136 protein-coding genes (1 of these 136 only partly in view) are annotated in these 161,740 nt (G+C 71.7%); 40 read left to right on the top strand and 96 right to left on the bottom strand.

The genetic code is table 11. The annotated features are described in order from the left end of the window. Window positions 1–166: 166 nt before the first annotated feature. From AB0F40_RS02350 to infC, 9 genes are all read right to left on the bottom strand, one after another. On the bottom strand, window positions 167–1,057 hold the full coding sequence (locus AB0F40_RS02350) for an SDR family oxidoreductase (RefSeq protein WP_357463544.1): 891 nt from the start codon (window positions 1,055–1,057) through the stop codon (window positions 167–169). Next, on the bottom strand, window positions 1,050–3,620 hold the full coding sequence (pheT, locus tag AB0F40_RS02345; RefSeq protein WP_357463541.1) for a phenylalanine--tRNA ligase subunit beta: 2,571 nt from the start codon (window positions 3,618–3,620) through the stop codon (window positions 1,050–1,052). The genes AB0F40_RS02350 and pheT overlap by 8 nt, the downstream gene beginning before the upstream one ends. A 1-nt stretch (window position 3,621) precedes the next feature. Further along, a complete protein-coding gene (pheS, locus tag AB0F40_RS02340) occupies window positions 3,622–4,689 on the bottom strand; it encodes a phenylalanine--tRNA ligase subunit alpha (protein WP_357463538.1) in 1,068 nt (355 codons plus the stop codon). A gap of 411 nt (window positions 4,690–5,100) precedes the next feature. After that, the gene (thpR, locus tag AB0F40_RS02335; RefSeq protein WP_357463535.1) at window positions 5,101–5,697 is read right to left on the bottom strand and encodes an RNA 2',3'-cyclic phosphodiesterase; all 597 of its coding nucleotides are present in this window, start codon (window positions 5,695–5,697) and stop codon (window positions 5,101–5,103) included. A 92-nt stretch (window positions 5,698–5,789) separates the two neighbouring features. Continuing rightward, window positions 5,790–6,335 (bottom strand): VanZ family protein, encoded by a 546-nt coding sequence (locus tag AB0F40_RS02330; protein WP_357463532.1) that lies wholly within the window; start codon window positions 6,333–6,335, stop codon window positions 5,790–5,792. Window positions 6,336–6,346: 11 nt separating this feature from the next. Beyond that, window positions 6,347–7,192 carry an RNA methyltransferase gene (locus AB0F40_RS02325; RefSeq protein WP_357463529.1) on the bottom strand — a complete coding sequence of 282 codons (846 nt, stop codon included), beginning with the start codon at window positions 7,190–7,192 and terminating at the stop codon, window positions 6,347–6,349. 53 nt (window positions 7,193–7,245) lie between these two features. Continuing rightward, complete coding sequence (rplT, locus tag AB0F40_RS02320; protein ID WP_020016627.1) at window positions 7,246–7,629, bottom strand: 50S ribosomal protein L20; 384 nt, start codon at window positions 7,627–7,629, stop codon at window positions 7,246–7,248. Window positions 7,630–7,697: 68 nt separating this feature from the next. Beyond that, entirely contained in the window at window positions 7,698–7,892 is a 195-nt protein-coding gene (gene rpmI, locus AB0F40_RS02315) for a 50S ribosomal protein L35 (protein ID WP_357463525.1), read from the bottom strand. 104 nt (window positions 7,893–7,996) lie between these two features. Further along, a complete protein-coding gene (gene infC / locus AB0F40_RS02310) occupies window positions 7,997–9,094 on the bottom strand; it encodes a translation initiation factor IF-3 (RefSeq protein ID WP_357463522.1) in 1,098 nt (365 codons plus the stop codon). A 299-nt stretch (window positions 9,095–9,393) separates the two neighbouring features. On the opposite strand from infC, the gene AB0F40_RS02305 reads away from it, so the two are divergent. From AB0F40_RS02305 to AB0F40_RS02295, 3 genes are all read left to right on the top strand, one after another. Continuing rightward, window positions 9,394–9,825, top strand: coding sequence for a transcriptional repressor (locus AB0F40_RS02305; RefSeq protein WP_357463520.1), 432 nt, complete (start codon window positions 9,394–9,396; stop codon window positions 9,823–9,825). 94 nt (window positions 9,826–9,919) lie between these two features. After that, window positions 9,920–11,377: a catalase gene (locus AB0F40_RS02300; RefSeq protein WP_357463517.1), complete on the top strand. Its 1,458-nt coding sequence runs from the start codon at window positions 9,920–9,922 to the stop codon at window positions 11,375–11,377. 179 nt (window positions 11,378–11,556) lie between these two features. After that, entirely contained in the window at window positions 11,557–12,510 is a 954-nt protein-coding gene (locus tag AB0F40_RS02295) for a glycosyl hydrolase family 18 protein (protein WP_357463514.1), read from the top strand. Window positions 12,511–12,521: 11 nt separating this feature from the next. On the opposite strand, the gene AB0F40_RS02290 is transcribed toward AB0F40_RS02295, so the two are convergent. Then, window positions 12,522–13,160: a TetR/AcrR family transcriptional regulator gene (locus AB0F40_RS02290; protein WP_357463511.1), complete on the bottom strand. Its 639-nt coding sequence runs from the start codon at window positions 13,158–13,160 to the stop codon at window positions 12,522–12,524. 52 nt (window positions 13,161–13,212) lie between these two features. On the opposite strand from AB0F40_RS02290, the gene AB0F40_RS02285 reads away from it, so the two are divergent. After that, entirely contained in the window at window positions 13,213–14,133 is a 921-nt protein-coding gene (locus AB0F40_RS02285) for a zinc-binding dehydrogenase (RefSeq protein ID WP_357463508.1), read from the top strand. A 56-nt stretch (window positions 14,134–14,189) separates the two neighbouring features. On the opposite strand, the gene AB0F40_RS02280 is transcribed toward AB0F40_RS02285, so the two are convergent. From AB0F40_RS02280 to AB0F40_RS02270, 3 genes are all read right to left on the bottom strand, one after another. Continuing rightward, window positions 14,190–17,495 (bottom strand): GH92 family glycosyl hydrolase, encoded by a 3,306-nt coding sequence (locus AB0F40_RS02280; RefSeq protein ID WP_357463505.1) that lies wholly within the window; start codon window positions 17,493–17,495, stop codon window positions 14,190–14,192. Between the two features lie 10 nt (window positions 17,496–17,505). Continuing rightward, a complete protein-coding gene (locus tag AB0F40_RS02275) occupies window positions 17,506–18,792 on the bottom strand; it encodes a sugar ABC transporter substrate-binding protein (RefSeq protein ID WP_357463502.1) in 1,287 nt (428 codons plus the stop codon). Window positions 18,793–18,987: 195 nt separating this feature from the next. Further along, on the bottom strand, window positions 18,988–22,059 hold the full coding sequence (locus tag AB0F40_RS02270) for a glycoside hydrolase family 38 C-terminal domain-containing protein (RefSeq protein ID WP_357463499.1): 3,072 nt from the start codon (window positions 22,057–22,059) through the stop codon (window positions 18,988–18,990). A 95-nt stretch (window positions 22,060–22,154) separates the two neighbouring features. On the opposite strand from AB0F40_RS02270, the gene AB0F40_RS02265 reads away from it, so the two are divergent. The 3 genes from AB0F40_RS02265 to AB0F40_RS02255 are packed head-to-tail and all read left to right on the top strand — an operon-like array spanning window position 22,155 to window position 23,838. Beyond that, window positions 22,155–22,532 carry a DUF1844 domain-containing protein gene (locus AB0F40_RS02265; RefSeq protein ID WP_357463496.1) on the top strand — a complete coding sequence of 126 codons (378 nt, stop codon included), beginning with the start codon at window positions 22,155–22,157 and terminating at the stop codon, window positions 22,530–22,532. Beyond that, on the top strand, window positions 22,532–23,092 hold the full coding sequence (locus tag AB0F40_RS02260) for a hypothetical protein (protein WP_357463493.1): 561 nt from the start codon (window positions 22,532–22,534) through the stop codon (window positions 23,090–23,092). Before AB0F40_RS02265 ends, AB0F40_RS02260 begins: the two co-directional genes overlap by 1 nt. Beyond that, on the top strand, window positions 23,089–23,838 hold the full coding sequence (locus AB0F40_RS02255; protein ID WP_357463490.1) for a serine protease: 750 nt from the start codon (window positions 23,089–23,091) through the stop codon (window positions 23,836–23,838). The genes AB0F40_RS02260 and AB0F40_RS02255 overlap by 4 nt, the downstream gene beginning before the upstream one ends. A 117-nt stretch (window positions 23,839–23,955) precedes the next feature. Here AB0F40_RS02255 and AB0F40_RS02250 read toward each other — a convergent pair whose 3' ends face one another. From AB0F40_RS02250 to AB0F40_RS02220, 7 genes are all read right to left on the bottom strand, one after another. Continuing rightward, entirely contained in the window at window positions 23,956–24,684 is a 729-nt protein-coding gene (locus AB0F40_RS02250; RefSeq protein WP_357463487.1) for an SseB family protein, read from the bottom strand. After that, a complete protein-coding gene (gene priA, locus AB0F40_RS02245; protein ID WP_357463484.1) occupies window positions 24,681–25,484 on the bottom strand; it encodes a bifunctional 1-(5-phosphoribosyl)-5-((5-phosphoribosylamino)methylideneamino)imidazole-4-carboxamide isomerase/phosphoribosylanthranilate isomerase PriA in 804 nt (267 codons plus the stop codon). The genes AB0F40_RS02250 and priA overlap by 4 nt, the downstream gene beginning before the upstream one ends. 107 nt (window positions 25,485–25,591) lie before the next feature. After that, window positions 25,592–26,236: an imidazole glycerol phosphate synthase subunit HisH gene (gene hisH / locus AB0F40_RS02240; protein ID WP_357463481.1), complete on the bottom strand. Its 645-nt coding sequence runs from the start codon at window positions 26,234–26,236 to the stop codon at window positions 25,592–25,594. A 1-nt stretch (window position 26,237) separates the two neighbouring features. Next, the gene (locus AB0F40_RS02235) at window positions 26,238–26,840 is read right to left on the bottom strand and encodes a hypothetical protein (RefSeq protein WP_357463478.1); all 603 of its coding nucleotides are present in this window, start codon (window positions 26,838–26,840) and stop codon (window positions 26,238–26,240) included. 5 nt (window positions 26,841–26,845) lie between these two features. Further along, window positions 26,846–27,445 carry an imidazoleglycerol-phosphate dehydratase HisB gene (hisB, locus tag AB0F40_RS02230; RefSeq protein WP_357463475.1) on the bottom strand — a complete coding sequence of 200 codons (600 nt, stop codon included), beginning with the start codon at window positions 27,443–27,445 and terminating at the stop codon, window positions 26,846–26,848. Next, window positions 27,442–28,635: a histidinol-phosphate transaminase gene (locus AB0F40_RS02225; RefSeq protein WP_357463561.1), complete on the bottom strand. Its 1,194-nt coding sequence runs from the start codon at window positions 28,633–28,635 to the stop codon at window positions 27,442–27,444. The genes hisB and AB0F40_RS02225 overlap by 4 nt, the downstream gene beginning before the upstream one ends. Window positions 28,636–28,716: 81 nt before the next feature. After that, on the bottom strand, window positions 28,717–31,209 hold the full coding sequence (locus AB0F40_RS02220; protein WP_357463472.1) for a RecQ family ATP-dependent DNA helicase: 2,493 nt from the start codon (window positions 31,207–31,209) through the stop codon (window positions 28,717–28,719). An 82-nt stretch (window positions 31,210–31,291) separates the two neighbouring features. Between AB0F40_RS02220 and AB0F40_RS02215 the strand changes: the two genes are divergently transcribed. Next, window positions 31,292–31,966: a class I SAM-dependent methyltransferase gene (locus tag AB0F40_RS02215; protein WP_357463469.1), complete on the top strand. Its 675-nt coding sequence runs from the start codon at window positions 31,292–31,294 to the stop codon at window positions 31,964–31,966. A gap of 16 nt (window positions 31,967–31,982) precedes the next feature. Here the strand turns inward: AB0F40_RS02215 and AB0F40_RS02210 are convergent, their stop codons facing one another. The 3 genes from AB0F40_RS02210 to AB0F40_RS02200 all read right to left on the bottom strand — a co-directional run bounded on the left by AB0F40_RS02210 (window position 31,983) and on the right by AB0F40_RS02200 (window position 35,337). Further along, window positions 31,983–33,248, bottom strand: a complete 1,266-nt coding sequence (locus AB0F40_RS02210) for a glycosyltransferase (protein ID WP_357463466.1) — start codon at window positions 33,246–33,248, stop codon at window positions 31,983–31,985. A 28-nt stretch (window positions 33,249–33,276) separates the two neighbouring features. After that, window positions 33,277–33,903, bottom strand: a complete 627-nt coding sequence (locus AB0F40_RS02205; protein ID WP_357463463.1) for a TetR/AcrR family transcriptional regulator — start codon at window positions 33,901–33,903, stop codon at window positions 33,277–33,279. A 111-nt stretch (window positions 33,904–34,014) separates the two neighbouring features. Further along, window positions 34,015–35,337: a glycosyl hydrolase family 18 protein gene (locus AB0F40_RS02200; RefSeq protein WP_357463460.1), complete on the bottom strand. Its 1,323-nt coding sequence runs from the start codon at window positions 35,335–35,337 to the stop codon at window positions 34,015–34,017. Between the two features lie 93 nt (window positions 35,338–35,430). Between AB0F40_RS02200 and AB0F40_RS02195 the strand changes: the two genes are divergently transcribed. Then, window positions 35,431–35,835 carry a TIGR03618 family F420-dependent PPOX class oxidoreductase gene (locus AB0F40_RS02195; RefSeq protein ID WP_357463457.1) on the top strand — a complete coding sequence of 135 codons (405 nt, stop codon included), beginning with the start codon at window positions 35,431–35,433 and terminating at the stop codon, window positions 35,833–35,835. A 3-nt stretch (window positions 35,836–35,838) separates the two neighbouring features. Here the strand turns inward: AB0F40_RS02195 and AB0F40_RS02190 are convergent, their stop codons facing one another. Further along, window positions 35,839–36,090, bottom strand: coding sequence for an RNA-binding S4 domain-containing protein (locus AB0F40_RS02190; protein WP_357463454.1), 252 nt, complete (start codon window positions 36,088–36,090; stop codon window positions 35,839–35,841). Between the two features lie 48 nt (window positions 36,091–36,138). On the opposite strand from AB0F40_RS02190, the gene hisD reads away from it, so the two are divergent. The 3 genes from hisD (at window position 36,139) to AB0F40_RS02175 (ending at window position 42,665) form a co-directional block, all read left to right on the top strand. Beyond that, window positions 36,139–37,464 (top strand): histidinol dehydrogenase, encoded by a 1,326-nt coding sequence (hisD, locus tag AB0F40_RS02185; protein WP_357463451.1) that lies wholly within the window; start codon window positions 36,139–36,141, stop codon window positions 37,462–37,464. Between the two features lie 281 nt (window positions 37,465–37,745). Continuing rightward, window positions 37,746–42,122 carry a S8 family serine peptidase gene (locus tag AB0F40_RS02180; RefSeq protein WP_357463448.1) on the top strand — a complete coding sequence of 1,459 codons (4,377 nt, stop codon included), beginning with the start codon at window positions 37,746–37,748 and terminating at the stop codon, window positions 42,120–42,122. 27 nt (window positions 42,123–42,149) lie between these two features. Further along, the gene (locus AB0F40_RS02175; protein WP_357463445.1) at window positions 42,150–42,665 is read left to right on the top strand and encodes a hypothetical protein; all 516 of its coding nucleotides are present in this window, start codon (window positions 42,150–42,152) and stop codon (window positions 42,663–42,665) included. A 38-nt stretch (window positions 42,666–42,703) separates the two neighbouring features. Here AB0F40_RS02175 and AB0F40_RS02170 read toward each other — a convergent pair whose 3' ends face one another. The 19 genes from AB0F40_RS02170 to AB0F40_RS02080 form a co-directional block, all read right to left on the bottom strand. Beyond that, on the bottom strand, window positions 42,704–43,249 hold the full coding sequence (locus tag AB0F40_RS02170; RefSeq protein ID WP_357463443.1) for an NUDIX domain-containing protein: 546 nt from the start codon (window positions 43,247–43,249) through the stop codon (window positions 42,704–42,706). Continuing rightward, window positions 43,246–46,797: a DNA polymerase III subunit alpha gene (dnaE, locus tag AB0F40_RS02165; protein WP_357463440.1), complete on the bottom strand. Its 3,552-nt coding sequence runs from the start codon at window positions 46,795–46,797 to the stop codon at window positions 43,246–43,248. Before dnaE ends, AB0F40_RS02170 begins: the two co-directional genes overlap by 4 nt. Before the next feature lie 62 nt (window positions 46,798–46,859). Beyond that, complete coding sequence (locus AB0F40_RS02160; protein WP_357463437.1) at window positions 46,860–47,789, bottom strand: RluA family pseudouridine synthase; 930 nt, start codon at window positions 47,787–47,789, stop codon at window positions 46,860–46,862. After that, a complete protein-coding gene (locus AB0F40_RS02155) occupies window positions 47,789–48,409 on the bottom strand; it encodes a signal peptidase II (RefSeq protein ID WP_357463434.1) in 621 nt (206 codons plus the stop codon). Before AB0F40_RS02155 ends, AB0F40_RS02160 begins: the two co-directional genes overlap by 1 nt. Before the next feature lie 227 nt (window positions 48,410–48,636). Then, the gene (locus AB0F40_RS02150; RefSeq protein WP_357463431.1) at window positions 48,637–49,179 is read right to left on the bottom strand and encodes a hypothetical protein; all 543 of its coding nucleotides are present in this window, start codon (window positions 49,177–49,179) and stop codon (window positions 48,637–48,639) included. A 294-nt stretch (window positions 49,180–49,473) separates the two neighbouring features. Then, a complete protein-coding gene (locus AB0F40_RS02145; protein ID WP_253871823.1) occupies window positions 49,474–49,941 on the bottom strand; it encodes a TraR/DksA C4-type zinc finger protein in 468 nt (155 codons plus the stop codon). A gap of 181 nt (window positions 49,942–50,122) precedes the next feature. Beyond that, window positions 50,123–50,767 carry a DivIVA domain-containing protein gene (locus AB0F40_RS02140; protein ID WP_357463427.1) on the bottom strand — a complete coding sequence of 215 codons (645 nt, stop codon included), beginning with the start codon at window positions 50,765–50,767 and terminating at the stop codon, window positions 50,123–50,125. A 265-nt stretch (window positions 50,768–51,032) separates the two neighbouring features. After that, window positions 51,033–51,320 carry a YggT family protein gene (locus AB0F40_RS02135; RefSeq protein WP_357463424.1) on the bottom strand — a complete coding sequence of 96 codons (288 nt, stop codon included), beginning with the start codon at window positions 51,318–51,320 and terminating at the stop codon, window positions 51,033–51,035. A gap of 154 nt (window positions 51,321–51,474) precedes the next feature. Then, complete coding sequence (locus AB0F40_RS02130; RefSeq protein ID WP_357463421.1) at window positions 51,475–51,945, bottom strand: cell division protein SepF; 471 nt, start codon at window positions 51,943–51,945, stop codon at window positions 51,475–51,477. Window positions 51,946–52,215: 270 nt separating this feature from the next. After that, entirely contained in the window at window positions 52,216–53,007 is a 792-nt protein-coding gene (pgeF, locus tag AB0F40_RS02125; protein ID WP_357463419.1) for a peptidoglycan editing factor PgeF, read from the bottom strand. A gap of 37 nt (window positions 53,008–53,044) precedes the next feature. Next, the gene (gene ftsZ / locus AB0F40_RS02120; RefSeq protein ID WP_357463416.1) at window positions 53,045–54,397 is read right to left on the bottom strand and encodes a cell division protein FtsZ; all 1,353 of its coding nucleotides are present in this window, start codon (window positions 54,395–54,397) and stop codon (window positions 53,045–53,047) included. Between the two features lie 194 nt (window positions 54,398–54,591). Continuing rightward, a complete protein-coding gene (locus AB0F40_RS02115) occupies window positions 54,592–55,647 on the bottom strand; it encodes an FtsQ-type POTRA domain-containing protein (RefSeq protein ID WP_357463412.1) in 1,056 nt (351 codons plus the stop codon). Further along, complete coding sequence (gene murC, locus AB0F40_RS02110) at window positions 55,647–57,167, bottom strand: UDP-N-acetylmuramate--L-alanine ligase (RefSeq protein WP_357463408.1); 1,521 nt, start codon at window positions 57,165–57,167, stop codon at window positions 55,647–55,649. Before murC ends, AB0F40_RS02115 begins: the two co-directional genes overlap by 1 nt. After that, window positions 57,164–58,327, bottom strand: a complete 1,164-nt coding sequence (gene murG, locus AB0F40_RS02105) for an undecaprenyldiphospho-muramoylpentapeptide beta-N-acetylglucosaminyltransferase (protein WP_357463405.1) — start codon at window positions 58,325–58,327, stop codon at window positions 57,164–57,166. Before murG ends, murC begins: the two co-directional genes overlap by 4 nt. A 113-nt stretch (window positions 58,328–58,440) precedes the next feature. Beyond that, window positions 58,441–59,673, bottom strand: a complete 1,233-nt coding sequence (ftsW, locus tag AB0F40_RS02100) for a putative lipid II flippase FtsW (RefSeq protein ID WP_357463401.1) — start codon at window positions 59,671–59,673, stop codon at window positions 58,441–58,443. 19 nt (window positions 59,674–59,692) lie between these two features. Then, window positions 59,693–61,174: a UDP-N-acetylmuramoyl-L-alanine--D-glutamate ligase gene (gene murD, locus AB0F40_RS02095; protein WP_357463398.1), complete on the bottom strand. Its 1,482-nt coding sequence runs from the start codon at window positions 61,172–61,174 to the stop codon at window positions 59,693–59,695. After that, entirely contained in the window at window positions 61,171–62,253 is a 1,083-nt protein-coding gene (gene mraY / locus AB0F40_RS02090; RefSeq protein ID WP_357463395.1) for a phospho-N-acetylmuramoyl-pentapeptide-transferase, read from the bottom strand. The genes murD and mraY overlap by 4 nt, the downstream gene beginning before the upstream one ends. After that, complete coding sequence (gene murF, locus AB0F40_RS02085) at window positions 62,250–63,716, bottom strand: UDP-N-acetylmuramoyl-tripeptide--D-alanyl-D-alanine ligase (RefSeq protein ID WP_357463392.1); 1,467 nt, start codon at window positions 63,714–63,716, stop codon at window positions 62,250–62,252. Before murF ends, mraY begins: the two co-directional genes overlap by 4 nt. Window positions 63,717–63,793: 77 nt before the next feature. Beyond that, complete coding sequence (locus tag AB0F40_RS02080; protein ID WP_357463389.1) at window positions 63,794–65,392, bottom strand: UDP-N-acetylmuramoyl-L-alanyl-D-glutamate--2,6-diaminopimelate ligase; 1,599 nt, start codon at window positions 65,390–65,392, stop codon at window positions 63,794–63,796. Window positions 65,393–65,510: 118 nt separating this feature from the next. Here AB0F40_RS02080 and AB0F40_RS02075 point away from each other — a divergent pair, with 118 nt between their 5' ends. The 3 genes from AB0F40_RS02075 (at window position 65,511) to AB0F40_RS02065 (ending at window position 66,686) form a co-directional block, all read left to right on the top strand. Next, entirely contained in the window at window positions 65,511–65,981 is a 471-nt protein-coding gene (locus AB0F40_RS02075; protein WP_357463386.1) for a hypothetical protein, read from the top strand. Then, window positions 65,978–66,331, top strand: coding sequence for a hypothetical protein (locus tag AB0F40_RS02070; protein ID WP_357463383.1), 354 nt, complete (start codon window positions 65,978–65,980; stop codon window positions 66,329–66,331). The genes AB0F40_RS02075 and AB0F40_RS02070 overlap by 4 nt, the downstream gene beginning before the upstream one ends. Window positions 66,332–66,419: 88 nt before the next feature. Then, window positions 66,420–66,686, top strand: coding sequence for a hypothetical protein (locus AB0F40_RS02065; RefSeq protein ID WP_357463380.1), 267 nt, complete (start codon window positions 66,420–66,422; stop codon window positions 66,684–66,686). A 58-nt stretch (window positions 66,687–66,744) separates the two neighbouring features. Here AB0F40_RS02065 and AB0F40_RS02060 read toward each other — a convergent pair whose 3' ends face one another. From AB0F40_RS02060 to AB0F40_RS02035, 6 genes are read right to left on the bottom strand one after another with little or no spacing between them, the layout of a single operon-like run. Next, window positions 66,745–67,827: an ABC transporter ATP-binding protein gene (locus tag AB0F40_RS02060; RefSeq protein ID WP_357463376.1), complete on the bottom strand. Its 1,083-nt coding sequence runs from the start codon at window positions 67,825–67,827 to the stop codon at window positions 66,745–66,747. After that, window positions 67,824–68,741 carry an ABC transporter permease gene (locus AB0F40_RS02055; RefSeq protein ID WP_357463373.1) on the bottom strand — a complete coding sequence of 306 codons (918 nt, stop codon included), beginning with the start codon at window positions 68,739–68,741 and terminating at the stop codon, window positions 67,824–67,826. The genes AB0F40_RS02060 and AB0F40_RS02055 overlap by 4 nt, the downstream gene beginning before the upstream one ends. Further along, window positions 68,738–69,721, bottom strand: a complete 984-nt coding sequence (locus tag AB0F40_RS02050; RefSeq protein WP_357463370.1) for an ABC transporter permease — start codon at window positions 69,719–69,721, stop codon at window positions 68,738–68,740. The genes AB0F40_RS02055 and AB0F40_RS02050 overlap by 4 nt, the downstream gene beginning before the upstream one ends. Continuing rightward, on the bottom strand, window positions 69,718–70,797 hold the full coding sequence (locus tag AB0F40_RS02045) for an ABC transporter ATP-binding protein (RefSeq protein WP_357463367.1): 1,080 nt from the start codon (window positions 70,795–70,797) through the stop codon (window positions 69,718–69,720). Before AB0F40_RS02045 ends, AB0F40_RS02050 begins: the two co-directional genes overlap by 4 nt. Then, window positions 70,797–72,467, bottom strand: a complete 1,671-nt coding sequence (locus AB0F40_RS02040; protein ID WP_357463364.1) for an ABC transporter substrate-binding protein — start codon at window positions 72,465–72,467, stop codon at window positions 70,797–70,799. Before AB0F40_RS02040 ends, AB0F40_RS02045 begins: the two co-directional genes overlap by 1 nt. A 50-nt stretch (window positions 72,468–72,517) precedes the next feature. Continuing rightward, entirely contained in the window at window positions 72,518–75,136 is a 2,619-nt protein-coding gene (locus AB0F40_RS02035) for a glycoside hydrolase family 3 C-terminal domain-containing protein (protein ID WP_357463361.1), read from the bottom strand. Between the two features lie 90 nt (window positions 75,137–75,226). On the opposite strand from AB0F40_RS02035, the gene AB0F40_RS02030 reads away from it, so the two are divergent. Then, on the top strand, window positions 75,227–75,874 hold the full coding sequence (locus AB0F40_RS02030; RefSeq protein ID WP_357463358.1) for a TetR/AcrR family transcriptional regulator: 648 nt from the start codon (window positions 75,227–75,229) through the stop codon (window positions 75,872–75,874). A 10-nt stretch (window positions 75,875–75,884) separates the two neighbouring features. On the opposite strand, the gene AB0F40_RS02025 is transcribed toward AB0F40_RS02030, so the two are convergent. The 4 genes from AB0F40_RS02025 to mraZ all read right to left on the bottom strand — a co-directional run bounded on the left by AB0F40_RS02025 (window position 75,885) and on the right by mraZ (window position 80,119). Then, window positions 75,885–77,666: a penicillin-binding protein 2 gene (locus AB0F40_RS02025; protein ID WP_357463355.1), complete on the bottom strand. Its 1,782-nt coding sequence runs from the start codon at window positions 77,664–77,666 to the stop codon at window positions 75,885–75,887. A 347-nt stretch (window positions 77,667–78,013) separates the two neighbouring features. Further along, on the bottom strand, window positions 78,014–78,442 hold the full coding sequence (locus AB0F40_RS02020; protein WP_357463352.1) for a hypothetical protein: 429 nt from the start codon (window positions 78,440–78,442) through the stop codon (window positions 78,014–78,016). Then, a complete protein-coding gene (gene rsmH / locus AB0F40_RS02015) occupies window positions 78,439–79,482 on the bottom strand; it encodes a 16S rRNA (cytosine(1402)-N(4))-methyltransferase RsmH (RefSeq protein WP_357463350.1) in 1,044 nt (347 codons plus the stop codon). Before rsmH ends, AB0F40_RS02020 begins: the two co-directional genes overlap by 4 nt. A 166-nt stretch (window positions 79,483–79,648) precedes the next feature. Then, on the bottom strand, window positions 79,649–80,119 hold the full coding sequence (gene mraZ, locus AB0F40_RS02010; protein WP_357463347.1) for a division/cell wall cluster transcriptional repressor MraZ: 471 nt from the start codon (window positions 80,117–80,119) through the stop codon (window positions 79,649–79,651). Window positions 80,120–80,629: 510 nt separating this feature from the next. Here mraZ and AB0F40_RS02005 point away from each other — a divergent pair. From AB0F40_RS02005 to AB0F40_RS01995, 3 genes are read left to right on the top strand one after another with little or no spacing between them, the layout of a single operon-like run. Next, a complete protein-coding gene (locus tag AB0F40_RS02005; protein WP_357463558.1) occupies window positions 80,630–81,571 on the top strand; it encodes a MoxR family ATPase in 942 nt (313 codons plus the stop codon). Between the two features lie 20 nt (window positions 81,572–81,591). Then, window positions 81,592–82,905, top strand: a complete 1,314-nt coding sequence (locus AB0F40_RS02000) for a DUF58 domain-containing protein (RefSeq protein ID WP_357463344.1) — start codon at window positions 81,592–81,594, stop codon at window positions 82,903–82,905. After that, window positions 82,902–85,193 (top strand): DUF3488 and transglutaminase-like domain-containing protein, encoded by a 2,292-nt coding sequence (locus AB0F40_RS01995; protein ID WP_357463341.1) that lies wholly within the window; start codon window positions 82,902–82,904, stop codon window positions 85,191–85,193. Before AB0F40_RS02000 ends, AB0F40_RS01995 begins: the two co-directional genes overlap by 4 nt. Window positions 85,194–85,408: 215 nt before the next feature. Here AB0F40_RS01995 and AB0F40_RS01990 read toward each other — a convergent pair whose 3' ends face one another. The 3 genes from AB0F40_RS01990 to AB0F40_RS01980 all read right to left on the bottom strand — a co-directional run bounded on the left by AB0F40_RS01990 (window position 85,409) and on the right by AB0F40_RS01980 (window position 87,732). Further along, window positions 85,409–85,834, bottom strand: a complete 426-nt coding sequence (locus AB0F40_RS01990) for a DUF3040 domain-containing protein (protein ID WP_357463338.1) — start codon at window positions 85,832–85,834, stop codon at window positions 85,409–85,411. A 106-nt stretch (window positions 85,835–85,940) separates the two neighbouring features. Beyond that, window positions 85,941–87,182, bottom strand: a complete 1,242-nt coding sequence (locus AB0F40_RS01985; RefSeq protein WP_357463335.1) for a DNA polymerase IV — start codon at window positions 87,180–87,182, stop codon at window positions 85,941–85,943. A gap of 82 nt (window positions 87,183–87,264) precedes the next feature. Next, window positions 87,265–87,732 carry an SAV_6107 family HEPN domain-containing protein gene (locus AB0F40_RS01980; protein WP_253871765.1) on the bottom strand — a complete coding sequence of 156 codons (468 nt, stop codon included), beginning with the start codon at window positions 87,730–87,732 and terminating at the stop codon, window positions 87,265–87,267. Between the two features lie 100 nt (window positions 87,733–87,832). On the opposite strand from AB0F40_RS01980, the gene AB0F40_RS01975 reads away from it, so the two are divergent. Next, window positions 87,833–88,810 (top strand): fused MFS/spermidine synthase, encoded by a 978-nt coding sequence (locus AB0F40_RS01975; RefSeq protein ID WP_357463330.1) that lies wholly within the window; start codon window positions 87,833–87,835, stop codon window positions 88,808–88,810. 55 nt (window positions 88,811–88,865) lie between these two features. On the opposite strand, the gene AB0F40_RS01970 is transcribed toward AB0F40_RS01975, so the two are convergent. The 5 genes from AB0F40_RS01970 to AB0F40_RS01950 form a co-directional block, all read right to left on the bottom strand. Next, the gene (locus AB0F40_RS01970; RefSeq protein ID WP_020016705.1) at window positions 88,866–89,069 is read right to left on the bottom strand and encodes a cold shock domain-containing protein; all 204 of its coding nucleotides are present in this window, start codon (window positions 89,067–89,069) and stop codon (window positions 88,866–88,868) included. 288 nt (window positions 89,070–89,357) lie between these two features. Further along, entirely contained in the window at window positions 89,358–90,287 is a 930-nt protein-coding gene (locus tag AB0F40_RS01965) for a PAC2 family protein (protein ID WP_357463327.1), read from the bottom strand. A gap of 144 nt (window positions 90,288–90,431) precedes the next feature. After that, window positions 90,432–90,851: a response regulator gene (locus AB0F40_RS01960; RefSeq protein ID WP_357463555.1), complete on the bottom strand. Its 420-nt coding sequence runs from the start codon at window positions 90,849–90,851 to the stop codon at window positions 90,432–90,434. Window positions 90,852–90,945: 94 nt separating this feature from the next. Further along, entirely contained in the window at window positions 90,946–92,595 is a 1,650-nt protein-coding gene (locus AB0F40_RS01955) for an ATP-binding protein (RefSeq protein WP_357463324.1), read from the bottom strand. Beyond that, complete coding sequence (locus tag AB0F40_RS01950) at window positions 92,592–93,974, bottom strand: fused response regulator/phosphatase (RefSeq protein WP_357463321.1); 1,383 nt, start codon at window positions 93,972–93,974, stop codon at window positions 92,592–92,594. Before AB0F40_RS01950 ends, AB0F40_RS01955 begins: the two co-directional genes overlap by 4 nt. 121 nt (window positions 93,975–94,095) lie before the next feature. On the opposite strand from AB0F40_RS01950, the gene AB0F40_RS01945 reads away from it, so the two are divergent. Together AB0F40_RS01945 and serA are read left to right on the top strand one after the other, a co-directional pair. After that, complete coding sequence (locus AB0F40_RS01945) at window positions 94,096–96,351, top strand: AAA family ATPase (protein ID WP_357463318.1); 2,256 nt, start codon at window positions 94,096–94,098, stop codon at window positions 96,349–96,351. A gap of 68 nt (window positions 96,352–96,419) precedes the next feature. Then, entirely contained in the window at window positions 96,420–97,658 is a 1,239-nt protein-coding gene (serA, locus tag AB0F40_RS01940; protein ID WP_357463315.1) for a phosphoglycerate dehydrogenase, read from the top strand. A gap of 74 nt (window positions 97,659–97,732) precedes the next feature. Here serA and AB0F40_RS01935 read toward each other — a convergent pair whose 3' ends face one another. Next, window positions 97,733–98,932: a sulfotransferase gene (locus AB0F40_RS01935; RefSeq protein ID WP_357463312.1), complete on the bottom strand. Its 1,200-nt coding sequence runs from the start codon at window positions 98,930–98,932 to the stop codon at window positions 97,733–97,735. A 170-nt stretch (window positions 98,933–99,102) separates the two neighbouring features. Between AB0F40_RS01935 and AB0F40_RS01930 the strand changes: the two genes are divergently transcribed. After that, window positions 99,103–100,398, top strand: coding sequence for a cytochrome P450 (locus AB0F40_RS01930; protein WP_357463309.1), 1,296 nt, complete (start codon window positions 99,103–99,105; stop codon window positions 100,396–100,398). 39 nt (window positions 100,399–100,437) lie between these two features. Here AB0F40_RS01930 and AB0F40_RS01925 read toward each other — a convergent pair whose 3' ends face one another. The 7 genes from AB0F40_RS01925 to AB0F40_RS01895 form a co-directional block, all read right to left on the bottom strand. Further along, on the bottom strand, window positions 100,438–100,944 hold the full coding sequence (locus tag AB0F40_RS01925; protein WP_357463306.1) for a gluconokinase: 507 nt from the start codon (window positions 100,942–100,944) through the stop codon (window positions 100,438–100,440). Next, a complete protein-coding gene (locus AB0F40_RS01920; RefSeq protein WP_357463303.1) occupies window positions 100,941–102,371 on the bottom strand; it encodes a gluconate:H+ symporter in 1,431 nt (476 codons plus the stop codon). Before AB0F40_RS01920 ends, AB0F40_RS01925 begins: the two co-directional genes overlap by 4 nt. 132 nt (window positions 102,372–102,503) lie before the next feature. Then, window positions 102,504–103,544, bottom strand: a complete 1,041-nt coding sequence (locus tag AB0F40_RS01915) for a DUF916 domain-containing protein (protein ID WP_357463300.1) — start codon at window positions 103,542–103,544, stop codon at window positions 102,504–102,506. Between the two features lie 94 nt (window positions 103,545–103,638). Next, a complete protein-coding gene (locus AB0F40_RS01910) occupies window positions 103,639–104,265 on the bottom strand; it encodes a hypothetical protein (protein ID WP_357463297.1) in 627 nt (208 codons plus the stop codon). A gap of 28 nt (window positions 104,266–104,293) precedes the next feature. Continuing rightward, the gene (locus AB0F40_RS01905) at window positions 104,294–106,234 is read right to left on the bottom strand and encodes an Ig-like domain-containing protein (protein WP_357463294.1); all 1,941 of its coding nucleotides are present in this window, start codon (window positions 106,232–106,234) and stop codon (window positions 104,294–104,296) included. Then, a complete protein-coding gene (locus tag AB0F40_RS01900; RefSeq protein ID WP_357463290.1) occupies window positions 106,231–108,477 on the bottom strand; it encodes a beta-L-arabinofuranosidase domain-containing protein in 2,247 nt (748 codons plus the stop codon). The genes AB0F40_RS01905 and AB0F40_RS01900 overlap by 4 nt, the downstream gene beginning before the upstream one ends. A gap of 14 nt (window positions 108,478–108,491) precedes the next feature. Further along, a complete protein-coding gene (locus AB0F40_RS01895; RefSeq protein WP_357463288.1) occupies window positions 108,492–113,219 on the bottom strand; it encodes an Ig-like domain-containing protein in 4,728 nt (1,575 codons plus the stop codon). A gap of 330 nt (window positions 113,220–113,549) precedes the next feature. On the opposite strand from AB0F40_RS01895, the gene AB0F40_RS01890 reads away from it, so the two are divergent. After that, on the top strand, window positions 113,550–116,684 hold the full coding sequence (locus tag AB0F40_RS01890; RefSeq protein WP_357463285.1) for a family 43 glycosylhydrolase: 3,135 nt from the start codon (window positions 113,550–113,552) through the stop codon (window positions 116,682–116,684). Window positions 116,685–116,768: 84 nt separating this feature from the next. Here AB0F40_RS01890 and AB0F40_RS01885 read toward each other — a convergent pair whose 3' ends face one another. The 4 genes from AB0F40_RS01885 to AB0F40_RS01870 all read right to left on the bottom strand — a co-directional run bounded on the left by AB0F40_RS01885 (window position 116,769) and on the right by AB0F40_RS01870 (window position 121,970). Then, a complete protein-coding gene (locus tag AB0F40_RS01885; protein WP_357463282.1) occupies window positions 116,769–118,694 on the bottom strand; it encodes a beta-L-arabinofuranosidase domain-containing protein in 1,926 nt (641 codons plus the stop codon). A gap of 50 nt (window positions 118,695–118,744) precedes the next feature. Then, window positions 118,745–119,635 carry a carbohydrate ABC transporter permease gene (locus tag AB0F40_RS01880; RefSeq protein ID WP_357463279.1) on the bottom strand — a complete coding sequence of 297 codons (891 nt, stop codon included), beginning with the start codon at window positions 119,633–119,635 and terminating at the stop codon, window positions 118,745–118,747. A gap of 1 nt (window position 119,636) precedes the next feature. Further along, window positions 119,637–120,584, bottom strand: a complete 948-nt coding sequence (locus AB0F40_RS01875) for a sugar ABC transporter permease (protein WP_357463276.1) — start codon at window positions 120,582–120,584, stop codon at window positions 119,637–119,639. An 81-nt stretch (window positions 120,585–120,665) separates the two neighbouring features. Next, window positions 120,666–121,970, bottom strand: a complete 1,305-nt coding sequence (locus AB0F40_RS01870) for a sugar ABC transporter substrate-binding protein (RefSeq protein WP_357463273.1) — start codon at window positions 121,968–121,970, stop codon at window positions 120,666–120,668. 186 nt (window positions 121,971–122,156) lie between these two features. Here AB0F40_RS01870 and AB0F40_RS01865 point away from each other — a divergent pair, with 186 nt between their 5' ends. Continuing rightward, window positions 122,157–123,179, top strand: coding sequence for a LacI family DNA-binding transcriptional regulator (locus AB0F40_RS01865; protein WP_357463270.1), 1,023 nt, complete (start codon window positions 122,157–122,159; stop codon window positions 123,177–123,179). 114 nt (window positions 123,180–123,293) lie between these two features. On the opposite strand, the gene AB0F40_RS01860 is transcribed toward AB0F40_RS01865, so the two are convergent. Further along, window positions 123,294–124,073, bottom strand: a complete 780-nt coding sequence (locus tag AB0F40_RS01860; protein ID WP_357463267.1) for an SDR family NAD(P)-dependent oxidoreductase — start codon at window positions 124,071–124,073, stop codon at window positions 123,294–123,296. Between the two features lie 181 nt (window positions 124,074–124,254). Between AB0F40_RS01860 and AB0F40_RS01855 the strand changes: the two genes are divergently transcribed. Together AB0F40_RS01855 and AB0F40_RS01850 are read left to right on the top strand one after the other, a co-directional pair. Continuing rightward, window positions 124,255–125,115: a helix-turn-helix transcriptional regulator gene (locus AB0F40_RS01855; RefSeq protein ID WP_357463264.1), complete on the top strand. Its 861-nt coding sequence runs from the start codon at window positions 124,255–124,257 to the stop codon at window positions 125,113–125,115. 159 nt (window positions 125,116–125,274) lie between these two features. Continuing rightward, window positions 125,275–125,532: a hypothetical protein gene (locus AB0F40_RS01850; protein ID WP_357463261.1), complete on the top strand. Its 258-nt coding sequence runs from the start codon at window positions 125,275–125,277 to the stop codon at window positions 125,530–125,532. A gap of 192 nt (window positions 125,533–125,724) precedes the next feature. On the opposite strand, the gene AB0F40_RS01845 is transcribed toward AB0F40_RS01850, so the two are convergent. The 3 genes from AB0F40_RS01845 to AB0F40_RS01835 form a co-directional block, all read right to left on the bottom strand. Then, window positions 125,725–125,958, bottom strand: a complete 234-nt coding sequence (locus AB0F40_RS01845; protein WP_357463258.1) for a DUF5302 domain-containing protein — start codon at window positions 125,956–125,958, stop codon at window positions 125,725–125,727. 149 nt (window positions 125,959–126,107) lie between these two features. After that, window positions 126,108–126,578 (bottom strand): transcriptional regulator NrdR, encoded by a 471-nt coding sequence (nrdR, locus tag AB0F40_RS01840; protein ID WP_357463254.1) that lies wholly within the window; start codon window positions 126,576–126,578, stop codon window positions 126,108–126,110. A gap of 119 nt (window positions 126,579–126,697) precedes the next feature. Beyond that, window positions 126,698–127,144, bottom strand: coding sequence for a hypothetical protein (locus AB0F40_RS01835; RefSeq protein ID WP_357463251.1), 447 nt, complete (start codon window positions 127,142–127,144; stop codon window positions 126,698–126,700). A 250-nt stretch (window positions 127,145–127,394) separates the two neighbouring features. On the opposite strand from AB0F40_RS01835, the gene lexA reads away from it, so the two are divergent. After that, window positions 127,395–128,168, top strand: coding sequence for a transcriptional repressor LexA (lexA, locus tag AB0F40_RS01830; protein ID WP_357463248.1), 774 nt, complete (start codon window positions 127,395–127,397; stop codon window positions 128,166–128,168). Between the two features lie 83 nt (window positions 128,169–128,251). Here lexA and AB0F40_RS01825 read toward each other — a convergent pair whose 3' ends face one another. From AB0F40_RS01825 to hflX, 8 genes are all read right to left on the bottom strand, one after another. After that, entirely contained in the window at window positions 128,252–129,241 is a 990-nt protein-coding gene (locus AB0F40_RS01825) for an L-lactate dehydrogenase (RefSeq protein WP_357463245.1), read from the bottom strand. A 9-nt stretch (window positions 129,242–129,250) separates the two neighbouring features. Further along, entirely contained in the window at window positions 129,251–131,326 is a 2,076-nt protein-coding gene (locus AB0F40_RS01820; RefSeq protein ID WP_357463242.1) for an ATP-dependent DNA helicase, read from the bottom strand. Between the two features lie 72 nt (window positions 131,327–131,398). Then, a complete protein-coding gene (locus tag AB0F40_RS01815; RefSeq protein ID WP_357463239.1) occupies window positions 131,399–132,328 on the bottom strand; it encodes a carbohydrate ABC transporter permease in 930 nt (309 codons plus the stop codon). A 1-nt stretch (window position 132,329) separates the two neighbouring features. After that, complete coding sequence (locus AB0F40_RS01810) at window positions 132,330–133,301, bottom strand: sugar ABC transporter permease (RefSeq protein ID WP_357463236.1); 972 nt, start codon at window positions 133,299–133,301, stop codon at window positions 132,330–132,332. A 4-nt stretch (window positions 133,302–133,305) separates the two neighbouring features. Further along, window positions 133,306–134,679, bottom strand: a complete 1,374-nt coding sequence (locus AB0F40_RS01805; RefSeq protein WP_357463233.1) for an extracellular solute-binding protein — start codon at window positions 134,677–134,679, stop codon at window positions 133,306–133,308. Between the two features lie 73 nt (window positions 134,680–134,752). Then, window positions 134,753–136,429: a glycoside hydrolase family 13 protein gene (locus tag AB0F40_RS01800; RefSeq protein ID WP_357463229.1), complete on the bottom strand. Its 1,677-nt coding sequence runs from the start codon at window positions 136,427–136,429 to the stop codon at window positions 134,753–134,755. Between the two features lie 53 nt (window positions 136,430–136,482). Further along, the gene (locus tag AB0F40_RS01795) at window positions 136,483–137,502 is read right to left on the bottom strand and encodes a LacI family DNA-binding transcriptional regulator (RefSeq protein ID WP_357463226.1); all 1,020 of its coding nucleotides are present in this window, start codon (window positions 137,500–137,502) and stop codon (window positions 136,483–136,485) included. 85 nt (window positions 137,503–137,587) lie between these two features. Further along, window positions 137,588–139,129 (bottom strand): GTPase HflX, encoded by a 1,542-nt coding sequence (gene hflX / locus AB0F40_RS01790; RefSeq protein WP_357463223.1) that lies wholly within the window; start codon window positions 139,127–139,129, stop codon window positions 137,588–137,590. Window positions 139,130–139,273: 144 nt separating this feature from the next. Here hflX and AB0F40_RS01785 point away from each other — a divergent pair, with 144 nt between their 5' ends. From AB0F40_RS01785 to AB0F40_RS01770, 4 genes are all read left to right on the top strand, one after another. Beyond that, the gene (locus AB0F40_RS01785; protein WP_357463220.1) at window positions 139,274–139,639 is read left to right on the top strand and encodes a GntR family transcriptional regulator; all 366 of its coding nucleotides are present in this window, start codon (window positions 139,274–139,276) and stop codon (window positions 139,637–139,639) included. Further along, a complete protein-coding gene (locus AB0F40_RS01780; RefSeq protein ID WP_357463217.1) occupies window positions 139,636–140,535 on the top strand; it encodes an ABC transporter ATP-binding protein in 900 nt (299 codons plus the stop codon). Before AB0F40_RS01785 ends, AB0F40_RS01780 begins: the two co-directional genes overlap by 4 nt. After that, window positions 140,532–141,242 (top strand): hypothetical protein, encoded by a 711-nt coding sequence (locus AB0F40_RS01775; RefSeq protein WP_357463214.1) that lies wholly within the window; start codon window positions 140,532–140,534, stop codon window positions 141,240–141,242. The genes AB0F40_RS01780 and AB0F40_RS01775 overlap by 4 nt, the downstream gene beginning before the upstream one ends. A 79-nt stretch (window positions 141,243–141,321) precedes the next feature. Then, the gene (locus tag AB0F40_RS01770) at window positions 141,322–141,921 is read left to right on the top strand and encodes a methyltransferase (protein WP_357463211.1); all 600 of its coding nucleotides are present in this window, start codon (window positions 141,322–141,324) and stop codon (window positions 141,919–141,921) included. Between the two features lie 17 nt (window positions 141,922–141,938). Here AB0F40_RS01770 and dapF read toward each other — a convergent pair whose 3' ends face one another. From dapF to AB0F40_RS01755, 3 genes are read right to left on the bottom strand one after another with little or no spacing between them, the layout of a single operon-like run. Continuing rightward, window positions 141,939–142,904 carry a diaminopimelate epimerase gene (dapF, locus tag AB0F40_RS01765; protein ID WP_357463208.1) on the bottom strand — a complete coding sequence of 322 codons (966 nt, stop codon included), beginning with the start codon at window positions 142,902–142,904 and terminating at the stop codon, window positions 141,939–141,941. Beyond that, a complete protein-coding gene (miaA, locus tag AB0F40_RS01760; RefSeq protein ID WP_357463205.1) occupies window positions 142,901–143,875 on the bottom strand; it encodes a tRNA (adenosine(37)-N6)-dimethylallyltransferase MiaA in 975 nt (324 codons plus the stop codon). Before miaA ends, dapF begins: the two co-directional genes overlap by 4 nt. A 31-nt stretch (window positions 143,876–143,906) precedes the next feature. Beyond that, a complete protein-coding gene (locus AB0F40_RS01755) occupies window positions 143,907–144,518 on the bottom strand; it encodes a hypothetical protein (RefSeq protein ID WP_357463202.1) in 612 nt (203 codons plus the stop codon). Window positions 144,519–144,629: 111 nt separating this feature from the next. Here AB0F40_RS01755 and AB0F40_RS01750 point away from each other — a divergent pair, with 111 nt between their 5' ends. After that, a complete protein-coding gene (locus AB0F40_RS01750) occupies window positions 144,630–145,229 on the top strand; it encodes a YbjN domain-containing protein (RefSeq protein WP_357463199.1) in 600 nt (199 codons plus the stop codon). After that, complete coding sequence (locus AB0F40_RS01745) at window positions 145,226–145,789, top strand: YbjN domain-containing protein (RefSeq protein ID WP_357463196.1); 564 nt, start codon at window positions 145,226–145,228, stop codon at window positions 145,787–145,789. Before AB0F40_RS01750 ends, AB0F40_RS01745 begins: the two co-directional genes overlap by 4 nt. Window positions 145,790–145,817: 28 nt before the next feature. Here the strand turns inward: AB0F40_RS01745 and miaB are convergent, their stop codons facing one another. After that, on the bottom strand, window positions 145,818–147,503 hold the full coding sequence (miaB, locus tag AB0F40_RS01740) for a tRNA (N6-isopentenyl adenosine(37)-C2)-methylthiotransferase MiaB (protein ID WP_357463193.1): 1,686 nt from the start codon (window positions 147,501–147,503) through the stop codon (window positions 145,818–145,820). A gap of 139 nt (window positions 147,504–147,642) precedes the next feature. Between miaB and AB0F40_RS01735 the strand changes: the two genes are divergently transcribed. The 4 genes from AB0F40_RS01735 to AB0F40_RS01720 all read left to right on the top strand — a co-directional run bounded on the left by AB0F40_RS01735 (window position 147,643) and on the right by AB0F40_RS01720 (window position 151,080). Further along, window positions 147,643–148,458, top strand: coding sequence for an amino acid ABC transporter ATP-binding protein (locus AB0F40_RS01735; protein WP_357463190.1), 816 nt, complete (start codon window positions 147,643–147,645; stop codon window positions 148,456–148,458). Between the two features lie 54 nt (window positions 148,459–148,512). After that, window positions 148,513–149,367, top strand: a complete 855-nt coding sequence (locus tag AB0F40_RS01730; RefSeq protein ID WP_357463187.1) for a glutamate ABC transporter substrate-binding protein — start codon at window positions 148,513–148,515, stop codon at window positions 149,365–149,367. Between the two features lie 139 nt (window positions 149,368–149,506). After that, window positions 149,507–150,196, top strand: coding sequence for an amino acid ABC transporter permease (locus tag AB0F40_RS01725; RefSeq protein WP_357463184.1), 690 nt, complete (start codon window positions 149,507–149,509; stop codon window positions 150,194–150,196). Further along, window positions 150,193–151,080 carry an amino acid ABC transporter permease gene (locus AB0F40_RS01720; protein WP_357463181.1) on the top strand — a complete coding sequence of 296 codons (888 nt, stop codon included), beginning with the start codon at window positions 150,193–150,195 and terminating at the stop codon, window positions 151,078–151,080. Before AB0F40_RS01725 ends, AB0F40_RS01720 begins: the two co-directional genes overlap by 4 nt. A 91-nt stretch (window positions 151,081–151,171) precedes the next feature. Here the strand turns inward: AB0F40_RS01720 and AB0F40_RS01715 are convergent, their stop codons facing one another. The 3 genes from AB0F40_RS01715 to AB0F40_RS01705 all read right to left on the bottom strand — a co-directional run bounded on the left by AB0F40_RS01715 (window position 151,172) and on the right by AB0F40_RS01705 (window position 153,517). Then, window positions 151,172–151,804 carry a regulatory protein RecX gene (locus tag AB0F40_RS01715; RefSeq protein WP_357463178.1) on the bottom strand — a complete coding sequence of 211 codons (633 nt, stop codon included), beginning with the start codon at window positions 151,802–151,804 and terminating at the stop codon, window positions 151,172–151,174. A 34-nt stretch (window positions 151,805–151,838) separates the two neighbouring features. Further along, a complete protein-coding gene (gene recA / locus AB0F40_RS01710) occupies window positions 151,839–153,053 on the bottom strand; it encodes a recombinase RecA (RefSeq protein ID WP_357463175.1) in 1,215 nt (404 codons plus the stop codon). Window positions 153,054–153,280: 227 nt separating this feature from the next. Continuing rightward, window positions 153,281–153,517, bottom strand: a complete 237-nt coding sequence (locus AB0F40_RS01705) for a DUF3046 domain-containing protein (protein WP_357463172.1) — start codon at window positions 153,515–153,517, stop codon at window positions 153,281–153,283. Window positions 153,518–153,590: 73 nt separating this feature from the next. Between AB0F40_RS01705 and AB0F40_RS01700 the strand changes: the two genes are divergently transcribed. After that, window positions 153,591–158,624 carry a DEAD/DEAH box helicase gene (locus AB0F40_RS01700; protein ID WP_357463169.1) on the top strand — a complete coding sequence of 1,678 codons (5,034 nt, stop codon included), beginning with the start codon at window positions 153,591–153,593 and terminating at the stop codon, window positions 158,622–158,624. Here AB0F40_RS01700 and AB0F40_RS01695 read toward each other — a convergent pair. Next, window positions 158,590–159,369 (bottom strand): DUF998 domain-containing protein, encoded by a 780-nt coding sequence (locus tag AB0F40_RS01695; protein ID WP_357463166.1) that lies wholly within the window; start codon window positions 159,367–159,369, stop codon window positions 158,590–158,592. The two genes, AB0F40_RS01700 and AB0F40_RS01695, sit on opposite strands and share 35 nt — an antisense overlap. A gap of 202 nt (window positions 159,370–159,571) precedes the next feature. Here AB0F40_RS01695 and AB0F40_RS01690 point away from each other — a divergent pair, with 202 nt between their 5' ends. Continuing rightward, window positions 159,572–160,369, top strand: coding sequence for a DNA-formamidopyrimidine glycosylase family protein (locus AB0F40_RS01690; RefSeq protein WP_357463163.1), 798 nt, complete (start codon window positions 159,572–159,574; stop codon window positions 160,367–160,369). A gap of 90 nt (window positions 160,370–160,459) precedes the next feature. Here the strand turns inward: AB0F40_RS01690 and AB0F40_RS01685 are convergent, their stop codons facing one another. The 3 genes from AB0F40_RS01685 to pgsA form a co-directional block, all read right to left on the bottom strand. Beyond that, window positions 160,460–160,813: a helix-turn-helix domain-containing protein gene (locus AB0F40_RS01685; RefSeq protein ID WP_116674556.1), complete on the bottom strand. Its 354-nt coding sequence runs from the start codon at window positions 160,811–160,813 to the stop codon at window positions 160,460–160,462. 246 nt (window positions 160,814–161,059) lie between these two features. Beyond that, complete coding sequence (locus AB0F40_RS01680; protein WP_357463160.1) at window positions 161,060–161,581, bottom strand: CinA family protein; 522 nt, start codon at window positions 161,579–161,581, stop codon at window positions 161,060–161,062. Further along, a protein-coding gene (pgsA, locus tag AB0F40_RS01675) for a CDP-diacylglycerol--glycerol-3-phosphate 3-phosphatidyltransferase (protein WP_357463157.1) crosses the window boundary here: on the bottom strand, window positions 161,578–161,740 show its 3' end. Its footprint extends 428 nt past the window's final position; 163 of the gene's 591 nt are visible here — the last part of the coding sequence; its start codon lies off the right edge, out of view — the gene reads right to left on this strand; the stop codon is at window positions 161,578–161,580. The genes AB0F40_RS01680 and pgsA overlap by 4 nt, the downstream gene beginning before the upstream one ends.

Below are 161,740 nucleotides of genomic sequence, written 5' to 3'. Positions count from 1 at the left end.
ACCCCCCCCGCCCTCCCCCCTCTCCCCTCCCCCCCCCCGCTGGGCCCACCCCCCCCACCCAACCCCCCCCGCCGGCGGGGCCCCCCCCTCACCCCCCCCCCCCGCCCCCCCGGCGGGGCCGCCGGTGGGGGTTCTGGAGTCGAAAGTTCTGGGGTCGCGGCTCTGGTCAGCGCCGGGTCAGGGCGTCCGCCAGCGGGTCATCGCTCCCTGCGGGGAGCACCCGCAGCCGCCGGGCGGTTCGTCCCGTCCCCTCGGCGGCGACCTGATCGGCGCAGGCCCTGAGCGACGCCGGGGTGTCGTGGGAGACACGCAGGAACCAGCCCGAGCACATGTCGAGCTCCCCGGCCGCTATCGCGTTGACGACGTCGGTGACCCGCTCGGCCGGCGTCCAGTCGGTGCGCCCCTCGTGCAGCGACATGCTGGTCGACATGTCGGTCTTCACGACCCCTGGCGCGAGCTCGAAGACGCGGATCCCGTGCTCGAAGCCTTCGTCGTGCAGCTTGGCGCCCATCCGGGCGAGGGCGGTCTTGCTCGCGTTGTACGCCGAGCTGCCGCCCGCCATCTCGTGGGAGCTCGCGCCGGAGGCCAGGTCCACGACCCGTCCCCCGCCGCGCTCGATCATGCCGGGCACCGCGTAGCGGTCGAACAGGAACGGCGCCCGCACGTTGGTCTCGAACACCGACCACCACTCGTCGGGATCGGCCTCCCACAGCGGATGCTCCGACTCGAGGGCGCCCGCGTTGTTGACCAGCAGGTCGATCGAGCCGAGCGCTTCCTCGGCCTGCCCGACGGCGGCGCGCACCGCCGTCGGGTCCGACACGTCCGTGGTGAGCACGACAGCGGTCGATCCCGCAGCGCGGATCTCCTCTGCCACGGCCTCGAGCCGCGCCGGGTCCCGCGCCAGCAGGGCCACGTCGAGCCCTGCCCGCGCCAGGCCCAACGCGATCTCTCGTCCGATACCGCGCGAGGCGCCCGTCACGAGTGCCGTGCGGGCCGGCGGAGGCGTGACAGGCACCTGCGGGTCGCGAGGTGCGCCCGGCGCGGGCACGTCAGCCACGCAGCACCGCCCCGACCTTGTCAGCCGCGGAATCCACCACGGCGTCACGCACCGCACGGACCTCCTTGGCCGACAGCGTCCGGTCCGCTGCTCGCAGGCGGAGCGAGTACGCGAGCGACTTCTTGCCCTCGCCCACCTGCTCGCCCGTGAAGACGTCGAACAGGGCCAGGTCCTCAAGCAGCTCGCCGGCCCCGGCAACGATCGCCGAACGCACGGCCTCGGCAGGCACGTCGCCATCGACCACGAAGGCCAGGTCTTCCTTGGCCGCAGGGAACGCCGACACGGACCGTGCTACGACCGGCTCGCCCGACGCGGCAGCGACCAGGGCACTCAGGTCCACCTCGAACGCCGCGGCGCGAGCGGGCAGACCAAGGGTCTCGACGACCTTGGGGTGCAGCTCGCCCGCATGACCGATGAGCGTGCCGTCCGTGAGCTCGAGGCGCGCGCAACGGCCCGGGTGCCACGGCATGTGGTCGGGATCCGCGGAGACGACAACGTCGACCCCCGCGCGCTCGGCCACCAGGCGGGCCGCCGCGAGGGCGTCCGCCCAGCCCGCGGCCCGGCCGCCACCCCACCAGCCGGCGAGCTCGCGCTTGCCGGTCAGGACGCCGGCGACACGACGCGGCTGATCGGGGACCGCCGCGGCCAGCGCCGCGAGCTGCTCCGCGGTGGGTCGCACGCCGCCGGGCAGCACGGGCGCGGCAGGAGCGTCCGCCTCAGGGCGAGTGACCAGACCGATCTCGAACACCGCGAGGTCGGTCATGCCGCGCGACACGTTGCGCCGCACGGTGTCGAGCAGCGTGACCAGGAGGTTCGACCGCATCAACGGCTTGTCGTCGGCCATCGGGTTGACGAGGCGGAGCGAGACGCGCCGGGGGTCGTCGTCGGGGAGGCCGAGCGCGTCGTACTCGGACACGCCGACGAACGGGTAGCTGAGCGTCTCGACGAACCCGGCCTCGGCCAGGCCACGAGCGACGGAGCGGCGTGTCCGCTGATCGGCCGTGAGCCCACGGCCACCCGGGGCGGACGGGAGCACCGACGGCACCTGGTCGTATCCCTGGATGCGCACGACCTCCTCGACCAGGTCGGCCGGATCAGTGAGATCGGGACGCCAGGTCGGCGGAGTGACGGTGAGGACCTCGACGGGCTCGACCACCGAGGTGGCCTCGACCGTCGCACCGATCTCCTCGAGCGTGCTGCGCACCTGCTCAGGGGTGTACTCGACGCCAGAGAGCCGGGTGGGCTCCGTGACCTTGAGCTGGATCGGCTTCGGCGGGGCCGTCTCGGCGGTGGTGTCGAGGTCGCTCACAGCGGCGTCCGCGGTGCCGCCGCCGAGCTCGACCAGGAGGTCGACCACGCGCTGTGCCGCGACCGCGGGCAGGAGCGGGTCGACGCCCCGCTCGAACCGCTTGGCGGCCTCGCTCGAGAGCTTGTGCCGCCGGGCCGTGCGGGCGACCGTGATCTGGTCGAAGTGCGCTGCCTCGACGAGCACGTCGGTCGTGGTGCCGCTGACCTCCGAGGAGGCGCCACCCATCACGCCGGCGAGACCGAGCACGCGGCTGCCCGCGCCGTCGGGCGAGTCGGTGATCAGCAGGTCCTCGGTGTCGAGCGCGCGGTCGGAGTCGTCCAGCGTGGTGAGGCGCTCGCCGGACGCGGCCCGGCGGACCACTATCGGGGCCGAGACCTTGGCGAGGTCGTAGGCGTGCAGCGGCTGCCCCAGGTCGAGCATCACGTAGTTCGTGATGTCGACGGCCAGGGAGATCGACCGCATGCCGGAGCCCTCGAGGCGGTGCTTCAGCCACGCGGGCGTGGGCGCGGACGGGTCGATGCCGCGCACGATGCGCGTCACGAACCGGTCGCAGCCCACCACACCGTTGACGGGCGCGTCGTCCTGCACCCGCACCTCGAACCCGTCGACCGTCGGGGCCGGTTCCGCGCCCGTGGCCAGGCCGCGGTCCGTGAACTTCGCTCCCGTGGCATGGGCGTACTCGCGCGCCACGCCGCGGTAGCTGAACGCGTACCCGCGGTCGGGCGTCACGTTGATCTCCAGGACCTCCTCGCCAAGACCGAGGAGCGCGATCGCGTCCTGGCCGGGAGTGAGGTCCGCCTCGGCGAACCCGTGCCGCGTCAGCACCAGGATGCCGTCATGGTCGTCCCCGATGCCCAGTTCACGGGTCGAGCAGATCATGCCGTCCGACACGTGCCCGTAGGTCTTGCGTGCGGCGATCGGGAACGGTCCGGGCAGCACCGTGCCGGGCAGCGCGACGGCCACGAGGTCGCCCGGCGCGAAGTTGTGCGCACCGCAGACGATCCCACGGGACCCGTCGACGTTGTGCTCCGGGCCGACGTCGACCTGGCACCAGTTGATCGTCTTGCCGTTCTTCTGCGGCTCAGGATGCATCTCGAGCACGCGGCCCACGACGAGCGGACCGGTGACGGCCGCCCCGTGGATCGCCTCTTCTTCCAGGCCTACCTTGACCAGGTCGGCGGCGAGCTGCTCGGCGGTGAGGTCCGCGGGCACCTCGACGTGGTCCGCGAGCCAGTCCTTCACGATGAGGGGCACTTCAGATCTCCGTCCCGAACTGGGTGGAGAAACGCACGTCGCCCTCCACTATGTCGTGCATGTCCGCGATCGAGTGGCGCAGCATGAGCGTGCGCTCGATGCCCATCCCGAAGGCGAAGCCCGTGTACTCCTCGGGGTCGACCCCGGCGGCACGCAGGACGTTCGGGTTGACCATTCCGCAGCCACCCCACTCGATCCAGCCCGCGCCACCCTTCTTCTGCGGGAACCACAGGTCCATCTCGGCTGACGGCTCGGTGAACGGGAAGAATGCCGGGCGCAGCCGGGTCTTCGCCTCTGGCCCGAACATCGCCCTGGCGAACGCGTCCAGCGTGCCGACCAGGTTCGCCATGGTCAGGCCCTTGTCGACCGCGAGGCCCTCGACCTGGTGGAACACCGGTGTGTGGGTCTGGTCGAGCGCGTCCGTGCGGAACGTCCGGCCCGGGCACGCGATGTACAGGGGCACGCCACGCTCCAGCAGCGAACGGGCCTGGACCGGCGAGGTGTGGGTGCGCAGCACGAGGTTGGACTCGCTGCCGCCGTCGCCTGCGACGTAGAACGTGTCCTGCATCTGGCGAGCCGGGTGGTCGGGACCGAAGTTCAGCGCGTCGAAGTTGAACCACTCGGCCTCGACCTCCGGGCCGTCGGCGATCTCCCAGCCGAGGCCCACGAAGAAGTCGGCGATGCGCTCCTGGACCAGCTCGATCGGGTGGCGGGCGCCGGCCGTCGCGCGCTGGACCGGGAGGGTGACGTCCACCGTCTCCTCCGCCAGCACACGTGCGTCGCGCTCTGCCTCGAGCTCCGTCTGACGCGTGGCGATCGCCTGGTTGATCCGTCCGCGACGCGGGCCGACGAGCTTGCCTGCCTTCGCCTTGTCCGGGCCGGGCAGGGCCCCGATCCCCCGGTTGGCGAGGGCCAGCGAGCTGCGGTCGCCCGTGTGCTGGGTACGGACGGTCTTCAGCGCGTCGAGGTCGCCGGCCTTGGCGATGTCGTCGAGGGCGGCCTGGACCGCGGCGTCGAGCGCCGCCTCGTCGAGCGGATCGATGGGTGCCTTCTCATCGGGCGTGGACATGCTTGCCTTCCTGGCGGATTCGGGAGCCAGCACGATCCCCTGCCTGGGGATCCGTACCGGCAGATGAAGTCTAGGTGCCCGCCAGGGCTCCGGACGCGTTGTCCACAGGGCAGCTCAGTGCCCGCGCGCAGCGCTCGCCGCACAGCCCATGGCGGGCTGCGTAAATCGGCGGGTCAACGGCTGCATCCCGCCATCATTCCATGAACCAGCACGGGGCGGCAACGCGGTTCTGATGCGTTCGACGTCGTGCGCTTGGCACACTTTTTCGAGTGTCAGCGGTCCGGCGTACTGTCTGCGATGTCTCCACGACCGGGGCGGCCCTGGTCCCGGTCGTGGAGACGACGACCCGAGCCACCCCGCGGGAAGGAACGGAGAAAACGGGCCCCCGTCCCCGCGGTGAGCACGCGCGGGTCAGCCCTCGAGGTCCCAGGTCTCCAGGACCTCGTAGCGCGGCCCGCCCTGTGCCCCTTCGCCAGGGAATGACGCCAGGAGCGCGAACGAGTCCGCCGTCCAGTCGGGTCCCGCATACACGGACAGTGCCTGGGCGGCGGGCTCCAGTGCCGACCTCGGCTCGACCCCCGAGCGCTTGCCCCAGCGGTCCCGCCCGCTCGGCGGCCTGACCTGACCGGCCCGCGCGCGGGCGACGGTGACGTGCGCGCGGTGCGGCTTCACGTCCTCGGGCACCTCGCGGGGTGAGGCGGCCAGGCAGTCGGACGCCAGATCGTGCAGGGCACGCGTCCGTCCGTCGACGCCGATCCACAGGACCCGGGCACCGTACGAGCCGGCGCCGCGCAGGCGCAGGTCGATCGGCCCGTGCTTGCGCGCGACGTCGGACAGCTCCGCACACAGCTCGGGGATCGTCCCCTCGGGGAGGTCCGCGTAGAACGCGAGGGTGATGTGCAGGTTCTCCCGGGGGACCCAGCGGGGCGAGGCGGGTACGCCGTCGATGGCGAGCCCGAGATGGTCCTTGACACTCATGGGCGGGATGACCGCCGTGAACAACCGCACGGCACGATCCTATGCTCGCGCCTCCGCCGGACGGGAGATGATTTCCCCGGCGTCGGTGCCCGGCGTCCGGCATCCCGCGCGCCGTACGGCGGTCAACGCCACCACCTACGCGAGCACAGCGCCGCCAGCCCTGCGCCCACGGTATTGACCAGGACGTCGTCCACCGAGCTCACCCGGCCCAGGTCCAGCAGGTACTGCAGGACCTCGGCGATCGTCGAGATCCCGGCCGCGATCGCGGCCACGCGGACGAGGACCGCCACGGTGCGCCGCCCGGCGTCGGGCGCGAGACGGAAACGGAGCGGCAGGAAGCAGCCCATGGCGGCCAGCACCAGGAGGTTGCCGCCCACCTGGACCACCACGCTCGACACAGGGCCGTCGAGCTGGGCCGCGAGATCCCGGAACGGGACCAGCGAGACGGCGCGGTCTCCGGCCTTGGGTGTGAGGATCATCCAGACCCAGGGCGCCGTCCCCGCGACCATGCCGACCTCGGCCACGGAATAGCGCCAGGCGCGGACGCGCGGAACGCCCCGCAGCCTCCGCACCCGCACGAGGATGCGGATCGCCAGCGCCGCGGCCAGGAGACCGAACAGGGCGAGGCGCAGTACGTGGTCCCACTCGCCCCACCACCCGGCCGCCACGGACAACGGTCTCAGCGCTGGGCCCGGCTGCTCGCGTACAGGCAGACGGTCGCAGCGGTTGCCAGGTTGAGCGACTCGGCCTTGCCGCGGATCGGTACCCGCACGACGGCGTCGGCCAGGGCACGGTCCTCCTCGGGGAGCCCCCAGGCCTCGTTGCCGAACACCCAGGCGGTCGGTCCGGCGAGGTCGGGAGTGGCGCCGTTGCCTGCGTCGTCCAGGAGCTCGTCCAGGTCGAGCGGTCCGATGCCGTCGGCGGCCAGGACGTGGCAGCCGGCCGCGCGCAGCTCCGTCACCGCGGCGTCGAGGGAGAGGCCGGAGACGACGGGGAGGTGGAACAGCGAGCCGGCGGTGGAGCGCACCACCTTGGGGTTGTGCACGTCCACGCTCTCCCCCGCGAGCACCACCAGGTCGGCGCCCGCCGCGTCGGCGGCGCGCACGACGGTACCGGCGTTTCCGGGGTCGCGAACGGTAGCGAGCACGGCGACCAGCAGCGGCCGGCCGGCTCGCTCGGGGTCCCGCGAGTCCAGCGCCTCGCGGAGCGTCGGCACGGCGGACCGTACGACGGCGAGCACGCCCTGGGCGTCGGCGCTCATCGCCTGGAGCACCTCGGGCGTGCCGAGGTGCAGGAACAGCCCGGCGGTGCGCGCGTCATCGACGATCTCGGAGTATCGCGACGCGGCCGCGGGCGTCAGGTAGACGTCACGGACCGACGACGCCGCGTGCCGAACGGCCTCTCGCACGCCCTGGGGACCTTCCACCAGGTACAGCTCGTGCCGGGAGCGCGCCGAACGCCCGGCCAGTGCCCGTACCTGCTTGACGCGGTCGGCTCGCGGATTCGCGAGCGTCACATCGTGCATCGACGGGGCCTCCGAGGAGGAAACTGTCCGGGCGTCCGGTGAACTGCTCAACCTCAGGCAGCGGCCGGGGCGTTGACATCCGCCGGCAGCGCGTCCTTGGCGACCTGGACGAGGGCGTTGAACGCCGCGACGTCGTTGACCGCAAGCTCCGCGAGCATGCGGCGGTCGACCTCGACACCAGCAGCCTTGAGGCCCTGGATGAGGCGGTTGTAGGTCAGACCCTGCGCGCGGGACGCAGCGTTGATGCGCTGGATCCACAGCTTGCGGAAGTCGCCCTTGCGCACCTTCCGGTCACGGTACGCGTAGACGAGCGAGTGGGTGACCTGCTCCTTCGCCTTGCGATAGAGGCGCGAGCGCTGGCCGCGGTATCCGGCTGCGCGCTCGAGGGTTGTACGGCGCTTCTTCTGGGCATTTACTGCCCGCTTCACGCGTGCCACGTGAGACTCCTTGTACTTCGGGGCTGGAAGGGTTCTTGGCGACGCCCATCAGGCGCACGCCATAAAGGTCACTTACCGAGCAGCTTCTTGACCTTCTTGACGTCGGCCGGTGCAACGGCCTGGTCCATGGCCAGACGACGCGTGCGACGGCTGGACTTGTGCTCGAGGTAGTGGCGCGCGTTGGTCTGCTCGCGCATGATCTTGCCGCTACCCGTGACCCTGAACCGCTTCTTCGAGCCGGAGTGCGTCTTGTTCTTCGGCATGACTGCCGTCTCTCCTCATGTCGGTCGACCGCTGCTGGAGCGGCGACGTTGTACCTGGGCCGGTGGGCCGGCCCGGTGTCGTAGTGGTCTTTGGGACCGTGGCCTCAGGCCTTGCGCGGTGCACGCGGCTTGGGAGCCACGGGCTTCGGCGTCGGCTTGGGGGCCGGTACGGGCTTGGGAGCTGCCTTGGCGGCCGGCTTCGCTGCCGGCTTCGAGGCAGTCTTGGCCGCTGGCTTGGTGGCCGGCTTCGGCTCCGCAGGAGCAGGCGTCTCGACGACGGGCTCCGGCTCGGCTTCCGCGACGGGCTCCGGCTCGGCAGCCGGCTCGGGCTCGACGGCCTTCTCGGGCTCGACGACGGGCTCGGGCTCGATGACGGGCTCCGGCTCGACGACGGGCTCGGGCTCCGCGACGGGCTCCTCGACGACGGGCTCAGGCGCCGGCGCTGCGGCAGGCTCCTCGACCGTGGTCTCGACCATCTCGTCCACCTGGTCGTCGTCCGGCTCCGAGCCCTCGGGCTCGTCGGCCGCACGCGCCCGCGCCTTGGCCTCCGACTTGGTCATCCGACCAGCGTTGACCTCGTCCGCACGCTTGCGCTGCTCGACCTTCGCGTCGGCCTTCTTCTTGACCGGCCCGAGGACCATGGTCATGTTGCGGCCGTCCTGCTTGGGCATCGACTCGACGAAGCCGAGGTCGGCGACGTCCTCCGCCAGGCGCTCCAGCAGGCGACGACCCATCTCCGGGCGCGACTGCTCGCGGCCGCGGAACATGATCATGACCTTGACCTTGTCGCCGGCCGACAGGAAGCGAACGACGTGGCCCTTCTTGGTGCCGTAGTCGTGCGGGTCGATCTTGAGACGGAACCGGATCTCCTTGAGGACCGTGTTCGCCTGGTTGCGCCGCGCCTCTCGTGCCTTCATGTCGGACTCGTACTTGAACTTGCCGAAGTCCATGAGCTTGGCGACGGGCGGGCGGGCGTCCGGCGCAACCTCGACGAGGTCAAGGTCAGCGTCCTGGGCGAGCTTCAGGGCGACCGCCGTGGCAACCACGCCGACCTGTTCCCCGCCAGGACCGATGAGTCGGACCTCGGGGACACGGATCCGGTCGTTGATGCGAGGCTCGGTGATGGTGATGCTCCTTGGAAGTCGTTGATTGACCACCAGGAACGAGAAATGGCTCCCGCCCTGAACACAGGTGGAAGCCATCGCAAGGAAAGGGAACGGAGCTCGGCACGAACGACACCAAACCTCTGCACCCGACCTAGGACCCGGACTCTGTCGGCACCTTGTCGGCGCTCGGTCGTGACTCGGGTGGGATGGGGATCCACTTTGTGCACCCGGCTCGCACCGGGTCGGTCGTGGCCCAACGATAGCAGCACGACGACCGCGCCCGCCATACCGGCCGGTGTGAGGTCGGCCGCCCCGTCGACAGGCCGGGCAGCAGACCGGCGTCGAGCTCCACACACAACTGGAATCATTCCAGTTTAGGGTCTAGGCTCCGGAGCATGCCGTCGACCGCCCCTGCTGCTGCGCCGCCCGAGGACCTCCTCCGCGGCGTCGGCCTGCGCGTGACCGCCGCCCGCGTCGCGGCGCTGCGCGCGGTGGGCGACCAGCAGCACGCCACGGCGGACGACGTCCTGGGCTCGGTCCGTGACGAGCTCGGCACGGTGTCCGTCCAGGCGGTCTACGACGTGCTGCACGCCCTGACCGACGCGCACCTCCTGCGCCGGATCGAGCCGGCCGGCCATCCGGCACGCTACGAGCGCCGCACCGGCGACAACCACCACCACGTCATCTGCCGCGTGTGCGGCACCATCGGCGACGTGGACTGCACGGTCGGTCACGCACCATGCCTGACCCCGAACGACGACCACGGGTTCGTGATCGAGACCGCTGAGGTCACCTACTGGGGGCTGTGCCCGGGCTGCAGCGCCTGAGCGCGCCGCAGCGAGCCGAGCACCGAGATGCCGTCACCCATGCCGAACCCCGCAAGAACCCCCGCAAGCAGCAGCAGAGGAAGGCACGTCTGAGATGACCAACCCTTACACCACCACGCAGACCGGTACCCCGGTCGCCAGCGACGCGCGCTCGCTGAGCGTCGGTGCGGACGGCGCGACCGTCCTGCACGACCGCTACCTGGTCGAGAAGCTCGCCTCGTTCAACCGCGAGCGCGTGCCGGAGCGCAACCCGCACGCCAAGGGTGGCGGGGCGTTCGGCGAGTTCGTCGTGACCGAGGACGTGTCGCAGTACACGCGCGCCGCGGCGTTCCAGAAGGGCGCGACGAGCGAGACGCTGCTGCGCTTCTCCTCCGTCGCCGGCGAGCAGGGCTCGCCCGACACCTGGCGCGACGTGCGGGGCTTCTCCCTGCGCTTCTACACCACAGAGGGCAATCTCGACATCGTCGGCAACAACACGCCGGTCTTCTTCCTGCGCGACGCGATGAAGTTCCCTGACTTCATCCACTCGCAGAAGCGCCTCGGCGCATCCGGCCTGCGCAATGCCGACATGCAGTGGGACTTCTGGACCCTGTCGCCCGAGACGGCGCACCAGGTCACCTACGTGATGGGCGACCGTGGTCTGTCGAAGTCGTGGCGCCACCTCAACGGCTACGGCTCGCACACCTACCAGTGGATCAACGCCGAGGGCGAGCGGTTCTGGGTGCAGTACCACTTCATCTCGCAGCAGGGCGTCGTGAACATGCCTGCCGCCGAGGCGGAGCGGATCGCCGGCGAGGACGCCGACTACTACCGCCGCGACCTGTACGAGGCGATCGACCGTGGCGAGTACCCCTCGTGGGACGTCAAGGTCCAGGTCATGCCGTACGAGGACGCCAAGAACTACCGGTTCAACCCGTTCGACATGACGAAGGTGTGGCCGCACGCCGACTACCCGCTGATCAAGGTCGGTACGTTCACGCTGAACCGCAACCCGCGCAACTTCTTCGCCGAGATCGAGCAGGCTGCGTTCTCGCCGGGCAACCAGGTGCCGGGCACCGGCATCTCCCCCGACAAGATGCTCATGGCGCGCGTGTTCGCGTACAACGACGCGCAGCGGCACCGCATCGGCGCGAACTTCAACCAGCTGCCGGTCAACCAGCCGCACGCGGCCCCCGTCGCGAACTACATGCACGAGGGTGCGATGCAGTACCACTTCAACGGTCCGGAGCAGCGGGTCTACACACCGAACTCCTTCGGTGAGCAGGGCGGTCCCGTGGCCGACCCGACGCGCGGCGTCGAGGCCTCGTGGGAGACGGACGGCGAGCTCGTGCGTTCCGCGCAGACGCTCCACACCGAGGACGACGACTTCGGCCAGGCGGGCACGCTGTACCGCGACGTCTTCGACGACGACGCCAAGGCACGCTTCCTGGAGAACCTGACGGGTCAGGGGCGGTCCATCACGATAGACGAGATCCGTGAGCGCTTCTTCCAGTACTGGACGAACGTGGACCAGGAGCTGGGCGCCAAGCTCCGCGCGGCCGTCGCTGCCTGATCCAGCACAGCACTCCAGCACGGCAGCACGAAGGCCGGGTCCCACCGGGGCCCGGCCTTCGTGCTGCCGCATCAGGGATGTCCGCAGGATCTGGTGGGATTCCTTGCCCGACGGCGTTCTGCCCCGCTACCGTCGCGACGCTCGGCCACGACACCGCACCGGGACCAAGGGAGCCAACGATGTCTCGCTCGCTCGTACGAATCGGCGCCGCCCTCGCGGCCGGCCTGCTGGCACTGACGGCAGCGGCCGGACCGGCAAGCTCAGCGCCCGAGCACGATCAGGAGCCCGAGTCGGCCGCGGCGTCCCACCGGGTGCTCGCCTTCTACCAGACGATCTACGAGACCGGCTCCGACGGCGTCCGCCGCTACGTCGACCCCAAGCCGCTGCTCGGCTCGGTCACGGACGTCAACGTCGGCGCCATCCACCTGAACGCCGACGCCTCCCTCACGGTCAACGACATCCCGGCCGACCACCCCGAGCTGGGCGTGATGTGGGACGACCTGGCGACCCTGCAGGACCAGGGCGTGACGGTCAGCGCGTTCGTCGGCGGCGCCGCACCGGGCACCTACCGGTACCTGCGCGAGGACTTCGACCGCTTCTACCCGGTGCTGCGGGACTTCCTGCGCACGTACGGCCTCGACGGCGTGGACCTCGACATCGAGGAGACGTTCTCGCTGGCGGACACGATCCACCTGGTCGACACGCTGCGGGCCGACTTCGGCCCGGACTTCGTCATCACGCTCACCCCCGTCGCCACCGACATGGCCGGCCGGACCAGCTTCTCCGGCGGCTTCAGCTACGCCGAGCTCGAACGCCGGGCGGGGTCGAAGATCGACTGGTACAACACCCAGTTCTACTGCGGCTGGGGCGACCTGTCGTCCACCAGGGTGTACGACCAGATCCTCGCCAACGGCTTCACCCCGGACCGCGTCGTCGCCGGCACGGTCACCAACCCGGCCAACTGCAGCGGGTACGTGGACTGGCCCACCTTCGACGCAACGGTCGGCACCCTGGCTGCGCGGCACCCGGACTTCGGCGGCGTCTTCGGCTGGGAGTACTTCAACTCCGTCGGGCACGACGGCGGTGGGCGCGCGAGCTGGTTCGCGCACGCGTCCGACGTCGTCGGCTCCTGACGGGCGGGCCGTCACGGAAGCCGGATCTCCAGGGCCGCCGGGGCCGTAGCGAACGACTCCCGGAGCAGCGCGCACAGCTCGCCGCGCGTCGCCCTGGTCTCGGCGCCGGGCCCGGACTGCCAGGCGGCCATGGCGGCCCGGTGCCCGGCGACCGCGACGGCGCACACGACCCGCGCGGAGAGCTCGGCGCCGGGCGAGCCCGGCAGTCTCGGCGTGATCGCACCGACCACCTGGTCCGTGAAGCGCTCGCACACGAGCAGCCCGGCGGCGTCGACGGCGGGCGTGGTGCCGCTGAGGCGGGTGCTCAGAACAGCCAGCCGCTCCCACCCGGCCGGCATCCGCTCGACGACGGCGACGAGCGCCTCGCCCAGCACCTCCAGCAGGGGCCCGCTCCGGTCGAGCACCGTGTCGAGGTCCGCGATCAGGAGGCGCCAGACGTCGTTCAGCGGGGTGAGCGCGAGGTCCTCCTTGCCGTCGAAGTAGCGGAAGAAGCTTCGCTTGGACACCTCGGCCTGGTCGCACAGCCAGTCGACGGTCACCGCGTCGTACCCGCGTTCGGTGAAGGCAGGCAGCGCCGTCTCCACCAGCCGCTGCCTGCTGCGCGCGATGCGCCTGCTGCGGAGCGTGCCGGATCCGGGCTGCGTCGTCATGCGGCGATCCTACCAACCTGGCACTCAGTGGCATTTGGCATACAGTAGCGGCATGCTCGCATGGACCGTAGACCACACGTCCCCCGGCCACCTCGCCCTGCGTGAGGTGGCCGCCCCAGCCCCCGGACCGCACGACGCGGTCATCGAGGTGCGGGCCTTCGCGCCCAACCACGGCGACCTGGCGATGCTGGCGCGGCACCCCGACGGCACGATCCCCGGCTGGGACGCCGCGGGCGTCGTCGTGGCGGAGGCCGCCGACGGGACGGGCCCGCGGCTCGGGCAGGAGGTGCTCTCGCTCGGCACGCACGGCGCGTGGGCCCGACGCCGGCTCGTGACCGCGGAGTCCGTGGGACTCGCTCCCCCGGGCGCCGACCTGGGACCGCTGAGCGTCGTGCCGGTCGCCGCCACCAGTGCGCTGCGCGGGCTCCGCCGGCTCGGCCCCGTCCTGGGCCGCCGGGTGCTGGTCGTGGGCGGGACCAGCGCCGTCGGCCTGTTCGCCGTGCAGCTCGCCGCCCGCGCCGGGGCCGAGGTCGTCGCCACCACCCGCGACCCGGCCGCGCACGAGCGCCTGCGCGCCCTCGGCGCGCACGAGGTCGCCGCCTCCCCGAAAGAGCTGCGTGCGGACGTGGCCGGGGCGCTGGACCTGCTGGGCGGGCCGCACCTGGTGCGCGCGTTCGTCCGGCTCGAGCCGGGCGGCACCCTCGTCGCCCTCGGTCACGCGGCCGGGGAGGAGGAGCGCTTCGCCCTCGGCGACCTGTACGGCGACGACGGCCGGCACGACCGCTCCCTGACCACCTTCTTCCTCGGGGCGGAGACGGGCCTGGGCCCCGACATGACGTGGCTCGCGCACGAGATCCACGCCGGGCGTCTCGACCCGGCGGTCGGCGCCGTCCGGCCGTGGCGGGAGCTCGCCGACGCCGTCGGGCCCGACGCTCGGCGAGCGGCCGGCAAGACGGTGCTCCTGGTGGACTGAGGCCCGGCGGCGACCTCCGCCCGGAGCCGCCGCCGGGCAGCTCCGGGCACCCGGCGTTAGTCCAGGAGCACCTCGATCTGCGCGAGGCTGCCCCCGTCGAGCAGCTCCAGCCGGAAACTCGTCAGCGGTACGGGCTCGTCGAGCACGAGGGGCCGGAGCTGGCCCGGCCAGGCCCATGCCTCCCCGCTCCGCTCGTCGAGCACCCGCCCGTCGTCGGCGACCAGGCGCCACGCCGACGGCGCCGCCGGTTCGCCCTGGGGCCCTGAGGTCAGCGTGTAGGCGCGCAGCGTCGCACCCGGTGGGACGTCGCCCGCGGGCCGCCACTCGATCGCGCCTTCGACACCGGCCGACGTCGCGAGGTCACCGTCCGTCAGGTGCGGCAGCGCGCCGTCGGCGCCGTGCCAGGTGCCCGTGGCCCGCCGCCACGGCCGACCGGGCGACGACCCGGAGGACGGGTCCGCACCGCCGCCCACGGAGCTGTCCACCGGGACACCCCAGCCGGTCGGCGTACCGGACAGCGCGAACCGCAGCGTCGCCCCGCCGGTCAGGTCGCTCTGGTCCACCGACGGGGCGGCGACCGCCCGCGCCACCCCGTCGGCGTCCGACACGTCCAGACCCGCCACGTACCAGTGGTCGGCGGCGTCGGGCGCCTCGACCACCAGGTCGCCGTCGGGCCGGTGCACCACCGCCCGCTCGAAGAGCGGCGAGGTGACGGCCCAGCGCGACGAACCGATCTCCAGCGGGTACAGGCCCAGCGCCGACAGCACGTACCAGGCGGACATCTCGCCGTTGTCCTCGTCGCCGTGGTACCCCTGCCCGATCTCGTTGCCGGTCCACAGCCGCGCGAGGATCTCACGCACCGTCTCCTGCGTGCGGTCCGGCCGTCCCGCGACCAGCCACGTGTACGGGATGTGGTGCGACACCTGGTTGGACTGCCCCAGCTGGCCAAGGCGCACGTCGCGCGCCTCGACCATCTCGTGGATCACGAACCCGTAGGTGCCCGGCTTGTCCGCGCGCTCGGGGGTCGCGGAGAACCGCTCCAGCAGCCGTTCGAGCCCGGCCCGCCCGCCGTGCAGGCCGGCCAGGCCCACGCCGTCGTGCACCGGGTGGAAGAGGAAGTTCCAGGCGTCGGACTCCGTGTAGTCCCCGCCCCACTCCCCCGGGTCGAACGACTCCGCACCGAACGAGCCGTCCCGGTCGCGCCCCCGGAAGAACGCCGTCCCCGGGTCGAAGAGGTGCGCGTATCCGAGCGAGCTCTGCCGCAGGTAGGCGGCATCGTCGCGCAGGGCGCGCCGGCGTCCCTCGGGAGTGCCGGGCGCGTCCGCGAGCGCCTCCGCCATGCGTGCCAGGCCGGCGTCGTTGATGTAGCCCTCGAGGCTCCAGGACACCGACTCGTCGACGTCGCGCGGCACCCAGCCGTGGGTGAGGGCGAAGTCCTGGCCCTTGCGGCCCACGCCGGAGCGGGTGGGGAGGGCCGTCGCGTTGCGCAGACCGGCGTCGTAGGTGGCGAGCGGGTCGGGCAGCGGGACGCCGCGCAGGTAGAGGTCGGCGAAGGCGACGTCGGAGGACGTTCCGGTCATCAGGTCGGCGTAGCCCGGCGACGACCACCGGGCCACCCAGCCGCCCTCGCGGTACTGCTGGACGAAGCCGTCGGCGAGCCGTGCCGCCATGTCCGGGTACAGCAGCGCGTAGGCGGGCCAGCAGGTGCGGTAGGTGTCCCAGAACCCGTGGTTGACGAACATCTCGCCGGGGACCTCCGGCGCGCCGTCGAGCACTGGAGAGGCGTGCACGGGGGCGCCGTCGGTCCCGACCTCCGTGTACGACGACGGGTACAGGTTCAGCCGGTAGAGGTTCGAGTAGAGCGTGACCTGCTGCTCCTCGGTGGCCCCCTCGACGTCGAGCACGCCGAGGCGCTGCTCCCACTGTGCCCGCGTGTGCTCGGCGACCTCAGAGAAGGACCCGCTCACCTCGCGTTCCAGGGCGCGCCAGGCGAGGTCCTCGCTGAGGTACGACGTCGCCACGCGGACCTCGACCGTGCGGCTCGCCGGATCGTCGCCGGCGGGGTCCAGCGCGACGGTCGCGAAGGTGGCGTGGTCCCGGCCGCGGGCGCGTCCCGTGCGGAGCACCGGCCGGGACACCTGGCCCACGACGTACATGCGGCTGCGGCCGACCGAGAGCACGCTCCCGTGGTCGCTCCAGCCGGTGAGCGTGCCGTCGTCGTGCACCGTCACGGCCACGGGTGGGCCGTCGGCTCCGTCGTCGTTCACCGCGTCGATGATCAGGTGCCCGGTCGTGGCTCCGGGCGGGAACGTGAACCGGAGCACGCCGCCGTGGTCGGACGCCGCGACGGCCACCCGGGCGCCGTCGTCCAGGTCGACGGAGTACAGGTGCGGGCGGGCCGTCTCGTCGTCGTGCGAGAAGGCGATGGCACGCGGCTCCAGGCCTGCGTCGGGCACCCCCTCGTCGTCGGGCCGCACGGGGACCAGGTGGAACGCGAGCTGGTCGCGGTCCCCCATCCACGGGCTGGGCTCGTGCGAGATGCCGATGCCCTGCAGGCGCGGCCGGTTGTCCGGCCCGTTGTGTGCGGCCCAGGAGTACATCCAGCTCGCCGACGACGCGTCGGTCAGGGGCACCCACATCGTGAAGCCGTTCGGCACCGCCGCTGCCGGCACCGTGTTGCCGCGCGAGTACTCGCTCGACGAGTGGGTGCCGCGCCGGGTGTCGACGAGGTCCGCGCGGCCGGTCACGGTGCGCGTGGCGCGTGGCGCGACGGTCACGGCGTCGAGCCATATCTCGGTGTCGCCGCCGTCGGGCGGTGCGGTGACGACGGCGGCCGCGCGGACGCGCCGCCCGGGCGCCCGCTCGGCCACGCGGTCCAGGTCGACGCGGACCAGGTTCCAGTGGTCGGGCACCAGGATCCGCGCGTCCCCCTGCCCGACGGCGGTCGCGAGCATCCCGTGCTGGTCGGTGAGCGCGTGCCCGGGGTCGGTCCGCGAGAGCCACGTGCCGTCGTCGAGCAGCAGGTCGATCGCGACGTAGGTCGAGCGGTAGGTCAGGTCGGCGTCGAGCACCGGCAGGAGGGTGTAGCGCAGGGTGACGCCTGCCTCGACCGGCACGTCCAGCCCGTCGAGCACCACGGTGCGGCCCCCGCCGCTGTGCCTGATCCGTTGCGCGTCCACGCGGGTGAGGCCGACGCCGGGGCGGCCGGCCGGGACGTGTGCGGGGCCGGCTTCGGTCGGTACGGTGACGCCCGCGAGCGCGGCGACGTCGGAGTCGTTGACGATTGCAGTTGGCCTTTCGTCACGGGCGCCGTGCGCCCGGGTGGCTGCCGCGGTCCCGGCGTGCGAGAGGTCCGTCGGCACTGTCGTGCTGTCACAGGTCGGCGAGCAGCTTGTTGCACTCTTCCACCGCTGCGTCGAGGGCTTCCTGCGAGGTCTTGTCCCCCGCGATCGCCGCGACGAGCTGCTGGTTGATGACGGTGGTCATCGCCTCGTCGACCTCCATCGGCTGAAGCACCTCGGCCGTGGGGAGGCTGCTGAACGCGATCTCCTTGGCGGCGCCCTGCGGGGTGTCGTCGCTCCGGGCGAGGTCAGGGTTCTCCTGCGAGGCGGTGGTCGACGGGAAGACGCCGGGCACCTCCGCCGCGAACGCCTCCTGGTTGGCGGCGTTCGTCATGAACTGCGCCAGCGCGATCGCCGCCGGCCGGTTCGCCGACTCCTCCGAGACCGACAGGCCCTGCACGTACAGCGGGGTGGCGCCCAGGTACGGCGACGAGGCGATCTTGCCCTCCAGCGCCGGGTTGGTCTCGATCACCTGGTCGATGAAGTTGCCGCCGCCCGTCGACCACGCCACCTTGCCCTCGATGAAGAGGCTGCTGTTGCCGAGGTAGGCGTCGGTGAGCACGTCGTCGGGCAGGAGCCCGTCGGCGTACGCGTCGCGATAGACGTCGAGCAGCTCGGCCGCCTCTGGCGTGTTGAACGTGAACTCGGTGCCGTCGTCGGACAGCACCGGGAGGCCTGCGGCCGCGAAGTCGCCCAGGCCCGGCGTCCGGCTCATGAGGTACTGGCCAGTGGTGTCCATCATGGTGCGCGCCTGCTCGACGAGCTCGTCGAGGGTGGTGGGCGGCGCCGCCGGGTCGAGGCCCGCGTTCTCGAACATCTCGGTGTTCCAGTAGTTCAGGTCCGTGGTCAGGTACCACGGGTAGCCGAACGTCCCCTCGACACCCGCGTACCGGTAGGCCTGCAGGGCACCGGGCACATAGGTCTCCGCGAGGGTCTCGTCGACGCCCGCGATGTCCGTGAGGAGCCCCTCGCGCGCGAGCTGGAGGGCGAAGTCCGGTGGCAGGTTGATGACGTCGGGCAGCTCGCCCGCGGCGGCCTGCGAGAGCACCTTCTCCGAGTAGCCGTCGCCTGGCTGGTCGAGCCACGTCACCGTGGTGCCAGGGTGCTGCCGCTCGAAGTCGTCGATGACGCCCTCGACGTACTGGGTGAAGCTCGGTTCGAGCGCCCAGGTCTGGAGCGTGACGGCACCGGTCACCCCGCTCACGGGTTGCACAGCGCCGGCCGTCTCCGTGCCGTCCGTGCTGCCGAAGGAACAGCCGCCGAGACCCACCAGCACGGTCAGGGCCGCGCCTGCCGCCCCGATCCTCCTGAGCTTCATGACAGTTCCTTCCAGCAGATGCCTCGTCGCGTCCTGGTCGTCCGTGCCTGGTGCTGCCGCGCAGCACCACTCGGGTGCTTCAGCCCCGGCAGGCTGTCGCGTGCTCCCGATGGTGTCAAGACGAACCCGTCCTGGCGTGCCGGACCGACGGATCACGCGGGTGAAATGTCGGTCCGGCACGTCATGGAGAGAGCCTCAGCCCCGCGTGAACCGCAGGGTGCGGACCTCGAACGGGCTCAGCTCGACCGCGACGCCGTCCGCCGTCGGCTCCGCCGCGCCGCCCTCGACGTCGTCCTCGATCAGGCTCACGGTGCGTGCCCCGGCCACCGGCGCCGCGACCGTGACGGTGCCCGACGCGCGGCGGCCCAGCGCCTCGTAGACCCGCACCACGAGATCGCCCGACCGGTCGTCGGCGAGCTTGACCGCCGACAGCGTCACGCCGCCCGACACGCTGACCAGGGGCTCGAACCCGGACGCGCCGCGCAGCTCGCGCGGCCGCGCGCCGAACGTCGCGCCCGCCTCGGTCGCCGCGGCGGTGTCCACGCCCACCACCAGGCCGTAGCGGTGGGTCTGGACCCCCTGGTCCGTCTCCGGGTCCGGGAACCGCGGGGCCCGCAGCAGCGACAGGCGCACGGTGGTCGTCACCTCGGGCACTCCCGACGCCGGCGCCACACCGTCGTCGGACACCTCGCGGGTGACGTCGTACCCGTATACCGAGTCGTTGACGAGCCCGATGCCGAAGCCCGGCTCCTCCGCGAGCACCCACCTGTGCATGGAGGTCTCGAACTTGGCCGCCTCCCAGCTGGTGTTGGTGTGGGTGACCCGCCTGGTGAACCCGAACTGGGTCTCGGCCGCGACGTGCTCGGCGCGCACGTCGAGGGGGAAGGCGACCTTGAGGAACTTCTCGGCCTCGTGCCAGTCGGTCTCCATGGTGACCTCGAGCGTCCGGCTGCCCGGCGCGAGCGTGATCACCTGGTCGAGGCTCGACGCGGAGAACGTGCGGTGCACGGTCACCACGGCCACGCCGTCGTCCACGGTGGCGGTCACCTTCTCGGCAGCGCGCAGGTCGGTCACCGAGTTGCGGTAGAACCGGTCCACGTCCCAGGCGTCCCACTTGTTCGGGAAGTCCTGGTGCAGCTGCAGCACGTTCGCCTCCCGGCCGGGCGCCACCGCGTCGCGGCCCGTCGCCAGGTCGACCGCGGACGTCACGTGGCCCGCCGCGTCCAGCGTGACCCGGACGAGGTCGTTCGCCAGGACGTACCCGCCGCCCGGCAGCTCGGCGTCGGACAGCTCCGTCAGGGTGCTCGGCGCCGCCGTCGGGCCCGTCGCCGGGCCGACGCCCAGCGCGGGGACGCCCGCCTGGGCGAACACCGCGGGGTTGGCCCGCAGGGCGGTGTCGCCCTCGCCCACCAGGGTTCGCAGGGAGCGCTCGATGATCTCCTGCGCGCCCGCGGTGATCGCCGCGTGCTGTGCGACGGTCTCGCGGTGCACCCAGGCGATCGACGTGCCCGGCAGGATGTCGTGGAACTGCAGCAGGAGTACCTGCTGCCACAGGGCGTCCAGCTCGTCGTACGGGTAGTCCGCCCCCGTACGGGCCGACGCCGTCGCCGCCCACGCCTCGGCCTCGACCAGCAGCTGCTCGTTGCGACGGTTGCCCTGCTTGGTCCGGTGCTGCGAGGTCAGCGTGGCCCGGTGCAGCTCCAGGTAGAGCTCGCCCACCCAGACAGCGCTGTCACCGTGACCCGACCCGACCAGCTCCGTGCGAGCACGCTCGAAGAACGCGTCCGGGTGCTCCCAGCGGACCTTCGCGCTGCCCTCGAGGTCGGCCAGGCGGTCGGCCTTGCCGGTCATCTCGCGGGTGGTGCCGCCGCCGCCGTCGCCGAACCCTACGGGGGCGATCGAGCCGGTGGCGTGGCGCGACTCGCGGAACTGGTGGGTCGCCTTGGCGATCTCCTCGCCCGAGAGCTGCGAGTTGTAGGTGTCCATCGGCGGGAAGTGCGTCAGGACCCTTGAGCCGTCGATGCCCTCCCACCAGAAGGTGTGGTGCGGGAACTTGTTGACCTGGTTCCAGGAGATCTTCTGCGTGAAGAACCAGTCGAACCCGGCGCGGCGGACGAGCTGCGGCAGGGCCGGCGAGTACCCGAACGAGTCGGGCAGCCACACGCCCTTGCTCCGGATGCCGAACTCACGCTCGAAGAACCGCTGACCCTGCGAGAACTGGCGCGCGAGCGCCTCCCCGGAGGGCATCACGGTGTCCGACTCGACCCACATGCCGCCCAGCGGGAGGAAGCGGCCCTTGGCGACCGCCTCCTTGATGCGTGCCCACACCTCGGGCCGGTGCTCCTTGACCCACGCGTACTGCTGCGCGGACGACATGCCGTACACGAAGTCGTCGGTGCGGTCGATGAGGTCCGCCATGGACGACGTCGTGCGCGCGACCTTGCGGATCGTCTCCCGGACCGGCCACAGCCAGGCCGAGTCGATGTGCGCGTGCCCGACGGCGGAGATCTCGTGAGCGCTCGGCTCCGCCGGGCTGGCGAGCACGTCCGCGAGCGCCGCGCGGGCGCCGGCGGCAGTCTCCGGGATGCGCTGGAGGTCGAGCACGTCGAGGGCGTCGTCGAGGGCCTGCAGTATCCGCATGCGGCGCGGGCCGGTGGGCAGCTCGGCCTGCAGCTCGAGCAGCACCTCGACGTCGAGCGCGAGGTCGTGCACCTCGGCCTCGAAGATCGCGAGGTCCATGCGCCGGGTCGTGTAGAGGGGGCGCGGCGAGGACGTCCTGGTGTCGCCCTCCTGGGTCTGCTGGAACAGGTCGTGGCCGAGCAGCACCGGGTTGGAGGCACCCTCCAGGAACAGCTCGACCGGCTCGCCGCCGGCCGCGGCGGCGGACACCGGGACGTGCTGGTTGCGGGGGTTGATCGACTTCACCGGGCTGCCGTCGGGGCGGTACACGAGCGCCTCGGACTGGAAGCCCGGCATGCTCGTGTCGAAGCCGAGGTCGATCACCACCTCGACGGCCCGGCCGGCCCAGTCCGCGGGGACGGTGCCCGTGAGCCGGAACCACGTCGTACCCCAGGCCCTGCCCCACGGGGTGCCCACCTCGTGGGGTTCCATCGCGAGGGCCAGGCCCTCCTGCGGGGAGACCGGCTCCCCCGGCAGCACGTGCCACTCGACGTCGAGCGGTACGGACGTCCCGTGGACCGCCGGCCAGATGCGCTCCGTCAGCACGCGTCGCGCGCGTCCGGTGGTCAGTGTGATGTCGTCATGCATCGAAAGGGCCTCCCCTGTGTCACCGTTGAACGCACGCAGGCTAGCCCAGATGCGATGTTCACCCGCACCCCTGTCGGGATGGAAAGATGGTCTCCATGAGCTCCAGCGATGAGATCCCCGCCGGCATCGGCGCTCCGGTAGGCACTGACCAGGCCACACGCGACATCGCCGAGGTCGCCGCCGTCGAGGTCATCACGACCGCGGCCGTGCACCTCATGAGTGCAGCCGCCGTGAAGTGCGGGCTGGCCGAGGGCGACGACGCCGAGGAGCTCAAGGACCTCGACGAGGCCCGCAAGCTGATCACCGCGCTGGCCGCGCTGGTGGTCGCGAGCGCGCCGGACATCGGCAACCAGCACGCCCGTTCGCTGCGCGACGGCCTGCGCAGCCTCCAGCTCGCCTTCCGGGAGGCGTCGGTGATCGCCGACGCTCCGGGCGAGGGGCCGGGCGAGAAGTACACGGGTTCCGTCGTCTGATGACCGAAGCTCCCGCCGTGACGGCGCCCGACCCCGCACCGGCGTCCGCGCCCGGTCGTGGCCGCGGCCGTGGTGCTCGCGTGCTCGCCGTCCTGCTGGTCGCCACGATCGCCGTCGGGGCCTACCTGTGGGTGACCACCGTCCGTTGGCAGCGCAGCTCCGCCGAGTGGGAGGAGAAGGCGCACGGGTACGCCGAGGAGGTGGCGTCGCTGCGGATGCAGCTCGACGGCGCCAGCTCGGAGCTGGAGGCCGCCCGCGACCAGCTGTCCACCGCGACGGCGCGCATCACGGACCTGGCGAACGAGAAGGCCCAGCTCGGTGACGAGAACGTCGCCTCGCAGCAGTACCTCGACTACCAGACGCAGGTCAGCGGGGCCGCGGCCACCGTGGCCTCGGCGCTCGGGCAGTGCGTCTCGGGCCAGGAGCAACTCGTCGGCTACCTCAAGGACGCCGACCAGTACGAGGCCTCGGACCTGCGCCGCTACGAGGAGCAGGTCAACGAGCTGTGCGCGGACGCGGAGCGGGCCAACGAGTCGCTGCAGCAGGAGCTGCGACCGTGACGTCGGGAGCCCGCTCGCTCGCGGGCCGCGCCCTCCTCGTCGGAGCGCTCTTCCTGACCGGGTCGCTGGGCGGCTGCGGTGTGCTGCCGCCCCTGCCGGAGCCGGTGCCGAGCGATATCGTGCCGTCCGCGCCCGCGAACTTGTCTCCCGCGGCCGGCGGGGACGCCCTGAGCCCTGACGGGTTCGACGCCGTGGAGCGGATGGCGGTCCGGATCCGCAACGTCGGCTGCGAGGAGCTGTCGACGGGGTCGGGGTTCGCGATCGACGATCACACGCTGATCACCAACAAGCACGTCGTCGCGGACTCCAAGGAGCTGGAGGTCAGCACGTACGACGGACATGACATCACCGTCGGTGCCACGGCGACGGCGGGGCTCGCGGACCTCGCCGTCGTCCGGACCACCGACCCCTTGCCGTCGTACCCGGAGCTGGCGAAGACCGACCCGAAGCCGGGCGACCCCGTCACCGTGGTGGGCTACCCCGCGGGCGGTGAGCTCACGGTGACGGAGGGCGAGGTCATCAGCACGACGCGGGACCCGCTGAACGCGAACCTCGGCGAGGTGCTGCTCACGGACGCCCCGGTCGAGCCCGGCTCGTCCGGGTCGGCCGCGCTCGACGACAAGGGACGGGTGATCGGCGTCGTCTACGCGAAGACGGCCGACGACAACAGCCTGCTCGTGCCGCTGTCGACGCTCCAGGACATGCTGGCCGACGACACGGCGTTCACGCCGGCGAAGGGCTGCTGACCGCTCGGCCCAGGTGACGGCCGCCAGGTGACGGCCCCCAGGTGACCATGTAGCTGCTGCCAGGACGGGCTCCGTTCTGGCAGCAGCTACATGGTCATCTCTCGGGGCGCGGCCTGGTCAGCGCGCCGCACCGATGCGCAGCTCGAGCGAGTCGACCCTGGCCGAGATCACCTGCGACGCCGCGAGCCGGGCGTTGACCTGGCCCAGCACGGTGTCGAGCCCGGCGCGGTCCAGCCCGGGGTCGAGGGCGAGCACCACCGCGACCTCCGCCGTGCGGCCGGGCTCGGCGTGCGCCCGCACCACGTGCTGCACGGGCGCCGCGGCGACCGTGACCTCTGCCGCGATCTCGGGGTCGACGGCCAGACCGTCCTCGTGCGCCACCAGCGCCGGGCGCCACTCCTCACCCTGCGCGAGCGCCCAGACCGCCGGCCGGGGGACGAGGGCCGTCGCCGGCCCGGCGGGGTCCACGACAATCAGCGCCCAGTTCTCGTTCACCGCCGACAGGGCGGCGCGGGTCGCCTCGACCGGCACCGGTCGCGCGTCGGGCCGCCAGGCCTGCATGGCCGCCACCGAGGTGAAGACGGGTAGCGCCCGGCGCCCGTCCGGGGCCTCCAGCGCCACGACGCCGGAGGACGCCTCCTTGTCGACGGTCAGCCCGTCCGGGTTCTGGTCGGCGACGCCGAGCTCGGCCAGGACCGGCACCAGCACCCGGGTCTCGGCCAGCCGCGCCACGACGTCGCGCAACGGGGTCGCCCCGGTCGTGTGCCCGGCCAGCAGCCGGGTCAGCTCGTCGTCGGCCGAGCCGTCGTCGTCCGCGAACTGGCTGGACGGCTGGATCGACTTCACTTGGTGACCCCGTCGCCCTCAGGCTCTGTGACCCCGTCGCCCTCAGGCTCTGTGACCTCGTCGCCCGCCGCGGAGGCCGGGCGGCCCGCGACGTCGAGCGCCTCGGGCAGCGTGAACGCGCCCGCGTACAGCGCCTTGCCGACCACGGCGCCCTCGATGGTGCCCAGCGCGCGCAGCGCGGTCAGGTCGTCGAGCGACGAGATCCCGCCCGAGGCGACGACGTGCGCGGGGGTACGCGCGGCGACGTCGGACAGCAGGTCGAGGTTGGGGCCGCGCAGCGTGCCGTCCTTGGTGACGTCGGTGACCACGTAGCGGGCGCAGCCCGCCTCGTCCAGGCGGCCGAGGACCTCCCAGAGGTCGCCGCCCTCCTTGGTCCAGCCGCGTGCGGCGAGGGTGGTGCCGCGCACGTCGAGGCCGACGGCGACCCGGTCACCGTGCTCGGCGATGACCTTGGCCGTCCAGGCCGGGTCCTCGAGCGCGGCGGTACCCAGGTTGACGCGCCGCGCGCCGGTCGCGAGCGCGCGCTCCAGCGACTCGTCGTCGCGGATGCCACCGGACAGCTCCACCTGCACGTCCAGCTCGCCCACGACCCGGGCGAGCAGCTCGGCGTTGGACCCGCGCCCGAAGGCGGCGTCCAGGTCCACGAGGTGGACCCACTCGGCGCCGCCGGACTGCCAGTCCAGGGCGGCGGTCAGCGGGTCGCCGTACGAGGTCTCGGACCCGGCCTCCCCTTGGACGAGGCGGACGGCCTGGCCGTCGGCGACGTCGACGGCGGGCAGGAGCACGAGGCGGTCGGACATGTCTCTCCAAAGTCAGTCTGAGTCTGAGCTGAGTGCTGGGTATTTGTCGCGTCGACCACTGCCGGACGACAAATACCCAGCACTCAACGGGTGGTGCGTGGAAGTTGCTAGGCGAGCGAGCGGACCCAGTTCTCCAGGAGACGGGCACCCGCGTCGCCCGACTTCTCCGGGTGGAACTGTGTGGCCGCCAGTGGTCCGTCCTCCACGGCCGCGACGAAGCGGCCACCGTGGTCGGCCCAGGTGACCTTCGGCGGCGAGAAGACTCCCACCGCGTTCTCGTCGTGCCCCTTGGCGAATGTCTGGGCGGCGTACGAGTGCACGAAGTAGAACCGCTCGTCGGCGATCCCCTCGAACAGGACCGAGCCATCGGCCGCCTCGACCGGCGACCAGCCCATGTGTGGCACCACCTCGGCCCGCAGCCGCTCGACGACGCCGGGCCACTCGCCGATGCCGTCGGCACGCTCACCGTGCTCCACACCGGCGTCGAACATGACCTGCATGCCCACGCAGATACCGAGGACCGGACGGTTGCCGGCCAGTCTGCGGCCCACCACCTCGTGCCCTCGGGCAGCCTTGAGCCCCGCCATGCACGCGGCGAAGGCGCCGACACCCGGCACCACGAGGCCGTCGGCCTCCTGCGCGACGGCCCGGTCGGCGGTCAGCGTGACGTCGGCCCCCACCCGTTCCAACGAGCGGACGGCGGACCGGACGTTGCCGAAGCCGTAGTCGAGGACGACGACCCTCGCGCTCACCTCAGGCCCCGTCCGTGCTGTCCGGACCTGGCTCGCCCTTGCCCATGCCCTTGCGTGCCTTGCGTGCGGCGGACGTCAGCATCCGGACCGCCTTGAACTTGCTGATCGAGGTCGAGCGGACCACGCCGTCGAGGTCGGCCACGGTCGTGGCGCCCGTCAGCAGGTCGACCACCTCCTCCGGAGCACCGCCCAGCACGAGGCCCGGGGCGAGCTCGTCGCCGCGGGCGCCGTCGGCGAACCGGACCGCCGTCAGCTGCTCGCCCGTGCGGGTGATCAGGACGAGCGGGACGCCCCGCACCAGCTGGGAGACAGCCGCCGCGGCCTGCTCGGGCGCGTCGCCCGTGAGGTCCCGGAGCACGCCGACGGCGCCGACCGAGGTGGGTACAGCGGAGAGGTCGAGCTGCGCCAGGGAGCTGGCGGCGGCGAGCGGCTCAGCGCCCGCGATCTGCGTGATGAGCGCGGCGAACTCCGGCTCGCCGCTACCGGTCAGGGACGACAGGTCGTCCGGGATCTCGAGGTTGTCGAGATCGAAGTCGGGCAAGTCGTCGCCGGTCGGCGTGTTGCTGCTGGACCCGTCGTTCTCGGGCCTGGTGCTGTCGGACATGGCGGCTAGAGCGCACCCTTCGTGGACGGGATGCCGTCGACCCGCGGGTCGACGGCGACGGCGGCGCGCAGCGCACGCGCCAGCGCCTTGAACTGAGCTTCGACGATGTGGTGCGGGTCCCTGCCCGCGAGCACCCGCACGTGCAGGCAGATGCCGGCGTGGTGGGCTATCGACTCCAGCACGTGCCGCGTCAGCGAACCGGTGAAGTGGCCGCCGATGAGGTGGTACTCCTGACCGGCGGGCTCGCCCTCGTGCACCAGGTAGGGCCGGCCCGACACGTCCACGACCGCCTGGGCGAGCGCCTCGTCGAGCGGCACGAGCGCGTCGCCGAACCGGGAGATCCCGGCCTTGTCGCCGAGCGCCTGACGCAGCGCCTCACCGATGCTGATGGCGACGTCCTCCACCGTGTGGTGGGCGTCGATGTGGGTGTCGCCGGTCGCCTGCACGGTGAGGTCGATCAGCGAGTGCTTGCCGAGCGCGGTGAGCATGTGGTCGTAGAACGGCACGCTCGTGCTGATCTCGGTCCGGCCGGTGCCGTCCAGGTCGAGCTCGACCAGCACCTTCGACTCGGAGGTGGCGCGCTCGATGCGTGCAGACCTGCTCATGACTGTTCCTCTCCCTGCTGCCGCAAGACCTCGGTGAGTGCCGCGCGGAACGCGGCCATCTCCGCGGACGTGCCGATCGACACCCGCAGCCAGCCGTCGGGGCCGGTCTCGCGGATCAGCACGCCGCGATCCAGCAGACCCTGCCACACCGCGTGCCGATCGCTGAACGTGCCGAACAGCACGAAGTTGGCGTCCGTCTCGGCCACCTCGAACGGGAGACCGCTCGGCAGCCGCTGCGCGCGCAGCCAGGCGACGCAGTCGTCGCGCTCGGCGCGCAGCGTGGCGACCTGCGCCATGAGCGACTCCCGGTGCCGCAGCGCGGCACCCGCCGCTGCCTGCGTGATCGCGCTCAGGTGGTACGGGAGGCGCACGATCCGCAGCGCGTCCACGAAGCCGGGGGACGCGACCAGGTAACCGACCCGGGCGCCGGCCGCGGCGAACGCCTTGGACATGGTGCGGGACACGGCGAGGTTGGGGTACCGGGCCAGGAGCGCGACCGCCGACGGCGTACCGGGCCGGCGGAACTCCGCGTACGCCTCGTCGACCACGACGACGGGGTGCGCCCCGTCGATGTCGACGCCGAGCGCTGCCTCGCAGATCGCCTCGACCGTGGCGGCGGGCAACGCCGTCCCCGTCGGGTTGTTGGGGCTGGCCAGCAGGATCACCGACGGCCGCACCTCGCGGATCGTCTCGGCGGCGTAGGCCGGGTCGAGCGTGAAGTCGTCCTCGCGGCGACCGACCGCCCAGGCGGTGTGCGTGTCGCGCGCGTACTCCGGGTACATCGAGTACGTGGGGGCGAACGACAGCGCCGTACGGCCCGGGCCACCGAAGGCCTGGAGCACGTGCAGCATCACCTCGTTGGACCCGTTCGCCGCCCACACGTCGAGGTGCTCCAGGCGGACGCCGGTCTCCACCTCAAGATAGTCGGCCAGGTCCCGGCGCAGGTCCGTCGCATCGCGGTCCGGGTAGCGGTTCATCCCGCGGGCGGCGCGCGCCACCTCCTCGGCGATGGTCGCGACCACCTCCTCGCCGGGCGGGTACGGGTTCTCGTTGACGTTCAGCAGCACCGGGACGTCGAGCTGGGGCGCGCCATAGGGCTTCTCGTCCGCCAGCTCGGGGCGCAGCGGCAGCCGCACCGAGGGAGCGGGTGCGTTGTCCTCCGCGCTGTGCTGGTCGACGGCGTTGGTCATCACCGGACCAGTCTACGAACCGCGCGGCGCCGACCTGGTGTGAGTCCGCCCACCGGGCGAGTGGGCCTGGTCACCGCGCGATCACCGCACACCGAGCACGAACGGGTACACGGCGGCCGCACCGGCCTGGCGGAGCAGCCGAGCGGCGACCGTGAGCGTCCAGCCGGAGTCCGTGTAGTCGTCCACCAGCAGGACGGTGCGCCCCGGCAGCCCACGGAGCGCGCCCTCGCCGAGCTGCAGCTGCAGCCGACGGGTCACCCCGGCGAGCCGCATGGCGGAGTTCACGTCGTGCCGGCCCGGCTCCTCCTGCCCCGCGACCGGGCCGATCGCGCCGATCATCGGTACGCCGAGGTACTTCGCCAGCCCGGTGGCCAGGTGGTACGACAGCTGCGGCCGCTTGATGGACCGCACCGCCACGACGGCCTCGATCACGAGCGGGCCGGGCTCCGCGGCACCGGTCTCCCCGTCGTCCGCCCCGGCGGGCACGGCGAGCGGGCGCAGCGCACTCCACTCGTCGAGCACCCGCGCGGCGGCCCGGCGCAGCGGTACCGGAAGCTCACCGTCGCTCGCCGTCGGGGCGAGCAGCTCGCGCAGCGGGCCGGACCAGCCGAGACCGTCGAGCCGGGCGACGGCCCGTCCCGGCTCGGCCAGCTCGGCCGGCGGGATCTTTCCCTTCAGGTCCAGGCCGATGGACGCCAGACCGGTCGGCCACATCTTGCGGGTCTCGACCTCGACACCCGGGCGGTCCATCTCGGCACGCGCCGCGGCGACCGCCTCGGCGTCGGGCGCCTCGGGCAGGTCCATCGCGCCGCACCGGTCGCAGCGCCCGCACTGCCAGCCCGGCGTCAGCTCCGGGTCGTCGAGCTGGGCACGCAAGTACGCCATGCGGCAGCCCTGGGTGCTCACGTAGTCCACCATCGCCTGCTGCTCCGCGGCCCGGTTGGCGGCGACCCTTGCGTACCTTTCGGCGTCGTACGACCACGCCTGCCCGGTGGACTCCCAGCCGCCGCGCACCCGACGGACCGCCCCGTCGACGTCGAGCACCTTGAGCATGGTCTCCAGGCGGGACCGCCGCAGGTCCACCTGCGTCTCCAGCACCGCCGTCGACATGGTGCCGCCGCCGCGCAGGGCGTCGAGCGTGGCCCGCACCTGCCCCTCGGCGGGGAACGCCTGCTCGCCGAACCAGTCCCAGATCGCCTTGTCCTCGACACCCGGGAGCAGCACCACCAGCGCCTGGTCGACGCCACGGCCGGCCCGGCCCACCTGCTGGTAGTACGCGATCGGCGAGGACGGTGCGCCCAGGTGCACGACGAACGCCAGGTCCGGCTTGTCGAAGCCCATGCCCAGCGCCGACGTCGCGACCAGCGCCTTGACCTCGTTGTTCTTGAGGTCGGCCTCCAGCTGCTCGCGCTGCGCCGGCTCGGTGCGGCCGGTGTACGCGGCGACCCCGAGGCCATAGCCGCGCAGCTGCTCGGCGACCTGCTCGGCCGCCGACACGGTGAGGCAGTACACGATGCCGGAGCCCTCGATGTCCTGCAGGGCCTCGGCCAGCCACGCCACGCGCGTGGGCTGGTCGCCGAGCTCCAGCACGGCCAGGTGCAGCGACTCGCGGTCGAGCCCGCCGCGGAGCACGAGCACGTCCTCGTGGCTCGCGCCGTCCGCGTGCACGGCGAGCTGCTCGGCCACGTCCTGCGTGACCCGCTCGTTCGCGGTCGCGGTCGTGGCGAGCACGGGGATGCCGGTGGGCAGGTCGGCCAGGAGCGTGCGGATGCGCCGGTAGTCGGGCCGGAAGTCGTGGCCCCAGTCGGAGATGCAGTGCGCCTCGTCGATGACCACGAGCCCGGCGTCGGCGGCCAGGCGCGGGAGCACCTCGTCCCGGAAGGCGGGGTTGTTCAGGCGCTCCGGCGAGCACAGCAGCACGTCGACCTCGCCGCGCGCTATCGACGCGTGCACCTCGTCCCACTCGGTCATGTTGGCCGAGTTGATGGTCACCGCGCGGATGCCCGCACGCGACGCCGCCGAGATCTGGTCACGCATGAGAGCCAGCAGCGGCGACACGATCACGGTCGGCCCGGCGCCACGGGCGCGCAGGAGCTTGGTCGCGACGAAGTACACGGCCGACTTGCCCCACCCGGTGCGCTGCACCACGAGCGCCCGGCGGCGGAACGCGGCCAGCGCCTCGATCGCCGTCCACTGGTCGTCGCGCAGCCGGGCGTCGTCGCGGCCGACCAGCTCGCGCAGCGCGGTCTCGGCCTCCTCACGGAGCGAGGCGCCCGGCGTGGCGGTGGTGACCGGCCGCACGGCCGGCTCGGGCTCGACCACCGGCTCGGCCTGCGCGGCCGGCGCGTCCGGTGCCGGGTCCGCGACCGGCGGTGCGGCAGCCTCCGTCGCCGCGGCGGCCGCTGCCCCCTCGTCCAGCAGGCCGCGCAGCATCTGGAGCTTGGCGGCCTGCGCCTCGGGGGTGTTCCGGGCGGAGGGCGGGGGCGCCGGGTCACCGACCTCGGTCAGGAACGCTGCGTCGTCCGGCGGCTCCTCCACGTTGAAGGGCAGATCTGCGAAGGGGTCCTTGGTCACGTCATCGATCCTAAGAGCAGCCACCGACACCGCGAGCGGGTTATCCACAGATCCTGGCCGGAGGTCCATAGAATCACCGCCCGTGACCTCCACCACGAACGTGCCCGACCCGCAGGCGGACCGGGAAGCGCGCCGCGCGGACTTCTTGGCCTACTACGACGCCGAGGCCGCCGACCGCGCCCACCGGCCCATCCCGCCTTGGCGCACGGCCGCGCAGGAGGAGTTCCTCGCCGTGCTCGCCGCCGAGCGACGACGCGCCGTGCTGGAGGTCGGCTGCGGCCCGGGACGCGACGGCGCGGCGATCGCGGCGGCAGGGCTCGAGTACACGGGGACGGACCTCTCCCCCGGCATGGTCGAGGTCGCCCGCGCGGCAGGCCTGGACGCACGGGTCGCGTCCGCGACCGACCTCCCGTTCGGCGACCACACCTTCGACGCCGCCTGGTCCATGAGCACGCTGATGCATCTCGACGACGCCGAGCTGGACGCAGCGCTGACCGAGATCACGCGTGTGCTCGTGCCCGGCGGTCTGTTCGCAGTCGGGATGTGGGGCGCCCTGGAGCTGACCGTGGGCCCGCAGGCCGAACCCGGCGAGGAGTACGGGCCGCCCCGCTACTTCCACCGCCGCACCGACCAGATGGTCCACGAGCGTCTCGGCGAGCACGGCACGGTCGAGTCCTGGTGGACGCGGCCGAGCCGGCCGGGCAGCAACCACCGCTATCAGTACGCCGTGGTGCGCACGCCCGGCGCGGACGACTGACGCCGACCGCGGCCGGTCACGCACGCTGCCGGGCGATCACCTCCAGCGCCCGTACCGCCGCGCCGACGCCGTCCTCGGCCCGCACCTGCTCGCCGATGCGCCGCGCGGCGCGGGACATGGCCGGGCTGCCGACCAGCTCCCTCAGGGCGGCCGCGAGCGCCGCCGGTTCGAGCTTCTTCTGCGGCTGCGGCGCCGGGCCCACGCCGAGCCGCTGCACGAGGCGGCCCCAGAACGGCTGGTCGGCCACGAACGGGCAGACGAGCTGTGGCCGGCCGGCGGCGAAGGCGACGCCGGTGGTGCCGGCACCGCCGTGGTGCACCACGGCGGCCAGGTGCGGGAACAGGGAGCGGTAGTCGACGTCGGTCACCGCGAGCACGTCGCTGGGAAGGTCGCTGACGTCCAGGCCGCCCCAGCCTGCGCCGACGACGAGGCGGCACCCGGACCGCCGGACCGCGTCCAGCACCGTGCGGGTGGTCCGTGCGGGGTCGGCGCCGGCCATCGAGCCGAAGCCGATGAAGACGGGCGGTGTGCCGTCCGCGATGAAGCGGCGCAGGTCCTCCGGCAGGGGGCCCGGCTCGCCGGCCAGCTCCCAGTACCCGGTGGTCCGGGCCTCCGAGGGCCAGTCGGCGGGCCGCGGCAGCACCGAGGGGCTGTACGCGTGCAGCACGGGGGCGTGCCCGCCGTCGGGCCGCCGCACCGGGTCGTGCCGCCCACGCCGGCGCGGCAGGCCAAGCGCGTCGCGGCGCCAGCGGTCGATGCCGCCGCTGAACATCAGCGCCGTGCTCCTCATGCCGGCGAACGTCGCGCGGTTCAGGGTGGCGGGCAGCCGGGCCGGCAGCTCCATGCCCGGCCAGGGAAACTCGCGGGTCGGCACGTACATCGGGATGGGCAGCGCGAGCACGGCGGGCACGCCCAGCGCCTCGGCGACGTGCTGGCCGGCGACGATCTGGCCGTTGTGGACCACCACGTCGGCTCCGGAGTCGCGCGCGACGGACCAGCAGTCCTCCAGGACGCGCTTGAACATCGCCGGCAGGGTGCGCATCAGCTTCAGCCGGGTACCGATGCCGCCCTCGAGCAGCGCGCCGGCGTTCTCGCCGTCCAGGAGCGCCATGGGCCCGTCGTCGACCCCCGCGAAGGTGACGCCGTGCGCGGCGGCGAAGTCCGCGAACCGGTGGGGCGCGACGACGACCGCCTCGTGCCCGGCCGCCTGCAGACCCTGTGCCAGCGCGAGGAACGGCTGCACGTCGCCGCGCGTCCCCAGCGTCATGAGCAGCGCCCTCATCGGGCGGCCTCGGTGCGGGTGCGCGCGGTCATGCCGGGTCTCCTCGTCGAGTGGTCAGCCCGGTCGCGACGAGGTCGGCGACCAGGTCGAACGTCGTGCGGTAGGCACCGGGGTCGGCGAGGTACCGGGTGTTCAGCGGGATCAGCAGGACCGTCTGCAGGGCCCCGACCGCGGCGCCGGGGTCGTCGCCGATCAGGTCTCCGCGCACCTGCCGCTCCCGGACGTAGTCCAGCAGCGCCGTGGCGGGGTTGGTGTCCCCCATCGCCGCCATGTGCTCCGGGCCGAGGCGCGCCGCTACCGCCGCCATCTCGTCGGGGTGGGTCACCAGGCGCCGCCACAGCGGGTTGTTCTCCAGCACGTCCAGGGTGGCGTGCAGGAACCGGAGCAGCCCCTCGCGCGCGTCGTCGGTGGACAGCAGGGCACGGTCGATGACCTGGGTCCTGACCTCGCCCGCCTCCTCCACCATGAGCTGGAGGTACAGCGCTTCCTTCGAGTCGAAGAACTGGTAGAACGTGCTCTTCACGATGCCGGCCGGAGCGACGAGCTCCTCCAGCGCCGTCTTGCGCAGACCCTGCCTGGTGAACAGGTCCCGGCCCGCGGCGAGCAGTGCCCTGCTGATCCGGTCCCGCTCGTGGGCGGTGAACCCTCGTGGCATGGTGAGCCTCCTTCGGAGGCCATAAAAACAGATCAGTCAGATGTTCTCAAGCGTTGGCTGCGTCACGCTTTCCGACGGCGGAACGCCCGCGCGTCCGCCGTCGGGCAGCGGCTACCGGCCCTGCAGCGCCTGCACGTTGTCGCCGAAGGTCCAGCCTCGCGACCCGTCCCAGTTGATGGACCAGGTCATGAGGCCCTTGAGCGCCCCGTCGTACGTCCCGTACGCCTGCGACACGAGCGACGGCGCCATGTATCCCCCGCCCGCACCCACCTGGGCCGGCAGGCCCGGCACCTGCTTCTCGTACGGCACCCGGATCGTGGTGCCCTGGATGACGAGCCCGTCGTCGAGGCAGTCGGTCTGCGCCCGGAACCCCTCGACGGTGCCCGCTGCGTAGGAGTTGCCGGAGCAGTCGTACATGCTGCCGTTGTAGTACTGCATGTTGAGCCACCAGAGCCGGCCGTTGTCCGCGTACTTCTTGATGATGGGCAGGTACGAGCCCCAGATTGAGCCGTAGACGACGCTGCCGCCGGTCACATAGGCGGTCTCGGGTGCCATCGTCAGCCCGAACCCGTCGGGCATCCCCGCGAGCACCCCGTCGATGATCCGCATCAGGTTGGCCTGCGACGTCGACAGCTGCGTGATCGAGCCGCTGCCGGTCAGGCCCGTCTCGATGTCGATGTCGATCCCGTCGAAGTTGTGCTCCCGCAGGATCGGCACGATGGTCTCGACGAACCGGTCCGCCACCGCCTGCGAGGACAGGTCGATCCCCGCGGTGGCCCCGCCGATCGACATCAGGATCGTCAGGCCGCTCTCCTTCGCGGCGCACATCTCCTCCGGTGACGGCACCTGCACGCCGGAGTCCATGCCGTCCTCCCACAGGACCGTGCCGTCCGGCAGGATCACGGGGAACGCCAGCGTCGCCACGTTGTAGCCGTGCTGCGTGATCCGTGCGTCCGTGATCGGGATCCAGCCCATCCCGGGGTGCACGCCGTTGCTCGCGCCGTCCCAGTTCTCCCAGTAGCCCTGCAGCACCTTGCCCGACGGGCGCGGCCGCTGGCTGCAGTCGGTCGGCGTGGGCTCAGGGTCGGGCGTCGGGTCCGTGGGATCCGGCTCGGGGTCCGGCGTCGGGTCCGTGGGGTCCGGGTCCGGCTCGGTGGCGCACGCGCCGTCGTCGGTCCACAGGCTCGGCGTGGCGCCCGGCGTCCAGCCCGCGCCCACGTGCGCCGTGTGCCCGACGAGTGCGGTGTAGCCGCGGCCCAGGTGGGTCACGTGGTCGCCGGCAGCATAGGTGCTGCCCTCGGCCCACGTCGGAGCGGCGCAGTCGGCGGCCGCCTGGGCGACGGGGCCGGAGTACGCGACGACGGCGGGGATCGCCAGTCCGGTGACGAGCAGGGCGGCGACTCCGGCCGCCAGGAACGAGGTACGCCGTCTCATGACCACTCCTTCGGGGACACGGGCATTTGTCAGGAACGCTAGCCAAATGCCGTGCGGCGGGGAATACGGGGAACCCACACCTAGACTCGCGGAGTGATCCGACTCAACCCCGAGCAGCTCGTCTTCGTCACCGAGCGCCACCTCGCGACCCTCAGCACCCTGCGTCCCGACGGGACGCCGCACGTGGTCCCGGTCGCCTTCACCTGGGACGCCGACGCCGGAGTCGCGCGGATCACCACGAACCGCACCTCGTACAAGGCGCGCAACGCGGTGCCCGCACCCGACGGCGGCGCTCCGCGTGCCGCTCTCTGCCAGGTGTCGGGCGGCCGCTGGATCACGCTGGAGGGCATCATCGCCGTCAGTACGGACGAGGCGGAGATCGCCGACGCCGTCGAGCGGTACGCGCGCCGCTACCGCCAGCTGGCGCCGAACCCGGAGCGCGTCGTGCTGCGCGTGGCCGTCGACAAGGTGATGGCCTCGACCTACATGGCGTCCTGACGGTCAGCCGACCTGGGCCGACTCCTCGCCCGCCGGGACCGCGACGCTCACCACGTCGCCACGGACCAGCTGGCGGCCGCGGCGGGTCTCGACGTCGCCGTTGACGCGCACCTCCCCGTCGGCGATGAGGTCGCGCGCCTGCGCGCCGTCCTCGGCCAGGTCCGCGAGCTTGAGGAACTGGCCCAGGCGGATGACGTCGTCACGGATCGGGACCTCGGGGACGGAGCCGGATTCGAAGGCAGAGTTGGACACCACACCATTGTCCCCCGCCTGCCGCCATTGGATGGCACATAGACTGGCATGGTGATCCAACGCATCGACCTGCGCGGCCAGGCCCTCGGGCGCCGCGCTCTCCTCGACGTCCTACCCCGTGCCGAGGTCGGAGTGGACGAGGCCGTCCATGTGGTCGAGCCGCTGCTCCGCCAGGTCCGTGAGGGCGGAGCGGCCGCGCTGCGCGAGATCGCGCTGCGGTTCGACGGGATAGCGCCCGAGCACCTGCGCGTCCCCGCCGCCACGCTGACCGACGCCCTCGACAGCCTCACGCCCCTGGTGCGCCGGGGCCTCGAGGAGTCCATCCGCAGGGTCCGGCGGGTCCACGCGGAGCAGCTCCCCGCCGACCACGTGACCGACCTGGCGCCCGGCGCCGTCGTGCGGCAGCGCTGGATCCCCGTCCAGCGCGTGGGCCTGTACGCGCCCGGCGGGCTGGCGGTGTACCCGTCGTCGGTGGTGATGAACGTCGTCGCCGCGCAGGAGGCTGGTGTGCCCGGCCTCGCCGTGGCATCCCCGCCGCAGAAGGACAACGGCGGGCTGCCGCACCCGACCATCCTGGCGGCGTGCGCGCTGCTCGGCGTGGACGAGGTCTACGCGGTGGGCGGTGCGCAGGCGGTGGCGATGTTCGCCTACGGGGCGGCGGGCACCGAGCCGCAGGACGGCGAGACGCTGTGCGAGCCCGTCGACGTCATCACCGGCCCCGGCAACGTGTACGTCGCCGCGGCGAAGCGGCTGGTGCGGGGCATCGTCGGGATCGACGCGGAGGCCGGGCCGACCGAGATCGCCGTCCTCGCCGACGCCACCGCCGACGCCGGGCACGTGGCCCTCGACCTGATCAGCCAGGCCGAGCACGACCCGATGGCAGCGTCCGTGCTGGTCACCGACTCGGTCGAGCTGGCGTCCGCGGTCGAGGCCCGGGTGCAGGACCTCGCGTCCGCCACCAAGCACTCCACGCGGGTGGCACGCGCCCTGGACGGCCCGCAGTCCGCGATCGTCCTGGTGGACGACGTCGCTGCCGGCGTGGCGGTCGTCAACGCCTACGGCGCGGAGCACCTCGAGGTCCAGACGGCCGACGCCGCCAGGGTCGCCTCCCGGGTGCACAGCGCGGGCGCGATCTTCGTCGGACCGTGGTCACCGGTCTCGCTGGGCGACTACATGGCCGGGTCCAACCACGTGCTGCCGACCGGAGGCACCGCGCACTTCGCGAGCGGGCTGGGCGTGCACAGCTTCCTGAAGTCGGTGCAGCAGGTCGAGTACACCCGGGACGCCCTGGAGGAGCTGGCGGACCGCATCGTCGCCGTGGCCAACGACGAGGACCTCCCGGCACACGGCGAGGCCGTCCGGGGCCGCTTCCACTGACTCCTGCTGTCCCGGCTGCTCCGATCTCCTTCGAGGCCTAAGTTTCTTCGCTTTGGCGGGTCCCAAAGCGAAGAAACTTAGGCCTCGAAGGGGGTTGGCGGCCGGGCAAGACGGCGAGGGCCGGATCAGGGCGCCGCGGCGGAGCCCGGAGCGGGTGAATCCTGTGCGGAATCATTGACACGGACTCCTGACCTGCGAAGGAATAGCGAGCACCTGTTCGAGCTCGTTCCATCGCTGCCGTACTGAGGGAGCCGTCGATGTCTCACCGGTCCAGAACGTCCATGCTCGTCATAGCGGCCGTCACGGCATTAGCGGCCGTGGCCGCGCCGGCGGCCGTCGCAGTACCTGCCGCCCCACCCGCAGCGGACAAGACCGATCCGCGGGACGCCCTCGCCGAGAACCTCGTACCTGCCGAGACCACCCCGCAGCCCGGCGTCGAGCGCACCCCCGCCATGCAGAAGCTGTCGCTCGGGCGCGGGAAGGCGGAGCGCACCTATCTGATCCGGCTGGCCGACGCAGCTGTGCCCACCTACGACGGCGGCGTCAGCGGCCTGGACGCGACGGCGCCCCGGTCCGGTCGGACGCTCGACCCGTCGGCGCCCCGCGTACGTGAGTACACCGAGTTCCTCGAGGCGGAGCAGGACGACTTCGTCACCCGCATGGAGCGCACCGTCGGGCACGACGTCGAGGTGCCGTTCACGTACCAGTACGCCGTCAACGGTGTCTCGGCCGTCCTTACCCCCGGCGAGGCCGCCGAGATCGCCAAGGACCCTGCCGTCGAGCACATCGCGCTGGACCGCGAGCACGAGCTGCACACCGACTCCGGCCCGGTCTGGAGCAACGCGGACGCGCTGTGGAACGCCGTCGAGGAGCTGGGCCTGCCGGAGGACTACCAGGGCGAGGGTGTCGTCATCGGCACCATCGACACCGGGATCCACCCGAGCAGCCCGTCGTTCGCCGAGACCGGCGACGACGGCTACACGCACACCAACCCGCTCGGCGCGGGCAACTACCTGGGCGCGTGCGACCCGGCGAACACCGACCAGTACGACCCCGACTTCCCGTGCAACGGCAAGCTGATCGGCGCCTACGGGTTCCTGACCGACACCGACCGGAGCGCCCTGGACGAGGACGGGCACGGCTCGCACACGGCCTCGACGTCCGGCGGCAACGTCGTCGACGACGTGCAGCCCAGCGCCCCGGAGGGTACGAACCCGCCGCCCTTCGACATCTCGGGTGTGGCCCCGCACGCGAACGTGATCAGCTACCGCGGCTGCTGCACCACCGCGGGCCTGACCGCCTCGATCGACCAGGCCATCGCCGACGGCGTCGACGTCATCAACTACTCGATCGGCTCGTCCTCGCCGTCGGACCTGTGGAACGACTTCGACGCGCTCGGGTTCCTCAACGCGCGTGCCGCGGGCATCTTCGTGGCCACCTCCAACGGCAACGACGGTCCCGGGTTCGCCACGACCGGCTCCCCCTCCGACGCGCCGTGGATCACGTCGGTCGGCGCCTCGACGCACAACCGGCACGCGTTCAACTCGCTGACGAACCTGACCAGCAGCGCGGGCGACCTGGGCGACCTCACCGGCAAGTCCCTGACCGGGTCCCTGCCCGCCACGGAGATCGTCTACGCGGGTTCGGTCGACGACCCCCAGTGCCTCGCCACCTCGGGTCACGAGGCGGAGTTCGCCGACAAGATCGTCCTCTGCGACCGTGGCGGCAACGGCCGCGTCGAGAAGTCGGCCAACGTCGCCGCACAGGGCGCCGCCGGCTTCGTCCTGGCGAACGACGAGGTCAACGGCAGCTCCGTGCTCGGCGACGCGTTCGCGGTCCCCGGCGTGTTCCTCGGGTATGAGGACGGCGAGACGCTGAAGGCCTGGCTGGCCGAAGGGTCCGGCCACACCGGCGCCATCGCGGGCACCACGTTCACGCAGGACGACGCCCTCGGCGACACGATGTCCAGCTTCTCCTCGCGCGGCCCCAACCGGGCCGTCGACACGATAGTGCCGTCCATCACCGCGCCCGGCGTGGACATCCTCGCCGCGTACGGCGTGGCCGACGGCGCGTACGACCACGTCGAGTACGGCATCATCTCGGGCACGTCGATGTCGAGCCCGCACGTAGCCGGAGCCGGAGCCCTGCTCACGCAGGCCCGCCCCGACTGGAGCCCGGCACAGCAGCAGTCGGCGCTCATGACCACGGCGCGCACCAGCGTGGTGGACTTCGACGGCTCGCCCGCCACCCCGTACGAGCAGGGCAGCGGCCACATGGACATCGGGCTCGCCGCGCAGGCGGGTCTGCTGTTCGACGAGACCCACGCGAACTACCTCGCGGCCGACCCGGAGGCGGGCGGCGACCCCAAGACGCTCAACCTCCCGTCCTTCGCCGACTCGCAGTGCCTGGCCACGTGCTCGTGGGAGCGCACCGCACAGGTCCCGCCGTCCGCCCCGGCAGACGTCACGTGGACCGCGTCGGTCGACTCCGACGAGGGCCTGACGGTTTCGGTGGACCTGGCCGAGGCCGCCGTGTCGCCGGGTGACTCGCTCGACATCGCGGTCTCCGCCGACGTGGTGGGCGCCCCTGAGGGCGAGACGCTGTTCGGGCGCATCACGCTCACGCCGAGCAACCCGGACGTTCCGGTGGTGACCCTGCCGGTCGCCGTCGTCCCGGCGGTGGCGATCCTGCCCGCCGAGGTGGAGATCACCACCCGTCGCGACGCCGGCTCGCAGGCCGTGACCGACATCAGCTCCATCGAGGTCACCGACTTCACCGGCTCGGTGCGTGGCCTGGTCGAGGCCGACCTCCACGAGGGCTCGCTCAGCCAGGACCCGACCAACGACTCACCCTTCGACGACCTGAGCCAGGTGCACGTCACCACGCTGGAGGTGCCCGACGGCGCGGCGCGGCTCGTGGCGGAGGTCGCCGAGGCAGAGGCGCCGGACCTCGACATGTTCGTGGGTACAGGGGACACGCCGAGCGCGGAGACCCAGGTGTGCGCCTCCACCACGTCGGCCTCGGCAGAGGCCTGCGACGTCCCCGACCCGGACGCCGGGACCTGGTGGGTGCTGATCCAGAACTGGGGCGGCAGCGAGGACCAGCCGGACGAGCACGTGCTCGCCACCGCCGTCGTCCCGTCCGAGGACCTGGGCAACGCGGGCGTGGCCGGGCCGGAGGGCCAGGTGCCGGCGGGCGAGCCGTACGACGTCCGCGTGCACTGGGACCTGCCCGACGCCGCAGAGGGTGACCTGTTCTTCGGTACCGCGGTGCTGGGCACCTCGCCGGACAGCCCCGGCGACATCGGGGAGATCCCCGTCCGCCTGTCCCGCGTGGCCGACGACGTGACCAAGACCGCGTCCACGGACACCGCGGGGATCGGCGACACCATCGGGTACGACCTCACCGTCGCGCCCAACGTGACCCCGGAGGACCTGACCTACACGATCACCGACACGGTGCCCGACGGGCTGAGCATCGACCCCGAGTCGGTGACCGGCGGCGGCGTGGTCGACGGCCAGACCATCACGTGGGAGGTCGACCTGCCGACGGCCGTGGGTGTTGCGGGTGCCTACGAGGCGTCCACGCCGGACACCGACCCGCAGTGCGCCGCCTGGTCCGGGTTCCAGGACCTGGGTGCGGCCGGCGTCGGGTTCAGCTCGCTCGACGGCGACAGCGCCGCCGTCAACGCGTTCCCGAACATCGGACCGTTCCCGCACTACGCCGAGCAGTCTCCGCACCTCACCGTGTCCGAGGACGGCCTGGTCACCATCGCCGGCGGTTACGCCGGAACGCCGTGGGAGCCCCAGGAGGTGCCCGCCAAGGCGGAGCCGAACGGCGTCATCGCGCCGCTGTGGTCCGACCTGGAGCTCTCGCTGGCCGACGACCGCGGTGTGCGGCTGGCCACCTCCGGTGGCGAGGTCGCCGTGGTCCAGTGGGACGACCCGTTCGAGTTCGGCGGTGACCCGACCGACCTGTCCAACTCCGTGGGCACGTTCCAGACGTGGATCTACAGCTCGGTGGCGGACGACCGGCCGGAGATCACCTTCGAGTACGGCGACGTCGGCGCACTGCCGGCGTCGGCCACCATCGGGATCGAGAACCTTGCGGGGACGCTCGGCACCGCCGTGGTGAACGCGAGCGACCCGGCATCTGCGTTGGCCGACGGCAGCAGCATCTGCCTCGACTACGCAGGGCCGAGCATCGACCCGGTCGCGCTCTCGTACGAGGTCACGGTGGATGAGGACGCCACCACCGGCACGTACACCAACTCGGCCGAGCACGTCACGTCCGACCCGTACGCCGCGGCCGCCGTCGCATCGGTCGATGTCGCCGTGACCGGCGTCGCAGCGCCTGCCTGGGAGGCACAGGCCACCTACCGGGCCGGTGACTCGGTCTCGTACGACGGTGCGGTCTTCGTCGCCCAGTGGTGGAGCCGGGGCGACCGGCCGGGGGCCTCGCCGTGGGGCCCGTGGGCCGAGGTCGGTGCCGAGGTCGTCTGCGAGTCGGACACCCACCTGGCGTGGACCAGCTCGTGGATCTACACGGGTGGCGAGACGGTAGCGCACGACGGCCGGCTCTGGGAGGCGCAGTGGTGGACCCGCAACCAGGAGCCCGGAGCCCCGTGGGGCCCCTGGAAGGACGCGGGCCCCTGCTGACCTGACGGCCCACGGAGGAGGGCGCCTGTGCAAGACGCGACAGGCGCCCTCCTTCCGCTCATCTCTGGGGGAACCATGAACGGCCGGCTCACCGCACGTCAGCTCACGGTGGCCCTATGGGGCGTCACGACGGGGACGGTCGCTGCCGCTCTGGTGCTCGCCGCCGTCGACCGCCTCCTGCTCGCGTCGGCCGTGTGCTTCCTCGGTTGCCTTCCGATTGCCCTCATCGCCTGGGGGTTGGAACGTCGGACGCCGCCACGCAGCAGCGCCGAGAAGCGCGCCACGGGGTTGCGGCTGGGGCTCAGGATCGCTGCTGCCGGCGCGGCCGCGACAACGGTCGGCGGTGCCCTCCTGATCGTCGCTCCCCGAGCCGCCGGACATCTTCCAGGACTCCTGCTGTCGGTGGGCGCGACGCTGCTGCTGGGTGGGGTGACCGCCCACCGGCAGGTGCGCTCGCACGACAGGACCGCAGCCGAGGAGGGAAGCGGCGCCGACCAGGCGAGCACCGTCCGGCGTGCGCGGGATCAGACGAGCGATACCTGACGCGACCGGGCCCGGGTTTCAGCCCGCCGGGTCGCGCGTCAGAACCCGTACGGCAGGATGCGCGGCATCTCCGTGCCGTGCCGCCCGGCGTCGTGCATCGCACGCAGCACCACCGCCTCGTGCGGCACCAGCGGCTCCGGCAGCGCGACGAACGGGAACCACGCCAGGTCCGCGGCCTTCTCGGGCTCCTGGATCGTCGGTGTCCCGGTCCAGCGGGTCACCTCGAACATGAAGTCCACGCGCTGCTCGATCGCCGGCCCGCCCGGCTCACCGCGGTGCAGGACGGTCAGCGGTCGGACGTCCTCGGGAGCCACGACCACACCGAGCTCCTCGTGCGCCTCACGCACTGTGGTGTCGATCACCGACTCGCCCTCCTCGACGTGCCCGGCGGCCGCGCAGGCCCAGAACCCGTCGCGGTAGCCGGTGCCCTGCCGCAGCTGGAGCAGCACCTGCCCCTCCCTGCGGAAGTAGAGGTACGCAGCGGGCACGAGGGCGAAGCGTCCGTGGTCGCCCTCGCGATAGCGATCCGTGTCGGCCCGCACTTCCGGGGTGGGCCGGGAGGCGGTGCCCGGAGCGTTCGTCATGAGAGGCAGCCCTGGCCGAGCAGCGCCTTGAGGTCGCCGAACAGTGCGGGAGACTTCTCCACCCGGAGGCTGTCGGAGGCCCGCACCATGGTCTTCTTGCCCGGCTCGGCCACGACGACGTGTACCTCCGCCGACCCGGGGTGTGTGGCGAGCACCTCCCGCAGCTTCACGATCACCGGCTCGACGGCCCGGCTGTGCGGCACCGTCACGGCCAGCGGCGAGTCGGACCCGACGGTGATGTCCGGCAGAGCCACCTCCATGGCCTGCAGCTGCATCGACTCGTCACGGCGGCGCACCTTGCCGCGCAGCACCACCACCTGGTCCTCCGCGAGCATCGTCGAGTACGCGAGGTAGGTCTCGCCGAAGAACATGACCTCGACGGCGCCCTCCAGGTCCTCGACGGTCACGGCAGCCCACGGGTTGCCGTTCTTGCTCATCTTGCGCTGCACCGAGGTCAGCAGGCCCGCCACGGTCACCACGGAGTTGTCCGGCCGGTGCTCGTCGGCGATCAGCGAGGCGATCGAGGTGTCGGCAGCCCGCTGCAGGACGTGCTCCAGGCCGGACAGCGGGTGGTCGCTCACGTACAGGCCGAGCATCTCGCGCTCGAACTGGAGCTTCTGCTTCTTCTCCCAGTCCGGCAGGTCCGGCACCTCGACGGAGAAGCCCATGCCCGCCTCGTCGTCGCCCGCACCGCCGAAGTCTGCGAACAGGTCGAACTGGCCCTCGGCCTCCTTGCGCTTGACGCTGATCACGGAGTCGACGGCCTGCTCGTGCACCACGAGCAGCGAGCGCCGCGTGTGGCCGAGCGAGTCGAACGCACCCGCCTTGATGAGCGACTCGATGGTGCGCTTGTTGCAGACCGGCGCGGGGACCTTGTCGAGGAAGTCCTGGAACGACGTGTAGACGCCCTTCTCCTCACGGGCCGCCACGATCGCGTCCACGACGTTACGGCCGACGTTCCGCACGCCGGTGAGGCCGAAGCGGATGTCTCCCCCGACGGCCGTGAACTTCGCCGACGAGTCGTTGACGTCCGGTGGCAGCACCGTGATGCCCATGCGACGGCACTCGTTGAGGTAGAGCGCCATCTTGTCCTTGTTGTCGCCCACCGACTGGAGCAGGCCGGCCATGTACTCGGCGGGGTAGTTCGCCTTGAGGTAGGCGGTCCAGTACGCGACGAGGCCGTAGCCAGCGGAGTGCGCCTTGTTGAACGCGTAACCGGCGAACGGGACGAGCGTGTCCCAGACCGCCTTGATCGCACTCGGGTTGTACCCCTTCTCCTTGGCGCCCTTCTCGAAGTTGACGTACTCCTTGGCCAGGACCTCGGGCTTCTTCTTGCCCATGGCCCGGCGCAGGAGGTCGGCCTGGCCGAGCGAGTAGCCGGCCATGATCTGGGCGGCGCGCTGGACCTGCTCCTGGTAGACGATCAGGCCGTACGTCTCGTCCAGGATCTCCGCGAACGGCTTCTCGACATCCGGGTGGATCGCCTCGATCTTCTGCTGCCCGTTCTTGCGCAGGGCGTAGTTGATGTGCGAGTTCATGCCCATCGGCCCGGGCCGGTACAGGGCGATGACGGCGGAGACGTCCTCGAAGTTGTCGGGCCGCATCTGTCGCAGCAGGGAGCGCATCGCCCCGCCGTCGAGCTGGAACACCCCGAGCGTGTTGCCGCTGGCGAGCAGCTCGTAGGTGGCCTTGTCGTCGAGCTCCACGTGCTCGATGTCGACCGGGTCCTTGCCGTTCATCACGATGTTCTCGAGCGCGTCGTCGAGGATCGTGAGGTTACGCAGCCCGAGGAAGTCCATCTTGATCAGGCCGAGGCCCTCGGACGTCGGGTAGTCGAACTGCGTGATCACCGCGCCGTCCTGCGGGCGCTTCATGATCGGGATGATGTCGATGAGCGGGTCGCTCGACATGATGACGCCGGCCGCGTGCACGCCCCACTGCCGCTTCAGGCCCTCGATACCGCGCGCGAGCTCGACGACCCGCTGCGCCTCCGGGTCGGTGTCGTGCACCTGGCGGAACTCCGACGCCTCCGAGTACCGCTCGTGCTTCGGGTCGAAGATGCCCGACAGCGGGATGTCCTTGCCCATGACTGCGGGCGGCATCGCCTTGGTGAGCTTCTCCCCCATGGCGAAGGGGAAACCGAGCAGCCGCGCCGAGTCCTTGACCGCCTGCTTGGCCTTGATGGTGCCGTAGGTGACGATCATCGCCACCCGGTCGTCGCCGTACTTCTCCGTGACGTACCGGATGGCCTCACCGCGCCGGCGCTCGTCGAAGTCCACGTCGACGTCGGGCATGGAGACGCGCTCCGGGTTGAGGAAGCGCTCGAAGATGAGGCCGTGGACCAGCGGGTCCAGCTCGGTGATGCCCATGAGGTAGGACACCATCGAGCCGGCCGCCGAGCCGCGCCCCGGCCCCACGCGGATGCCCTGCTGCTTGGACCAGTTGATGAAGTCGGCGACCACGAGGAAGTACCCGGGGAAGCCCATCTGGATGATGACCTCGACCTCGTAGTCGGCCTGCTTGCGCACCGCGTCCGAGTACCCGTTCGGGTACCGGCGGAGCAGCCCTGCCTCGACCTCCTTGATGAACCACGAGATCTCGTCCTCCCCCTCGGGCACGGGGAAGCGCGGCATGTAGTTGGCCTGGTCGTTGAACGACACCTCGCACTGCTCGGCGATGAGCAGCGTGTTGTCGCACGCCTCGGGCAGCTCCTTGAAGATCTGCCGCATCTCGGCGGCCGACTTCACGTAGTAGCCCGTGCCGCCGAACCGGAACCGGTTCGGGTCGTCCAGCGTGGACCCGGAGTTGATCGCGAGCAGCGCCTCCTGGCTGGTCGCGTCCTCCTCGCGCACGTAGTGCAGGTCGTTGGTCGCCACCAGGGGCGCGCCGATCGTCTTGCTCAGCTCGATGAGCTGCTTGGTCACGCGGGTCTCGATGTCGAGCCCGTGGTCCATCAGCTCGACGAAGTAGTTCTCCTTGCCGAAGATCTCCTGCAGCTCGCCCGCCTGCCGCACCGCCTCGTCCCACTGGCCCAGCCGGAGCCGCACCTGGATCTCGCTCGACGGGCAGCCGGTCGTCCCGATGAGGCCGTCGGAGTACTTCTCCAGCAGGTCCCTGTCCATGCGGGGCCACTTGCCCATCTGGCCTTCGAGGGAGGCGAGGGACGACGCCCGGAACAGGTTGTGCATGCCGGTGTTGTTCTTGCTCAGCAGCGTCATGTGGGTATACGCACCACGCGCCGACACGTCGTCGGACTCCTGGCCCGCCTCGCCGTAGCGCACCCGCGTCTGGTCGAACCGGCTGGTGCCCGGCGTCACGTACGCCTCGACGCCGATGATCGGCTTGATACCGGCCTTCTGCGCCTGGGCCCAGAACTCGTGCGCCCCGAACAGGTACCCGTGGTCGGTCGTCGCGATGGCCTTCTGGCCCTGTCGCCCGACCTCCTCCATGAGGTCGCCGATCCGCGCCGCGCCGTCCAGCATCGAGAACTCGGTGTGGACGTGGAGATGGACGAAGTCGTCGCTCTTGGCAGCGGTGGCGGTCGGCATGCCCACGAGTCTAAGAGCGGTCACCGACACTCCCGCCCAGCAACGCCGAGCGGAACCTCACATCAGCGGTACGCGCCCCGCACGACCTCGAGGGCCGCCGCCAGATCGGCCGGGTAGCCGGACTCGACCTCGACCCGGCGCCCCGTCGTGGGGTGCTCGAACCCCAGCCGGTGCGCGTGCAGCCACTGCCGCGTCAGGCCCACCTTCGTGGCCAGCACGGGGTCGGCGCCGTAGGTCAGGTCGCCCACGAGCGGATGGCGCAGCGCGGCGAGGTGCACCCGGATCTGGTGGGTCCGCCCGGTCTCCAGGCGCACCTCCAGCAACGATGCCGCCGACAGCATCTCCAGCGTCTCGTAGTGGGTCACCGAGGGCTTGCCGTCCGCGGTCACCGCGAACTTCCAGTCCGAGCTCGGGTGCCTGCCGATGGGGGCGTCGACGGTGCCCGACGTCGGATCCGGGTGCCCCTGGGCGAGCGCGTGGTAGATCTTGTCGACGGTGCGCTCCTTGAAGGCGCGCTTGAGCCCGGTGTACGCGAGCTCCGACTTGGCCACGACCATCAGACCCGACGTCCCGACGTCGAGACGGTGCACGATCCCCTGGCGCTCGGCCGCGCCCGACGTCGACACCCGGTAGCCCGCGGCGACCAGCGCACCCACCACGGTGGGGCCGGTCCAGCCCGGCGAGGGGTGCGCCGCCACACCGACCGGCTTGTCGATCACGACCAGGTCGTCGTCGTCGTACACGATGCCCATCCCGGGCACGGGCTCAGGCACCACCTCGACGGCGGGCCGCTCCTCCGGCATGTCCACCTCGAACCAGCCGCCGGGGAGCACCCGGTCCGACTTGCCCACCTGGCGCCCGTCGAGGTGCACCGCACCGGCCTCGGCGAGCTCTGCCGCACGGGTCCGGGAGAGGCCCAGCATGCGGGCCAGCGCGGCATCGACACGGTCGCCCGCGAGCCCGTCGGGGACGGGCAGCGTCCGCAGCGCCATCAGGCAGGGTCGCCCTGGTCGTCGCGGGCCGGGTCGTCCACCGTGTCGGCCGGCTCCTCGTCCGTGTGGCGCTTGCCGTCCAGGCCGATCCCGCGCAACGACAGCAGCCCGATCAGCACCGCGGCCGAGACGACGGCGATGTCGGCGACGTTGCCGACGAAGAAGCCCGCGTAGTCGATGAAGTCCACGACATGGCCGCGCGCGAACCCGGGATCCCGCGCCAGGCGGTCCACCAGGTTGCCGAGGGCACCGCCCAGCAGCAGGCCGAGCGCCACGGCCCAGCCACGCGACCCGATCCGTCCGATCGCGCGGACGATGAACACCACGACGACCGTCACGACGATGGTCAGGATCCACGTGTAGCCCGAGGCGATCGACAGCGCAGCGCCCGGGTTGTAGATCAGCCGGATCCCGAGCAGGTCCCCCACGAGCGGGATCGTGGGCGCGTTCGCGACGAGCGCGGACTCCGCCCACCACTTGGTCAGCTGGTCGGCGGCCAGGACGAAGGCTGCGAGCGCGACGGTCCAGGCGATGAGCACACGACTGCTCGACGACGGGGGCGTGGTGGCCGGAGCCGTCTCGTCGTCGGCCACGGCGGGTGGTTCAGCGGAAGTAGACATCAGGCAAAGTCTCCCATGCCGCGGGCGGTACCAGGCTCGCGCGCCCCGAAGGTGGACGACGGGCACGATCGGGTCTGGTCACCGCGCCTGCCGCGGGCGGCGCATGATCAGAAACAGCCTTGCCGGACAAAGCAGCGGGGCCCTTTCCCGAATATCCGGGAAAGGGCCCCACCAGATGCAGCACTACCTTCGCGTCACCGCACGACGGCAGTCAATTGACGCAAGCGTCAGTTGCAAGCCGAGTACTTGGTGAAGTTACCCGTCTGGAACAGGTTCAGCGGGCCGTCCCAGTGCCACGGAGCGACACACACGTTGTTCAGGACGTTGACCGAACCGTCGCCACCGAGCTCGTACTCGCCGTAGTGGCCGTCGTTGCAGGCCTGGTAGTCGGTCACGTTGGCGGTGCTGCCGATGTTGCCCGGACCCTCCCAGTACCAGGGGGCGACACAGACGTTGTTCAGCGCGTTGAAGCTGCCGTCGCCACCGATCTCGACGACCTCACCGGCGGTCGCGACGTCCTCAGGGACCATCGCACCGTCGACGCCCGCGGGGACCTCCGAGGTGCCGTAGCCCTCGAGGACGTCCAGCGCACCGTCGGCGCCCACGACACCCAGCGGGCTCGTGGTGCCGAGCACGTCGGCCGCGGCGGCAGCGCCGTCGGCCACCTCCGTCGCGCTGCCGGCGCTGGGTGCGCTGATCAGCTCGGGCGAGTCGCCCGTAACCATCGCGCTCGCACCCGATGCCGCGGCGACGACCAGGCCGGCCGACATGACAACGGCTGCCCCTGCACGGCAGGTTGCACGGAATCCTCGGATCATTGTGTTTCCCCCTCGAATAGCTCAGTCGGAATTGCGATGAACCACACGTGTGTGGTTCATCCCGACGAGCATCGGTGGAGAAATTCACCCTGTCAATTGGAACGTGACGGGGCACACAGAGGCCACATTCCGACATTCCAGGACCGAACCCCGCGGCATTGCGCCAGGAATACCCGTAACCCGGACATCACAGAATTGATATCGGAATTTCGAGGTGGCGCGCCGCAGGGTCCTGACGTCGACCGGTCAGGCTCCGCGCCGCTCCTCGCGCGCCTTGGCCTCGACCGACAGCGTCGCCCGCGGGAAGGCCTGGAGCCGTGCCTTGCCGATGGGCAGGTCCGTGACCTCGCACGTGGCGTACGTGCCCTTCCGGATCCGGTCGAGCGCGTGGTTGGTCTGGTCCAGCAGGTCACGCATGTTGTTGACGAGCGTGAGCTCCTGCTCGCGCTCCAGGGCGCTCGAGCCGTAGTCGGCCTGGTCGTCACCGGCGCCGTCACCGGAGTTCCGCAACAGGTCGGACAGCTCGCGGTCGGCCGTCTCCAGCTCGCGTTCCAGCCGCTCCTTGTCTTCGAGGAGCAGCGCGGCCAGCTCTTCGGCCTCGCGCGCGGTCCAGGGTTCTTCGCCTTCACGGACGGGGAACTTCTTCACGTCACGTGTCAGGTTCGGGAACTCTTGCTTGATCGCGGCTCGTGTCGCAGTCGAGATCTTGGTCATGGGTTCCCCTTCGCGGTCGCCCCCGGTGGTCAAGTCCACGAAGCGTAAGCACAAGCGGCCGGACGCACAACGGGGCACGCCGATGTGGCGTGCCCCAATCATGGGTGCGACTGGCTCATCGTGCGCGGCGGCCGGGCGTGAGGTGGGGACGCCCGGCCGCCGTGCTCGACGGGTACTGCTGTCAGATGCCCTGAGCCATCTCGGCCGGACGGCCGGACCGCTGGTTGTTCTGCGGCGGCAGAGCCGAGCCGCGCGCGTCGAGGTCCCCGAGCAGGTTCTGCAGGAAGCTCTTGAGCCGCGTGCGGTAGTCGCGCTCGAAGACGCGCAGCTCGTCGATCTTGCGCTCGAGGAGCGAACGCTCCTGCTCGAGCTGGGAGAGCGTGCGGTGGGAGGTCTCCTCGGCGTCGCGCACGATGCGCGCACCTTCGGTCTTGGCCTCGGTGATGAGTCGGTCGCCCTCCTCCTGGCCGGAGCGCACGTAGTCGTCGTGCAGCTTCTGTGCCAGCTGGAGCATCCCGGTAGCGGACTCCGGCTCCGGGCCGTTGCCCTTGAGGCCGGCGGCCGGACCCGACGGCATGACCGGTGCGGCGACGGGCGCAGCCTGGGCCCGAGCGGGGCTGGCGGCGTCGTTGCGCGAGAGCTCGGCGATCCGCCGCTCGGCGGCTGCGACCTTCTGCCGGAGGCCCTCGTTCTCCTCCTGGACGTTGGTCAGGGTCCGCACGACCTCGTCGAGGAAGTCGTCGACCTCCTCGACGTCGTAGCCTTCGCGGAACTTCGTCGCGGAGAACTTCTTGTTGAGGATGTCCTCTGCAGTAAGCAGTGCCATCGTGTCACCTCGAAAGTTAGAACGTAGGAACGCAGATCACGGACGTCGGCGCTGCCCAGCCGCGCGCCCTCCGCCGAAGCCCACGGTAGCGGACGACATCGGCGCGGGATACCGGGAGCACCCCCGGGCACGATTTCCTCACAGAGTGTGCCGTGTCACCCCAGGCCGCATCCATGCATCGGTCAATGTTTCCGCGGGCCTCGCCACCTGCCGCCGATCGGGCACGCATCGAACCAGCACAGATTCAACACGTGGCCGGTCGGCACTAGAACTGACCGACGAGTGACGAGAGCAGCGAGACGCCGAAGAACAGGACGATGAACGCCAGGTCCAGCTGCACCTGCCCCAGCCGCAACGGCGGGATCAGGCGGCGCAGTAACCGGAGAGGCGGGTCGGTGACCGTGTAGATCGCCTCGGCGATCACGAGCAGCACACCACGAGGCCGCCAGTCCCGGGCAAAGAACTGCACCCAGTCGAAGATGAGCCGTCCGATGAGGAACAGCAGGAAGAGCCACAGCAGGAAGCCGATGAAGTCCCAGATCACAAGGGACAACCTAACCTGTCCCGGCTGGGAGTAGCGCGAACTGCCCGGCTGCGCGCCGCGCGAGTCCGTCGACCGGCCCCGGACGCGCCCCCCGCGGGCGGACATGAGTGAGGGGCGGCCGCCGCAGCGACCGCCCCTCAGTCATCGTCCCGACGTGTCGGGCTCAGCTCTGGTTGTAGAAGCCGCCGCGTCCGTTCGGCTTCTCGGCGGGAACCTGCTCCTCGGCCGCGATCTCCACGTGCTCGGGCGAGAGCAGGAAGACCTTGTTGGTCACCCGCTCGATCGAGCCGTGCAGACCGAAGATCAGGCCGGCGGAGAAGTCGACCAGACGCTTGGCGTCGGCGTCGTCCATGTCGGAGAGATTCATGATGACGGGGGTACCGGCGCGGAAGGCCTCGCCGATGCTCCGCGCGTCGTTGTACGACCGCGGGTGCACCGTCGTGATGCGGCGCAGGTCCGAGGAAGACAGTGCCTCACGCGGCACACCGTCGCGGTGCAGCGGCGTGACCTGCGCGTGCCGGTGATCCTCCACGTTTTCCTCCAGGCCCTCGTCGTACTCGTCGAGGTACTCCTGCTCGCCCTGATCGTCGGCGAGGCCCAGATACAGCATGGTCTTGCGAAGTGCTCCGGCCATCGCTCTTTCTCCGTTCGTCGCCTGCTGCGCGTCCTTCTGTCTCGGTGTCCGGCGGATCCGTACAGCAGATCCGACCTTGACCCCTGGTCGAGGTCGCCTTGACAAAAGTAGCCCGGCGCAATCCGACCCGGAAGCGCGACACGCCGTGCCACGAACAACTTTGCCAAAGTTGTTCAGCGATTGCTCGCTAAAAACGACATCAGTGTGATTTCGCAGGTCAGCGCGTTACTGTCGGCGTGTCGCGGGCCCCCGGAACCGGGCAGAGGGCGGTCAAATGAGCGCGATGATGCCAGCTTGCCGTCCGGTTGTGGTACCCGCCGCGGTGGCCCGGCGGTGCGAGAACAGCTCGGGGTCCTCGAGCGTGCAGCGCTCGACGCGCGCGGCCGTGACACCGCGGGCGGCGAGCTGCGCGACCACCCCGGACGGCAGGTCGAGCCCCGGCGTGCCCGTGCTCGTGGTCGCGAAGGTCGCCGGTACGGCCGCCGCCACCTCGTCACGCATCGCGGCAGGCACCTCGTAGCACTTCCCGCAGACCGCCGGCCCCACGACGGCGCGCACGCGCGCCGGGTCGGCGCCCCGGGCGACGAGCGTGTCCAGCGCGCGGTGCACCACACCGGACAGCACACCGTTACGGCCGGCATGGGCCACCCCGACCACCCGCGCCTCCGGGTCGGCGAGCAGGACCGGCACGCAGTCGGCCACCAGGACGCCGAGGCCGAGGCCACGCTCGGCGGTGACGAGCGCATCGGCCTCCCCTGCCGATGCCGGTGGCCGGTCGGCTGCCCACCGGGTGCGCTCGGCCGGACCGAGCTCGAGCACCCGGTCGCCATGGACCTGGGTGGCGAAGGCAACGGGCGCGCCGAGCCGCTCGGCGGCCAGGGAACGGTTGACCGCCACCCGCTCGGCGGAGTCGGCCACGTTCAGGCCGAGGTTCAGGCCGCCCTCGCCCGGTGTCGACCAGGGGGCCGGCGAGACGCCGCCCGTGCCGGTCGTGAAAAAGGCGTGCACCCCGTCGCCTAGATCGACGGGGTGCACGCCTGCAAGAGTCCGGGTGTCGCTCACGTGTGCGAGGGTACCCGGCAGACAGGTTCGGGTCCGGTCACTTCAGGAAGTCGGGGACGTCCAGGTCCTCGGAGGTCCGGCGCGGGTTCTCGTCGTAGAGCGGCGGGACCTCGACGCGCTCGCCCTGCTCGCGCGAGACCTCCTGCCGGTTGAACGAGCCCTGCACCACGACGGCCGGCTCGTCCAGCGTGCGCGGCACGTCGTCCGAACCCTCGTCGTCGATCACCCGGGGCAGCGTCGACACAGGAGACGGCTGCGGTGCCGGCGGAACCGACGGCGGCATCCCGTTCCCGCCGTGGTGCTCGGGCACGCGGCGCGCCGCGTCCGACACGTCGGGCAGCGGAACCGGCGCCGTGGCGGGGCTCCGAGTCGCGGCGGGGGTCGGCGCGGCGACCGCACCGGCCACCTGACCGAGCGCGCGGTTGTCCTTGCGCTCCTTGGGCAGACCACCGTCGAAGCCCGCTGCGATGACCGTGACGCGCACCTCGTCGCCCAGGGCGTCGTCGATGACCGTGCCGAAGATGATGTTCGCCTCGGGGTGCGCGGCCTCCTGCACCAGCCGTGCTGCCTCGTGCACCTCGAAGAGACCGAGGTCGCTACCACCCTGGATCGACAGCAGCACACCGTGCGCGCCGTCGATCGAGGCCTCGAGCAGCGGCGACGAGATCGCCAGCTCCGCGGCCTGCACCGCGCGGTCCTCGCCCCGTGCCGAGCCGATGCCCATGAGCGCGGAGCCCGCACCCTGCATGACCGACTTCACGTCCGCGAAGTCCAGGTTGATCAGGCCGGGCGTGGTGATGAGGTCCGTGATGCCCTGGACACCGGAGTGCAGGACCTGGTCGGCCGAGTGGAACGCCGCGATGGCCGACACGTTCCGGTCCGACATCGACAGGAGCCGGTCGTTCGGGATCACGATCAGCGTGTCGACCTCGTCACGCAGGTTCTCGATGCCGCTCTCTGCCTGCACCGCGCGGCGGCGGCCCTCGAACGTGAACGGACGGGTCACGACCCCGACGGTCAGCGCGCCGAGCGAACGCGCGATGCGCGCGACCACGGGAGCGCCGCCCGTGCCGGTGCCGCCGCCCTCGCCCGCGGTGACGAAGACCATGTCGGCGCCACGGAGGACGTCCTCGATCTCCTCGGCGTGGTCCTCGGCGGCCTTCTTGCCGACCTCAGGGTCCGCGCCGGCGCCCAGGCCGCGCGTGAGCTCCCGGCCGACGTCGAGCTTGACGTCGGCGTCGGACATCAGGAGTGCCTGTGCGTCAGTGTTGATCGCGATGAACTCGACGCCCTTGAGGCCGACCTCGATCATGCGGTTGACGGCGTTCACACCACCGCCGCCGATACCGACCACCTTGATTACTGCCAGGTAGTTCTGCGGAGTTGCCACGTCGTCGCCTTTCGATTCGGGTCCCGAGTCCCGACTCTCATCCCTTAAACTCTCAGGTTGAGGTAGAGGGTTAGAGTTATGTCAGGTTGCTGCTGTGTTCGACGGTAGGTGTGCCGCCGTGGTGTGTCGAAGACATCGTTGCGCGTGTCGCGCAACGATGCACGCGAGAAATCACATGGATGTCATTTGGACGGTCAGTTCGTGACCGGCAGGTCCGGCGACGACACGTCGATGGTCTTCGCCGACGGCTCAACACGCAGCAGCGTCTGCGCCACCTTGGTCTTGAGCTCGACCTGCGCCCCGCTCCCCCACCGGATCACGCGCCCGTCCGACAGCGTGGTGCGCACGTCGTCCTGTGTCGCGGCGCTCACCGTCTGGATGTCGGCGGTCAGCTGCGACGGCAGGGCCCCGAGCACCTCGAGCGCCGCGTCCATGGCGCGGCGGCCGGCCGGACCGTCGGCGAGCGAGACCACGATCGAGGGCAGGTCGTCCGGAGCCTCCTCGGCCGTGCCCACCTGCACGCCCTCCGCGTCCATCAGGGCGTACATGTCGCCCGCCTGGGGTACCGCCGCCACCGGCTCGCGGGAGGTGAGTGCCACCGCCAGGCCGTCCGGCCAGGACCGCGTGATCTCCACGTTCTTGACGGCTTTCATGGCGAGGATCTCCTCGCGCAGGCGCACCGTGTCGATCCGTGGCAGCGGCACGCCCGCCTCGTCCGTCACGGCAGCGCGCACCTGCTCGACGTCGACGGTCGTGCCCTGCCCGGACACCCGCACCTGCTCCGGGTCGAGCGCGAGCAGCGGCGAGAAGAACGCCACCCAGACCAGCCCCGCGGCGACCGCTACCGCCGCGACGGTCCAGCCGATGCGGCGCCACACGCGATAGCGGGCCATCGCCGTGCGCTCGGCGAGACGATCGGCCAGCTGGTCCGAGACCACGTCGTCGCGGGTGCCCGACGGCGCCGGGCGGCCGGTGCCGGGACGGCTCGCCGGCCGCTTCGCCTGGGCGGACGGCGCCAGCTGCACCGGCTCGCCGGCCGGAGGCCGCTGGGCGGACGCTCTCGTGCCGGAGGCCGTGCCGCGGCCCGGCCGGGCCGGCGCAGGGACCCGCTGGGCGGGCTCCTGCGCCGGGGCGCCTCGGGTCGTCGAGCCCTTGGCCTCCTGGTCCTTCTTTCCTTGCTGTGCCGGACCCTGGCCTGCGGGGCGCGGCCGTGCCGTGCCCGCGGCGCGAGGACGCGCGGGCGGGCGCATCAGTCCTCGCCCAGCCCCGAGGTCGGGGCGGCCGCCGAGTCGAGGTCGGCCACGCGGCCGGCCAGGCGCGCCAGGACGGCGGGACCGAGCTGGGTCACGTCACCGGCACCGACCGTGAGCACCACGTCACCCGGTCGAGCGAGATCCGCGATCGCGTGCGCGGCGTCGAGCCGGTCCGGCACCGCGTAGACGGCGCCGTGGTCGGTCATCAGGTCGACGATCGTGCTGGGCGTGATCGACGGGTCGCGCTCCTCGCGCGCCCCGTAGACGTCCGTGACCACCACCTCGTCGGCAGCGGCCAGCTCCTGCGCGAACTTGTCGGCGAAGATCCGTGTGCGCGAATAGAGGTGCGGCTGGAACAGGACGAGCACGCGACCGCCGTCGGCGATCTCGCGTGCCGCCGTCAGGACCGCCCGGACCTCCGTGGGGTGGTGGGCGTAGTCGTCGACGACGCGCACGCCGTCGGCGAGACCCTTCTCCTCGAAGCGACGCCCCGTGCCGACGAACGCCTCCACGCCGGCGACCGCCTGCCTGGGCTCCACGCCCAGCTTCACCGCGGCGATCACGGCGGCGGTCGCGTTGAGCACGTTGTGCTTGCCGGGGACCGAGAGCCGCATCGGGATGCCCGGCACCGTGCCGGAGACGCCGGCGCCGTCGGCCACCTGCTCGTTGGTGCCGAGGATGTCGCCGCGCAGGACGGCCGTGGTGCCCTCCGCGGTGGTCGAGATGTCCGTGACCCGCACGCGTGCGGTGTCGTGGGTGCCGTAGGTGATGACGTGACCGCCGGTGGCGCAGATCGTGGCGCCCACCGAGAGCGAACCCTCGTCGTCGGCGCACGCGATGAGCCAGCCGTCGTTCACCAGCCGGCGCGCGAAGCGGATGAAGGCCCCGTTGAACGCCTCCGGCGTCCCGTAGTGGTCCAGGTGGTCCGCCTCGACGTTCGTCACCACCGCGATGGTGGGCGTGTAGTTGAGGAACGAGCCGTCCGACTCGTCGGCCTCGGCGACGAGCACGTCGGACGAGCCCAGGTGACCACCCGGCGTCGAACCCGTTGCCGTGCGCACGGTGCTGCCGATGGCGTACGACGGGTCGAGGCCCGCCTCGCGCAGGATCGTCGCGATCATGGCCGACGTCGTCGTCTTGCCGTGCGCACCGGCGACGGCGACGCCACGCGACCCCTCCATCAGGGCGGCCAGCGCCTGGGAGCGGTGCAGCACGTTCAGGCGGCGGGCGCGTGCGGCGGCGAGCTCCGGGTTGTCCTCGTGGACCGCGCTGGAGATGACCACGGAGTCCACGCCCGTGAGGTGGGCCGGATCATGGCCGACCCACACCTTGACGCCCGCGGCCCGCAGGGCCTCCAGCGTCTCCGACTCGGCGGCGTCCGAACCCTGGACGGACACACCGCGCCCGGCGAGCAGCCGCGCTACGACGGACATGCCCGCCCCGCCTATGCCGATCATGTGCACGCGTCCGAGCTGTGCGACCTGACCCGTCATCTGATCCGTGACCGTGGTGCTCATGACCTGACCTCCGTGGTGTCGGTACCTGCTGACCGTACGGCTTGCTCGACGAGATCGACGACGCGTGCCGCGCCGTCGCTGGTGCCGGCCGATCGTGCGGCCTTCGCCATGACACCGAGCCGCTCGCGGTCTGCGAGCAGCGTAGGAACGTGGGTGGACACCCAGTCGGATGTGAGGTCCGCGTCGTCCACCAGAAGACCGCCGCCCGCCTCCACCAGCGGGGCCGCGTTGAGCCGCTGCTCGCCGTTCCCGATCGGCAGCGGCACGTAGACGGCAGGGATGCCGAGCGCAGCGTGCTCGGCCACCGAGCCCGCGCCGGAGCGGCAGACCACCAGGTCCGCGACCGCGTAGGCGAGCTCCATCTGCTCCAGGTACTCGCGGACCTGGTAGCGCCGGTCGTCGAGGGCGGGGACCGCCGCCAGCGTCTCGCGCACCTCGTCGCTCTTGCCCTTGCCGGTCAGGTGCAGCACCTGCGCGCCCGCGGCGAGGATCTGGGCCGCGGCGCCCGACACCGCGCGGTTCAGGTTCAGTGCGCCGAGGGAGCCGCCCGTGACCACGAGGGTCGGCAGCGCCGGGTCCAGGCCCAGCTCGGTGGCGGCCCGGGTCCGCGCACCCGCCGCGTCGGCCTCCCGCTCGTGCACCAGGGCAGCGATGGCCTGTCGCAGCGGCAGGCCCGTCAGGACGCCGCCGCGCAACGGCGTGCCGGCGAACGTGAGGCCCACGCGGGCCGCCCACCGCGCGCCGAGCCGGTTGGCCAGGCCCGGCCGGGCGTTCTGCTCGTGAATCACGATCGGCACGCCCTTGCGCTTGGCCGCGAGGTACGCCGGGGTGGCCACGTACCCACCGAAACCGATCACGGCCTGCGCGCCGATCTCGTCGATCGCGTCCTCCGCCACCTTCACGGCGGCGGCCAGCCTGCCCGGCAGCCGCAGCAGGTCGGGGCTCGGCCGACGCGGCATCGGCACGCGCGGGACGGGGCGCAGCTCGTAGCCGCGGGCGGGCACGAGCTCGGCCTCCAGGCCGGTCGTGGTACCGAGCGCGAGCACGCGCGCGCCGGGCTCCCGGCGCCGCACCTCGTCGGCCACCGCGAGCAAGGGGTTCACGTGTCCCGCGCTACCGCCACCGGCGAGCACCACCGACACAACTGCTGAGCTCATCATCACCTTCTCGTCGTCGCCCGGACGTACGTTCCGGGCGGATCGGTGCGCGCGGCCCCGCCGGACGGGATCTGAGGTGCCGGATCTCGTCATGGATGGAGCCACCGTGCACATTTCTACCGTCTACGAACCGCGCCGCCCAGCACAGCCAGTGACTTGCGGACGACGCTACCGCGTGCAGACAGTGCCTTGGCAGCCCCTGGTTCGGTCCGGGCGAAAGAGATCACCATCCCGAGGGCGGCCATCGTGGTGATCAGTGCGGAACCACCGGCGGACACCAGCGGGAGCGGTACGCCGATCACCGGCAGGACGCCGATCACCACGCCGATGTTCACGAAGGCCTGGCCCACGATCCAGCAGCCGACGGCGGCCGTGGCCACCTTGACGAACGGATCCGTGTGCCGCCGGATCACCCGGCTCATCGCCAGCCCGAGCACGCCGAACAGCGTCAGGACCAGCACCGTGCCGAACAGGCCGAGCTCCTCGCCGATCACCGCGAAGATGAAGTCGTTGTGCGCCTCGGGCAGATAGCTCCACTTCTCGCGGCTCCCGCCCAGGCCCACCCCGAACAGCCCACCGGTGCCCAGCCCGAAGAGGCCGTGCAGGGACTGGTAGCACTCCGATGCCTTGTCGCACTCGGCGCCGTAGGTCGCGATGATGCGCTGCAGCCGGTCCCCGCTGCCCTGCTGCAGGATGAACACGTAGCCCACGACGAACGCCGCGAGTGCGCTGGCGAGCGCCATGAAGGAGAGTGGCACGCCCGCCACGAAGAAGGCCCCCGCCACCAGGAGGCCCATCACGAGCGCCGTGCCCAGGTCGCCGCCGGCGAGCACCAGGCCGAGCACGACGACCGCGCCAGGCACCGCCGGCATGATCGCGTGCGACCACCTGCCCAGCAGCGGCTGCTTGCGGCCCAGCACCGTGCCGAGCCAGATCGCGAGGGCGAGCTTGGCGAGCTCGGACGGCTGGAAGGCGAACGAGCCGAGCGGGAGCCAGTTCTGCTGCCCGTTCCTGACCTCGCCCAGGAAGATCACGGCGACGAGCAGGCCCAGCGCCACGACGAGCCCGGGCAGCGCGAGGCGCTTGTACCAGCGGACGGGCAGGTGCGCGGCGACGAGGAGCACGGGCAGGCCGATCAGCGCGTACTGCGCCTGGACCAGGAACGCCGCGTACGGCGACGCGCCGTCGGCGATCGACGTCACCGTCGAGCTGGACAGCACCATGATCAGGCCGATCACGGTCAGCAGGCCGGTGGTGCCCACCAGGAGGTAGTAGCTGGAGACGTTCGAGTTCCATTGACCCAGCCAGGAACGCTCGGTGGCGCTACGGCTCGTTCCCGTCGTGGCCATCCGCCGTCCTCCCCGCGGGTCAGTGCGTGATGGTGAGCTCATGCACCACGCGTGCGAACTCCTCGCCGCGCTGGGCGTACGAGGTGAACTGGTCCTGCGACGCACCCGCCGGCGCCAGCAGCACGGTGTCCCCCGGCTGTGCCAGGTCCCGCGCTGCGGCTACCGCCCGGCGCATCACCGTCCCAGTGTCACCGGGATCGATCACCACCACCGGGATCTGCGGCGCGTGTCGGGCCAGCGTGTCGGCCAGCGGCCGCGGGTCCGCCCCGATGACCACCGCCGCGCGCATACGGTCGGCGCGGGAGGACACCAGCTCGTCGAACGTCGCCCCCTTGGCCAGACCGCCGGCGATCCAGACCACCGTGCCGTGGGCGAAACCCGCCAGCGAGGCCGCCGCGGAGTGCGCGTTCGTCGCCTTGGAGTCGTTCACGTACGTGACGTCGTCCGCCGTGGCCACGCGCTGGATGCGGTGCTCGCTCGGGCCGAAGGACCGCAGCCCGTCGCGGACGGCGGCGGCGGGGACGCCGTGTGCACGGGCCAGCGCGGCGGCGGCCAGCGCGTCCGCCACGATGTGGGTCGGCACGACGCCGCCCTGGTCGCCGAGCTGCTTCAGGTCGGCGAGCGTGCCGAGCTCCGCGGCGCTCCTGCGGCGGTCGGGATCGGCGTCGGCGGCGTGGAAGGCGCGGTCCACGAGCACGTCGTCGACCAGCCCGAGGTCGCCGGGGCGGGGCGCGCCGGCCACGAAGCCGACGGCGCGTGCGCCCTCGACGACGTCGGCCTCGCGCACCAGCTCCTCGGTCTTCGGGTCGGCGACGTTGTAGACGCAGGCCACCTGGACGCGCTCGAAGATCCGGCCCTTGTCGCGCGTGTACGCGTCGACGGAGCCGTGCCAGTCGAGGTGGTCGGGCGAGACGTTCAGGACCGCGCCGGCCTCGAGAGACATCGTGTGGGTGAAGTGGAGCTGGAAGCTGGAGAGCTCCACCGCCACGACGTCGAGCGCGGGGTCGAGCGCCGCCTCCACGAGGGAGCGACCGACGTTCCCCACGGCGGCGGTACGCAGGCCCGCGGCCCGCAGGATGGCGGCCAGCATCTCGACGGTGGTCGTCTTGCCGTTGGACCCGGTGATGCCGAGCCACTGCGCGGGCTTGTCGGAGCCCAGCCGGTCGACCCGCAGCCGCCACGCGAGCTCGACCTCGCTCCACACGGGTACGTCCGCGGCCAGCGCAGCCGCGATGACCGGGTGGTGCGGCGCGAAGCCCGGCGAGGCGACCAGCAGGTCGGCCCGCGCCAGCACGCCGGCCGCAGCGGAGGCGTCTAGCCCGGCGTGGTCCGCGTCGTCGGCCTTGTCGTCGACGGTGACCAGCGACGCGACGCGCGGCGTCAGGATCCGCTGGAGCGACCGCCCGGTGACGCCGAGCCCTGCCAGGACCACCCGCGCCTCGGCCAGGGGGACGCGCGGCTCCACGGTGCCGTAGGTTTCGGCGCCGGGCGAACCGGTCACTGGGCGACCCATTCCGCGTAGAAGATGCCCATGCCCAGGCCCGCGAGCAGGCCCGCGATGAGCCAGAACCGGATGACGATCGTGACCTCGCCCCACCCCGACAGCTCGAAGTGGTGCTGCAGCGGCGCCATCTTGAACACCCGCTTGCCGGTCATCTTGAAGAACCCGACCTGGATGACCACGGACGAGACGATGAGCACGAACATGCCGCCGATGATCACGGCCAGCAGCTCCGTGCGGCTCAGGATCGACAGGCCGGCCAGGGCGCCGCCCAGCGCGAGCGAACCGGTGTCGCCCATGAAGATCTTGGCGGGGTTGGCGTTCCACCACAGGAAGCCCACGCACGCGCCCGTGACGGCCGCCGCGACGACCGCGAGGTCCTGCGGGTCGCGCACCTCGTAGCAGCGTGGTCCCGCCGTGGCGAGGAACTGGCACGACTGGTTGAGCTGCCAGATGCCGACCAGCACGTACGCGCCGAACGTGATGATCGAGACGCCGGTGGCCAGGCCGTCGAGGCCGTCGGTGATGTTGACCGCGTTGGACCACGCCGACACGAGCAGGTTGGCCCAGATCACGAAGAGGATCAGGCCGACGGTCGCGCCGGCGAACGCCAGGTCGAACTCGGTGTCGCGCAGGAACGAGATCTTGGTCGACGCCGGGGTGCGCGAGTTCTCGTTGGGGAACTGCAGGGCGAGCACGGCGAACGAGATACCGACGACGCCCTGGCCGATCAGCTTGGCGCGCGCGGTCAGGCCGAGCGAGCGCTGCTTGCGGATCTTGGTGAAGTCGTCGAGGAACCCGACCAGGCCGAGGCCTGCCATGAGGTAGAGCGCGAGCAGCGCCGACACGCTCGGCAGGCGGCCCGAGACCAGCATCGAGGCCGCGACCCCGATCAGGGTCGCGGCGATCATGATGACGCCGCCCATCGTCGGCGTGCCGCGCTTGGTGAAGTGCCCGGTGGGGCCGTCCTCGCGGACGAACTGGCCGTAGTTCTTGTGGACCAGGAACCGGATGAAGACCGGTGTGCCCAGCAGGGCGACGAGCAGCGCCACCGCGGCGCTGACCAGGATCGCGATCACTTGTTGTTGTCCTTAGTGGTCAGAGCCATCGACAGGTGGTCCCCCAGCTCGGCCAGCCCGGCACCGAGGGACGACTTCACGAGCACGACGTCGCCGGGCTCGAGCGACTCGTCCAGCATCGAGCGGGCGGCCGCCAGGTCGGGGACGAAGATCGACTCCGACCCCCAGGACCCTTCCTGCATGGCGCCCTCGTGGATGTGATAGGCGCCGTCGCCGACCACGATCAGCTGCTTGATGTTCAGCCGTACCACGAGACGGCCTATCTCGTCGTGCGCGGCGCGCGCACCGTCGCCGAGCTCGAGCATCTCGCCGAGCACCGCCACGGAGCGGCGGGTACGGCCCGACATGACGGCGAGCGTGCGCAGTGCGGCCTTCATCGAGTCGGGGTTCGCGTTGTACGCGTCGTCGATCACGGTGACGCCGTCGGGCCGCTCGGTGACGGCCATCCGGTGCGGGCTCAGCGCGGTGGCGCCGGAGAGCCGCTGCGCGACGTCGGACACGGTCACGCCGAGGTGCAGCGCCACTGTCGCCGCCGCGAGCGCGTTGCTCACGTGGTGCGCGCCCACGAGCCCCAGCGCGACGTCGGCGCGCTGCTCGTCGACCTCGCCGGCGCGGGCGACACGGAGCGTGAAGCTCGCGCGGCCCGCGGTGTCGACGGAGACTTCCTCGGCACGGACGTCGGCCGACGGGATGGTGCCGAAGGTCTGCACCGTGGTGCCGGGTGCGGCCCGGTTCGCCATGGTGACGACGCGCAGGTCGTCGGCGTTGAGCACCACGGAGCCTCCCTCGACCACGCCCTCGACCATCTCGCCCTTGGTCTGCGCGATGGCCTCGACGCTCCCGAAGTGGCCGACGTGCGCGACGCCGACGGCCAGCACGACGCCGACGTCGGGCGGCGCGATGCGCGTGAGGTACGCGATGTTGCCGATGCGGTCGGCACCCATCTCTAGCACCAGGAAGCGCGTCTGCTCGGTGACCCGCAGGACCGTCAGCGGCAGGCCGATCTCGTTGTTGAACGACCCCTTGGGGACGACGATGGCGTCTTCGCCCCCGGCACCAGCCTCCGGGGTGAGGAGCTGGCCGAGCAGGTCCTTGGTCGTGGTCTTGCCGACCGAGCCGGTCACGGCGACGACCTTGGGCACGACTCCGCCGTCGGTCCGGTCGCGTACGGTCGCGAGGACGTGCCGGGCGAGGTCGCCGAGGGCGGCCTGCGGGTCGTCCACCACGACGGTCGGCAGGCCGTCCAGCTCTCGGGCGGCGAGCACCAGCGTGGCGCCCGCCTGCACCGCGGTCGCAGCGAAGTCGTGTCCGTCCACCCGCTCGCCCGGCAGCGCCACGAACAGCGCACCGGGTCCGGCGGAGCGCGAGTCGGTGATCACCGCCCCGGTGACCGTCACGTCCGGGTCGGCGTGCAGCCGCCCGCCGGTGGCTGCGGCGACCTGCGCCGCAGTCAGCTCGATCATGCCTGTGGTGTCCTCTCCTGCATGGGGTACTGCTCGGGTTACACGTACCGCTGGCGTTGCACGTCCTGCTGCCGGCCCTACACGTTCTGCTGCGGCTCCCCTGCTCGGGCGGCCAGCGCTGCGCGCGCCTCGACCCGGTCGTCGAGCAGATGATCCACGCCTGCGATCTCCTGGACGGTCTCGTGCCCGCGGCCCGCGACCAGCACGGTGTCCGCCGGATCAGCCGCGGCGATCGCGGCACGGATGGCGTCCGCGCGCGGGGCGACCTCGTGGACCTCAACGGTACGCGAGCCGCTGCCGTCCACACCCTCGACGGTCCGCTCGGGCGCGCCGCCCGGGCCCGTGCCCGCGAGCACCTCGGAGCGCACCTTCGCGGGGTCCTCGTCGTGGGGATCGTCGTCGGTCACGTAGACCACGTCCGCCCCGCGGACGGCGGCGGCGCCCATGAACGGCCGCTTGCCGGGGTCGCGGTCGCCCGTGGCGCCGAACACCACGGCGAGCCGGCCCGACGTCGTCGGGCGCAGGGCGGCGAGGCTGAGTTCGAGCGCCTCCGTGTTGTGCGCGAAGTCCACGACCACGCGCGGCGCGGTGGCTAGCACCTCCATGCGACCGGGGACGGTGGCGCTCAGGCCCTGGCGGGCGGCCAGCGCCTCCGTCACGTCCCGGATGTCGGAGCCGCCCTCCAACACCATGGTCACCGCGAGCGCCGCGTTGGCCACGTTGTAGCCGCCGGGCAGCGAGGTGGAGGTGCGCAGGGTACGCCCGTCGCGGTGGGTCAGGGTGAAGGCGGACCCGGTGCCCGACGGCGCGACGTCGGTCACGGTCCAGTCGGCGTCCTTGCCGGGAAGCGTGGTGAGGGTCGCTACGGGGACCTGCGCGGCTTCGGCCATGCGCTCGCCCCAGGTGTCGTCGATGGTGACGACGGCGCGGCGGGCGCGGGCGGGCGTGAACAGGTCGGCCTTGGTGGCGAAGTACGACTCGAAGTCGCCGTGGAAGTCGAGGTGGTCCTGGGTCAGGTTGGTGAACCCGGCCACGCCGAACACGACGCCGTCGACGCGGTGCTGTGCGAGCGCGTGGGAGGAGACCTCCATGGCGAGGGTGCGCACGTGGTCCTCGCGCATCGCGGCGAGCAGGGCCTGCAGGTCAGCGGCCTCCGGCGTGGTCAGGACGCTCGGGATCACGCGGTCGCCGGAGCGCGTCTCGACGGTGCCGATCAGGCCGCCCTTCCAGCCGAGCGCCCGGAGCAGGTGGTCGAGCTGGTAGGTCGTGGTGGTCTTGCCGTTCGTGCCCGTGACGCCGAAGGTCATCAGGTGCTCGGCGGGGTTGCCCAGCACCCAGGCGGCGACCTGGCCGAGGATGGCGCGGGGGTCCTCGTCGGCGACGAGCACGGGGACGCCCGTTCCCTCGATCAGCTCGGCGCCGCGCGCGTCCGTGAGGACGGCGGTGGCACCGCGCGCGACGGCGTCGGCGGCGAACTGCGCGCCGTGCGTGCGGGTCCCGGGGACGGCCACGAAGAGGTCTCCTGGCCTGGCGACCCGGTTGTCCGAGGCCACACAGGTGACCGCGGCATCGGCGGGATGACCTGGGGCGATGGTGAGGCCGAACGCGGCGGCGAGGTCGGAGACCTTGCGCGCGGTAGTGGCCGCCGGACGGATCCGGTCGAACGGGGATGTCACGGAGTAGAACCTACCGCGTCCGAGGGGACGGTCCTGTCCCGTCTGTGCGACTCACGTGGCGGTTGTGGGTCGGTCCAGGTAAGCAGACAGCGGCGGACTTCTGAACTACTCTTGAAGTATGACCGCGCTGCATGACGATTCCGTCCCGTTCTCGGACCTCCTCCGCCATCCGACAGAAATGGCAGATCGGCTCCTGACATCGCGCGCGCTCCGGCTCCGCCGACGCGACGCGGGTGATCTCGTACTCATGTCGGCAGACCGTGCTGATGCGGAACACGAAGTCATCGAGCTCGTGGCCCGGCTTCTCGTCACCATCGCCCAGTCCCAACGAGCCAGCCTCCCCGACCTCCTTCCCGGGGCGCTGCCGTGGATGCGGTTCCTCCCGCACGCCGATGCGGAGACGATGACCGCCGAGTTCATCGATGCCGCCGAGGCCGCGGCCGCTCTGGGCAACACTGCTGCGATCAACCGCCTCGTCGTCGAGTGGCGCCACACTGCCGAGGTCCATGCCGACCCCGACCTTCGAAGGGCCCTTGTCGATCCGGAACTGGGTGACTTCGGCCTCGTCGACCGCCCTGCCGAAGGATGAGCGCGAAGCGAGGCGACCGGGCAGCTCCTCCTCCACACTCGGGCGGGTACACGATCAGGTTCGCCACGAATGACGCCGCCAAGGGCTGGGAAGAACTCTGCCGCCAGGCACCGTCCAACGTACGCACCGCCTTTGACGCGATCGAGTCCACACCACGCCCCAATCCGTCCACGGGCCGGCAGCACCAGCTCCGGGGGAGCCTGTCGACCGACGTCCACGCGGGGCAAGACCTCCCGCAATGGCAGTACGAGGTAACCGGCGGTGGCCGCATCTGGTACCTGATCGACGACGTGAAGCACATCTGTTGGATCAAGTTCGCGAGCACGAGCCATCCGAAGCTGACGGACTGACCATCCGATCGGACCCAGCCGCGCCACGAGACCCGGTTCGTGCAATCTGCGCCCGCGAGATGTACCTGCGAGGGAAAGGATGAATCAGATGCGACGGAACCTGGAAGCACTGATCGCCAACGCCGACGCACTGGCCGATCAGCTCGAGTCCTACGAACCCGAGCCGGAGGACTTCGATGCGCCCCTGCCGCCGCTGATGGCGGTCAAGCTCGCGGCGTTCAAGCGTGACGCCGCCGAACGTGACCTGGCCAAGGCGGTGGAAACCGCCCGCGAGCAGAAGGTGTCCTGGCGCAGCCTCGGCGAGGCCATCGGCACCAGTGGAGAAGCTGTCCGCCAGCGTTACTCCCACACCTGACCGCTCTGGCAGAGGGCGGCCGACCGGCTTCCGCAGGCTGGCCGCCCCTGCCACCGCATTACCGCGCCAAGAGCTCCGGCAGCTCACCATCCGCGACACCGGACGTGTGCAGGTGGCACGCCACCTGCCGCCTCTCTTCGGCCTGCGCCGTCCGACCCAGCACCGGCAGCTCGACCCGGCACACGTCCATGGCGTGCGCGCACCGGGGTGCGAAGGGGCAGCCCGGAGGACGCTTGGACAGGTCGGGCGGAGCCCCCGGGATGCCGGTGAGCTCGCGGCGCGGCCCGTGCAGCGGAGGGAACGACCCGAGCAGACCGGCCGAGTACGGGTGCCGCGGCTTCGCGTACACGTCCCGGGCCGCTGCCGTCTCCACGATCTCGCCCGCGTACATGACGGCGATCCGGTCGGCGACCTCGACCAGCAGGGACACGTCGTGCGTGATGAGCACCACCGAGAAGCCCAGCCGCTCGCGCAGCTCCATCACCTGCTCCAGGATCTGGCGCTGCATGACGACGTCGAGCGCCGTGGTGGGCTCGTCCATGATGAGCACCTGCGGCTCCAGCGCGAGCGCCATGGCGATCATGACGCGCTGCCGCATACCGCCGGACAGCTGGTGCGGATAGGACCGCAGCCGGTCGGCCGAGATGCCGACGAGCCGCAGCAGCTCGGCCGCCCGCTCCTTGGCCTCCGCCCGGCGCATGCGCGGCCGGTGCGCCAGGATGCCGTCGATGAGCTGCCGCTCGACCCGGTACACCGGGTTGAGCGAGCTCATGGCGCCCTGGAACACGATGGCGATGTCGCGCCAGCGAGCGGCGCGCAGCTCGGCGTCGGACAGGGACAGCAGGTCTGCCCGCTTGCCGTCGCGGCCCGTGAGCCACACCTCGCCGCCCGTGATGAGGCCCGGCGGCGGCAGCAGGCGCGTGGCCGCGTAGGCGAGCGTCGACTTGCCGCAGCCCGACTCCCCCGCCAGCCCCAGCACCTCGCCACGGTTCAGGGTGAGTGAGACCTCCCGCAGCACGTGGGTCGGGTCGTCGCCGAACCCGTAGTCGACGCTGAGGTTCCGGATCTCCAGGACCGGGTCCGACGGCGTCGCCCCGGACGTCTGTGTGCTGGTCTGCGTGCTCGTGTCCGTCGGGCTCATGTCCGTGCCTCCCGCACCACCGGGGTGAACCCCACGCGCGGCCGGATGCCCCGGTGACGCAGCGAGCGCGCATGCAGGCCGGTGGACCGCAGGCGGGGGTTGACGATCTCGTCGATACCGAAGTTGACCAGGGTCAGGGCCATGCCCAGCAGGGCGATGCACGCACCCGCCGGCACGAACCACCACCACGCGCCACGCTGCAGCGCGAGGTTGTTCTGCGCCCAGAACAGGATGGTGCCCCAGTTCCACTCGCTGACCGGCGTTATGCCGATGAACGAGAGCGTGACCTGCGACAGCACGGCGAACAGCACGGTGCCGACGAACCCGGACGCGATCACGGCCGTCAGGTTGGGCAGCACCTCCGCGAGGATGAGGCGCCACGTGCGCTCCCCGTTGGCCCGGGCCGCCTCGACGAAGTCGCGCTTGCGCAGGGACAGCGTCTGGGCGCGCAGCACGCGCGCGCCCCACGCCCAGCCGGTGGCACCGATGACCAGGGCGACCGTGAGCCCGCCCGCGGACGGTAGCTGCGCCGCGATCAGGATGATCAGCGGGAGCTGCGGGATCACGAGGAACATGTTCGACAGCGCGGACAGCGACTCGTCACCGATGCCGCCGACGAACCCGGCGGTCACCCCGACGAGCACGCCCACCACGGTGGCGCTCACCCCGGCGACCAGACCGACGACGAGCACGCCGCGCGTGCCGACGACGATCTGGGACAGGATGTCGCGGCCGGTGTGGTCGGTGCCCAGCCAGTGCGCCGCGGACGGCGGGCTCAGCAGGGCGTCGCTCACCTGGTTCGGGTCGTACGGCGCGATCCACGGGCCCAGCAGGGCGAGGAACGTGAAGAACGCGAGGATGACCAGGCCGGTGATCACCTTCCCGTTGCGCAGGAACATCAGCCGGTTGTTCATCGGTCCTCCGTCCGGGTGCGGGGGTCGAGCAGGGCGTAGGCGAGATCGGCCACCATGTTCGCCACGAGGACGGCCAGCGTGATGACCAGGAAGCAGCCCTGCATCAGGGGGTAGTCGTGGGTGGAGACCGCCTGGTAGAGCGTGTAGCCGATGCCCTGGTAGGAGAAGACCATCTCCATGATCAGCGTGCCGCCGACCACGAAGCCCAGGGACAGGGCGAAGCTCGAGACCTGCGGCAGCACCGCGTTGCGGGCCGCGTAGCCGAGCATGACCTGGCGTTCGGGGAGGCCCTTGGCGTGCGCCACGGTGACGTAGTCCTCCGAGGAGACGGTCACCATCATGTTGCGCATCCCGAGCACCCAGCCCGCCACGGACGACACCACCACCGTGAGGGCGGGCAGGAAGCCGTAGTAGATCACCGAGCCGATGAACTCGCCGGTGAACGCCGGCATCAGGCCGCGGTCGTAGCTGCCGCTGGACGGGAACCAGCCCAGGTTCACCGAGAGCACGGCGATCGTGATCAGGCCGAGCCAGAAGTACGGCACGGCCTGGAAGAAGGTCGCGACCGGCAGCAGCCCGTCGGCCCACGTCCCGCGCCGCCAGCCGAGGATCGAGCCGGCTAGCGTGCCGAGCACGAACGCGATGATCGTCGCGACGCCGACCAGGCCCACCGTCCAGGGCAGCGACTGGTTCACGATGTCGGCCACGGGCGTTGGGAAGTGCGTGAAGGACAGGCCCAGGTCGCCCCGCAGGAGCATGCGCCAGTACTCGACGTACTGCTCCCACAGGCCCAGGTCCTGGTCCAGGCCGAACAGGACGCGCAGCGACTGCTCGGCCTGGGAGTCGATGCGGCCCTGCATGCGGCCCATGAGGGCCGTCACCGGGTCACCCGGCAGCATTCGCGGGATGAAGAAGTTGATGGTGATCGCCGCCCACGCCGTCAGCGCGTAGAACACGACCCTGCGCAGCAGGAACCTCATGCGCCCGCCTCGTCCCCGTTGGTCGAGCCTGTCGAGACCAGCGGCCGGTCCTCCCGCTCGCTGTACCCCCAGCAGGCCGCCGACCGCCCGGGCACGACCTCGATCAGCGCCGGCGTCTCGCTCCGGCACAGGTCTCTCGCGTACGGGCACCGGGGGGCGAACCGGCACCCGGGCGGCGGGTCCACGAGGCTCGGCGGCTCGCCCCCGGTCCCCTGGTCCCGCACGGCCGCCGCTCCGGCGCCCGCCAGGTCGTCCGGGTCGGGCGCGGACGCCACCAGCAGCCGCGTGTACGGGTGCAGCGGCTCCTGGGTGACCGACTCGCTGTCCCCGTTCTCCATCACCTGCCCCGCGTACAGCACGGTGGTCCGGTCCGCGAAGTAGCGCGCCGACGCGATGTCGTGCGTGATGTACAGGATGGCGATGCCGAGCCGGTCGCGCAGGTCTGCCAGCAGGTTGAGGATCCCGAGGCGGATCGACACGTCCAGCATCGAGACCGGCTCGTCCGCGAGCAGCACCTCCGGGTCTGCGGCGAGCGCCCGCGCGATGGCGATGCGCTGCCGCTGCCCGCCGGACAGCTCGTGCGGGTAGGAGTCGACGTAGCGCGCTGCGGGCGTGAGGTGCACCCGCTCGAGCAGCTCGGTCAGCGCCGCCTCCAGCTCGGCGCCCCGCAGCTTGCCTCCGTCGTCCTGACGGCGGTGCAGCCGCAGCGCCCGGGTGAGCGTGTAGCGCACCGGGTGCACCGGGTTGATGGAGGCGAACGGGTCCTGGAAGATCATCTGCACGCGTCGCACGTACGCGCGGAACGCCCGCCGGCCGCGCACCCGCGCGTCGGTGCCGTCCAGGAGCACCTGCCCGCCCGTGAACGGGATCAGCTGGGCCAGCAGGCGGGCGACGGTGGACTTGCCGGAGCCCGACTCCCCCACCACGGCCAGAACCTGGCCGCGGTGGAGCTCGAGGTCCACGCCGTCCACGGCGTGTATCGCCCGGGCGGGCGGACGGCCGGCGATCCGGCGTCCACCCGCCCGGAAGTGCTTGGTGAGGCCGTGCGCGGCCAGCACCGGTGAGCTCGTACTCATCAGCCGTCCGCAGGCTCGAGGTTCATCAGGATCTGGGCGGCCTGGACCCCGGTGGGCTGGGGCTGGTTGTACGGGTCCTCCTCCGACGGCCAGCCCACGTAGTTCTGCGTCGAGTACTGGGCGGTGGCCGGGCGCGTCCAGATGGCGATGCCCGGCACCTCCTCGACGAACACTTCCTGGATGGTGGCGAGCGCCTCGGTGCGCGTCGCGTCGTCGGCGGCGGCCGCGTAGTCGGCGAGCGCCTCGGTGGCGTCGTCGTTCTGGAACCGGCCGAAGTTCCACGTGGCCGGCTCGCCGAGCTTCGTGTAATGCGCGCCATCCATGATGTCCGAGTACAGGTCCCACGGGGTGGCGCCGCCGTCGGTCCAGTGCAGGGTGGCCTGGAAGTCGCCGCCGGGGATGATGTCGGCGAACCAGCCGTCCTGGTTGACGGGGTTGACCGTCGCGGTGGCGCCGAGCTCCGCGGCCGAGTTCTTGATGAGGTCGAGCGCCGTCAGGTAGTCGTTCCAACCGGCGGGGTTCACGAGCTCGAAGGTGACCTCCTCGCCGTCGGGGTCGACGAGCTTCTCGTCCTCCCACGTGTACCCGGCGTCCTCGAGCAGGGCGCGCGCGCCCTCGACGTCGACCTCGAACTCCTGGCCCGCGTACTCGGGCGAGAGGAACTCCTCGCCGGCGGGCAGCGGCAGGCCGGTGACGCTGGTGAGCGCGGGGTTCACCCCGGACGTCGCGACGTCGACGAGCTCCTGGCGGTCGATCACCATGTTGAGCGCCTGCCGGAACGCCTTGTCGTCGAACGGCTTGGCCTCGTTGTTCAGGTAGAGGACGTCGATCCCGAGGCCGCCGGCGGCGTACTGGTTGTAGTGCTCGGGGTCCTGGGCGATGTAGACGTTCTCGAAGTCGGCGATGAACGTCCAGCCCCACTGCGCCTCACCGGTGGTGAGCGCCGTGGTCAGGGCGTTGTTGTCGTTGTACGACGAGTAGCGGATCTCGGGCACTGCGGGCTCGCCGCCCCAGTAGTCGTCGCGGGCCACGACGGTGGCGGCCTGCGGCGTCCACGACTCCAGGGTGTACGGCCCGGTGCCGATGGGTTCGGGGTTGGTGTCCGTGGTGGGGTCCTCGACGTCGGCCCAGATGTGCTCGGGCACCATGACGAGGTCGTAGAGCTTGGACTGGTTGACGAACTGCCCTGCGGTGAACGTCACCGTGACCGTCGTGCCGTCGGTCTCGACGGTGTCGTAGGGCAGGGCGCCGGTGTTGAGCGCCTCGAAGTCCTTGCGCAGCTGGATCGAGAACGCGACGTCGTCGGCGGTGAACTCCTCGCCGTCCGACCAGGTGACGCCCTCGCGGGGCGTGATGATCGCCTCGGTGTAGTCCTCGTTCCACTCGACGCTGTCGGCGAGCCAGGGGGACGGCGCCTCGGACGGTCGGGCCTGGTTGCGCATCATGAGCGGCTCGTAGATCGTGAACGCGTAGCCGAGCGAGAGCGCGGACGAGCCGGTGGCGAACGGGCTGTGGTTCTCGGTCTGGACGCCGTTCGGCATGCCGACCGTCAGGGTCTCCCCGCCGCCGGCCTGGGTGGTGCTTCCGCCTCCTCCTCCGCTGCAGGCCGTGGCCAGCAGGGCGATGGCTGCCGCGGCTGCGGCCGCGGCGACGTGCTTGTGAATCCTCACGGTGTGCCTCCTTGCACTCCTCCCGCGCGCGCGGGACGGATGGTGGGTGATCACTGGGTTCCGACGCCGGGCTCTTCCCCTGGCCGGACTGTCAGCTCGTTGGTCAGTCGCAGGTCCGCCACGGATCTGCCGGTGCGCAGCCGGTAGGTGCCCGGCGGCGTGGTCCAGCCCTTGGCCTGCGGGTCCCAGACCTGCAGCGCCCGGGCCGGGACGGGTACGCGGACGGTGGCGCTGCCCATGGCGGGGACGTCCGCGGTCGCGAAGCCGCCGAGCCACCGCACCGGGCGGCTCGGGCCGCCGTCGGGCGCCTCGACGTACACCTGGACCACCTCGCGGCCCGCGCGGCGGCCGGTGTTCCGGACGGTCGCGTACACCGTGAGGGTCGCGGGGGCGTCGTGCGCCTCGCCCCACGCGAGGACGGCGTCCTCGTACTCCCAGGTGGTCCAGCCGAGGCCGTGCCCGAACGGCGCGGCCGGCGCGGGACCTGCCGGCTCGGCGTCCAGCCGGCGTTCCCAGGCCCGGTAGCCGATGTCGGTGCCCTCGGCGTAGTCGACGACCCCGTCCACCGGCCGCGCGTGCGGCACCGGGACGTCCTCGAAGCGCGCCGGCAGGGTCCAGGGCAGGCGCCCGGACGGCTCGGTGACGCCGGTCAGCACGTCGGCGAGCGCAGTGCCCGCCTCCTGGCCCGGCAGCCAGCCCCACAGCGCCGTCGGCACGTCATCGAGCCAGGGCAGCAGCACCGGCGCGCCGGCGTTGACGACGACGACGGTGCGCGGGTTGGCCGCCACGACGCGGCGTACCAGCTCGTCCTGGTTGCCCGGCAGGTCCAGGTCGGGGCGGTCGTAGCCCTCGGACTCGACCTCCGCGGTGGTGCCGACCAGGACGACGGCGACGTCGGCGGCCGCCGCGGCCGTGACCGCGGCGGCCAGCTCGTCCTCGACTGACGGGCCGGGCAGCCGGTGCACCAGGGCCGCGCGCACGAAGTGCCCGTAGCCCACGGCGTGCACGACCTGGACGGTCGCGTCCAGCGCGGCCGTGCCGCTCGCCGTGGCGAGCGCGGCGATCGGGTGGTTGTGCCCCGAGGACAGCACGACGTCCTCGTCCACGCGGGTGTCGCCCTCGGCGACCCGGACTCCGTCCACGTGCACCTGGTGCACGCCGACGGTGCCGACGCCCAGCTCGTGCGGGCCCGGCTCGTCGAGGCGGACCTCGGCCCGGAGCCGGACGGCGTCCGCGTCGGGCCGGACGTCGTGGAGCCAGCCGGTCCACTCGTGGGCCGTGTACTCCTCGAGCGCGCTGCCGTCGGCGGCGAGCAGCGTCACGTGCAGCCCTCGCGCGCCCGTCACGGGGTCGGCGCACCGGTCGACGTCGAGCTCCGGCGGGTTGTGCAGGGCGCGGGCGCCGGCCAGCAACGTCACCTCCGAGCCGCGCGGCAGTGCGGCACCCAGCTCCACGGCTGGGTACGTGAGCCGGTCGGGGTGCACGAACGACGAACCGCCGCCCTGGAAGAAGGGTTCGACGGCCGCCGGGCCGAGCAGCGCGACGCGCACCGGGCGGGTCCGGTCGTGCACGAACGGCACCAGTCCAGCGTCGTCCTTGAGCACGACGACGGAGCGGGCGGCCAGCTCGCGCAGGAACCGCTCGGCGGGAGGTTCGCCGGTGGGCACCGCGGCGTGGTCGATCGCGGCGTGGACACCGGCCGCGGTCAGCCCGGTGCCCCGGCCCGCCCCGTCGTCGGGCAGCGTGAGCCGGCCCGTGCGGCGGGCGAGGCGCAGCAGGCGCAGCACCTTGTCGTCGAGCTCGGACTCCGCGACCTCGCCGGAGCGGACCGCGTCGAGGAGGCCGTCGCCCCACGCACCGTCGGGCCCGGGCATCTGCAGGTCGAGACCACCGCGGACGGCCGGCACCACGGACTGGGTGGCCACCCAGTCGCTGACGAACAGGCCGTCGTAGCCCCACTCCTCCTTGAGGAGGTCGACCACCAGCGGCCGGTGCTCCAGGAGCCGGGCCGAGACGCCGCCGGTGTCGGCGCCGTTGTAGGCACCCATCACGGACCACGGGACGACGTCCCGCACGAGCCGCTCGAAGGGCGCCAGGTAGGCCTCCCGGAGCGTGCGCTCGTCGAGACGGGCGAGGTAGCGCGTGCGCTCGGTCTCGGAGTCGTTGGCGACGTAGTGCTTGACGCACATCCCGACGCCCCCCTCCTGCGCGGCGCCCACGAGCGCCACGGCGATCTCCGCCGTGAGGTGCGGGTCCTCGGAGTAGCACTCGAAGTGCCTGCCGCCGACGGGCGTGCGCTGCAGGTTCACCTGCGGGGCGAGCACGACGTCGACGCCGTGGCGCCGGGCCTCGGCCGCGAACAGCGCGCCGGACCGGCGGGCCAGGTCCAGGTCCCAGGTGGCGGCCAGCGCCGACGGCGCGGGGAACATCGCCGACGTCCCGCCGTCCGGGCCGCGCACGCCGACCGGGCCGTCGGACATCACCACCGGCTCCAGGCCGAGGCGCGGCACTGCCGTGGTCGCCCACATGGAGGCGCCCACGACGAGCGACACCTTCTCCTCGGCGGACAGCTCCTCGAGGAGGCGGAGCAGCTCGGGCTCCGGGGCGATGGCCCCCGTGGCAATGGCCCGCGTAGCGATGGCCGGTGTGGTGACTGCCTGCGATGACAACGTGTGCTCCGTTCAGCGTCGGACGGCTGCCACGCATTCAACCACACTTACTTACTGGTTAGTAAGCCCGTTGACCCGTATCGTAAGGGCATGTCCGAAGCGACCGAGCAGGCTGCCCCCAAGGTCAAGCGACCCACCCGCGCACACCGGCGGGAGGAGATCCTCGCCGCGGCCACCCGGGTGTTCGGGTCCAAGGGCTACCACCAGGGCTCGCTGGTCGACGTCGCAGCCCAGGTCGGGATCACGCACGCCGGGGTGCTGCACCACTTCGGCAGCAAGGACAAGCTGCTGTGGGAGGTGCTCGAGTACCGCGACCGCGTGGACGTGCAGCACCTGGAGGGCAAGCACATCCCCGGCGGCATGGACCTGTTCCGCCACCTGGTCACCACGGCCCGCCTGAACGCGGACCGCCGCGGCATCGTGCAGGCTTACGCGGTACTCACCGGCGAGTCGGTGACGGACGGGCACCCGGCGTCCAGCTGGGTGGGACAGCGGTTCGCCGTGCTGCGCGGCGAGATCTCGGAGGCGGTGCGCGACCTGGCCACCGAGCGCGACGTGCGGCTGCCCGACGGCGAGGCCGAGCGCGCCGCCAACGCCGTCATCGCGGTCATGGACGGGCTTCAGCTGCAGTGGCTGCTCGACCCGGACGCCGTCGACCTGGCGGAGGCCACCCGGTTCGCCATCGAGTCGGTCCTGACCGCCACGCTCGGCAGCACCGTGCAGATCGTGAGCCCCTGACCCGCAGGGGTCACCACTCGGTCTCGAGCTGCCGATCGTTGTTCTTGCTGGGCGGCACGTCCATCTTCCCGAGCGTGAACCCCATGATGTCGCTGAAGACCGGCGCCGCGACCTCACCGCCGAAGATCGAGCTGCTCGGGCTCTTGAGGAACACGGAGACCGTGTACCGGGGATCGTCCGCCGGGGCGACGCCGATGAACGAGGCCATGTACGTCCAGCCGTCGCCGGCGGGCATCTGCGCGGTGCCGGTCTTGCCCGCCACCCGGTAGCCCGGGACCTTGGCGTTGGTGCCCGTGCCGCCGTCCTCGGTCACGGCCTCCATCATCTCGACGACGGTGTCGGCGGTCTCCTCCGAGACCACCCGCTCCCCCGGCTCACGCTCGGCCGGCGTCACCGTGCCGTCCGGGCTCGTGGTGCCCTCGAACAGCGTCGGCGTCATCCGCACGCCGTCGTTCGCCACCGTCGAGAACACGCTGGTGGCCTGCATCGCGTTGACGGACAGGCCCTGGCCGAACAGCACCGTGTACTGCGTGCGGCCGTCCCAGTCCGCGACGTCGTCCGGCGGCATGATGCCCACCGACTCGCCCGGCAGGCCGAGCCCGGTCGGCTCGCCGAAGCCGAACTCCTGCAGGTACTCCTGCCGCTCCGCGAGCGGGATCTTCTCGCCCACCATGACGGTCCCGGTGTTCGAGGACTGCGCCAGGACACCGGTCAGGGTGAGCCGCTGGACCGGGTGGTCGTGGGAGTCGTGGAACGTCTGGCCGTTCGGCGTCGTGTAGGTGTCGGGCACGGTGAACCGGCTGTCCGGCTCCCAGTAGTCGCCCTCGAGCGCGGCGGCCATCGTGATCACCTTGCCCGTCGACCCGGGGTCGAACACGTCCTTCACCGCACGCGACCCGCCCGCGACCGCCGCGGTGGACCGGTCGTTCGGGTCCACCGCACCGGAGTCCGCGAGCGCGACGATCTCACCCGTGCGCGTGTCCTGGACGATCGCTATGCCGTAATCCGAGCCGGACGTGCGCTTCGCCTCGTCGATGGCGTCCTGCGCCTTCCACTGGATGTCGTGCACCAGGGTGAGCTGGACGTCGTCGCCCGGCACCGCGGGGACCGACTCCTGCCCCGCCGCCGGGATGCGCAGGCCGTCGAGGCTGCGCTCGTACGTGTCCGAGCCGGCGGTGCCGGACAGCACGTCGTCGTACGCCGCCTCGATCCCGCCCCGCCCGACCTGCTCGTGGTTCACGAAGCCCACGAGCGAGCCCGCCACCGTGCGCGACGGGTAGGTGCGCCGCGACGTGAGGTCGGTCCGGATGTACGCACGGATCTCGAGGTTGGAGATGGCACGCTGCACCTCTGGCACCACGTTCTTGGCCAGCACCTCGTAGCGCGAGTCGCCGACCAGCCGCGCCGCCAGCTCGTTCTTCGGCAGGTCGAGGATCGGCGCGAGCAGCTGGGCGATGCCCAGGGCGCCGTCCTCCACCTTCCTCCCGTCGACGGGCGGGCGTCCGGTCCCCCGGAAGTCCTTGATCGCCTTGGGGTCCGCGACGACCCAGTAACGGTCCACCGAGGTCGCGAGCGTCACGCCGTTCGCGTCGGTGATGTCGCCACGGTGCGCGGGGGTCACCGCGGTGGCCGTGCGCGCCGCCTCCGCCTCGGCGGCGAGGCTCGGCCCCTGGATGAGCTGCACCTGGACGAGCCGCACCAGGAACACGAGCACCACCACGGCGGCGAGGCCGACCAGCCAGCGCTGCCGCACCTCCGGACGGCCCGGCCGGGGCGGCAGCGGACGCGCCACCCGGGACCGCGCGGGCCGAGCCTGGGCGGGGCGGGCCGAGCCGGGGCGGGCCCTCTCGGGTGCCTGAAGACCCAGCCGGGCGCTGGTCGCGCGTGGCTGGGTCTTCGTGGGCGACGTCTTCGTGGGCGACGTCTTCGTGGGCGACGCCTTAGTGGGCGACGGCCGCTTGGGCTGCGGCTTCTGTGACCGGCCTTGCCGGGGCTGGGGCTTTCCGGCCTGGGATTTTCCGGCCTGGGCCGCGCGTGGTTGCCCGGCGCGGGACCTGGCAGCGCCTGGCTGCCCCGCGCGGGGTCCGGCAGCGCCCCCCGACGGGGTGCGCTGCCGGCCCGAGCCCGGCGTCGGCCGGGTCATCGGTCTGTCCCCTTCACCACCTTGCCGGTACGGAGACTGACCATGGTCGGGTTCTCCGCCGGCACCATGCCGAGGCTGCGTGCCTTGTCCGGCAGGCTCGTCTCGGCGGCGCTCAGGTCCTCCTGGAGCCCCTGCACGTCCTGGGCGGTCTGCGCGACCTCGCCCTGCAGCGCCGACATCTCGTAGGACCCCCGGGCCAGCGTGGTGTTCAGCACCAGCACGGCGACGAGCGAGACGACCATGAGGGTGGCGCACAGCACGAGGAACGGCACGCGGCTCTTCGAGTGCAGCGGCGCGCGGACGACGGCCAGGCGGCTGCCGCGCTGTGCGGCGCCCCCGGAGATGGCGGTCAGCGGAGCCCTGCGGGTGCGGGGCAGCTCAGCCGGACGGGCGGCGCGGGCCGTCGCAGCAGTGGAAGCGCTCATCGGCGGTCCTCCTTCGCGGTGTGGTGCTTGGTGGTGCGGTTCAGCAGGTGGTCAGGTGTGGGCCGCAGTCGCTGCGCGGCACGCAGCCGGACCGACGCGGAACGCGGGTTGCGCTCCAGCTCTTCGGCGTCGGCTTCCTCGGCGCCCCGGGTGAGCGGCTCGAGATATGGCCTGTGCGTCTCCGGCTCGACGGGCAGCCCGGCCGGCGCGGACGACGTCGTGCCCTGCGCGATGGCACGCTTGACGATCCGGTCCTCGAGCGACTGGTACGACTCCACGACGATCCGGCCACCCACGGCGAGCGCCTCGATCGCGGCGGGTACTGCGCGCTCGAGAACCTCGAGCTCGCCGTTCACCTCGATCCGCAGCGCCTGGAACGTGCGCTTGGCCGGGTGGCCGCCCGTCTTGCGGGTGGCGGCGGGGATGCTGGCCCGCAGCAGGTCGACGAGCTCGCCGCTGCGGTCCCACTCCCGTTCTGCCCGACGCCGGACGATGTTCTTCGCGATCCTGCTCGCGAAGCGCTCCTCGCCGTACTCCCGCAGGATCCGCGCGAGGGCACGCTCGTCGTAGGTGTTGAGCACGTCGGCCGCGGTCAGGTCCTGGGTGGAGTCCATCCGCATGTCGAGCGGCGCGTCCTGCGCGTACGCGAAGCCCCGCTCGGCCTCGTCGAGCTGCAGCGACGACACGCCGAGGTCCATGAGCACGCCCTGCGCCGCACCGCCGGCGTGCTCGTCGACGACGGAGACGATCTCGTCGTAGACGGCGTGCACCGGCGTGAAGCGGTCGCCGAACCGGGCCAGCCGCTCGCCCGCCAGGACCAGCGCCTGCGGGTCCCGGTCGATGCCGATCACACGGGCCGTCGGGATCTGCTCGAGGACGGCCTGGGTGTGCCCACCCATGCCGAGCGTGCAGTCCACCAGGACGGAACCGGGCTCGGCGAGGGCCGGAGCGAGCAGGTCGACGCAGCGCTGGAGCAGCACCGGGAGATGGCGGTCGGCGGCGTCGCTGCTGTTGCCGGGTCGGCTGTCGGTCGCGTTCATCGGTGTCTCCTCTCGTGCGTCGTGCCCTGCGGTGGTGCTGAAGCCGCCGAACCGGCCTGCGGGCCGGGCCGTCCGGTCAGGTCTCCCTCCGCACGGTTCCGGCGGCGGGGAAGTGCGCCGGATCCTGCGGGAGGAGGCCTGGCCGTACGGCCGCCGCCTCGCCTGCCTAGAAGCTCAGCCCGGGGAAGATCTCCTCGGCCTGATCGATGTAGTCGGGTTCGGTCTGTTCCTGATATGCGGACCAGGCTGCTGCGTCCCACACCTCCACGCGGGTACCGACCCCGATCACGACCACTTCGCGGTCCAGGCCGGCGTACTCGCGCAGGTGTGTCGGGATGGAGACCCGGCCCTGCTTGTCCGGTACTTCGTCGCTCGCTCCCGCCAGGAAGTTTCGCGTGTAGTCCCGCGCAGCCTTGCTCGTCACCGGTGCCTGCCGGATCTGGGTGTAGATCTGCTGAAACTCATCCATCGGGAGAAGAAAGAGGCACCGCTCCTGCCCTTTGGTCATGACCAGACCGCTGGACAGTCGCCCCCGGAACTTGGCAGGAAGGATCAGTCGGCCCTTCTCGTCCAGCTTCGGGGTGTACGTCCCGAGAAGCAGGCCCAGACCCGCGAAACCTTCTGCCATCGCAGTCATGGGCCAACACCTCCTCTCGCTCCCGCACACTCCACGCTACTCCACTTTCCACCACCACACTCGGAAAAACGATGGGGAGAACTACCCACCGGCCGTCAATGTGCAGGTCAAAGAGGTAAAGAGCGGGTGGAGGAAATTCATGTCCGGCGTGGCGTGGAATGTCGGACTAGCCAGCGCTCAGCCGCACTCTCGCCAGCATCCCCAGCCCTGACAGGGGGCTGATTCGGCAGGGCAAATCCAGTTCTGGCATCTGTGAAGACCGCGTGATGCAGACAACAGAGTGCTTTACATCTCTACTACGCTGGACCAGCCGGGCAGCGCCTGCCGCCCCGGTTCCGATCCGGTGCGTCCACGCGCCAGTAAACCGGCCTGTCAACTCGGCCCTGATGGAGGTCTCCCCCTGTGCACACGGAACCCGCTCCGCCCGGCCTCGCGGACAACCACTACACCGGCGGGGCCGCGCCACAGGCCGCGCCCGGGCCGGGCGCGCTCGACGAGCTCGTAGAGACGATGTCCCGTGTCCGCGGGGCTGTCGAGTCCGTGGTGACGGGCCGGCCGGGACTGGCCGACATCACGCTCGCCGTCCTGCTCGCCGAGGGCCACCTCCTGGTGGAGGACGTACCGGGCGTCGGCAAGACGACGCTCGCCAAGGCGATCGCCAAGAGCGTCGACTGCCACGTCGGCCGCATCCAGTTCACGCCCGACCTGCTGCCGAGCGACCTGACCGGCGTCAACATCTTCCGCACCGGCAGCCATGAGTTCGAGTTCCGGCCGGGCCCGGTGTTCAGCAACATCGTGATCGGCGACGAGATCAACCGCGCCTCCCCCAAGACGCAGTCCGCGCTCCTCGAGTGCATGGAGGAGGGGCAGACCACCGTCGACGGCACCACCCACCAGCTCCCGCGGCCGTTCCTCGTGGTCGCCACGCAGAACCCGGTGGAGATGGAGGGCACCTACCCGCTGCCCGAGGCGCAGCGTGACCGCTTCATGGCGCGGATCACGGTGGGCTACCCGGACTCGGACGCCGAGATCCTCATGCTCGACCGGCAGGAGACCAGCGCACCCCTGGCGCACCTGCAGGCCGTCACCGACGGACGCTCGATGCTGCGGTTCTCCCAGGTCGTGCGGTCCCTGTACGCGTCGCCGTCGGTCAAGCGGTACGTGGTGGCTCTGGTCGGGGCGACCCGCGAGCACGCCGGGCTGCGGCTGGGCGCCTCACCTCGCGCGTCGCTCCAGCTCCTGCGGGCGGCCAAGGCCATAGCGGCCATGGCGGGCCGTGACCACGTGCTGCCCGACGACATCCAGCGGCTCGCGCGACCCGTGCTGGCCCACCGGCTGATCCTCACCACCGAGGCTCGCCTGAGCGGCGTGACCCCCGAGACGCTCGTCGACGAGATCGTGCAGCGCACGCCCGTGCCCGCGCTCGAGCCCGCCGACCGGCGTCAGTTCTGAGCGGCCAGGGCGACAAGCACATGAGATGGCGTGACACGCTCGCACGGATCAGCAGGGTCCGGCTGACGCCGCGCGGTATCGGGGCGGCCTGCCTGGGTGGTGCGCTGATCCCGCTCGGGCTGGTGCTCACCCTCCCCGACCTCGCCGGGCTGGGCGCGGCCGCGCTGCTCGCCGTTGCGGTGTCCTGGGTGGCCATCGGGACCCAGCGGCTCGAGTCCGGGCGCGGCGCACTGCGCGTGACGCGCGCCGTGACCCCGAATCCCGTGGTGCGCGACCGGACGGCGGACGTCAGCCTCCTCGTCGCCGCACACCAGGCCAGCGGCGCCGCGTACGAGCGGCTGTCGCGGCTGCGGCTCTCCGAGCAGGCCGCGCACGAGCTCGCGGGCCATCAGGGGATCCGCGCTCGCGTGTCGGCGCGCGCCGACCGGATCACCGTGCACTACTCGCTGACCCCGAGCCGGCGTGGGCGCTGGTCGCTCGGCCCGCTGCTGACCACCCGGACCGACGTGTTCGGCCTGGTCCGCGCGACCCAGCCGCTCGGTAGCGCGACGCACGTGCCCGTGTGGCCGCGCACCGTCGAGCTCGCCGTGCGCACCCGGTCGGTGGGCGACGTCGACCACTCGGCCACCGGCGCACGCCTGCAGTCGAGCGACGACTCCGTGCTGCGCGAGTACGTGGCGGGCGACGACCCGCGCCGGGTCCACTGGGCGAGCGCCGCCCGCCGGGGCCAGCTCATGGTCCGGGCGGACGAGAGCGCCGGGGTGCGCCCGGTGACCGTCCTGCTCGACCGCTCGCTGCTCCCGCACTGGCAGGAGGCCGGCAGCCCGCGCCGCCCCGCCGCCGTGGACGACGGCGAGTGGGCGGTCGAGCTCGCGGCCTCCATCGCCACGTCGTTCCTCGACGCCGGGCACCCCACCCGCCTGCTGACCACGGACGTCGCGCCCCGCCTCGAGGGCCTGCGGTTCGCGGCCACGCGAGCGAGCCGGGCCGCGCTGCTCGACGCCTGTGTGGACATCCGCGGGCACCGCGGCGCCGCGGAGGGGCACCACGCGACGAGCACCACCGCGCGTGCGCTCCGGCTCGCCCGGACGGCCGGTGAGATCGTCATAGCGGTGCTCGGCCCGCACGACTCCGACGCCCGCCACGCCCTCGCCGCCCTGGGCGTTGAGGGCACCTGCTGGGCGCTCCTCGTCTCGCCCCGGGGCCCGGGGTTCCGGCACGAGCTGGACGAGACCGCCGCCGAGCTCCGCGCGTCCGGCTGGCACGTCAGCACCTCGGAAGCCCGAACCGACCCGGAGCGTGCCTGGGCCCTGCTCGCGGAGCGTGCACTGTGATCCCCGCACACCGCGGACCGCTGGTCCGCACGGTCGCCTCCGGCGTCCTCGTCGCCATCGCCGTCATCGCGTCCATGCACGCGCTCACCCTGGTCATCGACCCAGGACCCTGGCTCACCGCGGGCACGACCGGTGTCGTCCTCGTGTCGACCACCAGCTGCCTCGTGCGGTATTTCCTGATCCGTGCGGCCGTCGACCGCGCTGCGGTCCGGCGGGCCGCCGGACAGGGCCTGAGCGCCGACCGGGCCGCGGACCGCGCGGCCGGCAGTGCGTCGTTCGTCGCGACGGCGGCCGGTGTGGTGGTCGCGTTCTGGTTCGTCCTCGCTCGCTACGGCGGTCCAGGGCAGCGCTTCGAGCCGTTCGTGGGGCCGGACGCCTTCGACCAGGTCATCGAGCGGTTCCGCCAGGCCACCGAGACCATGAGCACGCAGGTCGCCCCGGTCGGTCCCGGGGAGGCCATCAGCATGGTCGCCGTCGGGGGCACCCTGCTGGTGCTGCTCGTGACGGACTCGCTCGCCGGTGCCCGGATGCCCGGCTTCGCCGGCGTGCCCCTGCTGCTCCTGTGGACCCCGCCGCTCACCCTGATCGGTGAGGTCCAGTGGCCGGTCTTCGTCATCAGCGTGACCGCGATGCTCCTGCTGCTCACGGTCGACCCCGTGGGCGTGACGCCCGGCCGGCACAGCGACTCCGACTCGGCCGCGGTACGCCGCGCGCAGCGGTTCCGCTCCTGGATCACAGCGCTGACGTCCGTGGCGGTCGCCGCCACGTCGCTCGGTGTCGCGACCGGTATGGCCTCGCTGCCCGCGCTGGCCGGGACGTGGAACCAGCTCATCTCCACGCCTTCCGACACGGTCGAGCTGTCGTCGGAGCTGGACATGCGCCAGCCGCTGAGCGCCCGCTCGTCCAGCACCGTGCTGACGTACACGATGGGCGAGGACGAGACCGCCGGCCCGCTGCGCGTCATGACCCTCACGGCGTTCGACGGCGTCCAGACCCGCCGCGCGGTATCCGAAGGCGGCCTGGCCGAGTTCGACTCGTCCCGCGTCCTCGCGCCCGAAGGCGAGGGCGCGGTCGGCGAGGGGCGCCCGATGGACATCGAGATCGGGCAGCTCACCGGCGCCGAGCTGCCCGTGCCGCTCGAGCCCCGGTCGATCGACGTCGAGGGCGCCTGGGGCTACGACGCGATCCGCGACGAGGTGCGCGGCGACGGCACCGAGCCGGGCTCCCGGTACCGGGTCGAGGTCGTCGACCGCGAGCTCACGCCGGAGCGGCTCCGCTCCGCGCCGATGACCGGAGACCCGCGGTCCGCCGGCTACACGGAGGTGCCCGACACCGAGCACCGGGACGAGATCGCCGCGTACGCCCAGGACGTCGCCGGCGACGCGGCCACCCGGTTCGACGCCGCGGTCGCGCTCCAGAACCACCTGCGGTCCGGCCAGGGGTTCGTGTACAACCCGGACGCCGACTACCGGGGCTCGTCCGACACCGTCTGGGACTTCCTGCAGGACAAGGAGGGGTACTGCACGCAGTACGCCCTCTCGATGATGGTCATGGCCCGCAGCCTCGACATCCCGGCCCGGATCGGCATCGGCTGGCTGCCCGGCCGGCCCGACGGCCAGGGCGGCTACCGGGTCACGGGCCAGGACTCGCACGCCTGGCCCGAGATCTACTTCCCGACGGTCGGCTGGGTCCGGTTCGAGCCGACGCCCCAGGTCCAGACGGGCCCGCTGCCGTCGTACGCGAACCCGGGTCTCGGCAGCCTCCCGAGCGCCTCGCCCACGCCGACGCGGGCCAACGAGGTGCCGTCACAGCGGCCCACGCAGGCACCCGAGCAGTCGGACCCCGCCGCCTCGGCGGGCGGCTCGTCCGAGGGCGGCGACGTGACCGACCGTACGCTGCCCGGGTGGGCCTGGGCGGTGGCGGTGATCATCGGTCTCGGCGTGCTCGGTGGGGCCGCGTGGCTGCTGCTTCGGCGGCGCACGGAGGCTGAGGTGCTCGATCCGGAGCGGGCCTGGTCCCGCGTCCTGGCACTGCTCGCCGAGCAGGACGTGCACCTGGGGCCGTCGGTCACGCTGCGCAGGGCGCCCGCGTACATCGCCGACGAGGTGCGCACCCGCACGGGCGCGCCCCTGCCTGACGACGCCACGGAGCGCCTCACCGCGCTCGCCGGCGCCGCGGAGGAGGAGCGATACGCCCGCCACGCGACTCCCCCGACGCCCATGGAGCTAGAGGAACTCACCCAGTCCGTGACCACGACCCTGACGGAAGCCCTCACCCGCAAGCCCTGACCCCTCGCTGAGTGCTGGATATTTGCGCCTCCCAAGCTCGAAACGGCGCAAATATCCAGCACTCAACGGGTTCGGGGCATGCGACAGGAGCCGGGCCCCGCGGGGCCCGGCTCCTGTTCATGTGGCTGTGTCAGTCACGTCACGTTGTGCCTGTCACGCACATGGGCCCGGGGGTCCAGGTTCGAACCACCGGTGTCGGTCGATCGGTTAGCGACCTACTGACCGCCCTGGTTGCGCCGGTTCTCCCAGCGCTCCTCGAGACGGGCGAGGAAGCCGCCGGAACGGCCACCATCCTGCCGCTTTCGGGGCTTACGTGCTCTCCCCTCGGGCGGCTGGACCGTGCCATCTTCGCCGACGACGCCGACCGGGCCGTCCTGCCGCTTCTTGCGCGGTCCGAGGAACGCGAAGACCACGCCCGCGAACATCAGCACGAAGCCGATGGCACCGAGCCAGGTCTGTGAAGTCGCCGCACCGACGACAAGAAGAAGCAGACCGACGATGACGCCGGCCCCGGACAGCACATAGCGCAGCGCGTTACCCCGACCTGTGGACTGAAGCGTATTAGCAAGCCGCGGGTCGTCTGACGTCAGAGCACGCTCCATCTGCTCCAGCACCCGCTGCTCGTACTCGGACAGAGGCATCGAGACCCCCGGATCTCGCAAAGGAACAGTGTCCCTTCCAGGATAGGACGACCCGGCCGTCGTTGGTAGTCGACATCCCGGGCATACAGGCGACTATAGGGGCAGATCAGTAAAGATGCGTGCCGTTCTTGTGATGTACACCCAGGTCGATCGCCGTTTTTCCAAACTTCTCACGCACCGCGTCGAGCGCGAGCTCCGCCTCCCGCTGTGCTCCGGAGCGCGGATCCACCGATTCTTCGAGCGTCGGCTGCTGCGCGGATCCGCCTCGTTGCTGGAGATTCTCGCCCCGCACGCCCACCAGCCGCACCGGCAGCCCACCCAGATCCACGCCCGCGACGAGCTCGCGCGCGACGAGGTAGATCTCTCGTGCGACGTCGGTGGGGCCGTCCAGTGTTCGCGATCGGGTGAATGTCGCGAAGTCGCTGGACCGAACCTTCACGGACACCGTGCGCGCCATCACGCCCTGGTGCCGCAGACGCGCGGCGACCCGGTCGGACAGCTCCAGGACCCGCCGGCTCACGGCCACCGTGTCGTCCTGGTCCGTGTCGAAGGTGGTCTCGGCCCCGATGCTGTGCTCGCGGTGCTCAGGGACGACGGGACGCGGGTCGCGGCCCCACGACAGGTCGTGGAGGTGGGCGCCGCTCACACGACCGACGGCGCTCTGCAGACTCGCCAGGTCCGTGTGCGCCAGCTCGGCGACCGTGGTGATGCCCCACGCGGCGAGGGACTTCTCCGTCTTCTCCCCGACGCCCCAGAGGGCGCCGACAGGCAGCGTGTGCAGAAAGTCCACGGTGGCCTGGACAGGGACCAGCATCAGCCCGTCGGGCTTGGAGTGGGTCGAGGCCAGCTTCGCCACGAACTTGTTCCGCGCGATGCCCACCGAGGCGGTCACACCGTGCTCGGCCTCGACGCGACGGCGCAGCGCGGCCCCGATCGCCGTGGGCGGACCCAGCCGCCGTCGGGCACCGCTCACGTCGAGGAACGCCTCGTCCACGCTGACCTGCTCCACGAGCGGAGTGACCTCGTGGAGCATGCCCATGACCGAGCGGGACACGTCGCGGTACAGGCTGTGGTCGGGCCGGATCACGGTGGCCTGCGGACACAGCAGGCGCGCACGCGTCATCGGCATCGCGGACCGCACACCGAACGCACGCGCCTCGTACGTGGCCGCCAGCACCACGCCGCGCTCCTGACCCCCGACGATCACCGGCAGCCCGCGAAGCTCCGGCCGCCGTGCCAGCTCGCACGACGCGAAGAACGCGTCCATGTCCAGGTGCAGCACCGAGCAGCCGGACTCGTCCGACCCCCAGTCTCGTCTCGCCGCCGCTGACCGCGGCCCCTTGCTCACGAACGTGCTCCGTCCTTGCTGTCGCTCGGTGCTCCGGGTGTCGCGCAGCCGGGACGCGCACGCCCCGCCACGCACAAGCCTGCTACGACGCCTCTGGCACCAGGGTCAGACGCTGCGCCGAGAACCCCGCGTGCGGGTCCACGAGCATCGCCACCTCGTCCCGGAAGTCCTCGGCACAGGCCAGCAGCTCGTCCGCCCGCGCCGGCTCGACCTGCTCCGGGCGGCCGGCGTCGACCGCCGCGCGCAGCGGCGCACCGGCGGCGAAGTAGCCGGACCAGGCTGCCAGGTCCGGTTCGGCGTGCGCGAGCATGTCCCACACCGTCCGCGCGCCGGAACGCGCTGACGGACGCCCGCGGAGCGCCACGACGGCGGCCGCCGAGCGGATCGCCGCGAGGTGCGCATGGACGAACCGGTCCCCCGGGTCGGCCGAACGCGCCGCCTCGGCCAGCTCCGCGTCCGCCTTGCGCAGCAGCGCGCTGACGCCCGGCGGGACCGCGCGCGGCACGAGCATGCGCGCGGAGACAACGTCCCGTGCGCCCTGAGAGTGCATGCTGCCCATCTCGAACCTCCGATCGAACCCCTTGTGCGACACTATCGAACATACGTTCTATCCTGTCAAGCGGCCCGTGGACCCGAGGGACACTGTCCTCATGGCCCGCCGCTCCGCCCGACGCCGCCCATCCTCCTCCGCACCACTGACACTCCCCGCCGAGCTCCCCGTCGGCCCGGTGCCGATCAGCACCGGCACCGCTGAGGTGGTCCGCGACCCCGACTTCCCGCAGCGAGTGACGCTGCACGTCAACGGCGTGCCGAGCTCCAGCCTCGACCTCGCGGACCCGGGATTTCTCGACTTCGAGTACATGCAGCAGATGGCCGCGTTCGTGGCCCTGCTGCCGCAGGGACCGCTCCGCGTGCTGCACCTCGGCGCCGCCGGCAGTGCCTTCGCCCGGCACGTGGAGCACGAGCGGCCCGGCTCCCGCCAACTCGGCGTCGACCTCGACGCCCGGCTCCTCGAGCTGGTCCGCGCATGGTTCGCCCTGCCGCGCTCGCCCCTGCTCCGCCTGCGCGCGGACGATGCCGGGAGCGCCCTCGCGTCCGCGCGGGACGAGTCCTACGACGTGGTGGTCCGCGACGTCTTCGCGGGTGACCGCACGCCCGCGCACCTCGTGGGCACCGGGTTCGCCGCACAGGCGCACCGCGTGCTCCGCCCGGGCGGCGTCCTGCTGGTCAACTGCGCCGACAAGCCGCCCCTTGCGACGGCCCGCCGCGAGGTCGCGAGCCTCGCCCGGGCGTTCGGGCCCGGCGCCGCGACGTCCGGCAGGCTGGCGGCCGTCGCCGAGCCAGGAATCCTCAAGGGGCGGCGCTACGGCAACCTGGTCCTCGCAGCGGTCCGGGAGCTGCCGGAGGAGCCCCAGGGAGGCAGTCGTGAGGACGAGCGGCCGGGCGGCCCCCAGGACGGCGCACAGCGCCTCGTAGGGGATGTCGGCGACGCGGTGCGGCCCGACCTGCACGACGCCCGCCTGGGGCGCGCCCTGCGCACCCTCGCCGTACCGGCCACGCTCCTCGCCGGCGACGACGTCACGGCGTTCGCCGGCACGGCGGCTCCGCTGGAGACCCCCGAAGCCTGACCGGACGCGAGAAAGGCCGCCCTCCCGGGGGAAGGCGGCCTTGCTCACGAGCACATCAGAGCGGGACTACTGCTTCCGCCTGCGGGCCCTTGGGCCCCTGCGTGATCTCGAACTCGACCCGCTGGGCCTCCTCGAGAGACCGGTACCCGTTGGACTGGATCGCGGAGTAGTGCACGAAGACGTCGGCGCCGCCGCCGTCCTGGGCGATGAACCCGTACCCCTTCTCCGCGTTGAACCACTTCACAGAACCCTGCGCCATGCTGTCCTTCGACCTTCCGTCCGGGATCCGGCGGCGGGCCCGTTGCCCACCTCCGTGCCGCAATGCTTTCCCCGCTTGCACACGACACGGCGGACGTGGCCTTGGTAACTCACTGCAACGTGCGCCAGTGTGGCACGGACCACTCAGATGTGCCACGGAACAGGCACATTTCTGCCGCAGTTATGACACATCGGTCCACAGATGCCCGATTCGAGCGACTACCGGTGTGCGTGTCAGCCTCCGGCTCGGGCCAGAACTGTGCGGTCAGACCGCCGTCCGGCCTGGTCGCTAGTCGCCGTTCTGCTGAGCGAGGAACCGCTCGAACTCCGCGCCGAGCTCCTCGGCGCTGGGGATCGGAGTGGTCTCCGCGAGCAGGCTGGGACGTCCGATCGAGCGCGCGAAGGCGTCGTACTGCTCCTCCAGCGCCTGCACGACGGCCGCGACCTCTGCCGACTCGGCGACCTGCTTCTCCACCTCGATCTTGGCGTCGGTGGCTGCCTCCTCGAGAGCCGGGACCGCCAGGTCGAGACCCGTGGCCCGCTCCGTGTGGTGCAGCGCCACCACCGTGGCCGGTGGGTACCGCGACTGGGAGAGGTAGTGCGGCACGTGGACGGTGAAGCCCATCGCGTCGTGCCCCGCCTCGCCCAGCCGGTACTCGAGCAGCGCCGCCAGCGAGCCCGGCACCTTCACGCTGCCGAACCACGACGTGTAGTCGTCGACCAGGCCGGGCCGCGTCGCGTGCGCCGTCAGGGACAGCGGGCGGGTGTGCGGCAGACCCATCGGGATGCCCTGGATGCCGATCACGAGGCTCACGCCGAACCGCTCGACCAGCTGGATCACCCCGGCCACCACACGTTCCCACTGCAGGTCCGGCTCGGCGCCGTGCATCAGGAGGAACCCGGTGCCCTCTGCGTCGGTCACGTGGTCGATCGCGAGGTAGGGGGCCTGGTAGTCCGCCCACCGGTCGGAGTCGAAGGTCATGGTCGCCCGCTTGGAGCGGTAGTCGAGCAGCTGGTCGACGTCGAACGTCACGAGCCGCTCGACACGGAACTCGTCGACGAGGTGCTCGACGGCGAGGTCGCCCGCGCTGCCCGCGTCGACGAACCCGCGGACGGCGTGCAGCAGCACGGGCCCGTCGGCGCTTCCGGGCACGCTGCGACCCAGCGTCCGCCCGACCGCTGCTTCATCGACGTCGTAGATGCCCTGGGGGTCAAGCACGTGCGCTCCCTCGCTCGTCGGAGTGGTTCCGGATCACCCGGTACGACCCGGGCGTCTGCTCAGGTCCAACAGCACGACGGCCGGGTGTCTTCCCGTTACGCCCTCAGCGTCGTCGCCGGGCCAGCCCGAGGCCGGCCACCGGCGTCATCGACCGGGCAGGCGCACCACGGAGACGAAGAAGTCGTCGATCTGGCGGACCACGTCGATGAAGCGGTCGAAGTCCACGGGCTTGGTCACGTACGCGTTCGCGTGCAGCGAGTACGAGCCGACGACGTCCTCCTGGGCGTCCGACGTGGTCAGCACGACCACCGGGATGTGCCGCAGCATGGGGTCGCCCTTCGCCACGGCGAGCACCTCCATGCCGTCCATCTTCGGCAGGTTGAGGTCCAGCAGCACGAGGTCGGGCGTGGGGACCTTCGCGAACCGGCCCTGCTTGCGCAGGAACTCGAGCGCGCTGACGCCGTCGCCGACCACCGACACGTTGTTGGGCACGCGGTGGTCCTCGAACGCCTCCCGGGTCATCAGGACGTCGCCCGGGTCGTCCTCCACGAGGAGGATCTCCATCACCTTGTGACCGCTCACGCCCGTACCTGTCCCCTGGATTCCGCAGCGACAGGACCCTTCGTCGCGCCCCGCCGTCGGCCCTGGTCAGGCCGCCTCATCCGAGCGTAGTCGACTGCGCGCGTTCGGTCGAAAGCCGCCCGCCCGTGGGCTGGCCCTGCCGCCGGGCGAGGGTGAACCGCACGATGGTGCCGCCACCCGCCGCCGGCTCGATCCAGATCCGGCCCTTGTGGTACTCGACGATGCGTTTCACCAGCGAGAGGCCGATGCCGGTGCCCGCGTACTCGTCGCGCGGGTGCAGCCGCTGGAAGATGACGAACACCCGCTCCGCGTACTGGGCGTCGATGCCGATGCCGTTGTCCACCACCGAGATCTCCCAGTGCGCGCGCATGCTCCGCACCTCGATCCGGATCACCGGCGCCCGCTCGGGGTCGCGGAACTTCAGCGAGTTGCCCACGAGGTTCACGAACAGCTGCTGCAGCAGGGCGCGCTCGCCGTGCACCTCCGGCATCGGGTCGTGGACGATCTCTGCGCCCGTCTCCCTGGCCCGCTCGGACAGCTCGGACAGCGCGGCCGTCAGCACCACCTCGAGGTCCACGTCCTCGCGCGGCACACCCGTCCGGCCGACCCGGGAGAAGCTCAGCAGGTCCTGGATGAGCCGCTGCATGCGCTTGGCGCCGTCCACGGCGAACTCGATGTACTGGTCGGCACGGTCGTCGAGCGATCCGCCGTACCGCTTCTGCAGGAGCTGGGTGAAGCTGGCGACCTTGCGCAGCGGCTCCTGCAGGTCGTGCGACGCCACGTACGCGAACTGCTCCAGGTCGCGGTTGGACCGTTCGAGCTCGCGCGTCTTGTCGCTGAGCAGACCGTGCGCGTTCTCGACCTCCTGGTGGGACAGCCGGATCTCCTCCACCTGGTGCACCAGGTCCCGGCGCATCGTCTCGACGTGCATGGCCAGCAGCGCCACCTCGCCGGCGCCCACGGGCGTGATCTCCCGTCTGAGCTCGCCGCTGCTCACCACCCGCACCCCTGCGGTCAGCTCGGTCAGCGGGCGGATCACCCAGGACTCCAGCGCGAGCCACATCATCGTGCCCATGAGCACGACGACGAAGACCAGCGTGATCACCGCGCCCAGCAGCAGCTGCTCCCAGACCGCCCGGGTCGCCACGATCTCGTCCCGCTGCGCGCTCAGCTCCGCCAGGTACTGCACGACGGCGGTGCGCGCGCTCTCGTACAGCGCGTCCCCCTCCGCGGCGGCCGGGGCCGTGCCGAGGAGCTCCATCCGGCACGCCATCTGCCCGGCCGGCGCCGCCTCGACCGCGGCTACCACGGGCTCCGCGTACTCCTCGAACCAGGCGTCCGTGCGCTGCTTCGCCTCCTTGTAGGCGAGCACCACCTCGGCGTCGGGCTCGAGAGCGCGCCGCTCGACGTCGCCGAGGAGCATGATGCGGCCGCTCGACCCGACCGCGCGCGTCCAGGGCTCCAGCGCGGCGTCGTCGCACGTCGCCCGGTAGGCGCGCAGCGACGCCTCGGCGTCGCCCAGCGCCAGCGAGGCGCGTTCTCCGTCGACCAGCGCCCGGTAGTAGGGCCCGTCGGCCCGTGCGTCGAGGCCCCGCGACTGGACCAGGGCGAGCACCGCCACGGCGAGCGCGATCACGAGCATGGCCGCAACGGCGCCGAGGAGCCGCGCGAGCCGGCTGCGCATGGACACACCGGTGAACCGGTGCTCGGCGGGCACGAGCGTCATGCCCGCGACCACTCCACCGAGTCGGCGAGCGTCGAGGTCCGTTCGGCCGGGCCCGTCGCACCGGCCCCGGCCCAGCCGACGAAGAGCAGCGCCGCGTCGTCGACCAGGGGGCCGCCGTGCAGCTCGCGCACGCGGCGCAGCACGCGGGTCACCACCTCGTCGGTGCCCTGGTCCATCTCGCGCTCCACGACGCTGCGCAGCCCGTGCGCGCCGAGCCGCGGCATCCGTCCGTGCGCGCTGGGCGGCAGGATGGGCGTGCCCTTCGGGTCGGCGCCGACGGCCGCCTCGACGAGCCCGTCCGTGTAGAGCACGGCCGTCCACACCTCGGGCAGTTCGACGGTGTGCGCCGACCAGCCGCCGTCCACGGGTATGCCAAGGGCGCGGCCGCGGCGCGCGGACGACAGCTCCTCGCAGTGGTGGGTGACCAGCACTGCGGCCTCCGCCGAGGTCCTCGGCACCACGAGCAGAGGTGGCAGGTGCCCGGCGAGATAGACGTCCATGCGCCCCCGGTCCGGCGCGATCACCACCTGGCAGATCGTGACGAACACCTCCGGTCGGCCGCGCTCGGCCAGGAGCACCCGCTCCAGCAGCGGCAGGACGTCGTCGGCGGGGGTGTCCGCCAGCACGAGCGTGCGCCACGCCGTCCGCATGGCCGCGCCGAGCGCCGCCTCGTCCGGGCCGTGCCCTGCCACGTCGCCGATCACCGTGACGAGCGTGCCGTCGGGGCGCTCCACCGTGTCGAAGAAGTCACCACCGAGCAGGCCGTTCCCGCCGGGCAGGTAGCCCACCATGACGGAGACCTTCTCGTCGGTGACCAGCTCCTTGGGCAGCAGCGCGCGCTCCAGGCGCGTGGTCTCCGCCGCGCGCACCTCGCTGCGGTACAGCGCGATCTGCTGGGCGGCGGACCGGCGGCGCAGCGTCGCGTACCGGAGGCAGCGGGCGAGGCCGTCGCCGTCCACCTCGCCCTTGACCAGGTAGTCGTCGGCCCCGTTTGCGACGGCTGACGCGCCGAGGTCGTGTGCCGTGTTGCCCGTCAGGACCACGACGGCGGGCTGGACGGGCAGGACCTCGATGCCCTCGATGATGCGCCGCAGGGCGCCCAGCCCTTCGGCGTCGGGCAGGCCGAGGTCGAGCAGCAGGCAGTCCACCGCCACCATCGACAGGACCCCGAGGGCCTCGTCCACGGACCGGGCCCTGTGCAGGTCGGCTCGTAGGTCGGCGTCCACGTCGGCGTCGGCGAGGAGCTCGCTCACGAGGAACGCGTCGGCGTCGTCGTCCTCGACCAGCAGGACCGAGATCGGCCCGTCGATCCAGGACGGGCGCGCCTCGGGTCCGCGCCCTCTTCCGGGCCCCGCAGTACCTGCCCCGCCCAGTGCCATGGCGGCGATCCTATCCAGCGAGATGACGCTGTGTCAGCGGACAGGCCGACACGTGCGCGATAATGGTCGGCCGGTTGATTGCGACCGCGGCATTTTCGCTGGTGAACCACGGAGGTATGGCGTGACGGGAATCGCGGGCGAGCTCGCCCACGAGCAGGCAGTCGTCGACACGATGTACGTCCGGTTGGACACCCTCCGGGGCACCACCGCGAACCGCCTGCGGGACGTCCGCCTGGCGGGTTCCACCGGGACGCACCAGAACCGCAGCGAGCGAGACGCGTTCGCGACGCTCTACGAGGACCGGGCCGCGCAGCTCGACGCCGTCGAGGACCGGCTGGTCTTCGGCCGCCTCGACCTCTCGGACGGCGCCACCCGGTACGTCGGGCGCATCGGGCTGACCGACACCGAGCACCGTTCGATGCTGACCGACTGGCGCGCCCCTGCGGCCGAGGCGTTCTACCGGGCCACGGCGCTGCACCCGGGCGACGTGCGACGGCGTCGGCACCTGGTGACGAAGGGCCGCTCGGTGACCGGCCTCGAGGACGAGGTGCTGGACCTCGACAGCGAGATCGATCCCGAGGCGCTCTCCGGCGAGGGGGCGTTGCTCGCCGCGATGGCCCAGGGCCGCACCGGCCGGATGACGGACATCGTCGCGACCATCCAGGCCGAGCAGGACCGCATCATCCGTTCCGACCTGTCCGGCGCGCTCGTCGTCCAGGGCGGCCCGGGCACCGGCAAGACGGCGGTGGCGCTGCACCGCGCCGCCTACCTCCTGTACGCGCACCGGCGGCTGCTGGAACGCTCCGGCGTGCTCGTCGTCGGCCCGTCCAGCGCGTTCCTGCGCTACATCGACCAGGTGCTCCCCTCGCTGGGCGAGACCGGCGTGGTGTCCACCACGGTCGGCGACCTCATCCCCGGCATCCGCGCGACCGCCGTCGACGAGGGGCAGGTGGCCCGGCTCAAGGGACTGCTCCTGTGGCGCAAGATCATCCGCCGGGCGGTGCGCGCAAGGGAGCGGGTGCCCGAGCGGGAGGTCGCGGTGCGGGTCGAGGGGCACGACTTCGTGATCCGACCACGGGACATCGGCGACGCGATCGCCCGCGCCCGCCGCACCCACAAGCCGCACAACCTCGCACGGGGCGCGTTCGTGCGCGACATGCTGGACCGCCTCACCGACCAGTACCGCGACTTCACGGACGCGCCGCTGTCGGGCGAGGACCGCGCGTCGGTGTTCGAGGACCTCCGCTCGGACCGCGACGTCCGCGTGGCGCTGAACATCGCGTGGCTCCCCATCACGCCCGAGAAGCTGGTCACCGACCTGTACACCAAGCCGCACCGGCTGGCCGAGGCCGCGCCGGAGCTCACCGCGCGCGAGCGCCGCCTCCTGCAGCGGGACGCCGGAGCGCCGTGGACCGAGTCCGACGTGCCGATCCTCGACGAGGCGTACGAGCTGCTCGGGGAGGACGACTCCGTGGCCCTGGCCGAGGCCCGACACCGCGAGGCCGAGCAGGCACGCGAGGTCGAGTACGCCCGGAGCGTGCTGTCCGCGACCGGCGCGGGCGACGGCCTGGTCGACGCCGAGACGCTCGCCTCCCGCTTCACGGCGACAGGCCCGTCCCTGACGACTGCCGAGCGCGCCGCGGGCGACCGCGCCTGGACCTACGGCCACGTGGTGGTCGACGAGGCGCAGGAGCTGTCCCCCATGGCCTGGCGGTCGCTGGTGCGGCGGGTACCGACCCGGTCGATGACCATCGTCGGCGACGTCGCCCAGACTTCCTCGGCAGCTGGTGCGCGCAACTGGGACCGCATGCTCACTCCCCTGCTGCGCGACGGGTGGCGGCTGTCCGAGCTCACCGTCTCCTACCGGACGCCGTCCACCGTCGCCGACACCGCCCAGCGGGTCGCGCGTTTCGCCGGGCTGCCCGTCTCGGAGCTCCGCGCGGCGCGCGACGTCGAGGACTCCCTCGTCGCGGTACGCACCTCCCCCGGCGCGGACGGCCTGCCGGACGTCGACGCTGTGCTCGCCGAGGCGCTCGGCCTCGTCAAGGAGCTCGTGGGGCCCGACGCGGGCCGGGTCGCCGTCGTGGTGCCGGGCGCCGGGGTCGGACGGCTGGCCGAGGCCGTCGCGGATGCTCTGCCCGGGGCCGTCGGGGCCGCTGAGGCCGCCCGGCTCTCGGCGCAGCGCCCGGAGGACGCCCAGTTCACCGTGCTCGCACCGCGCCAGACCAAGGGGCTGGAGTTCGACGCCGTCGTGCTGGTGGAGCCGGCGGCGATCGCCGAGGGCGCCGGCGGGACCAGCGACCTCTACGTGGCGATGACTCGTCCGACGCAGCGCCTCGTCGTCGTGCACGCCCGAGACCTCCCGGAAGGCTTCTGAGACCACGGCGCGTCCCAGCAGGCGGGACGTGACTGTTGCTTCCTGCGGCCCTGGCGCACCATGGGCTCGTGCAGCGAGCCCTTCTCCTCGAGAACGTCCACCCCACCTCCGTCCCGATCCTGGAATCTGCCGGGTACGAGGTCGACTACCGCAAGGGCGCCCTTGACGAGGACGAGCTGATCGCCGCCCTCGACGGCGTCCAGCTGCTGGGTATCCGATCCAAGTCCGAGGTGACGGCGCGCGTGCTCTCCGAGGCGACGAGCCTCGTCGGCGTCGGCGCCTTCAGCATCGGCACCAACCAGATCAACCTGACCGCCGCGGCCAACCGGGGCGTCGCCGTGTTCAACGCGCCGTTCTCCAATACCCGGTCCGTGGTGGAGCTGGCCATCGCCGAGATCATCTCGCTCACCCGCCGGATGACGGAGCGTGACCGCTCCCTGCACTCGGGCGTGTGGGACAAGTCGGCCGAGGGCTCGCACGAGGTGCGTGGCCGCACGCTCGGCATCGTCGGCTACGGAAACATCGGCTCGCAGCTCTCCGTGCTCGCCGAGAACCTCGGCCTGTCCGTCATCTTCTACGACACCGCGGAGAAGCTGGCGCTCGGTAACGCACGTCGCGTCGAGACGCTCGACGAGCTGCTCGAGACGGCGGACATCGTGACGCTGCACGTCGACGGGCGCTCCGGGAACGCCGGCCTGTTCGGGGCCAAGCAGTTCGCCCGCATGAAGCAGGACGCGATCTTCCTCAACCTGTGCCGCGGGTTCGTGGTCGATGTCGACTCGCTGGCCGAGCACATCACGTCGGGGCACCTCTCGGGGGCCGCCGTCGACGTCTTCCCGGCGGAGCCCAAGAAGCGCGGCGACGCCTTCGAGTCGGTCCTGCGCGGTCTGCCCAACGTGATCCTCACGCCCCACGTGGGCGGCTCCACCGAGGAGGCGCAGGAGTCGATCGGCGGGTTCGTCGCGAAGAAGCTGCGCGACTACGTGACCGCGGGCTCGACCACGCTGAGCGTCAACCTGCCGAACCTCCAGCTCGAGCCGACGGGCGTGGGCCGCATCGCGCTGCTGCACCGCAACGTGCCGGGCGTGCTGGCCACGGTGAACCAGATCTTCGCCGACCACGGCGCCAACATCGAGGGCCAGATGCTCGCCACGCGTGGTGACATCGGCTACGTGGTCACGGACATCTCGGACGTGACCGAGCGGGGCGCCTCGGCGAAGCTCCAGGCGCTGGACGCGACGATCCGACTCCGCATCCGTGACGCCTTCGACCGCCCGGAGTTCCCCCCGGGCCCGGCCGCCCGCTGACGCCCCGTTGAGTGCGTGATATTTGCGCCGCTGACCGGGTCAGCGGCGCAAATATCACGCACTCAACGGGTTGTTCAGGTGAGGGTGGACGGCGGGATCTTGTACGACGCGAACGCCTTCGTCACCTGGGCCTCGTCTAGGCCGTAGCGCTCCAGCGTGTACGCGTGGGGGCGGTGGCCGGTCCGGTCGAGCGATGCTGCGAGGTTGGCGTCGTCGGTCTCGCCCCAGGTGAGGTCCAGGCGGTCGAAGACCCCGTGCATGACCGCCTTCGGGTCGGCGAGCAGGTCGTCGTAGACGACGTCGATCACCGCGTCGCCGGGGAGCTCCTCCCGCAGCTTGATCGCGCGCTCCACCCCACCGGCGGAGATGTCCAGCCACTCCTTGCCGATCCGGTCCAGGTCGATGCGGCCCGGCTTGATGTACATCATGTGCGTCGCCTCGGCCATCGAGCAGCCGGAGGCGACGGCGGCCGCGGGAGCGCGATGCGTCCAGACGAACCGCGCGTCCGGGAAGGCCCGCAGGATCTCGGGCATCCGCCACAGGTCCATCGGGTGCTTGAGGACCCAGTGCGCCGGGGCCTCGCCGGCCGCCATGACCTGGAGGGCGGCACGGAGGAACCGGAAGTCGTCGGTGAGGTCCGCGCTCGCCACGTAGTCCAGGTAGCGCGGTGCGGGTCCCCACGTGGCGTACATCTCGGTGTGGGCCCGCAGCATGAAGTCCTCCTCCTCGCCGTCGGCGATCAGGGGGTGGAGGTGCGCCCAGCCGGGGCTGACCTTGCCGACCACCGCGTACCGCTTGCGCGCCGCGGCGATCAGCTTCTCGCGCTCCGCCGCGGGGCGCGGGAGGCCGAGGTTGTTCATCTCCCACAGCTTCGGGCCCCGGTTGCCGGGGCTGCGTGCGATCAGGTTGTAGGTCAGCGTGGTCCCCGTGCGGGGCAGCCCCACGACGAACACGGGAGCCGTCACCGGCTCGTCCCGCACCTCGGGGTGGTTCGCCTGGATGTCGTGGACGGCGGCCCGGTTGCGCAGCCGGTCGCGGATCTGGTCCTGGGTGCTCATCCAGCCGAGACCGCTCAGGTCCGGGTTGCCTGCGTGGTCGGCGAGGAGCAGGCGCAGGCCGTCGACCTCGGCCAGGTCGTCGGCGCCGAGCGGCACCCGGCCCCGCTGCACCTCCTCGAGCAGGCGGTCGAAGACGGCGTCGGGATCCTTGCGGGTGCGCATACCCGGGGCGAGCAGCACGTTGAGGAGTCGGAGCAGCGGTGTGGCCTGGGGCATGCCGCACATCCTGCCGAGACCGCCGCCCGGCGACAAGCGACCCGGCACTGCCGACCCGGATCGTGACCCAACTGGTGGCGCCTCCTGAGCATTCGTCCGTTAGCATCCCGAGCGAGGGCTTGCCCCCGGCGTCACATGACCCGGCCCAGGGCGCCGACGAGAGGGGAACCGTGATCGCACGACCGCCGTCGGAACCGCTGGTGCGGCTGCGCGACGCGACCGACCGCACGCTTCTCGTGGAGACCACCACGGCAGCCGACGCGAACACCGTGTACGAGCGGCTGCGCGAGCGCTGGGGCTCCGTCGCCCCGGTCGACCTGGAGCCAGACGTACCTGCGTGGCTGGTCCTCGGCCACAACGAGGCGGTCGGCGTGCTGCGGGACGACCGCACCTTCATCAAGGACCCGTCGATCTGGCACGGGCACGCCGAGGACCTGCTCGGACCGCAGTCGGCGCTCCATCTGATGCTCCCCCGCGCCCCGAAACCCACGCTCGCCGACGCCGATGGCGCCAAGCACGGTCGCATGCGGCCGCCCGTCGACGAAGCGCTGTCGCAGGTCGACGAGGCGCGCGCGGCGGCGATCACCCGCCGGCTGTGCGGGATGCTGATCGACCGGTTCGAGGACCGCGGTCGCGCCGACCTGGTCGCCGAGTACGCGGCGGTCGTCCCGTTCCTCGTGCTGTCCGAGCTGGACGGGCTCGAACCAGGACAGGCGCAGCGCCTGCAGGAGATCACCCGGGCGATCTTCGAGTCCGGCGCCGCGGCCCGGGAGCGGACCGTCGAGCTGCTGGAGATCGTCACCGGGCACATCGCCCACAGCAGGAAGCTCGGCACCCAGGACATCGCCGGGGTCCTGGCCGTGCACGACAACTTCGAGAGCGACCTGGAACGGGCTCAGACGCTCACCGCCATCACCCTCGCTGCCAACGAGTCGCTGCTGGCCTGGGTGGCACAGACCCTCGCACTGGTGCTGAGCGACCCGCGGTTCTCGAACCGGGTCTCCGGCGGTCGGCTGCACATCGACGACGCGCTCGACGAGGTGCTGTGGCGCTCGACGACCAACCCCAACCTCATGCCGCGGTTCGCCACGCGCGAGGTGACGATCGGCGACAAGCTGATCGAGCGCGGGGCGGCGGTCGTCGTCGGGGTGCACGCGGCCAACCACGACCCGCTGGTCCAGTCCGCCGACCCGTGGGACACCGTGGGCAACCGCGCCTACCTGTCGTTCGGCGCGGGCCCGCACCGCTGCCCCGCGCCGCGACTCGGGCGGGTCATCGCGCGGATCGCGGTCGCGGAGCTGCTGCAGCGCCTGCAGGTGACGCTCGTCGGCGACCCCGACAAGGTCGAGTGGGCGACCAGCCCCTGGATGCGCTTCCCCGCTCGGCTGCCGGTGACCTTCCCGTCCCCGCTCAGCCAGCCCTCGCCCGGAGCCTGGCCACCGGACTCGCCCGAGCTCGCACGGTAGGCCTCTGGGGCGACCTGCCGGTGGTGGGTGACCGGGCCGTCAGGCCGCCCGGACCGCGGCGAGCGCGTCCGCGATCACGGCGTCGACGGTCTGGTTGTCGTCGATGACGGCACCCGCCTCGTCCGGCTCCAGGGGTTCCAGGGTGTCGAGCTGGGACTGCAGGAGCGACGGCGGCATGAAGTGGGTCCGGCGCTTCATCCGGTCGAGCAGGACGTCGAACGTCGAGTCGAGATGCACGAAGAACAGACCGGCGTGGCCCTCGCGCAGCCAGTCGCGGTACGGCCGGCGCAGCGCCGAGCAGGCGGTGACGGAGAGCTCGCCTGCCGCGTCGATCCGTGCGATCTCGCCGGCCAGCGCCCGCAGCCACGGGCGCCGGTCGTCGTCGTCGAGGGGAGTCCCTGCCGACATCTTCTCGATGTTCGCGGGCGGGTGGAACGTGTCGCCCTCGACGAACACGCCGCCGATCGCCTCCGCGAGCGCGCGGCCGACGGTGGTCTTGCCCGTCGCGGTGACGCCCATGACGACGAGGTGGCGCGGCCGGCTCATCCGGTCACGAGCCAGAGCAGCGCGGCGATCAGGAAGATGGCGACGCCCAGCGTCGTCTCCAGCACGGTCCAGGTCTTGAGCGTCGTCTTGACGTCCATGCCGAAGAACCTGCTCACGAGCCAGAACCCGGAGTCGTTGACGTGGGACAGCACGGTCGCACCCGCGGCCACGGCGAACACCAGGAGCGTGATCTTCACGTCGCTGAGGCCCTCGGCCGCCACCTGCGCCGAGATCAGCCCGGCCGTCGTCGTCAGGGCGACGGTCGCCGAGCCCTGCGCGACCCGGAGCACCGTCGCGATGAAGAACGCCTGCAGGAGGATCGGGATGCCCAGGCCGGACAGCGACTCGGTGAGCGCCGAGCCGATGCCGCTGGCCCGGAGCACCCCGCCGAACATCCCGCCGGCACCGGTGATGAGGATGATCGAGCAGATCGGTCCGAGCGAGTCGTCCAGGATGCTGGTCGCCTGTGCCATCGAGAACCGGCCGCGCGACAGGGCGGCGAGCGCGACGAGCACGGTGAGGAGCAGGGCGATGGGCGTCTGCCCGATCAGCGTCAGGGTGTTGGCCCAGACCGCGTCCTCGGCGATGGTGCCGGCTGTGATCAGGGTGCTGACGACGGTGTTGAGCGAGATCAGCACCAGGGGCAGGAGCAGGATGAGCAGCACGGTGCCGAACCGGGGCGGGGCCTGGGTGGCGGTGGCTGTCGACCCGCCGCCGTCCGTACCACCCTCCGCGCCGTCGTCGCGGCCGCCGTTCATCCGGCCGAACACGGCGTCGGGGACGTCGACGCGGTACCGGGCGCCCAGGTAGCGGGCCACGTAGTGGACGCCGAGGAACCAGGCGCCGATCGCTACGGGAACGCCCAGGAGGAGCGTGAGGCCGATGTTCCCGCCCAGCAGGTCCGCGGCCGCCACGGGCCCGGGGTGCGGCGGCACCACGGCGTGCATGACCGCGAAGGCTCCGGCCGTGGGCAGCCCGTAGCGCAGGATGCCGCCACCGAACCGTCGCGCGACGGTGAAGATGATCGGCAGGAACACCACCAGGCCGGCGTCGAAGAAGATCGGGAAGCCGAAGATGAGAGCGGCGACACCGAGGGCGAGCGGCGCGTGCTTCTCACCGAACCGCGCGATGAGCGTGTCGGCCAGGACCTGCGCGCCACCAGTGGTCTCCAGCAGCCTGCCGACCATGACGCCGAATCCCACGAGCAGCGCCACCGAGCCCAGCGTCCCGCTGAACCCGCTCAGCAGCGCATCGGGGATGTCCGCGACGGGGATCCCGGCGGCGACCGCGGTGAGCAGGCTGACCAGCACGAGCGCGACGAACGCATGGAGCTTGAGCCGGATGATCAGGAACAGGAGCAGAGCTACCGCCGCCGCTGCGATCAGGAGCAAGGTGCCTGCCCCGTAGACCGGCTCTATCTCGGTCATCGCCGCCTCCTCGCGGTCATTCCTCGGTGCTGCATGATCGTCCCGACAGTAGCAGGGCAGATCGCGCCGGCAAGGCAGCGCTACGGAGTGTCTCGCCAGGTCGCTGCCGTGTGCGGTGGGGACCCCACGGGGTCAGCCGGCCGGCGCCATGGCCTCCGCACGCCCCTCGGCGCGAGCCCGCTCGAGCAGGCGGTCGAGCCGGGCCCTGCGCACGCGGAGTGCCCGGCGCGCCGCCCATGCGACGAGCGCCAGGGCGAGCAGCACCAGGAGGTGCGGCAGCGGCAGGGCCCACACGGTGTCGGCGAGAGTGACGTCGGCGGGCACTGGCACGTCCGGACCGCCCTCCACCACGGCGGCGCTGACGACGGCCTCGACGTCGAACGGCCCCACGGGCCACACGCCCGGCACCGTCACGGTCACCTCGCGGCGGCCGCCGGGCAGCACCTCGGCCGGCTCGCCGGCGGCCGCGACCGCGCCCGGACCGCCGAACGCGCTCTCCGCGCTCCCCCGCGACGCCGCGCGCAGCGCGACCGTCCCGTCGTTGACGACGGCGTACCGCACCACGACCGCGCCGGGTTCGAGCAGGCCTTGACCCTGGGTGAAGGACATGTCGAGCAGCTCGGCGTCCATCGAGGCGACCGCCTCTCCAGGGCTGCGCAGGTTCACACGGACCCCCACCCGCGACTCCACCTGCAGCTCATCGCCCGACAGCACCGAGGCGGCGACGCCTGCCGGATGGTCACCGGGTACGGCGTCGGCGGGCGCCGTGACGCCGAAGGACACCACCTCTGTCTCGCCCGGCCCGACGACCACCTCGGAGGGCATCGTGATCCACGTTCCGCCGTCGGTGGGCGGGACCGACGACGGCCGCATGTCGAAGCTGCCCCGCTCGGTCAGGTACCCGTCGTTCGCCGACAGCGCGAACGTCACCTCGTCCGCCGAGTGGTTGCTCACGGCCACATGCTCGGTCGCCCGCTCGCCGGGCTCGAGCTCCAGCTCGACGATGCGACGCCCATCCGGGCCGGACGCGTCCGCAGGCACGACCGACCAGGTGATGCGGTCGTCGTCGGCCGTGTGCGCCGGTGCGGACGCCGCCGCGGACGCGGGCGCCGTCACCACCAGCGCCATGGTGACCAGTGCGACGGCGCCCCTGGCCACGGTGTGGATGTACATCGACGACCCTCCGGAGAACTTGGTTGAGTGCTGGATATCTGTGCGCGTCGGAGCCGATCGAGAGCAGATATCCAGCACTCAACGAGGTGGTTGGTCAGCCCTCGAAGAGGGAGAGCGTCAGGACCGAGGAGTACTCGCCGTGCGGCACGTCAGCCGGCGTGCGCAGGGTCAGGTCCGCGGTCACGTCCCACGGACCCGCCTCGGAGCCCGCGGCCCAGGTGGACAGGAGGAGCTCCTGGCCTTCGAGACCGACGGCGGCACCGCCCGAGCCGTCCGGGAGCACGCTGGACACCGGCTCGCCCGCGGCGACGTCTCCCGACGGCGACGGCGTCAGCAGGCGCGGTGCCCAGCCGAGGTACTCGGGGCCGATCGGCTCGCGCCCCTCGGCGGTGAACTCGCTCGCCTGACCGACGACCGCCCAGTACGAGCCCTCCGGCACGTCCTCGGCATCACGGGTGTCGGCGACAGTGACCGTGGGCAGGCTGCCCACGAACTGGCGGGCCTCTGCGTCGGAGCCCTCCTCCGCGAGGACGACGCCGTCGTTCGGGGCCACCGACATGCTCAGGGCGCCCGGGGTGTTGTCCTCGATGGTCACGGACAGACCGACACCGGTGTCGTCGCCCTCCGCGGCCATGGCCGTGGTCGCTAGACCACCGACCGTCGCGACTGCCAGGGTCGCCGCTGCCGCTGCGATCCGTCGGGTGGTGTGGCGGTTCATCATGGTGCCTCTTTCTCTTCGTGGTTCGTGATCAGGCGCAGGACAGTGCGGCGACGGTGAGGTCGTGCCGGACGGTGACCTCGGAGCCGTCGACCGTGCCCGTGGCGCTCACCGACGCGGTGCCCTCCGGCACCGCGGCGACGCGGGTCGCGAACGACTGGTACGCACTGTCGCCCGGCTCCACGCCGGTCACCTCGCGTGAGCCGTGCTCGGTGGTCAGCACGACGTCCACGGGGACGTCCGCCCCGTTGACCGCCCGGACGGCGACATGGACGGTGCCCGCCACACAACGGGCGGACGCCTCTGCTGTGATGGGCAGCTCTGCCTCGGCCGCGGGCAGGGTCAGCGACCGGCGCTCCTCCGGGTTGCCCGCTGAGTCGGTGGCCGCGAACTCGATGACCTGCTCAGCGTCCGTCAGCGTCCGGGTGAACGGCCCGGTGTAGGTGCCCCAGAACGTCCCAGGACCCTCCCACTGGATCCGGTCGACGCCGGACCCGTCGCCGTCGGTGGCCTCCAGCGTGATCTCGACGCTCGAGCCGAGGTTCTCGACGCTCGAGGTGGTCACCGGCGCGGTGGTGTCCACGCGCAGCTCCCGCTCCGCCTCGCCGACATTGCCCGCCGCGTCCGTCGCCACGACGCGCACGCTGTGCGTGCCGTCGCCGTCCAGGATGATCGGCCCCGTGTACGGGACAGGCTCGGCTCCGTCGACAGCCACCTCGACCCGTGGGTCCGGGTCCCGGTTGTCGCTCGCCCGCACCGTGACGGTGACCGGCCGCAGGTACCAGCCCGACGGCGCCGCCGCCGGGTCTGCGGTCAGGGTGACCTGCGGCGCCGTCGTGTCCTGCGCCGTGTCCGGCTCGAGCACGAACACCACGGCCTCGGCCGGCACGTCGGTTCCCTCGACCGCGCCGTCGACGAAGAACATGCCGCCGGCCTCGGCGTAGTCGCCCGCGTCGACGTCGGCCCAGGTGACGGGGATCCGGCTGTCGCGCGTCCCGTCCTCGTACTCGGCGGTCACGGCCGGCGGGAGCACGGGCGCGGTGCCCGCGAGGGTGACCACCGCGACGTTGTCAACCGCGACGACCGGCCCGGGATCGCCGTCGCGCACGTACACGGTGCCGCCGAGCGGCTCCACCAGGTCGGGCGACGTCCCGGTGACGGCGAACGATCCGGGCTCCGCGACGTCGTCGGCCGTGACGTCCGCCCAGGTCACCGGGACCCGCACGACCCGGCCGTCCTCGTAGACGGCGTCGAGCTGCGTCGGCAGCTCTGGCAGCACGCCCACCTGTGTCGGCACGTGCACCGGTGTGTGGTCGATCGGACCGAACGGGTCCTCCGGCTCGGGCTCGACGACGCCCCCGGTCCCCCAGACCTCCCACTCGGACACCCCGACCGCCGAGTGGGTCTCGTCCGGACCGCCCGCGAGCGCCTGGAACGTGGCCCGCAGCCGGGTGGTCGTCACGGGCTCGAAGGTGGTCTCGTTCAGCCCCAGGCGGTCCGTGGGAAAGCCGCTCGGCGCGGGCAGGTCAGCGAATGTCTCGGCGTCCTGGTCCCAGTACTGGATCGTCCAGGAGGTGGGGACGCGCACGTTGTCGCCGTTCGCCTCCGTCCCGTCGGACCAGAACCGTACGGTCGACCGGTCGATCCGGACGGGCGCCTCCCACGTGTACTCGAGCCACTGGCTGGCCGGGCGTGGGTCCTCGCCCCAGGTCGCCCAGGTGTCCTCGTGGGAGCCGCCGGTGCTCACGCCTTCGCCGTCGTTCACGGCGGCGACGCGGTTCCACGAGGCGGTGTAGCTGGCGCTCGGCGTGGCGAGGGGTGCGACGTTGGCCGGCTCCGCCGCGGTGGTCCCGGCGGCCGTCGCCGGAGCGGACGGCGCCGCCACGGCGGAGGTCAGGCTCGTCAGCGCGAGGACGAGCGCGCCGACGACGGCGGTCACGCGGCGCCCGGCGACTCTGTGTGGTGTGGTCATGCCATCCTCGCCTTGCCCGCGGTGAGCAGGACGCGCTGGGCGTCGCGCCGGCTGATCAGGCCCTGGTCGGTGAACTGTTCGGTGACGCCCTGCACCTGGGCGAGGAACTCGCCCCGGGTGGCGAACCCGCCGTCGGCCCATACGGCGTCGAGCAGCGTGGTGCCGTCGGGGCGGGCGGCGTTCGCCACCCCGCTGTCCAGGCCCGCGAACACGACGCGTGGCTCCGTGCGGCGCACGTACATGTGGTACGTCGTGTGGTCGCCGGACCACGCGGGTTCGAGGACGCGGTCCCCGAGCCGGAAGTAGCCGTCGCCGGTCGCCTCGAAGGCGCTGTCGAGGGTGCCGTCGAGGCCCATGTGGTTGTAGAGGGAGATGTCGAGGTAGCTCGTGGTGGGGTCCCGTACGAGCAGGACGGTGGGGCCCCACTCGATGCTCTGGACCGCCGGGTCGTCGACGGTCGGCACGGCCCGGACGCTGAACGGCATGTCGACGTCGACCACGTCACCGGACGCCCAGGTGCGGGCGATGCTCACGTAGGTGCCCGGGACGGCGTCCAGGTCCTGGACCGCGCCGTTGACCTGGACGGTGAACCCCTTGCGCACCCAGCCGGGCACGCGCAGGCGCAGGTCGAGCTCGCCCGACCCCTCGAACGTGAGGCGGGTCGAGCCGGCCTTCGGGTACTCCGTCTCCTGGACCACGCGCAGCCCGCGCTCGGGCCAGTCCAGCGTCGAGGCGAGGTAGAGGTTGACGTGCAGCGCCGTGCCGTCGGCGGACCGCAGGTACACCGTGTCCGCGTACTTGACGTGGTTCTCCAGCCCGGTACCGCCGCAGCAGGTGCCCGTGTTGCCGTACTCCCTGCGGGTGCCGGGGTTCACGCCGTACATGTAGGTGACGTCGGGGCTGGTGTCGGACTGCGTGTTCCGCTTGGAGCCCACGATGTGGTTGAGCAGGCCGCGCTCGTAGTACTCCAGGTACGTGGGTTCGAGCGTGTGCAGGTACAGCAGGCGGGACAGCTTGAGCATGTTGTAGGTGCCGCACGTCTCGGCGTTCCGGGCGCCGATGTCGCCGGCGACGGTGTCGGGCGGCCCAAACAGCTCGCCCTCCCCGTGCCCGCCGTGGGCGTAGGTCCGGCCAGGTACGACCATGCCCCAGAACCCGGTGACGGCGTCGAGGTACCGCTGCTCCCCCGTCTGCTCGTAGGCCTTGAGGTAGCCGGGGAACTGCGGGATGTGCTGGTTCGCGTGCTTGCCGTTCAGGGTGTCGGTGCCCTCTGCGCAGGCGTCGACCAGCGGGGTCAGGTCGAACTTGCCGGCGGTGGCGACGTACTTGTCCTCGCCCGTGATCGCCGCGAGGTCGCAGAGCACCTCGTTCATGCCCCCGTACTCGCCGGCGATGTAGATGCCCCACATCCGCGTCAGCTGGTCGGCGGGCAGCGGGTCGAGCCGGCTGGCGACCCAGTCCGCCATCGGCGTCAGGATCTCCAGGGCCTGGTCGCTGTCGGCGACCTGGTAGGCGTCCCGCAGGCCCGCCATGATCTTGTGGCAGGTGTAGTAGGGCGCCCAGATCTCGCCGTACGGCGCGTACTTCTCGAGCTGGCTGAACTGCCACTCGCCGTACGCGGCGAGGAAGCCGGGGTGGGTGAACCGGCCCGTCTCCGCGAGCGCCGCCTGGACCTCGCCCAGCCCGGCGACGACCTCGTCCACCTTGTCCTTGAACACCTGCTCGCCGGTGGACGCCCACGCGAGCGCGAGGGCGGACAGGAAGTGCCCGCCGTAGTGCCCGCGCAGGAGGTTGGCGGTCTGGACGTTGGCCCGGCCCGGGTAGTCGTCCGGGCCCCAGGGCTCCTCGTTCTCGTGGCCGAAGCCCTCCCAGCCGCCGGGCGGGTTGGCGCCCCGCGTGTCGAGTCCCGCGTTGCGCCGGAAGACCGCGAGGACCCGGTCCACCGGGTACACCCGAAGCAGGTGCAGAAGCTGGTCCTGGGACCGGGTGGCGACGCTCGGCGCGAGGGTGACGTCGGCGAGCGGGAACGGTGTCGCGAGCCAGCGGTCCGAGACCGGGGAGCGGTCGAGGAGGCGCAGGTACCGGCGTGGTAGCCGGGCAGCGGCCGCCGCCGCCACGGGCGGCGAGGCCGAGGCCACCCCGCCGGCGAGGCCGAGGGCGGCTGCGCCCCCGGCGAGGCCGGCTGCGCCGATCCGGAGCAGCGACCGGCGGGAGACGCCGGGTGTCTCTGGTGCACTGTGCATGCTGGTCCCTTCCGTCAGCCGCACGTGAGTGCGGGGTACTCGACGCTGGTCTCGGAGGTGCGGCCGGCGCCGTCGTCCGCTGTCACGGTCGCGGTTCCCGCCTCGACCGAGCCGGCGCGGACGGCGAACGACTGGTAGGCCGCGGCACCGGGCTCGACGCCGGACGTCTCCTTGGTGCCGAACGCCGTGGCGAGCGTGATGTCCAGCGGGCCGTCCTCGTCGTTGACCGCCCGGACCGCGAGCGTCACGCGGCCGGCCAGGCACCGCGGTTCCGCGGTCGCGGTGACCACCGGCCCGGCGTCGGGGTCGCCGAGCACGGTGAGCGTGAGGGTGGTCTGCGTGGTCCCCGCCTCGCTCACGTAGTCGGGCAGGACGAGCTGGCCGGTGACGACGTGCACCCCCGGCTCCTGGACCACGGCCTCGTCGAAGTCCCACACGACGCCGATCGCCTGGTTGTCGCGCGACCCGTCGTTGTACGACACGGCCACCCGGGTGGGCAGGTGCGGCAGCTCCCCCACCTGGACCTCCTGCTCGAACTTCTCCGCGCCCTGGATGGCGATGCCGTCCTGCGCGGTCTCCGGCCGCACGTACACCTGCGCCTCGGCGATCAGGCCGTACTCGGCGTTGGTGCCATGGACCACGAACGGCTCGACGTTGGTCTCGGCGACCATCGCCGGGGTGATCTCCTGCCAGGTGAACGGCAGAGCTCCGTGGCTGCCGCCCGAGTAGACGACGTCGAGCTGCGCGGGCAGCTCAGGCACGACGCCCGTCGTGGTGCGCATGACCACCGGGCTGGCGACCGTGTCCACCGTGTCGCCGTTCACCCGCCAGCGCAGGACGCCGGTCCCCGCCCCGCCGGCCTGCACGCCCCAGATTCTGATCCGCAGCGCGCTCGCCTCCACCGGCTCGAAGGCGAGGTGGTTGTAGTCGTTCCGGGCGAGCGCGTCCCCGTACGTGGACCCGTCCTTGAGCGTGACGGGGTCCCAGGTCTCGCCGTCGGTCGTGTACTCGACGGCGTACGTGTCGGCGCGCGGGGTCCTGGTACCGCCGGTGTCGTCGTACCAGAAGATGTCGGTCGAGCTGACCTGGACCGGCGCGTCCCACGCGTACCGGATCCAGGCCGCCTGCTCCTGGCTGGTGCCGTTCTGGGCCTGGCCCCAGGTGCCCCAGCCGTTGCCCGCTCCGGGGCTCGAGCTCGCCGGCGTCGATTCAGCGTTGACCTCCTGCGGGTTCTCCCACGGCGAGGCGCCGCTCGTCGTGATCGTGGCGATCCGCCCGAACTCGGCGGTCGTCTCGCGTTCCTCGAGCGTCACCGTGACGTCCCGGGTGGTGGTGTGCTCCCCGTCCGTCGCGCGGAAGCGGAACACGTACTCGCCGGGGGCTGTGCCGGTCACCCGGGTGCTGAGCGCGGCGTCGTCGGCGAAGATCACGCCGGCACCGTCGGGCGCCGAGACGGTCTCCCAGCCGTAGGTCAGCTCGCCGTCGTCCGGCAGACCGTCGTCGGTGGCGGTGGCCACGAGCATCGTGGACAGGTTGCCGTCCGCGCTGTCGTCGGACGTCGCGGTGACCGACGGCGGGTCGTTGACCACCGGAGGCACCGGCCGGCCGGAGTCGAACGCCTGGATCTCGGAGATCGCCGTCCAGCGGCCGGGCGCGTTCGTGAAGGCGACCCGGACGCGGTCGGTGGTGGTGGTCGGGAACAGTGCCTCGTTCAGCTTGGGCCCTGGGACCTTCGGCGCCTTGGCCTGCTCAGGGACGGCCGTCCAGCCACCCTGGCCGTCCGGAACCTGGATCGAGTAGCGCTGCGGCTGCGCGTACCCGCCCTCCTGCCGGTCGCTGACGAACCAGACCTTCACGTTGTCCAGCGCGACCGGCTCGCCGAGGTCGAGCTCCACGTAGCCGGTGTCGCCGTCGGTCCCGTGGTTGCCCCAGTAGGGCTCGTTCGCCGTCACGCCGTCGGTCACCGCGTCCAGCGACACGGGCCGTTCGGTGGCCGCGATCGCGCCCGGGGTGTGGTTCATCGAGCTGCTGGAGTAGCCGGGAGTGTGGAAGTTGCGCCACGGCGTCGGGCGGGCGCCGTCCTGGGTGGCGGACGAGCTGAGCGTCGCGCCCTCGGCGAGGTTCGTCGACTCCTCGGTGAGATCGATGCCCGCCGTCTTCAGGTACGACACGACACGCTCGTCCTCGATCGGGGTGTCGACCGCCGTCGGCAGGTCGGTGCCCTGGTCGGCGACGACGACGGCGCCGATGCCCGCGTCGGCCTCGACCACCTCGTTGGCGGCCGGGTCGTACACGAAGGCGCCGATCTTCTCGGCGGACGCCTTGCGCTCGCCGTCGACGAAGAGCGAGTAGCCGGCGCCGAGACCGTAGTGCGTGCCGTCCGGGTCCCAGACGACCGACACGTCGTGACCGTGGTAGCGCAGGTTGTTCACCATGAAGTGCTCGTAGCCGAGGTCGATCGGGGAGAGCTCGATCAAGTCGTCCGAGCGCGGCTGGAGACCGCCCATGTCCTCGACGAAGATGTAGCTCATGTTGCCGAGCATCACGTGGTTGGGGTTGTTGCGGTTGTAGGTCTTCGTCTCCGCGTCCCAGCCCGAGTAGTACTCGGCCTGGTTCGCCACGCGCGCGTCACCGTTCGGGTAGATGCTCCACGCCATCCAGTCGAGCAGCGTGGCCGCGTACTCCGGGGTGATGTACCGCTGCTCGGGGTCGTAGTGGCGCAGCGCCGAGCGCACGCCGCGGTACTGGACCGTGAAGTTGATGTTCGAGAAGTTGTTGGAACCACCGATGTCGAACTTCGCCCGGTCGTACTGGTTGGCCGTGTAGAACGGGAAGATCGGGAAGTTGTCGCCGTAGCGCAGGAACCGGAACCCGTCGACGTACTTCTCCCACTCATCCTCCGGGATGAGGTTCTGCGCGTAGACGTCGTAGAGGTTGGACTCCTTGGCCGGGATCAGGTCCCGCTCCGCCTCGGGCAGCGGGTTCGCGCTGCCGCCCGACGCCGCCGCGGACGTCGCCCCGTGCGACGTGCCCGCGAGGAACATCCGCGTCTCGTCGCTCCAGAGCCGGTCCAGCACCGCCTGCTGGATGCGGTCCGCCTCGGCCGCCGTGCCGGAGACCTTGGCGGGGTCCGCGCCGGCGATCTCGTAGAGCTTGCTGGCCGCGTCGAACGCGCCCCACACGTAGGCCGACTCGGGCCGCTCGATCGTGCGAGCCCCTGGAGCTCCGGCGTTCGCCTTCGGGTAGCCGAAGCTGATCGCGTCGGAGTCGTTGCCCGGCATGTAGTTCGTGTCGTAGGCGATCAGGCCGTCGTCGTTGCCGTCGTAGTGCTCGAGCTGGCCCACGCCGTCCTGCTCGAAGTAGTGGGCGAACCGCTCGGCGACGTCGGGGCCGCCACCGTGCACGTTGTACGCCTCCAGCCCCGCAGTGCCGAGGTACTGGGAGTAGTGGTTGTTCCAGCTCGTGTGCCCGGGGCTGTCGAGGAAGGCGGACGACCCGGACAGCTCACCGACGTTCAGGACCTGGCCGTACGCGAGGTACGGGTTGCGGATCCACTTGGTGTCCTGCAGATGCATCGGCTGCGTGAGCACCACCGAGTTCTGGTACAGGTGCACGCCCTCGATGGTGGTCGGGTACTGGTACACGTAGCCCGGCTCGTTCGCGTCCAGGCTGTTGTACCGCTCGCCCCACCAGCGGTAGACGATCGCCTTCTCGATGGCCGGGTCGGGCACGTCGACGTACGGGATGTCGGCAGCCCACCGCTCGTTGAAGGCGGTCACCCCGGCCCGGAACGCCGCGTCGGGCTCCATGGCCGCGTAGTCGCGCAGCTGACCCTCGCCGTCGGGCAGGGCGGCGGAGTACAGGGCGCCGACGACCGACAGGTCGACGGACCCGCCCGCCGGGACGGTGACCTCCCGGTCGAGCGAGGTGCCGCTGCGCGTGAAGCCCTCGGCCTTCAGGCCGACGGTGACGGTAGACCACGGCGTGTCGACCAGCCCGTTGTTCGCACCGCTGGTCAGGGTGCGCGTGCCGGTCAGCTCGTCGTCCGCGTCCCCGGCGGCGCGTGCGACCGGCGACGCGGCACGCACGGTGAAGGTGACGTCGCTGCTGCCCGGGTTGGTGAAGGTGACGGCGGACAGGGCGGTGTTGTCATGGGTGATGAGCTTGCGCAGGTCGGCGGTCACCCCGGTCGAGCCGATCGAGTACCGCGCCTTGGCGTGGCTGGGTGCGTTGAACCGGGCGTCGCCCTCCTCGCTGACGGTCTGCCCGGGCACGGTGATCGTGTAGAAGTCCCCGAGGTTGTTCGGCCCGCCGGCGAAGGCGTTGCCCGCGAAACCCATCGTGTTCCAGCTCGACCCACCGCGCAGGTAGAGCGTGCGGCCCCGGGTCTGGAGCACGGAGTTCCCCGTCGTCCCGCTCACGCCCAGCACGCGGTCGAGGTAGAAGTCGGCACCGCCCGCGGCGACGTCCGCGTCGAAGATCGACCGGTACATGCTGTCGGCGGTGTACGGGACACCGGGGTCGAGAGCGGCCTCGACCACGTCGAGGTTGCGGTACACCGGGTCTCCGATGTCCAGCGAGTCCGTGAGCCCGTCGGTGTAGACGCCGACGTCGCCCTCGTTCCCGGGCAGCACCTGCGACGCCGCGTGAGCAGCCGGTGGCAGCAACGCCACGCTCCCGCAGGCGACCATCGCAGCCACCGCGGTGGCTGCGACCGCGCCCCTTCGTGTTCGTGCCGACATCACATGTCCTCTCCGTCGACGACCAGGCAGTCGGACGGACGGCGCGCCGCTCGGGCGGAGGCCGCGCATCGCTGCGCTCCCCACCCCGGCTCCGTGTCCGCCAGGTGGTTCCGCCGGCCCGCTCGCCATCGAGGGGCCCGGCGCCGACCAGTGAAGCACCCGTCGAGATTTCCGGCAATGGTTTTCGGTGTTTTCGGTCCAAGTTCGCCCAGGCGGCCTGGGAGCGTGCCGAAAACTACCGAAATCCATTGTTGATGACGTCGGCCTGTGACAGGGTCGGCGCGTCAGTGCGGCAGTGCCACGACGAGGTGCCACGACTGGAGAACACGCATGAGACAGATCAGAACGAGAAGACCGGCCGCGGCGGGCGCCGTCGCGGCGCTGCTCGCCGCCGGACTCACCGCGGCGGCCGTGCCGACGGCGGCCCAGGCCGCCGATCCCACTCGCTTCACCAGCACGCAGAACCCGATCCTTGCCGACGGAAGCTACTACTCGGCGGACCCCGCCCCGGTGGTGGTCCCCGCCGGAGCGCCCGGCAACAGCACCGGGGCCGACAGGCTCTACGTCTATACGGGTCACGACGAGGCGGGGCCCACGCGCAACGACTTCATCATGAACGAGTGGGGCGCGTTCGTGACCTCCGACGTCGAGGCCGGCGAGTGGACGCACCACCCGTCGCTGATGCGGCCGGAGGACGTCTTCTCGTGGGCGACTCCCGGGCGCGCCTACGCGGGCGAGGTCCAGCAGGGCGTCGACGGCCGGTACTACTGGTACGTCCCCGTGCACGAGGCGGACAGCCCGGCGGGCGACAAGTTCGGCATCGGCGTGGCGGTGTCGGACTCGCCCACCGGGCCCTGGACCGACCACGCGGGCGGACCGATCGTCTCCCAGCGGCTCCCCACGCCCAACACCATCCACAACATCGACCCGACCGTGCTGGTGGACGGCGACGGCGCCGAGGCCCGCGTGCACATGTACTGGGGCAGCTTCGGCAACCTGCGCCAGGTCGAGCTGGCGCAGGACATGCGGACGCCGGTCGGTGACGTCCGGTCCGTCACCGGGCTTACCGGGTTCTTCGAGGCCCCCTGGCTCTTCGAGCGCGACGGCACCTACTACCTGGCGTACGCGGGCAACGACGCGGGCCCCACCAGCCGGTGCACGCCCGCGAACTACCACGCGTGCATCGCGTACGCGACGGCGCCGTCGGCCGAAGGGCCGTGGACCTACCGGGGCACCGTCCTCCCGCCGGTCTCGTCGACGACGAGCCACCCCGGCATCGTCGAGCTGAACGGTCAGTGGTGGATCGCCTATCACACGGCCGACGCCGAGGGGGGCAACCACTTCCGGCGCTCGGTGGCGATCGACCGCATCGAGTGGGACGACACGCAGGACCCGCCGCGGATGCTCCCGGTGACGACCACTCCGCCGAAGCAGCCCGACCGCACGCCCCGGGCGAACATCGCGCAGGAGGCACGCGTCACTGTGTCCAACGACCCGGTCCCGACGCAGTACTGGGCCAAGGCGCTCAACGACGAGATCGTGCGCCCCAACCCGCTGCCGCCGGACATGTGGGGCACGTGGACGGGGAACAACCCGCGGCAGCAGTGGGTCCAGTACACCTGGGACCAGCCGGTCCGGGTGTCCGGGTCGCAGATCGAGTTCTGGAACGACCAGCCGCAGGGCTCGGGCGTCGGGGTGGCGGCGCCGGCGTCGTGGCGCATCCAGTACTGGGATTCGGATGACGGCGCCTGGGCGGACATGTCCGGGGCCGACGGCTACCCGACGGGAACGGCCGGCTACCAGCCGACGTCGTTCGACCCGGTGACCACCACCCAGCTCCGGGCAGTCCTCGACGCGTCCACCAACGGTTCCACCTACTCCGGCGTGGCCGTCGAGGAGTGGAAGGTCCTGGCCGAGCAGGCCGAGGCCGTGGCACCCGGGCGGATGACCGTCGAGGTGGGCGAGACGGAGCTGCCGGGCACGGTCACCGCCACGTATCCGGGCGACCACACCCTCCAGGTGCCTGCCTACTGGGACGCGCTGACCGCGCAGGACGTCGCTCAGCCGGGCGAGCTGACCGTGGAGGGCTCGGTGCTCGGCTACGCCGCGGACCGCGTCAGGGCCACCGTGACCGTCGTCGACCCGTCGGACACCTCCGGCGACGAGACAGCCCCGGAGGTGACCGTCACCCCGATCGGCAGCGCAGGCACCGGCGGCTGGTTCCGCTCAGCGGTGCGCGCCCGGGTAGCGGGTACCGACGACGGCGGTGGCCGGGTGGTCCTGACGACCTCGGTCGACGGCGCCGACCCGGTCGTCACCGACCACGTCCGGTACACCGACGTCGAGGTCTCCGGCGACGGTGAGCACACCGTCACGGCGACGGCCGCCGACCGCGCGGGCAACGTGTCACCGCCGGCCGAGCTGGACGTTCGTATCGACGCCACCGCCCCGCGGAGCACGGCGGCCCTCGACGCGCGGGCCCGCACCGTCTCGGTCACCGCCACGGACGCTACCTCCGGCGTCGCGCACATCGAGGTGGCGGTGGACGGCGGCGCGTTCGAACCGTACGAGGGGCCGGTGCCCGCCGGGGACACCGACCGCCACGACGTGCGCTACCGGTCCGTGGACCGCGCGGGCAACACGGAGCCCGCCCGGACGATCACGATCCCCGCCGACCTGAGCGGGCCGCTGACCGGCAACGTCGCGCCGCTGGCCACCCCGACGGCGTCGTACACGGCCGGCTGGAACTCGGTGCTCGCGCTCAACGACGAGCTGGACCCGGCGAGCCCGCCGCAGGCACAGCTCTGGGGCACGTGGTCGGGCAGCAACCCGGCGACCCAGTGGGCCGAGTACACCTGGCCGCGGCCGATCAGGCTGACCGCCGCGGAGATCAAGTTCTGGGCCGACCAGCCGCAGGGCACGGGCGCGGGCGTCGCCCCACCGGACTCCTGGGAGCTGTCGTACTGGGACGAGGCGGCGCAGGACTGGGCACCCATGCCCGATCCGTCACCGGCCGGCACGAGCACGGACCAGCTCAACCGCATGACGTTCGGGCCGGTCACGACCTCACGCCTGCGGGCGACGATCCACGCGAACGGCGACGGGACAAGCTTCTCCGCCGTCGCCGCGACCGAGTGGCGGGTGATCGCCGACGACCCGGGTGCCGGCGAACCCGCCGACCCGGCGGTGACGGTCACCGCCGAGGCACGCTGCCTGGCCGGCAGCGCCACCCTCGCCGTGCGCGCGGTGAACGAGCACGACGGCCCGGTGGACGTCCGGATCGGCACACCGTACGGCACGCGCGAGGTCACGACCGTCGCGCCAGGACAGGCCGCGTACCAGTCCTTCGCGACCCGCGCTGGGCAGGTCGAGGATGACAGCGTCACCGTCCGGGTCACCGGAGAGGTCGACGGCGACGTGGTGACCCGGGACGTCACGGCTCCCTACGTGGGGGTGGCCTGCTAGCCCGATGTGGTCGGTAAGACGTCAGGAGATCGGCAACTCGGGTTGCCGATCTCCTGACGTTCTACCGACCACCCGTGTCGGGGGTCAGAGCACAGGGAGCCAGACCCGCATCGTGGCCGGGCCGCGGTTGGCCCAGTCGTGGTACCGGACGAGAGCCACGTCGCGCAGCTCCGGCCGCGGTCGGGGGACGACGTCGTCCGTCGTCGTGTAGGGCCATCCGCCGCCGCTCGCGCCCAGGGTGCCGGCGCGGACGTACACCGTTCCGTCGACCTCCCAGGGCGGGACAGCGGTATCCACCACGATGTCGTCCACTCGGGTGCCCTCCCCCAGGTCGACCGACTCGAGGCACAGCACCTCGGGGCCACGCTGCACCGCCACGCAGCCACGGACCGCGTCGATGTGCGGGTCGGGCACGACGAACCGCGGGGCGGCGTCGAGGTCCAGCGTCACCACACCACCCGCACGCGGGCCGGGCACCTCGACGGCGCCGGGGCCCACCTCACGGGCCGGCGCGCCGTCCACCCGCACCCGGGCCGACGACGACCACGATGGCACCCGGAGGGTGAGCGTCCAGTCACCCGCCGGCGCGCCCACGACGTGCACCTCGACGTGGCCGTCGTCCGGATAGCTGGTCACGACGTCGAGCGCCACCGGCTCACCGGACGGGAGCGCCGCCCGGATCTCGGCCGGTGCGTACTGGTGGAGCTGTACCCCGCCGTCGTCGACCGTCGCGACGTAGGCGGCGACGCTCGCGAAGGTGCGCGCCACGTTGGGCGGGCAGCAGGAGACCTCGAACCACGGCGCCCGCAGGGACGCCTCGGCGCGCTTGCTGACCTCGTCCGTGGCGACGTGCTCGGCCGGGACGCGCTGGTGCAGGCTGTTCGCGTAGAAGAAGGACCGCCCGTCGGCGGCCGGCGAGGTGGCCACCACGTTGGTCAGCGCACGCTCGATCGCGTCGGCGTACTGGGCGCCGCCGCGCGCGAGCAACAGCCGCCACGACACCATGACCGAGCCGACGCTCGCGCACGTCTCGGAGTACGCGCGGTCCGGGGGCAGCACCCAGTCGTCGCCGAACGCCTCGTCCTGGTGGTGCGACCCCTGCCCGCCGGTCAGATAGGTCCGGCGCGCCTGGGTACGCGCCCACTGGCCCGCGACGGCGTCGAGCAACTTCTCGTCGCCGAGCTCGACCGCGACGTCGACCGCGCCGGCGGCCAGGTAGTTGGCCCGCACGGCGTGGCCGTGGAAGACCTCGGCGTCCCGCACCGGCACGTCGTCCTGGTAGTACGACCGGCCGAACTCGATGTCGGCGAGCACCCCGTGCCCGCGCCGGTCGACGAACAGCGCGGCCTGCGCGAGGTAGCGCGGCTCACCGAGGGCTCGCCCGAGCTCGGCCAGGCCGACCTCGACCTCCGCGTGCCCGCAGACGCCCTGGTTGCCGTCCGGCCCGAACGCCGCGCACACGTGGTCGGCGCTGCGCCGGGCGACCTCGACCAGGAGGTCGCCGGGCCGGCCGGTACGAGCCCGCGCGGCGGCGGCCTGGTAGAGGTGGCCCTGGCAGTAGAGCTCGTGACCCCACTCCAGGTCCGAGTACCGCGGCTGCTGTCCGGGCCGGCCGAACCGCGTGCCGACGTACCCGTCCGGTTCCTGGGCGGCCGCCACCCGCCGCACTATCGCGCCGAACCGGTGCTCGAGGTCGCCGTCGGGCCGCCGGCCGAGCTCCCAGGCCATGGCCTCGAGGAGCTTGTACACCTCCGAGTCGCTGAACTCCCGGCCGCGCCGGCCGCCCGGCAAACCACCGGCCACCGCGAGGTCGAAGTTGCCGAGCCAGCCCTCGCGCTCCAGCCAATGCTCGATGTGCGTGAGCGTGGCCGAGGCGTTCACCTCCTGACGGCGTGCCCACTGGCCGCCCGTGATGCGGACCTGGTCGAGGCCGAGCGGCTGGAACCGCCCGGTCGAGGGCACGACGGGCGCGGGGGTGGCGGCGCCATGGTGCCCGGTCGGAAAGAGCATGCGGAGACCTCCGAGAAGGGTGGACGAGCGAGGTGAGGGGCACAGGGCGGTCAGCCCTTGAGCGCCCCGGACATGAATCCGCGGACGTAGTGCCGCTGGAGCAGGAGGAACAGCACGACACACGGCAGGGCCATCACGACGACGCCCGCCTCCGTGGCTCCGTAGTCCACGATCCCCATGACCTGGGCCCGGAGGTTCGCGACGGCCAGCGGGAGCGGGATCTTGTCGGAGTCCGAGATGAGGATCAGCGGCGCGACGAAGTCGTTCCAGGCCGCCAGGAACGCGAACAGACCGACCGTGATGACCCCCGGCTTGACCGCGGGCAGCAGCACGGTGCGCAGGGCACGGAACGACGAGCAGCCGTCCACGAGCGCCGCCTCGTCGAGCTCGCGCGGCACCGCGTCGAACGAGATCCGCATCATGAACGTCGCGAACGGCAGCTGGAACACCGTGAGCACGAGTGACAGGCCGACCAGTGTGTTCTGCAGCCCGACCGCGTTCAGCATCACGTAGAGGGGGATGAGCAGGGTCGCGTACGGGACCATCAGGATCGCGAGCGTCAGCAGGAAGAGCACGTCCCGGCCAGGGAACCGGAAGCGGGAGAACGCGTAGCCGCCCAGCACCGAGGCCGTCAGCGTGAAGAGCACGGTCAGGCCCGACACGAGCGTGGAGTTGAGCAGGTACCGGGGCAGCCCGGCCTGGTACTCCATGAGGGTGACGTAGTTGCCGAAGCCCCAGCCGTCGACCTGACTGCTGCCGGGCTGCGGTGCCACGGACGCCACCCCGGCCCAGACCAGCGGGAAGATGAAGACGATCGCGAGCGCTCCGGTGAGGACCCAGTACGGGGTCCGCAGCGCGATCCCGGCGAGGCGGGCCCGCGGGGCGCGCACCTGACGGAGCCGCGGGCGAGCAGGGGTCGGTGCGGGTGCGGTCATGGTCATGTCAGTCCTCCTGGCCGGTACGCATGGCGCGCAGCTGGGCCACGTTCACGACGACGAGCACGACCAGGACGACGATCGACAGCGCGGCGGCGACGCCGAGGTCGTTCTGGCCCTGGAAGGCCACGTTGTAGATGAGCTGGACGACCGTGAGCGTGCTGTTGTCCGGTCCGCCCTTGGTCAGGATGTAGAACTGGTCGAATGCGAGGAGCGAGCCCGTGACACACAGGACCGTGCACAGGGCCAGCGAGGGACGCAGCAGCGGGAGCGTCACGCTCACGAAGGTCTGCCAGCGGTTCGCGCCGTCCATCCGGGCGGCCTCGAGCACCTCGTGCGGGATGCCCTGGAGCCCCACCATGAGCAGCAGCATGTAGAACCCGGCGAACCGCCAGACCACGAGGAACACCGTCGACCAGAGCGCACTGTCCGGCGTCCCGAGGAACGTCACCGGGCCGTCGGCGAGGCCGAGGCTCCGCAGGAGCGGGGAGAGCGGGCCGACCTGAGGCGAGTACAGCGCGTAGAAGAGCAGCGAGGCGGACGCCAGACCGAGTGCGCTGGGTACCAGGATCGACGTGCGCAGGACCGCCGTCCAGCGGCTCGACTCCTGCACGAGGAGCGCGAACCCCAGGCCGAGACCGATGAGCAGCACGGTGGCGATCACGGTGTACTTCACGGTGAAGACCACGGAATCCCAGAAGTACCGGTGCCCGACGGCGTCCACGTAGTTCTGTGGTGCGTTGATCCCCTGGTTGCCGGACAGCAGCGGCCAGTCGGAGACCGACATCTGGCCGACGAGCAGGACGGGGAGGACGAACAGGCCGATCACGAGCAGGGCGGTCGGCGCCGCGTAGCCCCAGCCGCGTAGCGCCCGGCGCCGTGCGGCGGCGGCGAGGGCGGGTCTGGTGCGGCCGGCGGGTCTGACGGGCGGGCGGACTGAGAGGTTCGCGGGCACGGGGTGGCTCCTCGTTCACTTCGGTGCGTGGTCCCGCCGTCTCCCGGCGGCGGGACCACGCGGACGGACGTCTGCGGGCGGCTACTGCGCCAGCACCGCTGTGATCTCCTCGTTGTCCGTCTCCACGGACCCGCCCTCGCCGAACACCTCGTTGCGGACCATCGTCACCCACGGGCTGCCCGGGGCGTTGAACGCCTGCTGGAAGTTGATCGCGAGGGGAGTGCGGCCCTGTGCGGCGATCTCGTTGACGGCGAGGACCCGCGGGTCCTTGGTGGAGTACTCGTTCTCGACCAGGTCGGCCCGCGAGACGACGTCGCCGTTCTTCGCCAGCACCTCGACCTGCGCCTCCTCCGACATGAGCCAGGACATGAAGTTCCAGGCCTGGTCGGCGTTCTCGGAGTCCTTGGAGATGCCGAGGCCGTCGCCGCCCACGAACGTGGACGCACCGCCGTCGGGCCCAGGGATGGGCGCGACACCCACCTCGCCGAGCGCCTCGTCCGCCGTGGCGAGCATGGTGGCGGGGAACGGCATCACGCCGACCTCGCCCTCGAGGAACGGGCCGGTCCACGTGGCGCCGGTCTCCTCCTTGGAGCCCTCGCCCACGGCGCCCGACTGCACGAGGTCCTGCCAGACCCCGTACACCTCCTGCGCGGTGTCACCGGCGAGCAGCGACTCGGTACCCTCGGCGTTCATCACGTCCTCTCCCCCGGCCCAGACCTGGGGGAACCAGGTGAAGACGAGGCAGCCGCCGCAGTTGCCGCCGAAGTAGGTACCGGACACGTCGCCGCCGAGCTCGTCGACCGCCTTGGCCTGGTCGCTGAACTCGGCCAGCGTCGTCGGCCCCTGCTCGGGGTCGAGGCCGGCCTGCTCGTAGAGGTCCTTGTTGTAGAACATGACCGATACGTCGAGGACGAACGGCAGGACGTGCTGCCGGCCGTCCAGCGTGCCTCCTTCGAGGTGGCCCTTGTTGATCTGGTCGGCCTGGTCAAGCTCGGCGACGGCGTCGGTCACGTCGGCGAAGAGGCCCTGCTGCACCCAGTTGGGCACGTACACGATGTCGGCGGCGAAGAGGTCGGGCAGGCTGTCGCTGCCCGCGGCCGCGCCCACCTTCGCCACGTAGTCGTCGTTCGGCACGACCGTGAGCTCGACCTGGTTCTCGTGCGACGCGTTGTACGCCTCGACGAGCAGGTTCGCCTGCTGCTCCAGCGGGGCCCTGGTCCAGAGCGTGAGCTCCGTGCCGTCGTCGACGCCCTCGGCCGTGACCTCCGCCTCCTGCGTACCGCCGTCCCCGTCCGACGCGCTGCAGGCAGCGAGCGCCGTGCTCGCGAGCCCTGCTGCGAGGAAGGAGGCGACGAGCCTCACGCTCGCCCTGCGGTGGGTTGCCATCATCCGTCTCCTTGACTTCGTCGTCACTCGGCCGGTCGGTGAGCGGGGGCGCTCCGTGCCGAAACCGTCCGAAAAGGCTTTCTGTGACAGTAGACTGGGCGCCACACGACGTCAAGGACGAACCTTCGCCACTGTTGTGTTACACCTTTTCGGTAAGGTTCGGCATCGACTCTCCAGGAGGAATCCATGGCCTCGGCCGAGACCCCGCGCACCGCCACACTGACCGACGTCGCCCGCTTGGCCGGGGTCTCGATCGCCACCGCCTCCAAGGCCATCAACGGTCGCGCCCAGGTCCGCGCCGAGACCCGCACCCGGGTGCTGGAGGCCGCCGAGCAGCTCTCGTTCGCCCCGAACGCGGTGGCACGGGGGCTGCTCCAGGGCCGGACCGGCACCGTGGGGCTGCTCACGTCCGACCTGGAGGGCCGCTTCTCGATCCCCGTGCTGATGGGCGCAGAGGACGCCTTCGGCGCCGGTCAGGTGTCGGTGTTCCTGTGCGACGCGCGGGGCGACGCGATCCGGGAGCAGCACCACATCCGCGCGCTGCTGTCGCGCCGCGTCGAAGGGCTGATCGTCGTCGGCTCGCGGACCGACCCCCGGCCGCCCCTGACGGGCGACCTGCCCGTGCCGGTCGTCTACGCGTACGCGCCGTCGGAGAACCCGGCCGACATCTCCATCACCGCCGACAACGTCGAGGCGGGCGGTCTCGCGATCGACCACCTGCTCGCGTGCGGGCGCCGCCGGATCGCACATGTGACAGGTGACGCCTCCTACGCGGCCGCCCAGGACCGGTCGCGGGGCGCGGAGCGCGCGATCAAGGAGGCCGGGCTGGAGCTCGTGGGCGGGCGCACCTTCTTCGGGTCGTGGAGCGAGGGCTGGGGGCGCGGGGTGGCCAGCATGATCCTCGACCAGTACCCGGACGTGGACGGCTTCTTCTGCGGCAGCGACCAGATCGCCAGGGGCGTGCTGGACTCGCTGCGCGAGTCCGGCAAGGACGTTCCTCGCGACATCTCGGTCATCGGGTTCGACAACTGGGCCGTGCTGACGACGAACACCCGGCCGCAGCTCACGAGCGTCGACATGAACCTGGAGCAGGTGGGGCGGATCGCCGCGCGGCGGCTGTTCGAGGCGATCGAGGGCCGGGCCGCCTCCGGTATCGAGGAGCTGCCCTGCCGCATCGTGACGCGGGAGTCGTCGGTCCCTGTGCCCTGACCCGGGACTCGACGGCGTGCCGCTCCCGCCCGCCGCGGGTACGTGGACGCCTACGCCGTCGGGGCAGCTGGGCGGGCTGCCCCGTCTCCGTTCACCAGGTCAGCGGCCTGTCGTTCAGGACCTGTAGCGAGCCGCCAGTTCGGGCGACTGCGCGCTGAAGGCGGCGAGGTCTGCGGTGAACACGTCCTGCAACAGGCCGTCCCGCTCGACACCGGGAGCGGTGACGAGTTCGCCGAGCTCCATTCCACGAAGGCTCGCCGTGACGACGTCGGCCGCGCTCATCCGCGGAACAGCGGAGACGTCCATGCCCTGCCGCTCGTGAAACTCTGTCGCGACGACACCCGGGCACAGCACCTGCACGTTCACGCCGGCCGGGGACAGCTCGGCGTGCAGCGTCTGCGACAGGGCCACCGCGTAGGCCAGGCCTGCGGTGTACACCGCCCGAGGCAGCGGCACCTGTTCCAAGCTCGCCGGACCGCTGAAAGCGATCATGCCGGCGACGTTCACGATCTGACCGGCCCCGCGCTCGACCATGCCCGGTGCGACCGCCCGAGTGAGCAGGGTCGGTGCGGCCACCTTTACCCCGACGAGTTCCGCCGCCTGCTCCTCGGGCAGTTCGACGAACGGCTTGTAGTGCGCCACGCCAGCGTTGTTGACCAGAATCGTCACCGGCTGATCCCTGATCGCGGCGACGACCTTCGCGACGCCCTCCCGCGTGGACAGGTCCGCAGCGACGGTCCGCACAGTCACCTCCGGGAACTCTGTCACCAGCTCATCGAGCCGCGCCTGCCGACGGCCCACCGCGATCAGGTCGGTACCCTGCGACGCCAGACGACGGGCGTACTCCTGACCGATCCCGGACGATGCACCCGTCACGACAGCCAGTCCGCTCATGGTTCGTTCTCCTCTGTCTTGTTCGCCGGCCGCTCACGCGACACGAGATGCGCTCGCCCCGTTCTGGTCGCTGCGCCGTGACCAACGGTGACTCCCGCGGCGTCTTCGTGGGTATACCCGCGCGACAGTGGTCCCCGCAGGACCACCATCGAGGCCGCCTCAGCGGCCTAAAATCGCGAACATGGCCCCCAAGGAGAACTTGCTCGGTGACTACCTTCGGGCGCAACGCGCGCGCGTCCGTCCCGAACAGGTTGGCCTGGCCCCGGGGAACAACCGACGCGTGCCCGGCCTGCGCCGATCTGAGGTATCCCTTCTGGCGGGGATCAGCTCGGACTACTACCTCCGCCTCGAACAAGGCCGCGACCGACGCCCCTCCGCGCAGATCCTCGAAGCCCTCGCCCGGGTGTTCGGCCTCGACGCAACTGGTACCGCGTACCTGCTCTCCCTCAACGAACAGCCCCCTCCGCGCTCACGGCGACGGCCGCCGCCGGAGAAGGTCCCCGAAGGCATCAGCAAGATGCTGGCGATCCTGCATCTACCGGCATTCGTCGAAGGCCGCTATCTCGACGTCCTCGCCGCGAACCCGCTCGCCACGGCACTCTCACCCCGGATCGTCGCGGGCCAGAACCGCCTGCGCGACGTGTTCCTCGATCCCGACGAACAGGCTCTGTATCCCGACTGGGACGACACCACTGCTCGGCTGGTCGCCGGCTTCCGCCGCTCGGTCGGGACAGACACGAACGACATCCGGTTCATCGATCTCGTCGGCGAGCTCTCCCTCGCCAGCGACCACTTCCGCACCCTCTGGGCGCAACACGACGTCCAAGCTCGGCAGAGCTGGCCCATCACCATGAACCATCCCACCGTCGGCACGCTCACCCTCAACCGCGAGAAACTCATCATCAGCGACACTGCCCACGCGCTCGTTCTCGCGATCTACCACCCGGACGTCGGAACCGACAGCGCCGACAAGCTAGCGCTCCTCGCTTCCTATACGGCAGATCCCGCCCTGCGAACCGCTGACGGAAGACACGGTCGATGACTCACGCTGCACGCTCACGCGCACGGCCTCACCGCCGGGACTGCCGCGGGATCACTGACCATCACCGCCGTCGGCACCGTCGCGGCCGCCTGGCTCGCGGAGCTCATCGCGCACCTCGCCGCGCAAGGCCGGTTCCCGGACCGGGCCAAGGTCCGCGCCATGACAGCGACGAGCCGTGGCGCTCTGCTGACCATCGTCGTCCCGCTGCTCGCCCTGGCAGCCGCAGCCCGCGGATGGTGGGAGGTGACCGCCGCGCTGCGCGTCGGTGTCGGCGCACTGATCGTCTCGCTGGTGCTCATCGCCTGGCTCGGCGTCCGCCGCACCAAGCTGACCTGGCCGGCTCGGATACTGGCGCTGGGCGTGCTCGCGGCACTCGCCGTCGGGGTCGTCGCCCTCAAGATCCTCGCCCACGGCTGACTCCTGCGGCACGGCGCACGGGCGCAGCCGATGATGATCACCTCAGTCTCAGGCCACCCTGCGGAGTTGCGCCGTCAGCCCCTGTCAGTGGTCTCGGTGAGGCGGAACAGAGCCTGAGCGTTGCTGGCGGTGAACGCAACAAAGGCCGCCGACCAGGTCAGATACCCGGTCGGCGGCCCTCGTTACCGAGGATCAGCCGGACTTGCGGCGGAACATCTTCTGCACAGGGCCGGTCGTCTCCGAACCGTGCACCGCACCGGTGTTCACGTCGCCGGCGGCGGTCCGGTGCTGAGCCGCGTTCTTGCGGTCCAGCGCTTCCTTGAACCGTGCCTTCGCGTCCTTGCTCGGCGCTGTCGCGGCCTTGGGCTCCTCTACGCCCTCGGCTTCGACCTCTGCCGCCTCGGCATTGGGCTTCTCGTCCGTCACACCGATCACCTCCTCTTGTTCCGGGGGTCCCTCGATCGGGTCCGTCGTCGCCCAGCCTGCACTACGGCACAACGAGGTGCCAACATTTTTGGGCACGGTCCAGCTTCCGGCCACCGATACCCGGCCCCGTGGCGGCTCCGGGCGAGCCCTCAGGCCTGCGCGGCCGCCCGCTCGGCACGTTCCGCGCGCAGCGAGGTGATGGCGCTCTCGAAGTCCTCGAGCGAGTCGAACGACTGGTAGACGCTCGCGAACCGGAGGTAGGCCACCTCGTCGAGCTCGCGCAGCGGGCCAAGGATCGCAAGGCCCACCTCGTACGCGTCGATCTCCGCGCTGCCGTTGCTCCGCAGGGTCTCCTCGACGCGCTGGGCCAGGATCGCGAGGTCGTCGTCGCTCACCGGACGCCCTTGGCACGCCTTGCGCACACCCGCGGCGACCTTGTCGCGGCTGAACGGTTCGGTGGCGCCGGAACGCTTGACCACGGACAGGCTCGCGGTCTCGACGGTGGTGAACCGCCGGTTGCAGTTGGGGCACTGGCGCCGGCGCCGGATCGACAGGCCGTCGTCGGCGGTCCGCGAGTCCACCACGCGCGAGTCAGCATGGCGACAGAACGGGCAGTGCATGCTCACTCCTGCGTGGTCGACCACCGACCGGAGGCCTCCGGTCGCGCCCCGACCGTAAGCGGGCAAACCACCCCCATGCAACATCGCCGCGCCATTTGACGGCGAATTGTGGTCTCTCGTCACTCCTTGGGAAGGAGCAACAGCTCCCCGACCCCCAGAGAGCCCGACGACATCTGGTTCAGCTCCTGGAGCCGCCCGACGGCGTGCCGGACGTCCTCGCCGGGCTCCGCGATCTCCTGGGCGAAGCCCCAGAGCGTCTCCCCCGGCTGCACCGCGTGCACCCGCACCTCCGTCGGCTCGCCCGGTGAGCTGGCGACCGCCGTCGCGCCCCAGGTGATCATCGGCGCGAGCAGGAGCATGGCCAGCAGCACGAGCGTCACCCGGCCGCGCCGGGTGAGCCGCAGACCGGACAGCCCGAGCCGGTCGGCGATCGTGCGTTCCCGGGCCGGCCGGTACGCCGGGACCACGGTCGGCCGAGACACCGGTACATAGGCCCGGCCATACGACGGCGCGTACGCCTGTCCATACGTCGGGGTGTACTGCCGCAGCGGGATCACGTCCCCCATGGCCCCTCCTCGAAGAGTGACTGAGCTCTTGTCGTTCATACAAGCGTTCGTCGAACGCCCGTACCATTGTGTAGCACGGGACACCGTCGATGTCGAGACACGCTCGAACATTCGTTTGAGCCGAGCGAGTTTGTGATCTAGAGTGGGTGACGCACGAGAGAACATTTGTCGGAACGGGAGGGGCACGGGCATGACGGGACGGGACGGGACCAGCGACACGAGAGCCGCCGACACGGCACTAGCTGTCGACATGACACTCCCTGGCGTCGCCACGCTGGACGCGCCGAGCGACAAGGCGGTCGCTGACGTACACACGATCTCTCCGACAGACCGCCTCACCGAACGGCAGCGCCTCGTGCTGGACACGATTCGGCAGTCGTTCGAGACGCGGGGCTACCCGCCGTCGATGCGTGAGATCGGCGAGGCCGTCGGGCTGGCGAGCCCGTCGAGCGTCAAGCACCAGCTCCAGATGCTCGAGAAGAAGGGCTTCCTGCGCCGCGACCCGAACCGGCCGCGCGCGATGGAGCTCGTCGAACCCCTGGCGGACCAGGTCGACAAGCCGACACGCGGCGAGATCCACTGGCCCGAGCCGCGCCGCAGCGGCCAGGTCCACTGGGGTGGTTCGGTGCCCGACGACGCCAGCACCCCGCCGCCGTCGTACGTCCCGCTGGTCGGCCGGATCGCCGCCGGTGGTCCGATCCTGGCCGAGCAGGTCGTCGAGGACGTCTTCCCGCTCCCCCGCCAGCTGGTCGGCGACGGCGAGCTGTTCCTGCTCAAGGTCGCCGGTGACTCGATGGTCGACGCCGCGATCTGCGACGGGGACTGGGTGGTGGTCCGGCGGCAGAACGTTGCCGAGCAGGGCGAGATTGTCGCGGCCATGATCGACGGTGAAGCCACGGTCAAGACGTTCAAGCAGGCGGACGGCCACGTGCTGCTGCTGCCGCAGAACCCTGCCTACGAGCCCATCCCGGGCGACGAGGCGCAGATCCTGGGCCGCGTGGTCGCGGTGCTGCGCAGCCTGTAAGGGTCTCGACAAGCTCGACCAACGGATGGGCTCGACCAACGGGTACGCACCGGTGGTCGAGCCTGTCGAGACCTTCGCTGCTTCTAGAAGCCGAAGCGCCGCTGGACCGCCCGCACACTGTCCGCCGAGGCACGCAGGCCGGCCAGCTCGTCGTCGGACATCGGGACCCGCACCGTGTCGGTGACACCGCGCCGGTCCACGAGCGACGGCACGGAAAGGCAGACGTCGCTGATGCCGTGGTAGTCGTCCAGCAGCGAGGACACCGGCATGACCCGGCGCTCGTCGTTCAGGACCGCCTCGATGATGCGGGTTCCGGCCAGGCCGACGGCGTAGCTGGTCGCCCCCTTGCCCGCGATGATCCGGTACGCGGAGTCGACCACCTCGTGGTGCACCTCCGCACGCACCGCTGCGTCGATCGGTGGCCTGCCGCCCAGCGGAGCCCAGTCCAGCAGCGGGACACCGCCGATCGTGGCGGAGCTCCACAGTGCGATCTCCGAGTCACCGTGCTCCCCCGCGATGTACGCGTGCACGTTCCCGACGGCCACGCCGCAGCGCTCGGCGAGCACGACCCGCAGCCGCGACGAGTCCAGGACGGTGCCGCTGCCGAAGAGCTGCTCACGCGGCAGGCCGGAGATCTTGAGCGCCGCGTAGGTCACGACGTCCACGGGGTTGGTCACCATCAGGTAGGTCGCGTCCGGCGCGACGTCCACCAGCCCGGGCAGGATCTGGTGCATCAGCCCGATGGTCGCCTCGGCGAGGTCGATCCGGGTCTGCCCGGGCTTCTGCTTGGCCCCGGCCGTGACGACGACGACGTCCGCCCCCGCGCAGACGGCCACGTCGTCCGAGCCGACCACCTGCGCCTGGGACGTGAACATCAGGCCGTGCTGCAGGTCGAGCACCTCGGCCTCCACCTTGGCCCGGTTCACGTCGTGCAGGGCGATGGTGCGAGCCGAACCCCGCGTGAGCGCGGCGAAAGCCAGCGTCGAACCGACCGCCCCGGCACCCACCACCGCCAGCTTGGTGGTGCGTGACCCGGACGGCTGCGCGGCCTGGACGTCCGAAGGGACTGACATGTCTCCAGGCTATGTGTCGAGCCGCGCCAGCGCGGCGCGGACCAGCGCGGAGTCCGTGGTGGGCCAGAACCCGGGCATCGAGCGCGTGAGGAACGAGGCGTACCGCGCGGTCGCGAGACGCGGGTCCAGGACCGCGACGACTCCCCGGTCGTCCATGCTCCGCACGAGGCGCCCGGCACCCTGCGCGAGCAGCAGCGCGGCGTGCTGCGCGGACACCGCCATGAACCCGTTGCCACCCGCCTGCTCGACGGCCCTGGCCCGCGCCGCCTTGACCGGATCGTCCGGGCGCGGGAACGGGATGCGGTCGATGAGGACGAGCTGGCACGACGGTCCCGGGACGTCGACGCCCTGCCACAGCGACAGCGTGCCGAACAGGCAGGCGGCCGGGTCCTCGGCGAACTGCCGCACCAGCGTGGGTAGCTGGTCGTCGCCCTGCGCGAGGATCGGGAAGTCCAGCCGCTCGCGCATGGCCTCCGCCGCCGCGTTCGCCGCGCGCCGGGACGAGAACAGGCCGAGCGTGCGCCCCCCGGCGGCCGTGATGAGCTCGGCGATCTCGTCGAGCTGCGCCTCCGTCGTCGGCTCGCGGCCGGGGGCCGGCAGGTGCCGCGCCACGTACAGGATGCCCTGGCGTGGGTAGTCGAACGGGCTGCCGGCGTCCAGCCCCTGCCACGGCGGGGCGTCCTCGCCCTTGAGGCCCAGCGTGCCCGCCACGGGCTCGAACGTGCCGCCCAGCGCCAGCGTGGCCGACGTGAACACGCCGGTCGCCTCGCCCAGCAGATGCATGCGGATCAGTCCGGCGACGTGGAGCGGTGCCGCGTGCAGGCGGGTCACGTTGTCACCGAACCCGCCCCACCCGTTGTCCGGGCGCGAGCACCAGAGCACGTCGGCGGTCGTGTCCTGGAAGGCCATGCGTTCGGCGGTCTCGAACAGCTGCAGCATCGCGCCCTGCGCCATCTTCAGGCCCGGCTCGGGCTGGCCCTGAGCCTGTCCCTTGCCGCCACCCGTGTCCGGCTTCAGCGTGCTCAGCACCTCGCGTGCGGCATCCCGTACCGCACCGACCGCCGTGCGCAGGCCGTCCGGCAGACCGTTCGGGAACCGCTCGGCGGGCGCCGTGACGAGCAGGGTCCCGAGCGCCTGCGCCGCCTGGTCGAGGGTGTCGGTGTTCGTGCCGGCGTGCCGGCGGGCCAGCCGGGCGGCGTTCTCCACCGAGGCCATGGACAGGTCCACCGTCGCCGACGACGTCACCCGGTCCGTGAGCTCGTGCGCCTCGTCGACCACCACGACGTCGTGCTCCGGGAGGATGCCCGGGCTGCCCGTGGCAGCGATACCGAGCATCGCGTGGTTGGTGACCACCACGTCCGCGTCGCGGGAGGTGGCGCGCGCCTTGTCCGGGAAGCACTCGGCGAGCATGGGGCACTTGCCGCCCAGGCACTCCATGGCGGTCACGGACACCTGGCGCCAGGCCCGGTCCGGCACGCCGGGCACCAGGTCGTCTCGGTCACCCGACTCCGTCTCCCCCGCCCACTCGTGCAGCCGGCGGACGTGGTCGGCGAGCGTGGCGCCGTCGTCCTTGCGCCGACTGCGCGCGCCCCCGGACGTGGCGGGCTCCTCGGTACGCGGGTGGTCCTCACCGCCGGGCAGGTCGAAGAGCGTGGGCTCGTCGGCGGGGTACCCTCCCCCCACCTTGTGCACGCACAGGTAGTTGTGCCAGCCCTTGAGCAGCGCGATGCGTGGTTCCCGGGGAAGCTGCGGCGCCACCGCCTTCGCCACCAGCGGGAGGTCGCGCGTGATGACCTGCCGCTGGAGCGCGAGGGTGGCGGTCGAGATGATGACCTTGCTCCCCGCGGCCACCGCGTGCCGGACGGCGGGCACCAGGTAACCGAGCGACTTACCGGTGCCGGTGCCCGCCTGGACGAGCAGGTGCTCGCCCTTCTCGATGGCCTCGCCGACCGCCACCGCCATCCGGTGCTGGCCGTCCCGGCGCCCACCGCCCAGCTCACCGACAGCGAGGTCGAGGAGCTCCTCGACGTCGGGAATCCGCTCGTCGGCGGTGGGGGCGGTCGGTGCGTCGGGAAGGCTGGTCACACTCTCGATCCTAGGCCGGGCCACCGACATGCACCCCACGTCGTCCACAGGCACCGGCCGCCGGCCGGGCCGCTACCCCTTGACCGCGCCGCCCAGCCCCGCCCCGCTCAGGAACAGGCGCTGGAAGCCGAGGAACAGGGCGATCGGCAGGACAGTCGAGATCGCGAGCGCCGCGAGGAACACGTCGAGCTCCAGGTAGGGGGCGATGGCGGGCAGCCGGACGGACAGCGGCTGGTTGGCGGGGTCGGGCAGGACCAGCATGGGCCAGAGGTAGTCCTTCCAGGCGGCGATGACGGCGAAGACGGAGACGACGCCGAGGATGGGCTTGGACATCGGCAGCACGATGCTCCACAGCAGCCGGAAGGGTCCGGCGCCGTCGACGCGGGCGGCCTCGAAGATCTCCCGGGGCAGGCCGTCGAAGAACCGCTTGACCAGGAGCACGTTGAACGCGCTGGCGCCCATCGGCAGCCAGACCGCCCAGAAGGTGTTGAGCAGGCTGACGTGCACGATCGGCACGTCGAGGATGGTCAGGTACAGCGGCACGAGGAGCACGACGGACGGCACGAAGAGCGTCGCCAGCACGAGTGCGAAGATCGCGTTGCCGTACCGCGGTCGCAGGACCGACAGCACGTAGCCGCCGGTGGTGGCGACCAGGATCTGGAAGAACCAGGCGCCTGCCGCGACGATCAGGGTGTTGACGAAGTAGTGGTCGATCTCGGCGCGGTTCCACGCGGTGGCTAGGTTGGCCCAGTCGATCCCGGTGGGGAACAGGCCGAGCGGCTGGCGCAGGGTCTCCTGGGTGGGCGTGACGGCGGCCTTCGCGAGCCAGAGGATCGGCCCCAGCCCGACAACGACCAGGGCGATCAGCAGGCCGCCCTGCAGCACCCCGAGGGAGCCCCGCACGCTCGGCCGGCGCCGGTCGTGGGACGAGACGATGCCCCGTTCGACAGCCTCCGGAGGGCGTCGGCCGGCGAGGGTCGACGGCCGGTTGTTCGCTGCCATGTCAGCTGCTCCAGGGTCGGGTCACGCGGAAGTACACCGCGGAGAGGACGGCGAGGACGCCGGCGAGCATCAGGCTCAGGGCGGTGGCGGCACCGTAGTTGCCGCCGAGGCTGCTCCCGAAGGCGTAGTCGTAGATCAGCATCAGGATCGTGAGGGTCGCGTTGTTGGGGCCGCCGCCGGTGAACAGGAAGGGCTCGAGGAAGACCTGCGAGGTGCCGATGATCTGCAGGATCAGGGTGATGAAGAGGACGCCCCGCAGCTGCGGCAGCGTGACGTGCCAGATCTTGCGCCAGACGCCCGCGCCGTCCACCTCCGCGGCCTCGTAGAGCTCGGTACGCACCCCGACGAGCGCGGCGAGGTAGATGATGACGGTCCCGCCGGCCGCGGCCCAGGTCGCCTCGAGGACGAGGGACGGCATGGCGCTGGTGGCGTTCTGCAGCCAGGGGTACGGGCCGAGACCGAACCAGCCGGCGATCGTGTTGAAGACGCCGGTGTCGGAGGCGTCGTAGAAGAACTTCCACAGCAGCACGGCCACGACCGGCGGTACGACGACGGGCAGGTAGGCCAGCGCGGAGAACAGGCCCCGCATCCGCCGCACCTCGCTCATCAGCACCGCGGCGGCCAGCGGCAGCGGGTAGCCGAAGACGAGCGCGAGCACCGCGAACCACAGGGTGTTCGCGACGGCCTTGCCAAGGAGCGGGTCCTGCAGCACGTACGCGAAGTTGTCGAGCCCCACGAACACGGGGGCGGTGACGAGGTTGGTCTCCTGGACGCTCATGACGAGCGCGCGGCCGATCGGGAACCAGGAGAACACGCCGAACACGAGGATCATCGGCAGCGCGATGACGAGGGTGCTCAGTCCGCCGTCGCGCAGCCATTCCCGGGGCGCGCGGCGGCCGCGCCTGCGGGGCCCGGACGACGACGGCGGTGTGGCCGCCGTCGTCGTCCGGATCGGGCTGGACAGGGTGGTCATGTGTTCAGCTGCGGTCGAGCAGGCCCTGGACCTGGGTCTGGGCGTCGGCGAGGAGCGCGTCGATGTCCGCGTTCTCGTCGGTCAGCACCGCCTGGACCACGGGGTCGAGCGCCGCGTACACGTCCTGGGTGGCGACGGCCGGCTCAGGGATGACCGGCTGGTCGAACATCTGCTCGGTCATGGGCGCGAAGTTCTCCAGCGGGACGTTGACGAGGTCCTTGATCCAGCTCTGCTGCTCCTCGTAGGTAGCCCGGTCGAAGATCGGGAGGGCCGGCGCGCCGACGGGCTGGTCGGTCTCGGCGGCGACCTCGGCCTCGGCCACCGCGGCCTCCTGGTCGGTCAGCTTGGAGATGTAATAGAAGTCGATCCACTTCACCGCGGCCGCCTGCTCCGCGTCGGACGCCGCCGAGCTCACCGCGGCGAGCGTGCCGCCGCCGAGCGTCCCGGCGTCGTCGCCCTCCAGCGGCAGCACCGTCACCCCGTACTCGTCCGGGTTCATCTGGTTCTGGGTGAACAGGTTGGGGTAGTTGGCGCCGCCCGAGACGTACATGCCGATCTTCCCGGCGGCGAAGTCCTGGTTGATGGTGCCCCAGTCGTACAGGAAGCTGGCGCCCATGGAGTCGTCCTCCCAGCGCATCTCCCGCAGCATCTCGAGGGCCGCGACCGTGGCGTCGTTGTCCACGGTGGCGGTCGCCTCCTCGCCCTCGCCCTCGACGACGCGACCGCCGAGCGCGTAGGTCTCGGTGGTGAGGATCCAGCCGCCCGTGTTGCTCTGCGTCATGTGGGCGTAGCCGGCCTGGCCGGTCTTGTCCGCGATGGCCTTGGCGGCCTCGCGCACCTCGTCCCACGTCGCGGGCGGGTCGTCCGGGTCGAGCCCGGCCTCCTCGAAGAGGGCGCGGTTGTAGTGCAGGCCCTGGTTGTAGGCGGCGACGGGGACGGCCCACATGGCGCCGTCGGCGTCCTGGCCCGCCGCGGCGATGGTCGGGTTGAACTGGTCCGCGTAGGGCAGCTCGGCCACGAGGTCGCTGACGTCGGCGATCTGCTGCCGCTCGATGAGGGCGCGGCCGTCGGTGAACGGGATCGGGAAGACGTCGGGCAGGGTGCCGCCCGCCAGCTCGGCGGCGAACGTCGTGCCGGACCAGGTGAACTCCTTGGTCTCCACCTGGACGTCCGGGTTGGCCTCCTCGAACTGCGCGATGCGCTCGTCGAACGCGTCGATGGCGGGCTGTTCGAGCCCCGCGTCGATGGCGACCTCGATGGTCACCGGGCCGGTGGGCTCTGCGGCCGGGTCCTCCGACGCGCCGCAGGCCGTGAGGGTTCCCACGACGGACAGGACACCCACGAGGGCGAACGCCGATCGCTTCGGTGCTGACTTCATTGTCACTCCTTGGGTTGTGTGCCGCTGGGGGCGGCTCTCCGGGGAAGCACTTCTGGTTGGGTAGTGCCGAGGTTCAGGACGGCAGGTCGAGCCAGACGGCGGTGTCCGGTCCGACGGCGCCGTCGGCCGGACCGCTCGCGAGGAGCACCGTGGCCCCGGCGGGCAGCGGGACGGGAGACGTCCCGAGATTGACGACGCAGGCGAAGCCCGGACCGCGCGTGAACGCGAGGACGCTGTCGCCGCCGGCGTCGGGATCGAGGGCGAGGTCGAGCCACGCGAGCTCCTCGGCATGCAGCGCAGGGAGGTCACGTCGCAGGTGCAGCACCCGGCGGTAGAGGTTCAGCATCGAGGCCGGGTCGCCGTCCTGCGCCTGGACCGACCGGTCGCGCCAGTCGGCGGGCTGGGGCAGCCAGGGCGCCGCACCGCCGTCGGGCCCGAAACCGAGGCTCGTGCCGGTGCGGGTCCACGGCAGCGGGACACGGCAGCCGTCCCGGCCGGGGTCGACGCCGTCGGACCGGAAGTGCATGGGGTCCTGGATCGCCGTCCTCGGGAGGTCGGCCTCCGGCAGACCGAGCTCGTCGCCCTGGTAGACGTACAGGGCGCCGGGCAGCGCGGCGACGAGCAGGGCGGCCGCCCGCGCCCGGCGGGTGCCGAGCTCCAGGTCGGACGGCGTGCCGAAGCGCTTGGCCGCGAAGTCGAAGGACGAGTCCTCGCGGCCGTACCGGGTGACGGGCCGCGTGATGTCGTGGTTGGACAGGACCCACGTGGCGGGCGCGCCCACCGGGGCGTGCGCCTCGAGGGTCATCCGGATCGACTCGCGCAGCTCCTTCGCGTCCCACGGGCGCGCCATGAAGTCGAAGTTGAACGCCGTGTGCATCTCGTCGGGGCGCAGGTACTGGGCGAAGCGTTCGTGGTCGGCGAGCCACACCTCGCCGACGAGCACGCGCGGCTCCGTGTACGAGTCGGCGACGCGCCGCCAGCCGCGGTAGATGTCGTGGATCTCGTCGCGGTCGAGGTGGGGGTGCTCCCCCGGGCCTGCCGCCTCGGGGACCTCCGGCAGGGCGGGGTCCTTGACGATGAGGGCCGCCGAGTCGATCCGGATGCCCGCCGCGCCGCGGTCGAACCAGAACCGCAGGACGTCCTCGTGCTCCTGCCGGACGTCGGGGTGGTTCCAGTTCAGGTCCGGCTGCTCGGGGGTGAACAGGTGGAGGTACCACTGGCCGGGTGTGCCGTCGGGGTTGGTGGTGCGCGTCCAGGTCTGCCCCTGGAAGCTCGACACCCAGCCGGTCGGGATCTGGGCCCCGTCGGGACCCCTGCCGTCGTGGAACCAGAACCGCTCGCGCTCCGGCGAGCCAGGGCCTGCCGCCAGCGCCGCGCGGAACCACTCGTGCTCCGCGGAGATGTGGTTGGGGACGACGTCGACGACGGTCCGGATGCCCAGCTCGCGGGCCTCGGCGATCAGTGCCTCGGCGTCGTCCAGGGTGCCGAACGCCGGGTCGATCCGGCGGTAGTCCCGCACGTCGTAGCCGCCGTCCGCCAGGGGCGACGCGTACCAGGGCGTGTACCAGATGGCGTCGACGCCCAGGTCGCGCAGGTAGCCGAGGCGGCAACGGACGCCGGCGAGGTCACCGGTGCCGTCGCCGTTCCCGTCCGCGAAGCTGCGCGGGTAGATCTGGTAGATCACGGCACCGCGCCACCACTCGGACGCGGCGGGGTGCGGCTCCACTGCAGGTTCGGACGTCGTCGTCATGTCGTGAACCGTAAGTCACATGACAACGAGTGCGCAAGAAATTGACAGGAAGGTTATCGATTCGCGACAACCTTCGCGGCAGCGGTCGACGCCCGCACCACGAGCTCCGGCTCGAAGAGCAGCTCGTCGCGCGGCACGTCGTTGCCGTCGATGAGCGCGGCGAGCAGGTCGACGGCGGCCCGCCCCATCGGCTCGATCGGCTGGCGCACGGTCGTCAGGGCGGGATCGGTGGAGTTCATCAGCGCGGAGTCGTCGAAGCCGACCACCGAGACGTCCGCCGGGCACGCGAGCCCGGCCCGCCGCACGGCCCGGATCGCGCCGAGGGCCAGCGGGTCGCTGGCGCAGACGATCGCGGTGGCCCCCCGCTCGATCAACCGGTTCGCCGCCGCCTGGCCGCTCTCCAGGGAGTACTGCGAGTGCACGACCAGGTCCGCGTCGAGCGTCAGTCCGTGCCGCTTCGCGAACCGGCGGGCGGCGGTGAGCTTGCGCTCCGACGGCACGTGGTCGGCGGGCCCCAGCAGCAGGCCGATCCGCTGGTGGCCGAGCGACGCGACGTGCCCCAGCGCCTGCTCGATGGCCACGAGGTCGTCGGTCGCGACCCGGGGGAAGCCGAGGTCCTCGATCGACGCGTTCATGAGCACGACGGGCAGGCCGAGGTCCTCCAGCCGCCGGTAGTGGGAGTGGTCGGCCTCCCGCTCGGCGTAGAAACCACCCGCGAAGATCACGCCGGACACCTGCTGCTGGAGCAGCAGGTCGATGTACTCGGCCTCGGTGACGCCGCCGGCCGTGCGCGTACAGAGCACCGGCGTGTACCCCTGCTGGGCGAGGGCGCCGCCGATCACCTCCGCGAACGCGGGAAAGATCGGGTTCACCAGCTCCGGGAGGACCAGCCCGACGAGCTTGCCGCGGCTGCCCCGCAGCTTGGTGGGCCGCTCGTAGCCCAGCACGTCGAGGGCCGTGAGCACCGCGTCCCGGGTGCCCTGGGAGACCCCGGGCTTCCCGTTGAGGACACGGCTGACCGTCGCCTCGCTGACCCCTACCTTCTTCGCCACATCCGCTAACCGTCTCGACATGACGTCGATCCTAGTCACGGATAACGCAAACCGCTTGCAGGGATTGCGTACCCCTGCAAGCGGTTTGCGTCCTCGCTGGACGGGATCAGGACGCCGTGGCGACCCGCCGCAGCTCCGTCGCCAGCTGCTCGTCGACGCGGCCACGCAGGTGCGTGCCCGCCGCGACGTGCTCGGTGAGCTCGATGTCGCCGTGCTCGTGCACCCGGTGGACCAGGTCGCCCCGCTCGTACGGGACCACGAGGTCGATCTGGATGCCGGGCCGCGGCAGCTCGGCCGCGATCCGGGCACGCAGCTCGGCGATGCCCTCACCGGAGTGCGCCGAGACGACGGCGGTGTGCCGCTCCCGCCGCTGGATCCGGCCCACCACCGTCGGGTCGGCGATGTCGGCCTTGTTCAGCACCACGATCTCGTGGACGTCCTCGAAGGCCGGGACCTCGGAGAGCACCTCACGGACTGCGGCGATCTGCCCCTCGGGATCCGGGTGGGACGCGTCGACCACGTGCAGCAGGATGTCGGCGTCGCCGACCTCCTCCAGCGTGGACCGGAACGCCTCGACGAGCTGGTGCGGCAGGTGCCGCACGAACCCGACCGTGTCCGTGAAGGTGTAGACGCGGCCGTCCTCGGTCTTGGTGCGCCGCACCGTCGGGTCCAGCGTGGCGAACAGCGCGTTCTGGACGAGCACCCCCGCGCCGGTCAGCGCGTTCAGCAGCGACGACTTGCCGGCGTTGGTGTACCCGGCGATCGCGACCGCGGGGATGGCGTTGCGCTTGCGGCTCAGCCGCTTGGTCTCCCGGGCCGGCTTCATCGCGGTGATCTCGCGCCGCAGCTTGGCCATCCGGTTGCGGATACGCCGCCGGTCCAGCTCGATCTTGGTCTCACCGGGGCCACGCGAGCCCATGCCGGCACCCGCGCCACCCACCTGGCCACCGGCCTGGCGGGACATCGAGTCACCCCAGCCGCGCAGCCGCGGCAGGAGGTACTCGAGCTGCGCGAGCTCCACCTGGGCCTTGCCCTCACGGGACTTCGCGTGCTGCGCGAAGATGTCCAGGATCAGGGCCGTGCGGTCGACGACCTTGACCTTCACGACGTCCTCCAGCGACCGGCGCTGGGACGGAGCGAGCTCGCCGTCGACGATCACCGTGTCGGCACCGGTCGCCAGGACGACCTGGGCCAGCTCGAGGGCCTTGCCGGAGCCCAGGTACGTGCCGGGGTCGGGCTTCTGCCTGCGCTGCAGCAGACCGTCGAGCACCTGGGAACCCGCGGTCTCGGCGAGTGCGGCGAGCTCGCGCAGGGAGATCTCCGCGTCGCGGGCAGCGTGCTCACCGCCCGAGAAGAGGCCGACGAGCACCACCTTCTCCAGGCGCAGCTGCCGGTACTCGACCTCGGTGACGTCCTCGAGCTCCGTCGACAGCCCGGCCACGCGGCGCAGCGCGGTGCGCTCCTCGAGGTCGAGCTGATCGCCGTCGGCCTCGGTGTGCACCGTGGCACCGTCGGCACGTGCGGTCCCCGCCCGAGCGAGAACCCGTGCCACGACATCGTTCGCGATCGCCTGGGCATCTGCCTGGACTGCGCGGAGTTCGGGCGTCTCCTCTGCGGGGAGCTCGGGCTCTGTCGGGGTGTGGGTCATGTACTACCTAACTCTCGATTGTCCTTGCGTCCGTACAACAAGGATCCCACGCCCGAAAGTCCCGCGGCTATGTCTTTCCCGCACCCTCGAGGTTCACCCGCGCCACCCTGGTCCATTAGTCGGGTAATGGACTAGGGTGGCGGTGTGTTCGTAGACAAGGGCCCGGCCTTCCAACAGCTCGCCGCCAAGATCGCGGACGAGATCGTTGCCGGGACATACCCGGAGGGGACGGCAGTACCGTCCGCGACGGACTTCGCCGTGTTCCACCAGATGAACCCGGCGACGGCGAGCAAGGGCGTCAACCTGCTCGTCGAGATGGGGGCGCTGTACAAGAAGCGCGGGATCGGGATGTTCGTCGCCGCCGGCGCGCGCGACCTGCTCCGCTCCCAGCGGCGCGAGGAATTCCGGAAGCAGTACATGGAGCCACTCCTCCGGGAGGCGCGGGTGCTCGAGATCGACGTCGCGGAGCTCCATCACATGATCGACGAGCACGAGGAGGACGAAACATGACGAACGCCATCGAGATCCAGTCGGCGACCCGGACGTTCGGGCGGACGACCGCGCTCGACGGGGTGAGCTTCGCCGTTCCGGAGGGCTCGATCTGCGGGCTCCTCGGACGCAACGGAGCGGGCAAGACGACGATCATGTCGATCATCGCCGGACAGGACCGGCCCACCTCCGGGCGGGTCGAGGTGCTCGGGCACAGGCCGTTCGAGAACGAGTCGGTGCTCTCCCGGATCAGCTTCGTCCGCGACAACCAGCGGTACCCCGACAACTACCGGCTAGGGCACGTGCTCCGGATCGCCCCCGAGTTCGCGCCGAACTGGAACGCGGACGTCGCGGCCGAGCTCGTCGAGGGGTTCCGCATCCCCACCAGGACGGACATCAAGAAGTTCTCCAGGGGCCAGCTGTCGTCGGTCGCGATCGTCCTCGGCCTGGCCTCCCGCGCCGCGGTGACGCTTCTCGACGAGCCCTACCTCGGCCTCGACGTCACCGCACGGGCGCTGTTCCACGACATGCTGCTGCGCGACTACACCGCACACCCGCGCACCGTGCTGCTGTCCACCCACCTCATCGAGGAGTCGGAGAAGCTCTTCGACCGCGTCGTGGTCGTCGATCGCGGCCGGGTGCGCGTCGACAGCGACGTCGACGAAGCCCGGGACCTGGCCTTCACCCTGAGCGGGACGACGGCGGCGGTCGACGAGCTGGCCCGGCGCCACACGGTCCTGCGCTCCCACACGGTCTCCGGCCTCAAGTCGGTCACGGTGCTGGGTGCGGCGGACGACGCCGTCCGCGCGGACGCCGACGGCCTCGGCGCGCGGCTCGCACCGGCGTCCCTGCAAGACCTCGTCGCCGCGTTCGGCGAAGAGGGTTCCGAACCCATCGAGGAAGGTGCGCGAGCATGAGCGCCGTCGTATCCACCGTCAAACTGCATCTCAACCAGCGGGTCGGCACGTTCGCGGTCCCGCTGTACATCGCGGGGACCGTGGCCGCGTTCTCGGTCCTGCTCTCGTTGCTCTTCTGGCGCTCGGGGAGCCTGCCCGGCACCGCGGGCTGGATCCAGGGATCGCAGAGCAACCCCGGGATCGCGTACGGGCTCGTCGGGTTCCTGGTCTACTTCGGCGTCGCCTCGGTCGCCACGACGTTCCCGTTCGCGCTGACCCTCGGCGCGACACGACGGTCCTTCGTCACGGGAACCCTCCTGTGGTACGCCATCACCGCCGGCTACATCACCGCGGTGCTCGCGGTCCTGACCGCGATCGAGCTGGCGACCGACCACTGGTTCGCGGGGTTCTACATCTTCGACGTCTACATCCTCGGCGCCGGAGACCTGCTCCGGCTGGTCCCTATCGTGTTCCTCGGGGTGCTCACCGCGCTCACCGTCGGCGGCGTCTTCGCCGCGTCCTGGGTGCGCTTCGCCGCCCGCGGACCGCAGCTCATCGCGGCCGGTGTGGTGGTGGTGATCGTGACCGCCCTGATCGTCGCCCTCCCGGCCGTGAGCGCGATCGTCGACGCGTTCCAGCCCTGGTGGCTCGCGGTGGCTGCCGGTGTGGTGATCCTGGCCTCCTCCGTGGGGAGCTGGCTGCTCCTGCGGCCGGCGATCGTGCGCTGACGACGACGGTCGGCGCGGACGGCGGGCAGCGGGCAGATTCGCACCCACCAAGCCGACCGGCAAGCAATACGATGGCGCGGTGTCCACCGACCACTACTTCACCGCCCAGCCTGCCTCGGACGACGAGCGCCGCACCCGCACCGTCCACCTCGCCGGGCGTGAGCTGGAGGTCGAGGTGGCCCCGGGCGTCTTCTCGCCCGGCGGCGTCGACAAGGGCACGGTGGTGCTGCTGAGCGAGGTGCCCGCGCCTCCGCCGTCGGGCAACCTGCTCGACCTGGGCTGCGGTTGGGGACCCATCACGATCTCGCTGGCGCTGGAGGCGCCGCACGCCACCGTGTGGGCGGTCGACGTCAACGAGCGGGCCCTCGACCTCGTCCGCCGCAACGCCGAGCGTCTCGGGCTGGGCAACGTCCGCGCGGTCCTGCCCGACGACGTGCCCGACGGCCTGGAGTTCGACCTGTGCTGGTCCAACCCGCCGATCCGCGTCGGCAAGCAGGCGCTGCACGATCTGCTGACGCGCTGGCTGCCCCGCCTGGCGGACGGTGCGGAGGCGTGGCTGGTCGTGCAGAAGAACCTGGGGTCGGACTCGCTCGCACGCTGGATCACCGACGCGCTCAGCCTGCCGGTCGCCCGGGAGGCGTCGTCCAAGGGGTTCCGGATCCTGCGGGTCGCGGGCTGACCCGGCAGCGTGCCTCCCTACCGGGCGACCCGCCCGGAGTAGACCAGCTCCGCGGGGCCGGCCAGCTCGACCGTGCCGCCCGGGAGCACCCGCACGCGCACCTCGCCGCCCGGCACCTCCACGATCCACGTGTCGGGGGCGCCTGCGCCGGACGCACCGCCCTGCCAGGTGCGGACCGCGAGCGCCGCGGCGCAGGCGCCGGTGCCGCACGACGGCGTCTCGCCCACTCCTCGCTCGTGCACGCGCATGCGGAGGCGGCCGACGAGGCCGTCGGGTCCGTCCTCCTCGCCGAGGGGCACCACGAGCTCGACGTTGGTGCCGTGCGGGGGCACCGGCGCGACCTCGGGGGCGTGGTGGAGCTCGAGGGACTCGAGCTCGTCGGGGCTCGCGAGGGCGACGACGGTGTGCGGGTTGCCGAGGTCCACGCTCAGGGCGGGACGGGGTGCGGTCCAGCCGTGGACCGCGACCGCCGCGTCGTACCCGTCGGAGACCGCGGTCTCGCCGCCGGGCAGGGACCACGGCCCCATATCGACGGCGTACCAGCCGTTCGCTTCCTTCGTCACGTGCTTGACGCCGGCGCGCGTGCCGAGGCTGAGCGGCCCGGCGGACAGGTCGGCGAGCCCTTCCTGCTCGGCGAAGGCGGCGAAGACGCGGACGCCGTTGCCGCACATCTCGGCGACCGAGCCGTCGGCGTTGCGGTAGTCCATGAACCACTCGGCGGTCGGGTCCTTGGCGAGGGCGTTCTGGGCGGCCTGCTCGCCGGCGCGGGCGAGGGCCGCGGTGGGGGCGAGGCGGATCACGCCGTCGCCGCCGATGCCGCCCCGGCGGTCGGCGAGCCTGCGCACGTCGTCGGCTCCGAGCTCGAGGACGCCCTCGGGGTCCGCGATCAGGACGAAGTCGTTCTGCGTCCCGTGCCCCTTCGTGAAGGCGAGGGTGCCGGGCGTCGGGGCGGAGGGCGCTGGGCTCGTCGCGGGCTGCGTCATGGTCCCAGGCTACGGCGCACGGGTTCGGTCCCGGCAACGGGCAAGGTCCCGGCGTCGGCGGCGGCCACGATCGCGCGGGCCTCCGAGAGCAGGTCGGGCGAGGCGGCGTCCAGCCAGTGCACGCGCGGATCGCGCCCGAACCAGCCCATCTGCTTGCGCGCGAGGCGGCGGGTGTTCGCGGTGACGGCCTCCCGCGCCTCCGCCTCGGTGGACTCCCCGCGCCACCAGGCGAGCACCTCCGCGTAGCCGACGGCGCGGGCCGCGGTGACGCCGAGGCCGGAACCGGTGCCACCCTGCTCCGGGCTCGCGAGGGCGCGCACCTCGTCCACGAGGCCCGTCTCCCACATGCGGTCGACGCGCGCGGCGACCCGGGTGTCGAGCACCTCTCTGGAGCAGTTCAGCCCGATCTGCACGGCGGGCCGCACGTACTCCTGCCGGGGCAGGTTGGCGGTGTACGGCCGGCCGGTGAGCTCGATGACCTCCAGCGCGCGCACGATACGTCGGGTGTTGTGCGGTCCGATGCTTGTCGCGGCCAGCGGGTCCAGCCGCGCCAGCTCTGCGTGCAGGGCGCGGCGCCCCTCCGCCTCGGCGCGCGCCTCGAGCCGGGCCCGGGTCTCCGGGTCCGTGCCGGGAAAGTCCATGGCGTCGAGCAGCGCTCGCACGTACAGCCCCGACCCACCGACGACGACGGCGCGTCCACCTCGCCCGCCGATCTGGTCCAGGTCGGCTCGCGCCGACTGCTGGTAGCGGGCCACGGAGGCGTCCTGCGCGGGGTCCAGCACGTCGAGCTGGTGGTGCGGGATCCCGCGCCGCTCGGCCGGTGGCACCTTGGCCGTGCCGACGTCCATGCCGCGATAGAGCTGGAACGCGTCGGCGTTGACGATCTCGGCGTTGCCCAGCGCCTGTGCCAGGTCGAGCGCGAGGTCCGACTTCCCCGTGGCGGTGGGCCCCACGACGGCGACGACTATCACCCGGCGATCTTACGGGCCACCTCTCCTCGCCTCACGACAGGGTGGTCACCCGGTACTCCGGCGGCAGGTGTTGGTGCGACAGCTCGAAGACCTGCACCTCCGTGGCCCACCCGTCCGCGCCGGCCGCGTGCAGCGCCGCCCGCAGCCCGTCCGTGAGTGCGCCGGGGCTGCTGTCCAGCCCGCCCGGCGCTCCCCCGCCCGCGACGACCAGGACGTCGGCACCGCGGAGCAGATCGGTCGCGCCGTCGTCCAGCGCGGCACCGTCCGGCGGCACCTCCAGCGTGTCGACGTCGGCGACCCGGGCGCCCAGCACCTCGGCGAGCACGAACAGGGCCACCGAGGCGCCGGTGCCGGCGGGCCGGAGATCGTCGTCGGCCCCCGGCGAGCCGCTCGAAGCGCACTGCTCTGCCGCGAGGTGCGGCACCCAGCGGCCACCGATACCGGATCCCAGCAGCGAGGGGCGCATCCGGCCCCACCGCAGCGCCGGGCCGTGGGCCACGACGAGCGGTAGCCGGTCGCCGGTGGTGAGCTCGGCGAGCGCGGCCCGGACTGCGGCACGAACCGGGGCCAACGGGTCGGCCCGCAGGCCAGGGGTGACCCCGGGGACGAGCAAGGGGGTCGCAGGCAGGATCACGGCGCGCACGATCCCTGAAAGTAGCACCAGGCCCGGCCTCTAGCCGGTCCGGGCAGATTCCACCCCTTTCTCACGTGATCGACGCAGCGGAGCAAGGTGTCTGGCGGGTACTGTGGGCTGGTGAGGTTCTTCGGGTCACGACGCCGTAACACGGCGGGCGACGGCGACCGTGCGGCCACCGGCCCGCAGCAGCCCGAGCCCAAGGAACTCGACGACGACGAGCTACGGGCACAGGTCGAAGGCGTTCTGCTTCGGGAGCTGACCGGTGGTCTTGACGATCCCTCGTCCCTCCCTGAGCCGCTGACGCGTGACCGCGTGGTCGAGTGGCTGGGTGAGAACGGGTTCAGCTACTTCGTGGACTCGGAGGGCGACGTCGGCGGGCTGTGGCACGGCTGGCTGTTCTACTTCCTGATGGTCGGCGAGAGCTCCGAGGTGCTCCAGGTCCGCGGGCAGTGGCACCGCGACCTCACCATCGAGCGGCTCGAGGAGATCCTCGAGCTCTGCAACGAGTGGAACGCCGAGCGCATCTGGCCCAAGACGTACGTCCGGGTCCGGGACAACGGGGCGGTCCTCGTCTACACGGAGGTCACTGTCGACCTGGAGCACGGCGTCACCGAGGACCAGCTGGACCAGCTCCTGCAGTGCGGGCTGACCACTGGCTCCATGTTCTTCGAGCACCTCGACGAGACGTTCCCCGATCCCCTGCGGTCCGCGCCATGAGCGCGGCGCGGAGCGGCGGAGCCGGTCGCTGGCTCGCACGTCTGCTGAACCCCCGTCCGCCGGTGGTGCGGCGGTCCTCCGGCGGGCAGATCCGTACGATCGCCGACGTCCAGCTCGAGAAGCCCCGGCCGCTGAGCACGCAGCGCGTGGGCGACGACCTCTCGCGTCGCGGCTACCGGTTCCGCATCGACGACGACGGCGACGTCACCGGCACCTGGGACGGCAACCGGTTCTGGTTCCTGCTGCTCGGCGAGCACGACGAGATCCTGCAGGTGCGCGGCCGCTGGGCGGGCACGCTGCCCGCCGGCGCGCGGCTCGCCGTGCTGCAGGCCGCCAACGACTGGAACCGCGAGCGCATCTGGCCCAAGGTCTACACGCGCGAGGAGGCGGCAGGGCTCGCCCTGTACGCCGAGGTGTCGGTGGACTTCGAGCACGGAGCCACCGAGGACCAGCTGGCCCAGACCGTGTCGTGCGGCCTGGTCACGGCCAGCCAGTTCTTCTCGACCGTCGCGTCCCTGGCCCCGCCGTCGGACGCGGAACCGGACGACCCGGAGAAGTAGCGCCCGGTCCGGGTCGCGGGCGTGCGGGTTACCCGTGGCGGAGGGTGGGCAGGCCCAGCACCACGGGGCCCGACGGCGCCGGCGTGCCGTGCGAGTGCGTGTCCTCGCCGCCGCCGAGGCGCACCCTCTCGCGCTCCGCCCACGCGTCGCCCGAACGGGTGCGCCGCACCACGAGCGGGCCGGCGGAGACAGGGTCGGCGATCAGGTGGTGCGGGGCGGCCTTCGTCACCGTCGCGGTCACCACGTCACCGGGGCGGGGCAGGCCGTCGGGCACGACGGCGGACAGGCGCGGGTCGTCGAGGCTCACCGGGGCGCCCGTGACGTCGAGCGGTGCATCGTCCAGGCCCGAGCCGGTGGACGGGCGGGGCAGCCCGACGTGCACGAGGCGGTTGTCCTCCGCGCGGCCCGACAGGCGGTGCATGGCGCCGTCCTTCTTGCCGGAGCCCTCGCCCACGAGCACCTCGAGCGTGCGCCCTACCTGCTTGTCGGCCTCCTGGCCGCCGATGCGCTCCTGCAGCGCCAGCAGGCGTTCGAAGCGCTCCTGCACCACTGCCTTGGGCAGCTGGTCGGGCATCGTCGCGGCGGGCGTGCCAGGACGCGGCGAGTACTGGAAGCTGAACGCCGAGCTGAACCGGGAGGCCTCGACGACGCGCAGGGTCTCGGCGAAGTCGTCCTCGGTCTCGCCGGGGAAGCCGACGATGATGTCGGTGGTGATCGAGGCATCGGGCATCGCGGCACGCACGCGGTCGAGGATCCCCAGGAACTTCTCGGAGCGGTAGGACCGACGCATCGCGCGCAGGACCCGGTCGGAGCCGGACTGCAGCGGCATGTGCAGCTGGGGCATCACGTTCGGCGTCTCTGCCATGGCGGCGATGACGTCGTCGGTGAACGCGGCGGGGTGCGGAGACGTGAACCGCACCCGCTCCAGGCCCTCGATGCGGCCGCACGCGCGCAGGAGCTTGGCGAACGCGCCGCGGTCGCCGAACTCGACGCCGTAGCTGTTCACGTTCTGCCCCAGCAGCGTCACCTCGATCGCACCGGCGGCGACGAGCGCCTCCACCTCGGCGAGGATCTCGCCGGGACGGCGGTCGCGCTCCTTGCCGCGCAGGTGCGGCACGATGCAGAAGGTGCAGGTGTTGTTGCAGCCGACGGAGATGCTGACCCAGCCGGCGTAGACGGACTCGCGCTTGGTCGGCAGCGTCGACGGGAAGACCTGCAGGGACTCCGCGATCTCGACCTGCGCCGCCTCGTTGTGCCGGGCGCGCTCCAGGAGCACCGGCAGGGCGTCGAGGTTGTGCGTACCGAACACGACGTCGACCCAGGGCGCCCTGTCCACGATGTCGCCCCGGTCCTTCTGGGCCAGGCAGCCACCGACGGCGATCTGCATGCCGGGCCGGGCGGCCTTGATGCTGGCGAGCTGGCCGAGGTTCCCGTAGAGCTTGTTGGCGGCGTTCTCGCGGACGGCGCACGTGTTGATCACCACGACGTCGGCAGCGCTGGCCGCCTCGTCCTGGGTGGACGCCCGCTGATACCCGGCCTGCTCCAGCATGCCGGCCATGTGCTCCGAGTCGTGCACGTTCATCTGGCAGCCCAGGGTGCGCACCAGGTAGGTGCGCGGTGGCTGCTCCGGCGCCTCGTCGCTGACGGCTGGACCCGTCGAGGGGTCGGTCGCGGCGGCGGAGGGCAGGGCTGGGGTGAGGGCGGTCGTGGACATCGAGTCGATTTTACGACCCCTGTCGACCTGTGCCGGACAGTGCAGGATCCGGCCGATTGCGGGCATCTGTTACCGAACTGTTGTCTCGCGATGACCCGTCGGCTTGGTCCTTGAAACATCGGATCGTTAGGTTCAAGGGATGGACCAGAGCACCCCGACCACCGGCCAACCGGCGGCCGACGAGACCGTGGACGCTCCGACGTCGGACCGCGTCCTCGGGGCGCCCCTCGTAGAGCTGAAGCATGTGAACAAGCACTTCGGTGCGCTGCACGTCTTGCAGGACATCGACCTCACCGTGCACAAGGGCGAGGTGCTGGTCGTGATCGGCCCGTCCGGCTCCGGCAAGTCGACGCTGTGCCGAGCGATCAACCGCCTCGAGACCATCGACGACGGCACCATCGCCGTCGACGGAGAGACCCTGCCGCAGGAGGGCAAGGCCCTCGCGAAGCTGCGGGCCGACGTCGGCATGGTCTTCCAGTCGTTCAACCTGTTCGCGCACAAGACCGTGCTCGACAACGTGACGCTCGGACCACGCAAGGTCCGTGGAATGAGCAAGAAGGACGCCGAGGAGCAGGCCCATGCCCTGCTCGAGCGCGTGGGTGTCGACAACCAGGCGGGCAAGATGCCCGCGCAGCTGTCGGGCGGCCAGCAGCAGCGCGTCGCCATCGCGCGCGCCCTCGCCATGGAGCCCAAGGTGATGCTCTTCGACGAGCCGACGTCGGCGCTCGACCCCGAGATGATCAACGAGGTGCTCGACGCCATGGTGGCCCTCGCGGAGGAGGGCATGACGATGATCGTCGTCACGCACGAGATGGGCTTCGCCCGCAAGGCAGCCCACCGCGTCGTCTTCATGGCGGACGGTCAGATCGTCGAAGAGGCTCCCCCCGAGGAGTTCTTCACGGCACCCAAGAGCGATCGGGCCCGCGACTTCCTCTCCAAGATCCTGACCCACTGATCTTTCACCCAGCCAAGGGTTCCGCAACGGATCCCGAACTACCGAAGGGGAATCATGCGTAAGCACACCATGGGCCTGCTGGCAATGGCGGCGGCATCCACTCTCGCTCTGTCCGCCTGTGGCAGCGCCGAGGTCGGCGAGCCGACCGGCGACGACACCGCCACCGCCGGCGGCGACACCATCCGGATCGGCATCAAGTACGACCAGCCGGGCCTGGGTCTGAAGGAGGGCTCCGAGTTCACCGGCTTCGACACCGACGTCGCTCGCTACGTGGCCGACAAGCTCGGCTACTCAGAGGACCAGATCGAGTGGGTCGAGACCATCTCGGCCAACCGCGAGACGGCGCTGCAGAACGACGAAGTGGACATGATCTTCGCCACGTACTCGATCACCGACGAGCGCAAGGGGCTCGTCGACTTCGCCGGCCCGTACTTCGTCGCCGGTCAGGACCTGCTGGTCGCGGCCGACAACACCGACATCATGGGCCCGGAGGACCTGGAGGGTAAGAACCTCTGCTCGGTCTCCGGGTCGACGTCGGCGGAGAACATCAAGAACGACCACGCCGAGGGCGTGCAGCTCGTGGAGCGTCCCGGCTACGCCGACTGTGTCACCGCCCTCGCCTCCGGCGCCGTCGACGCCGTGACCACGGACGACATCATCCTCGCCGGCCTGGCCGCGACCGAGCAGAACGCCGGCAAGTTCAAGGTCGTCGGCGCGCCCTTCTCGGAGGAGCGCTACGGTGTCGGCCTGCCGGACGGCAGCACGGACACCTGCGAAGAGGTCAACACCGCGATCACCGAGATGATCGAGGACGGCACGTGGGAGGAGCTCGTGGCCAAGCACACCGAGGGCGCCGACTACAGCCCGAACGAGGACCTCAACCCGCCGGAGCCCGACGCCTGCGAGTGACCTCCTGACCATCCTTGATCTGCGCGCCCGACGCCGGACCACCCGCCTTCCCGGGCGGTTACCGGTCCGGCGTCGGGGCGCGTCCGGCGTCGTCGGCTCGTGCCGCGACGCTCCCGACCAGCCATCCTGAAAGGTGACCGTGGACGACCTCTTCGCCGGGTTCGCCGAGCTCTTCGCGCAGTACGACGTCCTGGGCGCGTTCTGGGTCAACATCCAGCTGACGTTCTGGGCCGCAATTCTGTCCCTGGTCCTCGGCACCGTGCTCGCACTGATGCGCATATCACCGATCGCGTCACTCCAGTGGGTAGGCACCGCCTACGTGACGATCTTCCGGAACACACCGCTGACGATCATCCTCACGTTCACGTACCTGGTGCTGTTCTCGCAGCTCGCGATCTCACTCTCGGACGACCTCAACACCACGTTCTTCTGGTTCGCGGTGTTCGGCCTGGCCGTCTATCACGCGGCCTTCGTCTGCGAGGCCATCCGCTCCGGCGTGAACACGGTGCCCGTGGGCCAGGCCGAGGCCGCGCGTGCGATCGGGCTCTCGTTCATGCCCGCGGCGACCATGATCATCCTGCCGCAGGCGTTCCGCGGGGCCATCGCACCGCTCGGCAACACGCTCATCGCGCTGCTGAAGAACTCGACCGTCGCCATCGCCGCCTCGGTCGCGAACGAGACGTCTTCACTGATGAGGACGATGATCGAGTTCCGACCGGACCTCATGGTCGCGATCTTCCTCCTGTTCGCGATCGGCTACGTCATCCTGGTGATCCCCATCGGCGTGACCACCACCTGGCTGTCCACCCGATTGGCGGTGAAGCGATGACCGCGTCCGTCCTGTTCGACGCTCAGGGGCCTCGTGCACGGGCCCTGTCCACGGTCGGCAACATCGTCTCCGCCGTGCTGGTGCTCGCCGGGCTCGCCTGGCTGGCGTCCGTGCTGTACGACAAGGGCCAGTTCGAGTCGTCGCTCTGGCAGAACGCCATGTCCGCGGAGGCCTGGCAGTCCTACTACCTGCCGGGCCTGCAGAACACGCTGCGCTCGGCGCTGTTCGCCACGGCGGGCTCGGTGGTCTTCGGCATTCTCTTCGGTGTCGGACGGCTGTCGCACATTCGTCCGGTCCGGTGGTTCTCGGGCGTGGTCGTGGAGTTCTTCCGCGCGGTGCCGGTCCTGCTCATGATGATCTTCTTCTACATGTTCTTCTCGGCACAGGCCCAGTGGATCACCGACCGGCCGTTCGCCGCGGTGGTGCTGGCCCTCGTCCTGTACAACGGCTCCGTCATCGCGGAGCTGGTCCGGTCCGGCGTCGGGAACCTTCCGAAGGGGCAGGGCGAGGCGGGGCTGGCCGTCGGCCTGACTCTTGGGCAGACGCTCCGCTCGGTCCAGCTTCCGCAGGCTCTCGTCGCCATGCTGCCCGCGATGATCTCGCAGCTCGTGGTGGTGCTGAAGGACTCCGCGCTCGGCCAGCTCATCCTTTACCCCGAGCTGCTCCGGTCCGCCCAGGTACTCTCCTCCAACCAGCAGAACCCGCTGCAGGCTCTGGTCGTCGTGGCCATCGTGTTCATCGTGATCAACTACCTGCTCACCGTCGTGGCGCACCGGCTCGCGAGGCTGCTGTCCAGCCGGACCGCAGGTGCCACGGTCGAGGGCGCCGGGATCGGCAACCCGACGGCCGCAGCGGGTGGCGCTGCTGGACCCGCTCCCCGGTAGTCGGGTCACCGCATGGTCGGTAGAACGTCAGGTGGTCGATAGCTCGAGCTACCGACCACCTGACGTTCTACCGATCTCTCCCGGGCGGGGCTCAGCCCTCGGTGTAGTCGAGGTCGCCCGTCTCCTCACCCTCCGCGGCGAGCGCGTCGCGGACCAGCTCGAAGGCTAGGCCGGGCGCGTAGCCCTTCCGGGCGAGCGAGCCGACGGCGCGGCGCACCCGCACCTGGCGGTCGAGGCTCCGGGTGCGGGTGATCAGCTTGGTGGCCAGCTTGGCGCCGGCCTCCCGCTCGTCGTCCGGGTCGAGCTGGTCCAGGGCCTCGACGGCCGTATCCTCGTCGATGCCTCGCCGACGCAGCTCCGCCGCGATACCGCGCCGGGCAAGGCCCCGTTCTGCGTGCCGCGTGCGGACGATGGTCTCGGCGTACGTCGCGTCGTCCACCAGGCCCACCTCGTCGAACCGGTCGAGCACCTGCACGACGACGTCCTCCGGGTAGCCCTTGCGAGCCAGCGACTGCTCCAGCTCACGCCGGGACCGCTGCGCCGCCGTCAGGGTCTTCAGGACTACCTCGCGGGCCTTCTCGACGGCCTCGTCCCGGCTGATCTCGCCGGCCTCGAGGCGCTCGGCGACGGTCTTGCGTGGTGCTCGGTCGGCGCTGCTGCGCCGTCCGCGGCCGCTCGCCCGGCCACCCTCCCGAGCAGCCGGACGGCCCCGACGCTTCCCCACGCCGGGACCATCCGCTGGATCACCGTACTCCACGTCAGAACGGCGCCTTCTCGGCGGCCGCCTCCGCCTTCTCTGCGGTCTTCGCGGCCGCCGGCTTGGCAGCCTTCGAGCGCGCACTGGGCGCCTTGGTGGCCTTAACGGTAGCGGTCGTCCGGGATGACGAGCTCGCCGCCGCGACGGTGCCAGCGGCCGGTGCGGCGTCCGTGGCAGCAGGGGCCGCCGCAGCCGCACCCTCTGCCGGTGCGTCGACCTTCGGGCCCACGCCCAGCTTCTCCTTGACGCGCTTCTCGATGTCGTTGGCGAGGTCGGGGTTGTCCCGCAGGAACGCCCGCGCGTTCTCCTTCCCCTGGCCGAGCTGGTCACCCTCATAGGTGAACCAGGAGCCCGACTTGCGCACGAAGCCGTGCTCCACGCCCATGTCGATCAGGCCGCCCTCGCGGGAGATGCCCTGGCCGTACAGGATGTCGAACTCCGCCTGCTTGAACGGCGGGGCCATCTTGTTCTTGACGACCTTCACCCGGGTGCGGTTACCGACCGCGTCGGTGCCCTCCTTAAGGGTCTCGATGCGGCGGATGTCGAGCCGGATCGACGCGTAGAACTTCAGCGCCTTGCCACCGGTGGTGGTCTCGGGCGAACCGAAGAACACGCCGATCTTCTCGCGCAGCTGGTTGATGAAGATCGCCGTGGTCCCGGACGAGCTGAGCGCGCCCGTGATCTTGCGCAGGGCCTGCGACATGAGGCGGGCCTGCAGGCCGACGTGGCTGTCGCCCATCTCGCCCTCGATCTCGGCCTTGGGCGTCAGCGCCGCGACGGAGTCGATCACGATGATGTCGAGCGCGCCGGAGCGGATCAGCATGTCCGTGATCTCCAGCGCCTGCTCGCCGGTGTCCGGCTGCGAGACCAGGAGGGCGTCGGTGTCGACGCCGAGCTTCTTGGCGTAGTCGGGGTCCAGCGCGTGCTCGGCGTCGATGAACGCCGCGATACCACCCTGGCGCTGGGCGCTGGCCACCGCGTGCAGCGCGATGGTCGTCTTACCCGAGGACTCCGGCCCGTACACCTCGACGACGCGGCCACGGGGCAGACCGCCGATGCCGAGCGCCACGTCGAGAGCGATCGAGCCGGTCGGGATCACCTCGATAGGCGCACGGATCTCGTCGCCGAGGCGCATGACCGAGCCCTTGCCAAAGCTGCGGTCGATCTGAGCGAGGGCCGCTTCGAGGGCCTTGTCGCGATCTGCTGGTGCGGGCATGTGCAACACCTTCGGTTTCGGGGCGCTCTGTGCGCCGGCATGGATGGCTCTGTACGTCGTTGCCGACCGTACGCGGAGCCACTGACACGGACGCCTTCTCCGGCCGCCGCCTGTGGACGACGTTCCGAAATCCGTGCCTGTGGTCGAAGTCTAGCCGAACGCGTGTTCGAGGCAACGCACGACACACCGGGTGTCGTGGACATCTCACCGGCTCAGCGGCGAGGCGGTCAGCGGCGAGGCGGCGGAGCCTGCCGGTGCTTGTCCTTGCCCCACCGGTCGGCGTCGGGTACGTCCAGCGCGTCGCACAGCGCGTGCCACACGTCACGCGGCTCGTCGCCCTCGTCCAGGGCGACGGCCGGGGTCCGGCCGTCCAGCGCGGGCAGCACCTGCTCGCGTGCGAGGGCGCGCCCGTAGGCGGGACCGAAGACCTCGTCGATCAGCTGCCAGAAATCCCGTTCGCGCACCCGGCAACCCTACGTCTCCCCGAGCGCCCCCCGGCAACCGGCCTGTGTCAGTGGTCAGGGACAGAATGGGTCCATGCCAACGCCCGACGACCCGCTCTCCCGGTTCGGACCCGCCACCCGTACGTGGTTCACCGGCGCGTTCGCGCAGCCCACAGCCGCCCAGGCCGGCGCGTGGGACGCCGTCGCACGTGACCAGCACGCGCTCGTGGTCGCACCGACCGGGTCCGGCAAGACGCTCGCGGCGTTCCTCTGGTCGATCGACCGGATCATGTCCGCTCCACCGCCCGAGGACCGCGCCCGCCGCTGCCGTGTGCTGTACGTGTCGCCGCTGAAGGCGCTCGCCGCGGACGTGCAGCGCAACCTGCGCTCACCGCTCACCGGCATCCGGCAGGCAGCGGCCCGGGACGGCGTCGAGGTCCCGGACGTCACGGTCGGCATGCGAACGGGCGACACGCCCGCGAGCGAGCGGCGCTCGTTCGCCACCCGTCCCCCGGACGTCCTCGTCACGACGCCCGAGTCGCTGTTCCTCATCCTCACGTCCTCGGCGCGAGCAGGCCTGGCGGGCGTCGAGACCGTGGTGCTCGACGAGATCCATGCCGTCGCGGGCAGCAAGCGCGGCGCTCACCTGGCCCTGAGCCTGGAACGGCTCGACGCGGTGCTCGACCGGCCCGCGCAACGCATCGGCCTGTCGGCGACGGTGCGCCCTGTCGACGTCGTCTCCCGGTTCCTCGGCGGCGGCCGCGACGACGGCTCGGCCCGGGAGGTCGCCGTCGTGCAGCCGCCGTCGCACAAGGAGTGGGCCATCGACGTCGTCGTGCCGGTCCCGGACCTCGCGGACCTCGACAGCGCGCCCGCGGCCGGCCCGTCCGACGGCGCGGCGGCTGCGGACGGCACCGCCCCGGGGCAGGGCGGCGACGGGCCGAACGGTCCGGGCACCGGCGACGACGAGATCGACCTCTCGGGCGAGGCCACACGGCCCCTGCGCCGCGCCTCGGTCTGGCCCCACGTCGAGGAGCGCGTGGTCGACCTCGTGACCGACCACACCTCCACCATCGTGTTCACCAACAACCGGCGGGGCGCCGAGCGGCTCACCGCCCGGATGAACGAGGTGTGGGCGCAGCGCCAGGGCCTGGACGTCGCCGACCCGGCGAGCACCTGGGCCGCGCTCGTGCCGGGCCAGTCGGGCACGAGCGCCGGGCTCCCGCGGCCCACGCCCGGACAGCCCGGCCTGCCCGAGGCGGTACCCGCCCAGGCCGAGACCCTCCTGGCGCGGGCCCACCACGGGTCGATGAGCCGCGCGGAGCGCACGCGCACCGAGACTGAGCTCAAGGAGGGCCGGCTGCCCGCCGTGGTCGCCACGTCGTCCCTGGAGCTCGGCATCGACATGGGCGCGGTGGACCTCGTGGTCCAGGTGGGGGCGCCGCCGTCCGTCGCGAGCGGGCTCCAGCGCATCGGTCGGGCCGGCCACCAGGTGGGCGCCGTGTCCAAGGGCGTGGTCTTCCCGATGTTCCGCGGCGACCTCGTGCCGGCCACGGTCATCGCGCAGCGCATGCGCGCCGGCGAGATCGAGCACATGCACGTCCCGGCCAACCCGCTCGACGTCCTCGCGCAGCAGGTCGTGGCGGCCCTCGCCGTCGACGACTGGGCCGAGGACGAGCTGCTCGCCCTCGTCCGGCGCGCCGCGCCGTTCGCCCACCTCGGCGACGCGACGTGGCGCGCCGTGCTCGACATGCTCGCCGGCCGGTATCCCAGCGAGGACTTCGCCGAGCTGCGCGCCCGCATCACCTGGGACCGCGCGACGGGCATGCTGCGCGGGCGGCCCGGGGCACTGCGCCTGGCCGCCACGAGCGGTGGCACCATCCCGGACAAGGGTGCCTACGGCGTCTTCCTCGCCACCGACGGGCCCGACGGAGGCGCGCCCGGCGACGCCCTCACCGACGCCGTGACCGGGGGCGCCGCCCGCACGCGCGGTGGCAAGCGCGTCGGCGAGCTGGACGAGGAGATGGTCTACGAGTCCAGGGTCGGCGACACGTTCACGCTCGGGTCGAGCACGTGGCGCATCCAGGAGATCACCACGGACCGGGTGCTGGTCACCCCGGCGCCCGGTCTACCCGGCCGCCTGCCCTTCTGGAAGGGTGACGCCCAGGGCCGTCCCGCCGAGCTCGGGCGCGCGGTCGGTACGTTCGTCCGCGAGGCCGACGCCGCCCTGGCCGCCGATCCCGACGCCGGGCGCAAGCACCTGCGTGACGCCGGGCTCGACGCCTGGGCGGCGGACAACCTCGCCGCCTACCTCATCGAGCAGCGGCAAGGCACCGGTCGCGTACCCGACGACCGCACGGTGGTCGTGGAGCGCTTCCGCGACGAGCTCGGCGACTGGCGCGTGGTGATCCACTCACCGCTCGGCGCACGTGTGCACGCGCCGTGGGCCCTCGTGATCTCCGCCCGGCTGCGCGCCCGCTTCGGCCTCGACGTGGCGGCCATGCACTCGGACGACGGGATAGTGCTGCGCCTGCCCGACGCGGGCAGCGGCTGGGAGGGCGACCCGTGGGACACCGGCACCGCAGCCGTCCAGGACGACGACGCCCGGACGCGGGCACAGCACACCCCCGGCCAGGTCGCCCTCGACGACCTGCTCCTGGACCCGGACGAGGTGCTCGGCGCGGTCCGTGACGAGCTGGGCTCGTCGGTGATGTTCGCCGCCCGGTTCCGTGAGGCTGCGGCACGGGCACTCCTGCTCCCCCGGCGCCGCCCCGACAAGCGACAGCCCTTGTGGCAGCAGCGGCAGCGGTCGGCCCAGCTGCTGGAGGTGGCCAGCCAGTTCCCCGACTTCCCCATAGTGCTGGAGGCTGCCAGGGAGTGCCTGCAGGACGACTTCGACGTCGCCGCCCTGGCCGATCTCATGCGCGAGATCGCCGGGGGCGGCGTCCGGGTCGTGGAGGTCACGACCCCCTCGCCGTCGCCGTTCGCGCAGTCGCTCCTGTTCGGCTACACCGCCCAGTTCCTGTACGACGGCGACGCGCCGCTGGCCGAGCGTCGCGCGGCCGCCCTGTCGCTCGACCCGGAGCTCCTCGCCGAGCTGCTCGGCGACCAGGGGGCCGCTGACCTGGCGGACCTCCTGGACCCGGGCGCCGTCGAGCGCACCGAGGCGGAGCTGGCCGGGCTCGCACCGGACCGCCAGGCCCGGGACGCGGAAGGTCTGTGGGACCTGCTCCGCCGCACCGGACCGCACCCGCTGGACGCACTGGAGGCACGCACCCGCGAAGAGGCTCGGCACGCGGTGGAGCACTGGCTCGACGGGCTGGAGGCCACCCGCCGCGTCATCCGCGTCCGGTTCGCCGGCGTTGAGCAGTGGGCGGTCGCCGAGGACGCCGGCCGGCTGCGCGACGCACTGGGCGTGGCCCTACCGGTGGGTGTCCCGGAGACGTTCACCGAGCCCGTACCGGACCCGCTCGGTGACCTGCTGCGCCGGCACGCCCGCACGCACGGGCCGTTCGGTGCCGGCGCGGCGGCTCAGCGCTTCGGGCTGGGTGTCGCGGTCGTCGCGCACGGGCTGGCCCGCCTCGAGGCCGGCGGCGTGCTCGCGCGCGGCAGCCTGCGGCCCGGCTCGCTCGGCGGCACCGGCGACGAGTGGTGCGACCCCGGGGTGCTGCGCCTGCTGCGGCGGCGTTCGCTCGCGGTCCTGCGTGCCGAGGTGGAACCCGTGGAGCAGGAGGCCCTCGGCGCCTTCCTGCCCCGCTGGCAGAACGTCTCCACCGGGCTGCTGCGCGCCGCGGACGGGCTCGTGCAGGCGATCGAGCAGCTCGCGGGCGCGGCGGTCCCCGCGTCGGCCCTGGAGACCCTGGTGCTGCCCGCGCGAGTGACCGACTACTCCCCCGTCCTGCTCGACGAGCTGACGGTCGCCGGTGAGGTCCTGTGGGCGGGGCACTCGCGGCTGCCCGGCTCGGGCGGCGGCGACGGTCTGGTCTCCCTCCACCTGGCCGACGGTGCTCCGCTCACGCTTCCCGCGCTGGAACCGATCCAGGAGGAGACCCCTCTCGACTCCGACCTGCACCGGGCGGTGCTGGACCTGCTGACCGGTTCTGGTGGCTTCTTCCTGCCGCGGGTCGCCGAGCTCACCGGCACCGAACCGGACGCCGTGCTCGAGGCGCTGTGGGACCTCGTCTGGGCCGGACAGGTAACCAACGACGGGCTGGGCGCCCTGCGGGAGCGCGTCAGCGGTGCCGGTGCCCATCGCGCGCCCAGGACGACCGCGCGCGCCCGGCCGGTGCGACGCTCACGGTTCGCCGTGTCGCCGGGGCGCCCGGCGTCGGCACTGCGAGCCAGCGCGTCCGTCCCCGGAGGCGGGGGTCGCTGGGCCGCGCTGCCGACGCGGGAGGCCGATCCCACCCTGCGGGCGCACGCCCTGACCCAGATCCTGCTCGAACGGCACGGCGTGCTCACCCGGTCCGGCGCGGCGGCCGAGGGTGTCGGGGCCGGCTACCGCGACGTGTACCGCGTGCTGTCCGGTCTGGAAGAACGTGGTGCGGTGCGGCGCGGGTACTTCGTCGAGCACCTGGGCGGCTCGCAGTTCGCGTTGCCGGGTGCCGTCGACCGCCTGCGGGTCGACGCGCAGGACCGCGCCCGGATCGTCGAGGCCGAGCTGGAGGTCGCCGAGCGGACGGCAGCCGTCGCGACCGGCACGGGCGCGAGCAGCACGAGCGGCGCCGTCGTGCTCGCGGCGATGGACCCCGCCAACCCGTACGGCGCGGCGCTCGCGTGGCCGACCGCCGGCCCGGACCGCTCGGCCGGTGGCAGCACGCCCACCGCCGCACACCGTCCCGGCCGCAAGGCCGGGGCCATCGTGGTGCTCACCCACGGCGACCTCGCGCTGTTCGTGGAGCGAGGTGGGCGCACGGTGCTGTCCTTCACCCAGAGCCCCGCCCGGCTCGCGGTCGCCGCCGCGGCGCTGGCCCGGACGGTCCGGGAGGGCCGGCTGGGCCGGCTGGTGGTCCAGCGGGTCGACGGCGTGCCCGCCCTGGAGGCCGCACGGCACGACCCGGTGGCGCGTGCGCTCGTGGAGGCGGGCTTCGCGGTCACCCCACGAGGTCTGCGGATCTCGATCCGCTGAGGGCCAGAGCCGACGCCGCGACGTCGGTCTCGACGACCGCGTGCCTCGCGATCCCTGCCGTGACGCGCCCCGGGTTCAGGTCCTCACGGTCGATGGTGGTCGCGAGGAGGAACAGGTAGCCGATCATGATCATGAAGCCGATGCGTTCGATGAGGCCGAAGGCGATGATCCCGGAGTCGGCGAAGAAGACCAGAGACAGGTGCACCAGGAGGAACAACGCCACCACCACGCCCAGCGCGCTGGCAGCGGTTCGTAGGCCCCGTGGGAGCCCCGAGCGGGGCTGCTGGATCGACCGCTCCAGGCTCAGGCCGACCACCGGGAGCACGCAGAACGCCGCTGCCGCGCTGACCCGGTGGATCGTCGCGGACAGCGTCACCGCGGTGTCGGGCGGGTCGGTCGGGAACGCGCCGACGAGAATCATCGCCACGGCGAAGAGGATCATCGCGGCGGCGGGCACGGGGCCCACCGCCAGCCCGGCGCGATACATCCGGACCGTGAGGATGAGCCCGAGCAGCGCCATGATCAGGCCGCCGGCCAGGATGAGCTCGCCGCCGCCGGGTACGAAGGCGTACCAGCTGATCGGGTCGAGCACCGGGTCGACGACCGACGCGCCCACCACGTGCGCCGCGACCATCGGGAGCAATGCCGTCGCGCCGAGCCAGCCAACTGTGCGCGCGCTGCGGGGGTCTACGGGTACGGGCGGCAATTCGGAATGTCTCCCCAGGTCAGCGTCTGCGACGGTCATGAGATAAGGGTCCTGGAGCGGGCGCCCGGAAGCCATCCGGTATTCCCCCGGTTACACCCGGACATTTCTGGGGGCTGTCCCCCAGTGCCGCCCGTGCGGCAGAACCCGGATCAGGTCCGGCTACCCGGGTGATATGCCGGTTGTGCGGCATCCCTCGGCCTGGCGCACACTACGCTGAAACCCCACGACGAGGGGAGCATACGTGCCAGAGGGCGATGTTCTGCGCCTCACCGCCGAACGCCTCACCGCGGCGCTGCGCGGCCTGCCGCTCGTTCGTGCGGAGCTGCGCTGGCCAAGTGCCGGCGCCGCGAACCTCACCGGTGCCACCGCGCTGGAGACCGGCGTGTACGGCAAGCACCTGCTGACCCGGCTCGACGACGGGCGCACTCTGCACACGCACCTACGCATGGAAGGGCTCTGGAAGGTCCACCGGACGGGCTCTCGCGATGCTTCCGCCCGGAACCCCGCGATCCGCGCCGTGCTCGCCACGGACGCCTGGACCGCCACCGGATGGCACCTCGGGATGCTCGACCTGCTGCGCACCCACGACGAGCACAGGATTCTCGGCGGCCTGGGCCCCGACGTGCTGGGCGCCGGCTTTCCCACCACCGGGCTGCCCGACGCCGCCGCGCGGCTCGTCCGCGAGCCGGACCGACCCCTGTGCGCGGCCCTGCTGGATCAGCGCACCGTCGCGGGCATCGGGACCATCTGGATGGCCGAGTCGCTGTTCGCACGACGACTGTTCCCCTGGACGCCGGCCGGGGCGCTGACGGACGAGGAGGGCCAGGACCTGCTCCGCACGGCCCGCCGGCTGATGGAGCGCAGCGTGGCCGTCGGACGGGCCCGCGGTCTCGGCGCCGTCGAGATGCACGCGCACGGCAGGTCCGGCCGCCCGTGCCACCGGTGCGGCACGCCGATCAGTGTCGGATCGGCGAACGAGAAGCCCTATGAGCGGCCCGTGTTCTGGTGCCCGACCTGCCAGGCACCGGTGCCGAGATAGCCCCGGAGACAGCACCAGGGCGGGACCCGAACCGAGATCTCGGTCCTTGTCCCGCCCTGATGCGCAGGTCTCGTCCCAGCCTGCCGGCTGCTAGCCGACCGGCGCCAGGTCGGACTGCGCGACCTCGCGCCGCGCTGCAGTCCGGTCGCCTCCCCTGGCGAGGAGGCCGGCGACGAAGTCCGCCGGGATCGTGTCCGGAATCTGGAATCCTTCGGCCACCGCCACGCGGTCGCTCACCTCACGCAGGACCAAGGACAGCGGCACGTCGAGCGCCTCGCAGATGGAGCCAAGAAGCTCGGACGACGCCTCCTTCTGCCCTCGCTCCACCTCACTGAGGTACCCCAGCGACACTCGCGCCGCCGACGAAACCTCGCGCAGGGTGCGCCCCTGACGCTGCCGCGTGTCACGCAGCACGTCTCCGATTTCTCGCCGTAGTACGACCATCTCGCGCCCCCTTTCAGTGCCTGTCCCTGAACTCACGCCCTGCCCTGCCTGGACCGGACGTGTCGTGCGTGTGGTGCGCCCTCCACGCGTGGAGTTCGTTCTACCGTACCCCGCGCTCGAAGAGTTCTTGCGCCGGCTCCGGGTGGTCGGCCTGTTCATGATCACACCGGGACAACGTCGTGGATCTGAGCCTTGTTCCCGGAGTGCGCCCCCGTCAAGCCCTGTGCAAGATTAAGCCAAGAAGCTTCACTTGTCTGTAACTTCAGGAAATACGATGGGGGGTGTGTCGCAGTTTTCACCCGCTCCGCCCCTGACGAGCGTCAGCGCGAGCTCCAGTACGGCGCGGGCGGCGTCGTCGATCACCTGGGACCGGTCACCTTCGAGGTCCAGCCGGTGCACCTCGGACGCCACCGGGGTGCTCACTGCGACGAAGACCACACCCGGACCCTGGCCGTCCTGCGGATCCGGTCCCGCGACGCCGGTCGTGGCGAGCCCCACATCGGCACCGGTCACCCGCCGTACGCCCGCCGCCATCTGAGCGGCGACCGCCTCGTCCACGGCGCCCCGCTCGGCGAGCAGGTCGGCTTCCACGCCGAGCAGCTCGGTCTTCAGGTCCGTGGCATATGCGACGACACCGCCGCGCAGCACGCTCGACGCGCCGGGTACCGAGACGAGGGATGCCGTGACGAGCCCGCCCGTCAGCGACTCGGCCACCCCGATGGACCACCCGCGCGCGGCCGCCTCGGTCAGGAGGCGAGACACCGTCATCGGTTGGAGGCCCCGGCCCGAGCGTCGCGGCGGATCTTCCAGCCCTGGTAGGCGTACTCGACGCCCGTCACAACCGTCACGACGAAGGCGGCCAGCAGCACGATCCACGCGATCACCGTGAACCACTCGAACCCGTCACGCGGGAGCAGGAACATCGAG

The sequence above is a fragment of the Promicromonospora sp. NPDC023987 genome, from assembly GCF_040639055.1.
GTDB lineage: Bacteria > Actinomycetota > Actinomycetes > Actinomycetales > Cellulomonadaceae > Promicromonospora.
This window is presented reverse-complemented; position numbering and strand designations above follow the sequence as displayed.

Coding starts and splice junctions, on each gene's coding strand:
- dnaE (WP_357463440.1), bottom strand. CDS start 46,797: ATGCCGACCGCCACCGCTGCCAAGAGCGACGACTTCGTCCATCTCCAC.
- AB0F40_RS01775 (WP_357463214.1), top strand. CDS start 140,532: ATGAGCGCCGTCGTATCCACCGTCAAACTGCATCTCAACCAGCGGGTC.
- AB0F40_RS01920 (WP_357463303.1), bottom strand. CDS start 102,371: ATGACCGAGATAGAGCCGGTCTACGGGGCAGGCACCTTGCTCCTGATC.
- AB0F40_RS01955 (WP_357463324.1), bottom strand. CDS start 92,595: ATGACGCTCGTGCCCGCCGAGCACCGGTTCACCGGTGTGTCCATGCGC.
- AB0F40_RS02285 (WP_357463508.1), top strand. CDS start 13,213: ATGCTCGCATGGACCGTAGACCACACGTCCCCCGGCCACCTCGCCCTG.
- AB0F40_RS01700 (WP_357463169.1), top strand. CDS start 153,591: ATGCCAACGCCCGACGACCCGCTCTCCCGGTTCGGACCCGCCACCCGT.
- lexA (WP_357463248.1), top strand. CDS start 127,395: ATGACACTCCCTGGCGTCGCCACGCTGGACGCGCCGAGCGACAAGGCG.
- AB0F40_RS02305 (WP_357463520.1), top strand. CDS start 9,394: ATGCCGTCGACCGCCCCTGCTGCTGCGCCGCCCGAGGACCTCCTCCGC.
- AB0F40_RS01935 (WP_357463312.1), bottom strand. CDS start 98,932: ATGCCCCAGGCCACACCGCTGCTCCGACTCCTCAACGTGCTGCTCGCC.
- AB0F40_RS02115 (WP_357463412.1), bottom strand. CDS start 55,647: ATGCGCCCGCCCGCGCGTCCTCGCGCCGCGGGCACGGCACGGCCGCGC.
- murC (WP_357463408.1), bottom strand. CDS start 57,167: ATGAGCACCACGGTCACGGATCAGATGACGGGTCAGGTCGCACAGCTC.
- AB0F40_RS01685 (WP_116674556.1), bottom strand. CDS start 160,813: ATGGTCGTACTACGGCGAGAAATCGGAGACGTGCTGCGTGACACGCGG.
- AB0F40_RS01825 (WP_357463245.1), bottom strand. CDS start 129,241: ATGTCAGTCCCTTCGGACGTCCAGGCCGCGCAGCCGTCCGGGTCACGC.
- AB0F40_RS02325 (WP_357463529.1), bottom strand. CDS start 7,192: ATGCACGATGTGACGCTCGCGAATCCGCGAGCCGACCGCGTCAAGCAG.
- AB0F40_RS01880 (WP_357463279.1), bottom strand. CDS start 119,635: ATGACCATGACCGCACCCGCACCGACCCCTGCTCGCCCGCGGCTCCGT.
- AB0F40_RS01850 (WP_357463261.1), top strand. CDS start 125,275: ATGACAGCGACGAGCCGTGGCGCTCTGCTGACCATCGTCGTCCCGCTG.
- AB0F40_RS02030 (WP_357463358.1), top strand. CDS start 75,227: ATGTCCGAAGCGACCGAGCAGGCTGCCCCCAAGGTCAAGCGACCCACC.
- AB0F40_RS02205 (WP_357463463.1), bottom strand. CDS start 33,903: ATGCCACGAGGGTTCACCGCCCACGAGCGGGACCGGATCAGCAGGGCA.
- AB0F40_RS01865 (WP_357463270.1), top strand. CDS start 122,157: ATGGCCTCGGCCGAGACCCCGCGCACCGCCACACTGACCGACGTCGCC.
- AB0F40_RS01890 (WP_357463285.1), top strand. CDS start 113,550: ATGAGACAGATCAGAACGAGAAGACCGGCCGCGGCGGGCGCCGTCGCG.
- AB0F40_RS02260 (WP_357463493.1), top strand. CDS start 22,532: ATGACCGAAGCTCCCGCCGTGACGGCGCCCGACCCCGCACCGGCGTCC.
- AB0F40_RS02300 (WP_357463517.1), top strand. CDS start 9,920: ATGACCAACCCTTACACCACCACGCAGACCGGTACCCCGGTCGCCAGC.
- rsmH (WP_357463350.1), bottom strand. CDS start 79,482: ATGAACGCGACCGACAGCCGACCCGGCAACAGCAGCGACGCCGCCGAC.
- AB0F40_RS02290 (WP_357463511.1), bottom strand. CDS start 13,160: ATGACGACGCAGCCCGGATCCGGCACGCTCCGCAGCAGGCGCATCGCG.
- murG (WP_357463405.1), bottom strand. CDS start 58,327: ATGATGAGCTCAGCAGTTGTGTCGGTGGTGCTCGCCGGTGGCGGTAGC.
- AB0F40_RS01980 (WP_253871765.1), bottom strand. CDS start 87,732: ATGCACTCTCAGGGCGCACGGGACGTTGTCTCCGCGCGCATGCTCGTG.
- AB0F40_RS02145 (WP_253871823.1), bottom strand. CDS start 49,941: ATGACCAAGATCTCGACTGCGACACGAGCCGCGATCAAGCAAGAGTTC.
- AB0F40_RS01975 (WP_357463330.1), top strand. CDS start 87,833: ATGGCCCGCCGCTCCGCCCGACGCCGCCCATCCTCCTCCGCACCACTG.
- AB0F40_RS02210 (WP_357463466.1), bottom strand. CDS start 33,248: ATGAGGGCGCTGCTCATGACGCTGGGGACGCGCGGCGACGTGCAGCCG.
- AB0F40_RS02180 (WP_357463448.1), top strand. CDS start 37,746: ATGCTCGTCATAGCGGCCGTCACGGCATTAGCGGCCGTGGCCGCGCCG.
- AB0F40_RS02155 (WP_357463434.1), bottom strand. CDS start 48,409: ATGTCTACTTCCGCTGAACCACCCGCCGTGGCCGACGACGAGACGGCT.
- AB0F40_RS02070 (WP_357463383.1), top strand. CDS start 65,978: ATGAGCGCGAAGCGAGGCGACCGGGCAGCTCCTCCTCCACACTCGGGC.
- AB0F40_RS01915 (WP_357463300.1), bottom strand. CDS start 103,544: ATGTACATCCACACCGTGGCCAGGGGCGCCGTCGCACTGGTCACCATG.
- AB0F40_RS01905 (WP_357463294.1), bottom strand. CDS start 106,234: ATGACCACACCACACAGAGTCGCCGGGCGCCGCGTGACCGCCGTCGTC.
- AB0F40_RS01900 (WP_357463290.1), bottom strand. CDS start 108,477: ATGCACAGTGCACCAGAGACACCCGGCGTCTCCCGCCGGTCGCTGCTC.
- AB0F40_RS02170 (WP_357463443.1), bottom strand. CDS start 43,249: ATGACGAACGCTCCGGGCACCGCCTCCCGGCCCACCCCGGAAGTGCGG.
- AB0F40_RS02140 (WP_357463427.1), bottom strand. CDS start 50,767: ATGGCACTGCTTACTGCAGAGGACATCCTCAACAAGAAGTTCTCCGCG.
- AB0F40_RS02005 (WP_357463558.1), top strand. CDS start 80,630: ATGTCCCGTGTCCGCGGGGCTGTCGAGTCCGTGGTGACGGGCCGGCCG.
- AB0F40_RS01860 (WP_357463267.1), bottom strand. CDS start 124,073: ATGAGCGGACTGGCTGTCGTGACGGGTGCATCGTCCGGGATCGGTCAG.
- murF (WP_357463392.1), bottom strand. CDS start 63,716: ATGATCGAGCTGACTGCGGCGCAGGTCGCCGCAGCCACCGGCGGGCGG.
- miaB (WP_357463193.1), bottom strand. CDS start 147,503: ATGTCCACGACCGCCCTCACCCCAGCCCTGCCCTCCGCCGCCGCGACC.
- AB0F40_RS01800 (WP_357463229.1), bottom strand. CDS start 136,429: ATGACGACGACGTCCGAACCTGCAGTGGAGCCGCACCCCGCCGCGTCC.
- infC (WP_357463522.1), bottom strand. CDS start 9,094: ATGGCTTCCACCTGTGTTCAGGGCGGGAGCCATTTCTCGTTCCTGGTG.
- AB0F40_RS01680 (WP_357463160.1), bottom strand. CDS start 161,581: ATGACGGTGTCTCGCCTCCTGACCGAGGCGGCCGCGCGCGGGTGGTCC.
- rpmI (WP_357463525.1), bottom strand. CDS start 7,892: ATGCCGAAGAACAAGACGCACTCCGGCTCGAAGAAGCGGTTCAGGGTC.
- AB0F40_RS01950 (WP_357463321.1), bottom strand. CDS start 93,974: ATGGCACTGGGCGGGGCAGGTACTGCGGGGCCCGGAAGAGGGCGCGGA.
- AB0F40_RS01810 (WP_357463236.1), bottom strand. CDS start 133,301: ATGACCACCCTGTCCAGCCCGATCCGGACGACGACGGCGGCCACACCG.
- mraZ (WP_357463347.1), bottom strand. CDS start 80,119: ATGACTGCGATGGCAGAAGGTTTCGCGGGTCTGGGCCTGCTTCTCGGG.
- AB0F40_RS01745 (WP_357463196.1), top strand. CDS start 145,226: ATGAGCGCGGCGCGGAGCGGCGGAGCCGGTCGCTGGCTCGCACGTCTG.
- AB0F40_RS01895 (WP_357463288.1), bottom strand. CDS start 113,219: ATGTCGGCACGAACACGAAGGGGCGCGGTCGCAGCCACCGCGGTGGCT.
- AB0F40_RS02150 (WP_357463431.1), bottom strand. CDS start 49,179: ATGTCGGCCGGCCTGGTCGTCGCCGCGGCATCGGGTGCGAGCGCGATG.
- AB0F40_RS02055 (WP_357463373.1), bottom strand. CDS start 68,741: ATGAACAACCGGCTGATGTTCCTGCGCAACGGGAAGGTGATCACCGGC.
- recA (WP_357463175.1), bottom strand. CDS start 153,053: ATGCCCGCACCAGCAGATCGCGACAAGGCCCTCGAAGCGGCCCTCGCT.
- AB0F40_RS02050 (WP_357463370.1), bottom strand. CDS start 69,721: ATGAGGTTCCTGCTGCGCAGGGTCGTGTTCTACGCGCTGACGGCGTGG.
- pheS (WP_357463538.1), bottom strand. CDS start 4,689: ATGTCCACGCCCGATGAGAAGGCACCCATCGATCCGCTCGACGAGGCG.
- AB0F40_RS02075 (WP_357463386.1), top strand. CDS start 65,511: ATGACCGCGCTGCATGACGATTCCGTCCCGTTCTCGGACCTCCTCCGC.
- AB0F40_RS01695 (WP_357463166.1), bottom strand. CDS start 159,369: ATGACCGTCGCAGACGCTGACCTGGGGAGACATTCCGAATTGCCGCCC.
- dapF (WP_357463208.1), bottom strand. CDS start 142,904: ATGACGCAGCCCGCGACGAGCCCAGCGCCCTCCGCCCCGACGCCCGGC.
- AB0F40_RS01870 (WP_357463273.1), bottom strand. CDS start 121,970: ATGGCAACCCACCGCAGGGCGAGCGTGAGGCTCGTCGCCTCCTTCCTC.
- AB0F40_RS01885 (WP_357463282.1), bottom strand. CDS start 118,694: ATGCTCTTTCCGACCGGGCACCATGGCGCCGCCACCCCCGCGCCCGTC.
- AB0F40_RS01720 (WP_357463181.1), top strand. CDS start 150,193: ATGACCGCGTCCGTCCTGTTCGACGCTCAGGGGCCTCGTGCACGGGCC.
- AB0F40_RS02265 (WP_357463496.1), top strand. CDS start 22,155: ATGAGCTCCAGCGATGAGATCCCCGCCGGCATCGGCGCTCCGGTAGGC.
- AB0F40_RS02295 (WP_357463514.1), top strand. CDS start 11,557: ATGTCTCGCTCGCTCGTACGAATCGGCGCCGCCCTCGCGGCCGGCCTG.
- AB0F40_RS01925 (WP_357463306.1), bottom strand. CDS start 100,944: ATGAGCCGGCCGCGCCACCTCGTCGTCATGGGCGTCACCGCGACGGGC.
- AB0F40_RS02130 (WP_357463421.1), bottom strand. CDS start 51,945: ATGGCCGGAGCACTTCGCAAGACCATGCTGTATCTGGGCCTCGCCGAC.
- AB0F40_RS01815 (WP_357463239.1), bottom strand. CDS start 132,328: ATGGCAGCGAACAACCGGCCGTCGACCCTCGCCGGCCGACGCCCTCCG.
- hflX (WP_357463223.1), bottom strand. CDS start 139,129: ATGACCCACACCCCGACAGAGCCCGAGCTCCCCGCAGAGGAGACGCCC.
- AB0F40_RS02160 (WP_357463437.1), bottom strand. CDS start 47,789: ATGGCGCTGCGGACGCTGCCCGTCCCCGACGGGCTCGCGGGCGACCGT.
- AB0F40_RS01780 (WP_357463217.1), top strand. CDS start 139,636: ATGACGAACGCCATCGAGATCCAGTCGGCGACCCGGACGTTCGGGCGG.
- AB0F40_RS01960 (WP_357463555.1), bottom strand. CDS start 90,851: ATGGAGATCCTCCTCGTGGAGGACGACCCGGGCGACGTCCTGATGACC.
- AB0F40_RS02020 (WP_357463352.1), bottom strand. CDS start 78,442: ATGAGCGCTTCCACTGCTGCGACGGCCCGCGCCGCCCGTCCGGCTGAG.
- AB0F40_RS02000 (WP_357463344.1), top strand. CDS start 81,592: ATGAGATGGCGTGACACGCTCGCACGGATCAGCAGGGTCCGGCTGACG.
- AB0F40_RS02235 (WP_357463478.1), bottom strand. CDS start 26,840: ATGTCCGACAGCACCAGGCCCGAGAACGACGGGTCCAGCAGCAACACG.
- AB0F40_RS02225 (WP_357463561.1), bottom strand. CDS start 28,635: ATGACCAACGCCGTCGACCAGCACAGCGCGGAGGACAACGCACCCGCT.
- AB0F40_RS02060 (WP_357463376.1), bottom strand. CDS start 67,827: ATGAGCCCGACGGACACGAGCACGCAGACCAGCACACAGACGTCCGGG.
- AB0F40_RS01970 (WP_020016705.1), bottom strand. CDS start 89,069: ATGGCGCAGGGTTCTGTGAAGTGGTTCAACGCGGAGAAGGGGTACGGG.
- ftsW (WP_357463401.1), bottom strand. CDS start 59,673: ATGGCCACGACGGGAACGAGCCGTAGCGCCACCGAGCGTTCCTGGCTG.
- AB0F40_RS01735 (WP_357463190.1), top strand. CDS start 147,643: ATGGACCAGAGCACCCCGACCACCGGCCAACCGGCGGCCGACGAGACC.
- AB0F40_RS02270 (WP_357463499.1), bottom strand. CDS start 22,059: ATGCATGACGACATCACACTGACCACCGGACGCGCGCGACGCGTGCTG.
- priA (WP_357463484.1), bottom strand. CDS start 25,484: ATGTCCGACCGCCTCGTGCTCCTGCCCGCCGTCGACGTCGCCGACGGC.
- AB0F40_RS02065 (WP_357463380.1), top strand. CDS start 66,420: ATGCGACGGAACCTGGAAGCACTGATCGCCAACGCCGACGCACTGGCC.
- AB0F40_RS02045 (WP_357463367.1), bottom strand. CDS start 70,797: ATGAGTACGAGCTCACCGGTGCTGGCCGCGCACGGCCTCACCAAGCAC.
- AB0F40_RS01855 (WP_357463264.1), top strand. CDS start 124,255: ATGGCCCCCAAGGAGAACTTGCTCGGTGACTACCTTCGGGCGCAACGC.
- AB0F40_RS01795 (WP_357463226.1), bottom strand. CDS start 137,502: ATGTCGAGACGGTTAGCGGATGTGGCGAAGAAGGTAGGGGTCAGCGAG.
- AB0F40_RS01910 (WP_357463297.1), bottom strand. CDS start 104,265: ATGATGAACCGCCACACCACCCGACGGATCGCAGCGGCAGCGGCGACC.
- AB0F40_RS01990 (WP_357463338.1), bottom strand. CDS start 85,834: ATGCCTCTGTCCGAGTACGAGCAGCGGGTGCTGGAGCAGATGGAGCGT.
- AB0F40_RS01805 (WP_357463233.1), bottom strand. CDS start 134,679: ATGAAGTCAGCACCGAAGCGATCGGCGTTCGCCCTCGTGGGTGTCCTG.
- AB0F40_RS02200 (WP_357463460.1), bottom strand. CDS start 35,337: ATGAGACGGCGTACCTCGTTCCTGGCGGCCGGAGTCGCCGCCCTGCTC.
- AB0F40_RS01730 (WP_357463187.1), top strand. CDS start 148,513: ATGCGTAAGCACACCATGGGCCTGCTGGCAATGGCGGCGGCATCCACT.
- AB0F40_RS02275 (WP_357463502.1), bottom strand. CDS start 18,792: ATGAAGCTCAGGAGGATCGGGGCGGCAGGCGCGGCCCTGACCGTGCTG.
- hisB (WP_357463475.1), bottom strand. CDS start 27,445: ATGAGCAGGTCTGCACGCATCGAGCGCGCCACCTCCGAGTCGAAGGTG.
- AB0F40_RS01835 (WP_357463251.1), bottom strand. CDS start 127,144: ATGGGGGACGTGATCCCGCTGCGGCAGTACACCCCGACGTATGGACAG.
- nrdR (WP_357463254.1), bottom strand. CDS start 126,578: ATGCACTGCCCGTTCTGTCGCCATGCTGACTCGCGCGTGGTGGACTCG.